This window comes from Aestuariimicrobium sp. Y1814 (assembly GCF_050113895.1).
Classification (GTDB): Bacteria; Actinomycetota; Actinomycetes; order Propionibacteriales; family Propionibacteriaceae; genus Aestuariimicrobium.
Map to the genome: position 1 here is coordinate 1 of NZ_JBNJRW010000001.1, position 226,927 is coordinate 226,927.

The following is a 226,927-nucleotide window of genomic DNA, read 5'->3' on the forward strand; positions in this document are numbered from 1 at the left end:
CTGCGCGTCCCGGGCCACCGAGCCCTGCAACTCTCAGCCAGGTCGTCCCCGAAGGGCGACTCGCTCAGCCTGGCAGTGGCCCGATGGACCCGGGGTGCAGACAAGACGATTCGCCTCGTCCACCCCAATGGTCAACCAGTGAGCGCCCAGCCACGGGCCCGCTGCCACCGCAGCGGGCCCGTGCTCATGCCACCAGCCGCGGGTCGGCAGCCCCCGCGCCGACCCCACAGCCCGGGTGGGCCGGGACGGGGGAGTGTTCACTGCGGCCGCGACCATCCAGCCACCACCAGCCCGGGGTGAGGTCGACCCCGCAAGCCCAACGATGGGCCGCCAGCACCACCTGGATCGCCGCCCAGTCAGCCATCCACAACGGGACCGATTCATCCGACTGCGGCGCCGGTCCGAGACCGGGGGAGTCGAGCACGACGCACCCGGCGCAGCCGTGCTCGTCCAGGAAGGAACCCACCCTGGCCAGGCCCGGCCCCAGCTGGACCACGATGTGCGCCACCCCGGCCCGGCGCAACGCCCAGACCGCCGCGTGGTCGACCCCACGGTCCTCGAGGACGACCAACCCCCCGAACACGGCCAGGTCATCAGGCTGGGGCAGCCGGCGGTGGGTCACCGGCAGCCGGGCCGCCAGCGGGGAGCGCAGGTGGGAGTAGCCCCTCGAGACCAACAGGGTTGTGGGGGAGGACACAGTGGCCAGGCCCTGCTGGCGAAGCCAGCCGGCCAGTCGTGCGGTCTGCTGGTCAGCGGGCAGCGGCGCCGGCCGGGGCCAGGTGCCCAGCCCGGCCAGCCAACGCGTGGCCGCGCTTCCCAACCCCTGCAGGCGCCAGCGCCGCCCGGCGCAGGTCACGATGAGGCTGGTCGCCGAGGTGAACTCCAGCCTGGCCTGGTGGTGCAGCCGCCAACGGTCAGTGCGCAGTGGGGGAGAAGGCATGCGACCAGCCAAAACCACCGCTCGCCCGGAGGGAAGCGGTTCGCCGGGACGGACAATGACTGGTCACCAACGGACAACCTTGTCGCCACTCGGGACAACACCGGCGCCGGTCCGGACAACAGTCCGCTCCCGAGCCCCCGACCCCGGGGACGACGAAGGGGCTGGCTTGGCAGCCAGCCCCTCGACGACACGGTTTGATCAGGCGCGACCCAGAATGCGGTTCAGGTTGGTCCCGCACTCGGGGCACTTGCCCTTGGCCATGCGGGTGCCCTTGTCGTTGACCACGACGTTGCCCTCAGCGGTGCGCTTCTGCTTGCACTTCACGCAGTAGAACTCACCCTTGTAGGTCTCGTCAGCCACGTTGTCCTCCTTGATAGGTCCGGTCGGAAACGCCCGGTTCGAACTGGGCAGGCGTCTCCGCTACCGCTCAATGCTACCCAGTTCACGCGTAACCGCGCTCTTTTCCCCGCTGCGGCGCGCCGGGAGCGCCCACCCGGGGCATGAAAAAGACCCCCGGGTGGGGTTCGCATGCCTTCCCCTGCACGCAAGTCCACCCGAGGGCTGGCACCACCGTAGCGGCGGGGTGTCCGGTGCGTCAACACCCACCGGCACCCCGCTCACGGTCAGTCTTCGCGGCCCTCTTCCCGCAGCAACTGCTGCAACCCGCGGTCCCATTCGTCCGGTTCGACGTCTTCGTCACCCTGGGGGGAGGCAAAGCCCATCGGGTCGTCCAGGCCGGCGGCCGTCGGCAGCATGTCGGGGTGGGCCCACAGGCCGTCACGTTCGGCCTGGCCCCTGGCGTTCTCGACGGCAGCCCACAGGTTCGCCGCGTCGCGGATGCGGCGCGGTTTCAGTTCCAGGCCCACCAGTTCCTTGAAGACCTCCTCGCTGGGGCCGCCGACACCGCGGCGGCGCCGGAACGCCTCGAACAGTGCGGGTTCGGCGGGCATCCAGCGGCCCGCGACGCGCTGGACGACGTGGTCGACCCAGCCCTCCACCAGCGCCAGCAGGGTCTGCAGCCGGTCCAGCACCTCGGCCTGCTCGGGGGTGGGGTCGGGGTCGAACAGCTTGCCCTGCACCTGTTCACCGATCTGCTGCAGCTTGGCCGGGTCGAGCTGGGTGAGGTCGCTCAGGTCGAGGGCGTTCTCAATGGCCGACAGGTCGATGCGGGTTTCGCGGGCATAGTGCTCGACCAGCGCCTGCAGCTGCGGCCCCAGCCACGCCACCGACTGAAACAGCCGCTGGCGGGCGGCCTCACGCAGGGTGAGGTAGAGCAGCACGTCCTCCTGGGGCACGTCCAGGTCGCCGAACTGGCCCTCGATGTTGCTGGCCAGGATCGCGATCCGCGGTTCGGCCAACTGCACCCCGACGTCGGAGGCCGAGACCACCGACTTCGACAACGTGGCCAAGGCCTGGGCGAACTGCTGGGCGTACATGCGTCGGGCGGCATCACGCATCATCGGCGCCAGCATGTTGGTGATCATGGCGAGCGGGTCGTCCTCACCCGGTTCGGAATGCATGCCTGGGGCCTTGCCCAGCGCCTCGGCCAGGGCCGTGACCACCGGGTCGGCCAGCGGCCGCCAACTCGCGAAGGTGGCCTCGATCCATTCCGCGCGGCTCCACACCGCGGCCGGGTTGCGCACCGGCGGGAACTCGCACGCCTCGTCCAGCCACATCTCGGCCAGCCGTGCGCTGTCAGTGACCTGGGCGCGCTGGGCCTGGGTCGGGGTGGGGTCGGGGCCCAGGGAGGCCGACATCTTGCGGACCTGGTCCTTCAACCAGGCCCACTCGTCACCCGGTGAGGCGCCGCCCTGGCCCGGGGCCTGGAAGCCGATGCCCCCACCGGTGCCGGCACCGGCCTGCTGGGCCATCGCCCCCAACTGGTTCATCAGAGCGGCCAGGTCGATCGGGCCACCGCCGGGCACGTTCAGCCCGAGTTGGCCCAGCAGCGCCGCGAACGGGTCCTGCGGCTGGCCACCCTGGGGGCCACCACCGGCCTGGTTGTCACCGGGCTCGTCCTCGGGACGATCGTCCTCGTGGTCGGGGTGCGACATGGGTGCTCCTCCTCGGGTGCCGTGCGGGCACGTGTGTCCTCTAGGGGTCCATTCAACCCTAGGACGCCAAACCCCGGCCCCGCCGGGCGGACGAACCTGCCACCGGGTTTCTTTGGCCACGCGATAGGGTGCAGGCACCGACAGGCCGTGTCGGGACGAGGCGACCAGCAGCGCACAGGGGGCATCGTGAGCGACCGACCACCGGTTCGTCATGATCTGGGGCACAGCCCCGCCGATGCTGTCCCGCCGACCCCGGAAAGCCCGCGTCGCCGCACGCCGGTCAGCCAGCAGACCGTCACCGCCGTGTTGTCCTCGGCGGTGTTCGTGGTGCTGGTGCTGGTGCTGGCCGTGGTCCCGGTGCCCTACGTCGGGTGGACGCCGGGCCGCACGGTCGACCTGGCCGGGAGCGACAGCAACGGGGTGCCGGCGCTGCAGGTCGAGGGCCTGCCCACCACCCCCATCAACGGGGAGCTGCGCCTGACCACCGTTTCCCAGACCCGGGTGGACTCCCGGATCGGCCTGCTCGAGGCGATGCTCAACCATGCCCTGCCGCACCGTGACGTGCTGCCCCGCAAGGTCGTCTACCCTCCGGGCACCTCCGGTGAGGAGGTGAAGGCGCAGGACCTTGCCCTGATGCGCGACGCCCAGTCCGATGCTGTCGTCGCCGCCCTGCGGGCCGCCGGGCAGCCCGTCAGTGAACTGCCGATGGTCGTCGGCATCACGTTGTCGGGGCCGGCCCTCAACCGGCTGCAGCCCGGCGACATGATCACCAAGGTCGACGGCCAGGCGGTGCAGACCGTCAACGACGTCTCCGCCGGCATTCAGGGCCACCGCGTCGGTGAACCGGTGGTGTTCACCGTGCAGCGCGGGGGGCAGGAGGAGACGGTGACCGTCACCACGGTCGCTGCCCCCAACAACCCCCAGCAGCCCTACATCGGGATCCGGCTGGGGGTCGGATACCGCTACGACGCCAGTGTCACCTTCGGCATCGACCCCAACATCGGTGGGCCGAGCGCCGGGGCGGTCTTCGCGTTGGCGATCTACGACCTGATCACCGAGGAGGACCTGCTCGGTGGGCAGCGGGTGGCCGGCACCGGCGGGATCACCCCCGCCGGCAAGGTGACGGCCATCGGCGGCATCCAGCAGAAGATCCGGGGGGCGGAGAAGGCCGGTGCGCAGGTCTTCCTCGTCCCGGCCGACAACTGCCAGGACGTGGCCGGCATCAGGACCTCGATGGAACTGGTGAAGGCCGACACGCTGCGCGAGGCGATCGGGGCACTGCAGAAACTGAAAACTTCGAAGGACGGGACGGGGGTGCCTCGCTGTTGAGCGGGAACCAGACTGAGGGCACGAACGCATTGATCGCGGCCCTGATGGAGATCGAACGCCACGTGACCAGCCAGGGGTGGGACCAACCGGGCCGGTTGTTCGCACTGGTGCGCACCGACGAGCTCATCCGCAATGAGCCGTCGCTGGCCGCCCACCTCGCCCAGGGCAACGAGGATGCGCTCAGCTCGATCGAGCAGGAGGATTTCCGCACCGGTGAGGACCTCGAGGCCGTCCTGAAGAAGATGACCTGGCCGGCCAGTGTGCACGGCTGCGCCATCGCCCTCGAAACCAGTTTCCTGCCACCCCAGTACGAGCAGTCGATTCCCGAGGACGCCGAGGAAGCCGCCGCGTTCGTGGCCCAGCACGAGCAGCGCCAGGACGTCCGGGTGGTGGCCGGGGCGCTGCGGGACGGCTCCCGCTACGCGGTCGGACGACTGCTCACCCACCCCGACGACCTGCTCGGCGGCGAGGCGTTCGCCCCCGGGCTCATCGATGCAGTAGCAGGGACCCTGACATGAGTGCATTCGCCAGTTTCGCTTCCCGACCCTCGCGGCCGCAGCCGGCCAACTCCGGACGAAGGGTGTGGCGCTGGGTGCTGCTGGGCCTGCTGGCGCTGGTGGCAGCCTTCCTGCTGTTCTCGCAGCTGTGGACCGACTGGCTGTGGTTCCGCAGCCTCGAGATGTCCTCGGTGTACACCACCCGGCTGGGCACCTCCATCATGTTGTTCTTCGTCTTCGGCCTGATCATGGCCGCCATCGTCGGGTTCAACGCCTGGCTGGCGCTGCGGCTGCGCCCCAAGGTGCGCAGCCGCTCGGAGTCGGTCATGGTCGCCCGCTCGCGTGAGTTGATCGAGCGGCGCACCTGGGTGGCGGTGGCCGTGCCCGCCGCCGTCACCGGCGTGATCGCCGGCCTGGCCGCGGCCTCCCAGACCTGGGTGTACCTGGCCTGGCGCCACGGCACCTCGTTCGGGGTGGCCGACCCGTGGACCGGTCTGGACGCCTCGTTCTACGTCTTCGACTACCCCTGGCTGCGGTTCCTGGCGAGCTTCCTGCTGACCGCGCTGGTCATCGCCACGCTGATGGCACTGGCCCTGCACTTCGTCGTCGGGGCACTGTCGAGCATGACCCCGCGGGTGCTGACGGGGCAGGGACCGGTTCGTCCGCTCGCCTCGCCGTTCAGCCCGGGTGCCCAGACCCACCTGTCGATCCTGTTCGCGCTGCTGCTGGTGGTGTGGGCGGCCCAGCAGCTGCTGGACCGCTACGGCTACTCCATCGGCGGCGGGGGCATGTTCACGGGCATGGGCTACACCGACCACCATGCGCGCACCACGGCGAAGCTGATCATGGTGGTCATCGCACTGCTGTGCGCCGCACTGTTCGCCATCAACGCGAAGGTGCGCCGCTGGTCACTGGCGGGCCTGTCGATCGTGGTCATGCTGGTCACCTCACTGGTGATCAGCGGGCTCTACCCGGCGGGCCTGCAGCAGTTCGTGGTGCGCCCCTCCGAGCAGGACCGTGAACAGCCCTACATCCGGGCCAACCTGGAGGCGACCCGGCTCGCCTATTCACTCGACCAGGTCGACATCGAAGAGGGCTACACCGCCCAGACCGATGTGAGCGCGGGCCAGCTGAAGGCCGATGCGGCCGCGCTGCCGGCCATCCGGTTGATGGACCCCTCGATGATCGGGCCCACCTTCGAGCACCTGCAGCAGGTGCGCGGCTACTACTCGTTCCCCACCGTGCTCGATGTCGACCGCTACCTGATCGACGCGAAGACCACCGACATCGTGCTGGCCGCCCGTGAGGTCGACGTCAACAAGATCTCCGACCAGTCGTGGAACAACCTGCACACCGTCTACACCCACGGTTATGGGCTGGTGGCGGCCATGGGCAACCAGGCCCAGATCAGCGGTGAGCCGGTGTGGGCCGCCGGGGGGATCCCGCCGACCGGGCCGCTGCCCGAGCACGAACCCCGCATCTACTTCGGGGAACTCGCCACCCAGTATGTGGTGGTGGGTGCCCCCGAGGGCACCGAGCCGGTCGAGTTCGACCAGCCCACCGGCACCCAGGGGGATGCCACCAAGAACACCTACAACGGCAAGGGCGGGGTGGCCATCGGCAACCCGATCACCCGGCTCAGCTACGCCGCCAGGTTCGGTGACATCAACCTGCTGCTGTCGAACCGGGTCAACTCGGAGTCGAAGATCCTCTACGACCGCCAGCCCATCCAGCGGGTCAGCCAGGTCGCACCGTGGCTGACCTGGGACAAGGACACCTACCCGGCAGTGGTCGACGGTCGAGTGGTGTGGATCGTGGACGGCTACACCACGACCGCCAACTTCCCGAACTCCCAGCGCACCGACCTGCGCACCGCCACCAGTGACGCCGTCTCCGACCAGATGCGCCTGCAGCAGGAACGGCCGATCAACTACATCCGCAACTCGGTCAAGGGTGTCGTCGACGCCCTCGACGGGACGGTGACGCTGTACGCGTGGGACGAGGACGAGCCGGTGCTGCAGACCTGGATGAAGGTCTTCCCCGACGTGATGGAGTCGAAGTCGTCGATCCCGGCCGAACTGTTGCAGCACCTGCGCTACCCGCAGGACCTGTTCAAGGTGCAGCGCAACATGCTGACCCGCTACCACACCACCAACCCGCTGACCTGGGTGCAGGGTTCCGACGTGTGGGAGGTGCCCGACGACCCGGTCAAGGCCGGCGGCAAGGAGCCCCCGTACTACCTGTCGATCAAGTGGCCCAATGACCCCGAGCCGATCTACAGCCAGACCGCGACCTTCGTGCCGAGCGGACGACAGAACCTGCGCGCGTACATGGCGGTGAATGCCGACGCCACCAGTGAGAACTACGGCAGGATCCGGATCCTGCAGATGGACGACACGAACCAGATCGCCGGGCCGGGGCAGACCATGAACGCGATCACCACCGACCCCGTGGTGGCGGAGCGGTTGAGACCGTTCCTCAACCAGGGCTCGGCGACCGCGATGTACGGCAACCTGATGACGCTGCCGCTGGGCGGCGGCCTGCTGTACGTGCTGCCGATCTACACCGAGCGGCAGGTCGGCACGGCGGGCTACCCGGCGCTGCAGTTCGTCGCCGTGCGTTTCGGGGAGCACGTCGGGATCGGGGAGACCCTGCAGGAGGCCCTCGACACCGTCTTCGGTGGTGACTCCGGCGCCGAGACCGACGAGGAGACCGACACCGACCCGGATGCCGATCCCGACACCGACCCGCCCTCGGACGTGGACGCCGAGATCAGCAGGCTGCTGGGGGAGGCGGATGCGTCGTTCACCGCCGCGGACGAGGCGCTGAAGGCCGGCGACCTGGCGACGTACCAGAAGCACATCGCTGACGCTCGGGCCAAGGTCGCCGCGGCCATCGAACTGCAGAAGCAGCGCTAGTTGTACGAGGGCTACACGTCGAGGGTGAGGGTGCGCACCTCGTAGCCGGCGTCCTGCAGCGGACCGGTGAGCTGCTCGGCGTCACCCACGACGACCACGTGGCCGCGGCCGTTGCCCACCAGGCGCTGGTGGGCCGCGGTGGCCGACTCCGGGGTGACCCGGCGCAGGGCGTCGTGGTGGCGGTTGACCTGGTCGGGATCGACCCCGGCTGCTGCCAGGGTCGAGGCCTGCCCGACGATGGCCTCGGCGGTGTCGTAGTGCAGCGGTGCCACCCCGACGACCTGGTTGATCGCGTCTGCGGTCTCCTCGGCGTCCAGCGGGTTGTCGGACAGGTCGAGCAGCCGCAGGGTCTCGTCAATCGCCGGCACCGCGACCTCGGTGCGGATGTTCGCCGAGACGGTCCAGGTGCCGCCGGAGCGCTGGGGCTGGGCGGTGAGGTGGATGCCGTAGGTGTAGCCGAGTTCCTCACGGATCACCTTGTTCAACCGGGACAGGAACGATCCGCCCACCGCGACACTGGCCACCTGCAGCGCGGCCCAGTCGGGGTCATGACGGTCGACGCCGATGCCGGCCACCCGCAGGTCGATCTGCACCGCGCCCGGCCGGTCCACCAGGGTGATCGTCCGGGTGCTGCCGGGTTCGGCGAACTGGTCGATCGAGGGTTCGATACGGGGGCTGCCGGTGTCGGCCCAGCTGCCCAGGGTCTTGTTGAGCTGGTCGAACGGGTCGCGGGCGAAGTCCCCGGCCACCACCAGCACACTGCCGTGGGGGCCCCAGTGCTCGGCGTGGAAGTCGCGGACGTCCTCGGTGGTGATGGCCTCGACGCCGGCCCGGTTGCCACCCACCAGTCGGCTGGCGCGGCTGCCCGGCGCCCAGCGCAGCGCCCGCACCGCCATATTGGCGCTCTGCGCGCCGTTGACCAGGGCCTGTTCCAGTTCGGCGATGCGCAGGGTCTGGTGGCGTTCCACGTCGTCGGCGCTGATCGCCGGGGTGGTGATGATCTCGGTGAACAGCGGCAGCGCGGCCTCGAACCGGGTCATGGGCACGTCGAGGCTGGCGGTGGTGGTGGCGTGGGTGCAGCGGCCGTCGAAGGCGGCGCCGACCCCCTCGAGCAGTTCGGAGATCCGGCCCGCGGGGTGGGCGAGGGTGCCCTCGTCGCTGACTCGAAGGGCCAGGTTGGCCACGCCTTCGCGTTCCCGGTCCTCGACGTCGAGGGCGATCGGCTGGACCAGGTCCATGGCTGCCACATGCTGGCCCGGCAGGTGGTAGGCCCACACCTGCAGACCGTTGTCGAGGGTCTCGACGCGGGGCAGCGGGAAGCGCCAGCCGCTGGCGTGGACGACCTGGGGGCGGGGCACCCGGGACTGCAGCGGGGTGGTGGTCGATTCGCTCATCGGGTTTCCTTCCGGAACGCGAGGGTGGCGCGGGCGTCGGGGGACAGCCACGTGCGGGCGGCGGTCTGCACCTGTTCGGGGGTGATGGCGGCGTATTCGGACAGGATGCGGTTGAGTCGGCTCGGGTCCCCGGTGAGGCTGGCCCACTGGTTGACCTCGTCGGCGCGGGAGTCGATGCTCGCGAGCTGGGTCAGCATGGAGCGTTCCAACTGGGCCATCACCCGCTGCATCTCCTCCTCGCTGGGGCCCTGCGCGGCCAGCACGTCGAGGTGCGCGAGGACCGCGTCGTCCAGTTCGTCGGTGGAGCGCCCCTCACGGGTGCGTGAACTGACCAGGGCGATGTTGCTGGCCCCGGCCAGCCCCATGGTGCCGGCGCTGACCCCCTCGGCGAGGTCACGCTTCATGACCAGGTCGCGGTGCCAGCGTCCGGACTGGCCCTGCCCCAGGATGTCGAGGGCCAGGTCGATGGCGAAGGTGTCGGGGTGGTCCATCGTCGGGATGCGCCAGACCAGGTGGGTGGCGTCGCGGGGGACGTCGCGCTCGAGGGTCGTGGTGGGGTTGCCCACGAAGGTGGGCAGCTCGCCGGGGGCCTCACGCCGGGGTCGGTCGGTGGCCGGGATGGCGCCGAAGTGGCGGGTGGTGACCTCGACAGCCTGGTCGAGGGTGATGGCCCCGGCCAGTACGAGGGTGGCGTTGTCGGGGGAGTAGTGCAGGTCGTGGAAGGCCTGCACGTCTTCGAGTGCGGCGGCGTCCAGGTCGGCCATCGACCCGATGGGTGTGTGGCCGTAGGGGTGGTCGGTGGGGTAGGCCAGCTCGAACAGCTCCAGCAGGGTCTCACCGTAGGGCACGTTGTCGTAGCGCTGGCGCTTCTCCTCCTTGACCACGTCACGCTGGGTGTCGAGGTTGGTCTGGTCGACCAGCAGGTGTTCCATGCGTTGGGCCTCCAGCCACAGCGCGAGCTCGAGCGCACCCGGGTGGACGGTCTCGAAGTAGTTCGTCCGGTCGAAACTGGTGGTCGCGTTGGCGGTGCCGCCGGCGGCCTGGATCGCGGCGAGGTGTTCCCCGGAGGCGACGCCGGTCCAGGTGCCCTGGAACATCAGGTGCTCGAACAAGTGGGCGAAGCCGGTGCGGCCGACCGCCTCGTCGCGGGAGCCGACCTGGTACCAGAGGTTCACCGCCACCCCCGGTGCCACCGGGTCGGGGTTGACCACCAGGTGAAGGCCGTTGTCGAGGGTGTGTTCGACCAGTTCGTAGCTGACGGGGTCGGTCATGGAGATCTCGGTCATGGGGTCCTAGCTGCCGGGTGGGTCCGGCCAGCCTAGCGGGGCAACGGCCCGGCCAGTTGGAGCCGGACGGGTGGCCGGTGGGGTTGTCGGTGAAACGCACACCGGCGCCCGTGGTCGCCGTAGCCTTTCGTCATGACGAGCATTGACTACAACTATGACGACAGCACCGGAATCGTCACCGTCGAGGTTGACGGTCGCGCCTTCGACGCCCGCGATGTGGCGCGTGTCGGGAACCTGAAGAGCGGGCCTGTCCTGGAGGCACTTGCCAAGGGTGCCAGCGAGCGTGAGCTGATCGCCCAGCTCACGATCGCCCTGCTGAGCCGCGAGGCGGACGTGGCGAGCCTGGCGGCGCAGGTCGACCAGACCGAATAAGGCCTGCCCGACCCGCGCCGCCCGGGGCTGCCGGGACCTACTCGGTGGAGACCAGTCGCAGTGCGCGGCGCAGCAGCGCCAGCGCCTTGCCGGCCTGGGCCTCCAGCCCCTGCCAGTCGGCATCGTCGTCGCCGATCTGCTCCATGACGGCCTTCACCAGCGCCGGGTCGTGCTCACACAACCCCGCCACCTGCTTGGTGCTGACCGTCCCTGCGGCCAGCAGCATGACCAGGCTCCGGGCCAGCACCTCGGCGCGGGGCTCGTCGACCGGGATGCTGGCGAACGATTCCCCGCCGATGCGTGGCAGCAGGTGGCGGGCTGCCTCGGCGGTGACCTCCAGCAGCCGCGGCAGCGTCGTCAGCAGGTGGAGCGCGGCGAAGGGGTAGGAGAACAACTGCACCTCGGCCATCAGGGCATCGTCGGCAAAGGTGAAGGTGATGCCACCGTGGGCCTTGTTGAGTCGGTTGACCTGCTGGTGGGCCAGGTTGGGTCGTTCGACACTGCGCAGCACCGCCGAGCGCAGCACCACCACCGGTGCCTGTGGACTGATCGAGACCGTGGTCATGGACTCGTCGTTGCACACCAGCCAACCCTGGTCCGTGCGGAGGACCTCCAGCCTCTCGGGCAGCTCAGCCAGGGCAGCTGACACCAACCCGGTCAGGTGCCGGTGGTCGGTCGGCAGCACGCCCAGCGGGATGGGGGAAGCCTCCCGGGCCCCGCCATCGTCGGCGCCTTCGAGGGTCACACCGGTCACCTCCAGGCAGCTCGGGTGCAGCACCCCGAAGCATTCCCGCATCGCGGCCAGCAGGATCGTGGCCGCCCGGTCAACCTGGGCTGCAGGGAACTCGCAGGTGTAGTCGGCGCCCGAGTGGGCCCGGCGCAGCCCCAGCCCCCGCAGCCCGGCCATGTGCTCGCGCGACATGCGCAGGACGTCGGGGAGGTAGGTATTGCTCGGCACCGTGGCGATCATCGTGTCGGTCCCGCGCCTCACGGCTGACCAGATGAACTCGTAGCCAAAGGCCATGCCCTGCCGGGCCCGGACCATGGCGCTCTCACCCGGCTGCAACTGCGCCAGTGAGTCCGCGAGTGCGGCGCGGAAACCGCGCCAATCGGCGTCCATCCAGACGTCGAACCCCTCCGATGCCGACGATGCGGCGTTGACCCCAGTGTCCATCTCGACCCCTCCCTGTCACCGTTCTTCCACGTTACGGCCGGGTACCGACAAAACTTGTGGTGCGGCTGGGGGCAGGGCGGGCTCAGGCGACCCACTCGACCAACTGCCACACGATGCCGTTCGGGTCGGCGAACTGGCAGAACCGTTCACCCCATTCCTCGGTCTCGGGCGGGGTGACCACGCGCGCACCGGCAGCCTCCAGGCGTGCGAACTGCTCGTCCAGGTCCTCGACGACGAACACGAGCAGCAGCCCCTGCCCGGCCGCACCGGCGATGTCGGCGGGCTTGAAGGTGTCCAGCCCGGTCTGCAGGAAGATCAGGTTCGTGGTGGTGGCGGGGTGCTGCAACGAGACGAACCCGTCGGCAGCCATCGCCTCCTTATAGCCGAAGTGGGTCTTCGCGAAGGCGGCCGAGGCCTGGACGTCGGCCACGTTCAGCGAGATGGCAGTCTGGGTGATGTTCATGCGGTGCTCCTGACTAAACTATTGACGATGTAAAGAGTAGCGCTACGTTTCAAGAGGAGGTCCCCGCGTGCCCCGTCCACTGGTCGACCTGTTGTGGCGTGACCACCCGCTGGCGCCCGCCGGCGGCAGTCGGGGGCCACGGGCACGGCTGGGGACCGGGCAGGTGGTCGAACGGGCCGTGGCCATGGCGGACGACGGGGGGCTGGCGGCGGTGACGATCCGCACCCTGGGCCAGTCCCTGGGGGTCACCGGGATGTCGGTCTACACCTATGTCAACAGCCGGGACGACCTGCTCGTGCTGATGGCCGACCACGCCCACGCGACGTTGCGGCTGACCCCCTTCGGGTCCACCGGGTGGCAGGCACGGGTCAGGCAGGTGGCGCAGGACAACCTGGCGCTGTTCACCGAACACCCCTGGCTGCTGGAGGTGGAGGACCCCCGCACGGCGCTGGGGCCGGGCACCATCGCCAAGTACGACCACGAACTGCTCGCCTTCGAGGCGGCAGGGCTGGCCGACCTGGACAGGGATGCGTCGCTGAGCTTCGTGCTCGACTTCGTCCGGGCTTCGGCCGCCCGGCTGCTGCGAGGCCCGGGCGGGGACTTCACCCACGTCTGGCGGGAGTCGGTGGACTCACTGGCGAACTACCTGGGCGAGGACCACCCGTTGGCGCAGCGTGTCGGCCGGGTCGCCGGCGAGGCCATGGGAGCGCCCTCGGATGCGGCCCGGGCATGGGAGTTCGGCCTGGTGCGAGTGATCGCCGGGCTGGAGGCGTTGACCCTGGGCGAGGCCCCGGGGGACGGCTGAGGCGGCGCTGGGTCGGGCCTCGCCATCGTCCGACCTGTATTCCTTGCACCACAGCAACGAATGCGCCCCGCCCCACCCGGACGAGGAGTATTCCTTGCTCCCACGCAAAGAGTGCAGGTCCGGCGGCTGCCCACCAGGTCTGGGCCCCACACAACCCACCAAACCCGCACATGACAAGAGGCCCTGACCGGCGTTTCCGCTGGTCAGGGCCTCTTCGTGGAGTAGCGGGGACAGGATTTGAACCTGTGACCTCCGGGTTATGAGCCCGGCGAGCTACCGAGCTGCTCCACCCCGCGTTGCTCGAACTACATTACCCGACCTGCTCGAGAAGCCAAAATCGAGCGGGTTCGCCAGCGGCGAACCGCGCCGCTCAGGCCCGATTCAGCCTGCCCCGCTAGACTTCGGTGCGTCATGGACGGGGCCGTCACAATGGTCCTCCGAACACCTGGGAGAACGAGATGCCCCTGGAACTGAACCGACGACACCTGCTCGGTCTGACCGGCGCCGCGGCGACGGTGCCACTGTTGGCGGGCTGCCTGGACAACGACCTGCCCGGGCAGACGCCCGAGGGCAGCCGCCAAATCACCGTGGGTGCGTCCGACGAACCACAGGTCCTCGACCCGATCGCCAATGCCCAGGCCGCGATCCCGCAGGTGCTGCTGTACAACGTCTACGAGACCCTGGTGAAGGTCGACAACAACGGTGACCTGCGCCCGCTGGTGGCCTCGGCCTGGACCATCTCGGACGACCGGCTCACCTACCGCTTCACCCTCCACGAGCAGGCCACCTTCGCCAGCGGCACCCCGCTGGACGCGGCCGCCGTGGTCTCCAGCATCGAGTTCCTGCGCGCCGCCGAGAGCCCCAACACCGGGGTTGCCCGCGCGATGGGCCAGATCGCCTCGGTCGCGGCCGAGGGCGACCACACCGTCATCATCACCCTGAACGCCCCCAGCCTGCTGTGGCTCTACGACATGTCCTCGACCGCCGGCATCCTGATCGACCCGGCCGGCCAGGACACCATGGCCGACCGGCCGATGGGCTCGGGCCCCTTCGCCTTCGACAGCCACCAGCGGGGCACCTCCATCACGCTGAAGCGCAATGAGTCCTACTGGGGCACGCCGCAGCGGGTCGACACCATCGTCTTCCGCTACTTCACCGACCCGAACGCGATGAACTCCGCCATGCTGTCGGGCGACCTGGACATCATCTCCAACCTGGCCGCACCCCAGGCGCTCGACCAGTTCGGTGAGGACCGCTTCACCGTCCTGGAGGGCTACTCCACCGGTGAGGTCGTCCTCGGGTTCAACCACACCAACGAGGCGCTGGCCAAGAAGCAGGTGCGCCAGGCCATCAACCACGCCATCGACCGGCAGGGCCTGGTCGACACCGTGTGGGGCGGCAAGGGCCAGATGATCGGCTCGATGGTGCCGCCCAGCGACCCCTGGTACGAAGACCTGTCGGGCACCTACCCGTTCGACCCCGAGCGGGCCCGCGAACTGCTGGCCGAGGCCGGTCACGCGACCGGGTTGACCCTCAACCTGCGCGTGCCGACCCTGCCCTACGGCCCGGGTGCTGCCACCGTGATCCAGAGCCAGCTCAACGATGTCGGCATCACCGTCAACGTCGAAGAGATCGACTTCACCCGGTGGATCAACGAGGTGTTCATCAACGCCCAGTACGACATGACCATCGTCGCCCACGTCGAGGCGCGCGACATCGTGGCCTGGGCCAACAAGGACTACTACTGGAAGTACGACAACCCCGACTTCCAGCGTCTGGTTGCCGAGGCGGACGAGGCCGACGAGCAGCAGGGCTACGAGTTGATGAAGCAGGCCGCCAGGATCCTGGCCGAGGACGCCGCGGCGGACTTCCTGTTCCTGCTGCCCAGCCTGGTGATCACCAAGAACAGGGTCAGCGGCATCGGCAACAACGTCCCCTCGCTGAGCTTCGACCTGACCTCCGTGGCCACCCGGTCCAGCTGAGGCATGCACCCGGTCCTGCGGGCCTGGCTGGTCCGGCTGGCCATTCTGGCCGCGAGCCTGCTGGCCAGCTCACTGGTGGTCTTCCTGCTCATCCAGACTCTGCCCGGTGACCTGGCCGAAGCGATCCTCGGTACCTCCGCCACCCCCGAACGGCTCGCCACCCTGCGCGCCGAACTCGGCCTCGACCGGCCCTGGTACGTGCGCTACCTGGAATGGCTGGGCGGCTTCGTCCGGGGTGACCTGGGTGATTCGGCACTGACCGGGCAACCGGTCTGGTCGATGATCCGCGGGCCGCTGGGGGTGACCGTCTGGCTGGTGCTGTTCGGGACGATCGTCTCGCTGCTGGTGGCGATGCCGCTGGGCCTGTGGTCGGCGATGCGCCGTCGCCACGCCGACGGCGTGGTGGTCAACGCCACCAGCCACCTGGGCATGGCCGTCCCTGCGTTTCTGGCCGGACTGCTGCTGGTGGTGGTCTTCGCCGTGAAGCTGCGCTGGCTGCCCGCCAACGGCTACGTGGCCCTGGTCGTCGACCCGCTCGAGTGGGCCCGCCGGCTGGTGCTGCCGGTGTTGGCGCTGGGACTGGTGCAGGGTGCGATGCTGACCCGCTACGTCCGCTCCGCCTTCGTCGAGGTGCTCGGGGAGGACCACCTGCGCACCGCGCGTTCCATCGGCTGGACGAAGCTCGCGGCGGTCCTGCGGCACGGCCTGCGCCCGGCGAGCCTGTCGATCATCACCGTGCTCGGGCTGCAGTTGGTCAACCTGCTGGTCGGCGCGATCGTCATCGAACAGGTCTTCGTGCTGCCGGGCCTCGGGTCACGGCTGATGAGTGCGCTGACCCAGCGTGACCTGCTGCAGGTGCAGGGCATCGTGATGCTGCTGGTCGCCGCCGTGCTGGTCGTCAACGCGGTCGTCGACCTGCTCTACCTGGCCCTCGACCCCCGGCTGCGCACCCAGAGCAGGGCCCAAACCACGGGGGAGTCCGCATGAAGCGCTTCACGCTGTGGGCGGGCATCGTGCTGGTGGCCGGCCTCGTCGTCACCGCCGTCGTGGCCACCTTCTGGACGCCGCACGACCCCGTCCGGGTGGAAACCTCGAACGCGTTGCAGCCACCCTCGGCGACCCACCTGCTGGGCACCGACCCCTACGGCATCGACATCCTCAGCAAGGTCATGGCAGGTGCCGCCACCTGCCTGCAGGTCGGCGTCATCGCCGTGGCGATCGCCAGCCTGGTCGGCATCCCGCTGGGCATCACGGTGGGCATGTCGGCCCAGTCCTGGTGGTCGCGGCTGCTGCTGCGGGTCAGCGACCTGTTCTACGCCTTCCCCGCGCTGCTGCTGGCGATCCTGCTGGCCGCCGCCGTGGGAGCCTCCACCGTCACCGCCATGGTCGCCATCGGCATCGCCACCATCCCCGTGTTCGTCCGGATGGCGCGCGCCGGTGCCATGCAGGTGATGACCCGCGACTACGTCGCCTCGGCGCGGGTCTCGGGCATCAGCTGGCCGGCCATCGGGGTGCAGCACGTGCTGCCCAACATCGCCCCATTGCTGGGCGTGCAGGCCTCGGTCAGCTTCGCGATGGCGATCCTCGCCGAGGCCGCGCTGAGCTACCTCGGCCTCGGTGCCCCGGTCAGCCAACCGACCTGGGGTCGGATGGTCCTCGACGCCCAGCGCCACATCTTCACCTCACCGGGCCTGACCGTGTGGCCGGCGCTCGCGATCGGGGCGGCGGTGCTCGGGTTCAACCTTCTCGGTGACGGCCTGCGTGACCGGCTCGACCCCCTGCTGCGGGAGGTCTCATGAGCCTGCTCGAGGTGAGCCACCTGCGGGTCGAGTTCGGGCACTCCCGCGCGGTGGCCGTCCACGACCTCAGCTTCACCCTCGAGGAGGGGGAACGGCTCGGGGTGATCGGCGAGTCCGGTTCCGGCAAGTCGGTCACCGCGCTGGCCATCATGGGGCTGCTGCCCGAGAACGCGCACGTGACCGGGTCGGTGAAACTGCGCGGACGAGAACTGCTCGGCCTGCGCGACAAGGAGATGTCCCGGCTGCGCGGCGCCGACCTCGGCATGGTCTTCCAGGAGCCGCTCACCGCGCTGGACCCGACCATGCGGGCCGGCCGGCAGGTTGCCGAGTCCCTGCGGCTGCACCACATGTCGTCCCAGGACACTCGGCAGCGGGTGCTGACCATGCTCGACCAGGTCGGCATCACCGACCCCGCCCGGATCGCCGACTCCTACCCGCACCAGCTCTCCGGTGGGCAGCGCCAGCGGGTGCTGATGGCGATGGCCCTGATCAACGACCCCGACCTGCTCATCTGCGACGAACCGACCACCGCCCTCGACGTCACCGTGCAGGCCAAGGTGCTCGGCACGCTGGACGAACGGCTCAGTGAGTCCGGGGCCGCGTGCCTGTTCATCAGCCATGACCTGGCCATCGTCTCGCGGATGGCGCAGCGCCTGCTGGTGCTGCGCCACGGCCGCCTGGTCGAGAGCGGCACGGTCGATGACATCCTGGCCCGGCCCCAGCAGGGCTACACCCGTGGGCTGATCGCCACCGCCCGGCTGGACGGGGTCACCCCCGGCAGCCGCCTGCCCGTGCTGGAGGATTTCCTGTGAGCCTGTTCAGCCTGCGAAACGCCAGCCGCCACTACACCCGCGGTGGGCAGACCACCCGCGCCCTCGACGACGTCAGCCTCGACCTCGACCAGGGCACCCGGCTGGGGGTGGTGGGGGAGTCCGGCTCCGGCAAGACGACCCTGATCCGCCTGCTCACCGGCCTCGACCGGCCCACCAGCGGTGAGGTGCTCTTTGAGGGGGAACCGGTCTCATCGCGGGCGGTGCGGGCTCGGCTCGCCAGCCAGGTCCAGGTCGTCTTCCAGGACCCGCGCAGTTCGCTGAACCCGCGGATGAAGGTGCGCCGGATCGTCACCGAGCCGCTGCGCTCACGGCTGCTGCGCCGCGCCGACCAGGCAGCGGCCGACCACGACCAGCGCTTCTGCGAGGTGATGGGCCAGGTCGGGCTCGACCCGGCCTCGGCCGGGCGCTACCCCCATGAGTTCTCCGGTGGGCAACGCCAACGCATCGCCATCGCCCGCGCACTCGCCCCGCGCCCGGCGGTGTTGATCGGGGACGAACCGGTCTCCGCGCTCGACGTGTCGGTGCGGGCCCAGGTCCTCAATGTGTTCACCGACCTGGTCGCCGAGTCCGACCTCACGATGCTGATGGTCAGCCACGACCTGGCGGTGATCCGGCACCTGTGCGACCGGGTCGTGGTGCTGCGCGCCGGGCGCATCGTCGAGGACGCACCGGCCGACCAGGTCTTCGCCGACCCGCAGCAGCCCTATACCGGCGAACTGGTGGCTGCCATGCCCACCCTGCCGAGTTCCTGAGGCCCTGCTTCGACCGCCTTGCGCTGCGAGTGGACGAAATAGGGGCATCGGGGTCGGGAGGACTACCATTGCCCCTCGTGAAGGCACTCCTGCTTGAGAACATCCACGCCGAGGGCATCCGTGTCCTCGAAGAGGCCGGCTTCGAGGTCGAGACCCGACCCGGCGCCTTGAGTGAGGACGAGCTGATCGACGCCCTGCAGGGGGTTGACGTGCTCGGCATCCGATCGGGCACCCACGTCACCGAACGGGTCATCGAGGCCTGCAGCAACGAGCTGAAGGCGGTCGGGGCGTTCTGCATCGGCACCAACCAGATCGACCTCGGCTCGGCAGCCGCCTATGGCGTGGCCGCCTTCAACGCCCCGTTCAGCAACACTCGCTCGGTGGTGGAACTCGCCATCGCCGAGATCATCGTGCTGGCGCGCCACCTGACCGACAAGAACGCCAAGATGCATGCCGGTGTCTGGGACAAGTCGGCCAAGGGCTCCCATGAGGTGCGTGGCCGCACCCTGGGCATCGTCGGCTATGGCAACATCGGTTCCCAGCTGTCGATCGTCGCCGAGGCGCTGGGCATGCGGGTGATGTTCTACGACATCGCTGACAAGCTGGCGCTGGGCAACGCCCGCAAGGCCAACTCGCTCGACGAACTGCTCGCCGAGTCCGAGACCGTCTCGCTGCACGTCGACGGCCGCCCCGGCAACGCCGGCTTCTTCGGCGAGGAGGAGTTCGCGAAGATGCGGCCCCGCTCGCTGTTCCTGAACCTGTGCCGGGGCATGGTCGTCGACCACCACGCGCTGGTCGACCACCTCAAATCGGGCCACCTGGCCGGTGCCGCCATCGACGTGTTCCCCGAGGAACCCAAGACCGTCGGTGACCCGTTCGTCAGCGAACTGCAGGGCCTGCCCAATGTGATCCTCACCCCGCACGTGGGTGGCTCCACCCAGGAGGCGCAGGAGGACATCGGACGCTTCGTGGCCGGCAAGCTGGTCGACTACGTCACCACCGGCTCGACCCTGATGAGCGTCAACCTGCCCACCGTCGGCACCCAGGCCAAGGGGACCGTGCGGGTCGTCCACCTGCACCGCAACATCCCGGGCGTGATGGCCGGGCTGAACCAGGTCTTCTCCAACCATGGCGCCAACGTGGAATCGCAGACCCTGGGCACCCGCGGCAACCAGGGTTACGCCGTCACCGACATCACCCTGGCCCACGACGCGGCCGCCTCGAACCTCGAGGCGGAACTGCGTGAGGTGCCGGGCACGGTGAAGGTGCGCATCCTCACTGACTGAGGCGGGTCACCAGCTCTTCGTGGAGCAGGCCGTTGGTGCACAGCGCACCGGGGCCGGCGACCCCGTCGTCCCCGTTGATGTTGCTGAACCGCCCCCCTGCCTCGCGCACGATGATGTCGAGGGCGGCCATGTCGTGCAATGCCAGTTCGGGTTCCAGGGCCAGGTCGACCGCGCCCTCGGCGACGAGCATGTAGCTCCAGAAGTCGCCGTAGGCGCGGGTGCGCCAGCAGTCCCGCAGCAGGTCCACGAAGGCCTGCCCGCGCCCGGAGTCGACCCAGCCGCTGACCGAGGAGTAGCTCATCGAGGCGTCGGCCAGGTTCCCCACCCGGGAGACCCGGACCTGTTGGCCGCGCAGCAGGCTCGGCCCGGTGAACGCGCCCTGGCCGGCGTGGGCCCACCACCGCCTGCCCAGTGCGGGGGCCGAGACGACCCCGGCGACCACCGTGTCCTCGACCATCAGGGCGATCAGGGTGGCCCAGACCGGCACGCCGCGCACGAAGTTGGCGGTGCCGTCGATCGGGTCGACCACCCACCGGCGCGGCCCCCAGCCGGTGTCGTCGCCCTCCTCACCGTGGACGGCGTCACGGGGGCGGGCCTTGGACAGGGTCCGCCGGATCGCCTCCTCCACCGCCAGGTCGGCATCGGTGACCTCGGACAGGTCGGGCTTGGTCGACACCTTCAGGTCACCGGCCTTGAACCGGCTCATGGTGATCGAGTCGGAGTTGTCGGCCAGCATGTGCGCCAGCCGGAGGTCATCGGTGTAGTCGGGGCTGCCCATGTGCGCGAGCCTAGCGGTCGCGCCCCGCTTCCTCGCGCCCGGCTCGCTCCATCCGACGGAACGACTCCAACCGGGCCTGCGGCAGTTCCCCGCGCCCGGCGGCCGCGTCGAGCCCGCACTCGGGTTCGGTGCTGGTGTGCTGGCAGCCGCGCGGGCATTCGGCGGTGTAGGCGACCAGGTCGGGGAAGGCCGCCAGCACCGTCTCGGGGGTGACGTGGGACAGGCCGAAGGAGCGCACGCCGGGTGTGTCGATCGCCCAGCCGCCGCCGGTCGGCTCGTCGGGGCCGGACGGCAACTCCAGCGCGATCGCCGAGGTGGAGGTGTGGCGCCCACGCCCGGTGGTCTCGTTGACCACCCCGACCGATCGTCCGGCCGTCGGGATGAGCGCATTCACCAGGGTCGACTTGCCGACCCCGGAATGGCCGACCAGCACGGTGACGTGCCCGGCCAGCAGGTCGCGGACCCGGGCAAGGTCGGCACCGGGTTCGGTGACGACCACCGGCACGTCGAGCGGTTCGTAGGCCGCCACCAGCTCGTCGGGGCTGGCCAGGTCGGCCTTCGTCAGGCACAGGATGGGCGCGATGCCGGCGTCGAAGGCCGCCACCAGGATCCGGTCGATCATGCCCACCCGCGGCGGCGGGTCGGCCAGCGCGGTGACGATCATCAACTGGTCGGCGTTGGCCACGATGGGGCGTTCGTGGGGGTCGTCGTCATCGGCGGTGCGGCGCAGCACCGTGCTGCGTTCGGCGACCTCGACGATCCGGGCCAGGGTGCCCTCACGTCCGGAGACGTCACCGTCCAGGTGCACCACATCACCGACGATGGCCGCCTTGCGGCCCAGGTTGCGGGCCTTGGCCGCCACCACCTGCACGTCGTCGTCGAGCAGGGTGCAGGTGTAGCGGCCCCGGTCGATGGTCACCACCCTGCCCAGCGGCAGGCCCGAGAAGTCCGGACGATCCTTGGTCCGCGGACGGGTGCGCCGGGGCCGGTCGAACGCATCGGTGTCGTCGTCGCGGAAGCTCCGCGACGCGACCCCACGCACCTTCGGGCTCACCCGCGACCGCTCCCGACCAGCTCATCCCACATACCGGGGAAGTCGGCGATCGTCTTGGAGGTGCAGGCGATGTCGTCCAGTTCGACCCCGGGCACGGCCAGCCCCACCAGCGCCGCGGTGTGGGCGAGCCGGTGGTCGGCATAGGCCTTCATCGGCGCCCCGCGCAGGGCGCCCGGGCCCCGGCCCACGATGTGCAGGCCGTCGGGGGTTTCACTGACCTCGGCGCCCACGGCCCCCAGTTCGGCGGCCAGCGCGGCGAGCCGGTCGGTCTCGTGGCCGCGGATGTGCGCCACACCGGTGATCGTGGTGGTGCCCTCGGCCAGCGCGGCCAGCGCGGCGACCACCGGGGTGAGTTCGCTGGACGCCTGCAGGTTCACCTCACCCGGGCCGACCAGCGGAGGGTTGCCGGTGACCCTCAGGGTGCCGTGGCCGCCCCCGTCAACGCCCTCCAGGGTGCAGTCGGCCCCCATCCGGGTCAACACCTCGACGATGGCCGCCCCACCCTGGGTGGTCTGTTCGGGCCAGCCGGGCACCCGGACGGTTCCACCGGCGATCGCGGCGGCAGCCAGGAACACCGAGGCCGAGGTGAGGTCGGGTTCGACCTGCTCATCAGCGGCCACGATCGGCCCGGGGGACACCTGCCAGGTGTTCGGGTCGGGGGTGGTCACCGTGACACCGTGGCGGCGCAGCATGGTCACGGTCATGTCGATGTGCGGCCGGGACGGGACATCGGCGCCCGGTGCGGTCGGCACGTGGGCGACCTCGATGCCGTCGGGGTAGCGGGCACCGGCCAGCAGCAGCGCCGAGACGTACTGGCTCGAGGTCGACGAGTCGATCTCGACGCGTCGCCCCGACAGGCCGCCCGACGCGTCCTGGGTGAACGGCAGCGCGTCGGCGTCAGTCCCGGCGCCCAGCTGGCGAAGGGCCGACAGCAGCGGACCCATCGGGCGGACCGACGCGTGCGGGTCGCCGACGAAGCTCGTCCGGCCGCCGTTGAGCACGGCGATCGCCGGGACGAAGCGCATCACGGTGCCCGCCAGCCCGCAGTCGATCGGCTCGGTGGGCACGGTGAACCGGGTCGGGGGAGTGACGTGCCAGGCGCCGTCGACCTCACCGATGTCGGTGCCGAGCTGGGCCAGCGCGGCCCGCATCAGGTCGGCATCACGGCTGGACAGGCCCCCGGTGATCACCGACGGGCCGTCGGACAGGGCCGCCAGCACCAGCGCACGATTGGTCTCGGACTTCGACCCGGGCACCACCACGGTGGCATCAACACCCTCACCGGCGGTGAGGGTGGGGGCAGACCAGGAAGTCATCGCCGCGATCAGCTGCTCAATCCGGACTCGAGCTGCTTCTTGGCCTGGCGCAGTTCCTTCTTCGCCTTGCGCGACAGCTTGCTGGCGTCCTTGCTGATCGCCTTGGCCTTCTTGTCGGCGGCCCGGGACAGGCGGGTGGTGGCGTCCTCGGCGCGCCAGCCGAGGCTGGGCTTGCCCTGGGTGTCCTGGGCGGCGAGCAGGGTGGCGCCGAACAGGGCGACATTGCGCAGCAGTTTGGCGCGTCCGGCCGACTTCTCGTCGGAGTTGAGCCCGCGCACGGAGGCAACCACGTGGCCGAGCTGGGTCAGCGCCAGCAGGCCGGCGCCCAGGCGGCGGGCGACCCCGGTGGCGAAGGCCAGCCCACCGACGACCTGGGTGGCGCCCGACAGCTGCACCAGGGTCTTGGTCTGCTCGGGCAGGTAGGGGGCCACGGAGGCGGGGACGGCCTTCTGGGCCAGCGGCACCACACGCTGGGCGATCGGGTCAGCGGCCTCGACCTGCTGCTCAGGCTTGGTCACCGCCTTGACACCCTCGTAGACGAAGTAGCTGGCCAGTGCGGCGCGTCCGACAAATCGCAGAAGACTCATGAGTCATTTCTACCGTGCTCGGGCACCAATGTCAGTCGCTAGTCTCATGAGCATGTGTGGTCGCTACGCTGCTTCCCGCCACCAGGACCAACTGGTCGAGGTCTTCGAGGTCGACGAGGTCGTCGAGCCGGGTCCCAGCGCCACGAGCCAGAAGCCGTGGACCGAACCGCGGTGGAACATTGCCCCCACCGATGAGGTGGCTGTCGTGCTGGAGCGGGCCAAGGGCGAACACGTGCGCCGCAAGCTGGTCGGCCTGCGCTGGGGCCTGGTGCCCAGCTGGGCCAAGGACCCCAGTGGCGCCGCCAGGTTGATCAATGCCCGACTCGAAACGGTCGCCGAGAAGCCGAGCTTCCGCAAGGCCTGGCAGTCACGCCGCTGCCTGGTGCCGGCCGACGGCTACTACGAGTGGTACGCCTCACCCACCGCCCCCAAGGGCACCCGCAAGCAACCGTTCTACATCCACCCCACCGGGTCGGGGGCACCGGAGGGCCAGGCAGGGGCGACCACCCCGCTGATGGTGATGGCCGGGCTCTACGAGTTCTGGCGTGACCCCACCAAACCCAAGGGTGACCCGCAGGCCTGGCTGAGCAGCTGCTGCATCCTGACCACCAATGCCACCGACGACCTGGGCATGATCCACGACCGGATGCCGGTGCAGGTGCTGCCCGAGCACTGGGACGCCTGGCTGGACCCCTCACTGACCGACCCGGACGCGGTCGCCGGCCTGGTGCACGTGCCCGCCCCGGCGGAGATGACCGCCCACGCCGTGTCCCGGCTGGTCAGCAAGGTCGGCAACGACGGGCCCGAACTGGTCGAGCCGATCCCGGTCGAGCAGTGACCACCACCCGGGCCATCGAGGTCGACACCCCGCAGGGCCCCGGGCGCTGGCTGGTCGAGGGCTCCCGCCGGCCGGGCGCACCCCGGGCGCTGCTGCTGCTCGGCCACGGGGCCGGTGGCGCCACCGACAGCATCGACCTGCTGGCCCTGGCCGGGTTGCTGCCCGACCACGGGGTCAGCGTCGCCCGGTTCCAGCAGCCGTGGCGCCTCGCCGGGCGCAAAGTGGCCACCCGACCCCCCACCCTGGACGAGGCGTGGCTGGCCGCCGTGCCCGCCCTGCAACAGGCCCCGGGGCTGGGCCTCGAGGGTGTCCCACTGGTGAGCGGCGGGCATTCGGCCGGTGCCCGGGTCGCCTGCCGGACCGCGGCGCTGACCTCGTCCGAGATGGTGCTGGCACTGTCGTTCCCCCTGCACCCACCCGGCAAACCCGACACCACCCGCCTCGACGAACTGCTCACCCCCACGGTGCCGGTGCTGGTGCTGCAGGGGGAGCGTGACCCGTTCGGGTCAGCCACCGAAGTACGGGCAGCTGTGGCCGGGGCCGGCCACGAGACCCGCGTGAGGGTGGTCGAGGTCACCGGCGCCGCCCACGCGTTGTCGGTGCCGGCCCGGGTCCGCAGCGCCGAGGAGCACCGGGCCTGGCTGGTGGCGACCGTGCTCGACGGACTGGGCTGGTCGGACAACCTTGGCGGGGAATAACCGCATGTCCGGGTGGGTTCACCAAGGCATGAGCCCCACCCTGACGCCCGCCCCTCCCGCCCCCGGCGGCCTCGCCTCGCGGGACCGCGCGCTAGGATCTTGGCTCATGGATGTCACCACGGCAGAACCACTGACCACGGCCGGTCACCCGACCGAGCCCGACGTGCCCGCGGTGGACCTGGACACCGAAACCGAGGCCGACCGCGCCGAGCGCTTCGAACGCGACGCGATGGTCTACCTCGACCAGCTCTACGGTGCCGCGATGCGGATGACCCGCAAGCCCGCTGATGCCGAAGACCTGGTGCAGGAGACCTACGCCAAGGCCTTCGCCTCCTTCGCCCAGTTCACCCCCGGTACCAACCTGAAGGCGTGGCTGTACCGGATCCTGACGAACACCTACATCAACACCTACCGCAAGGCGCAGCGCCAGCCGAAGATCGGCGGCGACGGTGAGGTGGAGGACTGGCAGATCGCCCGCGCCGCAGAGCATTCGGCCACCGGCCTGCGCTCGGCGGAGGTCGAGGCGCTGGAGGCCATGCCCGACACCGTCGTCGTCGAGGCACTCAACAAGCTCTCGCCCGACTTCCGTGAGGCGGTGTACCTGGCCGATGTCGACGGGTTCGCCTACAAGGAGATCGCCGAGATCATGGGCACCCCGATCGGGACGGTGATGAGCCGGATCAACCGTGGGCGCAAGCAGCTGCGCGAGCACCTCACCGACTACGCCGCCACCATGGGCATCGGCCCCGGCGCAACAGAAGGGGAGTGACCACCATGACCCTCCACGTGGCCCACCACCACCACGGCGGCGACGAACCGCACGCGCACGACGCCTGCGTCGAGGCCCTCTCGCGCATCCAGGAGTTCCTGCACGGCGAACTGGACGAGGACACCTCCGACGTCATCCGCGAACACCTGCAGGCCTGTGAGTCCTGTCTGGACACCTATGACGCGGAGACTGCCATCGCCAACCTGATCCGTCGCTCCATTCCGACCCAGGCGTGTCCGGATTCACTGCGAATGCGGGTGATGAGCATGCGGGTCACGACGGTGACCACCGTGATCACCACGGAAGGATGACAAAGGGCCCAACCCGGAACGGGAGGGCCCTTCACTGTGCGTGGCGACGGTCAGGCGTTGGGACGCTTGCCGTGGTTCGCACCCTTCTTGCGACGCGCTCGGCGCTTGCGTCCGGTCTTGCCCATCGTGGCCTCCAAGAGTGTGGTGAGTGGATCATGCATGCCGGTTCCGGCACGGCTGCCCATTCTGCCAGATCCACGACGCCAGCACGAACCGAGGATCCCTCTAGACTGGCGAAATGGCCTTGTTGTCCCAGTCGATGCTCGACCACACCACGCTCGATGACTCGGACCAGCAGTGGTTGCGCGACTTCGTCAACGAGTGGCAGATGCTGGCCGACACCTCCTTCAGTGACCTGATCCTGTGGGTGCCCGACCGGGACGAGTCGATCTTCTGGGCAGCCGCCCAGACGCGGCCGTCGACCGGTCCCACCGCCCTGGAGGACGACGTCGTCGGCGACAGCATCCACTACGACCACGAACACCTGGTCACCGAGGCGTTCCTGTCCGAGACCATCGTGGAGACCAGCGACAACCAGTTGCGCTCCGGCATCCCGGTCGACGTGTGGGCGATCCCGATCCTGCGCCGTGCCCGGGTCATCGCGGTGGTGGAGCGGCACACCAACCGGATGGGTGTGCGTGCCCCCGGCTCACTGGAGGACGCCTACCTGGAGGCCGCCGACGCGCTGTCGGTGATGGCCTGGCGGGCCACCTACCCCGTGCAGCCGCCCTCCGACCCCTCGATCAGCCCCCAGGTCGGCGACGGGATGATCCTGCTGTCGCAGTCCGGCATCATCGCCTACGCCACCCCCAATGCCGTCTCGGTGTTCCGGCGGCTGGGCTGGGCCGGTGACATGCAGGGCGAAGACCTGCGCCGCATCGCCCTGCACGTGCTGAACTCCTCACCCCAGATCGGCCAGACTGTGGTGCGTGACATCACCGGGCTGCAGGTGCGCGAGTTCGACCTGGAGACCAATGAGGCCAGCAGCCGGGTGCGCGTCGTGCCGCTGTTCGGCCTCGAGGGCCCGATCGGGACGATGGTGCTGTGCAGCGACACCACCGAGCTGCGGCACCGCGACCGGGCGCTGATCACCAAGGACGCCACCATCCGCGAGATTCACCACCGGGTCAAGAACAACCTGCAGACGGTCGCGGCCCTGCTGCGGCTGCAGGCCCGCCGGATCAGCTCACCGGAGGCCCGCCGCGCGCTGCAGGACGCCACCGGACGAGTGCAGGCGATCGCGGTCGTCCACGAGATCCTCTCGCGCACCTTCGACGAGGACGTGGCGTTCAACGACGTGGTCGACAAGATCCTGCAGATGGTCGGCGACGTGGCCGCCGCGACCAATGAGGTGCAGGCACGCCGGCAGGGCGACTTCGGGATGATCCCGGCCGGGACGGCGACCTCGTTGGCGCTGGTGATCACCGAACTGTGCCAGAACGCGGTCGAGCACGGGCTGCGCCGCGAAACCGGTGTCGTCACCGTCCAGCCGACCCGCCACGAGCAGGAACTGGAGGTGGCCGTCATCGACCAGGGACTGGGCATCACCGACCCGGTGGACATCAAGGGGTCGAAGAGCCTGGGCCTGTCGATCGTGCGCACCCTGGTGAGCGACCTGCACGGCAGCTTCGAGCTGGTGAACAACCCCGATGGGGAGCCCGGCGCGCGGGCGGTGGTGCGGATCCCGATCTGATTCGGGTCCGGGGTCAGGAATTGCGCAGCCGGCTGCGGGCCTGGCGACGCTTCATGGCGCGACGTTCGTCCTCACTGAGGCCACCCCACACACCGTGGTCCTGACCAGCCTCCAGGGCCCAGGCCAAGCACTGCTCGCGTACTTCGCAGCGCATGCAGACCTTCTTGGCCTCCTCGATCTGGAGGATGGCCGGTCCTGTGTTGCCGATCGGGAAGAACAACTCGGGGTCTTCCGTCAGGCAGGCCGCCCGGTGGCGCCAGTCCATGGACTCGCTCTCCCATCATCCGTCGTGCGCTTGACACACCACAACAAAAACGACCAGCCCGTCCGGGCCAGTCGTGGACCACCCCACCTGCAGGGTGAAACCCATTCAGTCTAGGCACCCGTGACCCGCCTGACAAGGGGGGCCGCTCCGGGTTCCTGCGACTACAGTAGTCGGGTGGCCAAGCAAATGTCAGTAGAACGCCCGGGGAGATCCCGCCCGTTGCTGGTGGCGCTCGCCATCACCGCCCTCACCGCGGCACTGCTGGTGGCGCTGGCCGTCTTCGTGATGGCCCAGGGGCACGGCCGGTTCTCGTTGGGCGTCGGCGCGGCGCTGCTGGGCTACGGCGCTCTCGTGGCCGCCATCGCGTGGCTGGGGTGGAAGAGGCACCCGCTGGGCTACGGCCCGCTGGTCGGCGTCACCCTGCTGCACGGCTGCGTGGTGGCCTCCACCGCCTGGGGTAGCCAGGCCTGGTGGCTCTGGTTCGGCCTGCTGCCGGCGCTGGTGGCCATCGTCTGCCTGCTGGCACCGGTGGTCCGTGAAGAGTTCGGACGAACCGGGGCGCGCTAGCCGGTCAGGCGATCCTGCGGGCCCCGGCGGAGGGGACCGCGGTGAACCACTCGGGGGCTGCGTAGCCCGCCGCGGCGAAGGCCTCGGCGATGGCGCGGCCGACCTGGTCACCGGTGCCCATCGGGATGAGCGCGATGATGCAGCCGCCGAACCCGCCGCCGGTCATCCGGGCACCCAGGGCGCCGTGCTCGCGTGCCGTCTCGACCGCCAGGTCGACCGTGGGCACGGTGATCTCGAAGTCGTCCCGCATCGAGGTGTGCGACTGGTCCAGCAGCGGGCCCAGTTCCGCGAAGCGACCCTCGCGGGCCAGTTCCACCGCCTCGAGCACCCGCTGGTTCTCGGTGACCACGTGGCGGGTGCGGCGCACCAGCTCCTCGTCCGGGCCGAGCGTGGCCAGGGCCTCGTCCAGGTCGGTGACATCACGCAGCGCGGCGACCCCGAGCAGGCCGGCGGCGCGTTCGCAGGCCGCCCGACGGGCGGCGTACTCCCCGTCGACATGGCTGTGCGGGGTGTTGGTGTCGAGCACCAGGATCTCCAGGCCGACCCCGGCCAGGTCCATCGGCACCTGCGTGGTCTCCAGGGTGCGGCAGTCCATGAACAGGGTGTGGCTGCTGGTGCACAGGGTGGAGGCGGCCTGGTCGAGCAACCCGGTAGGGGCACCGACGTAGGCGTTCTCGGCGCGCCGGGCCAGGTGGGCCCGGTCGATCAGGTCGATCTCCAACCCGAACAGGTCGACCATGGCCGCGATGGTGGCACATTCCAGGGCAGCTGAACTGGACAGCCCGGCCCCGATCGGCACGGTGGAGGCGACCACCAGGTTCACCCCACCCACGTGGTGGCCGGCCTCCCGCAGCGCCCACAGGCACCCGGTCAGGTAGTCGGCCCACACCCGGGGTCGCGCCCCGGGGGCGTCGAAGGGAACCAGGTCGTCCAGGGCCACCTCGACGGTCTCGTCCAGGTCCATGGAGGTGACCACCACCCGGTCATCCTCGCGGTGGCCCGCTGCGACCATCGCAGAGCGGGTCAACGCGAAGGGCATCACGAAGCCGTCGTTGTAGTCGGTGTGTTCACCGATCAGGTTCACCCGGCCGGGGGCCTCCCAGACCCCGGCGGCCGCGGTCCCGCAGCGCTCGGCGAAACCGTCCAGCACCTGCTGGCGGCGATGGCCGTGCTCGGCAACGGCATCAGGGGCCTGGTTCATTCGTCGTCCTCGTCGTCGAGACGGGCCAGCCAAGTGGCCAGTCGTTCGGTGGAGGCCTCGAACTCCGGGTGCAGGTCGACGAAGGTGCGCAACTGTTCGGCCAGCCAGGCGAACGAGACCTCCTCGTCGCCCCGGCGTGACTCCAGTTCCTCGATGCCGCGGTCGGTGAAGTACATCTCAGAGGCCTTCGAAGGAGCCGGCCATCAGGTCGTCCTCCTGGTCCTTGTGCACGCGGATGGAACCGACCGCCGGCGCCGAGGCGCTGGAGCGGGCCACCAGTTGCATGTCGAAGCCGAAGTTCGGCAGGTGCTGGGCCAGCGCGTCGGGCAGGTGCAGCTTCATGAAGTGCCAGGCGCCCTGGTTCTCGGGCTCGTCCTGGACGAACTTGATGTCGCGGACGTGCTGGTAGCGCTTGAGGATCTCGGCCAGCGCCTTGTCCGGCAGCGGGTAGAGCCGCTCCAGGGCAATGATCGCGACCTTGCCGTCCAGCCCAGCCTTCTTGCGGTGGGCGACCAGGTCCCAACGGACCTTGCCGCTGCACAGGATCACCCGCTGCACGCCAGCGGGGTCGGCGATGGTCGGGTCGTCCAGCGCAGGCTCCCACTTGCCCGAGGTGAACTCCTCGGGCTGGGAGGCAGCCAGCTTGTTGCGCAGCATCGACTTGGGGGTGGCGATCATCACCGGACGGTGCCAGTTGACGTAGGCGTGCTGGCGCAGCAGGTGGAAGTGGCTCGCCGCAGTCGAGGGCTGGCAGACCGCCAGGGCGTTCTCGTTGCACAGCTGCAGCCAGCGTTCGATGCGCGCCGAGCTGTGGTCGGGGCCCTGGCCCTCGTGGCCGTGGGGCAGCATCAGCACCACGCCCGACTTCTGCGTCCACTTGGCATTGCCCGAGCTGATGAACTCGTCGATGATCGTCTGGGCGCCGTTGGCGAAGTCACCGAACTGGGCCTCCCACAGCACCAGCGCGTCGGGGCGGGCCACCGAGTAGCCGTACTCGAAGCCCATCACGGCGTACTCGCTGAGCAGGGAGTCGTAGACCTCGAAGGAGGCCTGGTCGTCGCTGATGTGGCGCAGCGGCAGGTACTCCTCGTTGGTCACCCGGTCGACCACGGCGGCGAAGCGCTGGGTGAAGGTGCCTCGGCGGGAGTCCTGGCCGGTGAGACGGACGGGGCGTCCCTCGAGCACCAGCGAACCGAACGCCAGGATCTCGCCGGTGGCCCAGTCGATCGGGCCCTCCATGATCTGCTTGGCGCGCCGCTCCAACTGGGGCAGCACCTTCGGGTGGATGGTGAACTCGTCGGGGAAGGTGGTGTGGGCGTTCGCGATCGCCTGCATCTGGGCGGGGGTGATCGCCGTGCCACCGGTGCTGGAGCCGGACTTGTCCGGGTAGAACGGCACCTGGCGGTAGTCATCGTCGGGCACGTCGGCCTGGCGGGCCTCCTTGAAGACGTCCTCGAGACGGCTGCGGAAGCGGTCCATGACCTGCTCGGCATCCTCGATGGAGATGTCACCACGACCGATCAGCGACTCGGTGTACAGCTTGCGGGTCGAGCGCTTCTGCTCGATCAGGTCGTACATCTTGGGCTGGGTGAAGCTGGGGTCGTCGCCCTCGTTGTGACCGCGGCGGCGGTAGCAGATCAGGTCGATGACCACGTCCTTGTTGAAGGCCTGGCGGTACTCGAAGGCCAGCCGGGCCGCCAGCACGCAGGCATCGGGGTCGTCGCCGTTGACGTGGAAGACCGGCGCCTGGATGGTCTTGGCCACGTCGGTGCAGTACGTCGAGGACCGCGACTCGCTCGGCGAGGTGGTGAACCCCACCTGGTTGTTGACGACCAGGTGGATGGTGCCGCCGGTCTTGTAGCCGCGCAGCTGGCTCATCTGCAGGGTTTCGTAGACGACGCCCTGGCCGGCGAAGGAGGCATCGCCGTGCATCAGGATCGGCAGCACACCGAAGCCACCGCCGAGCACGTCCTGCTTGGCGCGGGCGATGCCCTCGAGGACGGGGTTCACCGCCTCCAGGTGGGACGGGTTCGCGGCCACCGAGGCCTTCACCGTGGCCCCGGAGGGAGCGGTGAAGACACCCTCGGCGCCGAGGTGGTACTTCACGTCGCCAGTGCCCTGGGAACTGCGCGGGTCGATGTTGCCCTCGAACTCGCGGAAGATCTGGCCGTACTTCTTGCCGATGATGTTGGCCAGCACGTTGAGCCGGCCGCGGTGCGGCATGCCGATGGCGACCTCGTCGAGCTCGTTCTCGGCGGCCCGCTCACAGATCTCGTCGAGCACCACGATGGCTGACTCGCCACCCTCGAGCGAGAACCGCTTCTGGCCGACGAACTTGGTCTGCAGGAAGGTCTCGAAGATCTCGGCCTCGTTGAGCTTGTCCAGGATGCGCAGGTGCTCCTCGCGCGGCAGCGACACCGCGGCCCGCTCGAAGCGTTCCTGGAACCAGACCCGCTCGGTGAGGTCGGCGATGTGCATGTACTCGATGCCGAGGGTGTGGCAGTAGGAGTCACGCAGGATGTCGAGGATCTCGCGCAGGGTCAGGTAGGCGCGGCGCTGGCCACCGAAGTGGCCCACGGCGAACTCCCGGTCGAGGTCCCACAGGGTCAGGCCGTGGGTGTCGAGCTCGAGGTCCTCGTGGGTGCGGGCCTGGTATTCCAGCGGGTCGGTGTCGGCAGCCAGGTGCCCGATCTGGCGGTAGGCCTGGATCAGTTCCACCACGCGGGCGGCCTTGGGCACCTGGTTGGTGCGGTGGCCGGAGACGTCATTGGCCCAGCGCAGCGGGGTGTAGGGGACGCGCAGGCTGGTGAAGATGTCGTCGTAGAAGTTGTTGGCACCCAGGAGCAGTTCGTGGATGAGCTTGAGGAACTCACCGCTCTGCGCGCCCTGGATGATGCGGTGGTCGTAGGTCGAGGTCAGGGTGGTGACCTTCGAGACGCCCATCTCATTGAGGCGGCTCTGCGAGTTGCCCTGGAATTCCGGCGGGTAGTCGATCGAGCCCATGCCCAGGATCACGCCCTGGCCCTGCATCAGTCGCGGCACCGAGTGGTTGGTGCCCAGCCCGCCCGGGTTGGTCAGCGAGGCGGTGATGCCCTGGAAGTCGGCGATCTCGAGCTTGTTCGAGCGGGCCTTGCGGACCAGTTCGTCGTAGGAGGCCCAGAACTGGGCGAAGTCGAGGTTGCCGGCGTCACGGATGGCGGGCACCACGAGTTGGCGGGTGCCGTCGGCCTTGACCTGGTCGACCGCGAGGCCCAGGTTGATCACGTCGTTGACGACCAGGGTCGGCTTGCCGTCGACCTCGGCGTAGGCGTTGTTCATTTCGGGGATGGCCTTCAGCGCCTGCACCATCGCGTAGCCGACGATGTGGGTGAAGCTAATCTTGCCGCCCTTGGAACGGCGCAGGAAGTTGTTGATCATGCTGCGCTGGTCAATGACCAACTTCATCGGCACCGAACGCACCGAGGTCGCCGTCGGCATGGACAGCGAGGCGTCCATGTTCTTGGCGGTGCGCATCGGCGCACCCTTCATGACCTGGTTGACCGGGCCGCTGCTGGTGCTGGCCGGACGACGGCTCGGGTCGGGCCGGTCGGCCGACAGCGGCGGGGTGCTGGGCTGGGCGCTCGGGGCCGCCGCCGCCTTGGGGGTGGGTGCGGGGGCTGGTGCCGGCTTGGCGACCGGGGCTGCCTGGACCGGGGCTGCCTGGACCGGGGCTGCCGGTGCCGGGGCAGGAGCCGCCGCCGGGGCAGGAGCCGCCGCCGGGGCAGGAGCCGCCGCCGGGGCAGGAGCCGCCGCCGGGGCAGGAGCCGCCGCCGGGGCAGGAGCCGCCGCAGGGGCAGGGGTCGGGGCCGGCGCGGCAGCCGGTGCCTCCTGGGTGGTGGTGGCCGGGGTCCGGCCGTTGGCCGCCTCGGCACTGAAGAATGCCCCCCAACTCTCGTCCACTGACTTCGGGTCTTCGAGGTACTGCTCGCGCATCTCGTCGATGAGCCAGTCGTTCGCACCGTAATCGAGGGAGTCTGTCTGCGACATGTCGTTCCTGGGGGCCAAGGCCACCATTGCCTTCTTCCGCTGTGTCGAAGCTTCCGGGCGTCAGTGCCCGCCATGGTGGACTCTATCGGGATTTTTTCCCTGCCCCGAACCGAAACACCATTGCTGGGAAGGCTCAGTCCTCTTCGGTGAAATCATCGGCCGGCTCGCTGGCCCGCAGCGGTGGTTCGGGCTCGTCGGCCGGCTCGCCGGGGGCGGTCAGGTCGGCCCACACCCACACGGTGGTCACCAGCATCATCACCACCAGCAGCAGGTTGCGTGCGACCAGCAGTCCCATCGCCGGCAGCTGCGGATTGGCCCCGACGATGTGGCCGTACCAAACCGGGTAGACCTGCTGGGTGCCGAAGGCCGCCAGCAGCGTGCCGGCGGCGAGCAGGTGGGCCCGCAGTCGCATCGTGCGGGTGTGCGCCAGGGCCAGCAGGGCCGCCACCGGGGTGCCCAGCCACAGCAGGTACTGCGGTGAGAGGGTCTTGTTGGCCACCAGCATCGCCAGCACGATGCTGGTCATCGCCAGCGCAGCCAGGTCGGCGGGCAGTTGCTTGCGGACCAGGGCCACCACGGCCATTCCCGCCGCCGAGAGCACGGCCAGCACCATCACCACGTCGGAGAAGGTCATCCAGTTCTCGGTGCCGGGGCCGAAGATCTCGAAGGCGTTGTACTTGCTCATCTCGACCCGCCAGGGTGACGCGTTGCCCTGTTTGGCGTGCTGCCACATCAGCAGCGAGGCGGGCACCGACTCGACCTGCAAGCCGCGGTCGCTCTGCCAGGTGAGCGGGGAGACCAGCCGGTCCCAGCCGCCGTGCAGGAAGGCCAGCCCCGCCAGCGCGAAGCCGGTCGCGCCGAACCAGAAGGTGCGCAGCAGCGCGGGTCGCGATCGTCCGAGCAGGGGGGCGATCAGCATGGCCGGCCACAGCTTGAGCCCCGCACCGATCGCCACCAGGGCCCCACTGACGCGCGGGTGGCGGCTGATGTACAGCGCAGCCATCCCCACCGCGAAGGCGGGCACCATGTCGTAGCGGAACCAGATCAACGACCCGAAGAACGTGACGAAGGCATTCCAGAACAGCAGGGCGCGCAGCGTCCCACGGCGGAACAGGGCGATGCAGAACAGGGCATCGAGGCCGAACATGGCCAGCCCGAAAGCCAGCGAGTACGAGTTTGACCCACTGCCCAGCAGCGTCAGCGAGTCCAGGAACCAGACCACCGGCAACGGGTACTCGATCAGGGTTTCCTGGATGGTGCGGTCCCCGGACAGCCACCACAGGTAGTAGTTCACGTCGGAACGGATGAACTCGTACTTGGTGGCCCACAGGTGGAAGATCCAGGCCCGGCTCAGCACGAACAGCAGCACCCAGACCCAGACCGCGCCGAGCTGGCGACGGACGTGGCGCCACCACGGCGGGGGAGGGTGGCCGTGCCCGTCGTCGTGCCTGGCGAACAGCCACCGGGAGCGCGCCGCGGCCTCCTGCGGGGGCGGCGCGGCGATCGTGGGCTCGGGGGCTGCGGCGTGCCGGCCGGTGGCCTGCCCCCCGCTCATGCGGCGACCTTTTCGGGGGCCGGGCTCGCCGGTTCACTCGTACGGCGGCGCAGGAAGCCCAGCACCCAGGCCAGGTTCCAGCACAGCAGTGCCACGATCCCGATGTTGCGCACCACCAGCACCAGGGTCACCGCCGTCATGCCCAGGGTGCCCTGCACCAGCGGGCCGTAGCCGATGGGGTAGACGAGCTGGGTCAGCGCGGTCAGGCCGAGCACCACCCAGCCCATCCGCACCAGTCGCCGCTGGTCGACGGCGTGCACGCGGGAGCGTTCCCGGCCGGTGTGGTCGAAGGAGACCACCGCGAAACCGGCCGCCAGCGGCCCCCCGAGCCACATGATGTACTGCGGCGAGAAGGTCTTGTTGGTGATGATGATGATCAGCACGACCAACAGCATCAGCGCGGCCGACTCGATCAGGCGACGCCTCGGCAGCCGCCACCACAGGATGTAGATCACCACCGCACCCAGGTAGCCGATCATCGTCGACAGGCTGGCCAGGGCCACCAGCGCACCCACCCCGGGGCCCACGATCTCGAAGGCCTGGAAGGTCGAGATGCCGACCCAGTACTGGTCGGGGACGAAGACCCGGGCGAGCATCGGCAGGCTGGCCCAGATGGACTCGACCTGCAACTGGCGACCCGACTGCCAGGTCAACGGCGACAGCAGCCGGTCCCAGCCGGCCCACAGCAGTGAGATCAGCGCCAGGATGCCGCCGAACCCGAACACCCCGATGGTGGACCGCCAGGCCGACTTCTTGTCCAGGCACAGGGCAGGCCACATCAGCGCCGGCCACAGCTTGGTGGCGGCACCGGCGCCGATGAACCCACCGGCCAGCCAGTAGCGGCGCTTGGTCAGCGAGACCAGCGCCCAGCCCGACAGCACGGCCGGGATCAGGTCGAAGCGCAGGTAGGCGGTCGGCCCGACCAGGGCGAGGAAGGCGGTCCAGAACAGCAGCGCGTGGGAACGCAGCCGCCCCCCATTGCGCCACATGCTCCAGGAGAAGCCGATGTCGAGCGCCAGCATGCAGCCCACGAACGCGATGACGTAGCCGATCTTCGTGCCGAAGCCCAGCAGGTAGGGGATCTGCAGCAGCCAGATGACCGGGGTGGGGTATTCCACCAGCGTCTGCTCGGGGCCCACGGCGGCCAGTTGGTCGATCTTCGACCAGTAGTAGATGACATCGCCCTGGGTGGACGGGGCGATCAGGAGCCAGACGCCGAAGACCGCCAGGCGGGCGATGACCCACACCCAGAACAGGTGCTTGCCGTCCTGGGCCCACTCAGACCCGGGGAAGCCGGTGATCCGGTAGCGCCACCGGAGCAGGCGGCCCGGCTCGGGTGGGGTCACGGCGAGCCTCCTGGTCGGGATCTCGATGGTCGTGCGCCCCCGGCAGGATTCGAACCTGCGCTCCCGCCTCCGGAGGGCGGTGCTCTATCCCCTGAGCTACGGGGGCTCGGAGGATTGCTCCTCCGGCCGGTTGGGCCTGACCAACAGTAGCAACAACACCGCGGGGCGGCGAACGCACGGTTCCGGCGGGTCGTGGCCGGTAGTCTGCCCGGGTGATGAGCGGCAGGTGTGTGAATCGGTGGCGGGCAGTGTGGTGTGCCCTGGTGCTGGGCACGGCACTGCTGCTGGGCGGGTGCGTCCAGCCGGCCGAACCGGCGCCGGCCGTGATCCGCGAGGCGGCCCCGCCGTGGGATGCCCCCCGGGATGCGATCAGCTACATCCGGCTCGCCGGCATGCCTGAACTGCCGCTGGACGACCGGACCGACCCCTGGGTTGTCCGGCTCGCGATCAGCATCGATGGGCAGGCCGTCGAGATCCCGGCCTACGTGGGGATCGATCGTCCGCGGGCTGTGCAGGCCCCGGTGCACACCCACGACACCTCCGGCGAGGTCTGGCTCGAGGGGCAGGGCAACCGGCAGGTGAGCCTGGCCGACTTCTTCACCGTCTGGGGGGTCCGCCTGTCCGAGGACTGCCTGGGCAATGCCTGCGGCACGCTCACGGTGACCGTCGACGGGTCCGCCGCCACCGACCCACCCGCCGAACTGCTGCTGTGGGGCATCAAGGACGTCGAGGTGGCCCTCACCAGCTGAACCACCCGCTCGCGGACCGGGATGCACCCGCTGGCAGGGCGTGGAAGAATCGGGGACTGCGCCGCGATTCGGCGCGTCCCCGACCCCAGGTGATCCATGACCCACACCCACGTAGCCGGCGCCATCCACGCCGATGTGTCCTCCCCGGGCCCGCAGTGGCTGCAGCGCCCCGTTGACGCCAACTCCCTCGACCCCCAGTTGTGGAGCCGGACCGTCAGCCGTGACGAGTCCGGGCAACTGCAGGTCGGCGGGGTCGCCGCTGACGCCCTGATGGCCCAGCACGGTTCACCCCTGTACGTGGTCGACGAGTCGGACCTGCGCTCCCGGGCCAGGGCCTTCGCCGAGGCCTTCACCGGTTGGGACGTCTACTACGCGGCCAAGGCGTTCATCTGCCGGGCCGTCGGGCGGTGGGTCAGCGAGGAGGGTCTGGGCATCGACGTCTGCAGCCTCGGTGAACTCACGGTCGCCCTCCAGGCCGGGATCGACCCCGCGCGGATCGGCCACCACGGCAACAACAAGTCGGTCGAGGAACTCGAGCTGGCCGTGACCAGCCGGGTGGGACGCATCATCGTCGACTCCCTGCAGGAGATCAGCCGCCTCGAGGAACTGTGTGCCCGCCACCAGGTCACCGCACGGGTGCTGGTGCGGGTCACCGCCGGCGTCGAGGCGCACACCCACGAGTACATCGCCACCGCCCACGAGGACCAGAAGTTCGGCTTCTCGATCACCAACGGGCAGGCCATGGTGGCCATGGTGCGCTGCCACGTCAGCCCCCACCTGGAACTGCTCGGCATCCACAGCCACATCGGTTCGCAGATCTTCGCCACCGACGGTTTCGAGGTCGCGGCCCGGCGGACGATGAAGCTGCTGCACCAGTTCACCGATGCCACCGGCGCCGAACTGGCCGAGCTCGACCTCGGCGGTGGCTTCGGCATCCGCTACACCGAGGCCGACTCCCCGGCCACCCCCGACGAGCTCGCGGGCAACCTGCGCGAGATCGTCGAACACGAGGCCCGCGCCTACCAGATGCAGGTGCCGCGGATGTCGATCGAACCGGGTCGTGCCATCAGCGGCCCCTCGACACTGGCCCTCTACACGGTGGGCACCATCAAGCCCGTGGACCTCGACGGGGGACAGCAGCGCCTCTACGTGTCGGTCGACGGCGGCATGAGCGACAACATCCGCCCGGCGCTGTACGCCGCGCAGTACTCCGCCGTGCTGGCGAACCGGGTCACCGACGCCCCCACGGTGCTGAGCCGCGTGGTGGGCAAGCACTGCGAGTCCGGCGACATCCTCGTCCACGACGTCTTCCTGCCCAACGACATCGTCCCCGGCGACGTGATCGCGATCCCGGCCATGGGTGCCTACTCGCGCGCCCTGGCGAGCAACTACAACCACGCCACCAAGCCGGCTGTGGTCTCGGTCCGTGACGGGCAGGTCGCCACCCTGCTGCGCCGCGAGACACTCGAGGACCTGCTGGCCTTCGATGTGAGCTGAAGGGAACAACCATGACGACTGCGACCCCTGAACTGCCCACCCTGCGCGTCGGGATGCTGGGCTGCGGCACCGTCGGCTCCCAGGTGGCCCGGATCATCACCCAGCAGCACGACGACCTGGCCGCCCGCACCGGTGCCCACGTGGAACTGGTGGCCATCGCCGTGCGCGACGCCTCCAAGGACCGCCCAGGCATCGACCCTGCGCTGTTCACCCAGGACGCGGCCGGGCTGGTCGCCCGCGACGACCTCGACATCATCATCGAACTCATCGGTGGGGTCGAGTCCACCCGCGAGCTGGTCGCCACCGCACTGTCCCGGGGCACCAGTGTTGTCACCGCCAACAAGGCCCTGCTCGCTGCCCACGGCGCCGAACTGACCGGCATCGCCAACCAGACCGGTGCCGACCTCTACTACGAGGCCGCCGTCGCCGGTGCCATCCCGATCCTGCGGCCGCTGCGCGAGTCGCTGGTCGGTGACGAGATCACCATGGTGATGGGCATCGTCAACGGCACCACCAACTACATCCTCGACCAGATGACCACCACCGGAGCCGACTTCGACGACGCTCTGGCCCAGGCCCAGGGACTGGGGTACGCCGAGGCTGACCCGACCGCCGACATCGAGGGGCATGACGCCGCCGCCAAGGCGGCGATCCTGGCCTCGCTGGCCTTCCACACCCGGGTGAGTGGCGACCAGGTCTTCTGCGAGGGCATCAGCCACCTCACCGCCGCCGACATCGAGGCGGTCACCAGGCTCGGCTTCGTCCTGAAGCTGCTGGCCGTTGCCCAACTCACCCCCGAAGACCAGGTCAGCGTGCGGGTGCACCCGGTCATCCTGCCGAACAGCCACCCGCTCAGCTCGGTGCACGGCGCCTACAACGCGATCTTCGTCGAGTCCCGCGAGGCCGGTCGGCTCATGTTCATGGGCCCCGGTGCCGGTGGCGCACCAACCGCCTCGGCGGTGATGGGTGACCTGGTCACCGTGGCCCGCAACCGCAAGCGCGGTGTCGCCGGCCACGCCCCCAGCGGGTACACCGACCGGGTGGTCGCACCGATGGGCGGCACCGAGTGCCTGTTCTACCTGCGCTTCGACGTCGACGACAAGCCGGGCGTGCTGGCGCAGGCCGCCAGCGTCTTCTCGCGCCGCGGCGTCTCCCTGCAGACGGTCTCGCAGATCGCGAAACTCGAGGGCCCCGCGGGCCACGAACAGCCGCTGGCCACCCTGGGCATCATGACCCACGAAACCCAGGAGCAGGTCATCCAGGAATGCGTGGCCGAACTGCAGGCCGAACCATTCCTGCACGGCGAGGTCCGCCTGCTGCGCGTCGAGGGCATGGCGTGAGCACGGTAGGGGTGCGGGTCCCGGCGACCTCGGCGAACCTGGGGCCCGGCTTCGATGCCATGGGCCTGGCGCTGGACTGGTACGACGAACTGACCCTCACCCCCGAGCGGGAGCTCATCGTGGAGGTCACCGGCGAAGGGGCCGACCGGGTCCCGCTCGACAAGCGCCACCTGGTGGTGGCGACCATCCGCCGGGGGCTGCGGGCCTTCGGCGACGACCCCGACCGGGGCTTCCGGCTGCGCTGCACCAACACCGTGCCGCACTCCCGGGGCCTGGGCTCGTCGGCGGCCGCGATCGCCGCCGGCTACGGCCTGGCCTGGGGACTGGCCCGGCCCGACCAGGCCCCCGACCTGGACTGGATCTGCGACTTGGCCTCCGAGGACGAGGGGCACCCCGACAATGCGGCCGCCGCGGTCCACGGCGGGGCCGTGCTCGCCTGGGGGCGTTCGGACGCCGCCGAGGACGCCGCCCCCGGCACCGTCACCGGAGTCGCCCGGCTGCAGCTCGACCCGCGGGTGCGGGTGCGGGTGTGGATCCCGGAGTTCGAACTGCCCACCGCCCAGGCCCGGCAGGTGCTGCCCGAGACCCTGCCCCGGCCGCAGGTCATCGCGCAGGCCAGTCGCGCCGCGCTGCTCGTCCATGCGCTGGCCCAGGCCCCGGAACTGCTGCACGAGGCCACCTTCGACTGGTTGCACCAGCAGCAGCGCGGGTCCCTGATGCCGCGCAGCCTCGACCTGCTGCACCGGCTGCGTGCCGCCGGGGTGGCCGCCGTCGTGTCCGGGGCCGGCCCGACCGTGCTGGCGCTGGGCACCGTCGAGCAGCTGGCCGCCGCCCAGGAGATTGCCCACACCGGCTTCGCGGCCCACGACCTGGCCATCGGTGGTGGTCTGGAGGTCAACGCGGGGTGAGCCGGCGCCGGGTGATGGACATCGGCGCCGCGGCTGCTACGCTTGTGCAGACGCAATGACACCGAGCGATTCTCACGGTGTCAGGGTTTCCCTTTCGGGACCGGCTCGTTCGCGGTTGTGATTGCCGCTCCTCCATGTGATCGAGGAACCTCGCCTGCCATGAGCCGGGTGCGGTGGCGCATCGAACACACGTCCCGAAGTTCACCAGTCCTGGATTCAACGACCGTGGACGGGTGCACCCCATTGCGAGGAGCCATGCAGGTCGTGTGGCATCCATTCCGGAAGGAAACGAGTGAGCGAACAGTCCCAGGCTGGCGGCCTCGAGAAGAAGCTGCTGCCCGAACTGAAGTCGATGGCCACCCAGTTGGGCATCAAGGGCACCAGCGGAATGCGCAAGTCTGACCTTGTCGCCGCGATCCGCGCCTCCGGTGGGCAGCAGGACGGTGCGACCCGTCGACAGGCCCCCCAGCAGGATCAGGTCCCCCAGCAGGACCGGGACCAGCGCAGTGCCCAGCGTGGGGCGCAGGCTGAATCGTCCCCGGCGGCAGACAAGCTCGCCGTCGCCGCCCACCCGGTGCTGGTCGACCGTTCGGAGCAGTCCGACAACCAGTCCCGTGAGCGCCGCCGCCGGCGCCGGGGTGATGATCGTCCCAACGCCAACCAGTCGGGTTCCGAGGCGAGTTCGGGTGCCTCGTCCAACTCGACGGCCGACGAGGTCGGCGCCCGGCTGGCGGCACTGGCCACGGGTCAGCCCGTCGAGGGTGGGGCCCAGCAGCGTGATGGGGGCAACCGCGACGGGTCCGGTGACCAGCAGCGGCGCGACAACCAGTCGAACCAGAACCGGTCGAACCAGGCCAACCGGAACCAGCAGAACCAGAACCAGCAGAACCAGAACCAGGGCGGCAACGACTTCGACGACGACGGTGGTCGACGTGGCCGCCGCCGTCGCCAGCGTGACCGGCAGAACCGCCGCAGCCGCGGTGGGGCCGCGGAGCGGATGGAGGCCGAACCCACCGTCAGCGATGACGACGTCCTGGTCAACGTCTCCGGCATCCTCGATGTCACCGACAACTACGGCATGGTGCGCACCACGGGGTACCTGCCCGGGCCCAATGACGCCTACCTTTCACTCGCCCAGGTGCGCAAGTACGGACTGCGCAAGGGCGATGTCGTCATCGGTGCCCAGCGGATGGCCCGCGAGGGCGAGCGACGCGAGAAGTACAGCCCGTTGGTGCGGGTGGACACCATCAACGGTGTCGCGCCCGAGCAGATGGCCAACCGCCCTGAGTTCAACAAGCTCACCCCGCTCTACCCCCAGGAGCGGCTGCGACTGGAAACCACCCCGGGCAACATGGCCGGGCGCATCATCGACCTGGTCAGCCCGATCGGCAAGGGCCAGCGTGGCCTGATCGTCTCGCCGCCGAAGGCCGGCAAAACCATGATCATGCAGCAGATCGCCAATGCGATCACCGCCAACAACCCCGAGGTCCACCTGATGGTGGTTCTGGTGGACGAGCGCCCCGAAGAGGTCACCGACTTCCAGCGCACCGTCTCCGGTGAAGTGATCTCCTCGACCTTCGACCGGCCGGCGACCGACCACACCATGGTCTCGGAGCTGGCGATCGAGCGCGCCAAGCGCCTGGTCGAGCTCGGCCACGACGTCGTCGTCCTGCTCGACGGCATCACCCGACTGGGCCGCGCCTACAACCTGGCGGCACCGGCCTCGGGGCGCATCCTGTCCGGTGGTGTCGATTCAGCCGCGCTCTACCCGCCGAAGAAGTTCTTCGGCGCCGCCCGCAACATCGAGAACGGCGGCTCGTTGACCATTCTGGCCACCGCGCTGATCGAGACCGGTTCCCGCATGGACGAGGTCATCTTCGAGGAGTTCAAGGGCACCGGCAACATGGAACTGCGCCTGCAGCGCCAGCTCGCCGACAAGCGTATCTTCCCGGCCATCGACGTCGATGCCTCCGGCACGCGTCGTGAGGAACTGCTGCTGGGCCGCGAAGAGCTGGCCATCATGTGGAAGCTGCGCCGGGTGCTGTCGGGGCTGGAGGACCAGCAGGCCCTCGAAATGCTGCTCAGCCGACTGCGCAAGACCCAGACCAACAACGAGTTCCTGGTGGTCATCTCCAAAACCACACCCAACCCCGAGGACGGCCGCTGAGCCCGACGGGCTGCGATTTGGGTCGGTGGCGGCGCCGCGGGTATCATTGCTCGGCGGTGCGGTTCACGCCACGTCCGACCCGGACAGAGTCTCGCTGGTTCACCCCCGAACCAGGGCTCGGCGACCCGGACCTATACGAGGAGAAATCATGAAGCAGGGTATCCACCCCGACTACGTCGAGACCACCGTCTCGTGCACCTGCGGCAACACCTTCACCACCCGCAGCACCGCCGTCGGCGGCTCGCTGTCGGCTGACGTGTGCGCCGAGTGCCACCCGTTCTACACCGGCAAGCAGAAGATCCTGGACACCGGCGGCCGCGTGGCCCGCTTCGAGCGCCGGTACGCCAAGAAGAAGTAGGTCCAGCCACCAGGGACGCCCGGAGCCAGCTCCGGGCGTCCCTGCTGTTTTCCCCCGAACACCCGCGACCTACCCAGGAGCTGTGATGGACCTCGAGCGATTTCCCACCGCCGCGGCGACGCTGCAGGAGTACGAGGACCTCGAAGGCCAGCTCGCCGATCCCGACCTGCACACCGACGTCGCCCGCAGCCGCAAGGTGGGTCGCCGCTTCGCCGAACTGGGCCGGGTGGTCAAGGCCATCCGCGAGTACGAGGCGCTGGCCGACGACCTGGCCGCCGCCGGTGAACTCGCCGACGAGGACCCCGGTTTCGCGGCCGAGGCGAAGGAACTGGGCGACCAGCTCACCACCGCCGGTGAGCGGCTGGCCGAACTGCTGGCCCCCCGCGACCCCCACGACTCCAGCGACGCGCTGGTCGAGATCAAGTCCGGTGAGGGTGGCGAGGAGTCGGCCCTGTTCGCCCGGGACCTGTTCGAGATGTACCAGCGCCACGTCGAGGGCCGCGGCTGGAAGGTCGAGGTGCTCGACGACCAGACCACCGACCTGGGCGGGTTCAAGTCGATCACCTTCGCGGTCAAGGCGCCGGCCGCCGGTGACGTGATGCCCTACGGCCTGCTGAAGTTCGAGGGCGGGGTCCACCGCGTGCAGCGCGTGCCGGTGACCGAATCTCAGGGACGCATCCACACCAGCGCCGCCGGGGTGCTGGTGATGCCCGAGGTCGAGGACGAGGACGTCGCCATCAACGACGACGACCTGCGCATCGACGTCTACCGCAGCTCCGGGCCCGGCGGGCAGGGCGTCAACACCACCGACTCGGCCGTCCGGATCACCCACCTGCCCAGCGGCATCGTGGTCAGCTGCCAGAATGAACGTTCCCAACTGCAGAACAAGGAGTCGGCGATGCGCATGCTGCGCGCTCGGCTGACGGCCGCCGCCGAGGAGCAGGCAGCGGCCGCCGCCTCGGATGCCCGCAAGTCGCAGGTGCGCACCGTGGACCGCTCGGAGCGGATCAGGACCTACAACTTCCCTGAGAACCGCATCGCCGACCACCGCATCGGCTTCAAGGCACACAACCTCGACCAGGTCCTCTCCGGTGAACTGGGACCCCTGCTGGACGCCCTGCAGGCCGCCGACCTGGCTGAGCGGCTGGGTCGCGCCGAATGAACCGCCCGCCCGTCCACGTGGCCATCGCCCTGAACTGGGCCCGCGCCCAACTGGAGGCGGCCGGGGTTGCCTCACCCTCGGCCGAGGCCCGGACGCTGCTCGCCCACGCTGCCGGGGTGGGACTGGGTGAGCTGGTGCTGATGACCCGGCTCGCGCCCGAGGCGGGGGAGCGGTTCGCCGACCTGGTCGACCGCCGCGCCGCCGGCACCCCGGTGCAGCACCTGACCGGCGTGGCCCACTTCCGCACCGTGGGGGTGGCCGTCGGACCGGGGGTGTTCATCCCGCGCCCGGAGACCGAGGTGATGGTGGGCTGGGCGCTGGAGGCGATCGCCGGCCTGGCATCACCGGTGGTGGTGGAACTGTGCACGGGCTCGGGTGCGATCGCCCGGGCGCTGGCCGCCGAGGCCCCGCAGGCGAGCATCCACGCCGTGGAACTGGACCCCCCGGCGGCCCGCTATGCCGAGCGCAACCTGTTCGGGACCGGCGTCGACCTACGGGTCGGCGACATGGCCGACGCATTCGGCGACCTCGACGGCACCGTCGACCTGGTCATCAGCAACCCGCCCTACATCCCCCTGGAGGCATGGGAATCGGTGCAGGCCGAGGTGCGCGACTTCGACCCCGGGGCGGCGCTGTTCTCAGGCCCCGACGGCCTGGACGCCATGCGGGTCGTGGCCCGGGTCGCCGCCCGCCTGTTGGTCCCCGGGGGTGTGGTGGCCGCCGAGCATGCCGAGGTGCAGCACGACAGTGCCCAGCAGGTCTTCCTCGACCACGGTGGCTTCACCGGGGTGCGCGACCACCAGGACCTGACCCGACGTTGGCGGTTCGTCACGGCCACGCGGATCTGAGCCGGCAGCCTGTTCATGGCAGGATTGGGCGCGTGACTGACCAGCACCCGGAACCCACTGACCCCGTCCGCATCACCCTCGAGGGGGATGCCGGCGCCGATGACTCGGGGGTTGGCGAGCTCGAGGAGATCGAGGCGCTGGACCAGGTCGGCGAGGTCGACCAGATCGAGGCGCTGGACACGACCGAGGAAGCCGAGGCCGAGGAACCCGAGGCCGAGCCCGCACCGCCCCGGCCGCCGGCCCAGTACTTCGACGTCACCACCCAGTATGACGAGGCCCTGGCCGCCGCCGTGGCCGCGATCCGCGCCGGTGAGAGCATCGTGCTGCCTACCGACACGGTCTACGGCATCGGCGCGAACGCCCTGAGCGCCACCGCCGTGCAGGGCCTGCTGGATGCCAAGCAGCGCGGTCGTGACATGCCCCCGCCGGTGCTGATTGCCGATGCCGCCTCGCTCGGCTCCCTGGTGCAGTTCGTGGACGAGGATGCCCGCGCGCTGGCCGACCGCTTCTGGCCCGGCGCCCTCACCCTGGTGCTGCGGATGCAGGAGGGGCTGCGCATCGACCTCGGCGAGACCCGCGGCACCATTGCCGTGCGGGTGCCCGACCACGAGTTCACCCGGGCACTGCTGCGCCGCACCGGCCCGCTGGCGGTCAGCTCGGCCAATGTCTCCGGCCAGCCGGCCTCGACCGACATCGCCGGCGCCCGCGAGCAGCTGGGCGATGCGGTCGCGGTCTACCTGGACGCCGGGCCCACCCCGGGCAGCATGCCCTCGACCATCGTCGACTTCACCGTGTCCACCCTGGGCAGCCTGCTGCGGCCCGGGGCAATCTCGCTGGACGAACTCCACGAGGTGGCCAAGTTCGTCCAGGACGAGCGCGAACCCGAACCGGAACCCGAACCCACCTCCGAGGCCGACGACGAGCCGGCCGAGGAGACGCGGGAAACCCCGCCGGATGCGTGAGTACCTCCTGGTACTGCTGATCGCCGCCATGGCGACCTACCTGACCAGTGGGTTGTGGCGGCGGATAGCCCTGCGCGCCGGGGCGGTGGCCAAGGTGCGCGACCGTGACGTGCACGCTGTGCCGATCCCGTACTTCGGGGGAGTGGCGATGCTGTTCGGCATCGCCGTCGCTTTCCTGGCTGCGGCCCAGTTGCCCTTCCTGGGCAGGCTCGAGATCGTGCGCCACGACTCGCTGGTGATCCTGGCGGCCGGGGCGGTGATCTGCCTGGTGGGAGTGGTCGACGACCTGCTCGACCTGCCCGCCATCGTGAAGTTCGCCGGCCAGGTGCTGGCGGCCGGGATCGTGGTGGTCAACGGGGTGCGGATGTACTGGATCCCGCTGCCGAACTCGATCATCGCCCTGGACACGGCCACCTCCATCATGATCACGGTCTTCTTCATCGTGCTGTGCGCCAATGCCGTCAACTTCGTCGACGGCCTCGACGGGCTCGCGGCCGGGGTGGTCGCGATCGGGGCGGGGGCCTTCTTCCTGTACACCTACCTGCTGGCCTACGAGCAGGACTTCGTCCGGGCCACCACCGCCTCACTGGTCACCGTCGCGGTGACCGGGGCCTGCCTGGGTTTCCTGCCCCACAACTTCTTCCCGGCACGGATGTTCATGGGTGATTCCGGGGCACTGCTGCTGGGGTTGATGCTGGCGTCCTCGACGATCTCGCTGACCGGGCAGATCGACTCGTCCCAACTGCGCAGCACTGAGGGGGGACTGGTGCCAGCCTACCTGCCGATCATCCTCCCGGTGGCGATCCTGGCCCTGCCGCTGCTCGACCTGCTGCTGGCCTACGTGCGTCGCACGATGGCCGGGCGCTGGTGGTTCAAGCCCGACAAGCAGCACCTGCACCACCGGCTGCTGCAACTGGGCCACAGCCAGCCCTGGGCGGTGGGGGTGATGTACCTGTGGACCGCGCTGATCAGTTTCGGGGTGATCCTGGTCGGCCTGTACTGGAACCGTTGGACCGCGATCGGCATGTCGGTGGCGCTGGTCGCGGTCATCGCGGTGACCTTCGGGCCCGCCCGGGCCCGGGCGCGCAAGCGGCGCACCCCGGAGGAGGTCGAGGCCCGAAATGGCTGAGTTCGCACCACACCGGTGGATTGTGTTAGATTTCACAATCGTTCCCCGCCCCCGCCCTGAGGACCTGGACACCCATGAGTCTCGCAGCGACACCGACGATGGCTGAACCCGCCACCGGCAAGTCGTCGAGCCCTGCGGTGGCGATGATGACCCGGATGCTGAAGAGCTCGCTGGCCTACGCCCACGCGATGTGGCTGGTGGCCGTGGGGATCTGCTTCTGGATCGACGGGCAGGCCGGGATGGCCAATGCCGCCGTCGGGGGAGGTGCGGTCGTCTTCTTCTACGCCGCCGGTCAGGGCATCCAGATGCTCGCCGGTGAACTCGACCCGCATTCGGGCATGGGCCTGACCGTGGCCTCGTTCGTCACCAGGGCAGCCCTGCTGGGCCTGCTGTGGGTCGGGCTGAGCGCCTCCGAGGCAGCCCAGGCGGCCTTCCGCCCGGTGTCGTTCTTCCTGTCACTGCTGCTCGTGCTGGCCGGCTGGTTGCTGGGGATGTTCCTGGCCTGGTCGCGGATGCGCGTGCCGGTCTACGACGCCGACTGGGACCCCCGCCCCCTGGTCCGTTCGGCAGGCATGCGCCGGGCTCGCAAGCACGCCCGGCGCCCAGAGTCTGACCAGCGTGGTGACGCGCGATGATCAACCCTTTGATGACTGCTAGAGTCAGCCCCGACATGGACGAGCAGACTCCGACGGTGCAGCCTGCGCCAGCACCCCACCACCCGGCCCCCACCGGGGACGGGATGGTCGCGCTCAGCTACTTCCTGTCGGGAATCCTGTTCTACGGCGGGCTCGGCTGGGCCGGTGCCCACTACCTGGGCCAGGCCTGGATGCTGCCCGTCGGGCTCGTCCTCGGATTCGTCACCAGTATGTACCTCGTGATCAAGCGTTACTCGTCCGAGCCTGAGACGGCTGGTTCGGGGCGTCGGAACCAGACCTCGGAGAAGGAGCAGTGATGTTGCTGTCCCCATTCATCCCTCTTGAGGGGGAGCACGCCTGGCCCCCCGGGCCCCACAGTTTCCAGTTCCCGGGCCTGTTCGGCACGACCTGGATCAACAAGCCCCTCATCCAGGCGGTCATCGCGGCCGTCATCATCATCCTGTTCTGGGTGATCGTCAGCCGCCGGCTCAAGGTGGTCCCCACCAAGCTGCAGTTCGGCGCGGAGTTCATCTACGACTTCGTCCGCAACGGCATCGCCCGCGACATGCTGGGCCACGACTTCCGCAAGTTCCTGCCGTTCCTGCTGATGATCTTCTCGTGGACTTTGGTGAACAACTGGTTCGGCGAGCTGTTCGTCTTCATGCTGCCGACCTTCTCGCTGATCGGGTACGCCTACGCGCTGGCTGCGCTGGCGTGGTTGGTCTACGTCGGGGCCGGTTTCCAGCGCCACGGGCTGCGCTACCTGAAGCTGCAGCTGATCCCCGAGGGTGTGCCGCCCTACCTGTACATCATGATCATCCCGCTGGAGTTCCTGTCGAACTTCATCGTGCGCCCGATCACGCTGTCCTTGCGTCTTTTCGCCAACATGTTCGCCGGCCACCTGGTGGTCATGGTGTTCGTGTTCGGCGGCGAGATCCTGCTGCTCACCGCGGGCAACCTGTTCTACAACGTCTCAGGTGTCATCTCGATCCTGTTCAGCTTCGCGATCCTGTTCCTCGAGCTGTTCATCGGTGCCCTGCAGGCCTACATCTTCACCGTCCTGACGGCGCAGTACATCTCGTCGTCGATCGCGGAAGCCCACTGAGGCCCCGCACCCAACCCCCACAAGTTCCCCCACCAGACATCCGGCAAAGGCCGGAGGGAAACCACAGAGAAGGAAGACAAACATGACCCCCATGGAAATCGGCGGCTCCATCAACATGATCGGTTACGCCCTCGCCACCCTGGGCCCGGCCCTGGGTGTGTCCTGGATCTTTGCGTCGGTCATCAACGGAACCGCTCGTCAGCCTGAGGCTCGCTCCGCCATGATGAGCACCGCCTTCATCGGCATGGCCGTGGTCGAGGCCCTCGCGATCATCGCGATCGCCCTCGCCCTCGTCATCCAGTGAGCCCAGCCGTGGTTGCCCAGAACTGGGTGCCCCTGGCCCTCGGGCCGCTGCTGCCCAGCCACATCTCCGAGTTCATCGTCGGCATCATCCTGGCCGTCCTGATCTGGATCGTCATCCAGAAGGCGGTCGCCCCGCGATTCGAGGCCATGTACGCCGAGCGTGCGGACGCGATCCAGGGTGGCATGCAGCGTGCGGAGCAGGCGCAGGTCGAGGCCGAGCAGGCCCTGGCCGAGTACAAGCAGCAGCTGTCCGAAGCTCGCGAGGAGGCAGCCCGCATCCGCGAGGATGCCAAGAACCAGGGCGCACAGATCGTCTCCGACATGCGCGCGCAGGCCACGAAGGATGCCGAGCGCATCGTGACCCAGGCCCAGGCGCAGATGGAGGCCGAGAAGGCGTCGGTGCTGAAGGAACTGCGCACCGAGGTTGGTGGCCTGGCCACCACCCTGGCCGGCAAGATCGTCGGTGAGTCCCTCGAGGACGACCAGCGCACCCGCAACACCGTCGACCGCTTCATCGCCGAGATCGAGGCCGAGGCCGCCAGGGCCGAGTCCTCCAACGTGGGGAGTTGACCATGAGCGCCAGTGCACAGGCTCGCACCGCCGAGCTTGACCGTTACGTCGAGCAGGTCCCGGCCAGCCACACGCTGTCGGGCGAGCTGTTCAGCGTGGTCGACTCCCTCGACGCGTCATCGGGACTGCAGCGGGCACTCAGTGATCCCGCCGCCCCCGCTGAGGCCAAGCAGGCGCTCGTGCACCGACTGTTCGGGTCACGCATCAGCGCCGAGGCAGTGGGAGTGGTGGCCAAGGCGGCAGGACTGCACTGGGGCTCTGCGAACGAGTTGACTTCCGCGCTGGAGCGCCAGGGCGTCCGGGCCGAGCTGCGACTCGCCCAGGCCGCCGGTGGGCTCGAGGCGGTCAACGAGGAGCTGTTCCACTTCGGCCGGACCGTGGCTGGTGACCCCAAGCTGCGTGACGCCATCGAGAACCGCAATGCCCCTCTGGAACTGCGGGAACGGCTGGTTGACCAGCTGCTCGGCGGCAAGGTGGGGGAGGGCACGGTCAGGTTGGCCAAGCGCGCCCTCAAGGCCCGTGAGCGCAACGTGGGTCTCACCCTGGGTTCCTACGGGGACCTGGGGGCTGAGTTGGCCAACCGCACCATCGCCAAGGTCACGGCCGCACGGCCGCTGGACGACGACCAGACTGCGCGGTTGCGCCAAGCCCTGCTGAAGCTCGCCGGTCGTCCGGTGGAGTTGCAGGTCGAGGTCGACCCCCAGGTGCTCGGCGGCCTGCGTGTGCAGATCGGTGACCAGGTCATTGAGGGAACCGTTGCCGGTCGCCTCGATGCGGCGCGACGACAGATCGCCTGACAAAGACAATTCGGTGCCCGCCGACAGTCGGGTGCAGTGAGGAAAGAGTAGGGACGCTATGGCGGAACTGACGATTCGTCCGGAGGAGATCCGTGACGCACTGGACAACTTCGTCCAGAACTACACCCCGGAGACGGCCACCCGCGACGAAGTCGGCACCGTGGTCACCTCCGGTGACGGCATCGCCCGCGTTGCCGGCCTGCCTTCGGCCCTGGCCAACGAACTGCTGGAGTTCGCCAACGGCACCCTGGGCATCGCGCTGAACCTCGACGTGCGTGAGATCGGCGTCGTCGTGCTCGGTGACTCCGAGGGCATCGAGGAGGGCTCGCTGGTGCGGCGCACCGGTGAGGTGCTCTCGGTGCCGGTCGGTGACGGCTACCTCGGCCGCGTCGTCGACGCCATGGGCAATCCCATCGACGGCCTGGGCGACATCGCCACCGAGAGCCGCCGCGCCCTCGAGATCCAGGCTGCCGGCGTGATGGACCGCCAGGAGGTCCGCGAGCCGCTGCAGACCGGCATCAAGGCCATCGACGCCATGACCCCGATCGGTCGTGGCCAGCGCCAGTTGATCATCGGCGACCGCAAGACCGGCAAGACCGCGATCGCGATCGACACGATCATCAACCAGAAGGCCAACTGGGAGTCCGGCGACCCCACCAAGCAGGTGCGCTGCATCTACGTGGCCGTCGGCCAGAAGGGCTCGACCGTCGCCTCGGTGCGCGGCCAGCTCGAGGCGGCCGGTGCGTTGGAGTACACCACCATCGTGCACGCCCCGGCCTCCGACCCCGCCGGCTTCAAGTACATCGCCCCCTACGCGGGTTCGGCGATCGGCCAGCACTGGATGTACCAGGGCAAGCACGTCCTGGTCATCTTCGACGACCTGACCAAGCAGGCCGAGGCCTACCGCGCCATGTCGCTGCTGCTGCGTCGTCCCCCAGGCCGTGAGGCCTACCCCGGCGACGTCTTCTACCTCCACTCCCGCCTGCTGGAGCGCTGCGCCAAGCTCTCCGACGAGCTCGGCGGCGGCTCGATGACCGGCCTGCCGATCATCGAGACGAAGGCGAACGACGTCTCGGCCTACATCCCGACCAACGTGATCTCGATCACCGACGGCCAGATCTTCCTGCAGTCCGACCTGTTCAACGCCAACCAGCGTCCCGCCATCGACGTCGGCATCTCGGTGTCGCGAGTCGGCGGCGCCGCGCAGATCAAGGCGATGAAGTCGGTCTCGGGCACCCTGAAGATCTCGCTGGCCCAGTACCGCGACATGCAGGCCTTCGCGATGTTCGCCTCCGACCTGGATGCGACCACCCGCCGCCAGCTCGAACGCGGTGCGCGCCTGACCGAACTGCTGAAGCAGCCCCAGTACTCGCCCTACGCGGTCGAGGACCAGGTCATCAGCATCTGGGCCGGTACCACCGGCGAGTTCGACGAGGTGCCGGTCGAGGACGTGAGCCGCTTCGAGCAGGCGGTACTGGACTACCTGCGCCACAACACCGGTGTGCTGACCGAGATCGCCGAGACCAAGAAGTTCTCCGACGAGGCCATCGAGCAGGTCAAGCAGGCCCTGGTCGCGGTCAAGCAGGGCTTCCGCACCTCGGAGGGCAAGCTGCTGGTCGGCTCGGAAACCCACGAAGCCATCGATGAGGACGAGATCGACCAAGAGGTCATCGTTCGGCAGAAGCGAGGCTGACCCATGGCGTCCAGTCTGCGTGAGATCCGGCAGCGGAGGCGGTCGGTCCAGGCGACGAAGAAGATCACTCGCGCCATGGAGTTGATCGCGTCGTCGCGGATCATCAAGGCCCAGAGCGCTGCCAACGCGGCGGTTCCCTACTCCAGGGAACTCCTGCGGGCGCTGTCTGCGGTGGCGACCTACTCCGATACCGAGCACCCGCTGACGACCGCCGTTGACAACCCGCAGCGGGCCGCGGTCCTGGTGATCACCAGCGACCGCGGCCTGGCCGGGGCCTACTCCTCGTCGGTCATCAAGACCGCCGAGCAACTGATCACCCGCCTGCGCGAACAGGGCCAGGAGGTCGACCTCTACCTGGCCGGCCGCAAGGGCATCCAGTACTTCACGTTCCGCCAGCGCAAGGTCTCCCAGACCTGGTTCGGGTTCTCGGAGTCGCCGACCTATGCCGACGCCAAGGAGATCGCCGACGTCCTGCTGGAGCGTTTCCTGGCCCCCACCGAGGAAGGGGGCGTGGACGAACTGCACGTCGTCGGCACCCGCTTCCGCTCGATGATCGAGCAGCAGCCGGTGGTCCGCCGCCTGCTGCCGCTGGAGGTCGTCGAAGGTGTCGAGCCGCTGGGCCCGGGCGAGATCGTCCCGCACTACACCATGGAGCCTGACCCGCAGACGGTGCTGGACCAGTTGCTGCCGCTGTACGTGGCCAACCGGGTGCACTTCGCCCTGCTGCAGGCCGCGGCCTCCGAGGTGGCCAGCCGCCAGCGCGCCATGAAGGCGGCCACCGACAACGCCCAGCAACTGATCGAGGGCCTGACCCGTGATGAGAACCAGGCACGCCAGGCGATGATCACCCAGGAAATCACCGAGATCGTCGGTGGCGCCGACGCCCTGACCCAATCTGCCTGAGCGCAGCGACAAGAGAGAGTTGAAGAAATGACTGCCACTGAGTTCAGTGCCGATCAGAACGCCGCGCCGGCTGAGCTGGGCGTGGGCCGCGTCGCCCGCGTCATCGGTCCGGTCGTCGACGTCGAGTTCCCGGCTGACCGCATGCCCGACCTGCTCAACGCCCTGAAGGTCGAGACCGAGATCATGGGTGAGAAGCGCGAGATCACCCTGGAGACCGCCCTGCACGTGGGCGAGAACCTGGTCCGCGCCATCTCGCTGAAGCCGACCGACGGCATGCGCCGCGGCGCCGAGGTGCGCGACACCGGCGCCCCGATCAGCGTCCCCGTCGGCGACGTCACCAAGGGCCGCGTGTGGAACGTGACCGGTGACTGCCTCAACCAGGACGCCTCCGAGTTCGAGATCACCGAGCGCTGGCCGATCCACCGCAAGCCCCCGGCCTTCGCCGACCTGGAGCCCAAGACCGAGATGCTGGAGACCGGCATCAAGGTGCTCGACCTGCTCACCCCCTACGTCAAGGGCGGCAAGATCGGCCTGTTCGGTGGCGCCGGTGTGGGCAAGACGGTGCTCATCCAGGAGATGATCTTCCGCATCGCCAACAACTTCGGTGGCACCTCGGTGTTCGCCGGTGTGGGCGAGCGCACCCGTGAGGGCAACGACCTGATCTTCGAGATGGACGAGGCCGGGGTGTTCAAGGACACCGCGCTGGTCTTCGGCCAGATGGACGAGCCGCCGGGCACCCGCCTGCGCGTCGCCCTGTCGGCCCTTACCATGGCCGAGTACTTCCGCGACGTCCAGAACCAGGACGTGCTGCTGTTCATCGACAACATCTTCCGGTTCACCCAGGCCGGCTCGGAGGTCTCGACCCTGCTGGGCCGGATGCCCTCGGCCGTGGGTTACCAGCCCAACCTGGCCGACGAGATGGGCCAGCTGCAGGAGCGGATCACCTCGACCCGCGGGCACTCGATCACCTCGATGCAGGCGATCTACGTGCCGGCCGACGACTACACCGACCCGGCCCCGGCGACCACCTTCGCCCACCTGGACGCCACCACCGAGCTCTCGCGTTCGATTGCCTCGCGTGGCCTCTACCCGGCCGTGGACCCGCTGACCTCGACCAGCCGCATCCTCGACCCGCAGTTCGTGGGCCAGGACCACTACGACACCGCGGTGCGGGTCAAGCAGATCCTGCAGCGCAACCAGGAACTGCAGGACATCATCGCCATCCTCGGTGTGGACGAGCTGAGCGAGGAGGACAAGATCATTGTCAACCGCGCCCGCCGCATCCAGCAGTTCCTCTCGCAGAACACCTACACCGCCGAGAAGTTCACCGGTGTCGAGGGCTCCTTCGTGAGCCTGCCCGACGCCATCGAGGGCTTCCGGATGATCTGCGACGGCGAGGTCGACCACATCGCCGAGCAGGCCTTCTTCAACGTGGGTGGTATGGACATGGTGTACGAGAACTGGGACAAGCTCCAGAAGGAGCGCTGATCATGGCCGAACCCCTGCAGGTCGAGGTCGTCTCGGCCGACCGCCTGGTCTGGGAGGGGCACTCGATCAATGTGATCGTGCGCACCACCGAGGGCGACATCGGCATCCTGCCGCGCCACGAGGACTTCCTGGCCGGCCTGGTGCCCCATGCCGCCGAGATCGTCACCGACGATGGCCGCCGCGAGATCGTGGCCATCAACGGTGGCTTCATCGCGGTCAACGGCAACCGGGTCTCCATCCTCACCGAGGAGGCCACCATGGCCCGCGAGATCTCCGGCGACCAGGCCCGGCGTGAGCTCGACAAGCTGCAGCCGATCATCGACTCCGGTGATGCCACAGTGGACGACACCCGGCGCTACCACCTGATCCAGTCGCAGCTGAAGGCACTCGCGAAGACCGAGAAGGGCTGACCGGTCCCGACATCGACGCCGCCCCCGTCCACCGACGGGGGCGGCGTCGTTGCGTCTGCCCACGGACCGGATGATGGCGTGACCGCCGCCCGGCTATCGGGTAGCTTTCATCCATGGATTGGCTGGTGGCCCTCGAAGTGGTGCTGGGGATCATCATCGGCCTGTGTCTGTTGTTCCTGGTCTGGCTGTTCGTGCGTCGCCGTTGGCTTTCGGGCCGGGGCGGCGTTTTTGATTGCGCCCTGCGGGTCGAGGGCAAGCGCCACCACTGGCACCTGGGCATGGCCCGCTATGCCGGCGAGCAGTTGCACTGGTACCGCGTCTTCTCCTGGGACATCCGGCCGCGCCTGGTGCTGGACCGCCAGCAGACCAGCTGGGCCGGCCAGCGCCCACCGACCGACGAAGAGACGATGGTCCTGTTCACCAACCACCAGGTCGTCGCACTGGCCGGGGTGGACCGCCGCGGCCACCCCCGCACCTACGAACTGGCGATGACCCCAGCCTCGGTGACCGGGCTGATGAGTTGGTTGGAGGCTTCGCCCCCCGGCCTCGGGATGACCGACCTACAGCTCTGAGCGCTGGCCGCCGGGCACCCACAAGGTCTCTGCCTCCGGCTTGGTGCCGGCTTCCGTGGAGGCCGACCTGGTCAGGATGAACAGCAGGTCCGAGAGACGGTTCAGGTACATGATGGCCGTGGAGCTGATGCCACCGGGGTCCTCCTTGGTGCCGGCCTCGTCGAGCCCGTGCTCCTCGGCGGCCTCCCAGGCGATCCGTTCGGCCCGGCGCACGGCCGTGCGGGCCACGTGCAGCTGGGCGGCGCCCACCGTCGTGGCCGTCGGCAGGATGAAAGAGCGCAGGTTCGGCAGCGGGTCGCCGAACTCGTCGCACCAGCGCTCCAGCCGGTCGATCGAGGACTGCAGGATCCGCAGCGGCTCCCACTCGGGGTCACTGACCAGCGGGGTGGACAGGTCGGCACCCACGTCGAACAGCTCGTTCTGGACCACGCGCAGCACCTCGGCCACCGGTTCGGGCAGCTCACCACTGGCCAGTGCCACCCCGATCACCGAGTTCGCCTCGTCGACCGCACCGTAGGCCTGCACCCTCAGGTCGGTCTTGCGGGCCACGGAGTTGTCACTGAGGCGGGTGTTGCCCCGGTCGCCGGTACGGGTGTAGATGCGGGTGAGGTTGACCATGACCCGAGCTTACGCGGGTTCATGCCAGACTTGTCCCCATGCCGGCACTCACCCGAATCGTCGTTGCCCTCCTGGTCCTCGCGGCCCCCGTCCTGACGGCCTGCAGCCGCGTGGGGGCCCAGGTGAGCGAACCAACGGGGCCGGTGACCGAGTGCAGCTACCCGGCCGCCGGTGGAGCTGCTCGTCCGGTGGACGTGCCGCCGAGCAGGGCCTCGACCGAGGGCACCCTGGTGGCCACCATGGAGATGGCAGCCGGCAACGTCACGCTCACCTTTCCCCGCGAGAACGCCCCCTGCGCGGTGAACAGCTTCGAGTCGTTGGTCCTGCAGGGCTTCTATGACGAGACCACCTGCCACCGGCTGGTCGACCAGGGCATCTTCATCCTGCAGTGCGGTGACCCGACCGGCACCGGGCGCGGTGGCCCCGGCTACAACTACGCCGACGAACTGAGTGGGCAGGAAACCTACCCCCGTGGCACCGTGGCGATGGCCAATGCCGGGGCCGACACCAACGGCTCGCAGTTCTTCATCTGCTGGGAGGACACCCCGCTGCCGCCGTCCTACGTGGTCCTGGGCAGCATCGACGAGGAATCGCTGGTCACCATCGGCAAGATCGCCTCCCAGGGCGTGGATGCCGGCGACCAGACCACCCCCATCGCCGACGCCTCGATCGTACGGATCGTGCTCGGCTGAGGGTCGTCAGGCGGACAGGAACGCCTCCACCAGGCCGGTGAAGACCTCCGGCTGCTGGGAATGGACCCAGTGGCCGGCGTTCTTGATGGTGACCAGGCGGGTGGCGGGGAAGTAGGCCCGCATCGCCGGTTCGTACTCGGGGCGCACGTAGTCGGACAGTTGGCCCGCGACCCACAACACCCTGCCCGGGTAGCTCACCGGGCCCGGGTCGGGCCAGCTGCCGACCTGGGCGAGCTGGGCCTCGACCAGGTCAAGGTTGACCGCCCAGCGCCAGCCGTCCTCACCGTGGCGCAGGTTGGTGAGCAGGAAGCGGCGCACCGTCGGGTGCGGGATGGGGCCGGAGGCCAACCGGTCGGCCTCGGCGCGTGATTCCAGCGCAGCCAGGTCCAGCGTGCGCAACCCGGCGATCAGCTCGGCGAACTGCCCGTTCTCGCTGTGCCCGGCCACCGGGGAGACGTCGGCCACCACCAGCCGCTCGACCAGCTCGGGGTGGCGAAGGGCGACCTGCATGGCGGTGCGCCCACCCATCGAGTGGCCGACCAGCGCCACCGGCTCGCCACGGGCCCAGTCGCGGATGAACCCGGCCACCTCGTCGGCCATGTCCTGGTAGTCGATGCGTTCGGTCCACGGTGAGTTGCCGTGGTTGGGCAGGTCGACCAGGGCGCAGCGCAGGTCGGGGTGCCGGGTGACCAGCGCCTTGGCGACGGCGCCGAAGTTCTTGCCCTGGCCGAACAGGCCGTGCAGGAAGACCACGCGGCGCGACCCGCTGCCGACCTCGGTGTGGTGCAGCGTCATTCAGGGCTTCCTGTTCCAGCAGGCGGTGTGCCAGTGCCTGCGTGCGTCCACGGCCCGGTCGTACTCGAAGCTGGGGGTGTCCGGCCAGGCGACGATGTGGGCCACCCCGACCAGGACGGGGTGGAGGCACTCGGGGCAGGTGTAGGTCTTGGTGGCGGCGGCCGCCGGGATGGTGCGTACGATCCAGCGCTGGCCGGCCTTGTGTGCCGAGGTCGCGTGCCCGCCGTTGAGGGGGCGCGGGGCCTGGTAGTCGCGGCCGGTGCGCAGGTGCTTGTTGGATCGTCGCGCCATGGGTGCCAGCCTACCGGTGGGCTACTGTGGACCGCGTGCGTGTCGTGATTGCCCAGTGCCAGGTTGACTATGCCGGACGCCTCAGTGCCCACCTGCCGATGGCCACCCGGCTGATCCTGGTCAAGGCCGACGGCTCGGTCTCCGTCCACGCCGACGACCGCGCCTACAAGCCGCTGAACTGGATGAGCCCGCCGTGCACCCTGGTCGTCCGCGACCCCGAGCCGGACGAGAAGGCCACCACCGCCGATGTCGACCCCTGGGTCTCCCAGGTGTGGGTGGTGACCGCTGCGTCGGGGGACACCCTGCAGATCAGCCTGGGCGAGATCTTCCACGATTCGAGCCACGACCTGGGCATCGACCCCGGCCTGCAGAAGGACGGCGTCGAGGCACACCTGCAGGCCCTGCTCGCCGAGAACCCGAGCAGCGTCGGCGAGGGTTACGCGTTGGTGCAGCGCGAGTACCAGACCCCGATCGGGCCGGTCGACCTGCTGCTGCGCAATCCCGAGGACGCGCCGGTCGAGGTGGACATGGCGGGTGAGCCGGGCGGTCGATATGTCGCGGTGGAAGTCAAGCGCAAGGCCGGCATCGATGCCGTCGAACAGCTGACCAGGTACCTGGAACTGATGAACCGTGACCCCCTGATGGCCCCGGTGGCCGGGATGCTGGCCGCCCAGTCGATCACCAAGCAGGCCCGCACCCTGGCCGAGGACCGCGGCATCCGCTGCGTGCTGCTGGACTACGACGCCATGCGAGGCATGGACGACTCGTCCAACCGCTTGTTCTGACCCTCAGGCGTCCTGGTCGTCGATCGGGTGCGCGGGGGTGTCCGGGCTCGCGGGGGACTCAGGGCTCGCAGGGGACTCGGGGCTCGCAGGGGACTCGGGCTCCTGGCCCGGCTCGAGCACGACCGTGGCCTCCGGCAGGTCGCCACCGACGACCTGGGTGACCTCCTGGTCCTCCTCGACGGCGCGCTCCTGGTCGCTCAGCGAACGGTCGTCGATGGGGCTCATCACCCGGGTCTCGACCTGGGTGGGGTCCTCCTGGGGGGTGCCCTTGATCGGTTCGCGGTCGCTGAACGGGTCGGCGTCCGGGTAGTCGATGGCCGATTCGCCGGCCAGTTCCCGCAGGTTGCTCATCTGGGCGATGATCGCCTGCTTGCGCTGCAGCAGGGCCGCGACCTCACGTTCGAGTTGCTCCTTGCGCCAGGCGTACTGCTCCTCGAGCCGGTCCTTCATCATCGCCACGTGCCGGTGGGCGGCCCCCATCTGGGACTCCGCATCGCGGGAGGCGGTCACCTTGATCTGTTCGGCATCGACCAGCGCCGCCGAGCGGATGTCGCGGGCGCGGTCGGCCTCGGCGGACACCGTGTCACGGGCCTCGGCCTGCTGGCGGGTGGACTCGGCGAGCAACTGGGCGGCGCGGTCCTTCGCCTCGGCATGTTCTTCCTGGGCCTTGGTGAGCACCTGCTCGGCCTGCTGCTGCGCGGCCGCCAGCGCCTCGGCACCTTCACGTTCGCCGCGGTGGCGCACCTTGGTGGCCTCCAGGGTGGCCTGCTCGATGATGCGCCCGGCATTGCGTTCGGCCTCGGCGACGATGGCCGCGCCCTGGCGCTGGGCGGCCTCGAGCGCGGCGGCCGACTCGGCCTTCGACTGCTGCAGCATGGCCTTGGAGTCGGCATCGAGGTCGGCGCGCAGCTTGCGCAGGTTCGCCAACCCGGCCACGCGGATGTCGTCGGCCTCGGCCTGGGCGTTGGCGCGCAGGTCGGCCGCGACCCGACGGCCCTCCTCCTTGATGCGTTCGGCCTCCACCCCGGCCTTGGCGACCAGGTCACCGGCCTGGGCCTCCGCCGAGCGCAGGATCCCGGTGGCGTGGGAGCCGAGCCGGGTGAAGTCGGTCTCGGCGCCGGCGACGTCCTGGGCGTTGACCAGTTCGCGGCGCAGGTGGCGGGCCAGCTGCTTGAGGGTGCTGACTTCCTTCTCGATCTCGCGGACGTAGCGGTCAACCTCGTGGCGGTCGTAGCCCAGCATGCTGTTGGGGAAACCGCCGGCGGCGCTGGCGCGGTCGTCGAAGAGGTTGAGTCCGGTCTCCTCGATGACCTCGTCAATGTTCGTCCGGGGGTCGCTGCTCATGCTGGTTCCTCTCCACCGGTGGGGGGCATCTGGTCTACCGACGAGGCTAGCAGCCACCCGGGACACGACACGGCGTGCCTGCCGAAGCAGACACGCCGTGCCGGGGTCGGGCGAGGGGCTGGGTCAGCTGGCGGGCTCGGTGAGCTCCAGCAGCACGCCGCCGGCGTCCTTGGGGTGGACGAAGTTGATCCGCGCACCGCCGGTGCCGACCTTGGGCTCGTCGTAGAGCAGGCGCAGGCCACGCTCACGCAGGGTGGCGCAGACCGCGTCGATGTCCTTCACTCGGTAGCACAGCTGCTGCATGCCGGGCCCGCCGTTGCGATTGAGCCACTTGGCGATGGTGGAGTTCTCGTTCAGGGGGGCCAGCAGCTGGATCTGGGCGCTCTCGGGCAGCTGCGAGCCAGTGCCGATCATGGCTTCCTCGACACCCTGCTCTTCGTTGGTCTCGCGGTGCAGTACCCGCCAGCCGAACTTCTCGGTGTGGAAGGTGATGGCCTCGTCAAGGTTGGGCACGGCCAGCCCCACGTGGTCGATGCAGATGAACAGGTCGTCATTCGCCATGCTGATCCTCCTGGTGTAGGTCCTTGTTGATGAGGCCCATTCTTTCACCCGGGCATCGCCGTCAGGCGGGCGGGGTGGGGATTCACCGGACCGTTCAGCGGCGTGCGAGCCACTCCATGGCGGCGACGACCAGTGCCCGCACACCGGTGTCGAGGGTGGGCTGCATCTCGGGGATGAAGTTGGGCGCATGGTTCGAGGGCACGTCCTCGGCGAGGGTGCCCTGGGCCAGGGCCTTCTCGTAGACGTCTCTGGGGAACCCGCCGAAGAACCAGAACACGTAGGGCGCCGGGTAGACGTCGCCGAGCACCCCGAAGTCCTCCGAGCCGGCCACCGGCACCAGGTCCCAGTGGTCGTCACCGAAGGCCGCGTCGAAGGCCGCCCCCAGCCGCTCGGCAGACGGCGGGTCGTTGTCGGTGACCGGGGCCGGGGTGATCCACTCGAACTCAGCGCGGGCCGGTTCACCGGCCGCGGCGCACTCGGCGTTGACGATCCGCTCGATGGAGCGCTTCAGGTGGGCCCGCACCCCCTCGTCGTAGGAGCGGATGTTGATCTCGATCTCGGCGGTGGCCGGGATGATGTTGCCCTTGCTGCCGGCGTTGAGCCGCCCGACGGTGACCACAGCCATCGACTGGGGGGCGATCTCGCGCGAGACGATGGTCTGCAGGCGCACCACGATGTGGGCGGCGATGACCACCGGGTCGACGGTGTTCTCCGGCTGCGAGCCGTGGCCGCCGCGACTGTGGATCGTGATGTTGCAGCCGTCGGTGCTGGCCATCACCGGGCCCGCTGCGGTGTGCACCGTGCCGGCGGGCGCCGGCCAGACGTGCTGGCCGAGGGCGACATCGATGTGGGGCACCAGTTCCTTGACCTGCTCGGCCATGCCGTAGGCGCCGGCGACGACCTCCTCGGCGGGCTGGAAGACCGCCACCAGGGTGCCCGACCAGGCGTCGGTGGAGTCGGCGAGCAGCCGGGTGGCGCCCTGCAGCGCGGTCATGTGGGTGTCATGGCCACAGGCATGCATGATCGGGACATCGGTGCCCTGCCAGGTACCCCGCGCCCGGGAGCGGTAGGGGACTTTCTCGTCCTCGAGCACGGGAAGGCCGTCCATGTCGGCGCGCAGCAGCACCACGGGACCCTCACCGTTGCGCAGGATGCCGACCACCCCGGTGGAGGCGCCGACCTGCTCGTGGACCTCGAACCCGCTGGCCCGCAGCCCCTCGGCCATCCGGGCGGCGGAGGCGACCTCCTGGTTGGACAGTTCCGGGTGGGCGTGCAGGTGCTGGTAGAGCTCTTCGAGCTGGGGGCGCAACTCGTCGAGGCCGGCGAGGACGGTGGCGGAGTCAGTCATGGTCGCCACGATAGCGACACACCGGGTGATGGTGGCCACGGTGGGCCACGATGAGGCAGAATGGCGCAGGATAGGTCTTGCCCAGTCCAGGCTGGGGCAACCTGTCGCGCTACCTTCCCCGCCCGGCTGGCCCGGGCGCCCGACCGAGTTGCCGCCTGCCCTTGGGAGATTGCCCATGACGAGTTGGATCAAGAAGATTCTGCTGGCCCTGGTGGCTGCCTTCTTGCTGTACTACATCTTCACGCAGCCGGAGCAGTCGGCAGAGGCGGTCAAGACCTTCTTCGGCGGGATCGCCCGCCTGTTCCGCGCCCTCGCGGGCTGAGACGACGGCGTGGGCAGTGCGCCTGCTGCGTCGCTTCCTCGACCCTGACGTCGACCGGCACCTGCTGGTCGACGAGGGGGAGTACATCATCGACGAGGTGCCCAAGCACTGGGCGGCCTCGGTGCTGCCCGTGCTGATGGTCGCCCTCGCGGTGCCCATCTTCATGTCCATGGTGCTGATGGGCCCCTTCTTCTGGATCGGCCTGGTCATCGGCATCTGCTTCTTCATCGCTGGCATGATCGGCATCCACATCCAGTTCATGGACCGTTTCGTGATCACCAACATGCGGGTGTTCCGGGTCAACGGGGTGCTCAGCCAGCACCTCGCCACCATGCCGATGAGCCGGATCCTCGACATTTCGGTCTACCAGCCGTTCATCGGTCGCCTGCTCGGCTACGGCCACATCACCTTCGAGTCGGCCGCCCAGGACCAGGGCCTGCGTGAGATCCAGTTCGTCGGTGACCCCGAGGCCCGCGACCTGACCATCCAGCGGGTCATCCAGCGTGCCGGCCTGCGCGCCAACATCCGCATGCCCGAGCCCACCGAAGAGGACGAGGACTGACCGGGTCGACCCCTCAACCGAGGACTAGGCTTTCGGCATGAAGATGACACCGACGCTGGAAGCAGCCTTCAACGACCAGGTGACCCTCGAGCTGGGGGCCGCCACCACCTACCGCCAGTTGGCGATCGAGGTCGACGTGCGTGACCTGCCGGGCATGGCTGCCTGGTTGCGCCACCAGGCCGACGAAGAGATCGTGCACGCCAACAAGTTCATCGACCACATGGTCGACCGCGGCATGCACCCCCGCATCGGCGCCGGCGAGCAGCCGCCGGCCAACTTCGACTCGGTCCTGGCGGTCTTCGAGGCCGCCCTCGCCCACGAGGAGAAGGTTTCCGAGGCGATCCGCAACCTCTACCGCTCCGCCCACTCCGAGGGTGACCTGGACTCCCGCCCGCTGCTCGACTGGTTCCTCGAGGAGCAGATCGAGGAGGAGGCCACCGTCTCGGAGATCATCGGCCGCCTCAAGCTGATCGGCGATGACGGCTCCGGCCTGCTCCGGCTCGACTCCGAGCTGGGCCAGCGGCAGGCCGGAACCACCGAGAACAACGAGGGCTGATCAGGCCCCCAGCGCCGCGTTGACCACCTCGCGCGCCTGCTCCTGAACCAGGGCCAGGTGCTCGGGGCTGGTCAGCGACTCGGCGTAGATCTTGTACTTGTCCTCGGTGCCCGAGGGCCGGGCGGCGAACCACGCATTCTCGGTGGTGACCTTGATGCCACCGATGGCGGCATTGTTGCCCGGGGCCTCGGTGAGGATGGCGGTGATCTGCTCCCCGGCCAGCTCGGTGGCGGTCACGTCGCTGGGCGAGAGCTGCTTCAGGCGCGCCTTCTGCTCCCGGTTGGCGTCGGAGTCGACCCGGGCGTAGTAGGACTTGCCGAAGCGGTCCTCGAGTTGGGAGTAGTGCTGGCTGGGGGTCTTCCCAGTCTTGGCGATGATCTCCGAGGCGAGCAGGTCGAGGATCAGCCCGTCCTTGTCGGTCGACCAGGTGCCACCGTCGAACTGCAGGAAGCTCGCCCCGGCCGACTCCTCGCCACCGAAGCCGAGGTCCCCCGAGATCAGCCCGGGGACGAACCACTTGAAGCCGACCGGCACCTCGACCAGGCGTCGTCCGATGTCGGCGGCGACCTTGTCGATCAGCGAGCTGGACACCAGGGTCTTGCCGACCCCGCAGTCGCTGGACCACTGCGGGCGGTGCGTGTACAGGTACTGGATGGCCACCGCCAGGTAGGCGTTCGGGTTCATCAGTCCCGCGTCGGGGGTGACGATGCCGTGGCGGTCGGCATCGGCGTCGTTGCCGGTGGCGATGTCGAACTTGTCGCGCTGGTTGATCAGCGAGGCCATGGCGTTCGGCGAGGAGCAGTCCATCCGGATCTTGCCGTCGGTGTCGAGGGTCATGAACCGCCAGGTCGGGTCGACCTGGTCGTTCACCACGGTCATCGAGGGCAGCAGGGTCTCGGCGATGTGGGCCCAGTACTGCACCGACGCGCCACCCATGGGGTCGGCACCGATGCGGACCCCGGCGTCGCGGATGGCCTGCAGGTCGACCACCTGGCTGAGCTCTTCGCAGTAGGCGCTGCGGTAGTCGTAGGTGGTCACCTCACCGCGGGCACGCTCGTAGGGGGTGCGCCGGATGGCGGCCGGGTCGACCAGCAGTACGTTGGCGCGCGCGGCGATCCAGCTGGTGGCGTCGGTGTCGGCGGGCCCACCGTTGGGCGGGTTGTACTTGAACCCGCCGTCGCGGGGCGGGTTGTGGGACGGGGTGACCACGATGCCGTCGGCCTGGGCCTCGGGGTGCTCCCGGTTGTACCGGATGATCGCCCGGCTCAACGACGGGGTCGGGGTGTACTCGTCCTCACGCTCGGCGAAGGTGGCCACCCCGTGCGCGTGCAGCACCTCGATGGCGGTCTTCCAGGCCGGCAGAGACAGGGCGTGGGTGTCCTTGGCGATGAACAGCGGCCCGGTCACCCCCTGGCCGGCGCGGTACTCCACGATGGCCTGGGTGGTGGCGGCGATGTGGGCCTCGTTGAAGGCGGTGTCCAGGCTCGAGCCACGGTGGCCCGAGGTGCCGAAGACGACCTGCTGGTCAGGGTTCGACGGGTCCGGGGTGAGGTCGTAGTAGGCGGTCAGGACCGCATCCACGTCGATGAGATCAGATTCCTGGGCGGGCAGCCCCGCGCGTTCGTGAGCCATGACCACATCCTGCCAGTTGGTGCCCGGCGATGTGGGGGGTGGGCGCGCTCAGGTGAACAGTGCGGTGCTCAGGGCCCGACGGGCGCGGGTGACCACGGGGTCACCGGCGGGCAGCGTCTGGAACAGCTCCAGCACCCGCACCCGGACGGGTTCACGGTCCTCACCACGCAGGGTGCCGATCAGCCCGATGAGCCGGTCGAAGGCCTCGGGGTAACGTCCGAAGATGGCCTCCAGGTCGGCGGCGGCCAGCTGGGCTTCCACATCGGTCGGGTCGGCCTCGGCGGCCGCCATGACCTTCTCGGTGTCCACGTCGAGGGAGCGGGCCAGCAGCGCGGCCTGCGCCCGGCCCGACTGGGCCTCGGTGTCATTGGGGGTCTGGGTGAGCAGCTTGTCGAACTCGGCCAGGGCAGCGGCGTAGTCGCCCTGCTCCATGGCGTCATAGGCGGGGGCATACTTCGGGTCAACCACCGGCTCGGCGGGGGAGTCGGGGGTGGTGGCGGGGGCGCCGCCCTGGGCCGGTGCCCGGCCCGACATCCCGTTGGCGAGGGCCACCTGGGCGACCTGGTCGAGGGCGGCGGTGATCTCGGCGGCGGGGCGGGTGCCCTGGAACAGCGGCGCCGCCTGGCCGGCCAGCAGCACCAGGACATAAGGCACGGCCGTGGCCTGGACGGCCTGGGCGATGCGCGGCGAGGTGTCGACATTCACCCGGCCCAGCAGCCAGCGGCCCTGGTTGGCGTTGGTGTGGTCGGCCAGTGCCCGGCTCACCTGGGGACCCTGCTGGTCGCGGGGCGAGTACAGCTCGAGGACGACGGGGTACTGCAGGGACTGCTGCGCCACCTGGTCGAAGGTCTCGTCGGTGACCTCCACGACCCACGACTGGCCGGACTGGCCGGGCTGGGCGGGGGACCCGGCGGCAGTGGCGGCCAGGGCGGACAGGTCAACGGCGCCGCGCTCATCGCCGGCGTGGGGAGCAGCAGAAGTCATGGCTCCCATTCAACCAGCATCCGGGGACTGCCCAACCCCATTGCCGGGGCGTTGTGCCGAGGGTGAAAGCCCATCGCCACCACCGGGGCCGCCCACCACAATGAGGGGGTGACCAGCACCGCACGTGACCAGCCACGCCACCCCGGGGTGCCCACCAGACGGCGGCCGATCTGGTTGGTGATCACCGTGGCCACCCTCGGCGGGGTGCTGTTCGGGTTTGACACCGGGGTGATCTCGGGCGCGCTGCCGTTCATGCGGCTGTCGAGCGACGAGGGCGGGCTGGCGCTGTCGACGCTGGACGAGTCGCTGGTCACCGCCACCCTGCTGGTCGGTGCCGCATTCGGCGCCCTGGTCGGCGGACGGTTCTCGGACCGCTACGGGCGCCGCCACAACCTCCTCGTGCTGGCGGTCATCTTCCTGCTGGGGGCGCTGGGCACCGCGCTCGCCCCCAATGTGGCGACGATGCTGGTCGCCCGGGTCGTCCTCGGGTTGGCGGTCGGTGGGGCCTCGGCGACCGTGCCGGTCTTCCTGGCCGAGATCGCCCCGAAGAAGCATCGGGGCACCATCGTGGCGGTCGACCAGCTGATGATCGTCTCGGGCCAGCTGTTGGCCTACATCACCAACGCCGTCATCGCCAATGCCTTCCCCGAGGCCAATGACAACTGGCGCTGGATGCTCGGCATCGCCTCGATCCCGGCGATCCTGCTGTGGATCGGCATGCACTTCATGCCCGAGACACCCCGATGGTTCGCGCTGGCCGACCGCGACCAGGACGCGCGGGTCGTGCTGGAACAGTTGAACCCCGGCGAGCCGGCCGAGGTGCTCGACACCGAGCTGGAAGAGATCCGCACCAGCCTCGCCGAGGACCGGCTGGCCTCCCCCGGGGGCCTGCGTGACGTGGCCGAGGGCTGGCTGCGGCGGGTGCTGCTGATCGGCATCGGCATCGCGGTGCTGCAGCAGACCACCGGCGTCAACATCATCATGTACTTCGCGCCAACCATCCTCGAAGAGGGCGGCCTGTCACGCAATGCCGCCATCACCGCCACGGTCGCCAACGGCGTGGTCTCGGTGCTGGCGGCGGTCGCGGGCCTGTTCCTGGTCAGGTTCATCGGACGACGTCGCCTGCTGGGGGCAGGTCTGGTCACCATCATCGCGGCGCTGACCATGATCGCGGTCAGCTCCAGCGTGATCGAGGCGGGCTCGGCCCGGTCCTACACCGTACTGGTGTTCATGCTGTTGTTCCTGCTGGGCCAGCAGGGGGCGGTGAGCCCGGTGACCTGGATCCTGCTCTCGGAGATCTTCCCGCTGCACATCCGCGGGGTGGGCATGGGCACCTCGGTGTTCCTGATGTGGGTGGCCAATGCCATCATCACGTTCAGCTTCCCGCTGGTGGTCGACCAGTTCGGGGTGGCCGCGACCTTCGGTGTCTTCGCCGTCATCAACGTGGCCACGCTCGCGTTCACCATCGCCTGCGTCCCGGAGACGATGGGACGATCCCTGGAACAGATCGAGGCCCAGTTCCGGCAGCGCTGGGGCGCGGGCGCACGGGTTCAGTAGGCCCGGCCGTCCTCGGTGAAGACCGCCGGGGCCCGCCGGCCGGGCACCCGGGCGGCCAGCACCGCGCGGATGCGGCGGGACGACAACTCGCTGACCGCCCCCTCCAACTGGTCGGCGGCCAACCAGTGGGCCGCCCTGATCTCGCCGGGGTCGAGCCGCATCAACGACACCGCCTGCTCGTCGAGCACACCGGCGTCGAAGAGGAACTCCAGCGCGTCCGACCAGCCCAGCGAGGGCGGCATCCAGTCCACCAGGGCGGGCCCGGCCAGGTTGAGGACCAGCCCGATCTCTTCGGCGACCTCCCGGATCGCACCCCGGCGCGGTGACTCGGCCGGTTCGACGACACCGCCGGGCAGCTCGAAGTCCTTCTTGTAGGTCGTCTCCAGCAGCAGCACCCGGGACTGCTCGTCGGTGAACACCACATGGGAGATCACCCGCTTGGTCGCCAGCACGGAGTTCATCACGCCACTGAAACCCATCGGGCCGTGGACGGGGTCGGTGGCCAGCCGTGCGTACAGCAGGGTGTCGACGTGCCTGTCGCCGACCTGCAGGGCCTGGCGGCGGATGCCCTCGCGCCGGAACCCGGCCCGTTGCAGCGCCCGGCGTCCCGGCCAGTCGCCGGCCTGGACCTCGGCCTCGACGCGGCGCGCACCCTGGCCGAGGATGGCGTCGTCGGCGCACAACGAGACGGCGCGGGTCAGCACGGCAGGTTCCGGGTGCCCATCCCAGTGCAACCTGCCGACGTCGCCGTGCAGCTCGAGGTGGACCTGCAGGTCAGGCACCGGTTCCGGTGTCACCGGGGTCGGCGGCGGTGGCGCCGGCGTCCCACTTGAACCAGACCGCACCGAGCGGGGGCAGGCACACCTTGGCCTGGGCCTGGCCGGTGCCGCCGTGGGTCTCGGTGGCGATCACCCGGCCGAAGTTGCCGAAGTCACCCGACCCGTCGTAGGCCGTCGAATCGGTGTTGAGGATCTCGGTCCAGGTGCCGGGGCGGGGCAGGGCGACCAGGTGCTCGTTCTTCGGGTTCGGTGAGAAGTTGAACAGGCAGGCGACCAGTTCGCCGTTGCGGGAATGGCGCACCCAGCTGAACGTGTTCCCGGCCCCGTCGTTGGCGTCGATCCAGCTGAAGCCGTCGGGGTCGTTGTCCAGTTCCCACAGTGCGGGTTCGCGGCGGTAGATGTGGTTCAGGTCGTGGAACAGTTCCTTCATGCCGTGGTGGTTCGGGGTGTCGGCGTAGTGCCACGACAGCGACTCGGATTCGTTGAACTCCTCGCGCTGGGCGAACTCGTTGCCCATGAACAGCAGCTTCTTGCCGGGGAAGGCCCACATGAAGGAGTAGAACGCGCGCAGGGTGGCGAACTTGCGCCAGTCGTCCTGGGGCACCTTGTTCAGCATCGAACCCTTGCCGTGGACGACCTCGTCGTGGCTGATCGGCAGGATGAAGTTCTCGGAGTAGGCGTAGACCATGGCGAAGGTCATCAGGTGGTGGTGGTACTGGCGGTGGAAGGGGTCCTGCTCGACGTAGCGCAGGGAGTCGTTCATCCAGCCCATGTTCCACTTGAACCCGAACCCGAGGCCGCCGGCATCGACGGGGCGGGTGACCCCGGGGAAGCTGGTGGACTCCTCGGCGAACATCATGATCCCGGGCTCACGCTCGTAGAGGTGCTTGTTGACGTAGCGCAGGAAGTCGATGGCCTCCAGGTTCTCGCGCCCACCGTACTGGTTGGGCACCCACTGGCCGTCTTCGCGGGAGTAGTCCAAGTAGAGCATCGAGGCGACCGCGTCGACGCGCAGGCCGTCGATGTGGAACTCCTTGATCCAGTACAGCGCGTTGGAGACCAGGAAGCTCTTCACCTCGTTGCGGCCGTAGTTGAAGATGTAGGTGCCCCAGTCCATGTGCTCGCCCTGGCGGGGGTCGGAATGCTCGTACAGCGCGGTGCCGTCGAACCGGCCCAGGGCCCATTCGTCCTTCGGGAAGTGCCCGGGCACCCAGTCCAGGATCACGCCGATGCCGGCCTGGTGCAGCTTGTCGACCAGGTGGCGGAAGTCGTCGGGCTTGCCGAACCGGCTGGTGGGGGCGTAGTAGCCGGTGACCTGGTAGCCCCACGAACCGTCGAAGGGGTACTCCGAGACCGGCATCAGTTCGACGTGGGTGTAGCCCTGCCACTTGACGTACTCGACCAGCTGGTCGGCCAGTTCGAGGTAGCTCAGCCCCTTGCGCCAGCCACCCAGGTGCACCTCGTAGACGCTCATCGGCTCGGCATGGTGCTTGGCCTGGAGGCGCTTGTCCATCCAGTCCTGGTCGGCCCACAGGTACTTCGACTCATACACGATGCCCGCGTTGGCCGGTGACTGCTCGAAGAACTGGCCCATCGGGTCGATCTTCTCGATCCAGCGCCCGTCAGCGGTCTCGATGCGGAACTTGTACAGGGTGCCCTCGTCGAGGCCCTCGATGAACCTGGCCCAGACCCCCGAGCCGGGCACCAGGGTCATCTGGTCACCGGTCCACCAGTTGAAGTCGCCGATCACCTGCACCTGGCGGGCGTTGGGGGCCCAGACCGCGAACCGGACGCCGTCGACCGAGCCGCGTTCGTCATCCTGAATGGTCACCTTGTGGGCACCCAGTCGCTTCCACAACTCCGTGTCCCCGCCCTGGTGGAACCCTTCGAAGTCCCACCCACGCAGGTCACCGTGAAAGTCGAATGCCATTTTGTGCCCCCTTGCGCTGCGATGACTGGTGGTCATCAATCCTGATAGCAAACCTAGCCTGCCAGCACGCGCAGCGCGCCAAGAGGGATGGAAACCCAGTCGGGTCGGTTCCGGGTCTCATAGACCACCTCGTAGACCGCCTTGTCGGCCAGGTAGGCCTCCAACAGTTCCCGCTCGGCGCTGCCCAGGGGTGTTCCGGTACCGGCGACATAGGCGTCCAGGAAGGCCGACGAGCAGGCTGCCAGCCAGTCGCGGGCCGACGCGCCGGTAGGGTCCGGGCAGGCCGAGGTGGCGTAGGCGAAGGAGCGCAGCATCCCGGCGACGTCACGCCAGGGCGAATCGGGTTCCCGGCGTTCGGCCAGGGACTTGATGGGTTCACCCTCGAAGTCGATGATGCGCCACCCGTTGGCGGTCAGCAGGGTCTGGCCCAGGTGGAAGTCGCCGTGGATGCGCTGGCCGGCCACGGTGTTTTCGCTGAGGTGGGCGAAGCGTTCGTCGAGGGCTGCTACCAGCTCGACCAGGCCGGGGGCCTCGGCGGCGGCCTCGGCGAGCCGTCGCCGCATGGCGGCACTCAGTTCACCGGCCTGCAGCCGGGCGGTGGGGAAGGTGTCGCGCAGCGCCTGGTGGACGCTGGCCAGGGCCGTGCCGAGTTGGGCGGCGTCGGTGGTGAAGTCCTGGTACTGGCCGGCGGCCGCGGTGGCGATCTCCCACCCGTCGCGGGCCTGGGGCAGCAGTTCGGTGACCATCGCCAGGTCGACCTGGTCGCCGTCGACGTGGGTGCTCAGCCAGCCGAACAGGCGGGCGGCGGCGCTGACCCCGGCCCGGCCCAGGGCGTCGTGGACGGCGATGTCGAGGTTGGCACCCGGTTCCAGGCGGCGGAAGAACTTCACGATCGCGGTCCGGCCGACCAGCAACGAGGAGTTCGACTGCTCCCCACCGAAGACCCGCACCGGCCCGGACAGGTCGGCGGGCCGTGAGACGGTGGCGGTCCAGTCATCGCTGTGCCCACCGGCGGCGAGCAGGTCGGCCAGTGCCCGCAGCGCGTCGGGGTCAGCCAGCGCGTCGTGGACGTGGACCAGTCCCTCGTCCGGGGCGTCGGGGTCGCTGAGGGTGGCGAGGTGGGCCTCGGGCAGCACCGTGTCGCGGTAGCTCAGCAGCAACTGGTAGGTCTCGCTGGTCTGGTCGGGGTAGACCACCTCGACCAGTTCGCTGCGCACCCCCATGCCCGGGGTGCGGACGAACCAGTCGAGCACGTGGCTGCTCCCGGGCCGCGGCGAGCGGCCCTTCCCGGCGAACCAGCGGGCGCTGGTCAGGTGGTGCCACAGTTCGGGGATGGTGGTCACTGGTCCTCCATTTCTCGGCCGCGCAGCAGCAGCCACTGGAATCCGTGTTGGTGCAGGAACAGGCGCAGGGTGCCGTCGGCCTCGATCGGCACCGGGGCGTCGTCGCGCAGCATCAGGCGGGCGTCGACGCCGGCGAAGTCGGGCAGGTGCACGGTGAACTCCTGGTCGGTGTGGGTCAGGTTGTTCACGCACAGCACGGTGTGGCGACGGTCCTCGCGCAGGAAGGACAGCACGGCGGGGTTGCTGCCGCCCAGGTCGGTGAAGCTGCCTCGTCCGAACACCGCGAAGCGGCGCCGGATGCCGAGCAGGTGGCGCAACCACATCAGCTGGGAGCTCGGGTCCTGCATCTGCTGGGCCACGTTGACCGCATGCGGCCCGAACAGCGGGTGGTCGACCAGCGGCAGGTGGAACTGTTCGGGGTGCGCCTCCGAGAACCCGGCGCCGGGTTCATCGCTCCACTGCATCGGGGTGCGGACCCCGTCGCGGTCGTGCAACCAGATGTTGTCACCCATGCCGATCTCGTCACCGTAGTAGAGCACCGGCGACCCGGGCAGGCTCAGCAGCAGCCCGTGCAACAGCTTGATCTGGAACGGGTCGTTGTCGACCAGTGGGGCGAGCCGGCGGCGGATGCCGAGGTTGGCGCGCATCCGTGGTTCGGGGGCGTACTGGGCCCACATGAACTCGCGGTCCTCGGGGGTCACCATCTCGAGGGTCAGCTCGTCGTGGTTGCGCAGGAAGGTGCCCCACTGGGTGTTCGGTGGGATCGGTGGGGTCTGGGCCAGGATCTCGCTGATGGCGTCGCGGCGACCCTGCTTCAGCGCCATGAACAGCCGGGGCATCACCGGGAAGTGGAAGGCCATGTGGCACTCGTCGCCCATGCCCAGGTACTCGACCACGTCGTGGGGCCACTGGTTGGCCTCGCACAGCAGGATGCGCCCGGGGTAGTCGGCATCGACGATCACCCGGGCCCGTTTGAGGATGTCATGGGTGCCCGGCAGGTTCTCGCAGTTGGTGCCGTCCTGCTCGACCAGGTAGGGCACCGCGTCGAGGCGGAACCCGTCGATGCCCTTGTCCAACCAGAACCGCAGGGCCGCGAACATCTCTTCGGCGACCCTTGGGTTCTCCCAGTTCAGGTCGGGCTGGTGGTCGAAGAAGCGGTGGAAATAGTACTGGCCGCGGACCGCGTCGTAGCTCCAGTTCGAGTCGTGGGTGTCGAGGAAGATCACCCTGGCGTCGAGGTAGGCGTCGGGGTGGTCACGCCAGACGTAGTAGTCGCCGTAGGGGCCGTCCGGGTCGCGGCGCGAGGCCTGGAACCAGGGGTGCTGGCTCGAGGTGTGGTTCATGACGAAGTCGATGATCAGCCGGATGCCGCGGTCGTGGGCGTGGGCGATGAACGCCTCGAACTCGCCCATCGTGCCCAGCTCGGGCAGGATGCCGGTGAAGTCGGCCACGTCGTAGCCGCCGTCGGCCAACGGCGAGGGCTGGAACGGCGGCAACCACAGGCAGTCGACGCCCAGCCACTGAAGGTAGTCCAGTTGCGTGGTCAGGCCCGCGAAGTCGCCGATGCCGTCACCGTTCGAGTCGCGGTAACTGCGCACCAGCACCTCGTAGAAGACGGCCTTCTTGAACCACCCGGTCTGCCCCAGGTCGATGGAGCCGGTGACCTCGGTGCGGGCAATGGCCTGCTCGAGCTCAGCGATGCTGAGCCCGGCAGTGATGTCCTCGGGCGCGTCGGACCAGTCCTCGAAGTCGGTCAAGTGTGGGGTACCGGAGCGGCTCAGGCGCTGGTCACCTGCAGGATGTGCGCCTCGCGGCCGGGGTGCAGGTGGACGTAGTTGGTGGCGCCCCACGTCCAGCTGTGCGGGTCGCCGAACTGGTCGGAGACCTGCAGCAGGGTGTTGCCGGGCAGGCCCAGGGCCGCGAAGTCGATGGTGACCTCACCGTGCACGTCGTGATCGGGGTCGAGCGTCACCACGGTCAGCACGTGGGAATCGCCATCCACCTTCGAGTAGGCCAGCAGCGAGGGGTGGCTGGTCTGGTGGAAGACGACCCGGCGCAACTGCTGCAGGGCAGGGTTCTGCCGACGCAGGTGGTTGAGCTTGCCGAGCAGCTCGTTGAGGTTGGGCTGCGCGTTGTAGTCGCGGGGCCGGTACTCGTACTTCTCCGAATCCAGGTACTCCTCGCGCCCCGGTGCCAGCGCCTCGTGCTCGAACAGTTCGAAGCCGGAGTAGACGCCCCACGAGGGGGACAGGGTGGCCGCCAGCACGGCGCGGATGGCGAAGGCCGACCGGTTGCCCGACTGCAGGTGGAAGGGGTTGATGTCGGGGGTGTTCACCCAGAAGCTGGGCCGGTAGGACGCCGACCAGTCTTGTGCCAGGTCGTTGACGTAGTCGGTGAGTTCGTCCTTGGTGGTGCGCCAGGTGAAGTAGGTGTAGGACAGCTGGTAGCCGACCTTGCCGAGCCCCTTCATCATCTGCGGCCGGGTGAAGGCCTCGGCCAGGAAGATCACCTCGGGGTGCTTTTCATGGATGCGGTCGAGCAGCCAGTCCCAGAAGTCGAGTGGCTTGGTGTGCGGGTTGTCGACTCGGAACACCGTCACCCCGTGACTGATCCAGTACTCCAGGATGCGCAGGCACTCGGTGTAGATGCCGACGGGGTCATTGTCGAAGTTGATCGGGTAGATGTCCTGGTACTTCTTCGGCGGGTTCTCGGCGTAGGCGATGGTGCCGTCGAGGCGGGTGGTGAACCATTCCGGGTGCTCGGTGACCCAGGGGTGGTCGGGGGAGGCCTGCAGGGCGAAGTCCATGGCGATCTCCAGGCCCAGGGACTTGGCCTTGGCCACAAACTCGTCGAAGTCGTCGATGGTGCCGAGATCAGGGTGGATCGCGTCGTGGCCGCCGGCGGGCGAACCGATCGCCCACGGTGAGCCGGGGTCCTGCTCCGAGGGGGTCAGGGAGTTGTTCTTGCCCTTGCGGAAGGCGGTGCCGATCGGGTGGATCGGGGGCAGGTAGACGATGTCGAAGCCCATCGCGGCGGCCGCCTCGAGCCGTTCGTGGCTGGCGGCGAAGGTGCCCGAGACCCAGGTGCCGTCCTCACGGCGGTGGGCACCCTGAGAGCGGGGGAAGAACTCGTACCAGCTCGAGAAGGCGGCGCGGCGGCGTTCGACGCGCACCGGCACCTCGGCGGTGGGGCTGACCAGTTCGCGGGGGCCGTACTTGTCCATGGCGCGGCGCACCGAGGTGGCCGTGGCCAGCTCGAGCAGTTCCTCGGTGGGGCGTTCGGGCAGCAGGGCGTGGCCGAGGGACTCGAGCACGGTGGCGGTGGTCTGGTCGCCGGACTCGGCGGCGTTGGCGGCGGCCCGGCGGAACAGGTCGGCGCCCTCGAGGCAGACCAGTGCGACGTCCATGCCGACGGCCAGCTTCGCCTCGGCGTGGTGCAGCCAGGTGTGCCACGGGTCGGACCAGCCCTCGATGCGGTAGGTCCACTCACCGGCGCCACCGACGCGGGCCCAGCCCTGCCAGACGTCCAGACCGGTGGGCTCGACCTGCTTCATGCCGAACTGGTGCTCGCCGCCCTCGGGGTCGGTCAGCACGATGGTCGCCCCGACCGCGTCATGGCCCTCCCGGAAGATGTTGGCCGTGATGAGGAGTTCCTCGTCCTCAACGGCCTTGACGGGGTAGGCCCCCTGTTCGACCACGGGGGACACGTTGGTCACGGGGATGCGCCCGATCCGGTGGGGGCTGGGGTTTCGCTCCAGTCCCGTCGTGGCAGGGGTGGCAACAGTGGGTGCAGCGGTGGCGCGCAGCGAAGTTTCCTCGGTCACAGGACCAACCTACAAGCTGGGTCCGTGGGACGTGGCCGCGGGAGCAGAAGTCTGCTCCCGCCCACGGCCCGCGAACAACTCAGTCAGGCGGGAACTGGGTGATCCCGGGGCCTGGCACGGCGGCATCCTCGGCGACCTCGTCCACCGCGGGCTCCTGCTCAACGGTGTCCGGTTCGTCGCTGCCGTCGAGGCGGTGGCTCTCCTCGTCGCCCACCTCGGTGGCCGGCTCCAGCAGCACGACCCGCATCACCGTGACCGATCGTCCGGGAAGCTCGATGACATCGCCGAGGTCATGGGTCTGCGGGGTCTCGCGAACACCTTCGGCGGTGTCGAGCAGCAACTCGAAGCCCTCGCCCCAGCGTTCCTCGACCGGCAGCTGGACGCTGACCGGGTCGGGCCCGTTGTGGAACCAGATCAGGAAGGCGGCCGCCTGGTTCGACACGTACATGCCGAGGTGGTGCCGGCCGGGGTCGGTCCAGTCCTGCTCACCCATCTGGCCGCCGTTGCCGCTCATCCAGGTCAGGTCGATGCGGCCGGTGGGCCGGCCGTTGGCGTCGAGCACCTCGTCGTGGTAGCGGTAGTGCGAGCGGCGCAGCACGGGGTTGTCACGGCGCAGCTCGGTCAACGCCATGGTGAGGTCGAGCACGTCACCCCAGTCCTCGCGGGTCTCCCAGTGCACCCACGAGATCGGCGAGTCCTGGCAGTAGGCGTTGTTGTTGCCGCCCTGGGTGCGGCCCATCTCGTCGCCGGCAGTCAGCATCGGCGTGCCGTAGCTGAGCAGCAGCGTCGCCAGCATGTTCTTGACCTGCTGGTGGCGCAGGGCATTGATGCGGGGGTCGGTGGTCTCGCCCTCCCACCCGTGGTTCCACGAGCGGTTGTCGTCGGAGCCGTCACGGTTCTGCTCTCCGTTGGCCTCGTTGTGCTTCATGTCGTAGGTGACCACGTCGCGCATGGTGAAACCGTCGTGCGCGGTGACGAAGTTCACCGAGGCATCGGTGCGGCGTCCGACGTGGTCGAAGATGTCGGGGGACCCGGCCAAGCGGGTGGCCAGTTCCTGCACGCCGTGGGTGGCGCCACGCCAGAAGTCGCGGACGAAACCGCGGTAGCGGTCGTTCCACTCACCCCAGCGCGGGCCCCAGGAGCCGACCTGGTAACCGTAGGGGCCGACGTCCCACGGCTCGGCGATCATGGTGATGCCCTCGAAGACCGGGTTGGACTCGATGACCTTCATGAACTCGTGGTTCATGTCGACGTGGTGGTTGCGGTCACGCACCAGCGTGGTGGCCAGGTCGAAACGGAACCCGTCGACGCCCATCTGGGTGACCCAGTACTCCAGGGAGTCGATGATCAGCTGCAGCACCCCGGGGTTCGAGGTGTCGACCGAGTTGCCGGTGCCGGTGACGTCGTAATCATTGCGCAGGTCCTGGGTGAGCCGGTAGTAGCCGGCGTGGTCGATGCCGCGGTAGGCCAGGGTGGGGCCCTCGTGGCCGCCCTCACCGGTGTGGTTGTAGACCACGTCGAGGAAGACCTCGATGCCGGCCTCGTGCATGGCCGAGACCATGTTCTTGAACTCGGTGACCTGCTCACCCATCGTCCCGACCGAACAGTAGGCGGCGTGCGGGGCGAAGAAGCCCAGGGTGTTGTAGCCCCAGTAGTTGACCAGGCCCTTGCCGACCACGAACGGTTCGCTGACGAAGTGGTGCACGGGCAGCAGCTGCAGGGAGGTGACCCCGACCTGCTTGAGGTGTTCGATCACCGCGGGGTAGGCCATGCCGGCGTAGGTACCGCGCAGGTGCTCGGGCACGTCGGGGTGCTGCTGGGTGTAGCCCTTGACGTGGGTTTCGTAGATCACCTTGCGCGAGGCCGAGGGGCGCTCGGCCAGCGGGGTCGGCGGCGGGGTGTCGGCGACCACCACGCTGAGCGGCACCGCGGCGAAGGAGTCACGCGGGTCGAGCTCGAAGTTCTGGCCCTCCACGTGGTCACTGATCGGCCCGCTGTAGTCGACCCCGGCGGTGATGGCGCGGGCGTAGGGGTCGAGCAGCAGCTTGGCGGGGTTGAACCGCATGCCCTGGTCGGGTTCCCACTCGCCGTGCACCCGGTAGCCGTAGCGCTGTTCGGCCTCGACACCCGGCACGAAGACGACCCAGACGCCATCGGGGTTGCGGGTCATGTCGATGTTCTGCTGGGTGCGGTCGGCATTCACCAGGGCCAACTCGACGCGCGTGGCGCGTGGTGCCCACAGGGCGAAACGGCAACCGCCGTCCATCAGGCGCGCGCCGAGGATCTTCGAATCCAGCGGTGCGCGGTGGGCATCGACGGGGGGGTGGGACATCTTGCTTGCCTCGCTCAGGGGACAGGGGGTGGCGCCCGTGAGTCGGGCGCAGCGTACACATGATAGGTGCACCGTGTAACAGACAGGTGACAGCTGACCCGGCCGCGCGTGGCGCGGTTGCCGTGGGAAGGGTGAGGACTCGGGTAGGTTTGCCGTCATGAGTGAGCAGGACGACCGGGCACGCGAACAGGCCGTGGAGTGGGTCGGCATGGAAGTCGTCGACACCACGGCGGTGATCACCCTGGACCGCCCACCGGTCAACGCCATGACCATGGCGATGCACGACCGCATCGGTGAGCTGGCCCGCCAGGTCGCCCGCACCGAGACGATCAAGGCGGTGGTGCTGACCGGCAACGGTCGCGCCTTCGCCGCCGGCAATGACATCGCCGAGATGCAGGACATGTCGGTCACCCAGATGGCCGCCCGCGTGCACCCCATGCAGGCCTGCTTCACGGCCGTCGCGAAGCTGCCCAAGCCGGTGGTCGCCGCGGTCAACGGCTACGCCCTGGGTGGCGGCTGCGAACTGGCGCTGTGCGCCGACCGACGGATCGCCTCGTCCAAGGCCAAGCTCGGCCTGCCCGAGGTGACCCTGGGCATCATGCCGGGCATCGGCGGCACCCAGCGCCTGCCCCGACTGATCGGCCCATCGCAGGCCAAGGACCTGATCTTCACCGGACGCCGCGTCGACGCCGACGAGGCGCTGCGCATCGGGCTGGTCGACGAGGTCGTCGAACCCGAGGAACTCATGGAGCGTGCCCTGGCCTGGGCCGGCCAGTTCCGCGATGCCGCCAGCTGGGCGCTGCGTTGGGCCAAGGAGGCGATCGACACCGGCCTGGAGACCGACCTGGACACCGGCCTGATGATCGAGGCCACCGGCTTCGCCTCGCTGTTCGGCACCGACGACCGCCGCCTGGGCATGAAGAGCTTCCTGGAGGAGGGTCCGGGCAAGGCCTCCTTCCGCGGCCACTGATGTCGCGGGCCTATTTCGACCACGCCGCCACCGCCGCCCTGCTGCCCGAGGCGCGGCAGGCCTGGCTGGAGGCCATCGAGCTGGTGGGCAACCCCACCGGGCTGCACACCTCCGCACGCCGGGTCAAGGCACTGCTCGAGGATGCCCGCGAGTCGATCGCTGCCGACCTGGGGGCGCACCCCACCGAGGTCATCTTCACCGCCACCGGCAGCCAGGGCGACTCGATCGCCGTGCTGGGCGGCCGGGCGTTGCGGCCCGACCGGCCAGCGGTGGCCATCAGTGCCGTCGAGCACCCCGGGGTGGCCACGGTGGCGACCATGGTCGACGAGGTACGTGAGCTGCCGGTCGGCCCCGATGCCCTGGTCGACCTCGACCGGGCCGCCGACCTGGTGGACGAGGACGTCGCTCTGGTCAGCGTGCAGGCCGTCAACGGTGAGGTCGGCACCGTTCAAGCGTTGGACGAGGTGGTCGAGCTCGGCCACCGGGTCGGTGCCCTGGTCCATTCCGATGCCGTGCAGGCACTGGCGCTGCCCGGGCTGGACCTCGCCGCCACCGGGCTGGACCTGGCGTCGGTGGCCGCCCACAAGATCGGAGGACCCGTCGGCATCGGTGCCCTGCTGGCCCGTCGCGAGCTGGCCCTGCCGGCCGCCGGGCTGGGTGCGGGCCAGGAACGCGGCATCGTCTCCGGCACCCCGTCAGCGGCGCTGGCGGCGGGCTTCGCGGCCGCCCTGCGGGTGGTCACCGCCCTGCGCCGTGACGTGGGCGCCCAGCCGCTGTGGGAGGTCCGCCGTCGCATCGTGGCCGCGGTGGCCGACCTGGCCGCGGTCCGGGTCAACGGGCCGGCCGACCCGGCCCGGCAGGTGCCCGGCATCGTCCACGTCACCATCGATGGCGTGCGCGCCGACGACGTGTTGTTCCTGCTGGACTCGGCCGGGGTGGATGCCTCGACCGGGGCGTCCTGTCGCGCCGGGATGCACCAGCCCAGCGACGTGGTGCTGGCGATGACCGGCAGTCCGGCCGATGCATCCAGCTCGATCAGGCTCTCGTTCGGCTGGGAGACCAGTCCCGAGGAGGTCGACCGCCTGGTCGAGGTGCTGCCGGGCATCATCGGGCGGGCCCGCGCAGCGGCCGCCCGGTAGGAAGGGCCAGCTAGACTGGGGGACCGCACCCCACCCCTGTCAGGAGGATCCCGCATGCGTGTGCTCGCAGCGATGTCCGGCGGCGTCGACTCCGCCGTGGCCGCCGCACGGCTCGTGCAGCAGGGCCACGAGGTGACCGGGGTACACCTGGCGCTGTCCAAGAACCCGCAGTCCTTCCGTTCCGGGGCGCGTGGCTGCTGCTCGTTGGAGGACTCCCATGACGCCCGCCGGGCCGCCGACAAGCTCGGCATCCCGTTCTACGTGTGGGACTTCTCCGACCGGTTCCGCGCCGACGTGGTCGACGACTTCGTCGCCGAGTACCGCGCCGGTCGCACCCCCAACCCGTGCCTGCGCTGCAACGAGAAGATCAAGTTCGAGGCCGTGCTGGAACGTGGCATCGGCCTGGGCTTCGACGCGGTCGGCACCGGGCACTACGCCCGGCTGGTCGACGGGCGACTGCACCGCGCCGTCGACCCGGCCAAGGACCAGTCCTATGTGCTCGGGGTGCTGGACGAGCGCCAGTTGGCGCACTGCCTGTTCCCCCTCGGCGACACCGTCAAGACAGATGTGCGCGCCGAGGCCGCCGCGCTCGGTCTCGGGGTCGCGAAGAAGCCCGACAGCCACGACATCTGCTTCATCCCCGACGGTGACACCGCCGGCTTCCTCGACCGGGAGCTGGGTCGGCGCACCGGTGAGATCGTCGACGCCGACGGTGCCGTGCTCGGCACCCACGAGGGCTCCCACCGCTTCACCATCGGCCAGCGCAAGGGACTGCAGATCGGTACCCCCGCCGCAGATGGTCGTCCGCGTTACGTGCTCTCGATCGAACCGGTCGACAACCGGGTCGTGGTCGGGCCCAAGGAGGACCTGGCCGTCGACGAACTCGAGGGCATCCGGCTGATCTGGGCCGGCCCGCGCGTCGAGGGCAGCTGGCGCGGGTTCGCGCAGGTGCGGGCCCACGGCGAGGCGATGCCGGCCGGCTTCGAGGTCGTCGGCGAGGCGGACGAGCACCGCCTGGTGGTGCGGCTCGACGAGCCGGCCACCGGTATCGCTCCCGGCCAGGCCGTGGTCTGCTACGACCAGGACCGCGTGGTCGGCTCGGCCACCATCGCCCGCGCCCGCCGGACCGCTTCGCTGGCCGGGGCGGTGGCCGGGTGATCCTGCGCGCCGCCGGCCTGGGGTCCCTGCCCGGCACCGACCTGCCCGCCGCGCTGCGGATGCTCTCGGAAGCCACCCCGGAGGTGGTGGCCGTCCCCGAACTGCCGGCCCGCGGCGCCGGTGCCGACATGGTCGGGCGCACCGCCGCGATGTTGTCCGGGCTCGGGGTGGACCTGCAGCCCGCCGGCTGGCGGCTGACCGACTCCGCCGGCATCGACCAGCGCCGTGCCCGCGCCCGGCTGCGCCGCGACTTCGACGAGCTCGAGGAGCACCTGCAGGGCCATGCCGGCATCGTGAAGTTCGCCCTGGCCGGGCCGTGGACCATGGCTTCCCTGGTCGAACGACCCCGCGGCGACAAGGTGCTGGCCGACCACGGGGCGCGCCGTGAACTCGCCCAGTCGCTGGCCGCCGGGGCCGACGACCTGCTCGCCGAGCTGCGGCGCCGGCTCCCCGAGGTGACCTGGTGGGTGCAGGTGGACGAACCGATGCTGGCGCCGGTGCTGGCCGGGAAGGTCGCCACCGCCTCGAGTTTCTCGAAGCACCGGGCGGTGGACGCCGCCCAGGTGGCCGAACTGCTCGACCTGTTCAGCGGGCTCGCCGAGGTGAGCGGCTTGCACTGGTGCGGGCGTCCTGAGGTCGAGGTGATGGCCCGGGTGGGGTTCTCGGCCGTGTCGGTGGACACCGGCTCGCTGGTGTCGTCCGACCTGGACACCCTCGCGCAGTGGCTCGAGGGTGGACGCCAGGTCTGGTGGGGGGCCGTCCCCACCGCCGTGGTCGACCAGCTGGGGTCCTTGGACGAGGCCGCGGCCCGGCTGTACCGGTTGTTCGAGGTGCTCGGCCTGGACAGCGAAGTGTTGCTGGGTGGACTGGTCACCCCGGCCTGTGGTCTGGGTACCTGGTCGCCGCTGCCGGCCCAGGAGGTGCTGCGCCAGGCGGCGCGGGTTGCCGAGATCACCACCGAGCGCGTGGCCGATGGCCGGTAGCTGGGTACAGTGGCGGGGTGCGCATCTTCACCAACCTGAACCTGAATGGATCGGCCCCGACGCGGGTCCAGCCCAAGGTGGGCGAGTGGGGTCCGCAGATGGTGCCGACCACGGCGGCCAAGAAGCGCATGCGCATCTGGGCATCGCTGGTCCTGGTGATCGGTGTGGCGGCGCTGTTCGCGCTGGGCTACTACTTCTACAAGGCCCTGACCGGCGGCTGAGCCGCGGCGCCCGGCTACTGGGCGAGCGCGGCCAGGTGGTGCAGTCGGCGCACCTCTGACTCCAGGAACTCCGGGCCACCCAGGCGCCCGGCCACCAGTGCCATGTCCCCGGGCATCGGGGTGACCGCCACCCACGTCTCGCCCCACCCGGGCAGCCAGCCCTCGGGCAGGTCGAGCACGTGCGGTTCGTCAAAGGGGGCGAACAGTTCACAGGCACCGCGGTCGAGTTCCGGTGCCAGCGCCGAGCCCTGTACCACGGTGCGGTCGGCATCGAGCACCAGCGCCCACTGGGCATGGAAGACCACCGGCACCGACTGCACCAGGATCTCCAGCGCCCGGTCGGGGTGGGCGGTCATCTCGTTGAGGGTGTCGATGTCGGAGGCCAGGCCCCAGTTCTCGGGGTAGTGCGACAGCCACAGCACCCGCACGTCCTCGAGCGCCGCGCAGGCGCTGATGAGGGTGTCCGGCAGCGCATCGGGGGCCATCGTCAGGCGGAAGTCGTTGATCGCGTAACCCGGCCCCTTCTCAATGATCTCGATGGCCGAGATGTCGGCCCCTGCGGTGCCCATGGCGGTGGCCACGGCCCCCAGGGAACCTGGTCGATCGGGAAGTCGGACGCGAAGGAGCAGCACCCGGCCATTGTTCCACGGCCCCCAAGACGCCCCCGTTACCGCTGGGTGGCGATCATGTTTCACTGCCCCCAGTGGCTCTGGCCCTAGGATGGGCCCGACCCCGACCATCAGGAGAACATCGTGGCCCTGAGCCCAGAAGATGTCGCCCGGCTGGCAGCCCTGGCCCGCATCGAGCTGACCGACGAGGAGCAGGTGGCCCTGGCCCCACAGCTCGACGTCATCCTCGAATCGGTGGCCAGCGTGGCAGCCCTGGCCGGCGACGACATCGCGCCGCAGTCGCACGCCCTGCCGCTGACCAACGTCTTCCGACCCGACGAGGTGCGCCCCGGGCTGGCCGCCGAGGCCGCCCTGGCTGCGGCCCCGGCCAGTGAGGACGAGCGCTTCCGCGTGCCCCGCATCCTGGACCAGGAGGATTGATGAGCAGCCACGACAACCACGCCACCCTGACCGCGACCGCCGCGGAGCTGGCCCGCCGGATCGCCACCGGTGAGCAGACCTCGGTCGAGATCACCCAGGCCCACCTCGACCGGATCGCCGAGGTCGACGGCCAGGTCAACGCCTTCCTGGCCGTCGACGCCGAACGCGCACTGGCCGCCGCCGCCCGGGTCGACGCCAAGGTCGCCGCCGGTGAACAGCTCTCCCCACTGGCCGGTGTGCCGATCGCGGTCAAGGACCTGCTGTGCTACGAGGGCCTGCCGACCACCGCCTCGTCCCGGATGCTCGAGGGCTGGGTCCCGCCGTACTCCTCGACCGTGGTGACCAAGCTGCTCGAGGCCGACCTGGTCATCCTGGGCAAGACCAACCTGGACGAGTTCGCGATGGGCTCCTCGACCGAGACCTCGGCCTTCGGCGCCACCCACAACCCGTGGGACCTCGACCGCATCCCCGGCGGTTCCGGCGGCGGCTCCTCGGCTGCACTGGCAGCCTTCGAGGCCCCGCTGGCGATCGGCACCGACACCGGCGGCTCGATCCGCCAGCCCGCCTCGGTGACCGGCACCGTCGGGGTGAAGCCCACCTACGGCGGCGCCTCGCGCTACGGCATCATCGCCATGGCCAGCTCGCTCGACCAGCCCGGCCCCTGCGCGCGCACCGTCGAGGACGCCGCCCTGCTGCACCAGGTCATCGGCGGGTACGACCCGATGGACTCCACCTCGATCAACGCCCCCGTGCCCCCGGTCGTCGAGGCCGCCCGCCGCGGCAGCGTCGCGGGCATGCGCATCGGCGTGGTCAAGGAGTTCCACGGCGAGGGCTATGCCCCCGGGGTCGAGCAGCGCTTCGCCGAATCGGTGGAACTGCTGCGGGCCGCCGGCGCCGAGGTGGTCGAGGTCAGCTGCCCCCACTTCGTCCACGCCCTGGCCACCTACTACCTGATCATGCCCGCCGAGGTCTCCTCGAACCTGGCCCGCTATGACGCGATGCGTTACGGGCTGCGGGTCGGGGATGACGGTTCGCGGTCCACCGAAGAGGTCATGCGGCTCTCGCGTGGCCAGGGCTTCGGTGCCGAGGTCAAGCGGCGCATCATCATCGGCACCTACGCCCTGTCCAGCGGCTACTACGACGCCTACTACGGCTCGGCGCAGAAGGTGCGCACGCTGATCACCCGCGACTTCCAGTCGGCCTTCGAAAAGGTCGACGTGCTGGTCTCGCCCTCGACCCCGACCACGGCCTTCAAGCTGGGGGAGCGGATCGACGACCCGCTGGCCATGTACCGCGCCGACCTGTGCACCATCCCGGCGAACCTCGCCGGGGTGCCGGCGGCCAGCTTCCCGGGCGGCGTCGCCCCCGAGGACGGGCTGCCGGTCGGCTTCCAGGTGATGGCCCCGGCCATGGCCGACGAGCGGCTCTACACCGTCGGTGCGGCCCTCGAACGCGCCCAGCGCGAGGCCTGGGGCGAGCCGTTCACCAGCCAGATCCCGTTCCTGCAGAAGTCGGAGGCCTGAGATGAGCTTCGCCGCGATCGAGACGATGGACTACGACGAGGTGCTGGAGCGCTTCGACCCCGTCATGGGCCTGGAGGTCCACGTCGAGCTGAACACCCACTCCAAGATGTTCTGCGGCTGCCCGACCAGCTTCGGTGGGGCCCCCAACAGCCACACCTGCCCAGTCTGCCTGGGCCTGCCCGGCTCACTGCCGGTGATCAACGGCAAGGCCGTCGAGTCGGCCATCCGGATCGGGCTGGCGCTCAACTGCGAGATCGCCACCTGGTGCCGGATGGCGCGGAAGAACTACTTCTACCCCGACATGCCGAAGGACTACCAGATCAGCCAGTACGACGAGCCGATCGCCTTCAACGGCCACGTCGACATCGAGGTGGACGGTGAGCCCTTCCGCATCGAGATCGAGCGGGCCCACATGGAGGAGGACACCGGCAAGTCGCTGCACCTGGGTGGTGCCACCGGGCGCATCACCGGCGCCGACTACTCCCTGCTCGACTTCAACCGGGCCGGTGTGCCGCTGATCGAGATCGTCACCAAGCCCATCGAGGGGGCCGGCGCCAAGGCACCGCAGATCGCCCGCGCCTACGTGGCGGCGCTGCGTGACATCCTGCGCTCGCTCGAGGTCAGCGACGTCCGGATGGAACAGGGATCCCTGCGCTGCGACGCGAACGTGTCGCTGATGGCCAAGGGGGCCACCGAGTTCGGCACCCGCACCGAGACCAAGAACGTCAACTCGCTCAAGTCGGTCGAGGGGGCGGTGCGCCACGAGATGACCCGCCAGGCCGCGATCCTGGCGGCGGGCGGCACCATCAAGCAGGAGACCCGGCACTGGCAGGAGGCGAGCGCCCAGACCGCGCCGGGACGCTCCAAGGAGACCGCGGAGGACTACCGCTACTTCCCCGAGCCCGACCTCGTCCCGATCGCGCCCTCACCGGAATGGGTCGAGGAACTGCGCGCCAGCCTGCCCGAGCCCCCGGCCGAGCGGATGAAGCGCCTGGTGGCAGAGTGGAACTTCTCCGACCTGGAGTTGCGTGACGTCATCGGTGCGGATGCGGTTGACGTCATCGACGCCACGGTCAGCGCCGGGGCCAGTCCGCAGGCCGCCCGCAAGTGGTGGGTGGGCGACCTTGTCCGCCGTGCCAACGAGGCGGGGGTGGAACTGGCCGAGGTCGGCATCACCCCGGTGCAGGTGGCCGCATTGCAGGGCCTGGTCGACGCCGGGACGATCAACGACAAGCTGGCCCGCCAGGTCATCGACGGCGTCATCGCCGGCGAGGGTGAACCGGACGAGGTCGTCGCCGCCCGGGGGCTCGCCGTGGTGTCCGACGACGGTGCCCTGTCCGAGGCGGTGGACGCCGCGATCGCCGCCAACCCCGACGTGGCCGAGAAGATCCGCGGCGGCAAGGTGGCCGCGGCCGGCGCCCTGATCGGTGCGGTGATGAAGCAGATGAAGGGTCAGGCCGACGCCGGACGGGTGCGGGAGTTGATCCTCCAGAAGCTGTCCTGAAGGTCTGCGGGGTCGCCGATCAGTTCCACGTCGGCGACCTCGCGGCGCCCGGACAGCCACAGCAGGACCTCCGAGGGTTTCCCGGCCAGGGTCACCGTGGAGCTGCCCGACTTCACCCGCAGCGGTTCCTCGGGGTCGAGCGCGTTCTCGACGACCACCCCGGTGGGTGCCTTGCGCAGCGCGAGCCTGGCCTGCCAGCCGAGCTGGCGCCAGAGCTGGCGTTCCTGGTCGACCCGCAGCAGCCGCGGGGCGGCGTCCGGGTCGACGGCGCGCCGGACGTCCTCGTGGTGGATGAAGAACTCCACCGAGTTCATGGCCTGGTCCAAGCCCGGGACGGTGCGCAGCAGCCGACCGGGGTGGCGGAAGCGATCGACCAGTTGGGTCCAGGAGCCGTCGGCCAGCAGCCGGTCCATCCGTCGGCGGGTGAGGTCCTCGAAGGCGGGCACGATCACCCCGGGCGCGGCCACCGGGTCGGACTCGCGCACCACCAGGTGGGCGGCCAGGTCGGCGGTCAGCCAGCCCTCGCACAGCGTCGGTGCCTGCGGGCCCACGTGGTCGAACAGGTCGGCCAGTTGCGCGCGTTCGGACTGGGCCAGCGTCGTGCTCATGGGGTCGAGCCTACCCCCACCGGACTTTTTTCTTGATATCGAGACATGCGTCTTGACATCAAGACAAACATCGTTTGATACTGGTTTCACAAAGACGGTGACGGTGTTGTCATCGGCCCGAACCCAAGGAGCGCGCAACCATGACGCACGCACAGGCCAAGCCAGTTCCTCCAGCAGACCTCAGCGCCGACTGCCCGCGCCACGAGGCAACCACTGCCGAGTTCGTCGCCGTGGCGGACTCCCTCGAGTACCGCAACCTGCGCTCGACCTTCGTCCGGTTCGCGTTCTCGATGACCATCGCGGCGCTGATCTCGTACTTCACCTACGTCGTGCTGTCGATCTACGCCATCGACTTCATGAGCCAGCCCTTCCTGGGCCTGCGAGGCACGAACCTCGGCATCGTCATCGGACTGGCGCAGTTCGTCATCGTCTGGGTCTTCACCGCGGTCTACGTCCGGTTCACCGCACGCCGGATCGACCCCACCGCCGACGCCCTCAAGGCCCAGCTTGAAGGAGCCGCAGCATGACCACCATCCTCGAGAGCCAGTACGGCAACCCGGCCATCAATGTCGGTGTCTTCGCCCTGTTCGTCGTCGCCACCCTCGGCATCGTCATCTTCGTCAGCCGCCGCCGGACGAAGGCGACCGACTTCTACACCGGTGGTGCCTCCTTCTCCGGTCGCCAGAACGGTCTGGCCATCACCGGTGACTACCTGTCGGCCGCTGCCTTCCTTGGCGTGACCGGCGCGATCGCCCTGTCCGGCTACGACGGCCTGCTCTACTCGGTCGGGTTCTTCGTCGCCCTGCTCGTGGCGCTCTACCTGGTGGCCGAGCGCATGCGCAACACCGGCAAGTTCACCATGGCCGACGTGCTCAGCTTCCGGATGAAGCAGAAGCCGATCCGGACTGCGGCCGCCACCTCGACCCTGGTGATTTCCTTCGTCTACCTGCTCGCCCAGATGGCCGGCGCCGGTGGCCTGGTCGCCCTGCTGCTCGGTGTCTCCGACAAAAACATGCAGTCGCTGGTGATCGCCCTGGTCGGCGTGCTGATGGTCGCCTACGTGCTCATCGGCGGCATGAAGGGCACCACCTGGGTGCAGATGATCAAGGCCGTGCTGCTGCTCGGCGGTGCCGCGATCATGAGCTTCCTGGTGATGACCGGTGAGGGGTTCAACCTGAACAGCCTGCTGCTGTCGGCCCAGAGTGCCGGCCTCGACCCGAGCACCGGCACCGGCAAGGACCTGCTTGAACCGATGGTCAAGTACGGCGCCACCGACTGGACGAAGCTGTCGTTCCTGTCGCTGTCGCTGGCCCTGATCGCCGGCCCCTCGGGCCTGCCGCACGTGCTGATGCGCTTCTACACCGTGCCCACCGCCAAGGAGGCCCGCCGCTCGGCGGTCTGGGCGATCATCCTGGTCGGCGCGTTCTTCCTGCTGACCCTGGTGCTCGGCATGGGCGCTGCGAAGCTCGTCGGCCAGCAGACCATCATGGCCGCCCCCGGTGGCGCCAACTCCGCTGCACCGCTGCTCGCCCTGGTGCTCGGTGGCGAGGTCTTCATGGGCATCATCTCGGGGGTCGCCTTCGCGACGATCCTCGCGGTGGTCGCCGGCCTCACCATCACCGCCTCGGCCTCGTTCGCCCACGACGTGTACAACGAGATCATCAAGGGCGGCAAGGCCAACCCCGAGACCGAGGTCAAGGTCGCCCGGATCACCTCGGTCGTGATCGGCATCCTGGCCATCCTGGGCGGCATCGTCGCCAACGGCCAGAACATCGCCTTCCTGATCTCGCTGGCCTTCGCCGTGGCCGCCTCGGCGAACCTGCCCTCGATCCTGTTCACCCTGTACTGGCGCCGGTTCAACACCCGCGGCTCGGTCTGGTCGATCTACACCGGTCTGGTCAGCTCGGTGTTGCTGATCCTGTTCTCACCGGCCATCTCGGGCTCGCCGTCGGCGATGCTGGGTGAAGGCGTCAACTTCGCCTGGTTCCCGCTGGACAACCCGGCCCTGGTGTCGGTGCCCCTGGCCTTCCTGGCCGGCATCATCGGCACCCTGACCAGCAAGGAGAGCAGCGACATCGAGCTCGCCAAGGAGATGGAGGTCCGCTCCATGACCGGTGCGGGCGCCGGAGCCGCCATCGAGCACTGAGTGATTGGCGGGCTTCGCCCGCGTGCGCGGCTCTCCGAGCGTTGTCGCGCTCCTCGCTCGTACCTCGCTCGCTCGAGCTCCGGGCTTCGACTCGCTCGCTCAGCGGCCGCGCAGAATCAAACCATGTGAACAGGCGGGTCCTGCATTCGTGCAGGGCCCGCCTCTGGTTTTGCACTGCGGGGCGGCGCCACGTCTGCGGAGCCAGTCGGCGTCTGCAGTGCGGCGCTGTGTCTGCGGGTCTGTACGACGGGCATACGCATGTTCGGGCTGGAGACGGGGAGGGGCGTCGCAGACGTGGGTTCGCGCTGCAGACCGGGGCCGACGGTTGGGTGTGCTGATGCTCGAACCTGCAGTCTTTGCGTGAGTGCAAGGAATGCACCTCGTCCGGGTGGGGCGGCGTGTATTCGTTGCTGTGGTGCAAGGTTTGCAGGTCGGACGAGGGCGAGGTCGCGCCCGGGCCGGGTCAGAGGCTGTGCAGGGGGCGCAGGTGTGGGGGGATGTGGTCGGTGTCGACGATGTCCTTGCCGAAGGGGAAGCAGGTCACCGGGATCATCTTGAGGTTGGCGATCGCCAGGGGGATGCCGATGATGGTGATGGCCTGGGCGGCGGCGGTGGTGATGTGGCCGATGGCCAGCCACAGGCCGGCAACCAGGAACCAGATGACGTTCATCAGGGCCGAACCGGCACCGGCGCCGGTCTTCTCGACGACGGCCTTGCCGAAGGGCCACAGGGCGTAGCGGGCCATCCGGAACGAGGCCACGCCGGCGGGGATCGTGATGATGAAGATGCAGGCGATGATGCCGAAGAAGAAGTAGCCCAGGGCCAGCCAGAAGCCGCCGAAGATGAACCAGACCAGGTTGAGCAGGGTGCGCATGCAAGACCTCCGGGAGAAGCGATCAGGGGTCCTTCAAGCCTACGTGCGGCCACCCCCACCACGCGGCTGCAGCCCCCTCATCCGGGGGAGGCTCAGGGTCACCCCCGGCCGTGGGGCGGAGCCGCTTCGTCCGGCGCCCTAGAATCACCCCCATGTCCCTTGACCCCACCATCGCCGCCCGCCTCAAGCGCAATGAGGCCGGCCTGGTCGCCGCCATCGCCCAGGACGCCACCACCGGTGCCGTCCTGATGCAGGCGTGGATGAACGACGAGGCCCTGCACCTCACCCTCACCACCGGGCAGGCCACCTACTGGTCACGCAGCCGCGATGAACTGTGGGTCAAGGGCGCGACCTCCGGCCACACCCAGGCCGTGCGCGAGGTGCGGCTGGACTGCGACGGTGACACGATCCTGCTGCAGGTCGACCAGTCCGGCGGCGCCTGCCACACCGGCGATGACACCTGCTTCGACGCCGGCCTGCTGCCCCTCGACCTGCCGGCGGGGGTGACCAAGTGAGCAGCCTGCAGATCAGCCCGACCCGCGAGGAGTTCCTGGCCCGCGCCGAGGACCGCGTCATCGCCGTCCACGCCCGCATCGTCGCAGACGACCAGACCCCCGTCGGCCTCTACCAGCGGCTGTGCGGTGACCGGGAACTGACCTTCCTGCTCGAATCGGCCGAGGCCGGTGCCTGGTCGCGCTGGTCGTTCATCGGCGTCAACGCCGCCTCGACGCTCTACGAGCAGGACGGACGCACCGCCTGGCTCGGTGCGGTCCCCGAGGGGATCAGCGCCGAGGGTGACCCGTTGGAGATCGCCGAGCAGATGCTGGCGACCTTCCACACCCCGGCCGACCCCGACCTGCCGCCTCTTACCTCAGGCCTGGTCGGCTACCTCGGCTACGACGTGGTGCGCCGCCTCGAGAACCTGCCCGACAGCACCGTTGACGACCTGCAACTGCCCGAGATGCTGCTGATGCTGGCCAGCGACATGGCCGTGCTCGACCACCACCGCGGGGAACTGTGGCTGGTCGCCAACGCCATCAACCTCGATGCCACCACCGACCGTGCCGGGCAGGCCTATGACGAGGCCGTGGCCCGCCTCGAGGCGATGGCCGCCACCCTGCGTGAACCGCACCAGTCGATGGCCGCCCGCCGCGGCGAGCCCGTCTCGCGCGACGAGTTGGCCGCACACCTGGTCCGGCAGCGCACCAGCGAGGAGTTCCAGCAGATGGTGCGCGACGCCGTCGAGGAGATCCGAGCTGGGGAGGTCTTCCAGGTCGTCCCCAGCCAACGCTTCGAACTGCCCTGCAGCGCCGATGCCCTCAGCGTCTACCGCGAACTGCGGATGACCAACCCCAGCCCCTACTTGTTCCTGCTGCGGCTGCCCGGCTTCGCCATCGTCTCGGCCAGCCCCGAGGCGCTGGTGACGGTGCGCGACGGCCGGGCCACCACTCGTCCGATCGCCGGCACCCGGCCGCGCGGCGCCACGCCCGCCCTCGACGCCGCCCTGGAACGCGAACTCACCGACGACCCGAAGGAACGCGCCGAGCACGTCATGCTGGTCGACCTGGGCCGCAACGACCTGGGCCGGGTGTGCGTGCCCGGGACCGTTGAGGTGACCGAGTTCATGCAGGTGCACCGCTACTCCCACGTCATGCACCTCGAGGCCGAAGTCACCGGTGAACTCGCCCCGGGGCACTCCAGCCTCGCGGCGCTGCTGGCCTGCTTCCCGGCCGGCACCCTGTCCGGCGCCCCCAAGGTGCGCGCCATGGAGATCATCGATCGCCTCGAGAAGACCCGCCGCGGCGTCTACGGGGGAGTGGTCGGCTACTTCGACTTCGCCGGCAACGCCGAGGCCGCCATCGCCATCCGCACCGCCCTGGTCAAGGACGGCACCGCCTACGTGCAGGCCGGTGCCGGCATCGTCGCCGATTCCGACCCGCTCACCGAAGACCAGGAGTGCCAGCACAAGGCGATGGCCGCGCTCACCGCGGTCTGGCGTGCCCACCACCTGGAAAGCCTGTGAACCGGACGAAGTGGCTGGGCCCGCTGCTGGCCGCGATCGGGGGACTCGTCGCTGCCCTGGTGGGTGACAACCCGATCGGCTGGGCGGTGCTGGCCGGCACCTGCCTGCTGTTCGTGGTCGGCAACCTCGGCAAGCGCATCATCGGTGTGCTGTTGGTGCTGGTCAGCCTGCTCGCCGGGTGGTTGGCGCTCGGCCTGGACCCGGTGAACCCCTGGGGTGTCGTCGGGTCCGGTCTCGGCCTGGTGGGTGCGGTCCTGGTCGTCCTGACGGCCTACAGCTGGGCGGCACGGCGCTCGCGTTTCGAGCGTGGCGGCGAGTCGGTCGACCACCGCGCGCCGGCGTTGGAGGTCTGGAAGGCCATGGATGAAGGCCACGACCCGACCGCCGCCGAAGAGCGATAGGGTGAACCGAGGCGACGCCATGAGGAAGGATGAGCGATGACCCAGCAGATCGAGGATCACACCCATACCATCGTCAAGACCAAGAACGGCAAGACGGTGAAGTACTACCACCACAGCCAGAGTCCTGCCATCTGGACCGGCGTCATCATGGCCATGATCGGCTTCGTGCTCGCCGGCGTCGGCGCGGTGCTCGGCCCCATGTGGCTGCTTGTCTACATCGGTGCCGGCCTGATCGTCGCCGCGTTCATCGTGACCTGGATCATGAAGGCCGCCGGACTGGGTCACGGCTGAGTCGTGGGAGTCCTGGACGACATCATCGTCGGGGTGCGCCAAGACCTGGCCCCCCGCATGGCCGCCACCCCCCTCGCGGACCTCGAGGCACGCCTGGGCGAGGTCGCGCCACCGCTCGACCCGATGCCCGCCTTCCGGGCCCCCGGGCTCGCGGTGATCTCCGAGGTTAAGCGCAAGAGCCCGTCCAAGGGTGAGCTGGCCGACATCCCCGACCCCGCCGAACTCGCCGCGTCCTACGCCGCCGGTGGGGCGGCCGCGATCAGCGTGCTCACTGAGCAGCGTCGCTTCGGCGGCAGCCTGGCTGACCTGGCCGCGGTGCGCGCCAGGGTCGACATCCCGGTGTTGCGCAAGGAGTTCATCGTCACCGACTACCAGGTCGTCGAGGCGCGCGCCCACGGCGCCGACCTCGTGCTGTTGATCGTTGCTGCGCTGGACGACGCCGAACTGCGCCGGCTGCATGACCTGAGCCTCGAGTTGGGCCTGCGCCCGCTGGTCGAGGTGCACACCGCCGACGAGGCCCGCCGCGCCGTCGACCTGGGCGCCGAGCTGATCGGGGTCAACAACCGCAACCTGCAGACCCTGGACGTCGACCTGGCCCAGTTCTCGTCGCTGGTGGAGTTGCTGCCCGACGACTGCGTCAATGTCGCCGAGTCCGGCATCACCGGCCCGGCCGATGCCGCCAGGCTGTATGACGAGGGTGCGCAGGTGCTGCTCGTCGGCGAGACCCTGGTCCGCCACCCCGATCCGACCACGGCCGTCCAGGCCTTGTTGAGGAGCATTCCCGAGTGAGTGAGTACGACCCCACCCTGCCCGATGCGCGCGGCCACTTCGACATCTTCGGCGGCAAGTACGTGCCCGAGGCATTGCAGGCGGCGCTGGCCGAGCTCGAGACCGAGTTCCGGGCAGCCGTCTCCGACCCCGCCTTCCTGGGCGAGCTCGATGACCTGCGCAAGAACTACGCCGGTCGTCCCTCGCCGGTCACCGAGGCGAAGCGGTTCTCGGAGCACTGCGGTGGGGCGCGGATCCTGCTCAAGCGCGAGGACCTCAACCACACCGGCAGCCACAAGATCAACAACGTCCTGGGCCAGGCCCTGCTGACCAGGCGGATGGGCAAGACTCGGGTCATCGCCGAGACCGGCGCCGGCCAGCACGGGGTCGCCACCGCCACCGCCGCCGCCCTGCTCGGGCTGGAGTGCAAGATCTACATGGGTCGCGTCGACACCGAACGCCAGGCCCTCAACGTCGCCCGGATGCAGCTGCTGGGTGCCGAGGTCGTCGCGGTGGCCTCGGGCAGCCAGACCCTCAAGGACGCGATGAACGAGGCGATGCGCGACTGGGTCAGCACCGTCGACAACACGCACTACTTGATCGGCACCGTCGGTGGCCCGGCCCCGTTCCCGGAGGTCGTCCGCGAGTTCCAGCGGGTCATCTCGACCGAGGCCCGTGCCCAGCTGCTCGAGACCTGGGGGCAGTTGCCCGATGCCGTGGCCGCCTGCGTGGGTGGCGGGTCCAACGCGATCGGCAGTTTCGCCGACTTCATCGCCGACCCCGAGGTGGCCCTGTGGGGCTTCGAGGCCGGTGGTGACGGCATGGAGACCGGTCGCCACGCCGCCCCGATCAGCGCCGGCCACGTCGGCGTGCTGCACGGTGCGCGCACCTACGTGCTGCAGGACGAGGACGGCCAGACCGTCGAGTCGCACTCGATCTCGGCGGGCCTCGACTACCCGGGGGTCGGCCCCGAGCACTCCTACCTGGCCAGCATCGGACGAGCCGAGTACCAGCCCGTCACCGACACCGAGGCCATGGAAGCCCTGTCGCTGCTCACCCGCACCGAGGGCATCATGCCGGCCATCGAGTCGGCCCACGGCCTGGCGGGCGCCAGGCGCCGGGCGCTGGAACTGGTCGCCGAGGGCAAGCAGCCCACCATCCTGGTCTGCATCTCCGGTCGCGGCGACAAGGACGTGGCGACCGCGCTGAAGTGGTTCGGCCTGGACGGCACCCCTGACGAAGTGAAGGGTGAACTGGCATGAGTGAGAGCAGCGGGCAGGCCTACCTGAAGGCCAAGGCCGAGGGACGCGGGGCGCTGGTGGGCTACCTGCCGGTGGGCTACCCGTCGGTGCCCGGCTCGATCGAGGCCATGCGGGCCATCTGCGAGGGCTCGCAGGGCCGTGGCGTCGACCTGGTCGAGATCGGTGCCCCCTACAGCGACCCGATGATGGACGGGGTCACCATCCAGCACGCCGGCACCCGCGCTCTGGAGCGTGGGGTGCGCACCAGCGACACCATGAAGGCCGTCGAGGCGGTGACCGGTTTCGGCACCCCCGCCGTGGTGATGACCTACTGGGCGTTGGTCGATGCCTACGGTGTCGACGCCTATGCCCGTGACCTGGCCAATGCCGGCGGCTCGGGGCTGATCACCCCTGACCTCGTCCCCGACGAGGCCGAGGAATGGATGGAGGCCTCCGAGAAGTACGGGCTGGACCGCATCTTCCTGATCGCCCCCTCCTCGACCGATGAGCGGCTCAAGATGACCACCGATGCCTGCCGCGGCTGGGTGTACACCACCGCCCTGATGGGGGTCACCGGGGTGCGCGACCAGGGCTCGTCCTCGGCTGAGGGGCTGGTCGCCCGTGCCCGGAAGGTCACCGACCTGCCGCTGGGCATCGGGCTGGGGGTCAGCAACGGTGACCAGGCCGCCGAGGTGTGCCGCTACGCCGACGGGGCCATCGTCGGGTCGGCCCTGGTGAACTGCCTGATCGAGAACGAACGCAACGGGTCCGACGACCTGACCCGCCTGCGCGAGGTCACCGAGGACCTGGCCGCCGGGGTGCGCCGTGGCTGAACTCACCCGACGAAGCCTGTTCACCGGGCTCGGTGCCGGGGCACTGGCGGTCGCGCTGGTGGGCTGCAGCAGCGACGACGGCGGTTCGGTCGCGAAGGTGGGGGAGCGGCCCGGTGGCTACCTGGCCGGCACCCAGCTGACCGGTGGCCCCGCGCTGCCGGACATCACGCTGACCGACCAGGACGGCAACCCCTTCGCCCTGGCCAAGGATGTGACCACCCCGGTGGTGCTGCTGTTCTTCGGATACACCAACTGCCCCGACATCTGCCCCGGCATCCTGGCCGACCTGGCCAGCGCCCGGCAGCGTGCCGGTGAGCAGGTGCAGGCCGAGTCGACCGTGGTGCTGGTCTCCACTGACCCGCCCCGGGACACCCCCGAGGTGATGAAGGCCTACCTCGAGCGCATCGATCCGTCGTTCATCGGGCTGACCGGTGACCTCGAGGTCATCAAGCAGGCCGGGTTCGACCTGGGCATCACCATGGAACAGACCAGCCAGCTGCCCAGCGGCGGCTACGAGATCGAGCACGGCACCCAGGTCTACGGGTTCGGCGCCGACCGCACCGCGCAGGTGCTGTGGACCCAGGGCACCTCCATCGGTGACTACAAGGACGACATCACCAACCTGGTCGACAAACAACCGGCCTGAACGAAGGAACCCGCGATGATCCTGTTGGACATCCCCAGCCCCTCGATCAACAGCTTCAGCATCGGCCCGCTCACCATCCACTTCTATGCGCTGTGCATCCTGGCCGGCATCTTCGTGGCCTGGGGGCTGGTGCGGCGCCGCTTCGTGGCCCGCGGTGGTCGTTCCGAGAACATGGAAACCATGGTGGTCGCGGCGGTGCTCGCTGGCATCGTGGGTGCCCGCGTCTACCACGTGCTGACCCGCTGGCAGGACTACTTCGGCCCCGGCCGCGACCCCTGGTCGGCGCTGCGCATCTGGGAGGGCGGCCTGGGCATCATCGGCGGGGTCACCTTCGGCGCCGCCGTGGTGCTGTGGTTCTGCCGCCGCAACAACTACAGCTTCCCGACGATGGCCGACGTCTTCGCCCCCGGCATCCTGCTGGCCCAGGGCATCGGACGACTCGGCAACTGGTTCAACCAGGAACTCTACGGCCGACCCACCGACCTGCCATGGGGGCTGCAGATCGACGAGGCGCACCGGCCCCGCGAGTTCCGCCAGTACGAGACCTTCCACCCGACCTTCCTCTACGAGATGTTGTGGAACTTCGCCGGGGTGGGTGTGCTGCTGTGGGCCGAGCGCCGCTTCAAGCTCGGCAACGGCCGGGTCTTCATGGTCTATGTCGCCTGGTACGGTGCCGGCCGCTTCCTGATGGAGCAGCTGCGCCTCGACCCGGCCAACATCGTGCTGGGCCTGCGCATCAACGGGTTCATCGCGCTGCTGCTGTTCCTGTTCGGCGTGGCCGGCTTCCTGCTGCTCGGCAAGTTCCGTCCCGGGATCGTCGAGCAGCCCTTCCCCGACGCTGACGCCGACGCCGAGGCCGACGAGGACGAGGACGCCGAGGCTCGGTAAGGCCTTTCACAGGTAACAATCATGTGACAGGCCCACCGCACCCGCGCCTTCACTGATGTCCGAAAAACGCTGGTCTGCGCGCGGTTCCGGCGGTTTACGGGCGTGAAACACGGATGTAACACCCTCGTTCAGATTCTGGGATCGCCTTGCCTGCACAGCCGGTTTCGGTGTTGGGTGGCACAGCACGGAACAACAAGGGGTCCCGGTGCGCCGCTGCATGCCCTCGGGTGCGCGGATGCACCCGGGCGATCATGACGGAGGTAACCATGGTGTTTGCTCATCACACGAAGCAGGGTCTCTACGACCCGGCCTACGAGCATGACGCCTGCGGCGTGGCCTTCGTTGCCCAGCTCAGTGGTGAGGCCAGCCACCAGATCGTGGCCCAGGGCCTGGAAGCCCTGCGCAATCTCGACCACCGTGGCGCCACCGGCGCTGACACCGCCGCCGGTGACGGTGCGGGCATCCTGATCCAGGTGCCCGACGCCTTCCTGCGCGAGGTGGTCGACTTCGAGCTGCCCGAGGCCGGCTTCTATGCCGTCGGCATCGCCTTCCTGCCCACCGACGCCCGCGCCCGGGCGCAGGTGAAGTCGCGGCTGGAGTCCCTGGCCGTGGAGGAGGACCTGGTCGTCCACGGGTGGCGCGACGTGCCCGTCGAGACCGACACCCTCAGCCCGATCTCACTGGGCGCCATGCCGCACATGGCCCAGCTATTCGTCAGCGCCGAGACCGGCGTCCAGGGCATCCACCTGGACCGGCAGACCTATGCCCTGCGCAACCGCGCCCAGCGGGAGCACGACATCTACTTTGCCTCGCTGAGTGCGCGCACGATGGTCTACAAGGGCATGCTCACCACCGACCAGCTCGGCGAGGTCTACCCCGAGCTCAGCGACCCGCGGATGGCCTCGGCGCTGGCGCTGGTCCACTCCCGCTTCTCGACCAACACCTTCCCGGCCTGGGAGCTGTCCCACCCGTACCGGATGATCGCCCACAACGGTGAGATCAACACCGTGCGCGGCAACCGCAACTGGATGCGTTCGCGCGAAGCCCAGCTGCGGTCCAACCGCATTCCCGGCGACCTCGATCGGCTGTTCCCGATCTGCACCCCCGAGGCGTCGGACTCGGCGTCCTTCGACGAGGTGCTCGAACTGCTGCACCTGGGCGGGCGCTCGCTGCCGCACGCCGTACTGATGATGATCCCCGAGGCGTGGGAGAACCACACCGAGATGGACCCGGCACGACGCGCCTTCTACGAGTTCCACTCCTCGATCATGGAGCCCTGGGACGGCCCGGCCTGCATGACCTTCACCGATGGCACCGTCATCGGTGGTGTGCTCGACCGCAACGGCCTGCGCCCGGCCCGCTACTGGGTCACCGACGACGGCCTGGTCGTGTTCGCCTCCGAAGCCGGTGTGCTGCCGCTGGAGCCGGCCCACGTCGTCCAGAAGGGACGCCTGCAGCCAGGCAGGATGTTCCTGATCGACCTCGAGCAGCAGCGGATCATCTCCGACGAGGAGATCAAGGGTGAACTCGCGGCCGCCAAGCCCTACCAGGAGTGGCTCGACGCCGGCCGGCTGACCCTGGCCGACCTGCCCGAGCGCACCCACATCGTGCACTCGCACGCCTCGGTCACCCGCCGCCAGCAGTTGTTCGGCTACACCGATGAGGAACTCAGCCTGATCGTCGCCCCGATGGCGCAGACCGGCGCCGAGCCGATCGGCTCGATGGGCACTGACACCCCCATCGCGGTGCTCTCCCAGCGGCCCAAGCTGGTCTTCGACTACTTCACCGAGCTGTTCGCCCAGGTGACCAACCCGCCGCTGGATGCGATCCGTGAGGAACTGGTCACCAGCCTGACCGCCACCATCGGGCCGCGCACCAACCTGCTGGTGGGCACCCCCGAGTCGTGTCGGCAGCTGACCATCGACTACCCGATCCTCGACTCCGACGGCCTGGCCAAGATCATCCGGATCAACCAGGACGGTGACCTGCCCGAGTTCGCCAGCCACGTCGTCAACGGCCTCTACGAGGTCGACGGTGGGGGAGCCGCCCTCGAGTGGCGCCTGGCCGAGATCCGCCAGGAGGTCTCCCAGGCCATCGCCGAGGGTGCGCGCACCATCGTGTTGTCCGACCGGCACTCCACCGCCGAACTGGCGCCGATCCCGTCGCTGCTGCTGACCTCCGCGCTGCACCACCACCTGGTCCGGGAGAAGACCCGCAACCTGGTCGGGTTGATCGTCGAGGCCGGTGACGTGCGCGAGGTGCACCATGTCGCGCTGCTGGTCGGCTACGGCGCGACCGCTGTGAACCCCTACCTGTTGTTCGAGTCGGCCGAAGACCTGGCCCGCCGCGAGCTCTACATCGACGTGACGCCCGAGCAGGCGATCTACAACGTCCGCAAGGCGCTCGGCAAGGGCGTGCTGAAGGTCATGTCGAAGATGGGCATCTCGACCATCGCGTCCTACACCGGCGCGCAGGTCTTCGAGGCCATCGGCCTGGCCCAGGACTTCGTCGATGAGTACTTCACCGGCACGACCAGCCGCATCGAGGGCATCGGGCTGGACGAGATCGCCGAGGAGGTGCGCCGGCGCCACCTGATCGCCTACCCGGACTCGGGGATCCCGCTGGCGCACCGCACCCTGGTGATGGGTGGTGAGTACCAGTGGCGCCGCGAGGGTGAGGAGCACCTGTTCAGCCCTGAGACGGTCTTCCGCCTGCAGCACGCCACCAGCACCGGCCGCTACGACGTGTTCAAGAAGTACTCCTCGCTGGTCGACGAGAACTCGCGCCGGGCGATGACCCTGCGTTCGCTGCTGCACCTGCGCACCGCCCGCACCCCGATCAGCATCGACGAGGTCGAACCGGCCAGCGAGATCGTCAAGCGCTTCTCGACCGGTGCGATGAGCTACGGCTCCATCTCGGCAGAGGCCCACGAGACCCTGGCGATCGCTATGAACCGGCTCGGCGCCAAGTCGAACACCGGTGAGGGTGGCGAGGACAAGGACCGCCTCTACGACCCCGAGCGCCGTTCGGCCATCAAGCAGGTCGCCTCGGGTCGCTTCGGGGTGACCAGCGACTACCTGAGCAACGCCACCGACATCCAGATCAAGATGGCCCAGGGTGCCAAGCCCGGTGAGGGCGGACAGCTGCCCGGCCCGAAGGTCTACCCGTGGGTGGCGCAGACCCGCCACTCGACGCCGGGGGTGGGTCTGATCTCACCGCCGCCGCACCACGACATCTACTCCATCGAGGACCTCAAGCAGCTCATCCACGACCTGAAGTGCGCCAACCCGGCCGCCCGGGTGCACGTGAAGCTGGTGGCCGAGGTCGGTGTGGGCACGGTTGCCGCCGGCGTGGCGAAGGCCAAGGCCGACGTGGTGCTGATCTCCGGCCATGACGGGGGTACCGGTGCTGCGCCGCTGACCTCGCTGAAGCATGCCGGTGGGCCCTGGGAACTCGGCCTGGCCGAGACCCAGCAGACCCTGCTGCTCAACGGGCTGCGTGACCGCATCGTCGTCCAGGCCGACGGCCAGCTCAAGACCGGCCGCGATGTCGTGATCGCTGCCCTGCTGGGTGCCGAGGAGTTCGGTTTCGCCACCGCGCCGCTGGTCGTCTCGGGCTGCATCATGATGCGGGTCTGCCACAAGGACACCTGCCCGGTCGGCATCGCCACCCAGAACCCGAAGCTGCGCGAGCACTTCCATGGGCGGGCCGAGCACGTGGTCAACTTCTTCATGTTCATCGCCGAAGAGGTGCGTGAGCTGCTGGCCCAGCTGGGGTTCCGCTCCATCGAGGAGGCCGTGGGCCAGGTCGAGGCGCTCGACGCCAAGCCTGCCGTCGAGCACTGGAAGGCCAAGGGTCTGGACCTGGCACCGATCCTGCACCTGGTCGACGTGCCCGAGGGCACCCCGCGCCACCACACCGTCAGCCAGGACCACGGGCTGGACGAGAAGATCGACGTGGCCCTGATCGAGGCCGCTCGTCCGGCGTTGGACCGCGGTGAGCGGGTCGAGGCCAGCTTCGAGGTTCGCAACGTCGACCGCACCGCCGGGACTCTCCTGGGCCACGAGGTCACCAAGGCCACCGGCGGCGAGGGCTTCGACGATGACACCATCAGCCTGACCCTGACCGGCACCGGTGGCCAGAGCTTCGGTGCGTTCCTGCCCCGCGGTGTGACCATGAAGCTGGTGGGTGATTCCAACGACTATGTCGCCAAGGGCCTGTGCGGCGGCATCATCATCGTCACCCCGCCGGCCGATGCCCCGTTCACCGCGTCGGAGCAGATCGTGGCCGGCAACGTGATCGGCTACGGCGCCACCTCCGGTGAGATCTACCTGCGGGGCGTGGTCGGTGAGCGCTTCTGCGTGCGCAACTCCGGTGCCACCGCGGTGGTCGAGGGCGTCGGGGACCATGGTTGTGAGTACATGACCGGGGGCGAGGCCCTCGTGCTCGGCCCGACCGGGCGCAACTTCGCCGCCGGCATGTCCGGGGGCGTGGCCTGGGTGCTCGACCTGGCCCAGGAGCGGCTCAACACCGAGATGGTCGACCCGCTCGAGCTGACCGAGGTCGACCTGGACCGGGTCACCGACCTGCTCACCCGCCACCGCGACCACACCGGCTCCGATGTCGCCCAGCGCCTGCTGGATGCCGGTCGCGACGAACTGTCGCGCCGTTTCACCAAGATCCTTCCCCGCGACTACGCCAAGGTGAAGGCCGCCGAGGCCGAGGCCAAGAGCCTCGGCCTGACCGAAGCCCAGACCACCGACCTGATGATGGAGGCCGCTCATGGCTGATCCCCGTGGATTCATGACCACCCCCCGCGAGGTGGCCACCCGCCGGCCCGTCGAGGAGCGCGTCAACGACTGGCGGGAGGTCTACCCCGAAGGTCCGGGGCGGGCCCTGCTGCCGATCATCAGCAAGCAGGCCGGGCGCTGCATGGACTGTGGCATCCCGTTCTGCCACACCGGCTGCCCGCTGGGGAACCTGATTCCCGAGTGGAACGACCTGGTCTGGCGTGATGAGTGGGTGCCGGCCGCCGACCGGCTGCACGCCACCAACAACTTTCCCGAGTTCACCGGACGCCTGTGCCCGGCGCCCTGCGAGACCGCTTGTGTGGTCGGCCTGGTCGGTGACCCGGTCACCATCAAGAACGTCGAGGTGGCCATCATTGACAAGGCCTGGGACGACCGCCGCGTCACCCCGCAGATGCCCGAATGGCACTCGCTGAAGACGGTGGCCGTGATCGGGTCCGGCCCCGCCGGACTGGCCGCGGCCCAGCAGCTGACCCGCACGGGCCACACCGTGGTCGTCTATGAACGTGCTGACGCCATCGGCGGCCTGCTGCGCTACGGCATCCCTGAGTTCAAGATGGAGAAGTCGGTCGTCGACCGTCGACTGAAGCAGATGACCCTGGAGGGCACGGTATTTCGTCCCAGCACCAACATTGGTGTCGACGTCACCGGTGAACAGCTGCTGGAGCGCTTCGACGCCGTCGTGCTGGCGATCGGGTCGACCAAGGCCCGCGACCTGCCGGTGCCCGGGCGTGAACTGGCAGGCATTCACCAGGCGATGGAGTTCCTGCCGCAGGCGAACCGTGCTGCGCTGGGCCAGGAGGTCGAGAACCAGATCACGGCCGAGGGCAAGCACGTGGTGATCATCGGCGGTGGCGACACCGGTGCCGACTGCCTGGGCACCTCGACCCGTCAGGGTGCGGCCTCGGTCACCCAGCTCGAGATCATGCCCACCCCGCCCGATGAGCGCCCCGCGCACCAGCCGTGGCCGACCTACCCGATGATCATGCGGGTCAGCTCGGCCCACGAGGAGGGCGGCGAGCGGACCTACTCGGTCTCGACGAGTGAGTTCGTGGGTGACGAGCAGGGCCGGGTGAAGTCGCTGAAGCTGCACGAGGTCACCTTCGACCAGGGCAAGTTCGTGCCGGTGCCCGGGTCGGAGCGCGAGATCCCCGCTGACCTGGTGCTGCTGGCCATGGGCTTCACCGGCCCTGAGACGGACTCGGTGGTCGACCAGCTGGGCGTGGAGCTCGACGAGCGCGGCAACATTGCCCGCGACGAGTCGTACGCCACCAACGTGCCCGGCGTCTTCGTCTGCGGTGACGCCGGCCGCGGCCAGTCGTTGATCGTCTGGGCGATTGCCGAGGGACGATCGGCTGCCCGCGGGGTCGACGAGTTCCTGATGGGCACCTCGGTGCTGCCGCGGCCCATCGGCCCCCAGGAGCGCCAGCTGCTGGCGTGAGTTCTCAGGCGGCGGGGGAGTCCTCTCCGTCATCGGGGCGGGGCAGGATGCGTCCGGTGGGGTCTTCGACCAGCCAGGTGTGGCTGCGCGTGACCAGGTAGCCGAAGCGGAGTGGCGAGCGCCACAGGAAGGTGCCCGGTAGCGGCTGGCTGAGGTGCCAGCCGCCGTGGGTCTTCGCCCGGTGGACCTTCCGTGACAGCGGGGCCAGGTTGTCCGGCCGGGTCAGGGGTTCCTGTCCGGCCGGGGTCGGCCGCCACGGGATGGTGTGGTCCAGGTCGAGCCCCCGGGAGGGTCGCTGGGAGAACGGGAACGCCTCGTGGGTGTTGCGCAGCGTGACCCATTCCCGCATCCGGGCCGGCACCTCGTAGGAGTCGGAGGTGGCGAGCTGGTCGGGGTGCAGCACTGGGCGCACGGTGACTCTCGTGTTGCCGTTGAGTTCCTTGACCCAGTCGGCCAGCAGCCCACCGGCCTTCTCGACCCGCATCAGCCCTTCGCCGGCGCGCAGGGTGGCTTCGGACAGGTGCACGAAGAGCTGGGCGCGGGGCAGCAACTGCTCGGGGTCGACCGTGACCGTTCCACAGGTGTGGCCTCGCTGCCCTCGGGCCGGGCAGTCGGGGTCGAACCCGTCGCCTCCCCAGGTCATCAGGCGTTCGGTGCCGGCCAGCACGGGGCTCTCCTCGGGGATGAACCGGTACTCGTCGGCGTATTCCGCATACAGCCGGAACTCCTCGGCCTCGGCACGGCACTTGGCGAGGAAGGCATCATTCAGGGCGACCAGCTTCTGCCGGGCGCCGGTGGCGCTGAACTCCGCGCGGGCGAACCTTTCCTGCGACGGGCGCTGGTCAAGCGCCGGCCTCGGCTTGCGCTTCGGTCTCGGCGGTGGTGGCAGGCCTGGCACGGCCTGTGGTGCGGCGTCGGATCCCATCCGGAGCACCTCGCCACGTCGTCTAGTATCGAACAGTTGTACTATTAGCTCAACTACGGGGACGCCACACAAGCCCACCGCCAGATCTGTGGACAACTATTTTCGGCGCATACCAACTGTTCCGGTGTCGGACTTGTCGGTGGACGGGGTTAGGCTGGGTCACCGTCGTCACGGATGGGGAGGGAAACCTGCATGGACCAGTTCGTCCACCTGCACTGCCACACGGACTTCTCGATGCTCGACGGAGCGGCCCGGGTGGCCGACCTCACCCAGAAGGCGGCCGGGCTGGGGATGCCGGCCATCGCGATGACCGACCACGGCAACCTCTATGGCGCCTACGAGTTCTACAAGGCCGCGAAGAAGGCCGAGATCAAGCCCATCATCGGGCTGGAGGCCTACCTCACCCCCAAGACCCACCGCAGCGAACGCAAGCGCGTCCAGTTCGGTGACGGCACCGGCGACGACGTGGCGTCCAAGGGCGCCTACACCCACATGACCATGTGGAGCGAGAACACCGAGGGCATGCACAACCTGTTCCGGCTGAGCACCCGCTCGAGCCTCGAGGGGTTCTTCTACAAGCCGCGCGCCGACCGGGAACTGCTCAACCAGTACTCCCAGGGCCTGCTGGCCACCACCGGCTGCCCCTCGGGTGAGGTGCAGACCTACCTGCGCCTGGGCCAGTTCGACAACGCCGTCGAATCGGCCGCCGAATTCGAGGACATCTTCGGCAAGGGCAACTTCTTCGTCGAGCTGATGGACCACGGCCTCGACATCGAGACCAATGTGCGTGACGACCTTCTGCGGCTGGCCAAGAAGCTGAACCTGCCGCTGGTCGCCACCAACGACCTGCACTACGTCGGCAAGGACGACGCCCACGCCCACGACACGCTGCTGTGCGTCTCGGCCGGCGCCCGCTTCGACACCCCCGGACGATTCAAGTTCAACGGCTCGGGCTACTACCTGAAGTCGGCCGAGCAGATGCGCCAGCTGTTCAGCAACCTGCCCGAGGCCTGCGACAACACCCTGGCGATCGCCGAACGCTGCCAGACCGAGTTCACCGAGGGCATGGGCACCTACATGCCCAAGTTCCCGGTGCCCGAGGGTGAGACGGAGGACTCCTGGTTCGTCAAGGAGGTCCGGGCCGGGCTGGCCCGCCGCTACCCGGACGGTGTGCCCGCCGAGGTCACCGAGCGGGCGCGCTTCGAGTACGAGATCATCCTGAAGATGGGCTTCGCCGGCTACTTCCTGGTGGTGGCCGACTTCATCAACTGGTCCAAGGAGAACGGCATCCGTGTCGGTCCCGGACGAGGCTCCGGTGCAGGGTCCATGTGCGCCTACGCCCTGCGCATCACCGACCTCGACCCGATCGAGCACGGCCTGCTGTTCGAACGCTTCCTCAACCCCGAGCGGGTCTCGATGCCCGACTTCGACATCGACTTCGACGACCGTCGCCGCGGCGAGGTGATCGCCTACGTCACCAACAAGTACGGCTCCGACCGGGTCAGCCAGATCATCACCTACGGCACCATCAAGGCCAAGCAGGCCGTCAAGGACTCCGCCCGGGTGCTCGACATGCCCTACTCGATCGGCGACCAGATCACCAAGGCCATGCCGGCCGCGGTGATGGGCAAGGACGTCCCGCTGCCCGAGTTGTTCAACCCCGACCATGACCGCTACGCCGAGGGCCGCGAGTTCCGCGAGCTGTACGAGTCCAATGCCGATGTCGCCCGGGTGGTCGACACGGCCAGGGGCATCGAGGGCCTCAAGCGGCAGTGGGGTGTGCACGCCGCCGGCGTGATCATGAGCTCCGAGCCGCTGATCGACATCATCCCGCTGATGAAGCGCGAGCAGGACGGCGCCATCATCACGCAGTTCGACTACCCGGGTTGTGAGTCACTGGGCCTGATCAAGATGGACTTCCTGGGCCTGCGCAACCTGACGGTGCTCGACGACGCCCTGCGCAACATCACCAGCAACCGTGGCGTCGACGTCGTCCTGGAAGACCTGCCGATGGACGACGCGGCCACCTTCGAACTGCTCCAGCGCGGCGACACCCTGGGCGTTTTCCAGCTCGACGGCGGCCCCATGCGTTCGCTGCTGCGCTCGATGCGGCCCGACAAGTTCGAAGACATCTCGGCCGTCGGTGCGCTGTATCGTCCGGGCCCGATGGGCGCCGACTCGCACAACAAGTACGCCCGCCGCAAGACCGGCCGGGAACCGATCACCCCGCTGCACCCCGAGCTCGAGGAACCACTGGCCGACATCCTGGGTGAGACCTACGGCCTGATCGTCTACCAGGAACAGGTGATGGCGATCGCCCAGAAGCTGGCCGGCTACACCCTCGGCAGCGCCGACATGCTGCGCCGGGCCATGGGCAAGAAGAAGAAGAAGGAACTGGACGCCCAGTACGAGGTGTTCCGCGCCGGCATGGCCGAACGCGGCTACTCACACGAGGCGATGCAGACCGTCTGGGACGTCCTGCTGCCGTTCTCGGACTATGCGTTCAACAAGTCCCACTCGGCGGCCTACGGGCTGGTCTCATACTGGACGGCGTACCTGAAGGCGAACTACCCGACCGAATACATGGCGGCGCTGCTGCAGTCGGTCAAGGACGACAAGGACAAGCTGGCCATCTACCTGGCCGAGTGCCGCCACATGGGAATCCAGGTGCTGCCGCCCGACGTGAACGAGTCCGAGGCGATGTTCACCGCCGTCGGTGATGCCATCCGCTTCGGCCTCTCGGGCATCCGCAACGTCGGCCACCACGTCGTCGACGGCATCGTGGCCGCCCGGCAGGAACATGGGCCGGCCGCGAACTTCGGCGAGTTCCTCGACCACGTGCCGCTGGTGGTGTGCAACAAGCGCATGGTCGAGTCCCTGATCAAGGCCGGTGCCTTCGACTCGATGAACCACCCGCGCCGGGCACTGATGGAGGTCTACGAGCAGGCCATCGACGCGGTGATCACCCTCAAGCGCAACGAGGCCAACGGCCAGGACGACCTGTTCGGTGCCTTCGGCGGCGCCGACGAGCAGGAGTCGGTCAACCAGCATGCCGAGGTGCCCGAACTGCCCGAGTGGGAGAAGGCGACCAGGCTGGCCTTCGAGCGCGAGATGCTGGGCCTCTACGTCTCCGACCACCCGCTGCAGGGGCTCGAACACGTGCTCCAGCGCCACCGGGACCATTCCCTGGGTGCGGTGGCGTCCCCGGACGGTCCCCCCGAAGGGGCGGTCGTCACCATCTGCGGCATGGTCACCCAGTTGACCCGCAAGCAGACCAAGACCGGTCAGATCTGGGCGATCCTGAACGTCGAGGACCTCGACGGCAGCGTCGAGGTGATGGTCTTCTCGCGGACCTACGAACAGGTCGCCATGCAACTGGCCACCGACGTCGTGGTCAAGGTGTCCGGGCGGGTCAGGCGTGACGACGACTCGGTCACCATCCAGGCCTCCGACGTCTCGCTGCCGGAGATCACCACCGAGGGTGGGGGTGGGCCGGTCACCATCCAACTGCCGGTGAGCCGGTGCACCCCGCCAGTCGTCGAACAGCTCAAGGGCGTGCTGCGCCAGCACCCCGGTGTGCAGGAGGTCCGGGTGACCCTGCTGTCGAACGACCGCGAGACCACCTTCCGCCTGCATGAGGAACTGCGGGTGAGCCCGTCGCAGCCGCTGATGGCCGACCTGAAGGCTCTGTTGGGGCCTTCCTGCCTGGCCTGAGAGGATCGCGTCCATGACCCACGTCGCGCACAGCTCCGACTCCGAGCCCTGGTCCCCGGACTCGCCCGGGCTGCTGGAACGCCCGGTCAGCCGGTTGTCGCCCGGCAATCGCCGCATGCTGGCCTTCGTCACGGCAGGGGTCCCCATCGGCCTGCTTGCCGGGCTGCTCTGGCAGGCCGTCGCGGGGCTGCCCGGCTACACGGTCGCCGAGAACGGGTCAGCGACGATGACCGAACGCGGGCTGGCCGGCTTCTTTTCGGCGGACTTCTGGTTCGTGGTCATCGGCGTCGTGCTCGGGGCAGCCATCGGTGCCTGGGGTTGGCGGTGGTTCGGACGACGCGGCTGGGTCGTGGTGCCGCTGGTACTTGCGGCCGCGGCCATCGCTGCACTGCTGTGCTGGTGGCTCGGGACCGTGGTCGGACCGAGTGACTTCGATGAGCGACTGGGCCAGGCGGTCCCCGGCGAAGTAGTCAGCATCGACCTGGAACTGCGGGCCAGGGCTGCGCTGGCCGCCTGGCCCTTCGGGGCGATCCTGCCGGTGATGATCGCCTCGGCCTTCTTCGGTGAACCGCCCGGCCGGTCCGAGGGGTGGCGCAGCGAGGTGTCCGAGCCTGCGATGCCGGGTGGGCCGCGGGTGACCGGCCAGTCGACGCCGTCCTCAGACCAGCGCCAGGCCCCAGACCGTGATGGGGGCGAGCAGTAGGGCGGGCACCATGTCGCCGACCCTGATGTCCTTCAGGCCGATCAGCCGGATCCCGAGCCCGAGCAGCATCACCCCGCCGACCACCGAGATCATGTCGACCTGGGGGCCGTTCAACACGTCGCCGAGGAGCCAGGCCAGCAGCGTCAAGGTGCCCTGGTAGGCGCCGACGGCCAACGCCGAGGCCATCACCCCGATGCCCAGCGCCGAGGCGAAGGCGATGGAGGCGACCCCGTCGAGGATGGCCTTGATCATCAGGGTGGAGGCTCCCTGCCCGAGGCCTTCCTGCAGCGAGCCCAGGATGGCCATCGGCCCGATGCAGAACAGCAGGGTGCTGGTGACGAAGCCGTTCACGAAGCGGGTCTGGCGTTCGTTGCCGGCGCCCTCGTCGCGGACCAGCAGGCGGCGCAGCCAGGCGGCCAGGGTCTCGGTGCGGTCCTCCAGGCGCAGCAGCGACCCGACCACGGTGCCCACGACGAGCACCAGGATGGCGACCAGGAAGACAGCCCCACCGGGCACGGCCTCGGTCAGCCTGGCCCCCAGCATGGGCAGCATGGTGGTGGCTCCCATCACCAGGGTGCACAGGCCCAGGACCTGGGTGATGGTGGTGCGGGTGCGTTCATCGAGCTTGCTGCCCAGCGCCAGCCCGACCAGCGAGCCGACCACGATGGTGACGACGTTGACGGCAGTGCCCAGACCAATGAACCCCACGGTTGTCACTGTAGGGGACGCCCACCCGGGGGAAGACGTGCTGACCACGGGTGAGAGGTCAGTAGACTGACCCGTGTGATTCGACGCATTGACCTCACCGCAGTGACCGACGCGGACTACCGCACCCTCGTACCGCGGGCGGACTTCGACGTCGAGCATGCCGTCGAGAAGGTGCGCCCGATCAGTGATGCGGTCGCCACCGAGGGCGAGGCCGCGCTGCGCCGCTTCTCCGAACAGTTCGACGGCGTGGTGCCCGACTCCTTCCGCGTCGCCCCCGAGACCCTGGCCCGGTGCCGCGACGAGCTGGACCCGACTCTGCGTGAGGCCTTCGAGGTCTCCATCGAGCGCCGCCGTGCGGTCTGCAAGCTGGGGGAGGTCGAGGAGTCGGCCAAGCGGGTTGCGGTCGCCGAGGGTGCCACCATCACCACCCGCATCGTCCCCGTCGACCGGGTCGGCCTCTATGTGCCCGGCGGCCTGGCGCCGCTGGCGTCCAGCGTGATCATGAACGTCGTCCCGGCCCAGGAGGCCGGGGTCGGGTCCATCGCCGTCGCCTCCCCACCGCAGGCCGAGTTCGGGGGGCTGCCGCACCCCAACATCCTGGCCCTGTGCGCACTGCTGGGCGTCGACGAGGTCTACGCCGTCGGCGGAGCCCAGGCCATCGCGATGTTCGCCCATGGGGTGCCCGAGTTGTGCACGCCGGTCAGCATGATCACCGGCCCCGGCAACATCTGGGTGGTCGCCGCCAAGCGCCTGCTGCGTGGCAAGGTCGGCATCGACGCCGAGGCGGGCCCCACCGAGATCGCCGTCCTCGCTGACGACTCGGCCAGCCCCGTTCACGTCGCGGCCGACCTGATCTCCCAGGCCGAGCACGACCCGATGGCCGCCGCCGTGCTGGTTACCGACTCGGCCGGGCTGGTCGACGCCGTCGAAGCTGAACTCGCCACCCAGGTCGCCGCCACCGAACACCGTGAGCGGGTCAGCACGTCACTGGGCGGCCCGCAGTCGGCGCTCGTGCTCGTCCGTGACCTCGAGCAGGGCCTGGCCGTCGTCAATGCCTACGCCGCTGAGCACCTCGAGATCCAGACCCGGGACGCCGCCGCGGTGGCCGCCCGGGTCACCAACGCCGGCGCCGTCTTCGTCGGGTCCTGGGCGCCGGTCTCCCTGGGGGACTACTCGGCCGGCTCCACCCACGTGCTGCCCACCGCCGGCTGCGCCTGCCACAGTTCCGGGCTGACCGTGCGCAGCTTCATGAAGGCGATGCACGTCATCGACTACAGCCGCGACGCGCTGCTCGAGATCGCTGACGGCGTCGAGGCCTTCGCCCGCGCCGAGCACCTGCCCGCCCACGCCAATGCCATCACCGTTCGACGAGGGGAGCCCACCGATGAGTGAGTCCAGCAACATCGAGCCCACGATTCCCGGCCCCGACATCGCTCTGGCTGACCTGCCCCTGCGCCCGGAACTGGTGGGGGAGGAGCCCTACGGCGCCCCCCAGCTCGACGTGCCGGTGCGCCTCAACGTCAACGAGAACCCCTACCCGCCCAGCGGCGCCATCATCCACGACATGGCGCGTGCCGTCAGCTCGCTGGCGACCGAGGTCAACCGCTACCCCGACCGGGAGGCCACCGACCTGCGCCGAGACCTGGCGCGCTACCTCGGCTTCGGCCTGGCGGCTGCGAACATCTGGGCCGCCAACGGATCCAATGAGGTGATGACCCACCTGCTGCAGGCATTCGGCGGCCCGGGCCGCACCGTGCTGTCGTTCGCGCCGACCTACTCGATGTACCCCGAGTACGCCCGCAACACCCTGACCAACTACGTCACCGCACCCCGCCGCGACAACTACACCCTGACCTCGACCGACATCCTGTCCGCCATCGCCGAGCACCAGCCCGACGTGGTCATCATCACCACCCCGAACAACCCAACCGGCACCACCATCCCGGCCAGCGTGCTCGAAGAGGTGCTCGAGGGCACCGAGGCGCTGGTGGTGGTCGACGAGGCCTACCAGGAGTTCACCGAGTTCCCCGAGGACTCGGCCTGCGCCCTGCTGTCGCGGTTCGGACGACTGGTCGTCAGCCGCACCATGAGCAAGGCCTTCGCCTTCGCCGGCGGACGAGTGGGCTACCTCGCGGCAGCTCCCGCGATCGTCGATGCCTGCCGCATTGTCCGGCTGCCCTACCACCTGTCGGCCCAGACCCAGGCGCTGGCCCGGGTGGCGCTGGCCCACGCCCCGGAGATGCTGTCCAATGTCTCCGAGCTGCGCATCCAGATCCAGCAGTTGCAGTCGTGGTTGCGTGACCGCGGCCTCGAGGTCGTGCCCAGTCAGGCCAACTTCTGCCTGTTCGGCCGCTTCGCCGACCGCCATCCCGTGTGGCAGGGCCTGCTCGACCGCGGGGTCCTGGTCCGCGAGACCGGGCCGGACGGTTTCCTGCGGGTCTCGGCCGGCACCCCCGACGAGATGGCCGCCTTCCGCCGCGCGCTGGAAGAGGTGCTCGCCGAGCACCCTGCCCGCGTGACCACCACCCCCAGCGAGGAATCCCGATGACCGACGCCACCACCCAGCCCCACCGCACCGCCAGCATCGAACGCACCACCAGCGAATCGACGATCTCGGTGTGGATCGACCTCGACGGCACCGGTGAGTACGACATCGACACCGGTGTGGGCTTCTACGACCACATGCTCACCGCGTTGAGCCGGCACTCCGGCATCGACATGAAGGTCAAGGCCACCGGTGACCTGCACATCGACGGCCACCACACCATCGAGGACACCGCCATCGCGCTGGGCCAAGCACTCAAGATCGCCCTCGGCGACAAGGCCGGCATCACCCGCTACGGTGATGCCACCATCCCGTTGGACGAGGCGCTGGCCCACTGCACGGTCGACGTGGCCGGGCGCCCCTACGTCGTGCACACCGGCGAGCCCGAGGGGCAGGTCTACGCCCTGATCGGCGGCTCCGGCGTGCCCTACGCCGGTTCGATGACCCGCCACGTGGTCGAGTCGTTCGCGTTGAACAGCGGCCTGTGCATCCACCTGCGGCTCATCTCGGGCCGCGACCCGCACCACATCGTCGAGGCCCAGTTCAAGGCCCTGGCCCGTGCGCTGCGCACCGCGGTCTCCTTCGACCCGCGCACCGTGGGCGTGCCCAGCACCAAGGGAACGCTGAATGCCTGAGGAAGGTCCTACAGCACCGACCGTCGGAGTGTTGGACTACGGTTCGGGCAACCTGCATTCGGCCGTCAAGGCGTTGGAGGCGGCCGGCGCGCAGGTCGTGCTCGGCAGCGCCGAGCAGATCGCCGACTGCGACGGTGTCGTCATTCCCGGTGTCGGTGCCTTCGCCGCCTGCATGGACGGGCTGCAGCAGGCCGGCGGTGACGACCTCGTCCGGCAGCGGCTGGAAGCCGGTCGCCCGGTGCTGGGCATCTGCGTGGGACACCAGGTGATGTTCGGGCTGGGCCGTGAGCATGGGGTCGAGCGTGCCGGGATCGGGGTGCTTCCCGGGGTGGTCGAGCAGATCGAGGCGCCGCGGCTGCCGCACATGGGCTGGAACACAGTCGAGGCTCCGGCGGGCACGCGCCTGTTCACCGATCTGGGGGAGCGCTACTACTTCGTGCACTCCTACGGGGTGCGCTCCCTGCCTGACGGCTTCGAGGGTCTGGTCACCTGGGCCGAGCACGAGGGTGACCGGTTCGTGGCCGCGGTCGAGCATGGTGCGTTGACCAGTGTGCAGTTCCACCCGGAGAAGTCCGGTGCGGCGGGTGGTCGGCTGCTGGGACGTTGGCTGCGCAGAGTCGGTGAGGTGCGGCTCGGCGGACCGTCAGCCTCGTAAGATCACGGTGGGTCTGTCAGGAACTTTGTGTGAGTGGTTCTCGGTGTGATGCCCGGGTGGGCTGGGTGGATCGAGAATCAGATCATGGGGCAGCAACGGGTGCTGACCGCGTTGACCAAAGGTGCTCCAGTCGGCGCTGGAGGAGGAGATGGCCGCTCATCTGGGCTATGACAAGCATGATCGGGCGGGTCGGGGCAGCGGAAACTCCCGTAACGGGTCGAACCGGGCTGCCACGTTTGAGCCGCACGTGTGTCCCGAGGTCATCCGCGTGTCCAACAGATGGCTGTGACGAGACGATACCCCGGGGTCAGCCACGTCTGACCACACGATCGGAGCAACCGGCCAGGTAGCCTCGGCATCGCCAGCGGTGGATGCTCCCGGCCGACGAGCCGCCCGGCCCGGGGCCGATCCGATAGGCTCGCGGGCGTGAATACTCTGGTGTTGTTGCCCGCTGTAGACATCCAGTCCGGGCAGGCCGTCCAGCTCGTCCAGGGCGTGGCCGGCAGTGAGAAGACTTTCGGTGACCCGCTCGCCGCAGCCCAGCGCTGGAAGAACGACGGCGCCGAATGGCTGCACCTGGTCGACCTCGACGCCGCCTTCGGCCGGGGCAGCAACGCCCAGATCACCACCGACATCACCGGCCGCATCGGCATGCACGTCGAACTGTCCGGCGGCATCCGCGACGACGAGTCCCTGAAGCGGGCGCTGGACGCCGGTGCCCGCCGGGTCAACATCGGCACCGCCGCCCTCGAGAACCCCGAATGGTGCGAACAGATCATCGCGGCCTACGGCGACAAGATCGCCATCGGCCTGGACGTGAAGGGCACCCGGCTCGCCGCCCGCGGCTGGACTCGTGAGGGCGGCGACCTGCACGAGACCATCGACCGGCTCAACGCCGCCGGCTGCCGGCGCTACGTGGTCACCGACGTGGCCAGCGACGGCATGCTGACCGGCCCGAACTTCGACCTGCTCGCCGACGTCTGCAGCCGCACCGACGCCGCCGTCATCGCCAGCGGCGGGGTGACCACACTGGCCGACATCGCCCGCCTGCGCGACATGGACGGTGTCGAGGGTGCCATCGTCGGCACAGCCCTCTACGTGGGCAGCATGACCCTGACCGATGCGCTGGCCGTGGCGCGTGGTGCCAACCCCGAGGACCTGTGATGAATGCTGAGCCCGAGCGCCGACCGATCGGCCCGGCCGCCACCTTCGGCACCACCGGCGTCATGCAGCAGCCGCCGCCGCCCCTGAACGGGCGCATCCGCGACCTGCTGGCCGGCAAGAAGATCGCCCTGACCGGGGTCACCGGGTTCATCGGCGAGCAGGTGCTGTGGAAGATCCTCACCGAGGTGCCCGAGGCCACCGTCTCGGTGCTGGTGCGCCGCAAGGGCTCGATGACTGCCCAGACCCGCGTCGTCGGGCTGCTGCGCAAGCCCATCTTCAAGGAACTTCGTGAGGCCGCCGGCGGCCCCGAGGAACTGCAGCAGGCCCGCGTCGAGGTGATCGAGGGCGATCTGCCCAACGTGCCCGAACTGCCGCGCGACATCGATGTGCTGGTGCACTGCGCCGGTGACGTCTCCTTCGACCCGCCGATCGACGATGCCTTCCGCACCAATGTGCTGGGCACCCAGGCACTGCTGGAACGCTTCATCGAATCGGCCACCGGCCCCGACGGCACCCTGGAGCGCGTGCCCCACTACGTGCACATCTCCACCGCCTACACCGCCGGTCGCCGGCGTGGCGCGATTCCCGAGGCCGCCCACGAGCACGACGTCGACTACCGCGTCGAGACCGAGGCCGCCCTCGAGATGGGCGAGCACATCCGCCGCCGCTCGCGCAGCCCCGAAGAACTGTCCCTGCTGCGCAAGCAGGCCGAGGCCCAGCACCAGCAGGCCGGCTACCTCACCACGGCAGCCGACACCGAGCGCCGCCGCCTGGAATGGATCCGCGACGAACTGGTCCGCGCCGGCACCGAACGTGCCCGCTCGCTGGGCTGGACCGACGTCTACACCTTCGCCAAGGCGATGGGGGAGCGGGTCGTCGCCGAGGTCGCCAAGGACATCAAGGTCTCGGTCGTGCGCCCGGCCATCGTCGAGTCATCCCTGAAGCACCCCTACCCGGGCTGGATCGAGGGCTTCAAGATGGCCGACCCGATCATCCTGGCCTATGCCCGCGGCGAACTGCCCGAGTTCCCGGCCTCGCCCGACTCGGTCATCGACATCATTCCCTGCGACTACGTGGTCAACGCCATCGTCGCGGTCTGCGCCACCGACCCCGAGGTCGGCACCATCGAGTTCTACCACTCGAACTCCGGCGCGCGGAACCCGCTGACCTTCCAAGGCATCTTCGAGAACCTGCGCTCCTACATGAACGCCCACCCCTTCGTCCTGGACGGGAAGGAGGTGCCCCGCGCCGCTTGGAAATTCCCCGGCCATGCCCCGGTCGAACGGGCGATCCGGCTCGGCGAGTTCGGCACCCGCTGGGGCAACCGACTGCTCAACCTGGCGCCACGTTCGCAGACCACCCGCAAGGCCGCCATCGCCCTGGACAAGCAGACCGACCGGCTCGCCTTCTACCGCAAGTACCTGTCGCTCTACGGGGAATACCTGCAGTCGCAGTTGCACTTCGTCGACGACCGCACCCTGGCCCTGCACCACAATCTGGACCCGGCCGACGTGGAGGCCTTCGGCTTTGACTCCGCCGACGTCGACTGGCCCACCTACCTGCAGCAGATCCATGCGCCGGCCATCCTGGAACCGGTCCAGCGCCTCGAGAATGCCCGCAAGCGACGCGAGGCCCGGGCCACCACCTACCGCGAGCTCAAGCCGGGCACTCGTCCGACCATCGCCGCCTTCGACCTGGACGGCACGGTCATCGCCACCAATGTCGTCGAGACCTATCTGGCCGCGCGGCTGCCCGAACTGGGCCCGATCGACAAGGCCCGCGAGTTCGCCGGCGTGCTGACCCGGCTGCCCGGTTACCTGGGCGCCGAGCGGCGCGACCGCAGCGACTTCCTGCGGGCGCTCTACCGCCGCTTCGAGGGCATGCCACTGGCCCACCTGGAAGAGATCGTCGACGACCGGCTCGCCGACTTCTTTGCCGACCGGATCGCCCCTGACGCCCTGGCCCGCATCAAGGAGCACCGCGAGGCCGGTCACACCACGGTGCTGCTGACCGGGGCGGTGCGGCCCTTCACCCGCCCGCTGGACGACCTGTTCGACGTGATCGTGGCCGGTGAACTGTCGGTTGACGCCGAGGGGGTCTGCACCGGCTTCCTGCAGGGCCCGCCCATGGTCGGTGAGTCCCGCTCGGCCTGGCTGCGGCACTACGCCGCGCTGAACAACCTCGACCTGCGCGACGCCTACGCCTACGCCGACAGCCATGTCGACCTGCCCATGCTGCGCGCGGTCGGCCACCCTGTGGCCGTCAGCCCTGACGTCGGCCTGCTGCGGGCGGCCAGGCAGCAGGGCTGGTCGATCGTCGACTGGCCGGTCGGCGCCAGCCGACGACGAATGTTGCCCGTGTGACGGCGGGGCCGCCGTCTGCCGGCCCGAGCGCGTCCGCTAGGCTCGTGCCACGGCTCGAGGGGTCAACGGTGATCCTTCGAGCCCTTGCCCCCTTGCGAAAACTGATGGCTGATGACTGAACCTGACCTGGAACCCCACCTGCGGTGGAGCTGGCTGGACGAGTCGGACCTCCCCGAACTGGCAGCCCTGCGCGAAGCCACCGACTACGTGGACGACCCCATCGAACGCACCGACCTGACCCAGCTGCAGGGCCTGTTCAACGCTCCTGAGGCCAACCCCACCCGCAACGCGGCCGTCGGTCGGGACCAGACCGGCTCCGTGGTCGCCTACGCGTGGGGCCACCCCCGCGTCGGCGAGGGAGAACTGCGCTACTGGCTCGACTGGGCCGTCCACCCCGCGTGGACCTACCGCAGCATCGGGGTCGCCTGCACCACCTGGCTGCGTGACCGGGGGGTCGCCTGGTGGCAGGAGCAGCAGGCGGCCGGCATCGACGAACCGCTGTGGCTGGGCGCCCACGTGGACGAGAAGCTGACCCGCAAGGTGTCCCAGATGGAATCGGCCGGTTTCGTGGCCGAACGCTGGTTCAGCGACATGCGGGTCTGGTTCGCCGAGCACGACCCCCACGAGTTGCCGCTGGTGGTGCCCGAGGGCATCGAACTGGTGCACTTCGAACCCTCGCTCAGTGAGGCCGTCCGGGCCGCGCACAACCGGGCCTTCGCCACCGTGCCCGGCGCCCAGCGGATCTCGCGCAGCGTCTGGGAACACGTCCTGGAGACCACCGCCGCCGACGTCGTCAGCTCCTGGGTGGCGTTGGCCGACGGGTCGGTGGCCGGTTACGCCATCAGCTCCGGCCAGCACAGCGAGACCGACGACGCCCTGGTCGAGGGCTGGACCGAGTTCCTCGGCACCGTGCCCGAGTGGCGCGGACGAGGCATCGCGCGGGCCGTGCTGACCGCGGCCCTGCGCGGTTTCGCCGACGCCGGGCTGGCGGGGGCGGGGCTGGGGGTGGACGCCGACCGGGCCGAGGCCGCGTTCCGCCTGTTCACCGAGCTCGGCTACCGCAGCTCGGAGCGGCTGGTGCTGATGGGCATGCGACGCGGCTAGAGTGGACTGCCGGACACACCCGCAACCGGGGTGTGCGCAGTCTGGAAAGGGGCGCCCCCATGGCAGGTCACTCCAAATGGGCCACGACCAAGCACAAGAAGGCCGTCATTGACGCCAAGCGCGGCAAACTGTTCGCCAAGCTCGTCAAGAACGTCGAGGTGGCGGCGCGCATCGGCGGTGGGGACCCTGCCGGCAACCCCACCCTCTACGACGCCATCCAGAAGGCCAAGAAGAGCTCGGTGCCCAACGACAACATCGACCGCGCCGTCAAGCGCGGTTCGGGTGCCGACGGTGAGGGCGCCAACTACGACACCGTGATGTACGAGGCCTACGGCCCGGCCGGGGTCGCCATCCTCATCGAGTGCCTCACCGACAACCGCAACCGGGCCATCTCCGACGTGCGGGTCGCGGTCACGCGCAACGGTGCCACCATGGCCGACGGCGGCTCGGTGCAGCGCATCTTCGCCCGCAAGGGCATCGTCATCGTCCCCAAGGACCAGGACGGCCGCCAGGTCAGCGAGGACGACGTGCTCGAGGCCACCATCGACGCCGAACCCGAGGACGTCATCGACCTGGGTGACACCCTCGAGATCGTCTCCGACCCGGCCCAGGTGGTCGCGGTGCGCCAGGCCGTCCAGGCTGCCAACCTCGACTACGACTCGGCCGAGGTCGAGTTCCGCGCCGACTTCGACCAGCCGCTGACGTCGGTGGACGAGGCCCAGAAGCTGTTCCGCGTCATCGATGCCCTCGAGGACTCCGACGACGTCCAGAACGTCTACACCAACGTCGACATCCCTGAGGACATCGCCTCCCAGCTCGAGGAGGAGTGATCCGGTGCGTGTCCTGGGGGTCGACCCCGGCCTGACCCGCTGCGGTGTGGGGGTGGTCGAGGGCGTCGTGGGGCGCCCCCCGGAGTTCATCGACTGCGGCGTCGTGCGCACCCCGGCCGACCTGGACCACGCCCTGCGCCTGCTGCGGATCGAAGAGGGGCTCCAGGAGTGGGTGGCTCGGACCCGCCCCGACGCCATTGCGGTGGAACGGGTCTTCGCCCAGCACAACCTGCACTCGGTCACGGGCACCGCCCAGGCCGCCGGTATCGCCATGCTGGTCGCCGCCCGCCACGCGATCCCGGTCGTGCTGCACACCCCCAGTGAGGTGAAGGCCGCCATCACCGGCAGCGGGCGGGCCGACAAGGCCCAGGTCGGTGCCATGGTGGCACGCATCTGCCGACTGGACGCACCACCGACCCCCGCCGACGCCGCCGATGCCGTGGCGCTGGCCATCACCCATGTCTGGCGGGGCACCGCCACCAACCGGTACGCCGAACTGGTCGCCGCCGCCCGCGCCCGCCCCACCCGCTACCCGAGGGGAACCCGCCGTGATTGACCGACTCACCGGCACCACGGCCGCCGCCGGGCCCAACTGGGTCGTCGTCCAGACCGGCGGGCTCGGCCTGCGGGCCTGGTGCACCCCGGCCACCGCCGCCGGCGTCCGCCCCGGGCAGGAGTGCTCCCTGTTCACCACCCTGGTCACCCGGGAGGACTCCCTCACCCTCTACGGCTTTGCCGCCGAGGACGAACGCGACGCCTTCGAACTGGTCCAGACCGCCTCCGGCGTCGGGCCGAAGCTGGCGTTGGCGATCGTCTCGGTGCTGGCCCCGGGTGACCTGGCGGCCGCCATCACCGCCGGGGACGTCAAGCGGCTCACCTCGGTGCCCGGCCTGGGCCCCAAGGGTGCCCAGAAGATGATCATCGAACTCAAGGACAAGGTGCTCGTCCTCGGTGGGCGCAGCTCGTCCGGCGTCGTGCAGGAACCGCGCGGGGCTGCCGAAGCGTGGCGTGAACAGGTCTCCGAGGGCCTGCAGGGCCTGGGCTGGTCGGCGCGTGACGCCGAGACGGCGTGCGAGCGGGTGGCTCCGCTGGTCGAGGAGGACCCGTCGGTGTCGGTGGCTTCGCTGATGCGGGCGGCGCTGCGTTCGCTGGCCCGCTGAGGTGGAAGGTAGTTTCGAGGCCATGACCCATTCCCCGCTCGACCCCACCCTCGAACCGGAGGAGAGGGCTGCCGAACAGGCGCTGCGGCCCTCGAGGCTGGCCGATTTCTCCGGCCAGCAGCGGGTCAGCGACCAGTTGGGACTCGTGCTGGAGGCCGCCCGCCACCGCGGTGCCACCCCCGACCACGTACTGCTCAGCGGGCCGCCGGGGCTGGGCAAGACCACCCTGGCCATGATCATCGCCGCCGAAATGGGTGCCCCGCTGCGGATGTCGTCGGGGCCGGCCATCCAGCACGCCGGGGACCTGGCCGCGATCCTGTCCGGCCTGGTCGAGGGCGAGGTCTTCTTCCTCGACGAGATCCACCGCATGTCGCGACCCGCCGAGGAAATGCTCTACATGGCCATGGAGGACTTCCGGGTCGACGTGGTCATCGGCAAGGGCCCGGGCGCCACCGCCATCCCGATCGACCTGCCCCCGTTCACCCTGGTCGGGGCGACCACCCGCGCCGGCATGCTGCCCAGCCCGCTGCGCGACCGGTTCGGTTTCACCGCCACCCTCGACTACTACGAGCCCGAGGACCTGCACCGCATCCTCACCCGCTCGGCCACCCTGCTCGAGGTCGACCTCGACCCCGAGGCCGGGGCAGAGGTGGCCTCGCGTTCCCGGGGAACCCCCCGCATCGCCAACCGCCTGCTGCGCCGGGTGCGTGACTACGCCCAGGTGCACGGCAGCGGCCACGTGGACCTCGACATCGTCCACGCCGCCCTCGACCTCTACGAGGTGGACGCGCTGGGGCTGGACCGACTCGACCGGGCGGTGCTGGAGGCGCTGTGCACCAAGTTCGGTGGCGGGCCGGTGGGCCTGTCCACGCTGGCGATCAGCGTCGCCGAGGAGACCGAGACCGTCGAGGAGGTCGCCGAGCCGTTCCTGGTCCGGCTGGGCTTCCTGATGCGCACCCCCCGTGGGCGGGTGGCGACCCCGGCGGGCTGGCACCATTTGGGACTGCGACCGCCTCGTCCGGAGAACCCGGATTTGTTCGGGTAGTCTTACCCCGTTTGGTCAAGCCCACAGGAGCCCACACGCATGCCACTGGATACGATCCTTCTGATCCTCGCCGCAGTTCTGTTCTTCTACTTCCTCATGATTCGCCCGATGCGCAAGCAGGTGGCGGCCCAGCAGGAACTGCGCAACAGCCTGGAGGTGGGTTCGCGGGTGCAGCTGAGTTCAGGCATGCTCGCCACCATCAAGCACCTCGGTGACCGGCAGGTCATCGTGGAACTGGCCCCCGGGGTCGAGGTGACCGTGCTCAAGCAGGCCATCGGCGCCATCGTGCGCGCCGAGGACGAGGAGTTCGAGTACGAGGACGAAGTCCCTGTGCTCGAGGACGAACCCGTCCTCGAGGGTGAGGGCATCGAGGGCACCGAACAGTACGGCACGGAACAGAACGGCACCGAACAGAACAAGGGGTACTGACCAGTGGCCGCGTCCTCCAGGCGTTACCGACCAGGGTTGAACCTGATCGTCTTCCTGCTCCTCGTCGCTTCCCTCTACGGCCTGATGGCCGCAGCGAAGGTCTGGACGCCCAGGCTGGGCCTGGACCTGCGCGGCGGTACCACCATCACCCTGACCGCCTCCAACGTGTCCGGGTCGGGCTCGATCTCGTCCACCAGCCTCGAGCAGGCGCGCAACATCATCCAGCAGCGCGTCGACGGCCTCGGTGTCGGTGAGGCCGAGGTGACCACCCAGGGCGACCGCAACATCGTGGTCAGCGTGCCCAACATGCAGCGTGACGAGCTGATCCGCCTGGTCGGCCAGACCGCGAAGCTGTCGTTCCGCAACGTCTACCAGGTCGACGTCGGCGGGCCGCTGCCCACCGAGACCGACTCCACCCCGGGTGCGACCCCCTCCAGCGAGCCGACCGACGTGCCGCCGGGGCTGCCGACCGCGATCATCACCGACGGGCCGCCCGGCCTGCCCACCAGCCCGGCGCCGGAGGAAACCCCGCGCGCCACCACCGAGCCGGAGACCCCGCTGAGCTACCAGGAGGCCATCGACTGGACTCCCAGCGAGAAGGACCTGGCCGAGTTCCAGACCTGGATGTGCGTCGACGACTTCACCATGGTCTCCAGTGAGCCCTTCTTCGCCTGTGACTCCACCGGCTACAAGTACCTGCTCGGCCCCGAGGTCATCCCCGGCGAGAATGTCGACAATGCCGGCGCCGGCATCCCGCAGGGCCAGTTCAACTGGGTCGTCACCCTCGACTTCGACGACGCCGGCACCCAGGCCTTCACCGCCAACACCACCTACCTGTCGACCCAGACCTCCCCGATGAACCAGTTCGCGATCGTGCTGGACGGTCGGGTCATCTCGGCTCCCTCGGTCTCGCAGGTGATCCCCGGCGGCAACGCCGAGATCAGCGGCAGCTTCAACGAGCAGACCGCCAATGAGCTGGCCAACGTGCTCAAGTACGGCGCCCTGCCGCTGTCCTTCGAGATCTCCAGCGTCGACAACGTGTCGGCCAGCCTCGGTGGCGAACAGCTGCGCGGCGCCATCATCGCCGGCATCATCGGCCTGGCGCTGGTCGTGATCTACTCGATCGCCTACTACCGCGCGCTGTCGATCATCGTGATCGCCTCGCTGGCGATGGCCGTGGCCATCTCGTACCCGGTGATCGTGCTGCTGGGTGAGGCGGTGGGCTTCGCGTTGAACCTGCCCGGCCTGGCCGGTGCCATCCTGGCGATCGGCGTGACAGCAGACTCCTTCATCATCTACTTCGAACGAATACGGGACGAGGTCCGTGAGGGCAGGTCGCTGAAGACGGCCATCGAGACCGGCTGGCGCAAGGCCAAGTACACGGTCCTGATCTCTGACATGGTCTCGCTGCTGTCGGCGGTCGTGCTGTTCATCCTGGCCGTCGGCTCGGTGCGCGGTTTCGCCTTCACCTTGGGCGTCACCACCGTCATCGACGTCGTCATCGTGTTCTTCTTCACCAAGCCACTGATGACCGTGCTCGGACGCACCAAGTACTTCGGTCAGGGCGGTCCGTTCTCGGGCCTGTCCCCGCGCCACATGGGCGTCAGCCGGGCCTCCCTGATGGGTCGCCGCCGCAAGCTCACCGCGAAGGAGGCCTGAGCCATGATGGCCCGCCGCAAGTCGAACCGTCCGCCGCGCAAGCCCAGCACCACCATCAAGGTCGTGGCTGAGCCCGAGGTCGTCGACGAGGAGCTCGTCGAGGAGGTCGTCGACGACGAGCTGGACACCGAAGACGTGGACGCCGCCGAAGACGTGGTCGACGCCGAAGAGCCCGACGACGCCGACGAGAAGCCCACCCGGACGAGCCGGACCTCGAAAACCGACAAGTCCTCGGGCGCCAGCGCCCTGCGCGATGCCACCGGCAGCAGCCGTCGACGCTCCAGCAGTGCCAAGTCGGGCTCGGCCACAGCCACGAAGTCCCGTTCCACCAAGGTTCCCCGCCATGACCAGGTCAAGGAACACCCCGGCCTGGCCCACCGCCTCTACACCGGTGAGACCTCGATCGACTTCATGGGCCACCGCAAGCGGTGGTACACGATCAGCGGCGTGCTGCTGCTGATCTGCCTGGCGTCGATGCTGTTCCGCGGGCTCAACCTGGGCATCGAGTTCCAGGGCGGCACCGTGTTCACCGTGCCGGTCACCGTCACCTCCAGCACCCCCAACGAGCTGGGCAGGGTCGTCGAGGACACCGGGCTGAGCGAGCTCGACGGCACCTCGGTGGTCACCATCGGTGACCATTCCGCGCGTGTCCAGACCCGCACCATGACCCCCGAAGAGGTCGTCACCGTCCGCACGGCGCTGGCCCAGTTCGTGGGCGTGAGCGTCGATGACGTGGCCTATTCGACCGTCGGCGCCTCGTGGGGCCAGCAGATTACTGAACGGGGCATCCAGGCCCTGGTGGTCTTCCTGGTGCTCGTCGCGTTGATGATCTGGGCCTATTTCCGTGACTGGAAGATGTCGGTCGCGGCCCTGGTGGCACTCGTGCACGACCTGGTGTTGACCATCGGCATCTACTCGGTGCTCGGGTTGACCGTGAGCCCGGCGTCCCTGATCGGTGTGCTGACCATCCTCGGCTACTCCCTCTACGACACCGTGGTGGTCTTCGACAAGGTCCGCGAGAACGTCAAGGACATCACCAAGCAGAAGCACACCTACAGCGAGCAGGCCAACCTGGCCGTCAACCAGGTGCTGGTGCGCTCGATCAACACCACCGTCATCGGCGTGCTGCCGGTGGCCGCCATCCTGGTGGCAGCCACCTTCTTCATGGGCCCCGGCCCGCTCGAGGACCTCGGCCTGGCGCTGTTCGTCGGCATGATCGCCGGTGCCTACTCCTCGATCTTCATCGCCGCCCCGCTGCTCGCGCAGCTGCGTGAGCGTGAGCCCGAGATGGTCAAGCACCGCGAGAAGCTCGGACGACGCACCGCGCGTCATGCCCGTGGTTCCATGCAGAGCGTCGCCGAAGTGGCAGACTCGGCAGAACAGGACGAGGACGACGCCGCCAAGGGCACCCGCGGTGGCCCCGAGGTGATCCTCAACGAGGTTGGTGAGGACCCCTGGGAACTCGAGGGTGTCGAGGTCGAGGGCATCGAGGTCGACGACCTCGACGGCCCTGAGGACGACCGCGCCGAGGTGGCAGCGACCCGACGGCAGCCCCGCCGCCAGTCGCGAGGACGACGGAGGAACTGACCGTGGCCGATGTGGAGCTGATCAAGTCGCTGATCCGCGACGTCCCCGACTTCCCGAAGCCGGGTGTCACCTTCAAGGACATCACCCCGCTGCTGGCCTCACCCGACGGCTTCGAGGCCACCGTGGCGGCCCTGGTCGACGGCGCCCCCGAGCGCATCGACGTGGTGGTCGGCATGGAGGCCCGTGGGTTCATCTTCGCCGCCCCCGTGGCGCTGCGGTTGCACGCCGGCTTCGTGCCGGTGCGCAAGCCCGGCAAGCTGCCGCGTGCGGTCTACGAGGAGTCCTTCGCGCTCGAGTACGGCCATGAGACCCTGACCGTGCACACCGACGCCATCCGGCCCGGGTCGCGGGTGATGGTGGTCGACGACGTGCTGGCCACCGGTGGCACCATCAGCGCCACCGCCGGCCTGCTGCGCCAGCTGGGCGCCGAGCTCGTCCACGTGGGTGTCGTCATGGAGCTGGGCTACCTCGGTGGGCGCGAACGCCTGCTCGCCGACGGCATCGACACCTGCTCGCCGGTCCTGATCGTCTGATTCCCGATGGCCCGATCGGCATCGCGCGGTAGGCGGCAGGGCTGGCGCGACCTGGACCTGGTCAGCCTCCCGCAGCGCCAGACCCGCAGCCCGATCACCGAGCTGCTGCGCCGCTTCCTGCTGGCCATGGCGCTGCTGCTGGCCTCCACGCTGATCGTGTGGCTCGACCGGGAGGCCTACGTCGACAATGTCGCCGGTGACGGGGTCAGCTTCATCGATGCCCTGTACTACTCGACGGTCACCGTCACCACCACCGGGTACGGCGACATCACCCCGCTGGCACCCCACGCCCGCCTGATCAACGCCCTGCTGGTCACCCCGCTGCGCATCAGCTTCCTGGTCGTGCTGGTCGGCACCACCCTGGAAGTGCTGGCCAATGAGGGTCGTCGGGGCCTGCGTGACTCTGCCTGGAGGAAGACCATGCGCAACCACACCGTCGTCATCGGCTACGGCACCAAGGGCCGAAGTGCGGTCGCCACCCTGCTGCGCCACAACATCAGCAAGGACAAGGTCGTGGTCATCGACGACGACGCCAGCGCGGTGGCCTCGGCCAACCACGACGGCCTGGCAGCCTTCCACGGTGATGCCACCGAACGTGACCTGCTGCGCCGCGCCGAGATCACCAAAGCCCGTGAGGTGATCATCACCCTCGACCGGGACGCCGCTGCCATCCTCACCGTGCTCACCGTGCGCCAGCTCAACCCACGGGCCCACATCGTGGTGGCGGTGCGCGAACAGGAGAACGTGCCGCTGCTGCGCCAGTCCGGTGCCGACCAGGTGGTCACCAGCTCCGATGCTGTCGGTCGGCTGATGGGCCTGTCCAGCGTCAACCCGCACGTCGGCGCCGTGATGGAGGACCTGTTGTCCAACGGTGAGGGGCTCGAGGTCTCCGAGCGTCAGGTCACCGCCGACGAGGTCGGGTTGAACCCCCGCCAGGTCGAGGGGGAACGGGTGCTGGCCGTCATTCGCAACGACACGCTGCGCCGCTACTTCGACTCGACCGTCAACTCCCTGCAGGCCGGTGACCGGCTGGTGATCGTGCGCCGCGCCGCCGCCGCGGGGCAGCAGCCGGTGATCAGCAGCGACGACGACTTCTAGCGCGCTGGACTCGAGTCGTTAGACTGGCATTCTGCGCGCAACGGAGGAGGGCACCATGAGTACTGACCAGACCTCCGAGGCGCGCCCGGAAGCGTCGGCGCCCGCATCGCAACCCAGCCCGGCCAGCCCGGCCCCGAAGTTCGCCGCCAGCCCCGAACAGCCCCGCCTGCGGATGCGCCAGCGACTCGCCCGGCTGGGTGCGGTCAAGTCACCGCAGTCGGCCGTGCTCGACCCGCTGTTCAACGTCATCCGGACCAACCACCCCAAGGCCGACCTGAGTATGGTGGAACGTGCCTACCGCACCGCGGAGCACTACCACCGCGGGCAATTGCGCAAGTCCGGCGACCCCTACATCACCCACCCCCTGGCCGTGACGCTGATCCTGGCCGAACTGGGCATGACCGAACCGACGCTGTGCGCCGCCCTGCTGCACGACACCGTCGAGGACACCAGCTACACCATGGAGCAGCTGACCGCCGACTTCGGTGAGGAGGTCGCGGCCCTGGTTGACGGGGTGACCAAGCTCGACAAGGTCACCTACGGTGACTCGGCGAAGGCCGAGACCCTGCGCAAGATGGTGATCGCGATGAGCCGCGACATCCGCGTCCTGGTCATCAAGCTGGCCGACCGGCTGCACAACATGCGCACCCTCGGCTTCCTGCGGCCGGACAAGCAGAGCCGCATCGCCCGCGAAACCCTCGAGATCTTCGCGCCGCTGGCCCACCGGCTGGGCATGAACACCGTCAAGTGGGAACTGGAGGACCTGGCCTTCGCGGCCATGCAGCCCAAGATCTACGACGAGATCGTGCACATGGTCGCCGAGCAGGCCCCCAAGCGCGACTCGCAGCTGCGCCAGGTCATCGGCCAGATCCAGGCCGACCTGAAGGAGGCCGGCATCAAGGCCACCGTCTACGGCCGGCCCAAGCACTACTACTCGATCTACCAGAAGATGGTCGTGCGCGGCCGCGAGTTCAGCGACATCTACGACCTGGTCGGCATTCGCATCCTGGTGCAGACCCCGGCCGAGTGCTACCAGGTGCTGGGTGTCATGCACGAACGCTGGAGCCCGCTGCCGGGCCGGTTCAAGGACTACATCGCGCTGCCGAAGTTCAACATGTACCAGTCACTGCACACGACGGTGCTGGGGCCGGGCCACAAGCCGGTCGAATTGCAGATCCGCACCCACGACATGCACCGGCGCGCCGAGTTCGGCGTGGCGGCGCACTGGAAGTACAAGCAGGGCAATCGTCCGGTCGAACAGACCGACCTCAGCTGGGTGCACTCACTGAACCAGTGGTCCCACGAGGCCGACGACCCCGGCGAGTTCCTCGACTCACTGCGCTTCGAGATCAACTCCGCCGAGGTCTACGTCTTCACCCCCAAGGGTGACGTGATGGCCCTGCCGATCAACTCCACCCCGGTCGACTTCGCCTACGCCGTGCACACCGAGGTCGGCAACCGGACGATCGGGGCGCGCGTCAACCAGCGCCTGGTCAGCCTCGACTCGAAGCTCGACAACGGTGACGTGGTGGAGGTCCTGACCTCCAAGGCGCCGAACGCCGGCCCCTCGCGGGACTGGCTCAGCTTCGTCCAGTCGGCCCGGGCCAAGTCGAAGATCCGCCACTACTTCACCCGCGAGCGCCGCGAGGAGTCGATCGAGCACGGCAAGGACCTGATCGCCCGACGACTGCGCCGCTCCAACCTGCCGCTGAAGCACCTGCTGACCGCCGAGTACCTCACCGCGGTCGCCGAGAACCTGCGGGTTACCGACATCGACTCGCTCTACGCGGCGGTCGGGGAGGGGTCGGTCGGTGCCCAGCACGTGGTCGACCAGCTCATTGAGCTCGGGGGAGGGGTCGAGGAGACCGCCGCCGAAGTCTTCGAGGAGGAGTCGATCAGCTCGGCGCGGCGGCGTCGTCCGGCCAATGATGTGGGCATCGAGGTCGCCGGTGACCCGTCTGTGTGGGTGAAGCTCGCCAAGTGTTGCACCCCGCTGCCGGGGGACACGATCGTCGGCTTCGTCACCCGCGGCGAAGGGGTCTCGGTGCACCGGCGGGACTGCACCAACGTGTCGAACCTGCTGCAGCAGCCCGAGCGCATTGTCGAGGTGAGCTGGGCGGTCGGCAAGAGCCAGTCGTTCCTGGTCGCCATCCAGATCGAGGGACTCGACCGGGCCGGCATGCTCAGCGACGTCACCAAGCTGCTGGCCGACCAGCACATCAACATCGTCTCGGTGTCCATGGCCGCCACCCGCGACCAGCTCTTCAAGATCAAGCTGACCTTCGAGGCGGCTGACCCGCGCCACCTCGATCACGTGGTCAACCTGATCAAGAAGATCCCCGGCATCTACGACGTCTACCGGGTCGGGCAGTGACGCTCAGGCGCTGAATTCCGCCAGGGTCGCCTTCGCCTGGTCGAGCCAGCTCTGGCAGGCAGCGATCGAGTTGCGGGCCTCACGCAGTTTCTTCTGGTTCCCGGCCGCCTCGGCCTCGGCGGCCTGCTTCTCGAGCTTCTCGATCTGCGCGGTGAACATGTTCACGGTGTCCTGGGCGCGTTCGCGGGCCTCGGGGTCGGTGCGCTTCCACTCCGCCTCCTCGGCCTCCTTCACGGCCCGTTCCAGCTTGCGGACGCGGTCGTCCACGCTGCGGATCGAGTCGCGGGGCACCTTGCCGAGCTCGTTGAACTTGCCGAGGAAGTCCCGGAAGCCTGCCCGGGCAGCCTCCAGGTCGCTCACCGGCAGGATCTCGGCCTCGGCCTGCTCGAGCAGCTCGAGCTTGGCGACCAGGTTGGTCTGGAACTCGGCGTCCTGCTCGGACTGGGCCGCGGTGCGGGCGTTGAAGAACGTGTCCTGGATGGCCCGGAACTCGGTCCACAGCTTGTCCTCGACATTGCGCGGGGCAGCCCCGGCGGCCTTCCAGCGGGCCATCAGGTCACGGAAGGCACCGGAGGTCGGGCCCCAGTCGGTGGAGTCGGCCAGCGTCCGGGCCTCGGCGATGATCGCTTCCTTCTTGGCCTGGGCGGCGGCGCGGACCTCGTTCTGCTCGGCGAACTGGGCCTTGCGACGGCGGGTGTAGGTCGTGCGCGCCGAACTGAACCGGTGCCACAACTCGTCATCGGTGGTGCGGTCGATGCGTGGCAGCGCCTTCCACTCCTCGAGCAGCGCCCGGAACCGGTTCACCCCGCCACGCCAGTCATTGCCCTGGGACAGCTTCTCGGCTTCGGCGACCATCGCCTCCTTGGCTTCTTTGGTGCGGGCGTGGGCGGCGGCCTTCTCGGCCTTGCGCTGTTCGCTGGCCGCAGCGAGGCTGGGCTCCAGCGCGTCCAATCGGGTCAGCAGGCCGACCAGGTCGCCGACGGCGTTGGCCTCGGTGATGTGGTCGCGCAGGGTCTTGATGGAGCGGCGCGCCTCCTCCGGGTTCACCGCACCCGACCCCACGCGGGTCGTCAACAGGTCAACCTCGGTCTCCAGTGAGCGATAGCGCCTGACGAAGAATTCCAACGCCTCAGCAGGTTCCACATCGGGGACCTGGCCGACGCTGCGTTCTCCTTCGGCGGTGGTGACGTAGACGGTTCCATCCGGGTCCACCCGACCGAAGTCATGGGGACGTGTCGTTTCGCTCATGGGTTCATCTTGCCTGATCAAGGGTGGTCTCGGCACACCCGGGCAGGTCACGGACGCAATTCTGGCTGCCGGATCACGCCTGCTGGGCGATAGGCTGGGGCGCTGACGCACCCGTTCGGGTGGCCGTCAACCCGTGATCGAATCGTGAGGATTGTCGTGGCACGCCCCAAGCCCCTGTCGGGATTCCCCGAGTTCCTGCCCGCCCAGTCGGCCATCGAGGCCGCCGTCCAGGACAGCTTGCGCCACACCTTCGCCCTGCATGGTTTCGGGCGCATCGAGACCCGGGCGGTGGAACCCCTGGACCAACTGTCGCGCAAGGGTGAGATCACCAAGGAGGTCTACACCGTCCAGCGGCTGCACGCCGACCCGGACGACGCGGCCGAGCTGGGGCTGCACTTCGACCTGACCGTGCCGTTCGCGCGCTACGTGCTGGAGAATGCCGGCCACCTGGTCTTCCCCTTCCGCCGCCACCAGATCCAGAAGGCGTGGCGCGGCGAGCGCCCGCAGGAGGGGCGCTACCGCGAGTTCTGCCAGGCCGACATCGACATCGTCGGCCAGGACACGCTGCCGACCCATCACGACGTCGAGGTCGTCCTGGTCGCGCTGGAGGCGCTGGAGAAGCTGCACGTCGACCTCGGCCTGCCGCCGGTGCTGATGCACGCCAACAACCGCAAGCTGGCCCAGGGCTTCTACACCGGGCTCGGCGTCGACGACCCGCTGGCCGTGATCCAGCGGGTCGACAAGCTCGACAAGATCGGGGCCGCGGGCGTCGATGCGCTGTTGGCCGACGAACTGGGTCTGGATGCGCAGCAGCGTGAGGCGGTGCTGGCGCTGGCCGCGATCCGAACCCCCGATGCGTCCTTCGCCGAGCAGGTGCGGGCGCTGGGCATCAGCAATGACCTGCTCGAGGAGGGCATCGCCGAGCTGGCCGACCTCGTCTCGCAGGTCTCGGCCCGCTTCCCGGGGCGCATCGTCGCCGACCTGCGCATCGCCCGGGGGCTCGACTACTACACCGGCAGCGTCTTCGAGACCGAACTGGTCGGCTGGGAGTCGATCGGCTCGGTCTCGGCGGGCGGGCGCTATGACTCGTTGGCCTCCGACGGCAAGGTCACCTTCCCCGGGGTCGGGCTGACCATCGGCGTCACCCGCATCCTGATGCCGCTGCTGGCCCGGCAGGCCTTGCAGGCCTCGCGCCAGGTGCCCAGTGCCGTCTTCGTGGCGGTGGACGACGAGGCCGGGCGCCCCACGGCACTGGCCGTGGCCGCCGCCCTGCGGGCCCGCGACATTCCCTGCGAGGTGGCCTCCAAGCCCGACAAGTTCGGCAAGCAGATTCGCCAGGCCGACCGCCGCGGCATCCCCTTCGTCTGGTTCGGGGGGCTGCAGGGGCAGGTCAAGGACATTCGCAGCGGCGACCAGGTCGAGGCCGACGCCACCACCTGGCAGCCCTCGGCCGAGGACCGCTGGCTGCGGGTGCTGCCCGCCGGCCAGGTCGACTAGTCTGGGCCCGGCACCACACGACAACTCGCGCCCCGCACCGTCTATGCGGGGGCATCAGAAGGGAATATCCGTGATCAGAACACATCAGGCCGGCTCGCTGCGCGCCGAGCACGAGGGCCAGACCGTCACCCTGGCGGGGTGGGTCGGGCGTCGACGCGATCACGGAGGGGTCGCCTTCATCGACCTGCGTGATGCCTCCGGCGTCTGCCAGGTGGTCATCCGTGACGAACTGCTGGAGGCCTCCGGCGCCCACGACCTGCGCAACGAGTTCTGCATCCGCGTCGACGGCGTGGTCGAGCTGCGCCCCGAGGGCAATGCGAACCCCGACCTGCCCTCGGGCGAGATCGAGGTGGCCATCACCAGCATGGAGGTGCTGAACCCCTCGGCGCCGCTGCCCTTCCAGATCGACGAGCGGGTCACCGTCGGTGAGGAGGCGCGCCTGCGCCACCGCTACCTCGACCTGCGCCGGCCCCAGCAGGGCGAGGCGCTGCGACTGCGTTCGAAGGTCAACGCCGCGGCCCGCAAGGTGCTGGGCGAGCGTGACTTCGTCGAAATCGAGACCCCGACGCTGACCCGCTCGACCCCCGAGGGTGCCCGCGACTTCCTGGTGCCGGCCCGCCTGGCCCCGGGCTCCTGGTACGCACTGCCGCAGAGCCCGCAGCTGTTCAAGCAGCTGCTGATGGTGGCCGGCATGGAGCGCTACTACCAGATCGCCCGCTGCTACCGCGACGAGGACTTCCGCGCCGACCGCCAGCCCGAGTTCACCCAGCTCGACATCGAGATGAGCTTCGTCGACCAGGACGACGTGATCGAGCTCGGCGAGGCCGTCGTCAAGGAGATCTGGGCGCTCAAGGGTGTCGACCTGCCCACCCCCTTCCCGCGGATCACCTTCGCCGACGCGATGGACAAGTACGGCTCCGACAAGCCCGACCTGCGTTTCGAGAACCAGATCACCGAGCTGACCGAGTACTTCGCCGAGACCGGTTTCCGGGTCTTCCAGGCGGCCTATGTCGGCGCCGTGGTGATGCCCGGTGGCGCCGACCAGCCGCGCCGCACCTTCGATGCCTGGCAGGAATGGGCCAAGCAGCGCGGGGCCAAGGGCCTGGCCTATGTCACCATCTCGCCCGAGGGTGAGCTGGGTGGGCCGGTCGCCAAGAACCTCACCGACGCCGAGCGCGACGGCCTGGCCGCCGCGACCGGCGCCAAGCCCGGCGACTGCATCTTCTTCGCCGCCGGGGCCCGCACCGCCAGCCAGGAACTGCTGGGTGCTGCCCGGGTCGAGATCGCCAAGCGGGTCGGCATGATCGACGAGTCGGCGTGGAGCTTCGTGTGGGTCGTCGACGCCCCGCTGTTCCAGTCGGCCAGCGAGGCGGTTGCCTCGGGTGACGTCGCGGTCGGTGAGGGCGCCTGGACCGCCGTGCACCACGCCTTCACCTCGCCCAAGCCGGAATACCTGGACACCTTCGACACCTTCCCGGGCGAGGCCCTGGCCTATGCCTACGACATGGTCTGCAATGGCAACGAGATCGGTGGTGGCTCGATTCGTATCCACCGCCGCGACGTGCAGGAGCGGGTCTTCAAGGTGATGGGCATCGACGCCGAGACCGCCCAGGAGAAGTTCGGCTTCCTGCTGGACGCCTTCGCCTTCGGCGCGCCGCCGCACGGTGGCATCGCCTTCGGCTGGGATCGCATCGTCATGCTGCTGGCCGGGCTGGACTCGATCCGCGAGGTGATCGCCTTCCCGAAGACCGGCAATGGCTATGACCCGCTGACGCAGGCACCGGCACCGATCACCGTGCAGCAGCGCCGGGAGGCCGGTGTCGACGTCAAGCCCGAGAAGAAGAAGGACGCCGAGGCGGCTGCGGCCACCGAGGCTGCGGCCCAGGCCTGAGCATCACTGCTGGACGAGGACGGCAAGCTTGCGGAGTCGGTCGGCGCTGGTGGCGTAGGTGCGCACCGGCACCCCGAGCAACTTGTCGGCCTCAGTTCGGGTCAGTGACCCCTGGTTCGGCGAGGGTCCCTCGATCGTCCAGCTGACGGCATCGGCATTGCTGATGCAGGCCAGCATGAGCACCGCACGCTCACGCAGACGCTGGGCGAGCAGGTCGGCATCGTCCAGTGCCGGGTTGGTGAGCGCGATCGCCAGGGTGAGCGGGGCCTGGTCGGTCAGCAGTGCGATCGTCCGGGTGCCCAGCAGCGAGACCCTGGTGGCGTCGACCACCTGGATCACCCGGCTGTTGTCGCCGAGGTGGTCGGTCTTGGCCTCGAACAGGGCCGGTGCATCAATCGCCTCGGAGGTGGGGGTGTTCGGGTCAGTGGGTGCCGGCGGTTCGTCGGTTCCGGTCAGGATGGTGCAGCCCGTGGTGGTCACCACCCCCATGAGCAGCAGCGGGGCGAGACGAAGGGCGAGGTCGCGGCGGGTGATCATGGCCCCAGTCTGGTCGGGGCGGGGTGTCCCGCGGATCGGTCGGTGGTCTGCGCGTGACCCGGTGAAGGTCGGACCGTGAGCTGGTGCCGGGGGCTGACTCCTACACTTGCCGTGTGACTGACCTGTTCGGCAATGCCGATGACCCGCTGATTCCCGCGACCGCGGTGGCCGGCGGGTCCCTGTCCGGGGCGGCGGGCAGCCACCTGCCGCTGGCGGTGCGCATGCGCCCCCGCACGCTGGACGAGATCGTCGGCCAGCAGCACCTGCTGGGCCCCGGCTCACCGCTGCGGCGGCTGGCCGGCGGCACCGCGGCGATGTCGGTGTTCCTGTGGGGCCCACCCGGGGTCGGCAAGACCACCATCGCCGCGGTGGTCAGCCAGTCGACCCGGCGCCGCTTCGTTGAACTCTCGGCCGTGACGGCCGGGGTGAAGGAAGTGCGCGCCGAACTCGACACCGCCCGCCGCGAACTGGCCCGCGGCACCCAGACCGTGCTGTTCGTCGACGAGGTGCACCGGTTCAGCAAGTCCCAGCAGGACGTGCTGCTGCCGGCGGTGGAGAACCGGCTGGTGACCCTGATCGCCGCCACCACCGAGAACCCGTCGTTCTCGGTGATCTCACCGCTGCTGTCACGCTCGCTGCTGCTGACCCTCAAACCGTTGACCGATGCCGACATCACCACGCTGGTCGAGCGGGCCCTGGTCGATGAGCGGGGCCTGGCCGGCGCCTTCGAACTCGACGACGAGGCGCGGGCCTCGATCGTCCGGCTCGCCGGTGGTGACGCGCGTCGCTCGCTGACCTTCCTGGAGGAGGCCGCCGCTGGTGCGGAGGCCGTCGGCTCGACGCTGATCACCGCACCGATCGTCGAGAAGGCCGTCGACCGCGCCGCCATGCGCTACGACAAGGACGGCGACCAGCACTACGACGTGATCAGTGCCTTCATCAAGTCGGTGCGCGGCTCCGACGTGAACGCAGCCCTGCACTACCTGGCCCGGATGATCGAGGCCGGGGAGGACCCCCGCTTCATCGCCCGCCGGCTGGTGGTGCTGGCCAGTGAGGACGTCGGGATGGCCGCGCCCTCGGTACTGCAGACCTGCGTCGCGGCCGCCCAGGCCGTGCAGCTGATCGGCATGCCCGAAGCCCGGCTGAACCTGGCCCAGGCCACCGTCGCGGCCGCCCTGGCACCGAAGTCCAACGCCGTCTACCTGGCCATCGACGCCGCCCTGGCCGATGTGCGGGCCGGGCGGATCGGGCAGGTGCCGCCGCACCTGCGCGACGCCCATTACGCCGGCGCCGAGAAACTCGGCCACGGCCAGGGCTACCAGTACGCCCACGACGCCCCCAACGCGGTCGCCCGCCAACAATACCTGCCCGACGAGCTGACCGGGGCGCGGTACTACCGGCCCACCGACCACGGCAACGAGGCCACCCTGCAGACCCTGGTGGACGACCTCGACAAGCTGCTCGGCCGGGAACGGGACTGACTGCGTCCGGCCACGACGTGACCCCGCTAGAGTTGTGCCGGTCAGACGCCCCCCACGAACGGAGCTCGCATGTCCCTCGGAAGCATTGCCGCGCTGATCGCCGCGATCGCCGCCGTTGCCCTGGTCGCCTTCCTGGCGGTGCCGCTGCTGAAGCTCGGCCGGGTGTTGGAGGAGACGCGCCTGCTGGTGCGCGATGTCGGCCACAACTCCGTGCCGATCCTGGTGGAACTGCGCGGCACCGTCACCGAGACCAACAACGAGATCGCGAAGCTGTCGCTGGTCACCGAAGACCTGTCGAAGGTCTCGACCAATGCCACCGTGGTGGCTGAGCAGGCCGCGCAGATGAGCCAGCTGTTCGCCGCCACCCTCGGCGGCCCGCTGGTCAAGACGGCCGCCTTCAGCTACGGCGTCCGCAATGCCCTCAAGGGCAAGTCGGGCAAGCCCGTGAAGCGGGCGAAGTGACATGGGCAGGTTCGTCTTCTTCGTCCTGGGTGTCGGCGTCACCGTCTTCGTGGTCGTGAAGGGCCGCGAACTGGCCCGCAAGGCCACCCCGCAGCACCTGCAGGAATCAGCGAGCCAGAAGTTCAGCCAGCTCGTCGACCAGGTGGGGGAGTTCATCACCACCGTGCAGGAATCCATGGTTGAGCGTGAGGACGAACTGCGCACCGAACTCGGCATGGAGAAGGGCTGATCCCCGGACCGCCCCGGAATGCGCGAGACCCTGACGGCCGCTGCGTCTAGGATTGACAAGGCTGCCGCCACCGCGGTGGCCGCTCGCACCGACCCCCAGAGGATCCACCATGAAGGCCGCCGACGTCGGACGTCGCTTCCTGGACTACTTCGAGTCCAAGGAGCACACGATCGTGCCCAGCGCATCGCTGCTCTACAACGACCCCACCCTGCTGTTCGTCAACGCAGGCATGGTGCCGTTCAAGGCGTACTACACCGGCGAGGAAGCTGCCCCCTTCACCCGAGCTGCCAGCGTGCAGAAGTGCGTGCGCACCCTCGACATCGAAGAGGTCGGCAAGACCACCCGGCACGGCACCTTCTTCCAGATGAACGGCAACTTCGCCTTCGGTGACTACTTCAAGGCCGAAGCGATCGAGTACGCCTGGGAACTGGTCACCAACGAGCAGCACAACGGTGGCTACGGCTTCGACCCCGGCAAGATCTGGGTGACCGCCCTGCACGGTGACCAGGAGACCATCGACCTGTGGCAGAAGGTCGGCGTGCCCCGCGAACACATCCAGGAACGCGGCCTGAAGGACAACTACTGGCACATGGGCATCCCCGGCCCCGGCGGCCCCTGCTCGGAGATCTACGTCGACCGTGGCCCCGAGTTCGGGCCCGACGGTGGCCCCGAGGCCGACGAGGACCGCTTCCTGGAGATCTGGAACCTGGTCTTCCAGACCGAGGAACTGTCCCACGTGCGCGCCAAGGACGACTTCGACGTGCTGCGCCCGCTGCCCAGCAAGAACATCGACACCGGCATGGGCCTGGAGCGGGTGGCCTACCTGCTGCAGGGCGTCGGCAACATGTACGAGACCGACCAGGTCTTCCCCGTCATCCAGCGCGCGGGGGAACTGGCCGGCAAGAAGTACGGCGTCGACGAGGCCGATGACATCCGCCTGCGCGTGGTCGGCGACCACATCCGCAGTTCGCTGATGCTGATGACCGACGGGGTGCACCCCGGCAATGAGGCGCGCGGCTACGTGCTGCGCCGCCTGCTGCGCCGCAGCATCCGCGCCATGCGGCTGCTGGGTGTCCACGAACCGGTGGTCGGGGAACTGCTGACCATCAGCCACGACCTGATGCGTGAGGGCTACCCGGAGGTTGAGACCCAGTGGGATCGGGTGCTCTCGGTGGCCACCGCCGAGGAGGAGACCTTCCGCCGCACCCTCACCCAGGGCAGCCAGCTGTTCGACACCGCCGTGAAGCAGGTGCGTGAGCAGAAGTCGAGCACCGTCAGCGGTGAGCAGGCCTTCCAGCTGCACGACACCTATGGCTTCCCGATCGACCTCACCCTCGAGATGGCCGAGGAGCAGGGCCTGCAGGTCGACCGCCAGCGCTTCGTCGAACTGATGGACGAGCAGCGTGCGCGGGCGAAGGCCGACGCCAAGGCCAAGCGGACCGGTGGGGTCTCCACCGAGGTCTTCCGTGAGCTGCGGGACCGGGGTGAGACCCCCTTCCTGGGCTACACCGAACTCAGCGTCCCCACCAAGGTGCGCGGCATCATCCACGACGGGGTGCTGGTGGACCACGCCCCGGCCGGCGCCGTGGTCGAGGTCGTGCTGGAGGAGACCCCCTTCTACGCCGAGGCCGGTGGTCAGGACGCCGACACCGGCACCATCCAGGCCGGTGGCTTCGCCTTGGAGGTCGTCGACGTGCAGCGGCCGGTGCCCGGTCTGGTCGTCCATTCAGTCGAGGCGACCGGTGACCTGGTCGTCGGCGATGAGGTACTGGCCCAGGTCGACGGCGCGAACCGCATCGCGGCGAGCCAGGCCCACACCGCCACCCACATCATCCACGCCGCACTGCGCGAACTGGTCGGCAAGAACGCCACCCAGGCCGGTTCCTACAACAAGCCCGGCTACCTGCGGTTCGACTTCTCCGCCCAGCACGGACTGTCCGACCAGCTGAAGGCAGAGATCGAAGAACGCGCCAATACCGCCATCCGCGACAACTTCGAGGTCACCGACACCCAGCTGAAGCTGGAAGAGGCCAAGGAACTGGGCGCCATGGCGATGTTCGGGGAGAAGTACCCCCCGATCGTCCGCATGGTCGAACTGGCCGGCCCCTGGAGCCGCGAGTTGTGCGGTGGCACCCACGTGCAGCGCACCAGCGAGATCGGCATGCTCACCCTGCTCGGCGAGCAGTCCATCGGTTCGGGCACCCGACGGGTCGAGGCGCTGGTCAGCACCGACGCCTTCAAGCACCTGGCCGGTGAGCGGGCGCTGGTCCACGGCCTGTCCGACATCCTCAAGGTGCAGCCCGACCAGCTCACCGACCGCGTCGGCAAGCTGGTTGCCCAACTCAAGGATGCCGAGAAGCAGATCGCCGAGCTGAAGGCCCAGCAGTTGGCCGCCGGCGCCGGCGAGATCATCGCCTCGGCCCGTACCGTCGGGCCGGTGCTGCTGGTCAGCAAGCAACTCGACGGCGTCGCTGCCGGTGACCTGCGCACCCTGGCCACCGACCTGCGCGGACGAGTCACTGAGCAGGCCGCCGTCGTCGCGCTGGTCGGCGGCACCGCCGAGAAGCCGGCCATCGTGGTCGCCACCACCCCCGGCGCCCGCGACGCAGGCATCAAGGCCGGCGCGCTGGTCGGTCTGGCCGCCCCGCTGCTCGGCGGCAAGGGCGGTGGCAAGGACGACCTGGCCCAAGGTGGCGGTACCGACGCCAGCGGCGCCCCCGCTGCGCTGGCCGCCATCGAGGCGGACCTGGCGGGCCGTTGAGCGGACTGTCCGAACAACGCGGTGTGCGCCTTGCCCTCGACTGGGGCAAGGCGCGCATAGGCGTCGCGGCCTGCGACCCCGACGGGGTGCTGGCCTACCCGGTTGAGACGGTGAACGCCAAGGACCAGCCGCTGCGCCGCATCCTGGCGCTGGTCGCCGAGTATGAACCGGTCGAGGTGGTCTTCGGCTGGCCCCGCAACCTGGCCGGACGAGAGGGTCCCGCGGTCGACGGGCTGCGCGCCCAACTCGCCGACCTGGAGGCTGCGATCGCACCCGTTCCGGTGGTGCTGGTCGACGAACGGATGAGTACTGCTGAGGCCTCACGTAAACTTGCCGACGCGGGAAAGGACTCCCGTGCCCGGCGCGGGATCATCGACCAGATGGCTGCAGTGGGCATCCTTGAACATGCACTGGAATCTCGTCGCCGAGGCGGGCACCCACCCAGGAGGCAAGAGTGAGCGGACTGTTCGTCGAGAATCAGGGTCCCAACTGGAAGAAGATCCTGTACCACGCCAAGAGCGCCTTCGCGGTGCTGCTGAGCGTCGCCGTGCTGGTCGGCATGGGCTGGTTCGGCTACAAGACGGTGCGTGACGCCTACCTCGACTACAAGTCGGAGGATGACTACCTCTCGGTGCAGGGCGAACCGGTGGTCTTCACCGTGCCCCAGGGCGCCTCGGTGAACCAGATCGGTGCGCTGCTGGTCGAGGAGGAGATCATCAAGTCCGAGAAGGCCTGGAAGTCCGCCGTGGCCAAGCTTGGCGCTGAACCGACCTTCCAGGCCGGCAGGTACAACCTGAATCAGCAGATGCCTGCCGCCGCTGCCGCCGCCATCCTGTCCGATCCCAATGAGGTGATCAGGGTGATGGTGACCATCCCTGAGGGCCTGCGGATGACCGACCAATGGCCACTGATCACCAAGGCCATCCCGGAGATCAAGCAGGCCGACCTGGAGGCGCTCGGCAAGGACCCGAAGGCGCTGGGCCTGCCCGCTTGGGCTGGGAACAAGGCCGAGGGTTTCCTGTACCCCGAGACCTACCAGGTCGATGACACCCCCACCGCCCAGGAACTGCTCACCGCCCAGGTCGCCCAGTTCACCAAGGTCACCACCGAGCTCAACTTCGAGGACCGTGCCACCAGCCTGGGGCTCACCCCGATGCAGGCGCTGACCATCGCCTCCATCGCCGAGAAGGAAGCCATCGGCACCGATATGGCGATGGTCACCCAGGTCTTCTACAACCGCATCGCCAAGAACATGCCGCTGCAGTCGGACGCCACGGTCGTCTACGCCAACAACATCAAGGGGCGGCTGACCACCACCGATGAGGAACGCGCCGTCGACAGCCCTTACAACACCTACAAGTACCCCGGAATCCCGCCCGGCCCGATCGGCAACCCCGGTCAGGAGGCCCTCACCGCTGCGCTGAACCCGACCCAGCACGACTACCTGTACTTCGTGGTGGTCGACCCCAGCACTGGCGAGACCGAGTTCAATACGACCTTCGAGGGGCACGAGAGGTCGCGCGCGAAGTTCCTGGCCTGGTGCCAGGCCAACCAGGGAAAGTGCTGAGCCCCCACGGCGGCGGCCGGGTCTGTGCGGTCATCGGACACCCGGCGCACCACTCCCTGTCCCCGGCGATGCACCGGGCCGCCTACGCGGCCCTCGGTCTTGACTGGGACTACCAGTGGCACGACGTCGCCCCCGACCAGCTCGACGGCTTCGTCCGCGGTCTTGACAAGCCTTGGCGTGGGCTCAGCGTGACGATGCCGCACAAGGAGGCGATCATCGCCTTCGGCAGCCCGGACGAGGTCGTCACGCTCACCGGCGCCGGCAACACCTTGGTGCTGGGTGAGTCGCCGACGGTGCACAACACCGACGTCGCCGGCGTGGTGAACGCTGTGCACCTGCAGCGCGACGGCATCGAGGCGATCACCATCGTTGGCAATGGCGCCACTGCCCGCTCCGGGCTGGTCGGCGCTGCCCGGCTTGGCGCGCGGCGCGCCACGGTGCTGGCCCGGCGCCCCGAGCGGGCCACCGGCATGGCAGACCTCGGACGAGCAGTCGGCGTCGAGGTCACCATCCTGCCGCTGGGGCACACCCCACCCGCGGCGGACCTGGTGTTCTCGACCATCCCCACCAGCGGCATCGCCGAGCACGCCGAACGACTGGCCGGCACCGCCGAACTGCTGTTCGACGCCGTCTACGACCCCTGGCCCACGCCGCTCGGCCAGGCCGCCGAGTCGACCGGCACCCCGATTCTGAGCGGGCTGCACCTGTTGGCCGGGCAGGCCGTCGACCAGGTTCAGCTGATGACCGGGCTGGACATCGACCTGGACACGCTGCTGCGGGCCGGCCTGGACGAGCTCGCGCGACGGTCAGCGCACGGAGCTGTCGGCGGGGTCTGACAGACTGGACCACATGCTTCGTTACCTGACTGCCGGTGAGTCCCATGGCCAGGCGCTGGTCGCCACGATCGAGGGGATTCCCGCCCATGTCAGGGTCGGCACCGAGCAGATCGCTGACGAACTGCGCCGCCGCCGCCTCGGCGTTGGGCGCGGTGCCAGGATGAAGTTCGAGGCCGACGAGGTCACCCTGCTGACCGGTCTGCGCCACGGCGAGACCCTCGGCTCCCCGATCGCGATCATGATCGGCAACACCGAATGGCCCAAGTGGGAACAGGTGATGAACCCCGGTGAGGTCGACCCCGAGGTGCTGGCCGAGCTGGCCCGCAACGCGCCGCTGACCCGGCCCCGACCCGGCCACGCCGACCTGGTCGGCATGCAGAAATTCGACTTCGACGAGGCCCGACCGATCCTGGAACGCGCCTCTGCTCGTGAGACCGCTGCCCGGGTGGCCCTGGGTGCGGTCGCCAAAGCCTTCCTGCAGCAGACCTTCGGCATCACCATCCTGAGCCACGTCGTCGAACTTGGCCCGATCGCTGTGCCGGCGGATAGGCAGCGACAGATCTCGTCCGCCTTGACCTTCGACGACCGTGACCGAATCGACGCTGACGACCTGCGCTGCGCGGACCCGGACACCTCTGCGCTGATGCTGGCCGAGGTCGAGGCCTGCCAGAAGGAGGGCGACACCATGGGCGGTGTCGTCGAAGTGCTGGCCTGGGGCCTGCCGCCGGGTCTGGGCTCGCACAGCCAGGGCGACCGGCGTCTCGACGGACGACTGGCCGGGGCGTTGATGGGCATCCAGGCGATCAAGGGTGTCGAACTGGGTGATGGTTTCGACCTGGCCCGTACCCGCGGCTCGAAGGCACAGGACGAGATCGTCAACACCGACGGCGGGGTGCGCCGAGTCTCCGGCCATTCCGGTGGCACCGAAGGCGGCATGAGCACGGGCGAGGTGCTGCGGGTGCGTGCTGCGATGAAGCCGATCTCGACCATTCCGCGGGCCCTGCGCACCATTGACGTGCGCACCGGTGAGGCCGGCAGCGCCCACCACCAGCGCAGCGATGTCTGTGCGGTGCCGGCCGCTGGTGTGGTCGCTGAGGCGATGGTGGCGCTGGTGCTGGCTGAGGCTGCCCTGGAGAAGTTCGGCGGCGATTCGGTGGCTGAGACCCGCCGCAACCTGGACGCCTACCTGGCCCGCATCGCCGAGCGGCGGCTGCAGGTCGGCGGCGAGGTCGACCCTGACCAGGACGGCGCGCAGTTGGCCGACGGTGGCGTGGCCGCCGGGCACCCGGCAGCGGGGGATGAGTGATGAGCATCCTGGTCCTGGTCGGGGCTCCTGCTTCCGGCAAATCAACCGTCGGCGAACTGCTGGCCGAGCGTCTGGGCGTTGAGTTCATCGACGTGGATGCCGCCATCGAGGAACGCACCGGCAAACGGATTGGCGAGATCTTCGTCGACGATGGCGAACCGGAGTTCCGCCGGCTGGAACGCGAGGCCACTCTGGCACTGATCCAGCGCGAGGCAGTGGTCAGCCTGGGTGGCGGGGCAGTGCTGAACCCCGACATCCGCGCGGCGTTGGCAGACCACCGCACCTGCTGGCTGCAGATCTCGGTCACCCACGCCACCCGTCGGGTCGGCATGAACGTCATGCGTCCGCTGCTGCTGGGCGACGTGCGCAAGAACCTCGAGAAGCTGCTGGCCGAACGCGAACCCTTCTACCGCGAGGTCGCCGACATCACCATCGACACCACCGACCTCAAGCCCGACGAGATCGTCGACCAGCTGGTCGCTGAGGTGTCGTCCGCGAAGGAGCAGCAATGACCACCATCGACGTGCGCACCGCCAGCCCCTACCAGGTGCACATCGCCCCCGGCGCCCTGGACCGGCTGCCCGAGCTGGTAGGTGATGCCACCCGCACCGCGATCATCCACCCGGCCGTGCTGGCCGACCAGGCCCACCACATCGCCCAGCAGGTGCCCGCACCGCTGCTGGTGGAGGTGCCCGCCGCCGAGGACGCGAAGACCGCCGCCACCCTGGTCCACTGCTGGGACGAACTGGCCCGCGCCGGGTTCACCCGCAACGACCTGGTCGTCGGGCTGGGCGGGGGGGCGACCACCGACGTCGCCGGGTTCGTGGCCGCCACCTGGCTGCGCGGCATCGCCTTCATCTCGGTGCCCACCACCGTGTTGGGCATGGTCGATGCCGCCGTCGGCGGCAAGACCGGCATCAACATTCCCGCCGGCAAGAACCTGGTCGGCGCCTTCCACGAACCGCGCGCGGTGCTGTGCGACCTCGACGTGCTCACCAGCCTGCCCGAGGCCGACATCCGTTCCGGCCTGGGTGAGGTGATCAAGTGCGGGTTCATCGCCGACCCACGGATCCTCGAACTGGTCGCCCAGGACCCGGCCGACTCGCTCAACCCGGCCTCGGTCCGGTTCGCCGAACTGGTGCGCCGCGCCGTGGTGGTCAAGGCCGACACCGTCTCGGCCGACCTCAAGGAGACCACCTCGGTCGGCACCCGCGTCGGCCGTGAGGCCCTGAACTACGGCCACACCCTCGGTCACGCCATCGAGAAGCAGCACGGCTTCGAATGGCGCCACGGGGAGGCGATCAGCGTCGGCATGGTCTTCGCCGCCGAGCTGTCGGCCCGCACTCTGGGCCTGGGGGAAGCCGTCGTCGAGCAGCAGCGCGCCGCCCTGGCCAGCGTCGGGCTGCCCACCACCTACACCGGTGACTGGGCCCCGCTGCGGGCCGCCATGAGCCTGGACAAGAAGGCCCGCGGCAACACCCTGCGGTTCGTGGGCATCAGCGAGGTCGGCAGCGTCGCGATGATCGACGCCCCGGAAGAAACCCTGCTCACTGACTGTTTCGCCACCTTGAACCCCACGGCTTGATGCCTGTGGCCGCACCACCCGTGCAGCAGCCCCGGCAGTCGATCCCGTCCGAGATCTGGGTACTGGTCGCCGCCGGCTTCGTGATCGCCATCGGCTACGGCCTGATCTCACCGGTGCTGCCGGCCTTCGCCCGCAGCTTCGACGTCGGCGTGGCGGCCGCGTCGGTGGTGGTCTCGGCGTTCGCCTTCTTCCGGTTGTTGTTCGCCCCCGCCGGTGGGGCCCTGGTCACCAGGCTGGGGGAGCGGCCGGTGTACATGACCGGCCTGCTGATCGTGGCCGCCTCGTCGCTGGCCACCGCCTTCGCCCAGTCGTACTGGCAGCTGCTGGTCCTGCGGGGGCTGGGCGGCATCGGCTCGACCATGTTCACCGTCTCGGCGATGGCACTGCTGGTCAGGCTGGCGCCGCCGTCGATCCGCGGACGAGTCAGTTCCGCCTACGCCTCGGCCTTCCTGGTCGGCGGCATGATCGGCCCGCTCGCCGGTGGCGGATTGGCCGTGTTCGGGCTGCGGGTGCCCTTCGTCGTCTACGCCGCCGCGCTGGTGGTGGCCACCCTGGTGGTCGGCACCCGGCTGTCAGGGGCGCACCTGCGGCCGCCCGCCGATGCCGCTGCCCAGCCGCCGATGCTGCTGTCGGAGGCACTGTCCTCGTCCACCTACCGGGCGGCACTCGCCTCGGCCTTCGCGAACGGCTGGTGCAACTTCGGCGTGCGCGCAGCGATCCTGCCGCAGCTGGCGGTGGCGGTGCACGACGACACGTGGGTGGCCGGCGTGGCCCTGGCCCTGGCGGCGGTGGGCACCGCAATCACCCTGCAGTTCAGCGGTTCCCTGTCCGACACGGTGGGCCGTCGTCCGCTGGTGCTGGTCGGGCTGGTGGTGACCGCACTGACCCTGGGTGCGCTCGGCCTGGTCACCGGACTGGCCTCGCTGCTGGTGCTCTCGGGACTGTCAGGGGTCGGTGCCGGCCTGCTCAACCCGGCCCAGCAGGCGGCCGTGGCCGACGTGGTCGGCCAGGAGCGTGCCGGCGGCAAGGTGCTGGCCACCTTCCAGATGGCCCAGGATGCCGGTGCGATCGGTGGGCCCATCCTCATCGGGGTGGTCGCCGACCGGGCCGGCTACGAGTGGGCGTTCGCGGTCACCGGGGCGGTGGCCCTGCTCGCGGTCGGCCCCTGGCTGGTGGCCCGGCAGACCAGGATCACCGTTCAAGCCTGATCCCGAGCGCCTGGGCCAGTTGCTCGGTCAGGGTCAGCAGGTCGAGGGTGGCGATGCTGGCACCGCGCAGCCCGGCCACCCCCTGGACCTGGTCGAGGCGGCAGTTCTCCAGCCGGACCCGCTCGGCGCGGAAGTGGTCGAAGTGGGCGCCGGTCAGGTCGCAGTCGATGAACTCCACGTCGGTGCCCTGCGCGTTGGAGAAGTCGACCCCCGCCATCCGGGTGCCGGTGAACCTGACCCGGCGCAGCGACGCCATCCGGAAGTTCGCGTCCTCCAGCACGCCCTGGGCGATGTCGATGTCCTCACAGGTTGACGCGGCCAGGTCGAGGCCGGTCAACCGGCACCCGGCCAGGGAGATCCGGCGCCACGCCGCCTGCTCGAACGACGTGTTCGCCAGGTCGATCGCGTCCAGCCGCAGGTCACGCCAGGTGCACTTGTACCAGGACGAGTCAGCCATCGACCCCGAGCGCAGGTGGCACTCGCCAAGTTCGACGAACTCGACCGAATGGGCGTCCAGGAAGACGTCAGCCACGTCGAACTCGAGCAGGACGTCGTCGTCGCCGACCCCGTCGCTGCCGAGGCTGGCCAGCTCACGCAAGTGTGACAGACGAGGTGGGGCAGGCGGCTTCGGGGCCGTGTCAGTGCTCACCCGACCACCGTAGCGGTGAGGATTTCGACCAGTTGGGCGCCGATCGCTAGAATCGGGTGCGGTTGTCGCGGGCTCGACGCGACAAAGACGAGATGAGGATAGCGGTGGCTTCTACCAACGACCTGAAGAACGGCATGGTGCTCGACCTGGACGGCCAGCTCTGGCAAGTCATCTGGTTCCAGCACCACAAGCCGGGCAAGGGCAACACCGTGGTCCGCTCGAAGCTCAAGCACGTGCTGACCGGCAAGATCGTCGACAAGACCTTCAACTCCGACACCAAGGTCGACACCGCCACCGTCGACCGGCGCGACATGCAGTACCTGTACCACGACGGCACCGGCTTCGTGTTCATGGACGACACCAGCTACGAGCAGGTCATCATCCCCGACGAGACCGTCGGCGACGCCAAGGACTACATGCTGGCCAACCAGTCGGCGACCGTCGCGCTGCACGAGGGCAACCCGCTGTTCATCGAGCTGCCGGCTTCTGTCGAGCTCGAGGTCACCTACACCGAGCCCGGGCTGCAGGGTGACCGTTCGACCGGCGGCACCAAGCCCGCCACCCTGGAGACCGACAAGGAGATCCAGGTGCCGCTGTTCATCACCACGGGTGAGAAGGTCAAGGTCGACACCCGCACCGGTGAGTACCTCGGCCGCGTCAGCAACTGATGTCACGACCCGGCCCTGCCAAACTGTCGGCCCGGACGAAGGCCCGCAAGCAGGCCCTGGACCTGTTCTTCCAGGCCGACCTGATGGGCAGCGACCCGCACCAGCTGCTGGCCGAGGCCCGGCTGGACGCCGAGCCGCCGCTGCGTGAGTACGCCATCACCCTCATCGAGGGCGTCCTGGCGCGCGGTGACGAGATCGACGCGCGCCTGCAGCAGGCCCTGGACGCCGACTGGTCCCTGGACCGGATGGCGCGTGTCGACCGGGTGCTGGCGCGCATCGCCACCTTCGAGATCATCACCCAGAGCGCCCCGACCAATGTGGCCATCGCCGAGGCGCTGGTGCTGGCCGGGGAACTGTCCACCGACGAGTCCCCGGCCTTCCTCAACGGCGTGCTCTCGGGCGTCACCCGGCAGCAGCCGCTCGAGCTCGACGAGGTGACCCGCACCCACGAGGCCGACCTCGCCGAGGACTGAGGCCTTCGTCCTCAGAGCTGCGCGAGTACCTGGTTGACCAGGTCCGCCAGGTGCTGGCCCTGCGCCTCGGGGGTGGCGACGACAACGACGACAGTGCCCACGTTGCCGGTGATCGAGATGTTGGTGTCGCCGTCCTCGACCATGGTGAGTCGCAGCGCATTGTCGAGCCCGCTCACCGCGGTCTTCTCGGGCGAGACGGTCACCGGTTTCCCGTTCGTGGTGTAGCTCGCGCACTGCGGGTCACTGGTCAGTTCGGCCAACCGCAACACCGTGTCTGCTGCCCGGGTTGCGCTTTCCAGTGCCATCAGGTTGACCACCACCCCGGAGTTGGTGAGGCCGACCGCCGCGGGCGCCCCCGCCTTGATGTCGGCGACCGGGCCGTCCTCGATGAACTGGCATTCGGCCGGGACGACCTCGGGCACCACGCTGGAGTCGCGGACCAGCGAGATCGGCAGCGCCGACATGGGGGAGCCGTCCACGGTGAGATTGTTGATGACTGCGGCCAGGCTCTCGTCGGTGTGGTCCTGGGGTCGGATGGCGGTGGGGCGCTGGTGGTCCCAGTGGTCTGCGGGCTTGATTCAGCTGTCGTGGTGGCGGGGCTGGTCGCGGTCGTGGTCTCGGCGGTAGTGGCCATGCCGGAGCCCGGACATACAGCGAGGGAGGGCCCGCAATGGGCCCTCCCTCGTCCGGTTCAGTCTGCTCAGAGGTTGGCAGCGATCTGGGTCGCGACGGCCTCGATCTGGGCCTTGTCGGGGCTGTTGACCGACACGATCACGTTGCCCTTGCGAGCGGTGAAGCCGTACAGGTCACCGGTGCCCGAGTTGCTCACCATGATCCGGGGCGAGTCCATGCCGAACCCGTCGGAATCCTCCGACTTGATCGTCGACTGGATGGTCTGGCCCTCGGTGGTCAGGGTGACGTTGGCGCACTCGGGATTGTCGAGCAGCGCATTGCGGTCAGCGATCAGCTTGTCGGCATCGGCCGCGCTCAGCGCCACCAGGGACATGCCGGTGGTCGCCGAGGGGGCGGCCAGCGCGGCGGGGTTGTCATTGATGTAGGGCAGCAGGCCCTCCCCGGCGAACGAGCAGGCAGCCGGCTCCACGGTGATCTCGGCAGCGGCACCACCGGTGCGCACCAGCGAGATGGGCATCGGGGTCACCGTGGCGCCGTCGATGGTCACCTGCGAGAGGATCGCGGCCAGGGACTCGTCGGTGAACTCGCCGTCGGTCTCGGTGGCGGTGGTTTCGGCGCTGGTGGTCTCCGCTGCGGTGGTCTCGGTGGCGGTGGTCTCGGCGGCCGAGGTTTCGGCGGTGGCCGAGGTGCTGGGGGCGGTGGAGGTGGTGGGTTCCTCAGAGCTGCACGCGGCGACCGAGAGCAGGGCCACGACAGCCAGGCCGGCCGCGGCGCTGCGCAGCGAGAAAGGGTTGCGAATACGGGTCAACGGAAGTTCCTCTCGAGCAGTTCACCGCGATGCGGCGAAACACCCCCCTCGGTGGCGGGGCGTGGACCATTCTGCTGCATCGAGGGGTCAGGGCCGGGTCAGGGCAATTGCCCGGCGAGGTGCTCGGCGACCTGCCGCAAAGGTTCCACGTCGTTCTTGACGCCGTTGTTGACCAGGATCAGCACGCTGCCCTTGCGCCCCAGCAGGGACACCGAACTGGCCGTCCGGCCGTCCTCGGTGGCCGTGGAGACCAGGGCCCTGGCCTGCTCCATGCCCGACTCGCCGACCTGCTCCTCGCTGATCGTCGACTGGCTCGGCGTGCCTGACTGGGTGACTGTCACGGTGCTGCACTGCCCTGAATCGAGGACGAAGTCACGCTCGGCGATCATCTCCTGAGCGGCCTCGACGGTGCCCATCTCCACCAGGGTCACATTGATCCGGGCCGTGGTCAACGCCATCGCGCCGGGGGTCCCGTCGAGGATCGGGTTGAGCAGGCCGGTGGCGACGAAACTGCAGGCCTCGGGGGTCACCTCGGGCAGTGAGGCGGCCCCGGCCTCACGCACCGTGGCGACCGGGAAGGCCTCCAGCGGCTGGCCATTGATGGTCACCCGGGGCAGCAGCGCCGCCAGGCTCTCGTCGGTCTGCTGCCCGGCGGGCATGGTGGCCACGGGCTGGTCAGTCTCCTCCTCGGTGCCGCTGCAGCCGCTGAGCAGCAGTGCCACGGCGACCAGCGCCGCCGCCCACGTCCTCACGGAAGCACCGCCACCTTCAGCCCATGGCGTTCCCGCACGGCCTCGAGTGCCGCGTCGAGCTCGGTCAGCGGGAACTGGTGGGTGACCACGGGGGCGACCTCGAGTCGTCCGCTCGACAGCAGGTTCACGGCCTGGACGACATCGGCGCGGCGGGCGTTCGAACCGCCAGTGACCACCAGTTCGTTGTAGTGGATCAGGTTCGGGTCCATCTCGACCGTCGACCCCTTCGGGAAGCCGCCGAAGTAGTTGACCCGGCCACCGATCGCGGCCATTTCCAGGGCTTGGTTGGCCAGCGGCAGGCTGCCCACCGCCACGATGACCACATCGGCGCCACGGCCACCGGTGTCGGCCAGGACCTGCTTGGTCAACGCGTCACCGGTCAGGTCGTAGGCATGGGTGGCGCCCATGGCCAGGGCGGGCTCGAGTCGTCCGGCGCGACCGCCGGCGATGATGGTGGTGGCCCCGGCCAGCTTGGCGACCGCGATGTGCAGCAGCCCGATCGGCCCGGTACCGAGCACGACCACGGTGTCCCCGGGCTGGGTGTTGACCTGGTTGGCGCCGTTCAGCACGCAGCTGACCGGCTCTGCCAGCGCCAGCATGGTAGCCGGCAGTTCCTGGGGTACCAGCACCAGGTTGCCGTGATCCATCGCCTCACGCGGCACCAGCATGTACTCGGCCAGACCCCCGTCGACGGCCGAGCCGAACAGCCGCAGTTTCTCGCACAGGTGTTCGCGGCCACCCATGCAGCGGTCACAGCGCAGGCAGCTCAGCACGATCGAGCAGGTGGCCTGTGCCCCCAGCGGGACACCCTCGACACCCTCACCGACGGCCTCGATGCGCCCGGCGAACTCGTGGCCCATGATCACTCCCGGACGCACCCCGGTGGTCTTGGCCCCGGAGATGTAGCGCAGGTCGGTGCCGCAGATCGTGTTGGCCTCGATCTTGAGCAGCACCTCACCTGCCCCGGGGACCGGGACCGGCACCTGGGTCAGGCGAAGGTCGTCGACTTTGTGCAACACGGCGGCATTCATGTCCATGGCTGGCAGCCTAGTGCTCAGGGCCGGGGTATGTCCCCGGGCCGGGGTGTGGACCACTGATCGAATTATCACGATCTATGTGAAAGTTCCCGCCCTTGTCGTTGTAATGTCGCTCGTGGGCATCAGCCGAGTCGATGCCCACAAGACCCTGGGGCCGCACAGCTGCGGTGTCCAGCACCTTTGAAAGGGTTCCCTTATGACGCGTCTCGTCAACGTTCCGTCCGAGTTCCCCGCCGAGGCCGTGCGTGGCTTCGTGCTGGCCAACAAGCGTTACGTCAAGCCGGTCTTCGGCGGTGTGGTCCGCTCCACCGCCACCGACCAGGGCAAGGTTGCCGTCGTCTACGGCGGTGGCTCGGGCCACTACCCGGCCTTCGCCGGCTGGGTCGGCCAGGGCTTCGCCGACGGAGCCGTCTGCGGCAACATCTTCAGCTCGCCCTCGGCCGCGCAGGCCTACTCGGTCATGAAGGCCGCCGAACGCGGCGCCGGCGTGCTGATGGGCTTCGGCAACTACGCCGGTGACGTGCTGCACTTCGGCCAGGCCATCGAGCGCCTGCGCGCCGAGGGCATCCAGGCCGACACCCTGGTCGTCACTGATGACATCGCCTCGGGCGGCAAGCACGAACTGGAGAAGCGCCGCGGCATCGCCGGGGACTTCCCGACCTTCAAGATCGCCGGCGCCGCCGCCGAGGCGGGCAAGGACTTCGACGAGGTCAAGCGGATCTTCGCCAAGGCCAACGACGCCACCCGCACCTTCGGTGTCGCCTTCGCCGGCTGCACCCTGCCCGGTGCCGACGGCCCGCTGTTCACCGTGCCCGAGGGCAAGATGGGCATCGGCCTGGGCATCCACGGTGAGCCCGGTGTCTCCGAGGCTGACCTGGGCACCGCCGACGAGGTCGCCAAGGCGCTGGTCGACGGCCTGCTCGACGACGTCCCGGCCGAGGCCGGCAAGCGCGTCGTCGCCATCATCAACGGCCTGGGCGCCACCAAGTACGAGGAGATGTTCGTCGTCGCCGGCAACGTCTCCGACCGGCTGGAGGCCGCCGGCATCGAGGTTGTCGACCTCGAGTCAGGCGAGTTCGTCACCTCCCTCGACATGGCCGGCATCTCGCTGACCCTGGTCTGGGTCGACGACGAACTGCTCGAGTACTGGGACGCCCCCTGCGACGCCCCGGCCTACCGCAAGGGTTCGGTCGGCGAGGTCAAGCGCGACGACTCCGTCCTGAACGCCGAGGCTGCCGCCGTCGAGGTCACCGAGCAGGGCTCGGAGGCCTCACAGAAGGTGGCCCAGCAGGTGATCGCCCTGCTCGAGACCATCCACGACACCATGGAGGCCTCCAAGGACGAACTGGGCCGCATCGACGCGGTCGCCGGTGACGGTGACCACGGCATCGGCATGTCCAACGGTTCGCGGGCCGCGCTGAAGGCCGCCCAGGAACTCGGCGGCAAGGGCGCCGGCGCCCAGACCCTGCTGGCCGGTGCCGGTGAGGCCTGGTCCGACGGTGCCGGTGGCACCTCGGGTGCGCTGTGGGGTGCGATCCTGACCGCCGTCGGTGCCGTGCTCGGCGACCAGGACGCCCCGGCTGAGGACGCAGTCGGCGCCTCGCTGAGCGCCGCCCTCGACGCCGTCCAGCGCCTCGGTGGCGCCCAGGTCGGCGACAAGACCATGGTCGACGCCCTGGCGCCGGCCGTCGAGGCCTTCCAGGCTGCCGGTGGCAGCGTCTCCGAGCGCCTCGCCGCCGCCGCCCGGGCTGCCGCCGAGGGTGCGGAGTCGACCAAGCCGCTGGTGGCCAAGCTCGGCCGCTCGCGCCCGCTCGGTGAGAAGTCGGTCGGCACCCCCGACCCGGGTGCGGTCTCGTTCACCCAGATCATCGAGGTGATCCAGAAGGCCCTCTGAACCCAGTGGGCCCGCTGGGAGCTGGCGAGGGGGCAGGACCGGCGACGGTCCTGCCCCCTTTCCGCGCCCGCGGTCGCCGCCCGATCGGGGGTGTCGGCACTGATAGTGTTCTGGCCGTTACCTGCAGGGAGGACCCCACCATGACAGCACCCCCGTCCATTCCGGCCCTTCTGGTTCTGGAGGATGGCCGGTGCTTCCACGGGGAGTCCTACGGTGCCGAGGGGGAGAGTTTCGGTGAGGCCGTCTTCGCCACCGCGATGACCGGCTACCAGGAGACGCTGACCGACCCCAGCTACCACAAGCAGGTGGTCGTGATGACCGCCCCGCACGTGGGCAACACCGGCTGGAACGCCGACGACCACGAGTCGGACCGCATCTGGGTCTCCGGCTTCGTCGTGCGTGACCCGGCCCGGGTCACCTCCAGCTGGCGCGCCAGCCACGGGCTCGAGGACGAACTGCGGCGCCAGGGCGTGGTCGGCATCAAGGGCATCGACACCCGCGCCCTGACCCGCCACCTGCGCGACAAGGGCTCCATGCGGGTCGGCATCTCCTCGACCGAGACCGACCCCGAGGCACTGCTGGCCAGGGTCCTCGAACAGCCCGCGATGAGCGGCGCCAACCTGGTCGCCGACGTCACCACCGCCGAGCCCTACGTGGTGCCCGCGGTGGGGGACAAGCGCTTCACCGTCGCCGCCATCGACCTCGGCATCAAGGCGATGACCCCCCAGCGGATGGCCCAGCGCGGCATCGAGGTGCACGTGCTGCCCGCCGACACCACCATCGAGCAGGTCCGCGAGCTGAACCCTGACGGGGTCTTCTTCTCCAACGGCCCCGGCGACCCCGCCGCCGCCGACCAGGTCATCACTTTGCTGCAGCAGGTGCTCGCCGAACAGCGGCCCTACTTCGGCATCTGCTTCGGCAACCAGATCTTCGGACGAGCGCTGGGCCTGGACACCTACAAGCTGCCCTTCGGCCACCGCGGTGTGAACCAGCCCGTGATGGACCTGACCACCGGCAAGGTGGAGATCACCAGCCAGAACCACGGCTTCGCGGTGGCCGCGCCGCTCGGCGAGGACATCACCACCCCCTACGGCACCGCCCGGGTCAGCCACATCGGCCTCAACGACGAGGTCGTCGAAGGCCTGGAACTGCGTGACGACTCCGGGGCGCTGAGCGCCTTCTCGGTGCAGTACCACCCCGAGGCGGCGGCCGGCCCGCATGACGCGGCCTACCTGTTCGACCGCTTCGTCGACCTGCTGGCCGAACGCTCCCCGGAAGGAACCAACTGACATGCCTCGCCGCACCGACATCTCCACGATCCTGGTCGTCGGGTCGGGACCGATCGTCATCGGCCAGGCCGCCGAGTTCGACTACTCCGGCACCCAGGCCTGCCGTGTGCTGAAGGAGGAGGGGTTCCGGGTCATCCTGGTCAACTCCAACCCGGCCACGATCATGACCGACCCCGGCTTCGCCGACGCCACCTACGTCGAGCCCATCACACCTGCCTTCGTCGAGAAGGTGATCGCCAAGGAGCGCCCCGATGCGGTGCTGGCCACCCTCGGCGGCCAGACCGCGCTCAACACCGCCATCACCCTGCACGAGAACGGTGTGCTCGAGGCCTACGGTGTCGAACTCATCGGAGCCTCGGTCGACGCCATCCAGCGCGGTGAGGACCGTGAGCAGTTCAAGAAGATCGTCGAGTCGCTCACCGACATCGCCGGTGGACGGGCAGAGGTCGCGGGCTCGCGCATCTGCCACACCATGGACGAGGTGCTCGCCGCTGCCGACGAGCTGGGCTACCCCGTGGTGGTGCGTCCGTCGTTCACCATGGGTGGGCTCGGGTCGGGCTTCGCCCACACCGAGGACGAACTGCGCCGCATCGCCGGCACCGGCCTGGCCGCCAGCCCCACCACCGAGGTGCTGATCGAGGAATCGATCCTGGGCTGGAAGGAGTACGAACTCGAGGTCATGCGCGACAAGGCTGACAACGTCGTGATCGTGTGCTCCATCGAGAACTTCGACCCGATGGGCGTCCACACCGGTGACTCGATCACGGTCGCCCCGGCCATGACGCTGACCGACCGCGAGTACCAGGACCTGCGTGACATCTCCATCGCGATCATCCGCCGGGTCGGGGTCGAGACGGGCGGCTGCAACATCCAGTTCGCGGTCAACCCCGATGACGGCCGCATCGTGGTCATCGAGATGAACCCCCGGGTGAGCCGTTCGTCCGCCCTGGCCTCGAAGGCCACCGGGTTCCCGATCGCCAAGATCGCCGCCAAGGTCGCGGTCGGTTACACCCTCGACGAGATCCCCAACGACATCACCGAGAAGACCCCGGCCAGCTTCGAACCGACCCTCGACTACGTCGTGGTGAAGGTGCCCCGGTTCGCCTTCGAGAAGTTCCCGCAGGCCGACAACACCCTCACCACACACATGAAGTCGGTCGGCGAGGCGATGAGCCTTGGCCGCAACTTCAGCGAGGCCCTGGGCAAGGCGCTGCGCTCGATGGAGGACCCGAACGCACCGTTCGACTTCGCCGCCCCCGTCAGCGAATCGGTGGAGGTGCTGCTCGACGAGGCCACCCGACCGCACGATGCCCGCCTGCAACTGGTGATGCAGGCCATCCGCGCCGGGGCCAGCGTCGAGCAGGTCTTCGAGGCCACCAGCATCGACCCCTGGTTCATCGACCAGCTGGTGCTGATCCACGAGGTCGCCGAGCAGGTCCGCACCGCTCCCGAGCTGACCCCGGCGGTGCTGCGGCTGGCCAAGCGCCACGGCCTGTCCGACAAGCAGGTCGCCGACCTGCGCAACCTGTCACCCGACGTGGTCCGCGGGGTGCGCTGGGCGCTGGGCATTCGTCCGGTCTACAAGACCGTCGACACCTGCGCGGCCGAGTTCGAGGCCCGCACGCCGTACCACTACTCCAGCTACGACGAAGAGACCGAGGTCGCCCCGCGCGAGAAGCCGGCCGTGTTGATCCTGGGCAGCGGCCCCAACCGCATCGGCCAGGGCATCGAGTTCGACTACTCCTGCGTGCACGCCGCCCAGGTGCTGTCCGAGCACGGCTACGAATCGGTGCTGGTCAACTGCAACCCCGAGACCGTCTCGACCGACTACGACACCGCCGACCGGCTGTACTTCGAACCCCTCACCCTCGAGGACGTGCTCGAGGTCTACCACGCCGAACTCGCTGCCGGCCCGGTGGCCGGGGTCATCGTCCAGCTCGGCGGCCAGACCCCGCTGCGGCTGGCGCAGGCACTGAAGGACGCCGGGGTGCCGATCATCGGCACCAGCCCCGAGGCGATCCACCTGGCCGAGGAACGCGGTGCCTTCGAGGCGGTGCTGGAACGCGCCGACCTGCCGGCACCCAAGCACGGCATGGCCAACTCCTTCGAGCAGGCCAGCCGGGTCGCGGCCGAGATCGGCTACCCGGTGCTCGTGCGGCCCAGCTACGTGCTCGGTGGGCGCGGCATGGAGATCGTCTACGACGAGGCCAGCCTGGAGCGCTACATCAGCCAGTCGACGCTGATCTCGGCCACCTCGCCGGTGCTGGTCGACCGGTTCCTGGACGATGCCGTCGAGATCGACGTCGACGCACTCTACGACGGTGAAGAGCTGTACCTGGGTGGGGTGATGGAGCACATCGAGGAGGCCGGCATCCACTCCGGCGACTCGGCCTGCGCCCTGCCCCCGATCACCCTGGGCGGTGAGGTGATCAGCCGCATCGCCGAGTCGACCCGCGCGATCGCCGACGGGGTCGGCGTGCGTGGCCTGATCAACATCCAGTTCGCGCTCGCCTCCGACACCCTGTACGTGCTCGAGGCCAACCCGCGGGCCTCGCGCACCGTGCCGTTCGTCTCGAAGGCCACCGGCACCCAGCTGGCCAAGGCGGCGACCATGATCATGGTCGGGCGCACCATCCAGGAACTGCGCGAGACCGGCCTGCTGCCCGAACAGGGCAGCGGTGCCGACGTGCCCGAGGGCGGCCCGCTGGCGGTCAAGGAAGCGGTCATGCCGTTCAACCGGTTCCGCACCGCCGAGGGGATGGGCGTCGACACCGTGCTCGGGCCCGAGATGCGCTCGACCGGTGAGGTCATGGGCCTCGACTCGACCTTCGGCACCGCCTTCGCCAAGTCCCAGGCCGCGGTCTACGCCGGTCTGCCCACCTCGGGGTCGGTGTTCGTCTCGGTGGCCAACCGCGACAAGCGCCACGCCATCTTCCCGGTCAAGCGGCTGGCCGACCTGGGGTTCACCCTGTACGCCACCGCCGGCACCGCCCAGGTGCTGCGCCGCCACGGCGTCGAGGTCAATGACGTGCGCAAGCACAGCCAGGGCCCCGGCCCGAATGGGGAACCCACCATCGTGCAGATGATCCTGGACAACAAGATCGACCTGGTCTTCAACACCCCCCAGGGCCAGACCGAGGGTGGCTCGCCGCGCGCCGACGGCTATGAGATCCGCACCGCCGCCATCCGCGCCGAGATTCCGTGCATGACCACCGTGCAGGCACTCTCGGCCGGGGTGCAGGGCATCGAGGCGATCCTGGCCGGGCATGGTGAGGTTCGCTCCCTGCAGGACTGGGAGACGGCAGGGCAGCAGTCATGAGTCGTCCGGCCCCGCTCACCCGCTGGTGGACCAGCGCGCTGCATGCCGGCTACACCGGCCTGGCCCGGCCGGTCATGTTCCGCTACGGCGGCGGTGACCCGGAGGCGATCCACGACCAGTTGGTCCCCGCCCTCGGCAGCCTGCCCGCGCCCGCGGCGCGTGCCCTTCGCACGGTGCTGGCACCCCCGTGGGACCCCGTCAGGATCAGTGGGCTCACCTTCCCCAACCCGGTCGGCCTGGCCGCCGGGCTGGACAAGGATGCCCGCGCCCCGCTGGCCTGGTCGGCGCTCGGTTTCGGGTTCGCAGAGTTCGGCACCGTGACCCCCCGCCCCCAGAAGGGCAACCCCTCACCGCGGCTGTTCCGCCTGGTCGACGACCGGGCGCTGATCAATCGGATGGGTTTCAACAATGAGGGCTCGGCCGCACTGGCCAACCGGTTGACCATGCTGGGAGTCGAGCGCGGCAACGGGGTACTGGGCATCCCGGTGGGGGTCAGCATCGGGCGCAACAAGCTCACCGCCAACGAGAACGCCATCGACGACTACTCCCGGGCCCTGCGCAATGTCGCCCCCGTCGCCGACTATGTGGCCATCAACGTGTCCAGCCCCAACACCCCTGGCCTGCGTGACCTGCAGTCACGCCGGGCACTGGAGGAACTGTTCAGCGAACTGGACGAGGTGCGCCGCGACATCCACCACCAGGACCCGGTGCCGATCTGGGTCAAGGTCGCCCCCGAACTCAGCTGGGCCGAACTGGACGACGTGGTGGCCGCGGCCGAGGCCTGCGGCATCGACGCCATCATCGCCACCAACACCACTCTGGCCCGTACCCGGGCCGACGGCGGCCCCCTGCGCTCGGCGAAGGCCGCCGAGACGGGCGGGTTGAGCGGCGCCCCGGTGACGCTGAAGGCCCGCCAGGTCGTCGACTACCTGGCCCGCAACACCCGCCTGCCGATCATCGGCTCCGGTGGCGTGATGAGCCCGGCCGACGCGCTGGCGCTGCGTGAGGCGGGCGCGAGCCTCGTCCAGCTCTACACCGGCTTCATCTACTCCGGCCCCGCCCTCGTCCGAGGTGTGGCCGCCGCCCTGGCCGGGGCACCGCTGCCCACCAGATCGCAGGAGCACTGATGCACAGTTACCGTGACCGACTCGACGCCGCCGTGGCTTCGCGCGGCCCCCTCTGCGTGGGCATCGACCCCCATCCCGGGCTGATCGCACAGTGGGGCCTGCCCGGTGACGTCAACGGGCTGGAACGATTCGCCCGCGGCACCGTCGAGGCCCTCGGTGAGCAGGTGGCCGTCTTCAAGCCGCAGTCGGCCTTCTTCGAGGTGTTCGGCTCACGCGGCATCGCCGTGCTGGAACAGGTGCTGGCCGACATCCGCGACCGCGGTGCACTGTCCCTGCTCGACGCCAAGCGCGGCGACATCGGCTCGACCATGGCCGGCTACGCCGAGGCCTACCTGTCCGACGGGCCGCTGGCCGTCGACGCGATTACCCTGTCCCCGTTCCTGGGCTTCGAGTCCCTGCGACCGGCCCTCGACCTGGCCCGCAGCAACGGCCGCGGGGTCTACGTGCTGGCCCGCACCTCCAACCCCGAGGGCCACGAGGTGCAGTTGTCGCGGCCGCAGCAGGGTGCCGTGACGGTCTCGCAGTCGATCATCGACCAGGCACAGGCCGAGAACCAGGCGAACGCCGAGAACCAGCAGGGCAGTCACCACGTCGGCCTGGTCGTCGGCGGCACCCACGCCGACCTCAAGGTCGACCTCACCGGGTTCACCGCCTCGATCCTGGTGCCCGGCATCGGCGCGCAGGGTGGCACCATCAGTGGCCTGGCCCAGCGGTTCACCGCTTCCGGCCTGCGGCTGCTGCCCACTGCCAGCCGCGATGTGCTCGGTGCCGGGCCCGATCCGCAGGCGCTGCGAGCCGCCGCCAGGGCTGTCTCGCAGAGCTGACCGGCACCGGCCAACCGGTGGCCGATGAATCACCACATCAAACCCCCTCAGGTGGCCTCCGGCGTTGTAGTTTGTCCTTGTCACACTGGCCACCGGCGCCCCAGCGCCGGTGACGACACACGAGGAGCCAACCATGGTGATCCCCTCATTGACCCCCGAGCAGCTGGAAGCTGCCCGGGCAGCTGCGACCGCAGCCCGGCGGGCCCGTGCCGAGCTCAAGCAGAAGGTTCGCAGCGGTGAGGTGACCCTGTCAGGGGCCATTGACCTGGCCCTGCAGGAAGAGGTCCTGGCCCACATGAAGGTCGCCGACCTGCTGAAGTCGCTGCCCCGGGTGGGAGAGAAGCGCGCCGCCGACGTCATGGAACGACTGGAGATCTCCCAGAACCGTCGCATCCGTGGCCTCGGCCGTCACCAGATCGCCGGACTCAAGGAGCAGTTCAGCTGAGTGGCAGAATGATCCCCGATGAGCACTCCTGACCTGCGCACCAGCGACCGCCCCGACCCCACGCAGGGGCAGCGACACCCCGGGGGAGTGTTCGTGGTGTCGGGCCCGACCGCGGTCGGCAAGGGCACCGTCTGCGCCAGACTGCGCGAGCGCCACCCGGAGATCTTCGTGTCTGTCTCGGTGACCACCCGCGCGCCGCGACCCAACGAGGTCGACGGGGTGCACTACCACTTCGTCGACGACGAGACCTTCGACCGCCTGGTCGCCGAGGGTGGGCTGCTGGAGTGGGCCGTCGTGCACAAGCGGGCCCGCTACGGCACCCCCCGCGAACCCGTCGAACAGGCCGTCGCCCGCGGTGAGGTGGTCGTCCTCGAGATCGACCTGCAGGGCGCCAAGCAGGTGCGGGTCAGCTATCCCGAGGCCACCCACATCTTCCTGGAACCACCCAACTGGGACGAACTCGTCCGTCGCCTGGTGGGTCGCGGCACCGAGACCCCGGAGCAGCAGCGGGAACGCCTGGCCACCGCGAAACTCGAACTGGCCGCCAAGGCCCAGTTCGACGAGGTCGTGGTGAATGGTGAAATCGAGGAAACCGTCGACCGTTTGGTAGAGTTGACAGGTCTGTGAGCCGATGGCTCCACCCCCACGTCTTTTGCGAAAGGGACACAGTGACCACCAACGCTGCTGAAGGCATCACCAACCCGCCCGTCGATGAACTGCTCGACGGGGTCGACTCGAAGTACCGACTGGTGCTGTTCGCCGCCAAGCGCGCCCGCCAGATCAATGCGTACTACTCGCAGCTCGGTGAGGGCCTGCTCGAGAACGTCGGCCCGCTGGTGGAGACCGGTGTGCAGGAGAAGCCGCTGTCGATCGCGCTGCGCGAGATCCAGGCCGGCGTGCTGGAGTACACCGAGATCGACCCCGAAGCCGAGGCTGCTGCCCGCGCCGAGGCCGCCATTGCCACCCCCGACTTCGGTCTGGACGACCCGTTCGGGGACCTGGGGCCCGCCGACCCGGCCTGATCCCCACCCCATCTTTGCCCGGCTCTTCGCCGAGCAGCAAGGAAACATCTCCATGAGCAGGCTCTTCACCTCTGAATCGGTCACCGAGGGACACCCTGACAAGGTTGCCGACGCCATTTCCGACGGGGTGCTCGACGCCCTGCTGGCCCAGGACCCGAACAGTCGCGCCGCGGTCGAAACCCTGGTCACCACCGGTCTGGTGGTCGTGGCCGGGGAGGTGCGCACCGAGGCCTATGCCGACGTGTACGGCATCGCCCGCAAGACCATCATCGACATCGGCTACGACTCCTCGGAGAAGAGTTTCGACGGGAACTCCTGCGGCGTCAGCGTGGCGATCGGTTCCCAGTCACCCGACATCGCCCAGGGTGTCGACCTCGGCATCGAGCAGCGGCTGGGCAACTCGGTCGACCTGCTCGACGAGCAGGGCGCCGGCGACCAGGGCCTGATGTTCGGCTACGCCTGCAATGAGACCCCCTCGCTGATGCCGCTGCCGATCGACCTGGCGCACCGCTTGGCCGAACGGCTCACCGAGGTCCGCAAGGACAGCACCCTCGACTACCTGCGCCCCGACGGCAAGACCCAGGTCACCATCGACTACGACGACCAGGGGCGCCCCCGTGGGCTCGACACCGTGGTGGTCAGCACCCAGCACGCCCCCGAGGTGGACCTCGACAAGACCCTGGTGCCCGACCTGCGCCAGCACGTCCTGGCGCCGGTGCTGGAGCGGTTCAACCTTCCCAGCAGCGGGCACAAGGAGTTCATCAACCCCACCGGCCGGTTCGTCATCGGCGGCCCGATGGGCGACGCGGGGCTCACCGGACGCAAGATCATCGTCGACACCTACGGCGGCTACGCCCGCCACGGGGGCGGCGCCTTCTCCGGCAAGGATCCGTCCAAGGTCGACCGCTCGGCCGCCTATGCCATGCGCTGGGTGGCGAAGAACGTGGTCGCCTCCAGCCTGGCCGACCGCTGCGAGGTGCAGGTGGCCTACGCCATCGGCAAGGCCCAGCCGGTCGGCTTCTACGTCGACTGCGCCGGCACCAACAAGGTCCCCGAGGACCGCATCCGCGACGCCATCCTCGAAACCTTCGACCTGCGCCCGGCCGCGATCATCCGTGACCTCGAACTGCTGCGCCCGATCTACTCGAAGTTCTCCGCCTACGGCCACTTTGGGCGTGACCTCGAAGAAATGACCTGGGAACGGACCGACCGCGCCGAGCAGTTGGCTCGCGCCGTGCGCTGAGCCGGTGGAGCCAGTGCCGCGGGTGGCGAAGGTCGCGGTCGACATGCCGCTGGCCCACCTGGACCGCTGGTTTGACTACCGCATCCCCGATTCCATGGCCGGGCAGGCCAAGCCCGGGGTCCGGGTGCGGGTCCGCTTCGCCGGCCGCGCCGCGTCCGGGTTCATCAGCGAAGTCGTCGACGCCCCCGACGGCTCGTCCGGTGAGCTGGCCGAACTCGAGACGGTGGTCTCGGACGAACCGGTCCTGACGCCCGGTCAGGTCAGGTTGGTGCGGGCGGTCGCCGATCACTGGTGCGGCACCTTCTCCGACGTGGTGCGGCTGGCCGTGCCACCGCGCCACGCCACCACCGAGAAGGCCACCCCCTCGCCGTGGCCGCTGCCCGAACCCCCACAGGTGCCGCTGGTCGGCCCATTGGACGCCGTGCAGCACTCGTCCGGGTTCCTGGAGGCACTGGCGAACGGTGCCGGCCCGCGCGCCTACTGGCAGGTGCCGCCGGTGGCCGACCCGGTGGGGGACTGGACCGCCGGCCTGGCCCAGGCCGTGGCCGCCTGCCTGCTCAGTGGGCGCCGGGCGCTGCTGGTGGTGCCCGACCTGCGTGACCTCACCCGGCTGCAGCAGACGCTGGTCGAGCGTTTCGGTGCCGGCACCGTCGCGGTGCTGCACGCCGACCAGGGGCCCTCGGCGCGCTACCGCAACTACCTGGCAGTCGCCCGCGGCCATGCCCGGATCACCATCGGCACCCGCTCGGCGGCGATGGCGCCGGTCGACGACTGCGGTCTGGTCGCCATCTGGGACGACGGGGACGACCTGCACGCCGAACCGCGGGCGCCCTACCACCATGCCCGCGACGTGCTGGCTATCCGGGCCACCCAACAGCAGGCAGGCTTCCTGGTGGCCGGACGCGCCCGCAGCACGGAAGTTCAACGGTGGGTGGACTCGGGCTGGCTGGTGGCCATGGCGATGGAGCGCTCCGCGCTGCGGCGGGCCACCCCGGCCGTCCGCGTGGCGGGTGACTCCGACTGGGCCCTCGACCGTGACCCGCTGGCGCGGCAGGTCCGCATCCCCGCCGCAGCCTTCACCACCATCCGCAACGGGTTGAGCCAGGGCCCGGTCCTGGTCCAGGTCGCCCGGGCCGGGTACGCGGTGTCCCTGGCCTGCCAGCGCTGCCATGCACCAGCCCGCTGCACCGCCTGCCACGGCCCCCTGCGGGTCACTCGCACCGACGGCCCGGGGCGCCGAACCCAGCTCGAGTGCAGCTGGTGCGGCCGGGTGGCCGCGGGGTTCCGCTGCACCACCTGCCGGGGCGACCAGCTGCGAGCCCCCCTGGTCGGCGCCCAGCGCACAGCTGAGGAGTTCGGCCGGGCCTTCGCCGGCACCAGGGTGGTCGACAGTTCCCGCGGGCAGGTGGTCGAGGCGGTCGACGACACCCCGGCGCTGGTGGTCGCCACCCCCGGCGCCGAACCCGTCGCGGCGGGCGGCTACGCCGCAGCAGTGCTGCTGGACACCACCCTGCTGCTGTCCCGCGCCGACCTGCGCGCCTCGGAGGAGGCGCTGCGGCGCTGGCTGAACGTCGTCGGACTGGTTCGTCCGGGGGCTGCCGGCGGCACCGTGTGCGCGGTGGGCCCGGCCCAGGCCAGCGCCCTGCAGGCCCTGGTGCGGCTCGACCCGGCCACCCTGGCCGAACGTGAGCTGCAGGAACGTCGCGAGGCGGGGTTCCCACCCGCGGTGCGCTTTGTCCAGGTCGAGGGCACCGGTGAGGGCATCGATGCCCTGGTCCAGTCCTCACGGCTGCTGCCCGAAGAGGGGGTGCTGCCGGGGGCGCAGGTCACCGACCCGATCGACGGGCTCGACGTCCTCGGCCCGGTGCCGATCCCCGGGGGCACCACCACGATCGGTGGCGTCGACGAGCAGCTGCAGCGACTGACGCTGCGGGCCCCGCTCGAGCAGGGCAACGAACTGGTGGCCCGGGTGCGGGCCGGGCTCGGCGCCGGGTCGGCCCGCAAGACACCACCGGTACGGATCAGGGTGGACCCGAACCACTTGTCCTGAGCGGCGACTAGGGTGGACACACCATGAGGATCGCATTTGCCGGAACCCCCCAGGTGGCCGTACCTGCCCTCGACACGCTGGTGGACTCCCACCATGACGTGGTCGGGGTGATCACCCGCCCCGACGCTGCCGCGGGCCGCGGCAAGAAGCTGCGGCCCTCCGACGTCGCAGTCCGGGCCGACGAGCTGGGACTGCCCGTGCTGAAGCCTGACCACCCCCGCGACCAGGACTTCCAGGACGCGCTGCGGCAGTGGGACGTCGAGGCGGTGGCGGTGGTCGCCTACGGAGCACTGCTGCCGACCTCAGCCCTCGAGCTGGTGCCGCACGGCTGGGTGAACCTGCACTTCTCGCTGCTGCCGCGCTGGCGTGGGGCGGCACCGGTCCAGCGCGCCATCCTGGCCGGGGACCCCAAGACCGGCGCCACCACCTTCCGCATCGTGAAGCCCCTGGACGCCGGGCCCGTCTACCGCAGCGTGACGATGCTGATCAGTTCCACCGCCACCGCCGGGCAGTTGCTCGATGAACTCGCCCTGGCCGGGGGGCCGCTGCTGGTGTCCACCTTCGACGACATCGCCGCCGGGGTGGAGCCTCGCCCCCAGCCGGAGGAGGGCATCACCACCGCCGCGAAGATCCTCACCGAGGACGCCCACATCGACTGGACCGAGGACGCCGGGCAGGTCTCCCGACAGGTGCGGGCCGTCACCCCGGTGCCCGGGGCATGGGGACTGCTGCACGGTGAGGTGTTCAAGGTTGAGCAGATCGCCGAACCGCACGACCCCTGGCAGGTGCCCGAGCTGGGGCCGGGGCAACTGCACGCCGACAAGCGGCACCTGTGGTGCGGCACCGGCACCCACCCCCTGGAACTCGTCCGGGTGAAGGCCGCCGGCAAACGGTCCATGGCCGGCGCCGACTGGGCCCGCGGCGTCCAGCTCGATGCCGGGTCCCTGCTGACCTGACTCGGGCCGGAAATGAGAATCCCCAGGTCGACTGACCTGGGGAAACTCATGCTGGTGAGCAGCCGGACTACCTCACTGGGCGGCGGCCGCGTCGGCGGCGGCGCGCAGCAGGTAGGTGGTCGACTGGGCACCCGGGTCGCGGTGGTTCGCCGAACGCTCACCGAGGTAGCTGGCGCGTCCCTTGCGGGCCACCAGCGGATCGGTGGACTCGGCACCGGCCTGGGCGGCGGTCGCCATGGCGTTGAGCACCTCGGCCGGCGACTTGCCGGCCTCGACGGCTTCCTGGCCGGCAGCGATCGCCGGGGTCCAGGCGTCAACCATGGTCTTCTCGCCGACCTCGGCCTTGCCGCGCTGCAGGATGCCGTCCAGGGCGGCCTGCGCCAGCGCCACCACTCCGGCGCCGTCGAGGTCCTCGGCGGCCACCTTCGAGGCCCGCAGGAACGCGGTGCCGTAGAGCGCACCCGAGGCGCCCCCCACGGTCGAGATGAGCGTCATCGCGACCGGCTTCAGGACGTCCTCGGCGGTGCTGGGCTCCAGGCCCTCGAGCTTGGTGAGCACTGCCTTGAACCCGCGGTCCAGGTTCGAGCCGTGGTCACCGTCGCCGATGGCGCGGTCCAGGTCGGTGAGTTCCTCGCGCTTGGCGGCCACGACTTCAGCAGCTCGCGAGATCCAGTCCAGGGCCCAGGCGGCCCCCAGTGTGTCAGCCATCGTTCTCCTCTCGTGGTTGGCCGCGCCTCAGGCTCCGGCGCGCCAGCCGGCGGTGTGCACCGGTGCATCAAACAGCTTGGTCAGCTCGTCGTCAAGACGCATGATCGTGATCGACGCACCGGCCATCTCGATCGAGGTGAAGAAGTTGCCCACCTGGCTGCGGGTGACGTTGACACCGAGGGCGTCGAGCTTGTCCCAAGCGTGGTTGTACAGGATGTACTGCTCGTGCAGCGGGGTGCCACCCAGGCCGTTGACGAACAGCAGCACGTTCTCGCCCGAGCTCAGCTCCATGTCCTTCACGACGGTGTCGACGAGGATGTCGGTGATCTCGTCGGCGGGCATGATCGGCACCCGCTTGACGCCGGGCTCGCCGTGCACGCCGATGCCGAGCTCGATCTCGTCCTCACCCAGGTCGAACGACGGCTTGCCGGCGGTCGGCACGGTGCAGGCGGTCAGGGCCAGGCCCATGGTGCCCATCGAGTCGTTGATCTTCTTGGCGACCCGGGCGGTCTCGTTCAGGTCGTAGCCGAGATCGGTGGCGCCACCGATCATCTTCATGGCGGTGATGGAGCCGGCCACACCACGACGACCGGCGGTCCAGGTCGAGTCCTCGACGGCGACGTCGTCATCGATGACCACCGACTGCACTTCAATGCCCTCGGCCGCGGCGATCTCGGCGCCCATCTCGAAGTTCATGATGTCGCCGGAGTAGTTCAGCACGACGTGCAGCACGCCGGCACCACCGTCGGCCGACTGGGTGGCGGCAGCGATCTGGTCAGGGGTGGGGGAGCTGAAGAAGGCGCCGGGAGCGGCCGCATCCAGCATGCCCTTGCCGACATAGCCGCCGCCCAGCGGCTCGTGGCCCGAACCGCCACCGGAGACCACGCCAACCTTGCCCTGCACAGCGCCACCGGCGCGGTGGAAGTGGACCGGGTCCGTCTTGTACTCGACCAGATCCGCGTGCGCGATGCTGAAGCCGCGCATGAACTCGTTGAGCACATTCTCCGGATCGTTGATGAGTTTCTTCATTGTCTGCTCCCGTCATAGACTGAGGCACCATTGCCCCGGCCGAGCCACCCTCGGGCTCGTCCGCATAGCTTCACCCTAGACAGTCGCAACCTGTATAGACAAGCATTTCTGACGGGAGTCTTCCTCGTTGAACAAGCCCCCTTCGTCGCCGCGTCGAGACCACGGACCTGAACGCAGGGTGACCGTCAGCCCAGCCCGCCGGGCCGCCTATGATGCCCTGCTGCAGGTCGAGACCCAGGAGGCGTTCGCGAACCTCGCCCTGGCCGCGGCGGTTGCCGAGCACGGGCTCGATGCGCAGCAGGCGGCCACCGCCACCGAACTGGTCAACGGGACCGCGCGGCTGATGGGCACCTATGACCGCATCATCGCCCGCGCAGCCCGCCGGGAACTGTCCACCCTGGAGCCCGCCGTGGTGACGGTGCTGCGGCTGTCGACCCACGAGCAGCTCTCGATGCGCACCCCGGTGCACGCCGCCGTGGACGAAGCGGTCAACCTCGGCCGCATCGCCGTCGGCCACCGGGTCACCGGGGTGATCAACGCGATCGCCCGCAAGGTGGGCATCAACGACCTTTCGGGCTGGGTGCAGGCCCTCAGCGCCGACGAGGACGAACTGTCGGCCCTGGGCACCAGGACCCACCACCCGCGCTGGATCGCCGACGTCTACGACTACCTGCTCGGTGACGACGCCGAGGCCGGGTTGCTGGCCAACAACACCCCGGCGGTCCCGACCCTGGTCGTGCGCCCCGGGCTGGTCGAGCGCGACGAGCTCAGCGAGCCCGGCCTGGAACCCACCCCCTACAGCCCCTTCGGTTTCCGGCGGCCCGGCAACCCGGGCGGGCTGAAAGAGGTGCGCCAGGGCCGCGCGGGGGTGCAGGACGAGGGCAGCCAGCTGATGGCCTGGCTTCTGGCCCTGGCCCCCACTACCGAAGAGATCGCCGATCTGGGCTGGCTCGACCTGTGCGCCGGGCCCGGCGGGAAGGCCGCGCTGCTGGCCGGACTGGCCAGGCAGCGGGGCGGTTGGCTGCTGGCGAGCGAGAAGGCACCCCATCGCGCCGAACTGGTGCGCAAGGCGATGGCCCGCTACCCCGACCGCTGGCAGGTCATCACCGCCGACGGCCTGGCCCCGGCCTGGCAGCCCCGGTCGTTCGCGCGGGTGATGGCCGACGTGCCCTGCACCGGCATCGGGTCACTGCGCCGCCGCTCGGAGTCGCGCTGGCGGCGCACCGAGGAGCAACTCGAGGAACTGGTCGCGCTGCAGGCCGGGTTGCTCGCCCAGGCCTGGGCGGCGACCGCCGAGGGGGGAGTGCTGGCCTATGTCACCTGCTCGCCGCACCCGCTGGAGACCGTCGAACAGGTGCAGGCCTTCCTGGACACCCATCCCGAGGCCGAATTGTTGGACGCCCCGGCCCTGCTGCCCGACGTGCCCGAGGCGGCCCACCCGGACGAACCGCTGATGGTGCAGCTGTGGCCCCACCGCCACGGCACCGACGCCATGTTCGGCGCCCTGCTGCGACGAGGACCCAGTACCTGACCGGGAGGGGCCCCACCGCTAGGCTGCCTGCATGGGCATGAGGATCACACCGAGCATCTTGAACGCCGACTTCGCCAACCTGCGTGGCGAGATCGAACGGATCCCGAGCGCCGACGGCGTGCACGTCGACGTCATGGACAACCACTTCGTCCCCAACCTGACCCTCGGGCTGCCGGTGGTCGAGTCGATCCGCGCGGTCACCGACAAGGAACTCGACATCCACCTGATGATCGAGGACGCCGACCGCTGGGCCCCGGCCTACGCCGAAGCCGGTGCGGAGACCATCACCTTCCACGTCGAGGCCGCCGCCGCCCCCATCCGGTTGGCGCGTGAACTGCGCAAGCTCGGCGCCAAGGCGTCGATGGCGCTCAAACCCGCCACCCCCATCGAGCCCTACGCCGAGATGCTGGGCGAACTCGACATGCTGCTGCTGATGACCGTCGAACCCGGCTTCGGGGGGCAGAAGTTCCTCGACCTGGTGCTGCCGAAGATCCGCCGCGCTCGTGAGATCGCCGACCGCACCGGCCAGGAGATCCGCATCCAGGTCGACGGGGGAGTCTCCATCGAGACCATCGGCCGCTGCGCCGAGGCCGGTGCCGACACCTTCGTCGCCGGGTCAGCGGTGTACCACGCCGCCGACCCTGATGCCATGGTCAACGAGCTGCGTTCCATCGCCGCGGACGCCGCCGGGCACAGCCACTGAGCCGCGGGCCGGTCCGGGGCCCTCAGCTTTCCTTGTCCTCGCGCAGGAACTGTTCGATCTGCGCGGCCAGGTCCTCACCGCTGGTCGGGGCCAGGGACTCGTCGCGGTCGGCCTCCAGCGCCCGCACGTACTGCGCCAGGTCGGAGTCGGCGTCGACCAGGTGGCTGACCTGGGACTCCCAGCGGGCCGAGGCCAGTTCGAGGCGTTCCCAGTCGAAGTCCACCCCGAGCACCTCCGAGACCCGTCGCGCCAGGGCCAGGGTGGCCTTCGCGCACTCGGAGTCGCTGCTGTACAACGGCGTCGAGACCCACATCGAGACCACCTCGCAGCCGGCCTCGGCGGCCATCATCGACAACACCCCCGTGATGCCGGTCGGACCCTGGTAGTCGGAGTCCTCAGCGCCCATGCCCCAGACCAGGTCCGGATTGGTCGCCTCCACCGAGACCGGCAGCGGACGGGTGTGCGGGTCGTCGGAGTTCATCGACCCCAGCACCACCACCGGGGTCGCCTCGCACAGCGACACCGTCCCCAGGATCTCCTGGCACAGGTCGACCCAGTCGAAGTTCGGCTCGTCCCCGATCACGATCAGCAGGTCACGCTGCGGGGTGCGGCAGACCGCGATGCAGGTGTTGGGCCACTTCAGCACCCGCTTGCCGTCACGCACCTGCAGGGTCGGGCGGGTCTGGCGCAGGTCGTAGTAGCCCTCGTCGAAGACCAGCAACTCGTGGGTCTCGTTGCCGATCACGAGGTGCCTGACCACCGAGGTTGCTGCCTCGCCGGCGTCATTCCAGCCGCGGAACGCCGCCACCACCGCCGGCTGGCGCAGCTGGGTCACGTCCAGGTCCATTCCCCCAGAGTAGCCATCCGGGCCACCAACGTGTCCGGCCGCACCGCCGCGCCACGGCCTGCCCGCCGCTCTCGACTAAGGTGGCCCGCATGTCTGAACCCCGTGTCGAAGCGCTGCGGCGCGTCCTTGGTCATCGTGTGCTCGTCGCTGATGGAGCCATGGGCACGATGTTGCAGGGCTTCGACCTTGACGTCGAGGCCGACTTCAACGGGCACGAGGGCTGCAACGAGGTCCTCAGCCTGACCCGCCCCGACGTGGTCGCCAAGGTGCACGAGGCCTACTTCGAAGTGGGTGCCGACCTGGTGCTGACCAACACCTTCGGCGCCAACCTGGCGGCCCTGGCCGAGTACGGCATCGTCGACCAGCTCGAAGAGATCGCCGAGGCGTCGGCCCGGATCGCCCGGGAGGTCGCCGACCGCTACGCCACCCCCGATCGTCCGCGTTGGGTGCTGGGCTCGATGGGGCCGGGGACGAAGCTGCCGAGCCTCCAGCAGGTCGACTTCCGCGACATCCGTGACCACTACGAACGCCAGGTGGCCGCGATGATCCGCGGTGGCATCGACGCCGTCCAGGTCGAGACCAGCCAGGACCTGCTGCAGGCCAAGGCCGCCGTGATCGCGGCCAAGCGTGCCCGGGCCGCTGCCGGTGTCGACCTGCCCATCTTCGTCAACGTCACCATCGAGACCACCGGCACCATGCTGATGGGTTCCGAGATCGGTGCCGCCCTCACCAGCCTCGAGCCGCTGGGCATCGACCTGATCGGCCTGAACTGCGCCACCGGGCCGGCCGAAATGTCCGAACACCTGCGCCACCTGTCCCAGAACGCCCGCATCGGCATCGAGGTCATGCCCAACGCCGGCCTGCCGGTGCTCACCAAGGACGGCGCGGTCTACCCGCTGGCCCCCGAGGAACTGGCCGATGCCGCCGACCGGTTCTGCCGAGACTACGGCCTCAGCCTGGTCGGTGGCTGCTGCGGCACCACCCCCGAACACATCCGCCAGGTCGTCGACCGGGTGCGCGGGCGTGAGGTGGTCGCCCGCGACGCGGCCCCCACCAACGCGGTCAGCTCGCTGTACAACGAGGTCTCCCTCACCCAGGACGCCAGCTACCTCAGCATCGGTGAGCGGGCCAACGCCAACGGTTCCAAGGCCTTCCGGCAGGCCATGCTCGACGACAACCTCGACGAGATGGTCGAGATCGCCCGCCAGCAGTCCGGTGATGGCGCCCACCTGATCGACCTGTGCGTCGACTACGTCGGGCGCCCCGGTGAGCAGGACATGCGCCGCATCGCCAGCCGCTTCGCCACCTCGGTGACCCTGCCGATCATGCTCGACTCCACCGAACCCGAGGTGATCGCCGCCGGGCTGGAGTCATTGGCCGGGCGCTGCATCATCAACTCGGTCAACTACGAGGACGGCGACGGACCCGAGTCCCGCTACGCCCGGGTGATGCCGATCATCGCCGAGCACGGCGCCGCCGTGGTGGCGCTGACCATCGACGAACAGGGCCAGGCCCGCACCGCCGAATGGAAGGTGCAGGTCGCCGAACGGCTCATCGAGGACCTGACCACCACCTGGGGCCTGGACATCGGCGACATCCTGGTCGACTGCCTCACCTTCCCGATCGGCACCGGGCAGGAGGAGACCCGCCGCGACGGTCTGGAGACCCTCGAAGCGATCCGCGAACTGAAGAAGCGCCACCCCGGGGTGCGCACCACCCTCGGCGTGTCCAACATCTCGTTCGGGTTGAACCCCGCCGCCCGGATCGTGCTCAACTCCGTCTTCCTGGCCGAGGCCGTCAAGGCCGGGCTCGACTCGGCCATCGTCCACGCCGCCAAGATCGTCCCGATGGACCGCATCCCCGACGAGCAGCGTGAGGTGGCCCTCGACCTGGTCCACGACCGGCGCACCGACGACTACGATCCGCTGCAACGCTTCCTGGAACTGTTCGAAGGCGTCACCGCCGCCGACCTGCGGGCCTCCCGCGACGCCGAGCTGCTGGCGCTGCCGCTCGAGGAACGCCTGGCCCGGCGCATCGTCGACGGCAACGACCGGGGCCTGTTCGAAGACCTGGACGAGGCGCTCACCCTGAAGCCCGCCCTCGACATCATCAACGTCGACCTGCTCGCCGGCATGAAGACCGTTGGTGAACTGTTCGGCTCGGGCCAGATGCAGTTGCCCTTCGTGCTGCAGTCGGCAGAGGTGATGAAGCGGGCAGTGGCCCACCTCGAACCCCACATGGAGAAGGCCGACACCGAGGGCAAGGGCACCATCGTGCTCGCCACCGTCAAGGGTGACGTCCATGACATCGGCAAGAACCTGGTCGACATCATCGTGTCGAACAACGGCTACACCGTGGTCAACATCGGCATCAAGCGCTCGATCAGCGAGATCATCGAGGCCGCCGAGGCCGCCCGCGCCGATGCCATCGGCATGTCCGGCCTGCTGGTGAAGTCGACCATGGTCATGAAGGACAACCTGTCCGAGCTCAACGCCCGGGGGCTCGCCAGTCGCTACCCGGTGCTGCTCGGCGGGGCGGCGCTGACCCGCGCCTACGTCGAGGAGGACCTCAACGACATGTTCGAGGGCGAGGTCCGCTACGCCAAGGACGCCTTCGAGGGCCTCAGCCTGATGGATGCGGTGATGGCGGTCAAGAAGGGGGTGCCCGGCGCCAGCCTGCCCGAACCGCGGCGCCGCCGCACCCCGCGCGGGTCGCTGGTCGAGGTGGAGGAGCCGGTCGAGGTCGGCCGATCCGACGTCGCCCGACCGGTGCCTGGCCAGGTGGACGTGCCCGCCCCGCCGTTCTGGGGCACCCGGGTCACCAAGGGCATCGCCCTGGCCGACATCGTCGACTGGCTCGACGAACGCGCCACCTTCATGGGCCAGTGGGGCCTGCGTTCCCTCAAGGGTGGGCCGAGCTACGAAGAACTGGTCGAGACCGAGGCCAGGCCGCGGCTGCGGATGTGGCTGGACCGCATCCGCGCCGAGTCCATCGGTGAGTTCGGGGTGGTCCACGGCTACTTCCCGGTGTTCAGCCGCGACCAGACGCTGGTGCTGCTCGACCCGGAGGACCACTCCCGCGAACTGGGCAGTTGGACCTTCCCGCGGCAGCGCCGCGACCGGCGGCTGTGCCTGGCCGACTTCTTCCGTGACGAGGCCGAGGCCGCGGAGTTCGGCCCCGACACCTTCGCCATGCAACTGGTGACCATGGGGCCGCGCGTTGCGCAGGAGACCGCCAAGCTGTTCGAGGCCAATGCCTACCGTGACTACCTGGAACTGCACGGCCTCAGCGTCCAGCTGACCGAGGCGCTGGCGGAGTTCTGGCACCACCGGGTGCGCGGCGAACTGGGCCTGGCCGGTGACGACGGCCCGATCGACGAGGCCATCCGTGACCAGGCCTACCGTGGCTCGCGCTACAGCTTCGGCTACCCGGCCTGCCCCGACCTGAAGAGCCGGGAGCTGCTCGTCCAGTTGCTGGACCCGTCCAGGATCGGGGTGAACCTGTCCGAGGAACTGCAGTTGCACCCCGAGCAGTCCACCGACGCGATCGTCGTCCACCACCCGGAGGCCAAGTACTTCAATGCCCGCTGACACCGCACCCGCAGAGAACACCGCACCGCAGCACCTGGCGGCGCTGCTGTTCGACTTCGACGGCACCCTGGTCGACACCGAACCCCTGTGGATCGAGGTCGAGCTCGAAATGATGGCAGAACGCGGCGGTCACTGGGAATGGGCCGATGCCGAGGCCCGCAACGGCCACTCGGTGCCCAGCACCGTGAAGTTGATGCTGTCCGAACTCGGCGACGAGGAGACCAGCGTCGAGGACATGATGGCCGAGCTGATCGATCGGGTCGTCGAGAAGGTGCGCCAGGCCGAACCGGAGTTCCGGCCCGGCATCGAGTCGCTGCTGGCCGAGGCCCGGGCCGCCGGGGTGCCGTGCGCGGTGGTGACCTCCAGCCCCAAGTCGATGACCGACGTGGTGCTGCCGCGGCTGCCGGCCGACCAGTTCGCCACCGTGATCACCCAGGAGATCCCGCGCAACCTCAAGCCGCATCCTGAGCCCTACCTGCTGGCCGCCGAACGCCTCGGTGTCGACATCCACCGTTGCGTGGTCGTCGAGGACTCCGACCCCGGCGCCATCGCCGGCGAGGCGGCCGGTGCCACCGTCATCGGGGTGCCCACCGACGGTGAACTGCACGACACCGCCGGCCGGGTCGTCCTGCCCACCCTGGCCGGGGTCTCCCTGGACTGGATCGACCAGCTGGTCGGCGACCGCTACGACGAGACCGGCACCCTGTCGGGGGTGCGCACCGGCCCCATGCTGCCGGGGGAGCGGGTCAGCCTCACCGACCAGAAGGGTCGCCGCCATTCGCTGGTGCTGGTGCCCGGGAAGAGCTTCCACACCACCAAGGGTGGCCTCGCCCACGACGACATCATCGGCCAACCCGAGGGCATCGTCGCGACCACCGTCGGTGGGCTCAACTTCCTGGTCATGCGGCCGCTGCTGAGCGAGTTCACCACCACGATGCAGCGGGGCGCGGCGGTGATCTACCCCAAGGACGCCGCCCAGATCATGATGGCCGCCGACATCTTCCCCGGCGCCCGGGTGCTCGAGGCCGGGGTCGGTTCCGGTGCGCTCAGCATGTCCCTGCTTCGTGCGATCGGGCCCAGCGGACGACTGTCGTCCTACGAGCGCCGCGAGGACTTCGCGAAGATCGCCCGGCAGAATGTCGAGTCCTTCCTGGGCCGTGACCACCCGGCCTGGACGATCACCGTCGGCGACCTGGTCGAGCAGATCCGCGAAGAGCCGGTCGACCGGGTGATCCTGGACATGCTGGCCCCCTGGGAATGCATCGATGCCGTCGCCCAGGTGCTCGAACCCGGTGGGGTGCTGTGCTGTTATGTGGCCACCGCCACCCAGCTGGGGCGGGTCGCCGACACCCTGCGGGTGCACGGCGGGTTCACCGAACCGCACCTGACCGAGACCAGCATCCGCGAATGGCATGCCGAGGGGCTGGCCATCCGGCCCGGGCACGGGTCGAGCCCGCACACCGGGTTCCTGGTGATCAGCCGCCGGCTGGCGCCCGGGGTCAAGGCCCCGGCCCGCAAGCGTCGCCCGGCGCCGGGCGCCTACGGTCCCGACTACACAGGCCCGCGGCCCGACCACGTCGCCACCGAGGGCTGAGCGGCAACCGGCCATGACCGAACCGCCACTGGAACGTCGCCTGTCCGAGTCCCGCGCCGAGACCCGGGCGCTGGCCGCGCAGAACGAGACGTTGACCCGCACCCTGAAAGAGGCGCGGGGCCAGCTGGTGGAACTGAGGCAGCGGTTGGACCGGCTGGGCGCACCGCCGCTGACCCGGGGCCGGGTGGTGGAGGTCGACGACGAGTTCGTCGACGTGTTCGTGCTGGGTCGCGTCATGCGGGTGGTGGCCGCCGCCGACGTCGTGCTGGCTGACGTCAACCCCGGTGACCTGGTGCTGCTCAACGAAGGCCTGGTCATCACCGCACACCGGCCGGGCAGCGACACCAGCGGCGAGGTGGCCCGCGTCGTCGAGGCGAGCGAGGGCCACGCCATCGTCGCGGCCGGGCAGGACGAGGTGCGCCTGCGGTTGGTCGGCAGCGCGGTCGAGGCCAGGGCGGGTGACACCGTGCGCATCGAACGCGGCGCGGGACTCGCGTTGGAACACCTGGTGCGCCAACAGGTCGAGGAACTCGTCCTCACCGAGGTGCCCGATGTGAGCTACGCCGACATCGGTGGCCTGGCCGCCCAGATCGGGCAGATCCGCGACGCGGTCGAACTGCCGTTCCTGCAGCGGGAACGCTTCGCCGACTACCGGCTCACCCCACCCAAGGGGGTGCTGCTGTACGGGCCACCCGGGTGCGGCAAGACCATGATCGCCAAGGCCGTCGCACGCTCACTGGGCGAGCAACTGCACGGCGACCTCGACCCGCAGACCCCGGGCAGCATCTTCATCAACGTCAAGGGTCCCGAACTGCTCAACAAGTACGTGGGGGAGTCCGAGCGACAGGTGCGGCTCATCTTCGAACGGGCCCGCCAGCATGCCACCAGCGGACGACCGGTGATCGTGTTCTTCGACGAGATGGACTCCCTGTTCCGCACCCGCGGCAGCGGCATCTCCTCCGACGTCGAGTCGACCGTGGTGCCGCAGCTGCTCAGCGAAATCGACGGCGTGGTGGGCCTGGACAATGTCATCGTGATCGGTGCCTCCAACCGGGAGGACATGATCGACCCGGCGATCCTGCGCGCGGGCCGCCTCGACGTGAAGATCAGGCTCGACCGCCCCGACGCCCAGGCGGCCCGCGACATCCTGGCCAAGTACCTGGTCAGCGGGGTGCCGCTCGCCGGGGACGACCCCGCCACGCTGATCGACGCGGTGGTCGACGATGTCTATGCCCGCGACGAGCACAACCAGTTCCTCGAGGTCACCTACACCGACGGTGACACCGAGACCCTGTACTTCGCCGACTTCGCCTCGGGGGCGATGCTGCGCAACATCGTCGACCGCGCCAAGCGGATTGCCATCAAGGAGGAACTGGCCGGCCGCGCCGGGGGAGTCTCCCGGGCGGGGCTGCTGCAGGCGGCCCGCGACGAGTTCCGCGAGAACGAGGACCTGCCGAACACCACCAACCCGGACGACTGGGCCCGCATCAGCGGTCGCCGCGGGCGGCGAATCAGCTGGGTGCGCTCACTGGTCGGCCACTGAGCCGGCAGCGGTCTTCGCCGCGGCGCCATTGCGCCGCGCCAGCAACCCGGCCAGCACCCGCCAGCCGACCAGGAACAGCGCCAGCACGGCGGCAGCCACCACCACGAACGGGATCGCCGCGGTGTCACCGCCGCTGACCCGGAAGAACATGCCCCCGGCCCAGGTGATGAACCACACGAAGATGCCGGCACCGATGCCGAGGTGGTCACGCTTGCGGATCAGCATCACCGCCCACGCCACCAGGCAGGCGGTCAGGAACGGCCACGCGGTGCCGAAGATGGCACCGGGGCCCAGCGAACCGCCGTGACTTGCTCGTCCGATGACCGCGAAGACCACTACGAGCGCCAGGTCGACGACGATTGCGTACTGCTTGCCCATGCGCCCAGCCTATCGAGACGGGTCGGTCGTGGCCGACGTAGGCTCACCGGTATGCGGATGGTGCTGGGCAGCGAGGTCGAGTACGGCATCGGGGTGCGCGGGCAGCCCGCGAACCCGGTCGCCCTGTCCGAGGGGGTCGTCGTGCGGGTGCCCGGGCTGGGGCTCGGCCACCTCGACCGGATGCTCGGCAACGGTGCCCGGGTCTACGTCGACCATGCCCACCCCGAGTACTCCGGGCCTGAATGCGGCAGCGCCGCCGACGTGCTGACCTGGGAACTGGCCGGTGACCAGCTGATGGCCGCCGCCGCCCACCGGTTGTCGGTCAACATCGACGCCCAGGTGGTGCTGCACCGCAACAACACCGACGGCAAGGGGCGCAGCTACGGCTACCACGAGAACTACCTGCTGCCGCGCGAGCTGGCCTGGGACGACATCGTCGACCAGGTCACCGGCCACCTGGTCAGCCGGGTGGTGCTGGTCGGCGCCGGCCGGGTGGGGCTCGGGCAACAGGGCGAGCAACCGGGTTTCCAGACCAGCCAGCGGGCCGACTTCATGGAGGCACTGCAGGGCATCGAGACCACCGTGCGCCGCCCCCTGGTGAACACCCGCGACGAACCGCATGCCGACCCCGCCCAGTGGCGCCGGCTGCACGTGATCACCGGTGACGCGACCATGGCCCAGGTCGCCACCCTGGTGAAGGTCGGTGCCACCGCCCTGGTGCTGGCGGCGATCACCGCCGGTGGGGCCCGGGTGCCGCGACTGGTCGACCCACTGACAGCGATTCGTGAGTTCTCCCGCGACACCTCCCTGACCGTCACCCAACCCTGCGATGACGGCCTCAACCGCAGCGCGCTCGACCTGCAGTGGCTCTACTGGCAGGTCGCGTCCGCCCACGCCGATGCGCTGCCCGACGGGGACCTGGTGCTCGAGATGTGGCAGGAACTGATCAGCGATGCCCGCAGCGACCCGCGGCTGCTGGCCGACCGGGTCGACTGGGCCGCGAAACTGGCCCTGCTGACCGGCCTGCAGCGCCGCCACGGGTGGGACTGGACCAGCCCCGGTGTGGCCGCGGTCGACCTGCAGTGGCACGAACTGGACGACCAGCGTGGGCTCGCGCTGATGCTCGAGCGCGAGGGTCGACTGCGGCGCCTGGTCGACCAGGCCGACATCGACCGGGCCCACCGCAACGCCCCCGGCGGCACCCGCGCCGCCGTGAGGGCAGCACTGCTGGCCGGACACGAGGGCCACGTCGCCCGGGCCGACTGGGCCCAGCTCACGCTGGCCGGTGGCGAGGACGCTGCTCGCATCCACCTGCCCGACCCGTTCACAGGGCACCCGGCATAGGATGGTCGCGATGAGCGAGCAGCAGCACCAGCAGACCCGGCGGGCCACCCAGGCCGACGCCGAGGAGGTGTTGCGCCTGCAGGCCTCCGCGGGCCTGCACGAGCAGGACTCCTCACTCGATGACCTGCTCGACCAGATCGATGCGGTCATCGACGCCAACCCCGAGGGGTACGTGCGCAGTTTCGTCCAGCGCGGTGGGCAGTAAACCGCCCCGTGCCGCGCGGGTGGGACAATGGCGCAATGCCCGAAGCGTCCCCTGAAACCCCCGATGGCCTGACCGGTACGGTCGTCATCATCGGTACCGGGCTGGTCGGTGCCAGCATCGGCTGCGCCCTGACGGCCGCCGGCTACCAGGTGCACCTGGAGGACCGGGTTCCCAGCCACGCGATCGTCGCCGCCGGCCGTGGGGCGGGTGTGGTCACCGCCGCCAGCCCGGCCACGGTCCGGCTGGTGGTCGTCGCCACCCCGCCGGCCAGCGTGCCGGCCGTCGTCGACGATGCCCTCGACCGGTTCCCGCAGGCCACAGTCACCGACGTCGCCTCGGTGAAGTCGATCATCATCGAGTCGATCGATGCGGCCGATGCGCACCGTTACGTCGGTTCGCACCCCATGGCCGGGTCGCAGTTCTCGGGGCCACTGACCGCCGATGCCGACCTGTTCGTCGACCGCACCTGGGTGATCACCCCCACCGGGGCCAACGACCCGGTCGACATCGGTCGCGTCGACCAGCTGGCGCGGGTGTGCGGTGCCCGGGTGGTGCGGATGGACCCGGAAGTCCACGACCAGGCCGTCGCCCAGGTCAGCCACCTGCCGCACCTGATGAGCATCCTCACCGCGGGCCACCTGCGCGAGGTGCCGGCCGACCACCTGCCGCTGGCCGGCCAGGGCATCCGCGACGTCACCCGCATCGCCGGCTCCGACCCCGGCCTGTGGCGCCAGATCCTGTGGGGCAACCGCGATGCCGTGCGCCATGAGCTGGTCGGGGTGCGCGAAGACCTCGATGAGCTGCTCAGGGTGCTGGACGACCCCGACGCGCTGGAGGCCTTCCTCGCCCGGGGGCGGGCCGGTGCCCGGTCGCTGCCCGGCAAGCACGGGCAGCCGGCCGCCACCTATGTGCCGGTCACCATCGAGATCCCGGACGCTCCGGGTGCCCTGGCGCGGCTGTTCGCCGACGTGGGGGCGGCCGGCGTCAACGTCGAGGACCTGTCGATCGAGCACGACCCCTCACGCCAGTACGGCTACCTGTCGGTCGCCGTCGAGCCCGGCTCGGCCGAAGCCCTGGCCAGCGCCATGCGCGGCCGGGGCTGGGACGTGCACGTGCCCTGAGCCGGGTCAGTCCAGACGTTCCCCGAAGACCAGGTTGAACAGGTCCTCGAAGGTGGTGAAGGTCTCCACCTCACCGTCGAAGTCACCCACGCCGAGGCGTTCGTAGACCTGGCTCGAGGGCCGCCAGGCGTAGAAGTAGACGTCATCGGACTGGCCCACCAGGAAGTGGTCGGGCTGGTCGTCGACGTAGAGCTGGTTGATGCCCTCGACATCGTCGAGCCAGTCCTGTGTGCTGCGGGCGGCGTAGATGACCACACCGTCGTAGCCGAGCCCGTTGAACCGGCGCCAGAAGTCCACCAGGTCGGTGGGCAGCGTGCCGGGGTAGTGCTGCTGGAACCAGTCCTGCGCCGCGGCGATGTCCTCGTCCGGGGCGGGGGCCGGCGGCGGGGACTCCATCTCGTCGAGTTCGGCGAGGATGGCCGCGAGCTTGCGCGTGGCTTCGTCGTTCATCGTGTGCCCTTATCTGTAGGCGCCCATGCCGGGGGTCGGCCAGGTCAGGCCCGGCGGCGTCATCGGCAACTCGACATTGTAGTGACCACCGGGCGGGATGCCCCGCATGGCCTCGTTCTGCGCAGCGGTGATCAGCTTGTGGTCGGGGCTGTTGCGGATCAGCACCAGGTTGTCCAGGGAGTTGTCGCCGCCGGCCATGATCGGCTGGCGGTGGTGCACCTGGAACCCGGGCGGCAGCGAGCCGCCGTCGAGGAAGTGCTTGATCTGCTTGTCGCTGAGCCCCAGGGCCTGCAGGTCGGTGACCGAGGCCTCCCGGCGCACCTTGTCCAGGAACTGGTCGCGGGGGCCGTTCTTGGCATTGAAGTTGCGCCGCATCTGGGCCTGGGTGGCGGCCGAGGGCCGCGTCCCCGTGAACCGCTGGTTGCGCAGCCCCGGCACCCGGTGCGTGCCTTGGTGCGGGCCGGACTTGAGGTTCAGCTTCTTCACCCGCGGCAACTGGATGTGCCGGGCGATCGCCTTGGCCAGCTTGCTGTTGGTGGCCCCAGAAATCCTGCGTCCCACCTCAAGCTCCCAACAGGTCGTTGATGGCCTGGTCGATGGCCAGGTTGATCAGCATCGTGGCGCCCTTCTTGGCGAGGATGGAGACCGCCGCCGAGGCACCACCGGAGATGATGGCTGCAGCGATCGACACGGCGTCGAGGATGATCTGGCCGATCACATAGGCCCGCAGCCCGGTGATCAGTGTCGACGCCCCGCGGTAGGCCTGGGCGGCGACCGGTGCAGCCGCGGCGATGGTTTCGATCGAGTGCATGCTCGAGTCCTCACCGCGCAGGTAGGCCGCCACCGCGACGGGCACGTCGCCCTCGTTGGACGAGGTGATCGTGGTGACCGCACCCTCCATGTCGTCCAGGTAGGCCTGCAGGCGCGCGTTCAGCGAGTCCCACTGGCCGGCCCAGCTGTCGAGCACGCCGGTGTCGGTGACGGGCCACTCGTAGCCCATGTAGTTGAGCAGTTCGATGACTTTGCCCTTGATGAATCCCACTGGGTCTGCGGGCAGTTCGCACTCGAACTCCCACCCGAACAGGTTGAACTTCACCAGACTTCCCCTGCCAGGCTCGCGTTCTCCTCCTCGGTCGCCTCCAGGGAGGTGACGGTTTCGGTGAGAGCGACGCTCTCGGCGTCCAGGCCCTCCTGGAGGCCGGGGACGACCTGGCTGTTCATGATCTCGGCGAAGACGCTGAGCATGATCGAGACGGCCCCGTCGACCGTGGCCAGGCCGCCGGCAGCACCGCAGGCCTGCGCGCTGGTGGTGGCCGCCACCGTGCTGGCGATCGCCTGCGGGGCGCCGGACGCGGTCGTGTCGACCGCCGCCGCAGCCCGACGCCACGACCGGAAGTCGTACTTCATCTGTGCACTCATCAGACCTTCGCCTCCGCGAGCGTCGCCACCCAGGCGTCCTGCAGCTTGCGGCGGGCCTCACTGATGGCGGCCCCCAGCTCCTTCATGTCGGGGGTCACCTCCTGCACCGCCGCGAGGTTGGCGGCGGCCCATTCGTCCATCGCCTTGTTGGTGGTGCGGGTGATCACGTCGGCGACCTCGTCGGCAGGGGTGTCGGACAGCCAGTGCTCGTCCAACAGCATGGACTGCACGTTGGCGTCGGCGACCACGACCTGCACCTCGCCACCGTCGGAGACAGTGGTCACGGTCGGGGTCTCAACGGGCCGTTCGCGGTGGTCGGGCAGGGCTGCTGCCCGGGCCACCGCCTCGGCGACAGAGTCGAATGCGCTCTCAAAGCCGGTGCTCATGGGCCCACTCTAGGAGCCGAGGGGTCAGGCGAGGGGGGTGACAGAATGTTCATCTGCCGGCCAACTGTTGTTGCCCGGGCGTAGGTGTCTGTTTTCCGTTTCGTCAAACAAGGGGTTCTAGCGTGAATGTCGTGGCATACCAGCAGGTCGAGAGCCAGCCCGGCGGGTTGGTCGTCGCGATCGACGGGCCCAGCGGGTCAGGCAAGTCGTCCACGGCCCGCGGGGTGGCAGACCGGTTGGGCCTGGCCTACCTCGACACCGGCGCCATGTACCGCGCGCTGACTGTCGCCTACCTGCGCGCCGGGTTGAGCCCCGACCAGACCGGGGCCATCGAGGCGCTGGCCGACCAGGCCGAGCTCACTGTCACCGACGACCCCCGGGAGCCGGCCATCGCGCTGGACGGTGAGGATGTCTCCGCCGAGATCCGCGAACCCCGCGTCAGCCAGCACGTCTCGATCCTGGCCACCAACGCGCACGTGCGTGAGGTGCTCACCGACCAGATGCGTGCCCTCATCGAGGCCGCCGACCACCGCATCGTCGTCGAGGGCCGCGACATCACCACCGTGGTGTGGCCGCACGCCGAGGTCCGGGTGCTGCTGGTCGCCGACCCCGCCGCCCGCATCCGCCGCCGCGAGGCCGAACTCGCCGGTGCCGCCACCACCGACGAGGTGCACGACCAGGTCGTGCGCCGTGACCGTGACGACGCCACCGTCAGCGAGTTCGCCACGCCGGCCGACGGCGTGCAGCTGGTTGATTCCACCCACCTCAGCCTGGCCCAGGTCATCGACACGATCTGCGCCCTCGTCCCGACCCCAACCCCGACACCCCAGGAGTGACATGAGTCTCGACCTCACGGTTGCCGACCGCGACGACGTCGTCCAGGCCCACCCGGCCGCCCCCGACCTTCCACGACTCGACGATCTGCCACCGTTGAGGACGAAACTCCTGTCCACCTTCCGCGGCACCTTCCGCAGCCTGCTGAACAGCATGTGGGACATCCACCTGCACGGCGCGGACAAGGTGCCCACCGACGGCCCCGTGATCCTGGCCGCGAACCACATCGGCACCCTCGACGGCCCGCTGCTGGTGGCGACCACCCCCCGCACCGTGGCACTGGCCAAGAGCGGACTGTTCGACTCACCGGTCGGGCCGTTCCTGAGCGTGGCCGGGCAGATCCCGGTCAGCCGTGACTACGCCGATGTGCGGGCGGTCAAGCGGTGCCTGCACCTGCTGCTGACCGGCAACGTGCTGGCCATCTTCCCGGAGGGCCGCCGGGGCACCGGGGACATGACCGAGCTGCGGGGTGGGGCCGCCTACCTGGCGATGGTGACCGGCGCCCCGATCGTCCCGGTGGCCCTGCTCGGCACCCGGCAGCCCTCGGGCCATGTGAAGTCCACGCCGCCGCTGGGGTCGAAGATGCACATCGTGTACGGTGAACAGGTTCACATTCCCATGCAGGAATGGCCGCGCCGCAAGGCCGACATTGCCGCAGCGACCGCGTACCTCTCGCGGGTCTGCCGCGAACATGTGCGCGTGGCGCAAGAGATGACCCACATGAGCCTGCCCGGGGCCTGACCCGGCCGGGGCTCGAGCACCGAAGGACCCCCCATGACCGAGCCCGGCACCAGCCCCCACGACCCCGAAGCATTCGAGCCCGGAGCGTTCGACCCCGCCGACTACGAACCCGGCGCCTTCGACCTGGACGAGGGTGACTTCCCGGCCGAACTGGTCGGCGAGTTCGAGCTCGGTGAGCCGCTCGCCAAGCCGGTGGTCGCGGTCGTCGGTCGTCCGAATGTCGGCAAGTCGACCCTGGTGAACCGCATCCTCGGCCGCCGCGAGGCGGTCGTGCAGGACGTGCCCGGGGTCACCCGCGACCGGGTCAGCTACGACGCCAACTGGTCCGGCCGCGACTTCGTGCTGGTCGACACCGGCGGCTGGATGTCGGATGCCCGTGGCCTGGCCGCCCAGATCGCCGAACAGGCAGAAATGGCGATCATGGCCGCCGATGCGGTGCTGTTCGTGGTCGATGCCACCGTCGGCACCACCGACGAGGACGAGGCCGTCGTCCAGGTGCTGCGCCGCTCGAAGAAGCCCGTGGTGCTGGCGGCCAACAAGGTCGACGACCAGCGCACCGAAGCCGAGGCCGCCGCCATGTGGAACCTCGGTCTGGGCCAGCCCTGGGCGATCTCGGCGATGCACGGCCGTGGCACCGGCGACATGCTGGACGCGCTGCTCGAGGCCCTGCCGGAAGCCCCGCGGGAATCCATGGGACGGGTCGGTGGCCCCCGCCGGGTGGCGATCGTGGGCAAGCCGAATGTCGGCAAGTCGTCGTTGCTGAACAAGATCGCCAAGGCGCAGCGGGTGGTCGTCTCCGACATCTCGGGCACCACCGTTGACCCGGTCGACGAACTGGTCGAGGTCGGCGGCATCATCTACAACTTCATCGACACCGCCGGCATCCGGCGCCGCGTGAAGGAGGCCTCCGGGCACGAGTACTACGCCAGCCTGCGTACCCAGAGCGCCATCGAACGGGCGGAGGTGTGTGTGGTGGTGATCGATGCCTCCCAGGAGATCAGCGAGCAGGACCTGCGCATCCTGTCGATGGTCGAGGACGCCGGCCGTGCCCTGGTCATCGCCTACAACAAGTGGGACCTGACCGATGAGGAACGCCGCTACTACCTGACCCGCGAGATCGAGCGCGATGTGCACGGGTTCTCGTGGGCGCCGCACGTCAACATCTCCGCGTTGACCGGTCGCAATGTCGACAAGTTGTCCAAGGCGATCGAGATGTCGCTGGAGGGCTGGGAGACCCGCGTGCCGACCGGCAAGTTGAACTCCTTCCTCGGACGAGTGGCTGCCGCCCACCCCCACCCGGTGCGCGGTGGCAAGCAGCCCCGGATCCTGTTCGGGACCCAGGCCCACGCCTGCCCGCCCACGTTCGCGCTGTTCACCTCGGGCCTGTTCGACGCCGGCTACGTCCGCTTCATCGAGCGCCGGCTGCGGGAGGACTTCGGTTTCGCCGGCACCCCGGTGCACGTCGAGGTCCGCGCGCGGGAGAAGCGCAAGAACCGCTGAGGCCGCGGGTTCGGCGGCCACACGCAGACCGGCCCGGACGACCAAGGTGGTCGTCCGGGCCGGTGTGTCGCCCGGTGGGGCAGCCGGGTCAGCGCTTGTAGGCCCAGTGCCAGGGCTCACCGCTGACGTCGTCGTCGAAGCCCCACTTGCCGGCGTTGGCGTTGAGCCAGTTGTACATCGTCGACCCGTAGGGCGAGACCGACACGTCGACGGCCAGACCCCAGCCGTGGTTCGAGGTGCCGGGGCGGGCGGCGAGGTTGCCCTTGCCGGACAGGTACAGGTTGTACAGGTAGACCTGCTGGTCGTAGGTGCGGTAGGCCGACATCGAACCGCTGATCGGCAGGTTCTTGCCGAAGCGGGTCTTGAAGGCGGCGTTCATGGCCTTGAAGTCGTTGATGCAGTAGGTCGACAGGCGCCATGAGCCGAACCCGACCGAGGTGAGCGCCGAAGCGGGCAGCCGACCGTTGGTGTAGAGGTTCTTCGGGTTGCCGCCGACCGAGCCGCCACCGCCGACCAGCTTGGCCCAGGTGGCGGGGCCGACGATGCCGTCTGCGGTCAGGGAGTTGTTGCGCTGGAAGGTGGTCACCGCCGACAGGGTGCCGGGACCGAACTGGCCGTCGACGGTGATGCTCAGGCGGGCCTGCACACCGCGGACGATGTTGTTGTTGTCGCCGTTGCGCACCGTGTTGACCAGGGCACCCCAGGTGGCGGGGCCGACGACGCCGTCGGCGGTGAGGCCCTTGCTGCGCTGGAAGTTGATGACGGCGGTCTTGGTGGCGGGGCCGAAGACGCCGTCGACACCGGTGCGGGTGATGCCCTGGACGACGCGAACCGCACCCCCGGACGAGCCCTGCTTGACGACGGGGTAGTTGGCGGTGACTGAGGTGGCGTAGGCGAACGCGTCGGTGGCCGACAGGATCGGCACCATGGCGCCGGCACCAAGGCCGAGGGCGCCGAGCAACGCGGTGCGTCGGGACAGGGGGGATGAGGGGACAATGGAAAGTGACATGGAGGGGACCTCAATTTCCGATGGAGACCGACCCAGACGGATCGGCTGAGCCGAACCTAACCGGCCCACGGCCCCCGACATGCCGAAACTGAGAAACTCGTGCAGATTCCCTTGGAATCGCGCCGTCCGAGCCCCCGACTTCGCGGATGCGCAGGTTCCATCACCGAATCCACGCTGCCAGTGAAGGGGCTGGGCAGGAACCTGCGCGAACAGGGTGGGTCAGGCAGGTGGTTCGCCCACGTGGGTGTGGACCCGGACGCCCTCGTGGTTGAAGATGCTCAGCACCTCGGTCGGCCTGCCACCGGTACCGGACATCGCATGGGGGACGCGGGTGTCGAACTCGGCCGCCTCCCCTGGGGACAGGACGAGGTCCTGCTCGCCGAGCCTCAGCCTCAACTTCCCCGTCAACACGTAGAGCCACTCATAGCCGTCGTGGACCTTCATCGCGGGGGAGGTGTGGTTGGCCGGGTAGGTGATCCGGAAGGTCTGCACGGGTGAACCTTCGGGCGACAGCGGCGTGATGACCAGCCCGTCGCGGTGGATGGCGGGCAGCCGGACCCTGGGGTCGGGCACCTCGATGCTGACCAGGTCTTCGATGTGGATGCCGAGGTGGCGGGTCAGCGGCAGCAGCAGTTCGAGGCTGGCCTGTCGTTTGCCCGATTCCAGCCGCGACAGGGTGCTGGACGACATGCCTGCCCGGGTGGCCAGGTCCTCCAGGGTCCAGCCGCGGGACAGTCGGGCGGCGCGCAGCCGTGGGCCGACCTGGGCGAGTTCATCCTTCACCGTGATCACCAGCCTCTCGTCCGTTCTTGCTGAAATTGCAAGCGGTCTTGCAATTCTCTCACAGGTCGACTGGAATCGCAGCATGAACCACTCATACGAACCGCACACCTCGCGGTGGGACGTCATCATCGTCGGCGGTGGCCCGGCTGGCCTGTCGGCCGCCCTCATGCTCGGCCGGGCCCGTCGCCGGGTGCTGGTGGTTGATGCCGGCCAGCCACGCAACCGGTTCGCCGACCACATGCACGGTGTCCTCGGCCACGAGGGCCTGCCCCCGGCCGAGCTCGCCCGGCGCGGTCGCGCCGAGGCCGCCGAGTACGGCATCGAGTTCGCCGAGGGGCTGGTGCGTGAGGCTCGCGGGGGAGCCGACGAACTGCACGTCGTCCTGGACGACAGACGCACCGAGGTCACCCGGGCGCTGCTGGTCGCCACCGGCGTCTGGGACGACCTGGCACCCATCCCGGGGCTGGCCGAACGCTGGGGGGGCAGCGTGCTGCACTGCCCCTACTGCCACGGCCACGAGGTCCGTGACCAGCGCCTCGGCGTGCTGGCGCGGACCCCGATGGGGCTGCACCAGGCGCGGTTGTTGCGCCAGTGGAGCGACCGGGTGGTGCTGCTGTGGTCCGCGGACAGTGACCTGGACCCGGCCGAGGTGGCTCGACTGCGCTCCCGGGGGGTCGAAGTGGTGACCGACCCGGTGGTTGAGGTGGTCGGTGAGGGTGACCGGGTCGAGGCCGTGCGCACGGCCGGGGGAGGGTTGGTCGAGCTGGATGCGATTTTCACCGCCGCTACCCTGCGCCCCCACGATGGGTTCCTGCACGAACTGGTCCTCGAGCGCACCGAGGTGCCCGGGTTCGGCTCGTTCGTGGCCGTGGATGCCGGCGGGCGGACGAGCCATGAGCGGGTGTGGGCCGTCGGGAATGTGGTGGCGCCGATGGCCAATGTGCCCATGGTGATCGGTGCCGGCGCGGCCGCGGGAGCGGCGCTCAACGGTTGGCTGGTGGAACAGGAGTTCGACCGGGCCGAGGCGGCCCACAGCCACCACGGAGACGCCTCCCGCGACCCGGCCGAGTTCTGGGAGGCCCGCTATGCCGACGCCGACCGGGTCTGGTCGGGCAAGGTCAACGCCGTGCTGGCCGAGGTGGCTGCCGGCATGACGCCGGGCCGGGCGCTCGACCTGGGCTGCGGTGAGGGCGGGGACGTGGTCTGGCTGGCGCAGCAGGGCTGGCAGGCCACCGCGGTCGACCTGTCACCGACCGCCGTCTCCCGCGGAGCCGCTGCCGCCGAAGCTGCCGGGCTGGCCGAACGCACCCAGTGGCAGGCAGCCGACCTCGCCACGTGGACGAGTGAGCCGCGCTTCGACCTGGTCACCGCCTCGTTCCTGCAGTCGTGGCCCGTCGCGATGCCCCGCGAACAGATCCTGCGCAACGCGACCGGGTTCGTCGCCCCGGGCGGGCAGCTGCTCGTGGTGTCCCACGCGGCGCCGCCGTCCTGGGCAGACCCCGCAAAGGTGGCAGACCACCCGTTCCCGTCCCCGGAACAGGACCTGGCCACCCTCGCCCTGGACCCCGACGAGTGGGAGGTGCTGACCTGTGCGGTGCGCCGCCGCGAGGCGACCGCACCGGACGGCACCCCTGCCACCCTGGACGACTCGGTCGTCCACGTTCGTCGGGTCGGGTGAGGGTTCATCGCAGGCTGCCCATCGCCTGGTAACGCGACATCAGCTGGTGCTGGCTCGGGGTGCGGGAGGCGGGATCGTCAAGACGGTCCCACATCGACGGACGAGGCCGGCGCGCCACCCGGACGCGCCGCCCTCGCGGGGGCAGCGGCAGGATGGAGGTTCGGGGAAGGTCAATGGTGGGTAGGGAAACGGTGTCAGTGGCCATCGCAGGCTCCGTGGTGTTGGTGGGATGTGCGTGGCGCGCCTGTTCCACAGTAGGTGTCCGGGGGTGGTCGGTGCCATCGATTTTCCGCCGGGCGCGGACGCTGGTGGTCGCACAGGTGGCCGGGGTCGGTTTAGACTCGGGCGCACCATTGACGCGTACTTTTCGTACGACTCCAGGAAGATCCACTGATGGCCATCAACTTCGTCTGCATCTCGCCGGGTTTCCCCGAGACGAATGAGCACTTCTGCCGGCACCTGGCCGGGGCGGGTGTGCGGGTGCTCGGCATCGGGGACTCCGACTACCACGAACTGTCCGAGGGCCTGCGCGGCGACCTGGCTGAGTACTACCGCGTCGACAACCTGGAGGACTACGCCCAGGTGCACAAGGCCACGGCCTTCCTGACTTTCCGGCACGGCCAGATCGGCTGGGTGGAGTCGTTCAATGAGTACTGGCTCGAGACCGATGCCCGCCTGCGCACCGACTTCAACGTCACCTCCGGGCACAAGCTCGACCTGCTGCCGGCCATCAAGTCGAAGCGGGCCATGAAGCCGGTCTACGCCCGGGCCGGCGTCCCCACCGCACGCCAGATTGAGGTCACCACGGTGGCTGCTGCCCAGGAGTTCACCTCCGAGGTCGGGTTCCCGGTCATCGTCAAGCCCGAGGTCGGGGTCGGTGCCACCAGCACCCAGCGGATCGACGACGAGGACGACCTGGTGGCGTTCTTCGGCCAGGTTCCGGCCGGCCGGTTCGTGATGGAGGAGTTCCTGGAGGGCGACATCTACTCCTTCGACGCGATCCTGGATGCTGAGGGGGAGCCGGTGTTCGAGGCGGCCACGCGCTGGCCGCCGTCGATCATGAATGTGGTGCTGCAGGGCCTCGACCTGACCTACCGGGTGCTGGACGAGGTTCCCGCGCAGTTGCGCGAACGGGGCCGGGCGACGGCGAAGGCGTTCGGGATGCGGAACCGGTTCGTCCACCTGGAGTTCTTCAAGCTCGACCGCGCGCGGCCCGGGCTGGCCGAACAGGGCGAGTTCGTCGGCCTCGAGGTGAACATGCGCCCGGCTGGCGGGTTCACCCTCGACATGCTCAACCACGCGCGCAGCGCCGACGTCTACCAGATCTACACCGACCTGGTCACCGGACGCGACACCGGCGCGGCGGCCAAGGCCGCGGTCGACCCGAAGATCTGTGTCTACGCCGGACGACGCGACCTGCGTCGCTACCGGTATTCCCGCGACGAACTGCTCGCCCGCTACGAGGGGGCCTTCATCCGCCACCGCCGCAACCCGGCGATGATGGTGCCCCAGATGGGGGATGAGTTCTTCCTGCTGCGCGCCGATTCCGAGGCTGCCGCCGATGAGTTCGTGGCAGATGCCCTTGCGCTGGCGGGTGACGTGGCTTGACGCACGTTTCGTACCACCGCGAGTTCAGTCATGCCCTGGGCCGCGACATGGAGTTCAAGGTGTTCGGACACGGCGGCCAGCCGTGCCTGGTGTTCCCCACCCAGAATGGGCGGTTCTTCGACTACGAGGACCACGGGATGGTCGAGGTGCTGCGGCCCTGGCTCAACGCCGGCCGGCTGCAGTTGTTCAGCCTCGACTCGGTCGATGCGCACTCGTGGTCGGACTTCGGCGGCGACGTGCAGTCCCGGATGGAACTGCAGGAGCGCTACCACCACTACGTCGTCGACGAGATCGTGCCCCTGGCCAAGTCATGGTCTGGCTCGGACCACGGGCGGCTCTGGGGGGAACTCGATGGGCGGCTTCCATGCCGCGATCAGCTTCTTCCGTCGTCCGGACCTGTTCGACACGATGGTGACCCTGTCGGGGCTGTTCGAGGGCAGCCACTTCGTCGGGGACGACCGCTGGGGGTTGGCCCACGACAACTCGCCGGCCTGGTTCGTCGATGCCATGGCAGGTGACCACCCGTGGATGGACCTGTACCGGCAGGGGCGGATCATCGCCGCGGTTGGCCAGGGCGCGTGGGAGGAAGAACTGCTCGCCTCGACCCGCTGGATGGACGAGGTGCTGACCCGGCGGGGGATCGACCACCAGTTCGAGTACTGGGGCCACGACGTCTCGCACGACTGGCACTGGTGGCACCGGATGATGGAGAAGTTCTTCCACCAGCTGATGCCCTGGTGAGCGGGTCTCGCCCGCGTGCCAAGTTGGGCGTGACGGCCAACATCCGGTAGTGTTCTTCTTCGGGTCGAGGACCGCCGTCAGGCGGGAAGTGACCCAGGCGGGCTGTAGCGCAGCTTGGTAGCGCACTTGACTGGGGGTCAAGGGGTCGCAGGTTCAAATCCTGTCAGCCCGACCATTGTGAAGTCTCGGGACATCGTTAACAGATGTCTCGGGACTTCTTTCACTTTTCGGGGCATGGTGGTGGTCCTGGTTGGAGCCGAGTGGCTGGACGAGCGGCTGGGCCGTGTGGCTCAGGTCTGCAGCGCCGGTCCCCGTTTGCAGCCCCAATCCACGTCTGCAGCCCGGGCCTGCGTCTGCGCGTCTGCCAGACGTGCAGACGCATGCTCGGCCCGCAGACGCGAGGAGCCTCTGCAGACGTGGCGCGGGGCTGCAGACACAGTCAGGCGTTGGCCTGGCCGGTTGAGGCGTTCGTCCCGCCGTCGACGGTGAGCACGCTGCCGGTGATGTAGCCGGCGTCAGGGCTCGCGAGGAACAGCACCGGGCCCACCACGTCGTCCGGGCTCCCCGGACGACCCAGGGCGATGCGGTTCCGGACAGGTGCGAGGTCGGCGTCCCCAGCCCAGGCGTCGTGGGTCATGTCGGTGGTGGTGAACGCCGGGGCAACGACGTTGAACCGCACCCCGCGGTCGCCGTAATCAAGCGCGAGTGAGCGCACCAGACCGTTCACGGCGTGCTTGGTGGCGTTGTAGGCCGACTGCCCCCAGTCGCCGGCCAGCCCCGACACCGAAGAGACCGCGATGACGTTCCCCCGGGAGGCCACCAAGTGCTCGGACGCCGCGGTGACAAGGTGGTACAGGCCGTCGACGTTGATCTGGAACTGTGACTTCCAGTCGTCTTCGCCGAGGTCAGTGAGCTGCCCGCCGATGTAGATCGCCGCATTGCTGACAATCACATCCACCCCACCGAAGGTTTCGACAGTGCGCGCCACCAGGGAGTGCACGCTGGCCCGGTCGGCGACGTCGGTGCTCAGTGCCAGCGCCCGTTCGGGACCGTACCCGGCCATCGTCTCCTCGAGCGGCTCAGGACGACGGCCGGCCACGACGACGTTGGCCCCGTTGGTGAGGAAACCGCGGGCGATCTCGCGCCCCATCCCGGAACCTGCGCCGGTGACGATGACGGTCTTGTTCTCGACCGCGTACCGGTTCGACAACTCGACGTGCGCTCGTCCGTGTTCATTCATGACTTCGCTCCTTGGTGTGGTGACATCCAATGGCAACCCATCACCGGCGACGGTTGTTCCGCACGCCAGGCCGCTGCGAGAGGATGGGCCCATGACGCAGTGGGTCGACGAATGGAAACGCCTGGAGGCAGTCGCGCCGGTGGCGCACGGCCCGAGCCATGCCCACGAGTTGCTGCTGAAGGGGTTCCAGTCCTTGGGCGGGGACGAGCGGGCGGCAGCCGTCCGGGCCATCGGGAACGCCGTGGAAAGCGAGGACCGCAATCAGCGAAGTTCCGCGCTGTGGCTGGTGCGCCGGCTGGAGCTGTCCGAACTGCTTCCTGAGTTGCGCGAGCTCGCGGCCCGGCTGGGTCAACGTGACCAGTCCGGGCAGGACGAGGCGGTCAGGGTTCAGCGGTTGATCGACCACCTCGCCGAGGTCGCCCCGGTGAGCCCCGCTGACTTCGAGGATGAGCTGGACCGGTTGACCACGCGCATCCTGATGCCGCTGCGGCCCAGCAAGACCCTCGACGTGCCTGCCCTCGCAGCCCTCCGTGGGCTCGTGGCGGCGAGTCGCCGGGACGGCCTGTTTGATGACCAGATCCAGGTCAGGCTGGCGGGCAAGCTCTGGTTCGTGTTCAGCGCAATGCTGGCTGAGGCCCACCACGCCCACGATCCCGAGCCGATCCTGCGTGAGGCGCACCGGTACGATGAGGTCCCCCTGCGCGCATTCGGCATCTGACCTTGTCCGAGCTACGTGCAAACCCGGGCTGCCGCTGTGGACGTCGAACCACCGTGGTAGTCGTAGTGGATGGACCCAGATCGTTCTGACGCCCCCGGAGAGGCGCCAGCCCTACCGGACAAGCGGATGAGACTGCGCTACGCGGGGGTGTGTCGTCTGTGCGGCACCGACCTCCCGGCCAATGAGCCGGCGATCTATGAGCGATCCACCAAGACTGTTCGATGCATCGAGTGCCCCGCCCCCATCACTGCGGGCGACGCGCCCGGCCGCGAGGCGACGGACGCGCCAGCGGCGCCGGTGGCCGAGACGTCACTCACGCCGTCCGGAGCAGCCGGGGCGTCCGCCCGCCGCGAGTATGAGCGACGCAAAGCCAAGGATGAAGAGCGCCTTCGGCAGAAGTGGGGCAAACTCGGCGGCCTCGCCGTCGCGTTGGCCGACGAGAGGCAGAGCACCAGGGCATGGGCGACCGGAGCAGTGGGGGAGGAGCGCCTCGGTGCTCGCCTCGACTCCGTGGCATCAGACTCGCTCGCGGTGCTGCACGATCGACGCATCCCCGGCTCGAAGGCCAACATCGACCACATCGCCATCACGGCCGGCGGCATTTGGGTGATCGATGCCAAGCGCTACAAGGGTCGCCCTGAGTTGAAGATCGAAGGCGGCATCCTGCGCCCCAGGGTCGAGCGGGTGCTGGTGGGTCGACGTGACTGCACCGAGCTTGTCGACGGCGTCCTCAAGCAGGTCGCCCTGGTGCGGGAAGTCGTGAGCGACATCCCAGTCTCCGGTTCACTCTGCTTCGTCGAGGCTGACTGGCCGCTGATTGGGGGCGCTTTCACCACTCGCGGCGTGCAGGTGCTCTGGCCCGGGCGGCTGCTGAAGCTCATGGCCGAGAGCGAGGGTCCTGTCCAGGTGGCAGCCGTCCGCGAGGCGCTGTCGTCCCATTTCGAGCCGGCCTGACCGCCTCATCTGCAGCCGCACGTGACGTCTGCGGCGCGAGCCTGAGTCTGCGCGTCTGCCAGACGTGCAAACACGCGCAGCGACTGCAGACGTGGACACCGGCTGCAGACGTCACCAGCGGCTGCAGACGCGGACAGCCTCTGCAGACGTCGGGAGCGACCGCAAACGCACACCTCCGGACCCCGGGCCACCCCATCGAAACCCGCAGCCAGGGTTTTCCAAGAGTTCACCGCCGCCACCGCGGAACACGAATACCTTGAACAGAGAACGGCCGCGGAAAAGCCGCGGCCCCTTTCGAGACAGGAAGGCATCACATGTCGGACGACCTCAGCTGGCCCAGTGGTCCTGCCACTGCCCCCTCACAGACCGACCTCGAGCGGATCGACGCCTGGTGGCGCGCCGCGAACTACCTTTCGGTCGGCCAGATCTACCTCAAGGACAACCCCCTCCTGCGTGAGCCGCTGCACCGCGACCACGTCAAGCCCCGCCTGCTCGGTCACTGGGGCACCACCCCGGGCCTGACCTTCCTGTACGCCCACGCCAACCGGGCGATCAGCCAGCGTGGGCTGAACGCGATGTACATCACCGGCCCCGGCCACGGCGGCCCGGGCCTGGTGGCCTCGACCTACCTCGAGGGCACCTATTCGGAGGTGTACCCGGCCGTCAGCCAGGACGTGACCGGCATGAAGAAGCTGTTCACGCAGTTCTCCTTCCCCGGCGGAATCCCCTCCCACGTGGCCCCCGAGACCCCCGGCTCCATCCACGAGGGTGGGGAGCTGGGCTACGCCCTGTCCCACGCCTACGGCGCGATGTTCGACAATGCCAACCAGATCGCCTTCACCGTGGTCGGCGATGGTGAGGCCGAGTCCGGCCCGCTGGCCACCTCATGGCACTCCAACAAGTTCGTCAACCCCCAGCGCGACGGCGTCGTCCTGCCGATCCTGCACCTCAACGGCTACAAGATCGCCAACCCGACGGTGCTGGCCCGCATCAACGACGACGAGCTCGAGGCACTGATGCGCGGCTACGGCCACCAGCCCCTGTTTTTCACCGGCGGCTTCGACGATGAGGACCACCTGTCGATCCACCAGCGCTTCGCCGCGGTGCTGGACGAGGCCCTCGACCGGATCGCCGAGATCAAGCAGCAGGCCGCCGAGGATGCCGCCGCCGGCCGCGAGACCGAGCGCCCGGCCTGGCCGATGATCGTCCTGCGCACCCCCAAGGGCTGGACCGGCCCCAAGGAGATCGACGGCCAGCAGACCGAGGGGTCCTGGCGTTCCCATCAGGTGCCGCTGTCCAATGCCCGTGACACCCCCGAACACCTGGCCGACCTCGACAACTGGCTGCGCTCCTACCGTCCCGACGAGCTGTTCGACGACGAGGGCAAGCTGGTCGCCGACGTCGCCCAGATCGCCCCGGTCGGGATGGCACGCATGTCGGCGAACCTGTCAACCAACGGTGGTGCGGTCCTCAAGCCGCTGCGCCTGCCCGACTTCCGCGACTACGGCGTGGACGTTCCCCACCCCGGCGGCTCGGTCAGCGAGGCCACCAAGGTGCTCGGCACCTGGCTGCGCGACGTGGTGCGCGACAACCCCGACAACTTCCGCATCTTCGGCCCCGACGAGACCGCCTCCAACCGACTGCAGGCCGTCTACGAGGTCACCGACAAGCAGTGGAACGCGAACTTCGAGGAGCACGACCACAGCGAACACCTGGCCCGCGCCGGCCGCGTGATGGAGATGCTGTCCGAGCACCAGTGCCAGGGCTGGCTCGAGGGCTACCTGCTCACCGGTCGCCACGGCATGTTCTCCTCCTACGAGGCGTTCATCCACATCGTCGACTCCATGGTCAACCAGCACGCCAAGTGGCTGAAGGTGACCAACGAGATCGAGTGGCGCCAGCCCATCGCCTCGCTGAACTACCTGCTCAGCTCACACGTGTGGCGCCAGGACCACAACGGCTTCAGCCACCAGGACCCGGGCTTCATCGACCACATGGTCAACAAGAAGGCCGAGATCGTCCGGGTCTACCTGCCGGCCGACGCCAACACCCTGCTGTCGACCTACGACCACTGTTTGCGCTCCAAGCAGTACGTCAACGTCGTGGTGGCCGGCAAGCAGCCCAACCCGAACTGGCTGACCATGGAGGAGGCCGTGGTCCACTGCACCCGGGGCCTGGGCATCTGGGACTGGGCGGGCACCGAACGCCCCGGTGAGAACCCCGACGTGGTGCTGGCCTGCGCCGGTGACATCCCCACGATCGAGGTGCTCGCGGCGGCGAAGATCCTGCGCGAAGAACTGCCCGACCTCAAGGTCCGCGTGATCAACGTGGTCGACCTGATGCGCCTGCAGGACGACTCCGAGCACCCGCACGGCCTGTCCGAGAAGGACTTCGACGGCTACTTCGGTGAGAACATCCCGGTGGTGTTCGCCTACCACGGCTACCCCTGGCTGATCCACCGGCTGGCCTACCGCCACGACCGCAACTCGCGCATCCACGTGCGCGGGTACAAGGAGGAGGGCACCACGACCACGCCCTTCGACATGCTGATGCGCAACGACACCGACCGCTTCCACCTGGTGATGGACGTCATCGACCAGGTGCCGGGGCTGAGCACCCGCTACGCCACCGTGCGCCAGCGGATGGTCGACACCCGCATCGAGGCGCGCGCCTACGCCTACCAGCACGGTGAGGACCACCCCGACATCGTCACCTGGCAGTGGGGTGATGGGGGAGACGCGGTCGATGGAGTCCTCACCGACACCGGCGGCGACAACGACTAGCTGGAGCAGCGCTCAGCCCCAGTTGGCGGCACTGGTCACGCAGAAGGGGTGACCTGCCGGGTCGAGCAGGACGACCCAGGTCTCGCCCGGCTGCTCGTCCGGGCGAGTGGCGCCGAGTTCAACGCAGCGGTCAGCAGCCACCTCGACCTCGTCAGCAGCGAGGTCGAGGTGGAACTGCTTGTGCCCGTCGTCGGGCCAGCTCGGTGCGACGTAGTCGGGCACCACACCGATGCCCAGCGCGTGCGAGGGCCCGGTGAGCATGGCGTAGTTGTCGTCCTGGAAGGCGATCGGCCAGTCGAGGACGGCCGACCAGAAGGCGGCCAGCGGCGCCACCTCGGCGGCGTCGAGGGTGATCATGGCCAAGCGGGCAACGGGAGTAGTCATGTCTGCCATCCTGCTGGCATGGCCCCCGGCGTCGATAGGACGAACGCGACACCTGCCCACCTGCTTGGTCGCGTGCTGGCCCCTGAGGCTCTGGCGTCCCAGTCCCCCCACCGCGTCGCGACCCCTGACGAGCGGCTCAGCCGGTGGGTCGAGCACTGCTGGTCGGTCACCTGGGACCTGCCGGCGGGGGAGAGCGTCGGACGCTCCACGCTGTCGTCCCCGACCGCGCACCTCACGGTGGAACGAGGCGGGGTGGCCCGCGCCGGGACCGACGGCCAGGGCATCTGGGTCACCGGGCCGGTCACCGACGGCGTCTTTGACGTGACGCTGACCGGTCGCGGTTCGACGGTCGGCGTCAAGTTCCGGCCCGGCGGGCTGGTCGCCTTCACCCCCGTCGACATGGCCGGGCTGACCAACCGCACGCTCGCCGCCACCGACCTGTTCGAGGGTGTCGACCAGCTCGAGCGCATCGCCTGGGATGCCACCTCCGCAGCGGCCGAGCTGGATGGTTGGCTGCTGTCGCGCGGCCCGGTCGACCTGGAAGACCACGACCGGTTCCGGCGGGTGTGGCAGGTCCTCGAGGGGGAGCCGATCACGACGGTCGGGGCACTGGCCGAGCGGGTCGGGAGCTCACCGCGCTCCCTGCAGCGGCTGTTCCGACGCTTCGTCGGCACCGGGGTGAAGCGCACGCTGCTGCGGCGCCGGGTCTGTGAGGCGGTGGAGGCCATCGACCGTGGCCGCCGGGGGGACTGGGCCGACCTGGCGATCGAGCTCGGCTGGTTCGACCAGGCCCACTTCATCCGCGACTTCCGCGGCGTCACCGGCTTCACGCCGGCCGGCTACGCCAATCGAGACCGCAGCGCCCACTGAGACGAGCAAAAGTGCCGTGTGCAGAGGGTCGGGGTGCACGCCCGTCCATCGCTTGTGAATAGTTTCACATATCGCTTCCTGTGGCGACCGGCGCCGCTTACGGTCTTCCAAACGGGGTCCACCAGACTGCGAAACCATCCTCCACCCGTACCCAGAATGGGCGCAGAGGACCCGCTGGCCCCCAGGCAGGAGAAGCCAACCATGTCCACCCCCATCGACACCCTGGTCCAGCAGGGCCTGCAAGCCCTCGAAGCCTACGCGTCCTTCACCCAGGAACAGGTCGACCACATCGTCCGCAAGGCCTCGGTCGCGGCCCTGCACCAGCACGGCGAACTGGCCCTCGAAGCCCTCGAAGAGACCGGTCGAGGCCTGTTCGAGCACAAGGCGGTGAAGAACCTCTACGCCTGCGAGCGCACCACCAGCTCGATCATCAACCTCAAGACTGTCGGCGTGGTCTCGCACGACGAGCTGACCGGCATCACCGAGATCGCCGACCCGGTCGGCGTGATCTGCGCCCTGACCCCGGTCACCAACCCCACCTCGACCACCATCTTCAAGGCGCTGATCGCCCTGAAGACGCGCAACCCGATCATCTTCGGCTTCCACCCCTCGGCCCAGCAGTGCTCAGCCCACACCGCCCGGATCGTCCGTGACGCGGCGATCGCCGCTGGTGCGCCAGAACACTGTGTGCAGTGGATCGAGGAACCCTCCAAGGAGGCCTCGGGTGAACTGATGAACCACCCCGGCGTCTCGCTGATCCTGGCCACCGGCGGCAACGCCATGGTCAAGGCCGCCTACTCCTGCGGGAAGCCCGCCATCGGCGTCGGGGCCGGCAACGTGCCGGCCTTCATCGAACGCACCGCTGTTGTGGCGCGGGCGGTGAACGACGTCACCGTCTCGAAGTCCTTCGACCACGGGATGGTCTGCGCCTCCGAGCAGGCGGTGATCCTCGACGAGGCGATCGCCGACCAGGCGATGGCCGAGTTCGCCACGCTGCACGCCCACCTGCTCACCCCCGAGCAGAAAGGCATGGTCGAGGAGTTCCTCTTCGGGGCCAGGGCCCACGGCAGCAACTGCGCCGGCGCCAAGCTGAACCCGTCCGTGGTCGGCAAGTCCCCGACCTGGATCGCCGAGCAGTCCGGCTTCAGCATCCCCGAGGACACCTCGATCATGCTCGCCGAGGTCGACAGCGTTGGGCCCCAGGAGCCATTGACCCGCGAGAAGCTGAGCCCCGTCCTGGCGGTGTTGCGCGCCGCCAGCCCGCAGCACGGCATCGAGTTGTCCCGCCAGATGGTCGAGTTCGACGGGTTGGGCCACTCCGCGGCGATCCACTCCAACGACCCCGACGTGGTGCTGCGGTTCGGTGAGGTCGTGCGGGCCGTGCGCATCATCGAGAACGCACCGGCAGCCCTGGGCGGCATCGGCGACATGTACAACGCCTTCACGCCGTCGTTCACCCTGGGCTGCGGCTCCTACGGCTCCAACTCGGTCTCCAACAATGTCTCGGCGGTGAATCTCGTGAACATCAAGCGCATCGGACGACGCAACAACAACCTGCAGTGGTTCAAGGTGCCCGCCAAGACCTACTTCGAACCCCACGCCATCCGCTACCTCGCCGACATGCGCGGCATTGAGCGGGTCACCATCGTGGCCGACAAGACCATGACCAAGCTGGGCTATGTCGACCGGGTCGTCGACGTCCTCAACCGGCGTGGCAACCCGGTCAAGGTGCAACTGCTCGATGATGTGCGCCCCGAGCCCAAGGTTTCGGAAGTGCGGGCCGGGGCCGAGGCCATGCGCGACTTCGGGCCCGACACCATCATCGCCCTAGGCGGTGGTTCCCCGATGGACGCCGCCAAGGTGATGTGGCTGCTCTACGAGAACCCCGACGTCGAGTTCAGCAACCTGCGCGAGAAGTTCTTCGACGTGCGCAAGCGGGCCTTCAAGTACCCCGACCTCGGACGACTGGCGAAGCTGGTCTGCATCCCCACCACCTCGGGGACCGGCTCGGAGATGACACCCTTCGCAGTGATCACCGACGACCAGACCGGGCTGAAGTACCCGCTGGCCGACTACGCGCTGACCCCGTCGGTCGCGATCATCGACCCGGTGCTGACCCGCGAACTGCCGGGCTTCCTGGTCGCCGATGCCGGCTTCGACGCACTCACCCACGCCACCGAGGCCTACGTGTCGGTCTACGCCAACGACTACACCGACGGGTTGTGCCTGCATGCGATCAAGCTGGTCTTCGAGAACATCGAGCGCAGCACAAAGGTGCCGGTCAACAGCACCGACCAGGCCGACATCGCCGCCCGCGAGAAGATGCACAACGCAGCCTCGATCGCCGGCATGGCCTTCGGCAACTCGTTCCTGGGCATCGTCCACGCCATGGCCCACGTCACCGGCGCGGCCTTCAAGCTCGTCCACGGGCGTACCAACGCTGTGTACCTGCCGCACGTCATCCGCTACAACGGCCAGGTGCCGAGCAAGCTGAACGCGTGGCCCAAGTACGAGACCTACGTGGCCCCCGAGCGCTACCAGCAGATCGCCGCCCACCTGGGGCTGCCGGCCAGCACCCCGCAGGAGGGGGTCGAGAGCTACGCCCGTGCCGTCGAACAGTTGCGTGACCGCGTGGGCATCGAGCGTTCCTTCCAGGAACAGGGCGTCGACGAGGGCCTGTTCATGGGACGGCTGAAGGAACTCGCCATGGGTGCCTTCGGTGACCAGTGCGCACCGGCCAACCCCCGGATGCCGATGGTGGCCGACCTGCAGACCCTGATGGAGGCAGCGTTCTACGGCACCTCGTTCGAGGCCGTCCGGGAGCGCCGGGCCGGGGCTGAGCGCGCCGCCGATGCCACCACCGCTCCCGCGTCGACCCTGGAGGAGAGGGTGCCGGAAACCCAGGACGCCTGACCCGTTCAACCTCGGGGCGGACTAGCCTGTGGCCATGTCCGCCCCGAAGGTCGACCTCAGGAAGAGCCTCGACTCCTACCGGGCCAGGGCCGGTGAGTTCCGCACCCTGGTGCTTCCACCGATGCAGTACCTGATGGTCGACGGGCACGGCGACCCCAACACCTCACCCGCCTATGCCGCGGCGCTGGGCACCTTGTACCCGCTCGCCTACGCGCTGAAGTTCGCCAGCAAGAACGAGTTGGGTCGTGACTACGTCGTCCCGCCCCTGGAGGGCCTGTGGTGGTCGGACGACATGGACAGCTTCACCACGGCACGCGACAAGTCGGCCTGGGACTGGACGATGATGATCATGGTCCCGGACTGGCTGGGTGCTGAAGAAGTGGCCGCAGCGCGCGCAAAGATCGCCGCCAAAGCCAGAGGTGAAGAGCACAGTGCTGATGTCCGGTTCGCGACGCTGGACGAGGGACTCTGCGTGCAGACGCTGCACCTGGGCCCCTACGACGACGAGGGCCCCGTGCTGGCCAGGATGCACCACGAGTTCATCCCCGAGAACGGGCTGGTGATGACCGGCAGCCACCACGAGGTCTACCTGGGTGACCACCGACGGGTCGCGCCTGAGAAGCTGCGAACTTTGCTGCGCCAGCCTGTTGTTCCAGCCTCCTGAGGAGGACGATGGACGCATGTCCACGCACAGTGCGCAAGTGGTCATCGTCGGGGCTTCCCTGGCCGGTGCCAATGCCGCCGAGGAACTCCGCCAGCAGGGCTACCAGGGCGGCATCGTCCTGATCGGGGACGAGGACCACCTCCCCTACGAACGACCACCCCTGTCCAAGGGCTTCCAGCTGGGTGACGCCGATCTGGAGTCCGCCCAGCTGCACCCGGCCGACTGGTACGAGGAGCGCTCCATCGAACTGCTCACCGGCCGGGCTGCGTCCGACCTGGACCTGGCCGAGCACAGCGTGAGGGTGGGGGAGCGGAGGATCGGCTACGACAAGCTGCTGCTGGCCACCGGGGCCACCCCGCGCCGGTACGAGCTGGCCGACCAGTCGGGCGCGCGGGTGAGGTACCTGCGCACCCTCGAGGACGCTGCCGACCTAAAACGGCACCTCCGTGGGCGCGTGCTGGTGGTCGGGGCCGGCTGGATCGGGTTGGAGATCGCTGCTGCCATTCGCGCCGCGGACGGGCGGGTGGTCGTCACCGAAGCCGCGCCCCTGCCACTCGCGCGGGTAGTCGGCCCCGAGATCGCCACCGCCTTCGCCGACCTGCACCGGGCCCACGGAGTCGACCTGCGGTTGTCGACCACCGTCACAGACATCAACCACCAGGGTGACCAGACCATCGTCCGGCTCTCAGACGGCACCGAGGTGAGTGTGGACCTGATCGTGGTCGGCATCGGGGCGGTTCCCCGGGCTGAGCTGGCCGTGGCTGCTGGGCTGGACTGCGACAACGGCGTCCTGGTCGATGCCACCCTGCGGGCCAGTGATCCCGACGTGTTCGCCGCCGGTGACGTGGCCAACCACGACCACCCGGGTCTGGGTCGGCTGCGGGTCGAGCACTGGGACAACGCCATCGAGCAGGGCAAGCACGCAGCCCGGACGATCCTGGGCGGCAGCGCCCCCTACGAACGGATGCCCTACTTCTTCACCGACCAGTACGACCTCGGCATGGAGTACCTGGGCCACGTCGGCCGCGACGGCTACGACGAGGTGAGGATCGTCGGTGACCTGGCCGGGTTGGTGTTCAGCGCCTACTGGACGAAGGGGGACCGCGTCCTGGCGGGGATGCACGCCAACGACTGGGACGCGATCGAGACCATCCGCGCCGTCGTCGGGGGACCGGTCAGCAGCATCCCGGGCTGACTAGGGGTTTGGCTGTACCTGCGCCACCAGTTTCGCCGGTGCCATCAGGCAGTACGAGGCGGTCAGCAGTTCGGCGACCTCGTCCCAGTCGGTCTGCTCGTCGATGACCACACCAATCACGTCAGTGCCCCAACCCGCCTTGAAGTAGGGCTCACCCATGTGTTCAAAGGCGACGACCTCGTCCGGGTCGCCCCGGAACACCAGCCGGAAGCGCTGGTCCTCACCGCCGAACAGGTGCACGATGGTGGCGTTGCGCACCCGCCACCGCACCCCCGTCCAGGCGTCCTGCTCGTAGCTCTCCGGCAGGAGTGCCACGATCTCGGCCACCCGCTCGATGTACTCGCGGGGCAGCGGCGGCCGGCGGGGCACCGGTTCAGGCCTGCTGGTCGACGGTGACCCCGGCCAGGCGCAGCTCTTCAATGGCGGCGGCGCGGCTCTCGAGGCCGACCGCAGCGGTGAGCCCGTCGATGACCCGCACGTCGAAGCCCAGCTCGCGGGCATCCAGCGCACTGGCCCGCACGCAGTGGTCGGTGGCGATGCCGACGACGTCGAGGTGGGTCACCCCGCGGCTGGTGAGCACCTCGGAGAGCCGTTCACCGGACTCAGTGGTCCCCTCGAACGCCGAGTAGGCGGGCTTGCCCTGGCCCTTGAGCACGTGGACATCGACCCGCGAGGTGTCCAGCGACGGGTGGTAGTCGGCACCCTCGGTGCCGGCGACGCAGTGCACCGGCCAGGTGTCGACGTAGTCGGGGTTCTCGGCGAAATGGCCGCCGTTGTCGTCATCGGCGTTGTGCCAGTCGCGGCTGGCGACCACCAGCGGGTAGTCATGGGCGGCGAGGTGGTCGGTGATGGCAGCGGCGACCGCAGCCCCACCCTCACAGCCCAGCGCACCACCCTCGGTGAAGTCGTTCTGCACGTCGACGATCAGGAGCACATTGGTCATGGACCCAGTCTAGGAACGGGTTCACGCGATCAACGAGATGTTCACCCAACCGCTGCCGATCTGGCGGGCGGCTGACCACGAGGTGCCGAGGTTGCGGTAGTAGTACATCCGGCCGTCGTTGCGGACCCCGATCAGGTCCTGGCGACCGTCGGCGTTCATGTCCCCGGGGGAGAAGACATGGCGGAACCCCAACCACCCGCGCCCCGGCTGGCTGATGTAGGTCAGCACGCCACCCCGGGTGGTGTAGGCGAACAGTTTGCCGTCCGAGCGCACGGCCATGAGGTCCGGGAAGCCGTCACCGGACAGGTCGTCCAGCGCCACCAGGGTGTGCATCTGTTGCCAGTTCCGGCCGACCACTGCGACCTGGCTCAAACCCCGGGTGAGTGAGGTGAAGCTGTAGCGAAGCAGTCGCCCGTCGGCCTGGCGGGCGAACAGGTCAGGCTTCCCGTCACCGGTCACATCGGGGGTGACCGTCAGGGTGTCCATCCCGTTCCAGCCGGTACCGATGCGCGTGGGCGTGCCCCAGCCCAACGAGCTGCCCGGGTAGAGCCACAGAGTGCCATCGTGCCTTCGGGCCACCAGCTCGGTGTGCCCGTCGCCGTTCAGGTCCGGCACCAGCGCCAGCCACGTCATCCGTGACCAGCCGGTACCCACCTGGCCGGCATAGCTCAGGTACGGCCCGGGCGAGGAGCGGTACAACAGCAGCCCACCGGTGCCCTGGTGGATGCCGACGATGTCGGCCAGGCCATCACCGTTCAAGTCACCGAAGACCCTGCTGCCGGGAACCTGCATGGTCTGGTCCAGGTCGACATAGACCGGTGCCGCGTAATGCCCCGACAGCACCTCCAGCGCGTTGCCCGACGGGCGGTGGCGCAGGCCCAGCGGGCCGATGGAAGCCTCGGTGACCGCATTGGCGAACACCGTGCGGGCGAACTCGATGCTCTCGGCGGGGAACGGTCGGCGGTGCTGGTTGAGCTCGTCCATGGCCATGATGAAGCCCATGCTGGCCATGTTCACCACCCCGGCACCGGAGTGCACGCTGTAGTAGGTGAAGTCGGCATGCATCATGGTGCCGCCCTTGGGCAAGCACGGGAACGGGGAGTGCGCGGCCACGGACAGGTTGGCCGGGCTGGTCCAGGAGTCGTAGGCGGTGTCGACCTCCTCCCGCAGCAGGCCGGGGTACTCGCTGCCGACGGTGGCGCCGGTGCCCTGGAACAGGAAGAAGCGCGCGTCAGTGACGACCAGCGGGGCGTCCACCATGTAGCAGGCATACCGCGACCCCAACAGGGACAAGGTGGTGGAGTCGGGGAAGTTCACCGTCTGCTCCGACGGCTCAGTGACGGGGTCCTCGTCGGCCTCCTTGAAGATCTCGTAGCGGCGGTGGTCTTCGGAGTAGCGGATCCGCCACCACAGCGTGTTCCCCCCGGCGAAGATGAGGTTGGTGCCGCTGTCGCGCAGGGTGCGGAAGGCGTCGCGCTGGGGGTTGTCCCAGTACTCGTCGTGACCCAGGGAGATCAGCGCCGCCGCGCCGAGGTAGGCGGGTGCTCCGTCGCGGGCGATGTCGACGTTGGTGGTGTAGGCCAGGTTCACGCCGGTGCGTTCGGCCTCGACCACACCGGCGCGCTCCATGACCATGAAGTGGTCGACCCCGGTGGCCGGGTCGAGTGGTCGGTCGAAGGAAATCAGCCGTGACCGCAGGGTCCCGGCCAGGCCGCCGAACGGGCTGGTGCCACGGTAGGCCGAGAACCCGCCGTACAGGTTGTAGGCCTGCCAGGTTGAGGGTGCCGAGACCATCACCGTGCGTCCCGCGAAGTGGGAGGAACGCACCACGAACGGGATCGGTGACTTCACCCCACTGTCCGACTCGACGACCAACAGGTACACGCCCTCGGGCCAGTCATCGGTTGGCAGGGTGGTCGAGTCCTGCCAGTGCGAGGCATCGACCATGTTGACCAGCACACCATCGCCGTTGGTCGACACGAACTGGGCAGGCTCCTGCTGGGTGGCCTCGGCCCATTCACTCTGGGCCACCAGGCGGCCACCGTCCCCGTCGTACCACCCGAGGCGATATGCGCTGACCCGTTGCTGCCCACCGAGGTGGTTGTCGATCCGCAGCACGACCTCCTGTCCGGTGGTGACCGAACTGGTGGTCGGGTAGCCCGCGAGTTCATCGGCCTCGGCCAGCTGGTCCTCGGCGATGACCCAGTCGCGGGTGCCCGGCAACGAGTTCTCCTGCTCCACCCAGGTGGTGGCACCAGCCGTCGGGAGCTTCACCCCGAGCCCACCCAGCACCAGGGCAAGGCTCAGGATGATCGACAACAACAGACGGTGGGGGCGCTTCATGGTGGGGTTTCCTGCTCTGAGAAGGGTGAATCCACCCAGCATGTCACCCACCCACGACAGAAGCTGCGGTGGGGTCTAGCGTGAGGACGTGACCCAGAGCCCCTTCACCACCCCGACCCGACTCGTCGGCGACCTGGTCGTGGTCGAACCCCTCCAGCCCGCCCACCACGACGGCCTGGTGGAGGCGGTCCGCGACGGGGAACTGTGGCAGCACTGGTACACCCGCATCCCCACCCCGGAGTCGATGGCTGAAGAGATCGCGGCCCGGCTCGCCAAACAGGAGGCCGGCCAGGTGGCGGCCTTCACGGTGCGGGCGGCAGACACCGGGCAGGTGCTCGGCATGACCACCTACCTCCACCCGGACGAGCCCAACCGCCGCCTCGAGGTCGGTTCCACCTGGCTAAGGGCGTCGGCGCAGGGCACCGGCGCGAATGCCGAGACGAAGCTGCTGCTGCTCGCACATGCCTTCGAGGTGCTCGGCTGTGAGGCGGTCGAGTTCCGTGCCCACCACCTGAACCAGCAGTCCCGAGCAGCCATCGAGCGGCTGGGTGCCCACCTTGACGGGGTGCTGCGCCGTCATGTGCTGCTGCCCAATGGCACCTGGCGTGACACCTGCGTCTACTCAGTTCTGGCCCAGGAGTGGCCCGCGGTCCGCGCCGGCCTCCGGGCCCGCCTGGCTCGACGGCTGCCCGACTGACCTGGGGGCACGGCAATAATGGAGGCCATGCCACTGCCTTCTGCTGCCGAGATGAACCCCTCCGACGGGGGCCTTGCCGTGTTCGGGCGGGTCACCCTGGGGGTGATGGTGGCACTGGTCGTCGGTGGGGCCCTGTCCATGGCGGTCCTGCTCATCCCCAGCCCGGTCGTCGAGATCGTGGCCGCGGCCGGCACCGGGGCCGCGGTCGGGTTCATGATGAGCATCGTCGTCGCCCCCCCGACCGGGTTCGTCGCCGGGCTGGCCCGGCGCTGGGTACGCCAGTCGCGCCGACGGGCACTGCTGGCCGGCCTGGTGGTCTGGCTGGTGTGGGTGGTCATCGCCGCCCTCATGCTGGCCGTCGGGCTGCGGTTCCCCCTGAACCTGTGGGGCAACATCTGGCCCTTCCTGCCGGCGCTGGCCGTCACACTGCTGGCGGCGCTGTGGCTGGCCGACCGGGTCCACCACGGCGAGGAGCCACTCACCCCCGAAGAGCTCCGTGCCGAGCAGCGCCGCCAGCGCGCCGAGCAGAAGGCCTCCCGCCCCGGCCGCCAGTCGAAATGACCGCCCTCAGACCAGGTGCTCGGTGAGGAACTCGCGGATGTCGTCCAGTTCCTCGGCAACCACCTGGTGGGCCATCGGGTAGTGCCGCACGGTCGCCGCGAGGTGCTCCTGCGACCACGAGACGAACTGCTCGCTGCGCTCGGCGCCGATCACCGGGTCGAAATCACCCACGGCCACGAACGCCGGCAGGTTGGTCACCGGGGCATCGTCCAGGCTCTTCGGCAGCAGGCCGGACAGGGCCACCACGCAGGCCAGCCGCTCGGGGATCATGCTGGCCACCTTCAGGGTGATGGCCGCACCCTGCGAGAACCCGAGCAGGCCGATCCGTGAGTACTTCGAACCCAACGAGTCGAGCCATTCCACGACCGCCTCACCGGCGGCCACGATCTGTTCGGCGCGGTGCTGCGGGGGACCGTCGGGCAACAACTCCAGCTCGAACCAGGCCCGGCCGCCGTAGGCGGTCACCAGCGGGGCCCGCAGCGAGGCAATGTCGAGCCCGGCAGGCAGGTGGGGCACCAGCCCGAACAGGTCACCCTCGTGCGACCCGAGCCCGTGCAGCAGCACCAGCAGCGGCGGGTCCTCCCGGTCGGCGTGGTCCCACAGGATCGCGTCAGTGTCCAGGTGCATGGTCTTCCCTTCGTCTCCTGCCGCCACGCTAGTCGGTCCGGCGGTGCGCGAGTGTTGGACAGACCGCATCGGCCTTGGTCGGGTGCGCAAGACTGGCGGGCATGGTTGAACGAGTCCAGTCCGCGGCACCCCGCCCCCCGCTGACCACCGAGACCCGTGACGCCATGCTGTTCACCCCAGACGCCCCGCTGGTGCTGGCCAGCGGCGAGGTGCTCGAAGAGGTGACGGTCGCCTACGAGACCTACGGCACCCTCAACGCCGACGCCAGCAATGCCGTCTACATCTGCCACGCGCTGACCGGCGACGCCCACGCCGCCGGCACCAACGCCGCCGGCGCGGTGGGCTGGTGGGACAACATGATCGGCCCCGGCAAACCCATTGACACCGACCGCTGGTTCGTCGTCAGCAGCAACCTGCTCGGCGGCTGCACCGGCACCACCGGCCCACGGTCGGTCAACCCCAGCACCGGTGAGCGCTACGGGCTCGACTTCCCGCTGCTCGACATGGCCGACTTCGTCACCGTGCACCTGGCCCTTGGCCGGTTCCTCGGCGTCGAGCACTGGAGCGCCGTGGTCGGTGGCTCGCTCGGCGGCATGCAGGCCCTGGAATGGGCGCTGCGCCACCCCGACACCGTCGACCGGGCTGCGGTGATCGCTGCCTCCAGCAGGCTCACCGCGCAGAACATCGGCTTCTCGGCAGTCGGACGCCAGGCCATCATGCGCGACGCCCGTTTCGCCGGCGGCCAGTTCCCCGAGTCGCAGGGCCCCGACACCGGCCTGTCGACGGCTCGGATGATGGCGCACATCACCTACCTGTCCGAGGGCGCGTTCGAGCAGAAGTTCGGACGAGACGTGCAGTACCCCGGTCAGGCCCGCGGTTTCGGGGTCGACTTCGCCGTCGAGAGCTACCTGGAACACCAGGGCAGCAAGTTCCTGACCCGCTTCGACGCGCTCAGCTACCTCTACCTCACCCGGGTGATGGACTACTTCGACCCGTTCGCCAGGACCGACGCCCTCAAGGCCGTCACCGCTGACCCGGTCAATTTCCTGGTGCTCAGCTTCGATTCGGACTGGCGATTCTCCACCGAGCACTCCCGGCGCATCGTGCGGCGACTCGAGCAGGCCGAACTGCCGGTCAGCTTCCGTGAGATCGCCTCGGTGTGGGGCCACGACTCGTTCCTGCTCGAGGTGCCCGAGTACCACGACACGATGCGGGCCTGGTTCGAACGCGAACCGCTGGTTCCCCAGGAGGAAGCCCGATGATCCGCCCCGACCTCGACCTGCTGGCCCACGTGGTGCCCGAGGGCTCACGGGTGCTCGACCTGGGCTGCGGCAATGGCCAACTGCTGCGGCACCTGATCGTCCACCATGGCTGCCGCGGCACCGGCGTCGACATCGACAACGACGCCGTGCTCGAGGCGATCAGCGCCGGGGTCGAGGTGATCGAACTCGATCTCGACACCCAGCTGGGCCAGTTCGCCGACGACTCCTACGACGTCGTCGTGCTCTCCCGGACGCTGCAGGTGGTGCTCGACCCCGAAGCGGTGCTGGGGCACATGGCCCGCATCGGCAAGCACCTGGTCGTCTCGATGCCCAACTTCGGGCTGTGGAAGCACCGGCTGCGGCTGCTGAGTGGGCACATGCCACGCGGCCGTGACCTGCCCTACGACTGGTACAACTCGCCCAACCTGCACCACGCCACCGTGGTCGACCTCGAGGACTTCCTGACCAGTCAGGGGCTGGTCATCGAGGAACGGGTGGCGCTGTCCGAGGGCGGGGCGGCCGGGCGACTGCCCAAGGCCTGGCCCAACCTGCTCGCCGGCGCCATGATCTACCGACTGTCCAGCAAGGCGAGGGGTTAGGACGAGCCGTCCCCGCGGGCAGCGGCCAGTGCCTGCCGCAGCCGCTCGACCGAGGACTCCAGCCCCCACCGGGTCGCCAGAGCCTCCAGCCGGGCCTCGTCAGTGCGGATGGCCTGAGTGCGCAACTCCAGGTCGTCCACGTCGAGGTCGGTGACCACCGCCACCACCTCACGGGCCGCCGCCAGGTAGTCGACCGATTCCAGCAGCTTGGCCCGCAACCCCTTCGCCATCGACGATTCCGGGTCGGAGGCAGCCCCCACCATGCCGTCGAGTGAGCCGTAGGTGCTGACCAGCTGCGCCGCGGACTTCTCACCGATGCCCTTCACCCCCGGCAAGCCGTCCGACGGGTCGCCGCGCAGCACCGAGAAGTCGACGTACTGGGCGGCGGTGACGCCGTACTTCTGCTTCAACCAGGCATCGTCGACCAGCTCATGCTTGGCCACGCCCTTGCCGATGTAGACCACGACGGTGTCGCCATGGGCCAGCTGGAACAGGTCACGGTCACCGGTCACCACCAGCGTCGGCAGCATGGAAGCGGCAGCCAGTGACCCCAGTACGTCGTCGGCCTCGTGGTCGTCCACCCCGACCACCGGGATGCCGAAGGCGTCCAGCACGTCGAGGATGATCGGCACCTGCGCGGCCAGGGCATCGGGGGCCTCCTCGGCCTGCCCGCTGGCCGCTCCCTTCCCGGCCGCGCCCACCACGTCGGTGCGCCGGCCGGGGTCGAGGCGGTGGGTCTTGTACGAGGGCACCAGGTCGACCCGCCAGGTGGGCCGCCAGTCGTTGTCCCAGGCACAGGCGATCTCGGTCGGCCCGTACTGGGCGATCAGCCGGGCGAGCGAGTCGAGCAGGCCGCGCACCGCATTCACCTGGGTGCCATCGGGGGCGACCATGGAGGAGGGCAGCCCGAAGAAGGAGCGGAAGTACATCGTCGCGGTGTCGAACACCATGCGGTGGGGCACGCTGGTCACTTGAGGATTCTGTCATCATGGGTAGCGCCAGGCCCCGCCCCGCGCCGAAGGAGCACCCGTGACCGGCACCGCCGCAGCACCCCAGCTCGACCGCACCCGTCGACGTGCCGCTGTCGTCCAGGGAATCGTGGCGGTGCTCGCCGGGGTGATGGTCGCCCTGGCTTTCGCACCGCTGCGGCTGTGGCCGCTGGCCATCGTCGGGGTGGCACTGTTCACCTGGCTGGTGCGCCAGGGTGAACCGGCCCGCCCCCTGCGCCGCGGCACCCGGTGGGGCTACCTGATGGGCCTGGGACTGTTCGTCCCCCTGGTCGGGTGGATCGACGTCCTCGGCTGGTACGTCGCGGTCGCCCTGTGCGGGTTCATGGCCGTCTGGGGGCTGCTGCTCGGCTGGGGAACCGCCGCCGTGCGCCACCTGCCGGCCTGGCCACTGCTGACCGCCGCCCTGTGGTCGCTGGCGGAGTTCCTCAGCTCCCGGATTCCGTTCGGCGGGTTCGGGTGGATGCGACTGGGCTTCACGACCGCCGACATGCCCCTGGGCGGCTTCCTGCCTTGGCTCGGGGTGGGCGGGGTCAGCTTCCTGGTGGCGCTGAGCGGCACCCTTCTGGCCTGGGGCATGGAACGCCTGCGCGAGCCCGCACCGCTGCGCGAACGACTGGGCCGCGGCCTGGTCCCGGCCGGCCTGGTCGTGGCCATCGCCGCCGCCGGCCTGCTCGCGGGACTCCGCCCCGCCACCCCCGCCACCGGGCAGCAGGTCGCCGTGGGCATGGTGCAGGGCAATGTCGACGGCACCGCCGGCTCCGGGGCGATGGGCTATGCCCGCTCGGTCACCAACAACCACCTCAGTGAAACGATCATGTTGATGGCCAAGGCCAGGGTGGGCCAGACCCCGCTGCCCGAGTTCGTGCTGTGGCCCGAGAACTCCACCGATGTCGACCCCACCCGCGACCGCGAAACCCACCAGCTCATCGGTGAGGCGGTGCTGTTCGCCGAGGTGCCCATCTTCGTCGGGTCCGTGATGCGCGGCCCCGGTGAGAACGAGCGCCAGACCACCGGGTTGTGGTGGCACCCCGACCAGGGCATCACCGGGCGCTACGACAAGCGCAACCTGGTGCCCTTCGGGGAGTACATCCCCCTGCGCGAGACCCTGCTGCCGCTGCTGCCCATCCTCGAGCAGGTCGGCGCCCAGGCCGTGCCCGGCGACCAGCCCGGTGTCCTCGACGTCCCACTCAACGAGGGCCGCCTGCGCATCGGGGATGTCGTCTGTTTCGAACTGGCCTGGGACACCACCGTCTACGACACCGCCCGCCACCGGGCACAACTGCTGGTCGTCCAGTCGAACAACGCCACCTACACCGCCACCGGGCAGCCGCGCCAGCAGTTCGAGATCACGCGCGTGCGGGCGATGGAACTGCGCCGCGACATCGTGGTCTCGACCACCAGCTCGTTCTCCGGCCACATCGACCCCCGCGGACGAGTACTGGACAAGACCCGCGAGTCAACAGCGGCCTCGGCCACCTACCTGGTCGACCTGCGCGACGGGTCGACCCCGGCCGTCACAGTCGGACCCTGGTGGGAAGGCATCGCCGCCGCCATCGGTGCCCTCGCCCTGCTGGTCGGCCTCACCCGCGAGCTGCGCCGCCACCGAGGCGGCGTTGGGGCCCTTGAGTAGGCTGGATGGTGTGAATCAGGTGAATGCGCAGGTCCGGTCCCGATGGGTGCCGCTGGTGGTGCTGCTGGTCATCATCGCCATCCCGCTGCTGGAGATCTGGATCCTGGTGCAACTGGGTGCCTCCCTGGGCCTGGGCTGGACGGTCCTGCTGCTGCTCGGCATCGCCGCCCTCGGACTGGCACTGATCATCTTCGAAGGTCGACGCACCTGGCGTGCCTTCGTCGAGGCCATCGGCAGGGGAGAGGTGCCCGGCCGCGAAATGACCGACGGTGCGCTGGTCATGCTGGGCGGTGTCCTGCTGATGTTCCCGGGCATCATCTCCGACGTCCTGGGTCTGATCTGCCTGATCCCCTTCACCCGGGCACTGCCCCGAAAGCTCATCGAGCGCTGGGCGCGCTCCCGCGGGCTGGTCGCCACCACCGTGCGGACGAGCCGGTCGGGCGTCATCCCCGGTGAGGTCGTCGAGGACGAGTCCACCGCGGCCCCCGAACGCCCCGGAGACAACGATTCGCCCCCCGCGCTCGAGGGGCGAATCATCGACTAGGGACCCGGGTGGGTCGTCAGAGCTGCTCGTTGCGGCGCAACTCCAGGCGCTCGGCCAGCAATTCCTCCAGGTCGGGGATCGAGCGGCGCTCGATCAGCATGTCCCAGTGGGTGCGCGGCGGCTTGGTCTGCTTCTCCTCGGGCTGGGTGCCGTCGGAGCGCAGCGCGATGCGGCCGCAGCGCGGGCATTCCCACTCCAGCGGCAGCTCTGCTTCGGACGAGAACGTCAGCTCGAAGTGGTGTCCCTGTTCGCACTGGAAGCCGAGTTGCTGGCGTCCGGCGAACTCGATGCCCTCTTCGTCCTCGAAGCTCTTGGAGCCGAGTCCCATCCCACGCAATGCACGGTCAGCCATGGTTCCTCCTCGCAGGGTTGCCTCCCAATCTAGCGACCCCAACCAAGCGGCGGGGCGGATCAGGCCCACAGACCCCTGGCGAGGCAGACCTGCCGCAGCACGTCGATCCGGTCGCTGATCAGCCCGTCGACACCCCAGTCGATCAACTGGTTCATGGTGGCCTCGTCGTCGATGGTCCACACGTGCACCGCCTTGCCCCACGCGTGGGCGCGTTCGATGAACTCACGCGTCACCACCTCGACCATCCGCCCGGCGACCCGGGTCCTGACCGGTACCTGGAAGGCGGCACCGAACGGGGCAGGTCCCAAGCCCAGGCGTGAACCGACGACCCCGGCCACCACACCGAGCGGCCCGGTCGAGGTGGCGACCTCACGGCGGGTGAGCCGGCGGAAACGCCGCAACCGGAACTCGTTGAACGAGCCGATGCAGACCCGGTGTTCGGCGTCGTGGCGGCGCAGCACGTGCGCCAGTGGCTCCTCGGCGCCACGGGCCTTGATGTCGATGTTCACCCGTGCCTCGGGGAAGGCGGCCAGCACCTCGTCCAGGGTGGGGATCGGTTCACCGCCCACCTTGGCCTGGCGCACCTCGAACAGCGGCAGGTCGGCGATGGGACCCTGGCGGTCGGTCACCCGGTCCAGGGAATCGTCGTGGAAGGCGACCAGGCCACCGTCACGGGTGACGTGCACATCGGTCTCGAGGTACCGGTAGCCCAGGTCGACCGCGTTGCGGAAGGCCAGCAGGGTGTTCTCCCTGCCGATGTTGGTGGCGAGCCGGGCGCCACCGCGGTGCGCCATCGCCGCGAAGCGGGTGTCGAAGTACTCAAAGTCGGCGGCGCGCATGGGTTCCTTCCGGGCGGTGTGCCAGAATCGCACGTTGTGACCAGCATCTTGTCGATCCAGTCAGCCGTAGCCTACGGGCACGCCGGGAACTCCTCCGCAGTCTTCCCGTTGCAACGGCTGGGGATCGAGACCTGGCCGGTGTATACGGTCATGTTCAGCAACCACACCGGCTACGGCTCGTGGCGAGGGCCGATGATCCCGCCCTCCGATGTCCGTGAGATCGTGCTGGGCATCGACGAGCGCGGCGCGCTGGCCGAGTGCGACGCCGTGCTGTCCGGCTACCTGGGTGCCCCCGAGGTCGGTGAGGTCATCCTGGAGGCCGCCGCGCTGGTCAAGCAGCGCAACCCCCGGGCCCTGTACTGCTGCGACCCGGTGATGGGTGACATCGGCCGGGGGTTCTTCACCCGCCCGGGGGTGCCCGAGTTCTTCCGCGACCACGTGGTCAAGGCTGCCGACGTGGTCACCCCGAACCTGTTCGAGGTGATGTTCCTGACCGGGCGCACCGACATCACCACCATGGACGAACTGCTCGAGGCAGCCGAGGAACTGCGGGCCGTGGGCCCGCGCACCGTGCTGGTCACCTCGGCGGTCTTCCCCGGTGAGCAGGTGATGCGGATGGTGGCCCTCAACGACGACGGTGCCTGGCAGGTCGAGACGCCGCTGATCGACCAGGCCTTCGTCGGGTCGGGTGACCTGACCACGGCGGTGTTCGTCGCCCGCCTGCTGTCCGGGCTGCCGCTCGACCAGGTGCTGTCGCTGACCGGTGACTCCGTCTACGGCATCCTCAAGGCCACCCAGGAATCGGGGTCGTCCGAACTGGCGATCGTCGCCGCGCAGGAGGAACTGGTCAACCCCAGCCACACCCACGCGGCGACCCGCCTGCGCTGACGGTGCCCAGTCGTAGAACGCTCAGTCGTAGAAGACCTCGATCTTCGCGCCGAGCTCGTTGAGCCGGCGCGGCAGGTCTTCGTAGCCACGGTTGATCATGTACACGTCACGCAACACGCTCTCGCCGCGGGCCGCCAGGGCGGCCAGCAGCAGGCAGACCGACGGACGAAGCGCCGGCGGGCACACCATTTCACGCCCACGCCAGCGGGTCGGGCCCTTCACCGTCAGCCGGTGCGGGTCGAGCAGCTTCACCTGCGCACCCAGCTTGCTCAGGTCGAGCAGGTGGATGGCGCGGTTTTCGTAGACCCAGTCGTGGATCAGGGTCTCACCCTCGGCGACGGCGGCGATCACCGCGAAGAAGGGCAGGTTGTCGATGTTGAGGCCCGGGAAGGGCATCGGGTGGATCTTGTCCTTCGGGGCGACCAGCTTCGAGGGGTGCACCTGCACGTCGACCAGCCGGGTGTAGCCGTTGTTGGAGGTGTACTCCTGCGACAGGGTGTACTTCAGTCCCATCTCCTCCAGGATCGCCAGTTCGATCTCGAGGAACTCGATGGGGCAGCGGGTGACGGTCAGCTCCGAGTCGGTCACGATGGCAGCGGTGAGCAGGCTCATCGCCTCGATCGGGTCCTCCGAGGGGTGGTACTCCACGTCGACGTTGATGTCAGGCACGCCGGTGACGGTCAGGGTCGTGGTGCCGATGCCCTCGATGCCGACGCCGAGTCGGGTCAGGTAGATGCACAGGTCCTGCACCATGTAGTTCGGTGAGGCATTGCGGATGATGGTGGTGCCCGGCGTCTGTGCGGCCGCGAGCAGGGTGTTCTCGGTGACGGTGTCACCGCGTTCGGTCAACACGATGCGGCGCACCTTGTCAGGGCCGGCCTTCACCGTGGCCTGGTAGAAGCCCTCGGTGGCCACCACGTCGAGGCCGAACTCACGCAGCGCGTTCAGGTGGGGTTCGACGGTGCGCGAGCCCAGGTCGCAGCCACCGGCATAGGGCAGCTCGAACTTCTCGTAGTAGTGCAGCAGGGGACCGAGGAACATGATCACCGAGCGGGTCTTGCGGGCGGCCTCGAGGTCCATCCCGGCCAGGTCGAGCTCGGCCGGGCGCTGCAGGGTGAGCACCGACTTGTCGTCGCTCCACTCGGCCTTCATGCCGATGCTCTGCAGCACCTCGAGGATCCGGTTGACCTCTTCGATGCGGGCGATCCCGACCAGGCGGGTGGTGCCCTTGTTGATCAGTGCCGCGCACAGCAGCGCCACGGCGGCATTCTTGGACGAGCGCACCTCGATCGAGCCCGAGAGCTTCGTTTCACCCTGGATGCGCAGGTTCATGGCGCTGGTGGGAGTCCCCGTGCTGATCAGGGGGCTGTCCAGGGCGTCGGCGATCCGGTTGATCATGTCCAGGCTCAGGTTCTGGCCCCCCGACTCGATGCGGGTGATCGCACTCTGCGAGGTGGACAGCTCATCGGCCAGCTGCTGCTGGGTGAGCCCACGCTGCTTGCGTGCGTCACGGATCAGTCGTCCGATGCTGACGGCGGTGGTATCGGTCATTCGTAGATTCTAACTCATATGCGAGATAGTCAAGGGATCCGCGCTGTTTCGTGCGTCGGCCCCGGTCCCGGGGCGGTGGTTTCTGGCACTAGAGTTGCGCCCATGAGTGCACATTTTGACGTCGTTGTCCTGGGCGCCGGCCCCGGTGGGTATGTGGCTGCCATCCGTGCCGCCCAGCTGGGCAAGAAGACCGCCATCATCGAGAAGAAGTACTGGGGCGGTGTGTGCCTCAACGTGGGTTGCATCCCCACCAAGAGCCTGCTGCGCAACGCCGAGATCGCGCACATCGTCACCAAGGAGGCTGACCTGTTCGGCCTCGACGGGCAGATGACCCCGCAGTACGGCAAGGCGTTCACCCGCAGCCGCGAGGTGGCCCAGCGGATGATCAACGGCATCCATTACCTCATGAAGAAGAACAAGATCACCGAGATCGACGGCTGGGGCGAGTTCACCGGGCCCAAGTCGCTGAACGTCACCGCCGACGACGGCTCGGTGCAGGAAGTCACCGCCGACAACGTCATCATCGCCACCGGTGCGGTCGCCAAGATGCTGCCCGGCACCCAGGTCTCGGCCAATGTCGCCACCTACGAGGAGCAGATCCTCTCCGAAGAACTGCCCGGCTCGATCATCATCGCCGGCTCCGGCGCCATCGGCACCGAGTTCGCCTACGTGCTCAACTCCTACGGCGTCGACGTCACCATCGTCGAGTACGCCGACCGCATGGTCCCCACCGAGGACGCCGAGGTCTCGGCCGAGCTGGCCAAGGCCTACAAGAAGCTCGGCATCAAGGTGCTCACCAGCACCGCTGTGCAGTCCATCGAGGACACCGGCCAGAACGTCAACGTGACCGTGGCCCCGGCCCAGGGCGGCGACGCCCAGGTGCTGGTCGCCGACAAGGTGCTCTCGGCGCTCGGCTTCGCCCCCCGCCTGGAGGGCTACGGCCTGGACAAGACCGGTGTGGCGGTGACCGAGCGTGGCGCCATCAACGTCGACGAGTACATGCGCACCAATGTCGAGGGTGTCTACGCCATCGGCGACGTGACCGCCAAGTTCATGCTGGCCCACAACGCCTCGGCCATGGCCGTCGTCGCCGCCGAGACCATCGCCGGTGAGCCGACCGAGCCGATCAACTACGACATGATCCCGCGTGCCACCTACTCCCAGCCGCAGATCGCCAGCTTCGGCTACTCCGAAGCCCAGGCCAAGGACAAGGGCTACGACGTCAAGACCGCGAAGTTCCCCTTCTCGGCCAACGGCAAGGCCTGGGGCCTGGGCGACGCCACCGGCTTCGTCAAGCTGGTCGTCGACGCCAAGTACAACGAGATCCTCGGCGCCTCGATGATCGGCCCCGACGTCACCGAGCTGTTGCCGCAGCTGGTGCTGGCCCAGCAGTTCGACCTGACCACCGACGAGATCGGACGCGCCGTGCACGCGCACCCGACCCTCTCGGAGGCCATGAAGGAAGCTGCCGAGGGCATCGCCGGTCACATGATCCACCTGTGACCTGAACCGCTGATCGGTGGGGTGTGAGCATGGACCTGCACGAGAACGTGGCCGGGCTGGCCGCCCTGCTCGGCACCTGGCGTGGCAACGGCCACGGCTCATACCCCACCATCACCGATTTCGACTACACCGACGAGTGGGTATTCAGCCACTCGGGCAAGCCCTTCATCGGCTTCGTCCAGCGGACGAAGTCGCCGACCGGTGCGCCGATGCACACCGAGTCGGGTTACCTGCGCGGCCTGGCCGACGGCACCGTCGAGATCGTGGCCGCGCTGCCCACCGGCCACACCGAGCTCGGCACCGGCACCGTTGCCACCGATGAGCACGCTTTGGTGCTGACCACCCGGGCTGAGGTGGTGAGCACCCCGGCAGCCAAACCGGTGCAACAGATCAGCCGCGTGTTCCGCGTCGAGGGTGACGTGTTGACCCTCGAGTTGGCGATGGCCGCCGTGGGGGTGCCGAGCACCCCGCACCTGACCTCCCGGTTGGTGCGGGTCAGCTCGTGATGTCCCGGCTGGTGAACCGGGCCCAGGCCGCCGAGCCGAACACCGCGATGTAGCCCAGTGCCACCAGCGCCCCGGTGCGCATCTCGTCGACGTAGATCGGTGCGCGCATCACGTCGGTGAAGGCCTGCATCTTGTTGGTCAGCAGCCACGGGTGCAGCCAGTCCAACTGCGGCACCGACAGGCAGATCCACATCAGCACGACGACCACCATCACCCCGACGGTGACGGCCATCGGGTGGTCGACCAGCGTTGAGAAGAACAATCCGATGGCGGCCACCGCCCACAGCATCAGGCAGGTGTAGGCCCCGGCCAGCAGCAGGCGTGCGAGGGTCTCGCTGAAACTGATCTGGCCGCCGGACAGGGTGGCGCTGGGACCGGCCCCGAAGAAGACGACGCCGAGCACCCCGCCGACGACCAGCACGATGAGCACGCCGATCATCGCCCCGATCATCAACGAGGCGAACTTGACCAGCAGCAGTCGTGTTCGTCCGACCGGCACGCTCAGCAGGTAGCGCAGGGTGCCCTGGCTCGCCTCACCGGCGATCGAGTCACCCGACAGCATCGCCAGCGCCAGCGGCAGGAACATGGCCGACTCGGCGATCAGCGCCAGCAGCGGCACCGCCAGCCCGTTGGTCAGCCCACCGATGACGTCCATGTAGCCCTGCTGGTACATGCCGACGGTGATCATGATCGGCACCAGGGCCAGCACCAGCATCCCGATCCGGTTGCGCCACTTGCCCAGCATCAAAGCCAGTTCCGACCAGAGTAGCCGCCAGGTGGCGAGCGGGTAGGTCTTCGGGGACGCGACGTCCGCCTCAGTCGACATCGAAGCCCTCCCCGGTGAGGTTCACGAACACGTCCTCCAGGCGGTGCCCGGTTGTGGTGAACGAACGCACCCGCACCCCTGCCTCGACGAGTTCGGCGACCAGCTTCTCGGGGACGACCCCGGTGGCGTCGGCGCGCACCTCGTGGCCGTCGACCTGGATGCCGGTCAACCCGGCGCTGGTGAACACCTGGTGGGCGGCCTCGGGGTCGGCAGTGACCAGCAGCACCTGCCCGGTCGCGTCGGTCTTCAGCCCCTCCAGGGAGTCCTGGGCGACCAGCCGGCCATGGCTCATCACCCCGATGTGGGTGCACATCTGCTCGACCTCGTGCAGCAGGTGGCTGCTGACCAGCACGGTGGTGCCGTCGTGGGCCAGGGACGAGACCAGGTGGCGCACCTCGCGAGTGCCCTGCGGGTCGAGCCCGTTGGTGGGTTCGTCGAGCACCAGCAGGTCATGGGGCTGCATCAGGGCGGCGGCGATGCCGAGCCGCTGCCTCATGCCCATCGAGTAGGCCTTGAACTTCTTCCCGGCGGCCGCCGACAGGCCGACCCGCTCCAGCGCCTCACCGATGCGTTGGCGGCGGGTGGCCGGGTTGGCGGTGCGGTCGGCCGAATCGAGCCGGTGCAGGTTCGAGCGACCGCTGAGGTGGCCGTGCATGGCCGGGCCTTCGATCATCGCCCCGACCCGTGGCAGGGCGGCCTGGACCTGGCCGGGCACCGGGTGCCCGAGCAGCGTGGCACTGCCCTCGGTGGGGGCGATCAGCCCCAGCAGCATGCGGATCGTGGTCGTCTTGCCCGAGCCGTTCGGGCCGAGGAAACCGTAGACCGCGCCGGTGGGCACGGCCAGGTCGATGCCGTCAACAGCGGTCTGGCGACCGAATCGTTTGGTCAGTCCTGAACTGCTGACCGCCAGGTCACTCACCTGAGGGCTGCGTACAGCAGCTCCGGGGTGACCGCGCCGACCGCCACGCGTCCGTCATCGGTGACCACCGCGTTGACCAGGGTGGTGCGCACCAGTCGTCCACGGCCCCAGTCGCCGGAGATGACCGGGTACTGGCCGAGCAGCTCGGTGACGGCCGGGTCATCGGAGGCGGTCAGGTCGCCGAGGCCGGTCATCAGCAGCACCTGGGTCCAGCCGGTGCCTACGACCTCACGGGTGATGTCCTCGGGGTTGGGCACCGCACCGGGCTCCTCGCCGGGAACTTCACCGGGTTCCTCGCCGGGTTCGTCCGTGGGCGGGTTGTCGGGGTCGTAGACCGTCGAGTCCGCCGGCGGCGTGAAGGTGAACACTTCGGCTGACGGGGCCTCAAAGCTGATCGAGGTGAAGCCCACCTGCACCGCCGGTGTGGTGACACCCTTGGCCGTGATGACCAGGCGCAGTGGCAGCTTGTACTGCGCATCGATGGCCAACCGCACGTGGGCGATGGTGGTGTCAGCCTGCTTCGGGGTCAGCACCAGCTGGTAGGCGGCGCGGCCGGCGACGGTGGTGGCCGTGTCGCTGGTGACCTCGGTGGTCGGGTCGAGCTCGGCCAGGACCTGCTGTGCCAGTTCGGACGGGCTGGGCACGGTGGGGGTCTGGTCGGGCTTGCCCTTGGCGTCGGCTGGGTCGTGGGTCTTGCGGGCCGCCTCACGGGTGGAGCTGTTCCACAGCCAGGTCTCGGTCGGGTTGTGCACCAGGGTCAGTTCCTCCGAACCGTTCACCTTGGCGACCCGGGCCGAGTCGGCGGCATTGGTCCAGATGCGCCAGGTGTGGTTGCCCGTGAGCAGGCCGAGGGTGGACGTGTCGTCCTCGGTCGGGCCCACCTGAGGCAGCGTCGGGAGGCCCAGGTTCATGTTCTGCTGCACCGTGCCCGACAGCGGGACGGGCTTGGCCTCGGCCAGGTCGGTCAACAGCTGCTCGGCGGTGCGCGGGGGCAGCCCCGGGTCGGCCGAAGCCATCCGTTGGCTGACCGCCGGGATGGTGAAGACCAATGCCAAGGCCACGATCGGCACCAGCCAACGCAGTCCGGGGTGTCGCTGCACGATGCTCATGCATCCATTGTGCGCCACGCCCGGGCCGAAGGCATCAGACCATCGTCGTCTTTCCCACGTTCCCTAGACTCACCCCCATGACGTCACAGCGCAGGTTCGGTACCACCACAGTTTCGGCAGTCGGGCTGGGGGCGATGCCGCTGTCCCTGCGCGACGGCGGGCCGATTGACCATGACCGGGCGGTCGAGACGATCCACGCGGCCCTCGATGCCGGCATCACCCTGCTCGACACAGCCGACATCTACGCCCCGAGCTGGGACACCATGGGCCACAACGAGGCGTTGATCGCCACTGCCCTGCAGAGCTGGCCCGGGGACCGTGGCCGGGTGGTGGTCGCCACCAAGGGCGGCATCCGTCGTGGCCCGGGGGAGTCGTGGGGACGCGACGGGTCGTACGAGTACCTGCGGGAGCGCGTCGAGAAGGCCCTGGTGAACCTGAAGGTCGACTCGCTCGACCTGTTCTGCCTGCACCGGCCCGACCGCACCCGCACCTTCGCCGCCCAGGTCGAGGCCCTGCAACGCTTGCAGGACGAAGGTCTGGTCACCTCCCTCGGGGTGTCCAACGCCAACGTCGAAGAGATCGCCATCGCTGTCGAGGTGCTCGGTGAGGGCGGGTTGGCCGCGGTGCAGAACGAGTTCTCGCCCCGGTTCAACCAGACGTCCCTGGACGAACTGCGCTTCTGCGGCGAGCATGGCATCGCGTTCGTGGCCTACTCACCGCTGGGGCAGGGCAACTACGCCAAGTCCCTCGGCGAACGGTTCGAGGTGATCGCCGAGACCGCCCGCCGCCACGGCGTCACCCCGCAGCAGGTCACCCTGGCCTGGGAACTGGCGCTGGGCGAGCACGTGATTGTCATTCCCGGGGCGACCCGCCCTGCCTCGGCCGTCGATTCCGCCGCGGCGATGACGCTCTCGCTGGATGCCGACGAGGTGGCCGCGATCAGCCGACGACTGCTCGCCTCGGAGGTCGTTCATGGCTGAGGGCAAAGTGCTGGTGGTGGCCGGTGTGGTCGACGACGGACGAGGCCGGGTGCTCGCCGCCCGCCGCACCTACCCGGACGCCCTGGCCGGGCGGTGGGAGTTCCCCGGCGGCAAGGCCCGCCCCGGGGAGGAGCCACGCCAGGCACTCGTCCGGGAACTGGCCGAGGAACTCGGCATCAGCTCGTCCGTCGGGGAGGAACTGTCGGGACCTGACGCGGGCCGCTGGCCGATCAACCAGCAACTCGAAATGCGTGCCTACTGGTGCACCACCAGCGACACGCCGACCCATTCGGGGGCCGACCACGACCAGCTCACCTGGGTCGGCGCCGACGACCTCGGCGGGCTCGCCTGGCTGCCCGCCGACGTCGCCCTGGCCGAGACCATCGCCCACACCCTGCGCAGGAGGTACCCCCATGGCGAACAGTGAATGGCTGCGGCGCTCCGCCCACGTGGAGGACCTGCGCCCCGACCCCGCCACCCCCGACCAGGAGCCCGATGCCGTGATCGAGGTCAAGGTGCGCCACCACTGCCAGAACGACCACGAACACCACAGCTGGATCGCCGCGCCCGCCGCGCTGGCGGCCCGGGTGCCGCCCTATGACGTGGCCGTGCTCGTCCACCGGGAGCAGTGTGACCTCGTCCGTTTCGACCGCGGTGAGGCCATCAACACCGCCGGGCTGCTGGTCGCGGTGGGGGCGATCGTCGCCATCATCGTGATCATCGCGTTGGTGATCATCATCTGAGGGTGCCGGACCCTACGATGAAGCCCATGACGGCCCACTTCCGCTCTGCCTACCACCACGGCTTCGTCCGTGCCGCAGCCTCGTCCCTGCCGATCGCGCTGGCGCAACCCGAGGCGAACGCCGCCCAGGTCATCGCCACGCTGGAGTCCCTCGACGACCAGTCCGTGGGCCTGGTGCTGTTCCCCGAACTGTCGCTGACCGGCTATTCGATCGATGACCTGCTGCTGGCCGGCCCCCTGCTGGACGCGACCCTGGTCGCGATCGACCAGATCAGGGCAGCCACCACCGACCGGCTGCCCGTGGTGGTGGTCGGGGCCCCGCTGCGCTGGCGCAACCGGGTCTACAACTGCGCGGTGGTGATCCACCGCGGCACCGTGCTGGGCGTGGTGCCGAAGTCGTTCCTGCCGAACTACCGTGAGTTCTACGAACGCCGGTGGTTCGCCCCCGGCGACGACGTGACCGGGCAGGTTGTGCGGCTCGGTGATCAGGAGGTCCCCTTTGGCAGCGACCTGCTGTTCGAGGCCGAGGACAACCCCGACTTCGTGCTGGGCGTGGAGATCTGCGAGGACATGTGGGTGCCGGTCACCCCCGCCGCCGAGTTGGCCCTGGCCGGCGCCACGGTGCTGGTGAACCTGTCGGCCTCACCGATCACCATCGGGCGCGCCGAGGACCGCAAACTGCTGGCCCGCTCGACCTCGGCCCGGTGTGCGGCCGCCTACCTGTACGCCGCCGGCGGCGCCGGTGAGTCGACCACTGACCTGTCCTGGGACGGGCAGACCTTCATCTACGAACTCGGTGACCTGCTCGGCGAATCGGACCGGTTCGCGCAGCACCCGGTGGCCACGGTGGCCGACATCGACACCCGCCGGCTCGCCGCCGAACGGTTGCGCCAGGGCAGCTTCGACGACAACCGGCGCACCCACGCCGAACGGGTGGGTCGGTTCCGTCGGGTGCGGTTCAGGTTGGCGGCACCGCTGGACGACATCGGCCTGCGCCGCCACGTCGACCGGTTCCCCTTCGTGCCCGACGACCCGTCGCGACTGGCCCTGGACTGCTACGAGGCCTACAGCATCCAGGTGGCCGGCCTCGAGCAGCGGCTGCGTGCCATCGGTGGGGATCGTCCCGGTGGCCCGCGCCCGGTGATCGGGGTCTCCGGGGGCCTCGACTCGACCCACGCGCTAATCGTGTGCGCCCGCGTCATGGACCGGCTGGGGCGGGACCGCAGCGAGGTGCTGGCCATCACCATGCCCGGCTTCGCCACCACTGAGCACACCAAGTCGAACGCCCAGAAGCTGTCAGAGGCGCTCGGGGTGAGCTTCGAGGAACTCGACATTCGCCCGGCCGCACGCCAGATGCTGGCTGACATGGGGCACCCGTTCGGCCGCGGCGAAGAGGTCTACGACGTGACCTTCGAGAACGTGCAGGCCGGCCTGCGCTACGACTACCTGTTCCGGATCGCCAACCAGCGCCAGGGCATCGTGGTGGGCACCGGTGACCTGTCCGAGCTGGCGCTGGGCTGGTGCACCTACGGGGTGGGCGACCACATGAGCCACTACACGGTCAACTCCGGGGTGCCGAAGACGATGATGCAGCACCTGATCCGGTGGGTGGTCAGCGAGCAGATCTTCTCCGACGAGGCCAACGAGGTGCTGCTGTCGATCCTGGGCACCGAGATCACCCCTGAGCTGATCCCGACCCGTGAGGGTGAGAAGCCGCAGTCGACCGAGGACTCCATCGGCCCCTACGCCCTGCACGACTTCACGCTCTACCAGCTGCTGCGACTGGGCGCCGGCCCCGGCCGGGTCGCCTTCCTGGCCTGGCACGCCTGGCACGACGCCGAGCTGGGGGAGTGGCCGGCCGGCTACCCCGAGGAGGAACGCACCGAGTACGACCTGGCCACGATCAGGCACTGGCTGGAGGTCTTCCACCGACGCTTCTTCAGCAACCAGTTCAAGCGCTCTGCGATCCCGAACGGGCCGAAGGTGCTTGCCGGTGGCGCGCTGAGCCCGCGCGGTGACTGGCGGATGCCCTCGGACGCCTCGTCGGCGGCCTGGCTGGCCGAACTCGAGCGCGACGTGCCCACGGCGTGACGCAAGTAGGGTGTGAGCTGTGAGCCTGACCTTTGAAAATGTGCTGGACGACTCGATCCTGTTGTTCCTGGAAAACCACCAGGCCTTCGGTGATTTCATCAATCGCGAGATCGACGGCGGCAGTGAGCAGGTGAAGGTCGACCTCGACCGTCGCCAGATCACGTTCCTGCCGCGGTTGGTGAAGCGTCCCGAGGTGGTCGTCACCATGCACGTGGCCGCCATCGTGCGGGCCGAGCCCGCCGTTGCACAGTGGGCCTGGTCGCTGGACGAGTACGCCGACAAGCCCATCTCGGTGATGTCGTCGCGGGTGCGTGACTTCGGGCAGGGCCAGGGCATCAGCACCTTCGCCGAGCCGAGCCACGCCCTGCCCGAGGGGCAGAACCCGGCGATGCACGCCATCGCGTTGGCGGCGACCGGCTGCCGGATCACCGGCATGCCCACCGCGCACCTGGTGCCGGGCGCCGGTGCCCAGGTCGTCCTGTTGCTGGACCCGGCCAACTTCGTGCCCCCGATGCCCACGGTGGCCGGGGTCGGTGCGCTGCTGGAGAACTCGGCCGGCACGGGACTGGTCAGTGACGGACGCCGCGCCGTCCAGGGGTACGCCCAGGCCCGGGGGCTTGCCTACCAGTGGACCGAGGGTTTCGGTGCCCTGCAGATGCGGTTGCCCGACGGCGCAGTGACCGTGGGATTCGACGAGTCGGGAGCCCCCAGCGTCATTGGCTGAACTGGGCCTGATGATCCTCAGCAGGCAATCAGAACATCGCTATAGCCAGTGGCCCCCGGGAGGGGCAGAATGGTCCACGATGGGCAACCGGGTGGGGGAAATGGCATGGCGACTTTGGAAGCGATTCGCGTCGCTGTCGCCACGACGATTTCCGCCGGGGCGCTGACCCTCGGCCTGGTCTGTTCAACCATGGCGGTGCGCACCGTCACCGAGGCCGTTCCCGCCGAATCGCGGCCCATCGTCACCCGCCCCGTCCAGACGACCCGTGACCTGCCCTTCCGCAGCGACACCGGTGAACTCGAGACCGAGGAAGAGGTCGGCTCGGTGTTCGGCGAGGACCAGGACCAGATTCCCGGTGGGCACCCCGACACCACCCACACCCCGGGGCCGGGGGAGCAGGCCCCCGGTGAGGACACCGCAGTGCTGACCAAGCCCGGCGAGATCGTCGTGGCCGTGGTCAAGAAGGTCACCCTGCCCCGCGGCCTGCTGCTGTCCATGCCGGTGCAGGGGCCGATCACGTCGAACTTCGGCATGCGCCTGCACCCGATCCTGGGCATCTACAAGCTGCACACCGGCACCGACTTCGGGGTCGGCTGCGGCGTCCCGGTCGGCGCCTCCGCCCCCGGCACGGTCGTCTCGGCCGGGTGGGCCGGCGGCAACGGTGTCCAGGTCGTGATCGACCACGGCAACCTGGGTGGTCACCACGTGCGCACCACCTACAACCACCTCTCGGCGATCGGCGTGCGCCCGGGCCAGAAGGTGCAGACCGGCGATGGTGTCGGCCTGGTCGGCAGCACCGGCTATTCCACCGGGTGCCACCTGCACTTCGAGGTGATCGCCGACGCCAACTTCACCGACCCCCTGCCCTGGCTGAACGGCAAGGCTGTCATCGTCGACATCTCGCAGATGCGGCAGGTCGTGGTGGTCCCCGGCCCCT

At 69.2% G+C, this 226,927-nt stretch carries 214 protein-coding genes, 3 tRNA genes and 2 pseudogenes (1 of these 219 cut by a window edge); 148 read left to right on the forward strand and 71 right to left on the reverse strand.

Annotated features, from left to right (window positions below; all coding sequences use genetic code 11):
* Positions 1-184: 184 nt before the first annotated feature.
* The 3 genes from ACQE3C_RS00005 to ACQE3C_RS00015 form a co-directional block, all read right to left on the reverse strand.
* A complete protein-coding gene (locus ACQE3C_RS00005) occupies positions 185-940 on the reverse strand; it encodes a hypothetical protein (RefSeq protein WP_434537144.1) in 756 nt (251 codons plus the stop codon).
* Between the two features lie 198 nt (positions 941-1,138).
* A complete protein-coding gene (locus ACQE3C_RS00010) occupies positions 1,139-1,300 on the reverse strand; it encodes a DUF5679 domain-containing protein (RefSeq protein ID WP_370590237.1) in 162 nt (53 codons plus the stop codon).
* Between the two features lie 263 nt (positions 1,301-1,563).
* A complete protein-coding gene (locus ACQE3C_RS00015) occupies positions 1,564-2,994 on the reverse strand; it encodes a zinc-dependent metalloprotease (RefSeq protein ID WP_434537145.1) in 1,431 nt (476 codons plus the stop codon).
* 186 nt (positions 2,995-3,180) lie between these two features.
* Here ACQE3C_RS00015 and ACQE3C_RS00020 point away from each other — a divergent pair, with 186 nt between their 5' ends.
* The 3 genes from ACQE3C_RS00020 to ACQE3C_RS00030 are packed head-to-tail and all read left to right on the forward strand — an operon-like array spanning position 3,181 to position 7,738.
* Positions 3,181-4,323 carry a YlbL family protein gene (locus ACQE3C_RS00020; protein WP_434537146.1) on the forward strand — a complete coding sequence of 381 codons (1,143 nt, stop codon included), beginning with the start codon at positions 3,181-3,183 and terminating at the stop codon, positions 4,321-4,323.
* Positions 4,317-4,841, forward strand: a complete 525-nt coding sequence (locus ACQE3C_RS00025) for a PPA1309 family protein (RefSeq protein WP_434537559.1) — start codon at positions 4,317-4,319, stop codon at positions 4,839-4,841. The genes ACQE3C_RS00020 and ACQE3C_RS00025 overlap by 7 nt, the downstream gene beginning before the upstream one ends.
* Entirely contained in the window at positions 4,838-7,738 is a 2,901-nt protein-coding gene (locus ACQE3C_RS00030; RefSeq protein WP_434537147.1) for a UPF0182 family membrane protein, read from the forward strand. Before ACQE3C_RS00025 ends, ACQE3C_RS00030 begins: the two co-directional genes overlap by 4 nt.
* An 11-nt stretch (positions 7,739-7,749) precedes the next feature.
* Here ACQE3C_RS00030 and ACQE3C_RS00035 read toward each other — a convergent pair whose 3' ends face one another.
* Together ACQE3C_RS00035 and ACQE3C_RS00040 are read right to left on the reverse strand one after the other, a co-directional pair.
* On the reverse strand, positions 7,750-9,132 hold the full coding sequence (locus ACQE3C_RS00035) for a M16 family metallopeptidase (protein WP_434537148.1): 1,383 nt from the start codon (positions 9,130-9,132) through the stop codon (positions 7,750-7,752).
* Positions 9,129-10,403, reverse strand: coding sequence for a M16 family metallopeptidase (locus ACQE3C_RS00040; protein WP_434537560.1), 1,275 nt, complete (start codon positions 10,401-10,403; stop codon positions 9,129-9,131). The genes ACQE3C_RS00035 and ACQE3C_RS00040 overlap by 4 nt, the downstream gene beginning before the upstream one ends.
* Before the next feature lie 147 nt (positions 10,404-10,550).
* Between ACQE3C_RS00040 and ACQE3C_RS00045 the strand changes: the two genes are divergently transcribed.
* On the forward strand, positions 10,551-10,790 hold the full coding sequence (locus tag ACQE3C_RS00045) for a hypothetical protein (protein WP_434537149.1): 240 nt from the start codon (positions 10,551-10,553) through the stop codon (positions 10,788-10,790).
* A 37-nt stretch (positions 10,791-10,827) separates the two neighbouring features.
* Here ACQE3C_RS00045 and ACQE3C_RS00050 read toward each other — a convergent pair whose 3' ends face one another.
* Both ACQE3C_RS00050 and ACQE3C_RS00055 read right to left on the reverse strand, forming a co-directional pair.
* Entirely contained in the window at positions 10,828-11,964 is a 1,137-nt protein-coding gene (locus ACQE3C_RS00050; protein WP_434537150.1) for a TY-Chap domain-containing protein, read from the reverse strand.
* Positions 11,965-12,046: 82 nt separating this feature from the next.
* Entirely contained in the window at positions 12,047-12,427 is a 381-nt protein-coding gene (locus ACQE3C_RS00055) for a VOC family protein (protein ID WP_434537151.1), read from the reverse strand.
* A gap of 67 nt (positions 12,428-12,494) precedes the next feature.
* Here ACQE3C_RS00055 and ACQE3C_RS00060 point away from each other — a divergent pair, with 67 nt between their 5' ends.
* Entirely contained in the window at positions 12,495-13,232 is a 738-nt protein-coding gene (locus ACQE3C_RS00060; protein ID WP_434537152.1) for a TetR/AcrR family transcriptional regulator, read from the forward strand.
* Between the two features lie 222 nt (positions 13,233-13,454).
* Here ACQE3C_RS00060 and ACQE3C_RS00065 read toward each other — a convergent pair.
* Positions 13,455-13,528, reverse strand: a tRNA-Met gene (locus ACQE3C_RS00065).
* 162 nt (positions 13,529-13,690) lie between these two features.
* Here ACQE3C_RS00065 and ACQE3C_RS00070 point away from each other — a divergent pair.
* The 6 genes from ACQE3C_RS00070 to serA all read left to right on the forward strand — a co-directional run bounded on the left by ACQE3C_RS00070 (position 13,691) and on the right by serA (position 19,884).
* Positions 13,691-15,214 (forward strand): ABC transporter substrate-binding protein, encoded by a 1,524-nt coding sequence (locus ACQE3C_RS00070; protein WP_434537153.1) that lies wholly within the window; start codon positions 13,691-13,693, stop codon positions 15,212-15,214.
* A 3-nt stretch (positions 15,215-15,217) separates the two neighbouring features.
* The gene (locus ACQE3C_RS00075) at positions 15,218-16,201 is read left to right on the forward strand and encodes an ABC transporter permease (RefSeq protein WP_434537154.1); all 984 of its coding nucleotides are present in this window, start codon (positions 15,218-15,220) and stop codon (positions 16,199-16,201) included.
* A complete protein-coding gene (locus tag ACQE3C_RS00080; protein ID WP_434537155.1) occupies positions 16,198-17,013 on the forward strand; it encodes an ABC transporter permease in 816 nt (271 codons plus the stop codon). The genes ACQE3C_RS00075 and ACQE3C_RS00080 overlap by 4 nt, the downstream gene beginning before the upstream one ends.
* Positions 17,010-17,825, forward strand: coding sequence for an ABC transporter ATP-binding protein (locus tag ACQE3C_RS00085; protein WP_434537156.1), 816 nt, complete (start codon positions 17,010-17,012; stop codon positions 17,823-17,825). Before ACQE3C_RS00080 ends, ACQE3C_RS00085 begins: the two co-directional genes overlap by 4 nt.
* Positions 17,822-18,598: an ABC transporter ATP-binding protein gene (locus ACQE3C_RS00090; RefSeq protein WP_434537157.1), complete on the forward strand. Its 777-nt coding sequence runs from the start codon at positions 17,822-17,824 to the stop codon at positions 18,596-18,598. The genes ACQE3C_RS00085 and ACQE3C_RS00090 overlap by 4 nt, the downstream gene beginning before the upstream one ends.
* A gap of 77 nt (positions 18,599-18,675) precedes the next feature.
* Positions 18,676-19,884 carry a phosphoglycerate dehydrogenase gene (gene serA, locus ACQE3C_RS00095; protein WP_434537158.1) on the forward strand — a complete coding sequence of 403 codons (1,209 nt, stop codon included), beginning with the start codon at positions 18,676-18,678 and terminating at the stop codon, positions 19,882-19,884.
* On the opposite strand, the gene ACQE3C_RS00100 is transcribed toward serA, so the two are convergent.
* Genes ACQE3C_RS00100 through ACQE3C_RS00115 form a run of 4 tightly spaced genes read right to left on the reverse strand, consistent with a single transcriptional unit; the run spans position 19,874 to position 23,619 of the window.
* Positions 19,874-20,662 (reverse strand): inositol monophosphatase family protein, encoded by a 789-nt coding sequence (locus ACQE3C_RS00100; protein WP_434537159.1) that lies wholly within the window; start codon positions 20,660-20,662, stop codon positions 19,874-19,876. The genes serA and ACQE3C_RS00100 overlap by 11 nt on opposite strands.
* Before the next feature lie 10 nt (positions 20,663-20,672).
* Entirely contained in the window at positions 20,673-21,716 is a 1,044-nt protein-coding gene (gene rsgA, locus ACQE3C_RS00105; RefSeq protein WP_434537160.1) for a ribosome small subunit-dependent GTPase A, read from the reverse strand.
* Positions 21,713-23,044 (reverse strand): 3-phosphoshikimate 1-carboxyvinyltransferase, encoded by a 1,332-nt coding sequence (gene aroA / locus ACQE3C_RS00110; protein WP_434537561.1) that lies wholly within the window; start codon positions 23,042-23,044, stop codon positions 21,713-21,715. Before aroA ends, rsgA begins: the two co-directional genes overlap by 4 nt.
* A complete protein-coding gene (locus tag ACQE3C_RS00115; protein ID WP_434537161.1) occupies positions 23,041-23,619 on the reverse strand; it encodes a DoxX family protein in 579 nt (192 codons plus the stop codon). The genes aroA and ACQE3C_RS00115 overlap by 4 nt, the downstream gene beginning before the upstream one ends.
* Before the next feature lie 52 nt (positions 23,620-23,671).
* Between ACQE3C_RS00115 and ACQE3C_RS00120 the strand changes: the two genes are divergently transcribed.
* The 4 genes from ACQE3C_RS00120 to ACQE3C_RS00135 all read left to right on the forward strand — a co-directional run bounded on the left by ACQE3C_RS00120 (position 23,672) and on the right by ACQE3C_RS00135 (position 26,235).
* Positions 23,672-24,457 (forward strand): SOS response-associated peptidase, encoded by a 786-nt coding sequence (locus tag ACQE3C_RS00120; protein ID WP_434537162.1) that lies wholly within the window; start codon positions 23,672-23,674, stop codon positions 24,455-24,457.
* Positions 24,454-25,155, forward strand: coding sequence for an alpha/beta hydrolase family protein (locus ACQE3C_RS00125; protein WP_434537163.1), 702 nt, complete (start codon positions 24,454-24,456; stop codon positions 25,153-25,155). The genes ACQE3C_RS00120 and ACQE3C_RS00125 overlap by 4 nt, the downstream gene beginning before the upstream one ends.
* A 106-nt stretch (positions 25,156-25,261) precedes the next feature.
* Entirely contained in the window at positions 25,262-25,924 is a 663-nt protein-coding gene (locus tag ACQE3C_RS00130) for a sigma-70 family RNA polymerase sigma factor (protein WP_434537164.1), read from the forward strand.
* Between the two features lie 5 nt (positions 25,925-25,929).
* On the forward strand, positions 25,930-26,235 hold the full coding sequence (locus ACQE3C_RS00135; RefSeq protein WP_434537165.1) for a zf-HC2 domain-containing protein: 306 nt from the start codon (positions 25,930-25,932) through the stop codon (positions 26,233-26,235).
* Positions 26,236-26,285: 50 nt separating this feature from the next.
* On the opposite strand, the gene ACQE3C_RS00140 is transcribed toward ACQE3C_RS00135, so the two are convergent.
* On the reverse strand, positions 26,286-26,360 hold the full coding sequence (locus tag ACQE3C_RS00140) for a 50S ribosomal protein bL37 (protein WP_369797015.1): 75 nt from the start codon (positions 26,358-26,360) through the stop codon (positions 26,286-26,288).
* A 113-nt stretch (positions 26,361-26,473) separates the two neighbouring features.
* On the opposite strand from ACQE3C_RS00140, the gene ACQE3C_RS00145 reads away from it, so the two are divergent.
* Entirely contained in the window at positions 26,474-27,928 is a 1,455-nt protein-coding gene (locus ACQE3C_RS00145) for a sensor histidine kinase (protein WP_434537166.1), read from the forward strand.
* A gap of 13 nt (positions 27,929-27,941) precedes the next feature.
* On the opposite strand, the gene ACQE3C_RS00150 is transcribed toward ACQE3C_RS00145, so the two are convergent.
* Positions 27,942-28,193 (reverse strand): WhiB family transcriptional regulator, encoded by a 252-nt coding sequence (locus tag ACQE3C_RS00150; RefSeq protein WP_434537167.1) that lies wholly within the window; start codon positions 28,191-28,193, stop codon positions 27,942-27,944.
* Between the two features lie 225 nt (positions 28,194-28,418).
* Here ACQE3C_RS00150 and ACQE3C_RS00155 point away from each other — a divergent pair, with 225 nt between their 5' ends.
* Entirely contained in the window at positions 28,419-28,760 is a 342-nt protein-coding gene (locus ACQE3C_RS00155) for a hypothetical protein (RefSeq protein ID WP_434537168.1), read from the forward strand.
* Positions 28,761-28,764: 4 nt separating this feature from the next.
* Here the strand turns inward: ACQE3C_RS00155 and galK are convergent, their stop codons facing one another.
* From galK to ACQE3C_RS00185, 6 genes are all read right to left on the reverse strand, one after another.
* Positions 28,765-29,961, reverse strand: coding sequence for a galactokinase (gene galK, locus ACQE3C_RS00160; RefSeq protein WP_434537169.1), 1,197 nt, complete (start codon positions 29,959-29,961; stop codon positions 28,765-28,767).
* Positions 29,958-30,137, reverse strand: a complete 180-nt coding sequence (locus tag ACQE3C_RS00165) for a DUF6104 family protein (protein ID WP_434537170.1) — start codon at positions 30,135-30,137, stop codon at positions 29,958-29,960. Before ACQE3C_RS00165 ends, galK begins: the two co-directional genes overlap by 4 nt.
* A gap of 1 nt (position 30,138) precedes the next feature.
* Complete coding sequence (locus tag ACQE3C_RS00170) at positions 30,139-34,014, reverse strand: multifunctional oxoglutarate decarboxylase/oxoglutarate dehydrogenase thiamine pyrophosphate-binding subunit/dihydrolipoyllysine-residue succinyltransferase subunit (RefSeq protein ID WP_434537171.1); 3,876 nt, start codon at positions 34,012-34,014, stop codon at positions 30,139-30,141.
* A 106-nt stretch (positions 34,015-34,120) separates the two neighbouring features.
* Positions 34,121-35,542, reverse strand: a complete 1,422-nt coding sequence (locus ACQE3C_RS00175; RefSeq protein WP_434537172.1) for a glycosyltransferase 87 family protein — start codon at positions 35,540-35,542, stop codon at positions 34,121-34,123.
* On the reverse strand, positions 35,539-36,888 hold the full coding sequence (locus ACQE3C_RS00180) for a glycosyltransferase 87 family protein (RefSeq protein WP_434537173.1): 1,350 nt from the start codon (positions 36,886-36,888) through the stop codon (positions 35,539-35,541). Before ACQE3C_RS00180 ends, ACQE3C_RS00175 begins: the two co-directional genes overlap by 4 nt.
* A 34-nt stretch (positions 36,889-36,922) precedes the next feature.
* A tRNA-Arg gene (locus tag ACQE3C_RS00185) sits at positions 36,923-36,994 on the reverse strand.
* Between the two features lie 157 nt (positions 36,995-37,151).
* Here ACQE3C_RS00185 and ACQE3C_RS00190 point away from each other — a divergent pair.
* From ACQE3C_RS00190 to ACQE3C_RS00290, 21 genes are all read left to right on the forward strand, one after another.
* Positions 37,152-37,637, forward strand: a complete 486-nt coding sequence (locus tag ACQE3C_RS00190) for a hypothetical protein (RefSeq protein ID WP_434537174.1) — start codon at positions 37,152-37,154, stop codon at positions 37,635-37,637.
* Between the two features lie 96 nt (positions 37,638-37,733).
* On the forward strand, positions 37,734-39,134 hold the full coding sequence (gene lysA, locus ACQE3C_RS00195; RefSeq protein ID WP_434537175.1) for a diaminopimelate decarboxylase: 1,401 nt from the start codon (positions 37,734-37,736) through the stop codon (positions 39,132-39,134).
* Positions 39,135-39,145: 11 nt separating this feature from the next.
* Positions 39,146-40,474, forward strand: a complete 1,329-nt coding sequence (locus ACQE3C_RS00200; protein WP_434537176.1) for a homoserine dehydrogenase — start codon at positions 39,146-39,148, stop codon at positions 40,472-40,474.
* Positions 40,471-41,382, forward strand: a complete 912-nt coding sequence (thrB, locus tag ACQE3C_RS00205; protein ID WP_434537177.1) for a homoserine kinase — start codon at positions 40,471-40,473, stop codon at positions 41,380-41,382. The genes ACQE3C_RS00200 and thrB overlap by 4 nt, the downstream gene beginning before the upstream one ends.
* A gap of 292 nt (positions 41,383-41,674) precedes the next feature.
* The gene (gene rho, locus ACQE3C_RS00210) at positions 41,675-43,549 is read left to right on the forward strand and encodes a transcription termination factor Rho (protein WP_434537178.1); all 1,875 of its coding nucleotides are present in this window, start codon (positions 41,675-41,677) and stop codon (positions 43,547-43,549) included.
* Between the two features lie 148 nt (positions 43,550-43,697).
* Positions 43,698-43,907 carry a 50S ribosomal protein L31 gene (rpmE, locus tag ACQE3C_RS00215; RefSeq protein WP_434537179.1) on the forward strand — a complete coding sequence of 70 codons (210 nt, stop codon included), beginning with the start codon at positions 43,698-43,700 and terminating at the stop codon, positions 43,905-43,907.
* An 85-nt stretch (positions 43,908-43,992) separates the two neighbouring features.
* Positions 43,993-45,069, forward strand: a complete 1,077-nt coding sequence (gene prfA / locus ACQE3C_RS00220) for a peptide chain release factor 1 (RefSeq protein ID WP_434537180.1) — start codon at positions 43,993-43,995, stop codon at positions 45,067-45,069.
* Positions 45,066-45,917 carry a peptide chain release factor N(5)-glutamine methyltransferase gene (prmC, locus tag ACQE3C_RS00225; RefSeq protein ID WP_434537181.1) on the forward strand — a complete coding sequence of 284 codons (852 nt, stop codon included), beginning with the start codon at positions 45,066-45,068 and terminating at the stop codon, positions 45,915-45,917. The genes prfA and prmC overlap by 4 nt, the downstream gene beginning before the upstream one ends.
* Positions 45,918-45,949: 32 nt before the next feature.
* The gene (locus ACQE3C_RS00230) at positions 45,950-46,879 is read left to right on the forward strand and encodes an L-threonylcarbamoyladenylate synthase (protein WP_434537182.1); all 930 of its coding nucleotides are present in this window, start codon (positions 45,950-45,952) and stop codon (positions 46,877-46,879) included.
* The gene (locus ACQE3C_RS00235) at positions 46,872-48,008 is read left to right on the forward strand and encodes a glycosyltransferase family 4 protein (RefSeq protein WP_434537183.1); all 1,137 of its coding nucleotides are present in this window, start codon (positions 46,872-46,874) and stop codon (positions 48,006-48,008) included. The genes ACQE3C_RS00230 and ACQE3C_RS00235 overlap by 8 nt, the downstream gene beginning before the upstream one ends.
* Positions 48,009-48,106: 98 nt before the next feature.
* On the forward strand, positions 48,107-48,643 hold the full coding sequence (locus tag ACQE3C_RS00240) for a hypothetical protein (protein ID WP_434537184.1): 537 nt from the start codon (positions 48,107-48,109) through the stop codon (positions 48,641-48,643).
* A gap of 35 nt (positions 48,644-48,678) precedes the next feature.
* Positions 48,679-48,960 (forward strand): AtpZ/AtpI family protein, encoded by a 282-nt coding sequence (locus tag ACQE3C_RS00245; protein ID WP_434537185.1) that lies wholly within the window; start codon positions 48,679-48,681, stop codon positions 48,958-48,960.
* Positions 48,960-49,748: a F0F1 ATP synthase subunit A gene (gene atpB, locus ACQE3C_RS00250; RefSeq protein ID WP_434537186.1), complete on the forward strand. Its 789-nt coding sequence runs from the start codon at positions 48,960-48,962 to the stop codon at positions 49,746-49,748. The genes ACQE3C_RS00245 and atpB overlap by 1 nt, the downstream gene beginning before the upstream one ends.
* An 82-nt stretch (positions 49,749-49,830) precedes the next feature.
* The gene (atpE, locus tag ACQE3C_RS00255; RefSeq protein WP_434537187.1) at positions 49,831-50,052 is read left to right on the forward strand and encodes an ATP synthase F0 subunit C; all 222 of its coding nucleotides are present in this window, start codon (positions 49,831-49,833) and stop codon (positions 50,050-50,052) included.
* An 8-nt stretch (positions 50,053-50,060) separates the two neighbouring features.
* Positions 50,061-50,621 carry a F0F1 ATP synthase subunit B gene (locus ACQE3C_RS00260; RefSeq protein ID WP_434537188.1) on the forward strand — a complete coding sequence of 187 codons (561 nt, stop codon included), beginning with the start codon at positions 50,061-50,063 and terminating at the stop codon, positions 50,619-50,621.
* A 2-nt stretch (positions 50,622-50,623) separates the two neighbouring features.
* Entirely contained in the window at positions 50,624-51,418 is a 795-nt protein-coding gene (locus tag ACQE3C_RS00265) for a F0F1 ATP synthase subunit delta (RefSeq protein WP_434537189.1), read from the forward strand.
* Between the two features lie 58 nt (positions 51,419-51,476).
* A complete protein-coding gene (atpA, locus tag ACQE3C_RS00270) occupies positions 51,477-53,111 on the forward strand; it encodes a F0F1 ATP synthase subunit alpha (protein ID WP_434537190.1) in 1,635 nt (544 codons plus the stop codon).
* Between the two features lie 3 nt (positions 53,112-53,114).
* Positions 53,115-54,014, forward strand: a complete 900-nt coding sequence (locus ACQE3C_RS00275) for a F0F1 ATP synthase subunit gamma (RefSeq protein ID WP_434537191.1) — start codon at positions 53,115-53,117, stop codon at positions 54,012-54,014.
* A 27-nt stretch (positions 54,015-54,041) separates the two neighbouring features.
* Positions 54,042-55,502, forward strand: coding sequence for a F0F1 ATP synthase subunit beta (gene atpD, locus ACQE3C_RS00280; protein WP_434537192.1), 1,461 nt, complete (start codon positions 54,042-54,044; stop codon positions 55,500-55,502).
* Positions 55,503-55,504: 2 nt separating this feature from the next.
* Positions 55,505-55,912 carry a F0F1 ATP synthase subunit epsilon gene (locus ACQE3C_RS00285; RefSeq protein ID WP_434537193.1) on the forward strand — a complete coding sequence of 136 codons (408 nt, stop codon included), beginning with the start codon at positions 55,505-55,507 and terminating at the stop codon, positions 55,910-55,912.
* A gap of 113 nt (positions 55,913-56,025) precedes the next feature.
* The gene (locus ACQE3C_RS00290) at positions 56,026-56,484 is read left to right on the forward strand and encodes a DUF2550 domain-containing protein (protein ID WP_434537194.1); all 459 of its coding nucleotides are present in this window, start codon (positions 56,026-56,028) and stop codon (positions 56,482-56,484) included.
* On the opposite strand, the gene ACQE3C_RS00295 is transcribed toward ACQE3C_RS00290, so the two are convergent.
* On the reverse strand, positions 56,473-57,102 hold the full coding sequence (locus ACQE3C_RS00295; RefSeq protein WP_434537195.1) for a cob(I)yrinic acid a,c-diamide adenosyltransferase: 630 nt from the start codon (positions 57,100-57,102) through the stop codon (positions 56,473-56,475). The genes ACQE3C_RS00290 and ACQE3C_RS00295 overlap by 12 nt on opposite strands.
* A 122-nt stretch (positions 57,103-57,224) precedes the next feature.
* Here ACQE3C_RS00295 and ACQE3C_RS00300 point away from each other — a divergent pair, with 122 nt between their 5' ends.
* The gene (locus tag ACQE3C_RS00300) at positions 57,225-57,794 is read left to right on the forward strand and encodes a peptidylprolyl isomerase (RefSeq protein ID WP_434537196.1); all 570 of its coding nucleotides are present in this window, start codon (positions 57,225-57,227) and stop codon (positions 57,792-57,794) included.
* A gap of 6 nt (positions 57,795-57,800) precedes the next feature.
* Here the strand turns inward: ACQE3C_RS00300 and ACQE3C_RS00305 are convergent, their stop codons facing one another.
* Together ACQE3C_RS00305 and ACQE3C_RS00310 are read right to left on the reverse strand one after the other, a co-directional pair.
* Positions 57,801-58,589, reverse strand: coding sequence for an alpha/beta fold hydrolase (locus ACQE3C_RS00305; RefSeq protein WP_434537197.1), 789 nt, complete (start codon positions 58,587-58,589; stop codon positions 57,801-57,803).
* Positions 58,590-58,880, reverse strand: a complete 291-nt coding sequence (locus ACQE3C_RS00310; protein ID WP_434537198.1) for a hypothetical protein — start codon at positions 58,878-58,880, stop codon at positions 58,590-58,592.
* A gap of 35 nt (positions 58,881-58,915) precedes the next feature.
* Between ACQE3C_RS00310 and nucS the strand changes: the two genes are divergently transcribed.
* Positions 58,916-59,665, forward strand: a complete 750-nt coding sequence (nucS, locus tag ACQE3C_RS00315; protein ID WP_434537199.1) for an endonuclease NucS — start codon at positions 58,916-58,918, stop codon at positions 59,663-59,665.
* A 3-nt stretch (positions 59,666-59,668) separates the two neighbouring features.
* On the opposite strand, the gene ACQE3C_RS00320 is transcribed toward nucS, so the two are convergent.
* The 3 genes from ACQE3C_RS00320 to ACQE3C_RS00330 form a co-directional block, all read right to left on the reverse strand.
* The gene (locus ACQE3C_RS00320; RefSeq protein ID WP_434537200.1) at positions 59,669-61,009 is read right to left on the reverse strand and encodes a DivIVA domain-containing protein; all 1,341 of its coding nucleotides are present in this window, start codon (positions 61,007-61,009) and stop codon (positions 59,669-59,671) included.
* 123 nt (positions 61,010-61,132) lie between these two features.
* Positions 61,133-61,570, reverse strand: coding sequence for a methylmalonyl-CoA epimerase (gene mce, locus ACQE3C_RS00325; protein ID WP_434537201.1), 438 nt, complete (start codon positions 61,568-61,570; stop codon positions 61,133-61,135).
* Positions 61,571-61,664: 94 nt separating this feature from the next.
* Complete coding sequence (locus ACQE3C_RS00330; protein ID WP_434537202.1) at positions 61,665-62,918, reverse strand: amidohydrolase; 1,254 nt, start codon at positions 62,916-62,918, stop codon at positions 61,665-61,667.
* A gap of 175 nt (positions 62,919-63,093) precedes the next feature.
* Here ACQE3C_RS00330 and ACQE3C_RS00335 point away from each other — a divergent pair, with 175 nt between their 5' ends.
* Genes ACQE3C_RS00335 through ACQE3C_RS00345 form a run of 3 tightly spaced genes read left to right on the forward strand, consistent with a single transcriptional unit; the run spans position 63,094 to position 64,358 of the window.
* Positions 63,094-63,240 carry a hypothetical protein gene (locus tag ACQE3C_RS00335; protein ID WP_434537203.1) on the forward strand — a complete coding sequence of 49 codons (147 nt, stop codon included), beginning with the start codon at positions 63,094-63,096 and terminating at the stop codon, positions 63,238-63,240.
* A 16-nt stretch (positions 63,241-63,256) separates the two neighbouring features.
* The gene (locus tag ACQE3C_RS00340; RefSeq protein ID WP_434537204.1) at positions 63,257-63,802 is read left to right on the forward strand and encodes a PH domain-containing protein; all 546 of its coding nucleotides are present in this window, start codon (positions 63,257-63,259) and stop codon (positions 63,800-63,802) included.
* Positions 63,803-63,839: 37 nt separating this feature from the next.
* Positions 63,840-64,358 (forward strand): ferritin, encoded by a 519-nt coding sequence (locus ACQE3C_RS00345; RefSeq protein WP_434537205.1) that lies wholly within the window; start codon positions 63,840-63,842, stop codon positions 64,356-64,358.
* On the opposite strand, the gene pgm is transcribed toward ACQE3C_RS00345, so the two are convergent.
* A complete protein-coding gene (gene pgm, locus ACQE3C_RS00350) occupies positions 64,359-65,990 on the reverse strand; it encodes a phosphoglucomutase (alpha-D-glucose-1,6-bisphosphate-dependent) (protein ID WP_434537206.1) in 1,632 nt (543 codons plus the stop codon).
* Between the two features lie 48 nt (positions 65,991-66,038).
* A complete protein-coding gene (locus tag ACQE3C_RS00355; protein ID WP_434537207.1) occupies positions 66,039-66,974 on the reverse strand; it encodes a tetratricopeptide repeat protein in 936 nt (311 codons plus the stop codon).
* A gap of 108 nt (positions 66,975-67,082) precedes the next feature.
* On the opposite strand from ACQE3C_RS00355, the gene ACQE3C_RS00360 reads away from it, so the two are divergent.
* The gene (locus tag ACQE3C_RS00360; protein ID WP_434537208.1) at positions 67,083-68,531 is read left to right on the forward strand and encodes a sugar porter family MFS transporter; all 1,449 of its coding nucleotides are present in this window, start codon (positions 67,083-67,085) and stop codon (positions 68,529-68,531) included.
* On the opposite strand, the gene ACQE3C_RS00365 is transcribed toward ACQE3C_RS00360, so the two are convergent.
* From ACQE3C_RS00365 to glgX, 6 genes are all read right to left on the reverse strand, one after another.
* Positions 68,525-69,313, reverse strand: a complete 789-nt coding sequence (locus tag ACQE3C_RS00365; RefSeq protein WP_434537209.1) for an NUDIX hydrolase — start codon at positions 69,311-69,313, stop codon at positions 68,525-68,527. The genes ACQE3C_RS00360 and ACQE3C_RS00365 overlap by 7 nt on opposite strands.
* Positions 69,306-71,240, reverse strand: a complete 1,935-nt coding sequence (glgB, locus tag ACQE3C_RS00370; protein ID WP_434537210.1) for a 1,4-alpha-glucan branching protein GlgB — start codon at positions 71,238-71,240, stop codon at positions 69,306-69,308. The genes ACQE3C_RS00365 and glgB overlap by 8 nt, the downstream gene beginning before the upstream one ends.
* 53 nt (positions 71,241-71,293) lie before the next feature.
* Positions 71,294-72,583, reverse strand: coding sequence for a maltokinase N-terminal cap-like domain-containing protein (locus tag ACQE3C_RS00375; RefSeq protein ID WP_434537211.1), 1,290 nt, complete (start codon positions 72,581-72,583; stop codon positions 71,294-71,296).
* Positions 72,580-74,340, reverse strand: a complete 1,761-nt coding sequence (gene treS, locus ACQE3C_RS00380) for a maltose alpha-D-glucosyltransferase (RefSeq protein ID WP_434537212.1) — start codon at positions 74,338-74,340, stop codon at positions 72,580-72,582. Before treS ends, ACQE3C_RS00375 begins: the two co-directional genes overlap by 4 nt.
* A gap of 20 nt (positions 74,341-74,360) precedes the next feature.
* The gene (locus tag ACQE3C_RS00385; protein ID WP_434537562.1) at positions 74,361-76,388 is read right to left on the reverse strand and encodes an alpha-1,4-glucan--maltose-1-phosphate maltosyltransferase; all 2,028 of its coding nucleotides are present in this window, start codon (positions 76,386-76,388) and stop codon (positions 74,361-74,363) included.
* Between the two features lie 97 nt (positions 76,389-76,485).
* On the reverse strand, positions 76,486-78,738 hold the full coding sequence (glgX, locus tag ACQE3C_RS00390) for a glycogen debranching protein GlgX (RefSeq protein ID WP_434537213.1): 2,253 nt from the start codon (positions 78,736-78,738) through the stop codon (positions 76,486-76,488).
* Between the two features lie 157 nt (positions 78,739-78,895).
* On the opposite strand from glgX, the gene ACQE3C_RS00395 reads away from it, so the two are divergent.
* From ACQE3C_RS00395 to ACQE3C_RS00415, 5 genes are read left to right on the forward strand one after another with little or no spacing between them, the layout of a single operon-like run.
* Positions 78,896-79,708 (forward strand): enoyl-CoA hydratase/isomerase family protein, encoded by an 813-nt coding sequence (locus ACQE3C_RS00395; RefSeq protein WP_434537214.1) that lies wholly within the window; start codon positions 78,896-78,898, stop codon positions 79,706-79,708.
* Positions 79,708-80,847 carry a cysteine desulfurase family protein gene (locus ACQE3C_RS00400; protein WP_434537215.1) on the forward strand — a complete coding sequence of 380 codons (1,140 nt, stop codon included), beginning with the start codon at positions 79,708-79,710 and terminating at the stop codon, positions 80,845-80,847. The genes ACQE3C_RS00395 and ACQE3C_RS00400 overlap by 1 nt, the downstream gene beginning before the upstream one ends.
* A gap of 54 nt (positions 80,848-80,901) precedes the next feature.
* The gene (gene mnmA / locus ACQE3C_RS00405) at positions 80,902-82,005 is read left to right on the forward strand and encodes a tRNA 2-thiouridine(34) synthase MnmA (protein WP_434537216.1); all 1,104 of its coding nucleotides are present in this window, start codon (positions 80,902-80,904) and stop codon (positions 82,003-82,005) included.
* The gene (locus tag ACQE3C_RS00410; protein ID WP_434537217.1) at positions 82,002-82,988 is read left to right on the forward strand and encodes a methionine synthase; all 987 of its coding nucleotides are present in this window, start codon (positions 82,002-82,004) and stop codon (positions 82,986-82,988) included. Before mnmA ends, ACQE3C_RS00410 begins: the two co-directional genes overlap by 4 nt.
* A gap of 17 nt (positions 82,989-83,005) precedes the next feature.
* Positions 83,006-83,209, forward strand: a complete 204-nt coding sequence (locus tag ACQE3C_RS00415) for a hypothetical protein (protein WP_434537218.1) — start codon at positions 83,006-83,008, stop codon at positions 83,207-83,209.
* Positions 83,210-83,223: 14 nt separating this feature from the next.
* Here ACQE3C_RS00415 and ACQE3C_RS00420 read toward each other — a convergent pair whose 3' ends face one another.
* On the reverse strand, positions 83,224-83,841 hold the full coding sequence (locus tag ACQE3C_RS00420; protein ID WP_434537219.1) for an ACT domain-containing protein: 618 nt from the start codon (positions 83,839-83,841) through the stop codon (positions 83,224-83,226).
* A 120-nt stretch (positions 83,842-83,961) separates the two neighbouring features.
* Between ACQE3C_RS00420 and gatC the strand changes: the two genes are divergently transcribed.
* From gatC to gatB, 3 genes are read left to right on the forward strand one after another with little or no spacing between them, the layout of a single operon-like run.
* Positions 83,962-84,258 (forward strand): Asp-tRNA(Asn)/Glu-tRNA(Gln) amidotransferase subunit GatC, encoded by a 297-nt coding sequence (gene gatC, locus ACQE3C_RS00425; protein WP_434537220.1) that lies wholly within the window; start codon positions 83,962-83,964, stop codon positions 84,256-84,258.
* Positions 84,258-85,781, forward strand: coding sequence for an Asp-tRNA(Asn)/Glu-tRNA(Gln) amidotransferase subunit GatA (gene gatA / locus ACQE3C_RS00430; protein WP_434537221.1), 1,524 nt, complete (start codon positions 84,258-84,260; stop codon positions 85,779-85,781). Before gatC ends, gatA begins: the two co-directional genes overlap by 1 nt.
* Before the next feature lies 1 nt (position 85,782).
* Positions 85,783-87,285 (forward strand): Asp-tRNA(Asn)/Glu-tRNA(Gln) amidotransferase subunit GatB, encoded by a 1,503-nt coding sequence (gatB, locus tag ACQE3C_RS00435; protein WP_434537222.1) that lies wholly within the window; start codon positions 85,783-85,785, stop codon positions 87,283-87,285.
* On the opposite strand, the gene ACQE3C_RS00440 is transcribed toward gatB, so the two are convergent.
* Positions 87,234-87,893 (reverse strand): TIGR03085 family metal-binding protein, encoded by a 660-nt coding sequence (locus ACQE3C_RS00440; RefSeq protein WP_434537223.1) that lies wholly within the window; start codon positions 87,891-87,893, stop codon positions 87,234-87,236. The genes gatB and ACQE3C_RS00440 overlap by 52 nt on opposite strands.
* A gap of 140 nt (positions 87,894-88,033) precedes the next feature.
* On the opposite strand from ACQE3C_RS00440, the gene ACQE3C_RS00445 reads away from it, so the two are divergent.
* Both ACQE3C_RS00445 and ACQE3C_RS00450 read left to right on the forward strand, forming a co-directional pair.
* Complete coding sequence (locus tag ACQE3C_RS00445; protein ID WP_434537224.1) at positions 88,034-88,420, forward strand: DUF485 domain-containing protein; 387 nt, start codon at positions 88,034-88,036, stop codon at positions 88,418-88,420.
* Entirely contained in the window at positions 88,417-90,039 is a 1,623-nt protein-coding gene (locus ACQE3C_RS00450) for a solute symporter family protein (protein ID WP_434537225.1), read from the forward strand. The genes ACQE3C_RS00445 and ACQE3C_RS00450 overlap by 4 nt, the downstream gene beginning before the upstream one ends.
* A 463-nt stretch (positions 90,040-90,502) precedes the next feature.
* Here ACQE3C_RS00450 and ACQE3C_RS00455 read toward each other — a convergent pair whose 3' ends face one another.
* Positions 90,503-90,913, reverse strand: coding sequence for a YccF domain-containing protein (locus ACQE3C_RS00455; RefSeq protein ID WP_434537226.1), 411 nt, complete (start codon positions 90,911-90,913; stop codon positions 90,503-90,505).
* Between the two features lie 152 nt (positions 90,914-91,065).
* On the opposite strand from ACQE3C_RS00455, the gene hisI reads away from it, so the two are divergent.
* The 11 genes from hisI (at position 91,066) to ACQE3C_RS00510 (ending at position 104,253) form a co-directional block, all read left to right on the forward strand.
* A complete protein-coding gene (hisI, locus tag ACQE3C_RS00460; protein ID WP_434537227.1) occupies positions 91,066-91,428 on the forward strand; it encodes a phosphoribosyl-AMP cyclohydrolase in 363 nt (120 codons plus the stop codon).
* Positions 91,425-92,936 (forward strand): anthranilate synthase component I, encoded by a 1,512-nt coding sequence (locus ACQE3C_RS00465; protein WP_434537228.1) that lies wholly within the window; start codon positions 91,425-91,427, stop codon positions 92,934-92,936. Before hisI ends, ACQE3C_RS00465 begins: the two co-directional genes overlap by 4 nt.
* A complete protein-coding gene (locus ACQE3C_RS00470) occupies positions 92,933-93,337 on the forward strand; it encodes a Trp biosynthesis-associated membrane protein (RefSeq protein ID WP_434537229.1) in 405 nt (134 codons plus the stop codon). Before ACQE3C_RS00465 ends, ACQE3C_RS00470 begins: the two co-directional genes overlap by 4 nt.
* Before the next feature lie 36 nt (positions 93,338-93,373).
* Positions 93,374-93,628: an HGxxPAAW family protein gene (locus tag ACQE3C_RS00475; protein WP_434537230.1), complete on the forward strand. Its 255-nt coding sequence runs from the start codon at positions 93,374-93,376 to the stop codon at positions 93,626-93,628.
* A gap of 3 nt (positions 93,629-93,631) precedes the next feature.
* Positions 93,632-94,417 (forward strand): indole-3-glycerol phosphate synthase TrpC, encoded by a 786-nt coding sequence (gene trpC / locus ACQE3C_RS00480; RefSeq protein ID WP_434537231.1) that lies wholly within the window; start codon positions 93,632-93,634, stop codon positions 94,415-94,417.
* Positions 94,414-95,658 carry a tryptophan synthase subunit beta gene (trpB, locus tag ACQE3C_RS00485; protein WP_434537232.1) on the forward strand — a complete coding sequence of 415 codons (1,245 nt, stop codon included), beginning with the start codon at positions 94,414-94,416 and terminating at the stop codon, positions 95,656-95,658. Before trpC ends, trpB begins: the two co-directional genes overlap by 4 nt.
* Positions 95,655-96,470 carry a tryptophan synthase subunit alpha gene (gene trpA, locus ACQE3C_RS00490; RefSeq protein WP_434537233.1) on the forward strand — a complete coding sequence of 272 codons (816 nt, stop codon included), beginning with the start codon at positions 95,655-95,657 and terminating at the stop codon, positions 96,468-96,470. The genes trpB and trpA overlap by 4 nt, the downstream gene beginning before the upstream one ends.
* Entirely contained in the window at positions 96,463-97,116 is a 654-nt protein-coding gene (locus tag ACQE3C_RS00495; protein WP_434537234.1) for an SCO family protein, read from the forward strand. Before trpA ends, ACQE3C_RS00495 begins: the two co-directional genes overlap by 8 nt.
* Before the next feature lie 15 nt (positions 97,117-97,131).
* Positions 97,132-98,004: a prolipoprotein diacylglyceryl transferase gene (gene lgt, locus ACQE3C_RS00500; protein ID WP_434537235.1), complete on the forward strand. Its 873-nt coding sequence runs from the start codon at positions 97,132-97,134 to the stop codon at positions 98,002-98,004.
* Between the two features lie 266 nt (positions 98,005-98,270).
* The gene (gene gltB, locus ACQE3C_RS00505; RefSeq protein ID WP_434537236.1) at positions 98,271-102,794 is read left to right on the forward strand and encodes a glutamate synthase large subunit; all 4,524 of its coding nucleotides are present in this window, start codon (positions 98,271-98,273) and stop codon (positions 102,792-102,794) included.
* The gene (locus tag ACQE3C_RS00510; RefSeq protein ID WP_434537237.1) at positions 102,787-104,253 is read left to right on the forward strand and encodes a glutamate synthase subunit beta; all 1,467 of its coding nucleotides are present in this window, start codon (positions 102,787-102,789) and stop codon (positions 104,251-104,253) included. Before gltB ends, ACQE3C_RS00510 begins: the two co-directional genes overlap by 8 nt.
* A gap of 4 nt (positions 104,254-104,257) precedes the next feature.
* Here the strand turns inward: ACQE3C_RS00510 and ACQE3C_RS00515 are convergent, their stop codons facing one another.
* Positions 104,258-105,178 carry an HNH endonuclease signature motif containing protein gene (locus ACQE3C_RS00515; RefSeq protein ID WP_434537238.1) on the reverse strand — a complete coding sequence of 307 codons (921 nt, stop codon included), beginning with the start codon at positions 105,176-105,178 and terminating at the stop codon, positions 104,258-104,260.
* A gap of 192 nt (positions 105,179-105,370) precedes the next feature.
* Between ACQE3C_RS00515 and dnaE the strand changes: the two genes are divergently transcribed.
* Positions 105,371-108,892, forward strand: coding sequence for a DNA polymerase III subunit alpha (gene dnaE / locus ACQE3C_RS00520; protein WP_434537239.1), 3,522 nt, complete (start codon positions 105,371-105,373; stop codon positions 108,890-108,892).
* A gap of 13 nt (positions 108,893-108,905) precedes the next feature.
* Positions 108,906-109,595, forward strand: a complete 690-nt coding sequence (locus ACQE3C_RS00525; RefSeq protein ID WP_434537240.1) for a hypothetical protein — start codon at positions 108,906-108,908, stop codon at positions 109,593-109,595.
* On the opposite strand, the gene ACQE3C_RS00530 is transcribed toward ACQE3C_RS00525, so the two are convergent.
* Positions 109,551-110,303, reverse strand: a complete 753-nt coding sequence (locus ACQE3C_RS00530; RefSeq protein ID WP_434537241.1) for a DUF554 domain-containing protein — start codon at positions 110,301-110,303, stop codon at positions 109,551-109,553. The two genes, ACQE3C_RS00525 and ACQE3C_RS00530, sit on opposite strands and share 45 nt — an antisense overlap.
* A 75-nt stretch (positions 110,304-110,378) precedes the next feature.
* Between ACQE3C_RS00530 and hisD the strand changes: the two genes are divergently transcribed.
* The 18 genes and pseudogenes from hisD to ACQE3C_RS00620 all read left to right on the forward strand — a co-directional run bounded on the left by hisD (position 110,379) and on the right by ACQE3C_RS00620 (position 129,484).
* A complete protein-coding gene (gene hisD / locus ACQE3C_RS00535) occupies positions 110,379-111,695 on the forward strand; it encodes a histidinol dehydrogenase (RefSeq protein ID WP_434537242.1) in 1,317 nt (438 codons plus the stop codon).
* Positions 111,688-112,851 carry a histidinol-phosphate transaminase gene (locus ACQE3C_RS00540; protein WP_434537243.1) on the forward strand — a complete coding sequence of 388 codons (1,164 nt, stop codon included), beginning with the start codon at positions 111,688-111,690 and terminating at the stop codon, positions 112,849-112,851. Before hisD ends, ACQE3C_RS00540 begins: the two co-directional genes overlap by 8 nt.
* A complete protein-coding gene (gene hisB, locus ACQE3C_RS00545) occupies positions 112,848-113,483 on the forward strand; it encodes an imidazoleglycerol-phosphate dehydratase HisB (protein ID WP_434537244.1) in 636 nt (211 codons plus the stop codon). Before ACQE3C_RS00540 ends, hisB begins: the two co-directional genes overlap by 4 nt.
* Positions 113,476-114,138: an imidazole glycerol phosphate synthase subunit HisH gene (gene hisH, locus ACQE3C_RS00550; protein ID WP_434537245.1), complete on the forward strand. Its 663-nt coding sequence runs from the start codon at positions 113,476-113,478 to the stop codon at positions 114,136-114,138. Before hisB ends, hisH begins: the two co-directional genes overlap by 8 nt.
* A 121-nt stretch (positions 114,139-114,259) precedes the next feature.
* Positions 114,260-114,397: pseudogene (locus ACQE3C_RS00555) on the forward strand (transposase); the annotation flags it as partial.
* 179 nt (positions 114,398-114,576) lie between these two features.
* On the forward strand, positions 114,577-115,302 hold the full coding sequence (gene priA / locus ACQE3C_RS00560) for a bifunctional 1-(5-phosphoribosyl)-5-((5-phosphoribosylamino)methylideneamino)imidazole-4-carboxamide isomerase/phosphoribosylanthranilate isomerase PriA (protein WP_434537563.1): 726 nt from the start codon (positions 114,577-114,579) through the stop codon (positions 115,300-115,302).
* A complete protein-coding gene (locus ACQE3C_RS00565; RefSeq protein WP_434537246.1) occupies positions 115,302-117,665 on the forward strand; it encodes an HAD-IB family hydrolase in 2,364 nt (787 codons plus the stop codon). The genes priA and ACQE3C_RS00565 overlap by 1 nt, the downstream gene beginning before the upstream one ends.
* A gap of 111 nt (positions 117,666-117,776) precedes the next feature.
* Positions 117,777-118,769, forward strand: a complete 993-nt coding sequence (locus ACQE3C_RS00570; protein ID WP_434537247.1) for a GNAT family N-acetyltransferase — start codon at positions 117,777-117,779, stop codon at positions 118,767-118,769.
* A gap of 59 nt (positions 118,770-118,828) precedes the next feature.
* On the forward strand, positions 118,829-119,599 hold the full coding sequence (locus ACQE3C_RS00575) for a YebC/PmpR family DNA-binding transcriptional regulator (protein WP_434537248.1): 771 nt from the start codon (positions 118,829-118,831) through the stop codon (positions 119,597-119,599).
* A gap of 13 nt (positions 119,600-119,612) precedes the next feature.
* Positions 119,613-120,155: a crossover junction endodeoxyribonuclease RuvC gene (ruvC, locus tag ACQE3C_RS00580; RefSeq protein ID WP_434537564.1), complete on the forward strand. Its 543-nt coding sequence runs from the start codon at positions 119,613-119,615 to the stop codon at positions 120,153-120,155.
* On the forward strand, positions 120,148-120,759 hold the full coding sequence (gene ruvA / locus ACQE3C_RS00585) for a Holliday junction branch migration protein RuvA (protein WP_434537249.1): 612 nt from the start codon (positions 120,148-120,150) through the stop codon (positions 120,757-120,759). The genes ruvC and ruvA overlap by 8 nt, the downstream gene beginning before the upstream one ends.
* A gap of 22 nt (positions 120,760-120,781) precedes the next feature.
* Entirely contained in the window at positions 120,782-121,804 is a 1,023-nt protein-coding gene (gene ruvB, locus ACQE3C_RS00590; RefSeq protein ID WP_434537250.1) for a Holliday junction branch migration DNA helicase RuvB, read from the forward strand.
* Positions 121,805-121,843: 39 nt separating this feature from the next.
* Positions 121,844-122,233 (forward strand): preprotein translocase subunit YajC, encoded by a 390-nt coding sequence (gene yajC / locus ACQE3C_RS00595; RefSeq protein WP_434537251.1) that lies wholly within the window; start codon positions 121,844-121,846, stop codon positions 122,231-122,233.
* 3 nt (positions 122,234-122,236) lie between these two features.
* Positions 122,237-123,892 (forward strand): protein translocase subunit SecD, encoded by a 1,656-nt coding sequence (secD, locus tag ACQE3C_RS00600; RefSeq protein ID WP_434537252.1) that lies wholly within the window; start codon positions 122,237-122,239, stop codon positions 123,890-123,892.
* A 411-nt stretch (positions 123,893-124,303) separates the two neighbouring features.
* The gene (gene secF, locus ACQE3C_RS00605; protein ID WP_434537565.1) at positions 124,304-125,479 is read left to right on the forward strand and encodes a protein translocase subunit SecF; all 1,176 of its coding nucleotides are present in this window, start codon (positions 124,304-124,306) and stop codon (positions 125,477-125,479) included.
* A gap of 2 nt (positions 125,480-125,481) precedes the next feature.
* Positions 125,482-126,012 carry an adenine phosphoribosyltransferase gene (locus ACQE3C_RS00610; protein ID WP_434537253.1) on the forward strand — a complete coding sequence of 177 codons (531 nt, stop codon included), beginning with the start codon at positions 125,482-125,484 and terminating at the stop codon, positions 126,010-126,012.
* Positions 126,013-126,018: 6 nt separating this feature from the next.
* Positions 126,019-127,110 (forward strand): potassium channel family protein, encoded by a 1,092-nt coding sequence (locus ACQE3C_RS00615; protein WP_434537254.1) that lies wholly within the window; start codon positions 126,019-126,021, stop codon positions 127,108-127,110.
* A gap of 55 nt (positions 127,111-127,165) precedes the next feature.
* A complete protein-coding gene (locus tag ACQE3C_RS00620; RefSeq protein ID WP_434537255.1) occupies positions 127,166-129,484 on the forward strand; it encodes a RelA/SpoT family protein in 2,319 nt (772 codons plus the stop codon).
* A 3-nt stretch (positions 129,485-129,487) separates the two neighbouring features.
* On the opposite strand, the gene ACQE3C_RS00625 is transcribed toward ACQE3C_RS00620, so the two are convergent.
* On the reverse strand, positions 129,488-130,732 hold the full coding sequence (locus ACQE3C_RS00625) for a DUF349 domain-containing protein (protein ID WP_434537256.1): 1,245 nt from the start codon (positions 130,730-130,732) through the stop codon (positions 129,488-129,490).
* Between the two features lie 156 nt (positions 130,733-130,888).
* Between ACQE3C_RS00625 and hisS the strand changes: the two genes are divergently transcribed.
* Together hisS and aspS are read left to right on the forward strand one after the other, a co-directional pair.
* On the forward strand, positions 130,889-132,229 hold the full coding sequence (hisS, locus tag ACQE3C_RS00630; protein WP_434537257.1) for a histidine--tRNA ligase: 1,341 nt from the start codon (positions 130,889-130,891) through the stop codon (positions 132,227-132,229).
* 70 nt (positions 132,230-132,299) lie between these two features.
* A complete protein-coding gene (gene aspS / locus ACQE3C_RS00635; RefSeq protein ID WP_434537258.1) occupies positions 132,300-134,120 on the forward strand; it encodes an aspartate--tRNA ligase in 1,821 nt (606 codons plus the stop codon).
* A gap of 3 nt (positions 134,121-134,123) precedes the next feature.
* On the opposite strand, the gene ACQE3C_RS00640 is transcribed toward aspS, so the two are convergent.
* Positions 134,124-134,657, reverse strand: coding sequence for a DUF4825 domain-containing protein (locus tag ACQE3C_RS00640; protein ID WP_434537259.1), 534 nt, complete (start codon positions 134,655-134,657; stop codon positions 134,124-134,126).
* A gap of 113 nt (positions 134,658-134,770) precedes the next feature.
* Between ACQE3C_RS00640 and ACQE3C_RS00645 the strand changes: the two genes are divergently transcribed.
* From ACQE3C_RS00645 to ACQE3C_RS00695, 11 genes and pseudogenes are all read left to right on the forward strand, one after another.
* Positions 134,771-136,138, forward strand: a complete 1,368-nt coding sequence (locus ACQE3C_RS00645; RefSeq protein ID WP_434537260.1) for a replication-associated recombination protein A — start codon at positions 134,771-134,773, stop codon at positions 136,136-136,138.
* Between the two features lie 69 nt (positions 136,139-136,207).
* Positions 136,208-136,600, forward strand: coding sequence for a DUF948 domain-containing protein (locus ACQE3C_RS00650; protein WP_434537261.1), 393 nt, complete (start codon positions 136,208-136,210; stop codon positions 136,598-136,600).
* Between the two features lies 1 nt (position 136,601).
* A complete protein-coding gene (locus ACQE3C_RS00655) occupies positions 136,602-136,829 on the forward strand; it encodes a hypothetical protein (RefSeq protein WP_434537262.1) in 228 nt (75 codons plus the stop codon).
* A 109-nt stretch (positions 136,830-136,938) separates the two neighbouring features.
* Positions 136,939-139,590, forward strand: a complete 2,652-nt coding sequence (gene alaS, locus ACQE3C_RS00660) for an alanine--tRNA ligase (protein WP_434537263.1) — start codon at positions 136,939-136,941, stop codon at positions 139,588-139,590.
* Between the two features lie 23 nt (positions 139,591-139,613).
* On the forward strand, positions 139,614-140,048 hold the full coding sequence (ruvX, locus tag ACQE3C_RS00665) for a Holliday junction resolvase RuvX (RefSeq protein WP_434537566.1): 435 nt from the start codon (positions 139,614-139,616) through the stop codon (positions 140,046-140,048).
* A complete protein-coding gene (mltG, locus tag ACQE3C_RS00670; protein ID WP_434537264.1) occupies positions 140,045-141,157 on the forward strand; it encodes an endolytic transglycosylase MltG in 1,113 nt (370 codons plus the stop codon). Before ruvX ends, mltG begins: the two co-directional genes overlap by 4 nt.
* A complete protein-coding gene (locus ACQE3C_RS00675; protein ID WP_434537265.1) occupies positions 141,151-141,993 on the forward strand; it encodes a shikimate dehydrogenase family protein in 843 nt (280 codons plus the stop codon). Before mltG ends, ACQE3C_RS00675 begins: the two co-directional genes overlap by 7 nt.
* Positions 141,994-142,006: 13 nt before the next feature.
* Positions 142,007-143,212 (forward strand): annotated as a pseudogene (gene aroC / locus ACQE3C_RS00680) (chorismate synthase); the annotation flags it as partial.
* Positions 143,213-143,298: 86 nt separating this feature from the next.
* The gene (locus ACQE3C_RS00685; protein WP_434537266.1) at positions 143,299-143,811 is read left to right on the forward strand and encodes a shikimate kinase; all 513 of its coding nucleotides are present in this window, start codon (positions 143,299-143,301) and stop codon (positions 143,809-143,811) included.
* On the forward strand, positions 143,808-144,884 hold the full coding sequence (aroB, locus tag ACQE3C_RS00690; protein WP_434537267.1) for a 3-dehydroquinate synthase: 1,077 nt from the start codon (positions 143,808-143,810) through the stop codon (positions 144,882-144,884). The genes ACQE3C_RS00685 and aroB overlap by 4 nt, the downstream gene beginning before the upstream one ends.
* A 5-nt stretch (positions 144,885-144,889) precedes the next feature.
* Entirely contained in the window at positions 144,890-146,092 is a 1,203-nt protein-coding gene (locus tag ACQE3C_RS00695; protein ID WP_434537268.1) for an MFS transporter, read from the forward strand.
* On the opposite strand, the gene ACQE3C_RS00700 is transcribed toward ACQE3C_RS00695, so the two are convergent.
* Complete coding sequence (locus ACQE3C_RS00700) at positions 146,076-146,741, reverse strand: pentapeptide repeat-containing protein (protein WP_434537269.1); 666 nt, start codon at positions 146,739-146,741, stop codon at positions 146,076-146,078. The genes ACQE3C_RS00695 and ACQE3C_RS00700 overlap by 17 nt on opposite strands.
* Before the next feature lie 92 nt (positions 146,742-146,833).
* Between ACQE3C_RS00700 and efp the strand changes: the two genes are divergently transcribed.
* The gene (efp, locus tag ACQE3C_RS00705; protein ID WP_434537270.1) at positions 146,834-147,409 is read left to right on the forward strand and encodes an elongation factor P; all 576 of its coding nucleotides are present in this window, start codon (positions 146,834-146,836) and stop codon (positions 147,407-147,409) included.
* Positions 147,409-147,882, forward strand: a complete 474-nt coding sequence (gene nusB, locus ACQE3C_RS00710; protein WP_434537271.1) for a transcription antitermination factor NusB — start codon at positions 147,409-147,411, stop codon at positions 147,880-147,882. Before efp ends, nusB begins: the two co-directional genes overlap by 1 nt.
* An 11-nt stretch (positions 147,883-147,893) precedes the next feature.
* Here nusB and ACQE3C_RS00715 read toward each other — a convergent pair whose 3' ends face one another.
* From ACQE3C_RS00715 to ACQE3C_RS00730, 4 genes are all read right to left on the reverse strand, one after another.
* On the reverse strand, positions 147,894-148,361 hold the full coding sequence (locus tag ACQE3C_RS00715) for a hypothetical protein (RefSeq protein ID WP_434537272.1): 468 nt from the start codon (positions 148,359-148,361) through the stop codon (positions 147,894-147,896).
* Positions 148,362-148,582: 221 nt separating this feature from the next.
* Positions 148,583-149,323: a hypothetical protein gene (locus ACQE3C_RS00720; RefSeq protein WP_434537273.1), complete on the reverse strand. Its 741-nt coding sequence runs from the start codon at positions 149,321-149,323 to the stop codon at positions 148,583-148,585.
* 98 nt (positions 149,324-149,421) lie between these two features.
* A complete protein-coding gene (locus ACQE3C_RS00725) occupies positions 149,422-150,075 on the reverse strand; it encodes a hypothetical protein (RefSeq protein ID WP_434537274.1) in 654 nt (217 codons plus the stop codon).
* The gene (locus ACQE3C_RS00730; protein WP_434537275.1) at positions 150,072-151,112 is read right to left on the reverse strand and encodes an alcohol dehydrogenase catalytic domain-containing protein; all 1,041 of its coding nucleotides are present in this window, start codon (positions 151,110-151,112) and stop codon (positions 150,072-150,074) included. Before ACQE3C_RS00730 ends, ACQE3C_RS00725 begins: the two co-directional genes overlap by 4 nt.
* A 196-nt stretch (positions 151,113-151,308) precedes the next feature.
* Between ACQE3C_RS00730 and ACQE3C_RS00735 the strand changes: the two genes are divergently transcribed.
* The 11 genes from ACQE3C_RS00735 (at position 151,309) to fmt (ending at position 165,281) form a co-directional block, all read left to right on the forward strand.
* Positions 151,309-153,006, forward strand: a complete 1,698-nt coding sequence (locus tag ACQE3C_RS00735; RefSeq protein ID WP_434537276.1) for a dihydroxyacetone kinase family protein — start codon at positions 151,309-151,311, stop codon at positions 153,004-153,006.
* 140 nt (positions 153,007-153,146) lie between these two features.
* The gene (gene carA, locus ACQE3C_RS00740; RefSeq protein WP_434537277.1) at positions 153,147-154,295 is read left to right on the forward strand and encodes a glutamine-hydrolyzing carbamoyl-phosphate synthase small subunit; all 1,149 of its coding nucleotides are present in this window, start codon (positions 153,147-153,149) and stop codon (positions 154,293-154,295) included.
* Position 154,296: 1 nt separating this feature from the next.
* Positions 154,297-157,614 (forward strand): carbamoyl-phosphate synthase large subunit, encoded by a 3,318-nt coding sequence (gene carB / locus ACQE3C_RS00745; RefSeq protein ID WP_434537278.1) that lies wholly within the window; start codon positions 154,297-154,299, stop codon positions 157,612-157,614.
* Complete coding sequence (locus ACQE3C_RS00750; RefSeq protein ID WP_434537279.1) at positions 157,611-158,741, forward strand: quinone-dependent dihydroorotate dehydrogenase; 1,131 nt, start codon at positions 157,611-157,613, stop codon at positions 158,739-158,741. The genes carB and ACQE3C_RS00750 overlap by 4 nt, the downstream gene beginning before the upstream one ends.
* Positions 158,741-159,565 carry an orotidine-5'-phosphate decarboxylase gene (gene pyrF, locus ACQE3C_RS00755; protein ID WP_434537280.1) on the forward strand — a complete coding sequence of 275 codons (825 nt, stop codon included), beginning with the start codon at positions 158,741-158,743 and terminating at the stop codon, positions 159,563-159,565. Before ACQE3C_RS00750 ends, pyrF begins: the two co-directional genes overlap by 1 nt.
* A 133-nt stretch (positions 159,566-159,698) precedes the next feature.
* On the forward strand, positions 159,699-160,010 hold the full coding sequence (gene mihF / locus ACQE3C_RS00760; protein WP_434537282.1) for an integration host factor, actinobacterial type: 312 nt from the start codon (positions 159,699-159,701) through the stop codon (positions 160,008-160,010).
* Positions 160,011-160,028: 18 nt separating this feature from the next.
* Entirely contained in the window at positions 160,029-160,637 is a 609-nt protein-coding gene (gene gmk / locus ACQE3C_RS00765; RefSeq protein WP_434537283.1) for a guanylate kinase, read from the forward strand.
* Positions 160,638-160,678: 41 nt separating this feature from the next.
* Entirely contained in the window at positions 160,679-161,032 is a 354-nt protein-coding gene (gene rpoZ, locus ACQE3C_RS00770; RefSeq protein WP_434537284.1) for a DNA-directed RNA polymerase subunit omega, read from the forward strand.
* A 52-nt stretch (positions 161,033-161,084) separates the two neighbouring features.
* Entirely contained in the window at positions 161,085-162,275 is a 1,191-nt protein-coding gene (gene metK, locus ACQE3C_RS00775; RefSeq protein ID WP_434537285.1) for a methionine adenosyltransferase, read from the forward strand.
* A 4-nt stretch (positions 162,276-162,279) separates the two neighbouring features.
* Positions 162,280-164,325: a primosomal protein N' gene (locus tag ACQE3C_RS00780; RefSeq protein WP_434537286.1), complete on the forward strand. Its 2,046-nt coding sequence runs from the start codon at positions 162,280-162,282 to the stop codon at positions 164,323-164,325.
* Positions 164,326-164,348: 23 nt separating this feature from the next.
* Positions 164,349-165,281, forward strand: coding sequence for a methionyl-tRNA formyltransferase (fmt, locus tag ACQE3C_RS00785; protein WP_434537287.1), 933 nt, complete (start codon positions 164,349-164,351; stop codon positions 165,279-165,281).
* A gap of 72 nt (positions 165,282-165,353) precedes the next feature.
* Here fmt and dhaL read toward each other — a convergent pair whose 3' ends face one another.
* A complete protein-coding gene (dhaL, locus tag ACQE3C_RS00790; protein ID WP_434537288.1) occupies positions 165,354-165,989 on the reverse strand; it encodes a dihydroxyacetone kinase subunit DhaL in 636 nt (211 codons plus the stop codon).
* A gap of 27 nt (positions 165,990-166,016) precedes the next feature.
* Positions 166,017-167,018 carry a dihydroxyacetone kinase subunit DhaK gene (gene dhaK, locus ACQE3C_RS00795; RefSeq protein WP_434537289.1) on the reverse strand — a complete coding sequence of 334 codons (1,002 nt, stop codon included), beginning with the start codon at positions 167,016-167,018 and terminating at the stop codon, positions 166,017-166,019.
* A gap of 178 nt (positions 167,019-167,196) precedes the next feature.
* Here dhaK and ACQE3C_RS00800 point away from each other — a divergent pair, with 178 nt between their 5' ends.
* Together ACQE3C_RS00800 and rpe are read left to right on the forward strand one after the other, a co-directional pair.
* Positions 167,197-168,549, forward strand: coding sequence for an RsmB/NOP family class I SAM-dependent RNA methyltransferase (locus tag ACQE3C_RS00800; protein ID WP_434537290.1), 1,353 nt, complete (start codon positions 167,197-167,199; stop codon positions 168,547-168,549).
* A 31-nt stretch (positions 168,550-168,580) separates the two neighbouring features.
* Positions 168,581-169,252, forward strand: a complete 672-nt coding sequence (gene rpe / locus ACQE3C_RS00805; protein WP_434537291.1) for a ribulose-phosphate 3-epimerase — start codon at positions 168,581-168,583, stop codon at positions 169,250-169,252.
* A gap of 22 nt (positions 169,253-169,274) precedes the next feature.
* Here rpe and ACQE3C_RS00810 read toward each other — a convergent pair whose 3' ends face one another.
* Positions 169,275-170,099, reverse strand: coding sequence for a proteasome assembly chaperone family protein (locus ACQE3C_RS00810; protein ID WP_434537292.1), 825 nt, complete (start codon positions 170,097-170,099; stop codon positions 169,275-169,277).
* 89 nt (positions 170,100-170,188) lie between these two features.
* Here ACQE3C_RS00810 and metH point away from each other — a divergent pair, with 89 nt between their 5' ends.
* Genes metH through arc form a run of 3 tightly spaced genes read left to right on the forward strand, consistent with a single transcriptional unit; the run spans position 170,189 to position 176,826 of the window.
* A complete protein-coding gene (metH, locus tag ACQE3C_RS00815) occupies positions 170,189-173,689 on the forward strand; it encodes a methionine synthase (protein WP_434537293.1) in 3,501 nt (1,166 codons plus the stop codon).
* A complete protein-coding gene (locus ACQE3C_RS00820; protein ID WP_434537294.1) occupies positions 173,679-175,283 on the forward strand; it encodes an HAD-IA family hydrolase in 1,605 nt (534 codons plus the stop codon). Before metH ends, ACQE3C_RS00820 begins: the two co-directional genes overlap by 11 nt.
* 13 nt (positions 175,284-175,296) lie before the next feature.
* Entirely contained in the window at positions 175,297-176,826 is a 1,530-nt protein-coding gene (arc, locus tag ACQE3C_RS00825) for a proteasome ATPase (protein ID WP_434537295.1), read from the forward strand.
* Here the strand turns inward: arc and ACQE3C_RS00830 are convergent.
* A complete protein-coding gene (locus tag ACQE3C_RS00830; RefSeq protein ID WP_434537296.1) occupies positions 176,809-177,204 on the reverse strand; it encodes a DUF3054 domain-containing protein in 396 nt (131 codons plus the stop codon). The genes arc and ACQE3C_RS00830 overlap by 18 nt on opposite strands.
* A 51-nt stretch (positions 177,205-177,255) precedes the next feature.
* Here ACQE3C_RS00830 and ACQE3C_RS00835 point away from each other — a divergent pair, with 51 nt between their 5' ends.
* Genes ACQE3C_RS00835 through ACQE3C_RS00845 form a run of 3 tightly spaced genes read left to right on the forward strand, consistent with a single transcriptional unit; the run spans position 177,256 to position 179,874 of the window.
* Entirely contained in the window at positions 177,256-178,548 is a 1,293-nt protein-coding gene (locus ACQE3C_RS00835; RefSeq protein ID WP_434537297.1) for a proteasome accessory factor PafA2 family protein, read from the forward strand.
* Between the two features lie 10 nt (positions 178,549-178,558).
* Positions 178,559-178,753 carry a ubiquitin-like protein Pup gene (locus ACQE3C_RS00840; protein ID WP_434537298.1) on the forward strand — a complete coding sequence of 65 codons (195 nt, stop codon included), beginning with the start codon at positions 178,559-178,561 and terminating at the stop codon, positions 178,751-178,753.
* Positions 178,754-178,788: 35 nt separating this feature from the next.
* Positions 178,789-179,874, forward strand: coding sequence for a prephenate dehydrogenase (locus ACQE3C_RS00845; RefSeq protein WP_434537299.1), 1,086 nt, complete (start codon positions 178,789-178,791; stop codon positions 179,872-179,874).
* Between the two features lie 6 nt (positions 179,875-179,880).
* On the opposite strand, the gene ACQE3C_RS00850 is transcribed toward ACQE3C_RS00845, so the two are convergent.
* Genes ACQE3C_RS00850 through ACQE3C_RS00870 form a run of 5 tightly spaced genes read right to left on the reverse strand, consistent with a single transcriptional unit; the run spans position 179,881 to position 182,129 of the window.
* Positions 179,881-180,324, reverse strand: a complete 444-nt coding sequence (locus ACQE3C_RS00850; protein ID WP_434537300.1) for a hypothetical protein — start codon at positions 180,322-180,324, stop codon at positions 179,881-179,883.
* A 9-nt stretch (positions 180,325-180,333) separates the two neighbouring features.
* Positions 180,334-180,885: an HNH endonuclease signature motif containing protein gene (locus ACQE3C_RS00855; RefSeq protein WP_434537301.1), complete on the reverse strand. Its 552-nt coding sequence runs from the start codon at positions 180,883-180,885 to the stop codon at positions 180,334-180,336.
* 1 nt (position 180,886) lies between these two features.
* The gene (locus ACQE3C_RS00860) at positions 180,887-181,420 is read right to left on the reverse strand and encodes a hypothetical protein (protein WP_434537302.1); all 534 of its coding nucleotides are present in this window, start codon (positions 181,418-181,420) and stop codon (positions 180,887-180,889) included.
* The gene (locus tag ACQE3C_RS00865; protein WP_434537303.1) at positions 181,417-181,743 is read right to left on the reverse strand and encodes a hypothetical protein; all 327 of its coding nucleotides are present in this window, start codon (positions 181,741-181,743) and stop codon (positions 181,417-181,419) included. The genes ACQE3C_RS00860 and ACQE3C_RS00865 overlap by 4 nt, the downstream gene beginning before the upstream one ends.
* A complete protein-coding gene (locus tag ACQE3C_RS00870) occupies positions 181,743-182,129 on the reverse strand; it encodes a hypothetical protein (RefSeq protein WP_434537304.1) in 387 nt (128 codons plus the stop codon). Before ACQE3C_RS00870 ends, ACQE3C_RS00865 begins: the two co-directional genes overlap by 1 nt.
* 122 nt (positions 182,130-182,251) lie before the next feature.
* Between ACQE3C_RS00870 and cmk the strand changes: the two genes are divergently transcribed.
* The 3 genes from cmk to der are packed head-to-tail and all read left to right on the forward strand — an operon-like array spanning position 182,252 to position 185,204.
* The gene (gene cmk / locus ACQE3C_RS00875) at positions 182,252-182,965 is read left to right on the forward strand and encodes a (d)CMP kinase (protein ID WP_434537305.1); all 714 of its coding nucleotides are present in this window, start codon (positions 182,252-182,254) and stop codon (positions 182,963-182,965) included.
* A gap of 1 nt (position 182,966) precedes the next feature.
* The gene (locus tag ACQE3C_RS00880) at positions 182,967-183,704 is read left to right on the forward strand and encodes a lysophospholipid acyltransferase family protein (protein ID WP_434537306.1); all 738 of its coding nucleotides are present in this window, start codon (positions 182,967-182,969) and stop codon (positions 183,702-183,704) included.
* Between the two features lie 33 nt (positions 183,705-183,737).
* Positions 183,738-185,204 carry a ribosome biogenesis GTPase Der gene (gene der, locus ACQE3C_RS00885; RefSeq protein WP_434537307.1) on the forward strand — a complete coding sequence of 489 codons (1,467 nt, stop codon included), beginning with the start codon at positions 183,738-183,740 and terminating at the stop codon, positions 185,202-185,204.
* Between the two features lie 88 nt (positions 185,205-185,292).
* Here der and ACQE3C_RS00890 read toward each other — a convergent pair whose 3' ends face one another.
* Together ACQE3C_RS00890 and ACQE3C_RS00895 are read right to left on the reverse strand one after the other, a co-directional pair.
* Positions 185,293-186,213 (reverse strand): peptidoglycan-binding protein, encoded by a 921-nt coding sequence (locus tag ACQE3C_RS00890; RefSeq protein WP_434537308.1) that lies wholly within the window; start codon positions 186,211-186,213, stop codon positions 185,293-185,295.
* 219 nt (positions 186,214-186,432) lie between these two features.
* A complete protein-coding gene (locus tag ACQE3C_RS00895; RefSeq protein WP_434537309.1) occupies positions 186,433-187,005 on the reverse strand; it encodes a helix-turn-helix domain-containing protein in 573 nt (190 codons plus the stop codon).
* Positions 187,006-187,078: 73 nt separating this feature from the next.
* On the opposite strand from ACQE3C_RS00895, the gene ACQE3C_RS00900 reads away from it, so the two are divergent.
* The gene (locus tag ACQE3C_RS00900; RefSeq protein ID WP_434537310.1) at positions 187,079-188,674 is read left to right on the forward strand and encodes an FAD-dependent oxidoreductase; all 1,596 of its coding nucleotides are present in this window, start codon (positions 187,079-187,081) and stop codon (positions 188,672-188,674) included.
* 4 nt (positions 188,675-188,678) lie between these two features.
* On the opposite strand, the gene ACQE3C_RS00905 is transcribed toward ACQE3C_RS00900, so the two are convergent.
* Positions 188,679-188,879: a hypothetical protein gene (locus ACQE3C_RS00905; RefSeq protein WP_434537311.1), complete on the reverse strand. Its 201-nt coding sequence runs from the start codon at positions 188,877-188,879 to the stop codon at positions 188,679-188,681.
* A gap of 188 nt (positions 188,880-189,067) precedes the next feature.
* Here ACQE3C_RS00905 and ACQE3C_RS00910 point away from each other — a divergent pair, with 188 nt between their 5' ends.
* From ACQE3C_RS00910 to ACQE3C_RS00920, 3 genes are all read left to right on the forward strand, one after another.
* Positions 189,068-190,282, forward strand: coding sequence for an ATP-grasp domain-containing protein (locus ACQE3C_RS00910; protein WP_434537312.1), 1,215 nt, complete (start codon positions 189,068-189,070; stop codon positions 190,280-190,282).
* A 351-nt stretch (positions 190,283-190,633) separates the two neighbouring features.
* Positions 190,634-191,023 (forward strand): hypothetical protein, encoded by a 390-nt coding sequence (locus tag ACQE3C_RS00915; RefSeq protein ID WP_434537313.1) that lies wholly within the window; start codon positions 190,634-190,636, stop codon positions 191,021-191,023.
* A 98-nt stretch (positions 191,024-191,121) separates the two neighbouring features.
* Positions 191,122-191,198, forward strand: a tRNA-Pro gene (locus tag ACQE3C_RS00920).
* 264 nt (positions 191,199-191,462) lie between these two features.
* On the opposite strand, the gene ACQE3C_RS00925 is transcribed toward ACQE3C_RS00920, so the two are convergent.
* Positions 191,463-192,263: an SDR family NAD(P)-dependent oxidoreductase gene (locus ACQE3C_RS00925; RefSeq protein WP_434537314.1), complete on the reverse strand. Its 801-nt coding sequence runs from the start codon at positions 192,261-192,263 to the stop codon at positions 191,463-191,465.
* Between the two features lie 91 nt (positions 192,264-192,354).
* On the opposite strand from ACQE3C_RS00925, the gene ACQE3C_RS00930 reads away from it, so the two are divergent.
* From ACQE3C_RS00930 to ACQE3C_RS00940, 3 genes are all read left to right on the forward strand, one after another.
* Positions 192,355-192,981 carry a hypothetical protein gene (locus ACQE3C_RS00930; protein WP_434537315.1) on the forward strand — a complete coding sequence of 209 codons (627 nt, stop codon included), beginning with the start codon at positions 192,355-192,357 and terminating at the stop codon, positions 192,979-192,981.
* Between the two features lie 126 nt (positions 192,982-193,107).
* Complete coding sequence (locus ACQE3C_RS00935) at positions 193,108-193,935, forward strand: nuclease-related domain-containing protein (RefSeq protein WP_434537316.1); 828 nt, start codon at positions 193,108-193,110, stop codon at positions 193,933-193,935.
* A gap of 314 nt (positions 193,936-194,249) precedes the next feature.
* Positions 194,250-196,718, forward strand: coding sequence for a phosphoketolase family protein (locus ACQE3C_RS00940; protein ID WP_434537317.1), 2,469 nt, complete (start codon positions 194,250-194,252; stop codon positions 196,716-196,718).
* A gap of 12 nt (positions 196,719-196,730) precedes the next feature.
* Here ACQE3C_RS00940 and ACQE3C_RS00945 read toward each other — a convergent pair whose 3' ends face one another.
* Complete coding sequence (locus ACQE3C_RS00945; RefSeq protein ID WP_434537318.1) at positions 196,731-197,102, reverse strand: VOC family protein; 372 nt, start codon at positions 197,100-197,102, stop codon at positions 196,731-196,733.
* 72 nt (positions 197,103-197,174) lie between these two features.
* On the opposite strand from ACQE3C_RS00945, the gene ACQE3C_RS00950 reads away from it, so the two are divergent.
* The 4 genes from ACQE3C_RS00950 (at position 197,175) to ACQE3C_RS00965 (ending at position 202,744) form a co-directional block, all read left to right on the forward strand.
* Positions 197,175-197,972, forward strand: a complete 798-nt coding sequence (locus ACQE3C_RS00950) for a DUF6597 domain-containing transcriptional factor (RefSeq protein WP_434537319.1) — start codon at positions 197,175-197,177, stop codon at positions 197,970-197,972.
* A gap of 201 nt (positions 197,973-198,173) precedes the next feature.
* A complete protein-coding gene (adhE, locus tag ACQE3C_RS00955) occupies positions 198,174-200,885 on the forward strand; it encodes a bifunctional acetaldehyde-CoA/alcohol dehydrogenase (RefSeq protein ID WP_434537320.1) in 2,712 nt (903 codons plus the stop codon).
* 34 nt (positions 200,886-200,919) lie between these two features.
* The gene (locus tag ACQE3C_RS00960; RefSeq protein WP_434537321.1) at positions 200,920-201,549 is read left to right on the forward strand and encodes a GyrI-like domain-containing protein; all 630 of its coding nucleotides are present in this window, start codon (positions 200,920-200,922) and stop codon (positions 201,547-201,549) included.
* Positions 201,550-201,565: 16 nt separating this feature from the next.
* Positions 201,566-202,744, forward strand: a complete 1,179-nt coding sequence (locus ACQE3C_RS00965) for an NAD(P)/FAD-dependent oxidoreductase (RefSeq protein WP_434537322.1) — start codon at positions 201,566-201,568, stop codon at positions 202,742-202,744.
* Here the strand turns inward: ACQE3C_RS00965 and ACQE3C_RS00970 are convergent, their stop codons facing one another.
* Genes ACQE3C_RS00970 through ACQE3C_RS00980 form a run of 3 tightly spaced genes read right to left on the reverse strand, consistent with a single transcriptional unit; the run spans position 202,745 to position 206,030 of the window.
* A complete protein-coding gene (locus ACQE3C_RS00970) occupies positions 202,745-203,113 on the reverse strand; it encodes an MmcQ/YjbR family DNA-binding protein (protein ID WP_434537323.1) in 369 nt (122 codons plus the stop codon).
* Positions 203,114-203,117: 4 nt separating this feature from the next.
* On the reverse strand, positions 203,118-203,687 hold the full coding sequence (locus tag ACQE3C_RS00975) for an isochorismatase family protein (RefSeq protein ID WP_434537324.1): 570 nt from the start codon (positions 203,685-203,687) through the stop codon (positions 203,118-203,120).
* Positions 203,688-203,708: 21 nt separating this feature from the next.
* A complete protein-coding gene (locus ACQE3C_RS00980; protein ID WP_434537325.1) occupies positions 203,709-206,030 on the reverse strand; it encodes a N,N-dimethylformamidase beta subunit family domain-containing protein in 2,322 nt (773 codons plus the stop codon).
* A gap of 88 nt (positions 206,031-206,118) precedes the next feature.
* Between ACQE3C_RS00980 and ACQE3C_RS00985 the strand changes: the two genes are divergently transcribed.
* Both ACQE3C_RS00985 and ACQE3C_RS00990 read left to right on the forward strand, forming a co-directional pair.
* Positions 206,119-206,727 carry a GNAT family N-acetyltransferase gene (locus tag ACQE3C_RS00985; RefSeq protein WP_434537326.1) on the forward strand — a complete coding sequence of 203 codons (609 nt, stop codon included), beginning with the start codon at positions 206,119-206,121 and terminating at the stop codon, positions 206,725-206,727.
* A 27-nt stretch (positions 206,728-206,754) separates the two neighbouring features.
* Positions 206,755-207,288 carry a hypothetical protein gene (locus ACQE3C_RS00990; RefSeq protein ID WP_434537327.1) on the forward strand — a complete coding sequence of 178 codons (534 nt, stop codon included), beginning with the start codon at positions 206,755-206,757 and terminating at the stop codon, positions 207,286-207,288.
* Positions 207,289-207,294: 6 nt separating this feature from the next.
* Here the strand turns inward: ACQE3C_RS00990 and ACQE3C_RS00995 are convergent, their stop codons facing one another.
* Positions 207,295-207,915 (reverse strand): alpha/beta hydrolase, encoded by a 621-nt coding sequence (locus ACQE3C_RS00995; RefSeq protein WP_434537328.1) that lies wholly within the window; start codon positions 207,913-207,915, stop codon positions 207,295-207,297.
* Positions 207,916-208,016: 101 nt separating this feature from the next.
* Here ACQE3C_RS00995 and metX point away from each other — a divergent pair, with 101 nt between their 5' ends.
* Both metX and metW read left to right on the forward strand, forming a co-directional pair.
* Positions 208,017-209,177: a homoserine O-acetyltransferase MetX gene (gene metX / locus ACQE3C_RS01000; RefSeq protein WP_434537329.1), complete on the forward strand. Its 1,161-nt coding sequence runs from the start codon at positions 208,017-208,019 to the stop codon at positions 209,175-209,177.
* Positions 209,174-209,776: a methionine biosynthesis protein MetW gene (metW, locus tag ACQE3C_RS01005; protein WP_434537330.1), complete on the forward strand. Its 603-nt coding sequence runs from the start codon at positions 209,174-209,176 to the stop codon at positions 209,774-209,776. Before metX ends, metW begins: the two co-directional genes overlap by 4 nt.
* On the opposite strand, the gene ACQE3C_RS01010 is transcribed toward metW, so the two are convergent.
* Entirely contained in the window at positions 209,773-210,747 is a 975-nt protein-coding gene (locus ACQE3C_RS01010) for a 5'-3' exonuclease (RefSeq protein ID WP_434537331.1), read from the reverse strand. The genes metW and ACQE3C_RS01010 overlap by 4 nt on opposite strands.
* Before the next feature lie 58 nt (positions 210,748-210,805).
* On the opposite strand from ACQE3C_RS01010, the gene lnt reads away from it, so the two are divergent.
* Positions 210,806-212,416 (forward strand): apolipoprotein N-acyltransferase, encoded by a 1,611-nt coding sequence (gene lnt / locus ACQE3C_RS01015; RefSeq protein WP_434537332.1) that lies wholly within the window; start codon positions 210,806-210,808, stop codon positions 212,414-212,416.
* 10 nt (positions 212,417-212,426) lie between these two features.
* Positions 212,427-212,960, forward strand: a complete 534-nt coding sequence (locus ACQE3C_RS01020) for an FxsA family protein (protein WP_434537333.1) — start codon at positions 212,427-212,429, stop codon at positions 212,958-212,960.
* Positions 212,961-212,976: 16 nt separating this feature from the next.
* Here ACQE3C_RS01020 and ACQE3C_RS01025 read toward each other — a convergent pair whose 3' ends face one another.
* Both ACQE3C_RS01025 and ACQE3C_RS01030 read right to left on the reverse strand, forming a co-directional pair.
* The gene (locus ACQE3C_RS01025; protein WP_434537334.1) at positions 212,977-213,312 is read right to left on the reverse strand and encodes an RNA polymerase-binding protein RbpA; all 336 of its coding nucleotides are present in this window, start codon (positions 213,310-213,312) and stop codon (positions 212,977-212,979) included.
* A 59-nt stretch (positions 213,313-213,371) separates the two neighbouring features.
* Positions 213,372-214,151, reverse strand: coding sequence for a glycerophosphodiester phosphodiesterase (locus ACQE3C_RS01030; RefSeq protein ID WP_434537335.1), 780 nt, complete (start codon positions 214,149-214,151; stop codon positions 213,372-213,374).
* A 36-nt stretch (positions 214,152-214,187) separates the two neighbouring features.
* Between ACQE3C_RS01030 and pdxY the strand changes: the two genes are divergently transcribed.
* A complete protein-coding gene (gene pdxY / locus ACQE3C_RS01035) occupies positions 214,188-215,039 on the forward strand; it encodes a pyridoxal kinase PdxY (RefSeq protein WP_434537336.1) in 852 nt (283 codons plus the stop codon).
* A 21-nt stretch (positions 215,040-215,060) separates the two neighbouring features.
* Here pdxY and ACQE3C_RS01040 read toward each other — a convergent pair whose 3' ends face one another.
* Positions 215,061-216,590 (reverse strand): helix-turn-helix domain-containing protein, encoded by a 1,530-nt coding sequence (locus tag ACQE3C_RS01040; protein ID WP_434537337.1) that lies wholly within the window; start codon positions 216,588-216,590, stop codon positions 215,061-215,063.
* A 102-nt stretch (positions 216,591-216,692) separates the two neighbouring features.
* Here ACQE3C_RS01040 and lpdA point away from each other — a divergent pair, with 102 nt between their 5' ends.
* On the forward strand, positions 216,693-218,093 hold the full coding sequence (gene lpdA / locus ACQE3C_RS01045; RefSeq protein ID WP_434537338.1) for a dihydrolipoyl dehydrogenase: 1,401 nt from the start codon (positions 216,693-216,695) through the stop codon (positions 218,091-218,093).
* Between the two features lie 29 nt (positions 218,094-218,122).
* On the forward strand, positions 218,123-218,599 hold the full coding sequence (locus ACQE3C_RS01050) for an FABP family protein (protein WP_434537339.1): 477 nt from the start codon (positions 218,123-218,125) through the stop codon (positions 218,597-218,599).
* On the opposite strand, the gene ACQE3C_RS01055 is transcribed toward ACQE3C_RS01050, so the two are convergent.
* The 3 genes from ACQE3C_RS01055 to ACQE3C_RS01065 are packed head-to-tail and all read right to left on the reverse strand — an operon-like array spanning position 218,589 to position 221,453.
* A complete protein-coding gene (locus tag ACQE3C_RS01055) occupies positions 218,589-219,425 on the reverse strand; it encodes an ABC transporter permease (protein ID WP_434537340.1) in 837 nt (278 codons plus the stop codon). The two genes, ACQE3C_RS01050 and ACQE3C_RS01055, sit on opposite strands and share 11 nt — an antisense overlap.
* Positions 219,415-220,344, reverse strand: coding sequence for an ABC transporter ATP-binding protein (locus tag ACQE3C_RS01060; RefSeq protein ID WP_434537341.1), 930 nt, complete (start codon positions 220,342-220,344; stop codon positions 219,415-219,417). Before ACQE3C_RS01060 ends, ACQE3C_RS01055 begins: the two co-directional genes overlap by 11 nt.
* Positions 220,341-221,453: a LolA family protein gene (locus ACQE3C_RS01065; RefSeq protein ID WP_434537342.1), complete on the reverse strand. Its 1,113-nt coding sequence runs from the start codon at positions 221,451-221,453 to the stop codon at positions 220,341-220,343. Before ACQE3C_RS01065 ends, ACQE3C_RS01060 begins: the two co-directional genes overlap by 4 nt.
* A 77-nt stretch (positions 221,454-221,530) precedes the next feature.
* Between ACQE3C_RS01065 and ACQE3C_RS01070 the strand changes: the two genes are divergently transcribed.
* The 6 genes from ACQE3C_RS01070 to ACQE3C_RS01095 form a co-directional block, all read left to right on the forward strand.
* Positions 221,531-222,433: an aldo/keto reductase gene (locus ACQE3C_RS01070; protein WP_434537343.1), complete on the forward strand. Its 903-nt coding sequence runs from the start codon at positions 221,531-221,533 to the stop codon at positions 222,431-222,433.
* Entirely contained in the window at positions 222,426-222,860 is a 435-nt protein-coding gene (locus ACQE3C_RS01075; RefSeq protein ID WP_434537344.1) for a (deoxy)nucleoside triphosphate pyrophosphohydrolase, read from the forward strand. Before ACQE3C_RS01070 ends, ACQE3C_RS01075 begins: the two co-directional genes overlap by 8 nt.
* Positions 222,847-223,176: a hypothetical protein gene (locus tag ACQE3C_RS01080; RefSeq protein WP_434537345.1), complete on the forward strand. Its 330-nt coding sequence runs from the start codon at positions 222,847-222,849 to the stop codon at positions 223,174-223,176. Before ACQE3C_RS01075 ends, ACQE3C_RS01080 begins: the two co-directional genes overlap by 14 nt.
* Positions 223,177-223,202: 26 nt before the next feature.
* Positions 223,203-225,266, forward strand: coding sequence for an NAD(+) synthase (locus tag ACQE3C_RS01085; RefSeq protein ID WP_434537346.1), 2,064 nt, complete (start codon positions 223,203-223,205; stop codon positions 225,264-225,266).
* Positions 225,267-225,285: 19 nt separating this feature from the next.
* Positions 225,286-225,990, forward strand: coding sequence for a DUF6882 domain-containing protein (locus ACQE3C_RS01090; protein ID WP_434537347.1), 705 nt, complete (start codon positions 225,286-225,288; stop codon positions 225,988-225,990).
* A 105-nt stretch (positions 225,991-226,095) separates the two neighbouring features.
* A protein-coding gene (locus ACQE3C_RS01095) for a M23 family metallopeptidase (RefSeq protein WP_434537348.1) crosses the window boundary here: on the forward strand, positions 226,096-226,927 show its 5' portion. Its footprint extends 446 nt past the window's final position; 832 of the gene's 1,278 nt are visible here — the first part of the coding sequence; it begins with the start codon at positions 226,096-226,098; its stop codon lies off the right edge, out of view.

Coding starts and splice junctions, on each gene's coding strand:
- ACQE3C_RS00575 (WP_434537248.1), top strand. CDS start 118,829: ATGGCAGGTCACTCCAAATGGGCCACGACCAAGCACAAGAAGGCCGTC.
- ACQE3C_RS00850 (WP_434537300.1), bottom strand. CDS start 180,324: ATGAACGACGAAGCCACGCGCAAGCTCGCGGCCATCCTCGCCGAACTC.
- galK (WP_434537169.1), bottom strand. CDS start 29,961: ATGAACCAGGCCCCTGATGCCGTTGCCGAGCACGGCCATCGCCGCCAG.
- atpA (WP_434537190.1), top strand. CDS start 51,477: ATGGCGGAACTGACGATTCGTCCGGAGGAGATCCGTGACGCACTGGAC.
- ACQE3C_RS00900 (WP_434537310.1), top strand. CDS start 187,079: ATGAACCACTCATACGAACCGCACACCTCGCGGTGGGACGTCATCATC.
- ACQE3C_RS00130 (WP_434537164.1), top strand. CDS start 25,262: ATGGATGTCACCACGGCAGAACCACTGACCACGGCCGGTCACCCGACC.
- ACQE3C_RS00335 (WP_434537203.1), top strand. CDS start 63,094: ATGACGAGTTGGATCAAGAAGATTCTGCTGGCCCTGGTGGCTGCCTTC.
- carB (WP_434537278.1), top strand. CDS start 154,297: ATGCCTCGCCGCACCGACATCTCCACGATCCTGGTCGTCGGGTCGGGA.
- yajC (WP_434537251.1), top strand. CDS start 121,844: ATGCCACTGGATACGATCCTTCTGATCCTCGCCGCAGTTCTGTTCTTC.
- ACQE3C_RS00905 (WP_434537311.1), bottom strand. CDS start 188,879: ATGGCCACTGACACCGTTTCCCTACCCACCATTGACCTTCCCCGAACC.
- ACQE3C_RS00735 (WP_434537276.1), top strand. CDS start 151,309: ATGACGCGTCTCGTCAACGTTCCGTCCGAGTTCCCCGCCGAGGCCGTG.
- fmt (WP_434537287.1), top strand. CDS start 164,349: ATGAGGATCGCATTTGCCGGAACCCCCCAGGTGGCCGTACCTGCCCTC.
- ACQE3C_RS00320 (WP_434537200.1), bottom strand. CDS start 61,009: ATGAGCAGCGACCCCCGGACGAACATTGACGAGGTCATCGAGGAGACC.
- ACQE3C_RS00940 (WP_434537317.1), top strand. CDS start 194,250: ATGTCGGACGACCTCAGCTGGCCCAGTGGTCCTGCCACTGCCCCCTCA.
- atpB (WP_434537186.1), top strand. CDS start 48,960: ATGTTGCTGTCCCCATTCATCCCTCTTGAGGGGGAGCACGCCTGGCCC.
- trpA (WP_434537233.1), top strand. CDS start 95,655: ATGAGTGAGAGCAGCGGGCAGGCCTACCTGAAGGCCAAGGCCGAGGGA.
- ACQE3C_RS00450 (WP_434537225.1), top strand. CDS start 88,417: ATGACCACCATCCTCGAGAGCCAGTACGGCAACCCGGCCATCAATGTC.
- ACQE3C_RS00045 (WP_434537149.1), top strand. CDS start 10,551: ATGACGAGCATTGACTACAACTATGACGACAGCACCGGAATCGTCACC.
- ACQE3C_RS00165 (WP_434537170.1), bottom strand. CDS start 30,137: ATGTACTTCACCGACCGCGGCATCGAGGAACTGGAGTCACGCCGGGGC.
- ACQE3C_RS00845 (WP_434537299.1), top strand. CDS start 178,789: ATGCCCGAAGCGTCCCCTGAAACCCCCGATGGCCTGACCGGTACGGTC.
- hisI (WP_434537227.1), top strand. CDS start 91,066: ATGTCCCTTGACCCCACCATCGCCGCCCGCCTCAAGCGCAATGAGGCC.
- pyrF (WP_434537280.1), top strand. CDS start 158,741: ATGCACAGTTACCGTGACCGACTCGACGCCGCCGTGGCTTCGCGCGGC.
- ACQE3C_RS00570 (WP_434537247.1), top strand. CDS start 117,777: ATGACTGAACCTGACCTGGAACCCCACCTGCGGTGGAGCTGGCTGGAC.
- ACQE3C_RS00035 (WP_434537148.1), bottom strand. CDS start 9,132: ATGAGCGAATCGACCACCACCCCGCTGCAGTCCCGGGTGCCCCGCCCC.
- efp (WP_434537270.1), top strand. CDS start 146,834: ATGAGGATAGCGGTGGCTTCTACCAACGACCTGAAGAACGGCATGGTG.
- ACQE3C_RS00005 (WP_434537144.1), bottom strand. CDS start 940: ATGCCTTCTCCCCCACTGCGCACTGACCGTTGGCGGCTGCACCACCAG.
- ACQE3C_RS00620 (WP_434537255.1), top strand. CDS start 127,166: ATGAGTACTGACCAGACCTCCGAGGCGCGCCCGGAAGCGTCGGCGCCC.
- ACQE3C_RS00290 (WP_434537194.1), top strand. CDS start 56,026: ATGGATTGGCTGGTGGCCCTCGAAGTGGTGCTGGGGATCATCATCGGC.
- ACQE3C_RS01070 (WP_434537343.1), top strand. CDS start 221,531: ATGACGTCACAGCGCAGGTTCGGTACCACCACAGTTTCGGCAGTCGGG.
- metW (WP_434537330.1), top strand. CDS start 209,174: ATGATCCGCCCCGACCTCGACCTGCTGGCCCACGTGGTGCCCGAGGGC.
- ACQE3C_RS00840 (WP_434537298.1), top strand. CDS start 178,559: ATGAGCGAGCAGCAGCACCAGCAGACCCGGCGGGCCACCCAGGCCGAC.
- ACQE3C_RS00305 (WP_434537197.1), bottom strand. CDS start 58,589: ATGACGCTGCACCACACCGAGGTCGGCAGCGGGTCGCGCCGCGTGGTC.
- der (WP_434537307.1), top strand. CDS start 183,738: ATGACCGAGCCCGGCACCAGCCCCCACGACCCCGAAGCATTCGAGCCC.
- ACQE3C_RS00015 (WP_434537145.1), bottom strand. CDS start 2,994: ATGTCGCACCCCGACCACGAGGACGATCGTCCCGAGGACGAGCCCGGT.
- ACQE3C_RS01080 (WP_434537345.1), top strand. CDS start 222,847: ATGGCGAACAGTGAATGGCTGCGGCGCTCCGCCCACGTGGAGGACCTG.
- ACQE3C_RS00200 (WP_434537176.1), top strand. CDS start 39,146: ATGACGACTGCGACCCCTGAACTGCCCACCCTGCGCGTCGGGATGCTG.
- metH (WP_434537293.1), top strand. CDS start 170,189: ATGTCTGAACCCCGTGTCGAAGCGCTGCGGCGCGTCCTTGGTCATCGT.
- ACQE3C_RS00615 (WP_434537254.1), top strand. CDS start 126,019: ATGGCCCGATCGGCATCGCGCGGTAGGCGGCAGGGCTGGCGCGACCTG.
- ACQE3C_RS01075 (WP_434537344.1), top strand. CDS start 222,426: ATGGCTGAGGGCAAAGTGCTGGTGGTGGCCGGTGTGGTCGACGACGGA.
- ACQE3C_RS00870 (WP_434537304.1), bottom strand. CDS start 182,129: ATGAGCACCGGCTTTGAGAGCGCATTCGACTCTGTCGCCGAGGCGGTG.
- ACQE3C_RS00295 (WP_434537195.1), bottom strand. CDS start 57,102: ATGGTCAACCTCACCCGCATCTACACCCGTACCGGCGACCGGGGCAAC.
- ACQE3C_RS01030 (WP_434537335.1), bottom strand. CDS start 214,151: ATGCGCGCCGCCGACTTTGAGTACTTCGACACCCGCTTCGCGGCGATG.
- ACQE3C_RS00880 (WP_434537306.1), top strand. CDS start 182,967: ATGAGTCTCGACCTCACGGTTGCCGACCGCGACGACGTCGTCCAGGCC.
- ACQE3C_RS00975 (WP_434537324.1), bottom strand. CDS start 203,687: ATGACCAATGTGCTCCTGATCGTCGACGTGCAGAACGACTTCACCGAG.
- ACQE3C_RS00245 (WP_434537185.1), top strand. CDS start 48,679: ATGGACGAGCAGACTCCGACGGTGCAGCCTGCGCCAGCACCCCACCAC.
- lgt (WP_434537235.1), top strand. CDS start 97,132: ATGATCCTGTTGGACATCCCCAGCCCCTCGATCAACAGCTTCAGCATC.
- ACQE3C_RS01065 (WP_434537342.1), bottom strand. CDS start 221,453: ATGAGCATCGTGCAGCGACACCCCGGACTGCGTTGGCTGGTGCCGATC.
- alaS (WP_434537263.1), top strand. CDS start 136,939: ATGAAGGCCGCCGACGTCGGACGTCGCTTCCTGGACTACTTCGAGTCC.
- lpdA (WP_434537338.1), top strand. CDS start 216,693: ATGAGTGCACATTTTGACGTCGTTGTCCTGGGCGCCGGCCCCGGTGGG.
- ACQE3C_RS00655 (WP_434537262.1), top strand. CDS start 136,602: ATGGGCAGGTTCGTCTTCTTCGTCCTGGGTGTCGGCGTCACCGTCTTC.
- lysA (WP_434537175.1), top strand. CDS start 37,734: ATGACCCACACCCACGTAGCCGGCGCCATCCACGCCGATGTGTCCTCC.
- ACQE3C_RS00135 (WP_434537165.1), top strand. CDS start 25,930: ATGACCCTCCACGTGGCCCACCACCACCACGGCGGCGACGAACCGCAC.
- ACQE3C_RS01050 (WP_434537339.1), top strand. CDS start 218,123: ATGGACCTGCACGAGAACGTGGCCGGGCTGGCCGCCCTGCTCGGCACC.
- dhaK (WP_434537289.1), bottom strand. CDS start 167,018: ATGAAGAAACTCATCAACGATCCGGAGAATGTGCTCAACGAGTTCATG.
- ACQE3C_RS00445 (WP_434537224.1), top strand. CDS start 88,034: ATGACGCACGCACAGGCCAAGCCAGTTCCTCCAGCAGACCTCAGCGCC.
- ACQE3C_RS00175 (WP_434537172.1), bottom strand. CDS start 35,542: ATGAGCGGGGGGCAGGCCACCGGCCGGCACGCCGCAGCCCCCGAGCCC.
- ACQE3C_RS00040 (WP_434537560.1), bottom strand. CDS start 10,403: ATGACCGACCCCGTCAGCTACGAACTGGTCGAACACACCCTCGACAAC.
- ACQE3C_RS00515 (WP_434537238.1), bottom strand. CDS start 105,178: ATGGGATCCGACGCCGCACCACAGGCCGTGCCAGGCCTGCCACCACCG.
- pgm (WP_434537206.1), bottom strand. CDS start 65,990: ATGGCTCACGAACGCGCGGGGCTGCCCGCCCAGGAATCTGATCTCATC.
- ACQE3C_RS00930 (WP_434537315.1), top strand. CDS start 192,355: ATGACGCAGTGGGTCGACGAATGGAAACGCCTGGAGGCAGTCGCGCCG.
- ACQE3C_RS01025 (WP_434537334.1), bottom strand. CDS start 213,312: ATGGCTGACCGTGCATTGCGTGGGATGGGACTCGGCTCCAAGAGCTTC.
- ACQE3C_RS00120 (WP_434537162.1), top strand. CDS start 23,672: ATGTGTGGTCGCTACGCTGCTTCCCGCCACCAGGACCAACTGGTCGAG.
- glgX (WP_434537213.1), bottom strand. CDS start 78,738: ATGTCCCACCCCCCCGTCGATGCCCACCGCGCACCGCTGGATTCGAAG.
- ACQE3C_RS00170 (WP_434537171.1), bottom strand. CDS start 34,014: ATGGTGGCCTTGGCCCCCAGGAACGACATGTCGCAGACAGACTCCCTC.
- ACQE3C_RS00650 (WP_434537261.1), top strand. CDS start 136,208: ATGTCCCTCGGAAGCATTGCCGCGCTGATCGCCGCGATCGCCGCCGTT.
- ACQE3C_RS00640 (WP_434537259.1), bottom strand. CDS start 134,657: ATGATCACCCGCCGCGACCTCGCCCTTCGTCTCGCCCCGCTGCTGCTC.
- ruvB (WP_434537250.1), top strand. CDS start 120,782: ATGACCCATTCCCCGCTCGACCCCACCCTCGAACCGGAGGAGAGGGCT.
- glgB (WP_434537210.1), bottom strand. CDS start 71,240: ATGGCATTCGACTTTCACGGTGACCTGCGTGGGTGGGACTTCGAAGGG.
- nusB (WP_434537271.1), top strand. CDS start 147,409: ATGTCACGACCCGGCCCTGCCAAACTGTCGGCCCGGACGAAGGCCCGC.
- aroB (WP_434537267.1), top strand. CDS start 143,808: ATGACCACCATCGACGTGCGCACCGCCAGCCCCTACCAGGTGCACATC.
- ACQE3C_RS00235 (WP_434537183.1), top strand. CDS start 46,872: ATGCGTGAGTACCTCCTGGTACTGCTGATCGCCGCCATGGCGACCTAC.
- ACQE3C_RS00100 (WP_434537159.1), bottom strand. CDS start 20,662: ATGGGCAGCCCCGACTACACCGATGACCTCCGGCTGGCGCACATGCTG.
- ACQE3C_RS00400 (WP_434537215.1), top strand. CDS start 79,708: ATGTCGCGGGCCTATTTCGACCACGCCGCCACCGCCGCCCTGCTGCCC.
- ACQE3C_RS00625 (WP_434537256.1), bottom strand. CDS start 130,732: ATGAGCGAAACGACACGTCCCCATGACTTCGGTCGGGTGGACCCGGAT.
- ACQE3C_RS01040 (WP_434537337.1), bottom strand. CDS start 216,590: ATGACCGATACCACCGCCGTCAGCATCGGACGACTGATCCGTGACGCA.
- ACQE3C_RS00510 (WP_434537237.1), top strand. CDS start 102,787: ATGGCTGATCCCCGTGGATTCATGACCACCCCCCGCGAGGTGGCCACC.
- gmk (WP_434537283.1), top strand. CDS start 160,029: ATGAGCACTCCTGACCTGCGCACCAGCGACCGCCCCGACCCCACGCAG.
- prfA (WP_434537180.1), top strand. CDS start 43,993: ATGGACCTCGAGCGATTTCCCACCGCCGCGGCGACGCTGCAGGAGTAC.
- ACQE3C_RS00240 (WP_434537184.1), top strand. CDS start 48,107: ATGGCTGAACCCGCCACCGGCAAGTCGTCGAGCCCTGCGGTGGCGATG.
- ACQE3C_RS00440 (WP_434537223.1), bottom strand. CDS start 87,893: ATGAGCACGACGCTGGCCCAGTCCGAACGCGCGCAACTGGCCGACCTG.
- ACQE3C_RS00075 (WP_434537154.1), top strand. CDS start 15,218: ATGCACCCGGTCCTGCGGGCCTGGCTGGTCCGGCTGGCCATTCTGGCC.
- ACQE3C_RS00925 (WP_434537314.1), bottom strand. CDS start 192,263: ATGAATGAACACGGACGAGCGCACGTCGAGTTGTCGAACCGGTACGCG.
- atpE (WP_434537187.1), top strand. CDS start 49,831: ATGACCCCCATGGAAATCGGCGGCTCCATCAACATGATCGGTTACGCC.
- atpD (WP_434537192.1), top strand. CDS start 54,042: ATGACTGCCACTGAGTTCAGTGCCGATCAGAACGCCGCGCCGGCTGAG.
- secF (WP_434537565.1), top strand. CDS start 124,304: ATGGGCCACCGCAAGCGGTGGTACACGATCAGCGGCGTGCTGCTGCTG.
- rpmE (WP_434537179.1), top strand. CDS start 43,698: ATGAAGCAGGGTATCCACCCCGACTACGTCGAGACCACCGTCTCGTGC.
- ACQE3C_RS00330 (WP_434537202.1), bottom strand. CDS start 62,918: ATGACTGACTCCGCCACCGTCCTCGCCGGCCTCGACGAGTTGCGCCCC.
- ACQE3C_RS00835 (WP_434537297.1), top strand. CDS start 177,256: ATGCGGATGGTGCTGGGCAGCGAGGTCGAGTACGGCATCGGGGTGCGC.
- ACQE3C_RS00865 (WP_434537303.1), bottom strand. CDS start 181,743: ATGAGTGCACAGATGAAGTACGACTTCCGGTCGTGGCGTCGGGCTGCG.
- prmC (WP_434537181.1), top strand. CDS start 45,066: ATGAACCGCCCGCCCGTCCACGTGGCCATCGCCCTGAACTGGGCCCGC.
- ACQE3C_RS00265 (WP_434537189.1), top strand. CDS start 50,624: ATGAGCGCCAGTGCACAGGCTCGCACCGCCGAGCTTGACCGTTACGTC.
- ACQE3C_RS00395 (WP_434537214.1), top strand. CDS start 78,896: ATGAGTGAGCAGGACGACCGGGCACGCGAACAGGCCGTGGAGTGGGTC.
- ACQE3C_RS00115 (WP_434537161.1), bottom strand. CDS start 23,619: ATGAGTCTTCTGCGATTTGTCGGACGCGCCGCACTGGCCAGCTACTTC.
- ACQE3C_RS00310 (WP_434537198.1), bottom strand. CDS start 58,880: ATGGCGCGACGATCCAACAAGCACCTGCGCACCGGCCGCGACTACCAG.
- ACQE3C_RS00685 (WP_434537266.1), top strand. CDS start 143,299: ATGAGCATCCTGGTCCTGGTCGGGGCTCCTGCTTCCGGCAAATCAACC.
- ACQE3C_RS00345 (WP_434537205.1), top strand. CDS start 63,840: ATGAAGATGACACCGACGCTGGAAGCAGCCTTCAACGACCAGGTGACC.
- ACQE3C_RS00150 (WP_434537167.1), bottom strand. CDS start 28,193: ATGGACTGGCGCCACCGGGCGGCCTGCCTGACGGAAGACCCCGAGTTG.
- gatB (WP_434537222.1), top strand. CDS start 85,783: ATGAGCTTCGCCGCGATCGAGACGATGGACTACGACGAGGTGCTGGAG.
- mihF (WP_434537282.1), top strand. CDS start 159,699: ATGGTGATCCCCTCATTGACCCCCGAGCAGCTGGAAGCTGCCCGGGCA.
- arc (WP_434537295.1), top strand. CDS start 175,297: ATGACCGAACCGCCACTGGAACGTCGCCTGTCCGAGTCCCGCGCCGAG.
- ACQE3C_RS00050 (WP_434537150.1), bottom strand. CDS start 11,964: ATGGACACTGGGGTCAACGCCGCATCGTCGGCATCGGAGGGGTTCGAC.
- ACQE3C_RS00935 (WP_434537316.1), top strand. CDS start 193,108: ATGAGACTGCGCTACGCGGGGGTGTGTCGTCTGTGCGGCACCGACCTC.
- ACQE3C_RS00980 (WP_434537325.1), bottom strand. CDS start 206,030: ATGAAGCGCCCCCACCGTCTGTTGTTGTCGATCATCCTGAGCCTTGCC.
- ACQE3C_RS00915 (WP_434537313.1), top strand. CDS start 190,634: ATGGGCGGCTTCCATGCCGCGATCAGCTTCTTCCGTCGTCCGGACCTG.
- ACQE3C_RS00355 (WP_434537207.1), bottom strand. CDS start 66,974: ATGACTTCTGCTGCTCCCCACGCCGGCGATGAGCGCGGCGCCGTTGAC.
- metK (WP_434537285.1), top strand. CDS start 161,085: ATGAGCAGGCTCTTCACCTCTGAATCGGTCACCGAGGGACACCCTGAC.
- ACQE3C_RS00730 (WP_434537275.1), bottom strand. CDS start 151,112: ATGGACATGAATGCCGCCGTGTTGCACAAAGTCGACGACCTTCGCCTG.
- ACQE3C_RS00275 (WP_434537191.1), top strand. CDS start 53,115: ATGGCGTCCAGTCTGCGTGAGATCCGGCAGCGGAGGCGGTCGGTCCAG.
- carA (WP_434537277.1), top strand. CDS start 153,147: ATGACAGCACCCCCGTCCATTCCGGCCCTTCTGGTTCTGGAGGATGGC.
- ACQE3C_RS00995 (WP_434537328.1), bottom strand. CDS start 207,915: ATGCACCTGGACACTGACGCGATCCTGTGGGACCACGCCGACCGGGAG.
- ACQE3C_RS00890 (WP_434537308.1), bottom strand. CDS start 186,213: ATGTCACTTTCCATTGTCCCCTCATCCCCCCTGTCCCGACGCACCGCG.
- ACQE3C_RS00750 (WP_434537279.1), top strand. CDS start 157,611: ATGAGTCGTCCGGCCCCGCTCACCCGCTGGTGGACCAGCGCGCTGCAT.
- ACQE3C_RS00830 (WP_434537296.1), bottom strand. CDS start 177,204: ATGGGCAAGCAGTACGCAATCGTCGTCGACCTGGCGCTCGTAGTGGTC.
- ACQE3C_RS00070 (WP_434537153.1), top strand. CDS start 13,691: ATGCCCCTGGAACTGAACCGACGACACCTGCTCGGTCTGACCGGCGCC.
- ACQE3C_RS00455 (WP_434537226.1), bottom strand. CDS start 90,913: ATGCGCACCCTGCTCAACCTGGTCTGGTTCATCTTCGGCGGCTTCTGG.
- ACQE3C_RS00540 (WP_434537243.1), top strand. CDS start 111,688: ATGAGTGAGTCCAGCAACATCGAGCCCACGATTCCCGGCCCCGACATC.
- ACQE3C_RS00910 (WP_434537312.1), top strand. CDS start 189,068: ATGGCCATCAACTTCGTCTGCATCTCGCCGGGTTTCCCCGAGACGAAT.
- ACQE3C_RS00285 (WP_434537193.1), top strand. CDS start 55,505: ATGGCCGAACCCCTGCAGGTCGAGGTCGTCTCGGCCGACCGCCTGGTC.
- ACQE3C_RS00820 (WP_434537294.1), top strand. CDS start 173,679: ATGCCCGCTGACACCGCACCCGCAGAGAACACCGCACCGCAGCACCTG.
- ACQE3C_RS00080 (WP_434537155.1), top strand. CDS start 16,198: ATGAAGCGCTTCACGCTGTGGGCGGGCATCGTGCTGGTGGCCGGCCTC.
- ACQE3C_RS00565 (WP_434537246.1), top strand. CDS start 115,302: ATGAATGCTGAGCCCGAGCGCCGACCGATCGGCCCGGCCGCCACCTTC.
- adhE (WP_434537320.1), top strand. CDS start 198,174: ATGTCCACCCCCATCGACACCCTGGTCCAGCAGGGCCTGCAAGCCCTC.
- ACQE3C_RS01085 (WP_434537346.1), top strand. CDS start 223,203: ATGACGGCCCACTTCCGCTCTGCCTACCACCACGGCTTCGTCCGTGCC.
- mnmA (WP_434537216.1), top strand. CDS start 80,902: ATGCGTGTGCTCGCAGCGATGTCCGGCGGCGTCGACTCCGCCGTGGCC.
- dnaE (WP_434537239.1), top strand. CDS start 105,371: ATGGACCAGTTCGTCCACCTGCACTGCCACACGGACTTCTCGATGCTC.
- ACQE3C_RS00145 (WP_434537166.1), top strand. CDS start 26,474: ATGGCCTTGTTGTCCCAGTCGATGCTCGACCACACCACGCTCGATGAC.
- ACQE3C_RS00525 (WP_434537240.1), top strand. CDS start 108,906: ATGACCCACGTCGCGCACAGCTCCGACTCCGAGCCCTGGTCCCCGGAC.
- dhaL (WP_434537288.1), bottom strand. CDS start 165,989: ATGGCTGACACACTGGGGGCCGCCTGGGCCCTGGACTGGATCTCGCGA.
- mce (WP_434537201.1), bottom strand. CDS start 61,570: ATGGCGAATGACGACCTGTTCATCTGCATCGACCACGTGGGGCTGGCC.
- ACQE3C_RS01055 (WP_434537340.1), bottom strand. CDS start 219,425: ATGTCGACTGAGGCGGACGTCGCGTCCCCGAAGACCTACCCGCTCGCC.
- ACQE3C_RS00810 (WP_434537292.1), bottom strand. CDS start 170,099: ATGGACCTGGACGTGACCCAGCTGCGCCAGCCGGCGGTGGTGGCGGCG.
- ACQE3C_RS00055 (WP_434537151.1), bottom strand. CDS start 12,427: ATGAACATCACCCAGACTGCCATCTCGCTGAACGTGGCCGACGTCCAG.
- rpe (WP_434537291.1), top strand. CDS start 168,581: ATGGGCATGAGGATCACACCGAGCATCTTGAACGCCGACTTCGCCAAC.
- gltB (WP_434537236.1), top strand. CDS start 98,271: ATGGTGTTTGCTCATCACACGAAGCAGGGTCTCTACGACCCGGCCTAC.
- hisB (WP_434537244.1), top strand. CDS start 112,848: ATGACCGACGCCACCACCCAGCCCCACCGCACCGCCAGCATCGAACGC.
- ACQE3C_RS00965 (WP_434537322.1), top strand. CDS start 201,566: ATGTCCACGCACAGTGCGCAAGTGGTCATCGTCGGGGCTTCCCTGGCC.
- ACQE3C_RS00945 (WP_434537318.1), bottom strand. CDS start 197,102: ATGACTACTCCCGTTGCCCGCTTGGCCATGATCACCCTCGACGCCGCC.
- ACQE3C_RS00475 (WP_434537230.1), top strand. CDS start 93,374: ATGACCCAGCAGATCGAGGATCACACCCATACCATCGTCAAGACCAAG.
- ACQE3C_RS00030 (WP_434537147.1), top strand. CDS start 4,838: ATGAGTGCATTCGCCAGTTTCGCTTCCCGACCCTCGCGGCCGCAGCCG.
- ACQE3C_RS00085 (WP_434537156.1), top strand. CDS start 17,010: ATGAGCCTGCTCGAGGTGAGCCACCTGCGGGTCGAGTTCGGGCACTCC.
- ACQE3C_RS00960 (WP_434537321.1), top strand. CDS start 200,920: ATGTCCGCCCCGAAGGTCGACCTCAGGAAGAGCCTCGACTCCTACCGG.
- metX (WP_434537329.1), top strand. CDS start 208,017: ATGGTTGAACGAGTCCAGTCCGCGGCACCCCGCCCCCCGCTGACCACC.
- hisH (WP_434537245.1), top strand. CDS start 113,476: ATGCCTGAGGAAGGTCCTACAGCACCGACCGTCGGAGTGTTGGACTAC.
- gatA (WP_434537221.1), top strand. CDS start 84,258: ATGAGCAGCCACGACAACCACGCCACCCTGACCGCGACCGCCGCGGAG.
- ACQE3C_RS00990 (WP_434537327.1), top strand. CDS start 206,755: ATGCCACTGCCTTCTGCTGCCGAGATGAACCCCTCCGACGGGGGCCTT.